Raw genomic sequence first — 226,635 nt, forward strand, 5'->3', positions numbered from 1 at the left:
GCGATATCGGCTTCGCCTTCCGCGTCACCTTCCTCAACAAGTGCGACGAGCTCGAGCGTCCCCTGGTCGCCGAGTTCTACCAGCGCTGCTTCAACGCGGAGCTGCCGGAATCGGCAGTCAACGTGGCGCTGTCCTGATTTCCCTCTCGGTGTGTCGTCCCGGCCTTCGCCGGGGCGACGGATCAAGGTGACATGACCACCTCCAACTCCAAATTCCGCAACAGCAAGGAAGCGCCGACCGAGCCGTTCAAGCGCTCGGTGGCGTCCTGCCTGAAGGCGATCGCGAAGTCGCCCGAGCTCGATGTGAGCTTCGCGGCCGAGCGCCCGGGTCTCGCGCCCGGCAAGGCGCGGCTGCCCGAGCCCGCGCGCAAGATGACAAAACGCGATGCGGCGATCGTGCGCGGCCACGCGGATTCGATCGCGCTCAAGATCGCCTGTCACGACGCAAAGCTGCATCGCAAGCTGATGCCCGGCAATCCGCACGCGCGCGGCGTGTTCGAGGCAGTGGAGCAGGCGAGGGTCGAGGCGATCGGCGCGCGCCGCATGGCGGGCGTTGCGAAAAACCTCACCGCGATGCTCGACGATCACTTCCATCGCGGCAAGTTCGACGAGATCACCGACCGCGCCGACGCGCCGCTCGCCGATGCGCTGGCGATGCTGGTGCGCGAGCGCCTCACGGGCCTCGCGCCGCCCGCGGCCGCCAGGAAGATGGTCGATCTCTGGCGTCCCATTCTCGAAGACAAGATCGGCAAGCGGCTCGACCGGCTCGACGGCGTGGTCGAGGACCAGACCAAGTTCGGCGACGCCGTGCATGACCTGCTGACCGCGCTCGAGCTCGGCGACGAGCGCAACGCCGACAGCGAGGACAACGACGACAACGACGAGAACCAGGACGGCGACAACGATCAGTCCGGAGCGGAAGGCTCGCCCGATTCCGACGCCGCGCAGGAGATGAGCGCCGACCAGGCGCAGGCCTCCAGCGAGGAGATGAGCGAGAGCGCGATGGAAAGCGCGCAGGCCTCGACCTCGGACACCTTCGACGACGGCGAGCTCGGCGACGACGAGACGCCGGGCGAGGCGACGCGTCCGAACGCGCACGGCAAGAACGAGCCGCGCGGGCCCGAATATCACGCCTTCGCGCCCAAGTTCGACGAGGTCATCGCCGCCGAGGACCTCTGCGACCATGACGAGCTGGAGCGCCTGCGCGCCTATCTCGACAAGCAGCTCGCGCATCTTCAGGGCATCGTCGCCCGCCTCGCCAACCGGCTGCAGCGCCGCCTGATGGCGCAGCAGAACCGCGCCTGGGAGTTCGATCTCGAAGAGGGCATTTTGGACCCCGCGCGCCTGTCGCGCGTCGTCACCGATCCCTATCACCCGCTGTCCTTCATGCACGAGAAGGAGGCGACGTTCCGCGACACGGTCGTCACGCTGCTGCTCGACAATTCCGGCTCTATGCGCGGCCGCCCGATCACGGTCGCGGCGACCTGCGCCGACATTCTCGCCCGCACGCTGGAGCGTTGCGGCGTCAAGGTCGAGATCCTGGGCTTCACCACGCGCGCCTGGAAGGGCGGGCAATCGCGCGAGGCGTGGCTCGCCGCCGGCAAGCCGGCCAATCCCGGCCGCCTCAACGATCTCCGCCACATCATCTACAAGTCCGCCGACGCGCCCTGGCGCCGTGCGCGGAAGAACCTCGGCCTGATGATGCGCGAGGGTCTGCTGAAGGAGAACATCGACGGCGAGGCGCTCGACTGGGCGCACAAGCGCCTGCTCGGCCGGCCCGAGCAGCGCAAGATCCTGATGATGATCTCGGACGGTGCGCCGGTCGACGATTCCACGCTGTCGGTCAACCCCGGCAATTACCTCGAGCGGCATTTGCGCCACATCATCGAGGAGATCGAGACCCGTTCGCCGGTCGAGCTGATCGCGATCGGCATCGGCCATGACGTGACGCGCTACTACCGCCGCGCGGTGACGATCGTGGATGCCGAGGAGCTCGGCGGCGCCATCACCGAGAAGCTCGCCGAACTCTTCAGCGAGACCAACACGGCGCCGACACAACCGGCCAATCGCCCGCGACGCAAACTGCATTCGTGAGCACGCTTCAATCCCGCCGCAGCTTCATTGGCCACGCGGCGGCGGGATTTTCCACTCTCGCTCTGCCTCGGCTCGCGCAAGCGCAGCCAGCACAAGGGCCGGCGCAGCCGGAACGAAGGCCGGCGCAGCCCGAGCACGCCGTCACCGCGCCCGCCAGCATCGAGGTCAACGCGCGGCCAATCCCGTCCTTCGAGCCGCGCGACCGCTCGCGCGTGCGCTTCGGCTCCCTGCAATATCGCAGCGGGCTCGTCCTGACTTCGCCGCATCGCGGCTTCGGCGGTCTGTCCGGCCTGCGCTTTCTCGACGACAAGGGCGAGCGCTTCCTCGCGCTGTCCGATCAGGGCGCCTGGTTCACCGGTGCCATCCGCTATGCCGGCAGCAGGATGGCCGGGCTCGACGACGTCGAGGCCGCGCCGATGCTGAACGCCGAGGGCCGGCCGATCACCGAGAAGCGGCTCTGGTACGATACCGAGTCGCTCGCGCGCGACGGCTCGACCGTTTATGTCGGGCTCGAGCGCGTCAACCAGATCATGCGCTTCGATTTCGCCAGCGGTGGCACGCGCGCCCGCGGCGAGGTGCTGCCGACGCCATCAGGCTTGCGCAAGCTGCCCACCAACAAGGGGCTGGAGGCGCTGGTGTTCGTGCCGAAGGACATGAAGGGGCAACCGCTCGCGGGCACGCTGATCGCGATGTCGGAAGGCGGCATCGATGCCGACGGCAACCTGATCGGCTTTTTGATCGGCGGCCCGTCGCCCGGCCAGTTCAGCGTCAAACGCACCGACAAGCAATTCATCAGCGATGCGGTGCTGCTGCCGTCCGGAGAGCTGCTGATCCTCGAGCGCAAATTCTCCTGGTTCACCGGCATCAACATCCGCATCCGCTCGCTGCCGTTGAAGGCGATCGCGCCGGGCGCGGTGGTCGACGGCCCCGTGCTGTTCGAGGCCGATCTCGGCCACGAGGTCGACAACATGGAAGGCATCGACGCCCATGTCACGGCGGAGGGCGAGACCGTGCTGACCATGGTGTCGGACGATAATTTCTCGCTGCTCCAGCGCACCCTGCTGCTGCAGTTCACGCTGGTGGAATAGCCTCGCTGTACCCCGCCTGATAGCGCTCTCGTGTCCCCGACGAGCAGCACCGCTGCGCGCTGCGCTGCGTCCGGGGCACGAAACCGTTGTCCAGCGGCAATGCATGGCCCCGCGCGCTGCCATGCCCGCTGCGCAACTCGCAATCCGCCATTCGCCCACTACACTCCATGCAATTGCTTCCATCCCTCCATCCCCGGATCCCCCTCGCATGAGCGCCCTGTTTTCCCCGATCAAGCTGCGCGGCCTGACGCTGAAGAACCGTCTCGTGGTGTCGCCGATGTGCCAGTATTCGGCCGAAGACGGCGTTCCCACCGACTGGCATTTCACCCACATCAACAATCTGGCGCTGTCGGGCGCGGCGATGTTCTGCATCGAGGCGACCCATGTGGAAGCGATCGGCCGCATCACGCCGGGCTGCCTCGGGCTCTACAACGACGCCTCCGAAGCCGCGCTGAAGCAGATCCTCGCCTCGGTGCGGAAACACTCGCACACCGCGATCGCGATGCAGCTCGCCCATGCGGGCCGCAAGGCCTCCAGCGCGAAGCCCTGGGACGGCGGCCAGCTCATTCCGCCGGGCGAGGGCGGCTGGCAGACGGTGGCGCCGTCGGCCGTGCCGCACAAGGAGGGCGAGGCGGCGCCGGTCGCGCTCGATGCTGCCGGCTTGAAGCGCATCCGCGAGGCCTTCGTCGACAGCGCAAAGCGCGCGGAGCGCATCGGCATCGACGCGATCGAGCTGCACGGCGCGCACGGCTATCTCATGCATCAGTTCCTGTCGCCGATCTCGAACAGGCGCACCGACGAATATGGCGGCTCGCTCGAAAACCGCATGCGCTTCCCGCTCGAGATCTATGATGCGGTGCGCAGCGTGTTTCCGCACGACAAGCCGGTCGGCATGCGGGTGTCGTCGACCGACTGGGTCGAGGGCGGCTGGGACCTCGCGCAGACCATCGAATTCGCCAGGGCGCTGAAGGCGCGCGGCGTCGACTGGATCGATGCCTCCTCCGGCGGCGTCTCGCCGCTGCAGAAGATCACGCTCGGCCCCGGCTACCAGGTCCAGTTCGCAGATGCGATCAGGCGCGAGACCGGCCTGCCGACCATCGCCGTCGGCCTGATCACGGAAGCGAGGCACGCCGAGGAGATCGTCGCCAGCGGCAAGGCCGACATGGTCGCACTCGCCCGCGGCATGCTCTACGATCCCCGCTGGGGCTGGCACGCCGCCGCCGAACTCGGCGGCGAAGTCGAGGCGCCCCCGCAATACTGGCGCTCGCAGCCCTCCACGCAGAAGGCGCTGTTCGGCAAGACCACGTTCGGGGCGCGGTGAGCTGCCTTCGCCTTCCCGCGCGAGCGAAGCGCGTCGCGCCCCCGCGGGAAACGGGGAGAGGGAGCAACACAGAACCCGCGCATCCGTAACTCTCCTAACCTTCCACCCAGGCCAAAATGGGCCTAACCTCCTGTCATCCGCGGCATCACGGAGGTCCGCCATGCGGTTTCGTGTTCGCAAGACTGCTCACGTGTTCGAGCGATTGGGCCTCGCGATGGCGGGCGCCGCGTGCGGGCTGTTCGTCGGCGCCTATGTCGGATCGGCGATACCCGCGCTCACCACGCAGGGCTTTCTGCTGCTGATGATGCTGCTCGGCATCGTCGGCTTCTATCTCGGCATCGACACGCCGCAACTCCCCTTCGACGACGCGCACAGCCACATCGACGCCGCCGAGCTCCTGAGCTCCGCCGGCACCCTCTGCGCCACGCTCACCGCGCTCGCCTCCGTCGCCGTCATCGTGCTCCGCCTCGAGCCGCACGACGCGCTGACCTGGCTGGTGTTCCTCGGCTGGATCGGCGGCGTCGCAATGCAGATCGTCGCGGGCGCGAAGGCCAGGATGCGAAAGGCGTGAGGGAGTAGTTGCTTTTGCGAGAGATCACGCCGCATTGTCGGTGCGTTCCCTCCCCCCTTGTGGGGGAGGGCTAGGGAGAGGGGTGGCCACACGGCGCGCCCTATCGACTCCAGCGCGATTCCGTTGCCGCCAATCAGCACCGTTTGCTGAGCCACCCCTCTCCCCAACCCTCCCCCACAAGGGGCCTGTTGCGTAATTCGCCAGTTGTGATTCCCTGCGGTTGAGCCTTTTGGGGGAATGACGATGGCGGTGAAGCAGACGGGACAGCCGAGCTTTGTAGATGCGCTGATGCCGAAGGGAGCCGGCGCCAATGCGTCGCTGGATCGGCTGGCCGGCCTGGTCAAGTGGTACCGGTTCGAGAAGCTGATCGGCCATTTGCGGGACGAGAAGGGACCCGGTCAGCCGGGGTACGCGGTGTTGGTGCTGTTTCGGGCGCTGCTGTTGCAGTCGCTCTATGGTCTTTCGGACCGCGAGCTTGAGGAAGCGCTGAGCGACCGGCTGTCGTTCAAGCGCTTCGTTGGTCTGAGCCTCGAGGATGCGACGCCCGACCATACGGTTCTGAACCGTTTCCGGAATCAACTCATCGAACAAGGCCTGCTGGAGAAGTTGTTTGGCGAGCTGGACCGCCAGCTTGAGAATGCTGGTGTCATCCTCAAGCGCGGCACGATGCTCGACGCGACCCTGATCCAGGCCGTCTCAGCTCCTCCCAAGGAGGATCGTCCATCAAACGACCCAGACGCCCGGTTCACCAAGCGACAGGGCAAGGGTGGTTCGACCTTCGGCTACAAGGCTCACATGGGTGTCGACGAGGGATCCGGTCTGATCCGCTCAGTCCTGACCACGCCCGCCAATATCAACGATACAACGCCAGCCGACGAACTGATCCGCGGCGACGAAGCCGTGGTATGGGCCGATGCGGCCTACGACACCCACGCCCGGCGGGCGCGGCTGAAAGCGGAAGGCAAGAAGCCCCGCATCGCCCGCCGTCCCAACAGGCATCACCCGGAACTGCCGCCGAGGCTCAAACGCTACAACCGTCTCATCGCACGACGACGGGCAACGGTGGAGACAACCTTTGCCACCCTCAAACGTCGGATGCGGCTCACCTGCATCCGATACGTCGGTCTCGCCAAGGCACGCGGACAAGTCCTGCTTGCCTCCATCGCGTTCAATATGAGGCGGTGGGCCACGATCGCCGCCTGACGCCCATCAAGGGCGCAAAATACAGCTTCGGCCCGACAATCGGGGCCGACAACGCCCTCTCTCCTTACGTCTCCCGCATCAAAAGGCAGTAGCGCAACAGGCCCACAAGGGGGGAGGGAGCCGAGCGGGGTGCTTGGCGACGTCTTCGGCTCACATCGATGCGTTTGAAAAGCAGCCCGTTCAGCGCGCCTAAAACACCACGCCCACCCGCGTGCCGCGCTTCCACGCGATGCGGCAGCGCTTCTTGGTGTTGACGTGCAGCAGCTCGAAGCGATCGGGGATGTTCACCTGCCCGCCGAGATCGACGCAGGCGCCGCCGGGCGAATAGTCGATCAGCGTGCACGGGATCACAGGCGCGCGCGGGTCGGTGATGATCTTGGCCTGGCGGGACACCAGGCCTGCCGGCTTCACACGGGCGAACTTTCGCGGATGCTGTGGCACGTGTCCTCCTGCTCCGCCGTTCTTGCGGAGGTCTCGCCTGACATGATGCCGGCGGAGGTGATGCGATCAGGCTAAGGCCGGGCGGAGAATTTTAATGAAAAGTGGCGGCGATCGGAGAATGCGGAGGTAGCGGGGTGCTCCACCCGCTATTTCCTCCGCAACGGGATAATCCCCGGAAAGAGCCCTCACCCGCCGCGCTCTTCGAGCGCGTCGGCCGCTCCCGCAAGCGGGAGAGGCGAAGCCGGATCTACCCCCGGTGCCACCGGCATCGGCACCGTCACGAACTCCTTCGGCATGTTCACCGGATGATAGTCCGGCTCCACCGCCATGCGCTTCAGCACGCTCTCATGCACATGCGCGCCGTCGGGGATGACGCGCGGCTCGCAATCGGGAATGTAGAACCCCAGCACCACCTTCCGCTCAGGCCATTCCTTGTACTTTGCGCTCTTCGGAATGAATTCCAGCACGCGCCAGGCCGCGCTCATCGAATCGTGCAAGCGCCCCGACTTGCCGGTGTAGGCGGGCGGGACGTACTGGAACGGCGAGTTCTTGCGCTGGATGCCCCAGGCGAGTTGGTTCACGGTGCGCGGGTTGAAGTTCAGCCCGGCCTTCGCGGCCTCCTCGATCATCCAGATCAGCGGATATTTCGATTCCCCGCTCTCCGCCTCCGGATAGCCGCCGCCGACGTCGCTGTGCACGCCGGCGAACCACACCTGCATGATGTCCTGCGGCACCTTCTTCTCGTCCGGCACGTAGCGGTTGCTCCAGTACTCCTGCGGCTCCTCGTACACTTTCAAACGGAACATGCAGCGCCGCTCGTCGATCGCGATCGCCTGGCGGAAGATGGCGACGCTGGGGTTGCGCAGCGTGAAGGCGAGCTCCTCCAGGCTTGGCAAGAACAGGCGGTCGGCGCGCGGCACGATCACGCTCGCCACCGTGTCCCACACGCCGATGAAGTGGATGGTCGGCCAGCGCGTCGAGGTGATGCGCGCGAATTGCGCGGCGAGGTCGAACGTGCCCTGCGGCAGCGGCCCCTGGTCGTCGACATCGACATCCCTGAGGTCGGAGATATCGTTGCCGCGCCCGGTGCCGGAATATTGCTTGTAGGCGACGAGGCCCGAGCCCGCGAGGTTGGTCTGCTCCGGCGAGATCAGCCCGATCTTGTGAATCAGCCCCGCCAGCACCCGCACGGTGTAGGCGCCGCGCGAAAACCCGAACAGATAGATCTTGTCGCCGGGCGCGTAATGCTCGACCAGGAAGCAATAGGCCGAGAGCACGTTGTCATCGAGCCCGTAGCCGGTGGCGAGCCCCAGCACCAGGTTGACGTCGGCCTTGATCCGGTGCCACGTCGACGGCTTCGTCACCGTGCCGACGCCCGGATCGTAAAACACCATCTGCCGCGGCTCCGTCCTGTCGGTCTTGCGCAGGCAGCGATAGAGCTTCAGGACGTTGGAGATGTTCTCCGAGATCTCGTTGCCGGTGCCGTCGCAGCAGATGACGAGGTTTTTCGGGTCGGGTTTTGCTGAGTGCTCCATGGGATGCGCCTCCGGGTGATGCTACCGGGGCGAGTATAGCGGAAAGGGAAACGACGCGCCCGGTTTTGGCAGAAATTCCGGCGACATCCAGAGATTGATAGTAACATGCGCCCTATCATAGATAGTGGAGGGCCTATGGCCATCAATCTGGACGGCAATTGGAAGTCGGGCAAGGCCTACGATCTGCATACCGTATCGAGCACCCACCTCGGGACCGATGAGTTCGGTCACGATCGATTCGACAATGCCCGCAGCGAGATGGGTGAGCTCGTCTATCAGCTCAAGTACAAGGGCGATCAGTCCAAGGTTCAGCAGATCGTCACCTTGCTCGACGATATCAAGGGGATTGAAGGGTTTGATTTCATCATTCCGATTCCACCGACAAAGAAGAACCGTGCCGTCCAACCGGTTGAGCTGATCGCGCAGGCGCTTGGCGCAAGGCGAAACGTCGCCGTGGCAGCAGGCGCGCTTACGAACAGCGGCAACGAAGAGCTCAAGGGCATTACCGACCCGATCGCCCGCAAGGAACTCCTCGATGAAGCCCTCAAACTGGACGCGCCCCAAGGCAGGTTCAAAGGCAAGAAAGTCTTGTTGGTCGACGATCTCTACCGTTCGGGTTCGACGCTAGCCGAGCGCGAAATATCTCGCATCTTCTTCATAGTTTCCTACGATTAGAGCCGCTGTCAAAAACCCATTCGCAGCTTCTTCGTTGCTTTGCGCGATCGAGATAACTTCCCTTGCGCGTTCTAGGTCTCTACCGCACCAAGCCCTGAACGACTCCAAGGGAAAGTTTGCGGCTAAGTCCCTTCCCCCACGATCGACCAATGATTTGACACACCGCATCATGGCCGGGACCGATGCCGTTAGCTCAGGTAGGACATCGTCAAAGAATTTCTGACCCGCAAAAAAGCTTGTGTTGCTGACGCTATTGAACTCATCGCTATGAACAAGTTCGAGGAGATCGATCTGCTTCGCGTTGTGCAGATGGATACAAATCCTTCTCAGTTCTTCGTTTTCATAGTTTGCATACGAAAAAATCGCCGAAGTGAGCGTTCCCGAGCGATAAGAAACGAGCACGGTTTCCTCGGTTGCCTCGAAACTTTCGCTCAACGTCCTTGATCCCGCTCTTGTTGAATTGGAACAAAATAGGAACAATGTGAGGTGTGGTCAATAGCTGTTCAGCTTTGAGTTGTCTCGCGTCGCACAAACAAAAACGGCCGGATCTTTCGATCCGGCCGCAACGCAAACTCTACTCGGCTAAGCTTACGCCACGCGACGCAACTTAGCCCCCGCCCATTTCTGGAATCGGATTAGCTGGCCTTCTTGACCGGCGCGTCGCCGACCTTCTTCTGGATGGCGCGCTTCAGCTCGAGGGCGCGCGGCGACAGGGCGTCGGCGCTGGCCTTGAGCAGAAAGGTGTCGAGGCCGCCATTGTGGTCGACGCTCTTCACCGCGTTGGTGGAGACGCGCAGGCGCACGTTGCGGCCCAGCGCTTCCGAGATGAAGGTCACGTTGACCAGGTTCGGCAGGAAGCGGCGCTTGGTCTTGATGTTCGAGTGGCTGACCTTGTGGCCGACGAGGGGGCCCTTGGCCGTCAGTTCGCAGCGGCGAGACATGGCAAAAATCCTTGTTTCGAACCCCCAACGATTGCGGCCGCCATTCGGGGCGCCACGGGGGCTAATTCTGTGTCCTTGCAGGGAGCGGGCGGACGTATAGGGGGATAGCGGCGGGTAGTCAAGGATTTGGGGCGGGGTTTCATGCCACGCAACAGGTGTCATCGCCCGGCTGGACCGGGCGATCCAGTATTCCAGAGGCCGGCGTTTGAGAGCTCGGCCTCACCAGATCCGTCTCGGCGTACTGGATACCCCGCTTTCGCGGGGTATGACAGCGGAATGGGCGGACAGAGGTATCGCAGCCCGCGGGTTCGCCCAATCACCAAAACGGCAGTGTTTGAAGCGTCTTACCATCACAAAAGGGGCGCAATCGCCGATGAATAGTCCGGTGAGTTCCCTGGCTTTGGCGCCTGGATGCATTGCTTAGCGCCGCAACTGGCTTAAGTAACAACCACTCGCTTCCCGATTGGATCGTCTCGTGCACACGCTCACCCTCTTTCCGCCCCGGCTGCGCGCGGCCGGCAGGCTGGCTTTGGCCGCTGTCGGCGGGCTGATGCTGGCGTGGGGGGCCGCGCCGGCCGCGGCGCAGGGCAAGCTCGAGGCGCAATACGAGGCTTCGCTATCGGGCATTCCGGTCGGCCGCGGCGCCTGGAACATCGATATCCAGGACGACGTGTTCTCGGCGGCGGCCTCCGGCGGCACCACGGGCATCCTGAAATCCTTCGCGGGCGGGTCCGGCACCGGCGCCTCGCAGGGGCGCATCGTCAACGGCGCGCTGGTCGCCTCCGCCTACCAGGCCTCCACCACCACCTCGAAGAAGACCGAAGAGATCCACATCACCCTCGACAAGGGCAATGTGAAGGAGTTCGGCATCATTCCGGAGCCGCCGGTCGACCCCGACCGCATCGTCGTCACCGATGCGCATCGCCGCGGCGTGTTCGATCCGATGACCGCCTCGCTGGTGCGCGTCCCCGGAACCGGCGATCCGCTGTCGCCGGAGGCCTGCCACGGCAGCGCGCCGGTGTTCGACGGCCGCATGCGCTACGAGCTCAGGCTCGATTTCAAGCGCATGGCGACCGTGAAGGCGGAGAAGGGCTATCATGGCCCGGTCGTGGTCTGCGCGCTCTATTTCGTGCCTGTGGCCGGCTACATCCCCGACCGCCCCGTGATCAAGTACCTCGCCGCCCAGCGCAACATCGAGATCGCGCTCGCCCCGGTCGCGGGCACCAGGATTTTGGTGCCGTTCTGGCTGAAGGTTCCGACCCCGCTCGGCCCGGCGATGCTGGAGGCGACCAGCTTCATCACGACGGCGCTGCCGCCGCGGGTCGCGAAGACGCAGTAGCGCTGCGCTACGATTCCCCGTTACATCAACGGCTTACCCGCCGCCACCGCGCCATCGGCCGCAAGGCCCTTTCTACTGTGCATGGGGTTGTTTTCGCGAGATTGAGTTGGGGCGCAGCTCTGCCGGGAATCCATTTGACTCCGTCCCGATTCTGATTCGACTCCGCGCCATCCCCAACTTAAGGAATTCCGCCCCCAAATCGTCGCTTGTGCGACGGCCCAAAACTCCATCTAGTGCGCAGGAAACGAGGCCCCGCGAGATGTTGCGTGAACGTAACGGGACTCCGGGGGGAGTCAGCGATTCGGCCGCGATTCGTTCTAGAGTCGTTCCGAAGCTTAAAGCGCGAGGGAAAAGCGTCGCAAAGTGAGACAGTTGCGCGAGTGTCGCGCGCCCGCACCCCGCCGCCCCAGATAGCACTGACATTCGCCAAAATCGCGATTACCTAATAAGCTAGACATGGCCTTTCCTCCTTCCCCCTTCGCTTCCGAGCGCGCGCCAGGCTCCGGCGTCACCGCGGTGCTCGGTCCGACCAACACCGGCAAGACCCATCTCGCCATCGAACGGATGCTCGCGCATTCCTCGGGGCTGATCGGCCTGCCGCTGCGCCTGCTCGCGCGCGAGGTCTACAACAAGATCGTCGCCCGCGTCGGGCCGGAGGCCGTCGCGCTGGTGACGGGCGAAGAGAAGATCAAGCCGAAGAACCCGCGTTATTGGGTCTCGACCGTCGAGGCGATGCCGCGCGACCTCGATGTCTCCTTCCTCGCCGTCGACGAGATCCAGATCGCCTCCGACCTCGAACGCGGCCACGTCTTCACCGACCGCATCCTCAACCGCCGCGGCCGCGACGAGACGCTGCTGCTGGGCGCGGCGACGATGCGTCCGATCATCGAGCGGCTGCTGCCGGGCGTGTCCATGATCACGCGGCCCCGCCTGTCGCAGCTCGAATTCGCCGGCGACCGCAAGATCACGCGCCAGCCGCGCCGCACCGCCATCGTCGCGTTCTCCGCCGACGAGGTCTACGCCATCGCCGAGCTGATCAAGCGCCAGCATGGCGGCGCGGCCGTGGTGCTCGGCTCGCTCTCGCCCCGCACGCGCAATGCGCAGGTCGAGATGTTCCAGAACGGCGACGTCGACTATCTCGTCGCCACCGACGCCGTCGGCATGGGCCTCAATCTCGACGTCGACCACGTCGCCTTCGCCTCCGACCGCAAGTTCGACGGCTACCAGTTCCGTCGCCTGACGCCGGCCGAGTTCGCGCAAGTCGCCGGCCGTGCCGGCCGCGCCACCCGCAACGGCACCTTCGGCACCACGGGCCGCTGCGGCCCGTTCGAGCCCGAGCTGGTGAACGCGCTCCAGAACCACGTCTTCGATCCCGTGAAGATGCTGCAATGGCGCAACTCGAAGCTGGATTTCTCCTCCCTCGGCGCGCTCCAGGTCTCGCTCAACCTCGCCCCCGGCCACGACACGCTGACGCGGGCGCCGATCGCCGAAGACATGCGCGTGCTCGACCATGCCGCCCGCGACGGCGAGGTGCGCGATATCGCGCATGGCAAGGCCGCCGTGGAGCGCCTGTGGGAAGCCTGCCAGGTCCCCGATTACCGCAAGCTCTCGCCCGCCGCCCATGCCGAGCTGGTGACGACGCTCTACGGCTTCCTGATGCAGAAGGGCTGCATCCCCGATTCCTGGTTCGCCGCCCAGGTCGACCAGGCCGACCGCGTCGACGGCGACATCGACACGCTGTCGGCCCGGATCGCGCAAATCCGCACCTGGACCTTCGTCGCCAACCGCCCGGACTGGCTGAAAGACCCCGAACGCTGGCAGGGGACCGCGCGGGAGGTCGAAAATAAATTATCGGATGCGCTCCACGAACGCTTGACTGAGCGTTTCGTTGATCGCCGGACCAGTGTATTGATGCGCCGCCTGCGGGAGAACACGAGCTTGAATACGGAAATCGGCAAGACCGGCGAAGTTATCGTCGAAGGCCATGTCATCGGCCGCCTCGATGGCTTCACCTTTGCACCGGATGCGGCGGAAGCCGGCTCCGATGCGAAAGCCTTGCAGGCTGCCGCGCAAGCGGTGCTCGCCGGCGAGATCAATGCGCGCGCCGAAAAGCTCGGCAACGCGCCGGACGACCAGTTCGTGCTGACGTCGGACGGCACCATCCGCTGGACCGGCGACGCCGTGGCGCGCCTCGTCGCCGCGGAGGAGGCGCTGCATCCGCGCATCCGCATCATCTCGGACGAGCGGCTGACCGGCGGTCCCCGCGACAAAGTGCAGGCGCGGCTCGACCTCTGGCTCAAGACCCATATCGAAAAGCTGCTCGGCCCGATGTTCGAGCTGTCGAAGGCCGAGGACGTCACGGGCATCGCCCGCGGCATCGCCTATCAGCTGGTCGAGGCGCTCGGCGTGCTCGAGCGCCCGAAGATCGCGAACGAGCTGAAGGATCTCGACCAGCCCTCGCGTGCGACGCTGCGCAAATACGGCGTCCGCTTCGGCGCTTACCACATCTATTTCCCCGGCATCCTCAAGCCCGCCGCGCGTGCGCTGGCCGCGCTCTTGTGGGCGCTGAAGCAGGACAATGTCGATCTGTCGGCATTGTCGGGCGCGCAGCATCTGGCCTCATCCGGCCGCACCTCGTTCCCGGTCGACAAGAGCTTGCCGCGCGACGCCTATCGCGTGCTCGGCTACAAGCAGGCCGGCGAGCGCGCCGTCCGCGTCGACATTCTCGAGCGCCTTGCCGATCTGATCCGCCCGGCGCTGGCCTGGCGCGAGAATTCGCCCGGCGAAAAGCCCGCCGGCGCGTTCGACGGCCGCAGCTTCGTGGTGACGCAGGCGATGACCTCGCTCACCGGCTCCGCCGGCGAGGATTTCGCCTCGGTGCTGCGCGCGCTCGGCTATCGCATGGAGAAGCGCCCGCCGCTGCCGCCGAAGCCGGCCGCGCCTGCTGCTGCGGAGGCACCTGTTGCTGCGGAGGCGCCGGCTGCTGAGGCTTCCGCCGAGACGCCTGCTGAAACGACCGACGCCGCGATCGAAGCCGCTCCGGAAGCCGTCACTGTCGAAGACGCGCCCGGCATGGAGCAGCACGACGAGCCCGCTCACGAGGAGCCGGCGCTCGAAGCCTCGCCCGAAGCACCCGTCACGCCGGAAGATGCCCCCGGCATCGCCCCTCCGGCCGAAGAGCCTGCGGCGCCCGCAGAGGCTGCAGCAGAAGCAGCTCCCGCCGAGACCGCTGCAACGGAAGCCATCGCTTCGCCCGACGCCGCTGCGCCTGCTGAAGCCGTTGCCGCGCCCGCCGAGCCCGAGCTGATCGAAGTCTGGCGTCCCGGTGGCCGTCACGAGGATCGCAAGCCGCGCCACGAGCGCCATCGTCATCAGCGCCACAACAACCAGCGTCCGCAGGCCGGCGCTGAAGCCGGCGCTGCGTCCGCTGAGGGCGAGGCCGCGCAATCGGCCGATGGCGAGAAGCGCGGGGAGCGTCATCGTCACGGCGGCCATCGTCGCGATGCCGGCAGAGATTTCCGCAAAGGCCGCGAAGGCGGCGAGGGCGGTGAACGCCGCGACGACCGCAATCGCAGCTTCCAGGGCAAGGACCGCGATAACAAGGATCGCGATCGCAACCGCGACAACAAGAAGTTCGGCGGCGATCGTGACAAGGGCCGCGACAATCGTGGCCGCGACCGTGACAAGGGCCGCGACCGCCGGGATCGCGAGTCCGGTCCGTCGCTGCGCCCCTACGCATCGAGCGCGAACCCGCGTGAGCGTGATCGCCCCGCGGACCCGAACTCTCCGTTTGCCAAGCTCGCCGCGCTGAAGGAGCAACTCGCGGGTCGGAAGGAGTAATCCCACGACCACCGAGCGGCAGCGCCTCGACAAATGGCTGTGGCACGCGCGGGTGGTGAAGGCGCGCACCTCCGCCGCCGAGCTCGTTGTGACAGGCCATGTCCGCATCAACGGCACGCGCGAGAAATCACCCGGCCATGCGATCAAGCTCGGCGACGTCATCACCGTCGCGCTCGACCGCACCGTGCGTGTGCTGAAGGTGACCGGCTTCAACGAGCGCCGCGGCGATGCCGCCTCGGCGCGCGTGCTCTACGAGGAGCTCGGCACGAAGAGCTCGGCGACGTAAAGCGCAATTAATTGCGCTTCGTATTCATTTCTTGGTCGATCAACCACATAAAGCCGTCATGATCGGGGCTTCCCGACCTTGCAGCGCAGAGCCATCCGCGCTACGCAAGCCGCGACTTTTAAAAGAGCTTTTCGGAGCGTTGGATGACTTACGTCGTCACTGAAAACTGCATCAAGTGCAAGTATACCGACTGCGTCGAGGTCTGCCCGGTCGACTGTTTCTACGAGGGTGACAACATGCTGGTCATCCACCCGGACGAGTGCATCGATTGCGGCGTGTGCGAGCCGGAATGCCCCGCCGACGCCATCAAGCCGGACACGGAACCGGGCCTCGAAAAGTGGCTGGAAGTGAACACCCAGTACGCCAAGAGCTGGCCGAACATCACCCAGAAGAAAGAATCACCCGACGACGCGAAGGAATTCGACGGGATGGAAGGCAAGTTCGAGAAATATTTTTCTCCGAACCCCGGCTCTGGAGACTAAATTCCGGCCCAAACTTAACCCTAATACTTTCGGCAGCGCCGAAAACCAGCCCTCAAGACCCCTAAATCATTGATTTTTGCGGGAAATGTGCTATATTGAGCACATTAAGCTGAACCCCCGTCAGCCCAGTTGGCCCCGTTGGGTTCCCGTGAAACCAAATGTCGAACAGGGGCGTGGCAGTTTCCGCGCGCAGGCTGTGTCACAGAAAACGCGTAAAAAGAGTACTTCAGCGAGGGCTTCCCATAAGGAGGCCAAAAAAGTCGCCGCGGCCAGCCGTAGCGCATCCAAGGGTCGGACCGCCGCCAAGGCGCCGCCGGCTGCAAAGTCCTCGAAGAACAAAAGAAGCGCAATGCCTAACAAGACTGCCAAACCGGCCGCGAAAGCGACCGTTGCCAAGCCTGCTGCTGCCAAGGCTCCCGCTGCCAAGCCTGTTGCTCCGAAGGCTCCCGCTGCTCCGAAGGCTCCTGTTGCTGCCGCCCCCGCCAAGGCCCCCGTCGCTGCTGCCAAGCCGGCCGTGAAGGCCGCTGCGCCCGCGCCGAAGGTCGAGGAAAAGAAGGTCGTGACCCAGCGCCAGGGCTTCAAGGCCAATGAATTCGTCGTTTATCCCGCTCACGGTGTCGGCCAGATCCTGGCCATCGAGGAGCAGGAGATCGCAGGCGCGAAGCTCGAGCTGTTCGTCATCAACTTCATCAAGGACAAGATGACGCTGCGCGTTCCGACCGCCAAGGTCGCGAACGTCGGCATGCGCAAGCTGTCCGAGCCCGCCCTCGTCAAGAAGGCGCTCGAGACGCTGAAGGGCCGTGCCCGTGTCAAGCGCACCATGTGGTCCCGCCGCGCCCAGGAATACGAAGCGAAGATCAATTCGGGCGACATCGTCGCGATCGCGGAAGTCGTGCGTGACCTCTATCGCTCGGAATCGCAGCCCGAGCAGTCCTACAGCGAACGCCAGCTCTATGAAGCGGCGCTCGATCGTCTGTCCCGCGAGATCGCGGTGGTGCAGCACTCGACCGAGACCGAAGCGGTCAAGGAGATCGAGGCCCAGCTCGCCAAGAGCCCGCGCCGCGCGAACGCCAAGGCGGAAGCCACCGACGGTGAAGGCGAGGCGGATGCCGAGGCCGATACCGACGACACCGATGGCGACGACACCACCGTCGCCGACGAGGCCGCGTAAGCGCTTCGCGGCGTTGTTCGCAAACAATCAAAAGCCCGGCCGTTTGGCCGGGCTTTTTGTTCGGATACGTGTTCGAGCCTTCCCTACAGCGTCGCGCGCGGCTGGGTCCAGATCGCAATCGGCCGCTCGAGTCCGCGGATCGCTTGAGGATCCTGGGCGATCAACGATGCAAATGTTTCGGCTGCGCTGCCGAGTTCCAGCTTGGCGCGACTGACGAGATCGTTGCTTGCCACCAGCGCGCAGTCGAGCCTGCGCGTGAGCGCCTCCAGGCGGCTTGCGGCGTTGACGGTGGCGCCGATCACGGCAAATTCCAGACAGGTGTGCCCGATGTCCCCGAGCACCACCGGCCCGTAATGCAGGCCGAAACTGACGCGCATCGGCGGTTCGCCGGACGCCGTTCGCTGCGCATTCCAGCTGTCCGCCGCCGCAATCATGGCCTGGGCACAGCGCAACGCGTTGCTGGCGTCACGCTCGCCTGCGAAGGGCGTGCCGAATGTCGCCATCAATCCGTCGCCCAGATATTTGTCCAGCGTGCCGTCGTGGCGGAAAACCTCCTGCTCCATCAATGCGTGGAATTCGCGCAACGTCCGCACGACTTCCTCCGGGGTGCGCACATCGGCAAAGGCCGTGAAGCCGACGATGTCCACGAACAGCACCGCGACGTCTTGCGTGCGCACCTGCTTCAACGGCTCGTCGTGCTTCGATAACTCAGTGACCACATTCGGTGAGAAGTAGCGCGCAAGGTTGCCGCGTTCTCGTTCCACCGAGGCATGCCGGATCAGCAAATCATTGCTGCGGCTGGCTGCGAGCGCCAACGTCACGGCCACGATCATGAAGACGACGATTTCCTGGATTCGGATGCCGAATCCGATCGCGGTCGGCGAGATCAGCGCGAGCAGCCTGTGATCGCTGCCCACCGCGTCCGCAATGCGGGCGGTCAGCGCGGGATCGTGGTCGGGCTGCCACCACACCCAGGCCACGCCGATGATCCAGAGCGCTGCGGTCCATGTTCCGACCGCAACCACGGTCCGCCAGGAATAGGCCAGCGTGGCGCCCGACAGCAGCACGAAAAAGTAGATGAAGTTGCCAAAGTGGTACTGCATCGCCGCCGGCCAGTGCGTCGTGCCGAATGGGTTCGGGACGACGATGACGAATGTGAGCAGCGCAAGGTCGCAGAACAAAAGCGCCAGTTCCGACCGCGATACGCCGACCCGCCCAACCCTGACCTGGGCCCAGCCGATCAGTGCGAACAGGCCGAGCAGCACGACGTAGTACAACTGCTCCCAAGCCGGGTTGATGGCCAGCAGGAGACAGGCGATGACGGCCAGCGCGATATAGCGCGCCCGTACCGCCAGTTGCAGGCCCTCCTTCTTGCCGGCTTCGAGTGCCGCCTGCGCAAATTGAACGGTCTCGATATCGCGCTGGTCGCGCGCGCGCGACGACGCGGCGGGCGAGTCGAGGCGCTCGACGAGCATTGTCACGGGGCGGTCTCCTCGCTTGGATCGTTGCAGCCCAGCGGCGGCCGTCAACCGCCGCATCCGGCAGTCTAGTGATGCCTGGCGGCGAGGTCATCAGCCCGGGTGAACGTTTTCCTCCCCGCGCGGCGAACCGCTCACTTCACCGGCCGCTTCTCGAGCTTCCGTGCCAGCGTGCGCCGGTGCATGCCCAGACGTCTTGCCGCTTCCGAGATGTTGAAATCCGTCTCGATCAGCGTCTGGTGGATGCGTTCCCATTCCAGCGTCTTGATCGAGGTCGGTCGCACGTCCAGCGCGACCTCGGCGTTGCCTTCGGCCTTGGTGAACGCGGCTTCGATGTCATCGGTGTTGGAAGGTTTTGCGAGGTAGTGGCAGGCCCCGAGCTTGATGGCCTCTACGGCGGTCGAGATGCTGGCAAAGCCTGTCAACACCACGATCAGCATCTCCTCGTCGTGGCTGTGCAGCAGTTCGACGCAGGCGAGCCCAGAGGCACCGCCGAGCTTGAGGTCGACCACGGCGTAGCCGAAGGATCGCTCCTCGAGCGCCTTCCGGACATCCTCGATCGAGGCGGCGAGCACGACCTCATAGCCGCGGCGCTCGAACGAGCGCTTTAGCGTGCGCGCAAAGCCTTCGTCGTCCTCTACGACAATGAGCGAACGGTCAGGCGTCAAAACTGCCTCCGATCGCGAGTGTGGCGAGCGGCAAGGTCAGGCGTACCGTCGCGCCACGCTTCCTGTGGTTCTCCGCGGTCACGCTGCCCCCGAGCTTGCGCACCACGTTCACCACCAGGAAAAGGCCCAGCCCGCCGCCCGCACGGCCCTTGCTCGACTGATAGGGCTTTCCGAGCTGCGCCAGCATTTCCGGTGCGAAGCCCGGGCCGCGGTCGCTGATCGAGAGCACCAGATTGTCGCCCTCGCGTTCGGCGACCAGCTCCACCCACTCGCGCGAGACTTCATAGGCATTGTCGAGCACGTTGAAGATCACCTGCTTCAGCGCGATGTCGGAGACGATCGCGACGTCCTCGCCAAACGTGTTGGTGAAATAGAGCGTGCGCGCCGAGCGGGCGTCGCGCCATTCCTCGACCAGCGCGGTGACGAAGGCCGTTACCGTCGTCGGCGATGATCCTTCGCCGCGAGCCTCGCCGGCCGACACCAGAATGCCCGTCACGATGGACTTGCAGCGTTGCAGCGAGGTTTCCATCTCCGTGAGATCCTCGGCAAGCTCCTGGTCGGCGGTAAGATCGGGCATGCGGCGCCAGTCGCTGAGGATGACCGAGAGCGAGGCGAGCGGCGTGCCGAGCTCATGCGCTGCGCCGGACGCCAGCAGACCCATGCGGACGATATGATCCTGTTCGGCGGCGTGCTGGCGCAGCGCCGCCAGATGCGCGTCGCGCTGGCGCAAATTCCTGTTGATGCGGGTGACGAACACGACCAGCAGCACTGCGTTGAGGGCGAAGCCCAGCAACATGCCGGCGACCGTGAGCGTGTAGGTCTCGCTCAGCGGGTTAGGCGGCAGGTCGAGCGGCCGGTAGGCCATCGTCAGCCAGACGAAGCTCGCGCAGGTCAGCGCCACCAGCGACCAGGTCGAGCGGGCATCGAGCAGCACGGCGCCCAGCGTCACCTGGAGCAGGAACAACGACGTGAAGGGGTTGGTGGCGCCGCCGCTGAGATAAAGCTGCGCGGTCAGCGCCGCGACATCCAGCATCAATGCGACCAGCAGCTCGTTGTTGGTAATCGCGGCGCGATGGCGCACCCAGACTAGGCTCGAGACATTGAGAAACACGAGCGCGCCGATCACCGCTCCCATGCGGGTGAGGGGCAGGGGAATGCCGAGCCAGAAATGCACGCCGCCGATGGTCACGATCTGCCCGACCACTGCAGTCCAGCGCAGCTGGATCAGCAGCGCCATGTTCTTGCGGTTGGTTTCGTCGTCGGTGGGGGCAGCGCCGATCAGCTCGCTGCGCGCGTCCGCCTGCGATTGCAGCGTGACCGCCTGCTCGCCGTAGGTGTTCCCGTCGTCAGGTCGGTTCGACGATCGTTCCAGCATCTGATCCCGTCCTGCGGGCGGAGGCATCGAAGCCGCCGGCCGGTTCGTGGACGAAGCGCGTGCGGCGGAACAGCCCGCCGCGGAATGTGACGAAAAGTCTACCGGCCAGCAGGAAAGCCAGGGCAAACCACGTCAACGCGTAGATCAGGTGGTTATTGGGAAAGCGGATCACGGTCAATCCGCCGATTGGACCGTTACCGACCTGTGATCCGGCGTCGGCATCGATGAAGAAGGGCGCGACCTTTTGGAGGTCGCGCGCGGCCGCGATCGCGGCGACGTCCCGCGAATACCAGCGGTTGTGCTGGGGCACGTTGTCCCTGAGGAAACCGCCCTTCGGCTCGGTGATGCGCAGGAGGCCGGTGACCTCGACCTGGCCGGCGGGATTGCCATCCTTGCGCGTTGACGGGTCGCGCCGCTCGGACGGCACGAAGCCGCGGTTGATGAGGACTTGCGTGCCATCAACGCGCAGGAGCGGCGTCAGCACCCAATAGCCGGGGCCTTCCTCTGTGACGGCCTGCACCAGCGTCTCGCGGTCGTGCAGGAAGCGGCCGGAGACGCTGACGTGCCGATATTCGTCGCTCGCGGCGGAGACCGCAGCCCATGAAGCGGGCGCGGGGATCGGCTGCGCCGGAGCATGGACGCGCTGCTCGACGCGGTCGATGAGCGCGAGCTTCCAGGCGCGGCGCTCGACCTGCCAGACGCCAAGCGCGATCAGAACGACGAAGGCGGTGAGCGAGAGGACCGTGAGCCACAGGGACGGACGCGCGGCCCCTGCGGGGCTGCGCGGTTCGTCATCCCCAGGTCTTACCGGAATGCTCACTTCATTCCCGTCATTTCGTGCATCGGCATCATGTTGCTGTTGAGGTGGTTCATCACCCACAGCGAACCGGACAGCGCGATCACCACCATGACGATGGTGAAGATCAGCGCCATCATGCTCCAGCCATTCTCGGACTTCGGGCTCATGTGCAGGAAGTAGATCATGTGCACGACGATCTGCACGACCGCGAAGGCCATGATGACCAGCGCGGTGATCTGCTTGCTCGGCAGCGCGCCGCTCATCACCAGCCAGAACGGGATCGCTGTGAGCACCACCGAGAGCACGAAGCCGAGCATGTAGCCCGAGAACGTGCTGTGGGCGTGGCCGTCGCCGTGGTGATGGTCGTCGGCGTGAGCGGCGTGGGTGTCGGTGTTCATCGCAGAACTCCCAGGAGATAGACGAAGGTGAAGACGCCGATCCAGACAACGTCGAGGAAGTGCCAGAACATCGACAGGCACATCAGGCGACGGCGGTTGGCCTCGATCAGGCCGAAACGCCCGACCTGCACCATCAGGGTCACCAGCCAGATCAGGCCGCAGGAGACGTGCAGGCCGTGGGTTCCAACCAGGGTGAAGAAGGCGGACAGGAAGGCGCTGCGCTGAGGCGTGGCGCCTTCATGGATCATGTGGGCGAACTCGGTGAGCTCGATGCCGATGAAGGCGGCGCCGAACAGGCCGGTGATCAGGAGCCACATCTGCGTCTGGGCGACCTTGTTCTGCTGCATCGTCAGCATGGCGAAGCCATAGGTGATCGAGGAGAGGAGCAGCATCGAGGTGTTCACCGCGACCAGGTCGAGGTCGAACAGGTCCTTCGGCGCGGGCCCGGCGGCGTAATTGGCGCCGAGCACGCCGAAGGCGGCGAACAGCATCGCGAAGATGAGACAGTCGCTCATCAGGTAGATCCAGAAGCCGAGCGAGGTGCTGTAGCCTTCCGGATGCGGATGCTCGTCGGCGAGGTAGAAGACCGGCTCGCCGGTCTGCGAAGGATTGACGGCGACAGTCATTTACTTGGCTCCGGCGAGCAGTTTGGTGCGCGCGTCCTCGGTCCGGATGACGTCGTCAGCCGGAATGTCGAAGTCGCGGTGATAGTTGAAGGTGTGGCCGATTCCGACGACCAGCATGGCGATGAAGCTCGCAGCCGCAAGCCACCAGATGTACCAGATCAGTCCGAATCCCATCGCGGTGGCGAGGCCGGCGAGGATGATGCCGGTGCCTGTGCTGCTCGGCATATGGATCGGCTTGAACCCGGTGAGCGGACGCTGATAGCCGCGCTTCTTCATGTCCCACCATGCGTCATTGTCGTGAACGACGGGGGTAAAGGCGAAGTTGTAATCCGGCGGCGGCGAGGAGGTGGCCCATTCCAGCGTGCGTGCGTCCCAGGGATCGCCGGTGACGTCCTTGAGCTGCTCGCGCTTGAGGAAGCTGACCGCGAACTGCATCAGCATCGAGAGAATGCCGAGGAAGACGAGGCCGGCGCCGATCGCGGCGATGATGAACCAGATCTGCAAGCTCGGATCGTCGAATACGCGCAGGCGACGGGTCACGCCCATCAGGCCGAGCACATAGAGCGGCATGAAGGCCATGTAGAAGCCGGTGACCCAGAACCAGAACGACAGCTTGCCCCAGAACGGATCGAGCCTGAAGCCGAACGCCTTCGGGAACCAGTAGTTGATGCCGGCAAATGCGCCGAACACCACGCCGCCGATGATCACGTTGTGGAAGTGCGCAATCAGGAACAGGCTGTTGTGCAGGACGAAGTCGGCCGGCGGGACCGCGAGCAGCACGCCGGTCATGCCGCCCAGCACGAAGGTCAGCATGAAGGCGATCGTCCACAGCATCGGCAGCTCGTAGCGGATACGGCCGCGATACATCGTGAACAGCCAGTTGAACATCTTCGCGCCCGTCGGGATCGAGATGATCATGGTGGTGATGCCGAAGAACGAGTTGACGCTGGCGCCCGAGCCCATCGTGAAGAAGTGGTGCAGCCAGACCAGGTACGACAGGATGGTGATGACGACCGTGGCGTAGACCATCGAGGTGTAGCCGAACAGGCGCTTGCCGGAGAAGGTCGAGGTCACTTCCGAGAAGATGCCGAAGGCGGGGAGAACCAGGATGTAGACTTCAGGGTGGCCCCAGATCCAGATCAGGTTCACGTACATCATCGGGCTGCCGCCGAAATCGTTCGTGAAGAAGTTGGTGCCGACGTAGCGATCGAGCGCGAGCAGCGCGAGCACGACGGTCAGGACTGGAAATGAGGCGACGATCAGGATGTTGGTGCACAGCGAGGTCCAGGTGAACACCGGCATCCGCATCATGGTCATGCCGGGGCATCGCAGCTTGACGATGGTACAGATCAGGTTGATGCCGGATAACGTCGTTCCGACGCCGGCGACCTGCAATCCCCATATGTAATAGTCGACGCCGACGTCTGGACTGTAGCCGATGTTGGACAGCGGCGGATAAGCCAGCCAGCCGGTGCGGGCGAATTCGCCGATGAACAGCGAGAGCATCACCAACACCGCACCGCCGACCGTCATCCAGAAGCTGAAATTGTTCAGGAACGGGAACGACACGTCGCGGGCGCCGATCTGCAGCGGCACCACGAAGTTCATCAGGCCCGTCACCAGCGGCATCGCCACGAAGAAGATCATGATCACGCCATGGGCGGTGAAGACCTGGTCGTAGTGATGGGCGGGAAGGAAGCCTTCGGAGCCGCCGAACGCCATTGCTTGTTGCGCGCGCATCATGAGGGCATCGGCGAAGCCCCGCAGCAGCATCACGATGCCGAGGATCATGTACATGACGCCGATGCGCTTGTGGTCCACGCTGGTGAACCATTCGCGCCAGAGATACCCCCAGAGACGGAAGTAGGTCAGGCCGGCGAGCAGCGTGATGCCGCCGAGCGCGACGACCGCGAAGGTGCCGACGAGGATCGGCTCGTGCAGCGGCAGCGAATCGATACCGAGACGGCCGAAGATGAGCTTGAGGAGATCAGGAGACATGCGAGCTCTCTTTAGGAGTCTGACTTCAGGGAGTCTGACTTGGGACGTTGTCCCAGGAAGAAGGACGAGGACTTCAGCGGCGCGAAGGTCGGCCGCTTCAGGCCGGCGCCGATAAGCGGCGCGGTGTCGAGCGGCGCCTTGATCGAAGCCGTGGTTGCGCCGCCTTGCGGCGCATCCGGCGTGCAAGTGCCGGCGACGAAGCTCGGTTCGGGGCCGAAGGCGGTGCCGCGGCGGGCGTATTTGTCGTAGGAGAGCGGGAGGGTGTTGTTCAGGCCCTCGTGGCCGTTGCCGCCTTTGGCATCGATTGCCATCATCTCGCTCTGGCACATCTTCCCGGTCTCGACGCACATGTTGAGGATCAGGCGGTAGAGATCGGCATCGACGGTACCCCAGCGGCGGACCGGCTCGTTTTCGCTCGGCTTTTCGAGCTGGAGATACTCAGTGCGGCCGAGCGAACCACCGGTGGACTTGGCCTGCGCGACCCAGGCGTCGAAGCCCTTGTCGTCGAGGCCCTGGAAGTTGAAGTGCATCCCGGAGAAGCCGGCGCCGCTGTAGTTCGCGGAGAAGCCTTTGTAGGTACCGGCGTGGTTCACGACGGCGTGGAGCTTCGTTTCCATGCCCGGCATCGCGTAGATCTGGCCGGCGAGTGCGGGGATGTAGAAGGAGTTCATCACCGAAGAGGCGGTGATGCGGAAGTTGATCGGACGATCGACGGGCGCGGCCAGATCGTTGACGGTGGCGATGCCGTAGTCCGGATAGATAAAGAGCCACTTCCAGTCGAGCGCGACGACATCGACCTCGAGCGGCGCCTTGGACTGGTCGATCGCGCGATCGGCATGGATGCGGCCGAGCGTGCGATAGGGGTCGAGCAGATGCGTGCCCATCCAGGTCAGCGCGCCCAGGCAGACGATGATCAGCAACGGTGCGGACCAGATCACCAGCTCGAGCTTGGTGGAGTGATCCCAATCCGGCTCGTAGCGGGCCGAGGTGTTGGACTGGCGGTAACGCCAGGCGAACATCACCGTCAGCGCCATCACGGGGACGACGATCAGGAGCATCAGGATGGTGGAGATGATGACGAGGTCGCGTTGTTGCGCCGCGATATCGCCGGCTGGCGCCAGCACGACGTAGTTGCAGCCGCTGAGCGCGGCTGCCAGGGGTAGCAGCGCCAGGATCTTGAGACGGGACACGGGCCGAGCCTTATGAGAATGAGTTTCCTTTGCGGGGCCAACGGGTAGCTGCGGCGCAGCAATCCGGACATTGGACAATTTGTCCAATGTTGCACTGCGGGATGTTGGGCCAAACAGGACCAGATCGCCTGGCGTCCCCGCCGGGGGGTCGGCTTTGGTTTTCAGGACGTTAAGGGCGCACGCATGGCGACGGCACAGACCCCCGCAATGGCGGATATCCACTCGGGCGAGCACGGCCACGACCAGGCCAGCCCCGGCGAGATCGCCATCGGCGTCATCATCGGCCGCACCTCGGAATTCTTCGACTTTTTCGTCTACGCGATCGCCTCGGTGATCGTGTTTCCCCGCCTGGTGTTCCCGTTCACGAGTGAACTGACCGGCACCCTTTATTCCTTCATGATCTTCGCACTGGCCTTCGTCGCCCGGCCGATCGGCACCGTCATTTTCATGACGGTCGACCGCGAGTACGGCAAGACGGCCAAGCTGGTTTCGGCGCTGTTCCTGCTCGGCACCGCCACGGTCGCGCTGGCGTTCCTGCCCGGCTATCACGACATCGGCGTTGCCGCGATCTGGCTGCTGGCGCTGGCGCGTCTCGCGCAGGGTCTGGCCTGGGGCGGCGCCTGGGACGGCATGGCCTCACTGCTGGCGCTGAACGCACCGGCGTCCAAGCGCGGTTGGTACGCGATGGTGCCGCAGTTAGGGGCGCCGCTCGGGCTGATCGTGGCGAGCGCGCTGTTCGCCTATTTCGCCGGCAACCTCTCGGCCGACGATTTCTTCGACTGGGGCTGGCGTTATCCGTTCTTCGTCGCCTTCGCCATCAACGTCGTGGCGCTGTTCGCGCGCCTGCGCATGGTGACGACGGAAGAATATGCCTCGCTGTTCGAGACCCGTGAGCTGCAGCCCTCGCGCATCTCCGACACGGTTGCCCGCGAAGGCCACAACATCATGCTCGGCGCGTTCGCGCCGCTTGCGAGCTTCGCGCTGTTCCACATGGTCACGGTGTTTCCGCTGTCCTGGGTGTTCCTGTTCACCCGCGAAAGCCCGGTGCGCTTCTTGATCATCGAGATCGTCGCGGCCGTGTTCGGCGTCGCCGCGATCGTCGCCTCCGGCATCATCGCCGACCGCGTCGGTCGCAAATCGCTGCTGATGGGATCGGCGATCGCGATCGCGATCTACAGCGGCTTTGCTCCGCAATTGCTCGACGCCGGTGCGTTCGGTGAGACCATCTACATGGTGATCGGCTTCATCCTGCTCGGCCTCTCCTTCGGTCAGTCCTCGGGCGCGATCGCCTCGAACTTCAAGCAGATGTACCGCTACACGGCCTCCGCGCTGACCTCTGACATGGCCTGGCTGTTCGGCGCCGGCTTCGCGCCGCTCGTCGCGCTGCTGCTCGCCACCAATCTCGGCGTCATCGCCTCGGGTGCGTACCTGCTGTCGGGCGCGTTCTGGACCCTGCTCGCCCTCTGGCTCAGCGGCCAGCGCGAGGCGGGCGATATGGACGCGGGCGAATCGTCAACCTGACATTTCCCGGGGCGGCGCGGTCCATGCATATGCTAGCCGCGTGACGTGGGGTCCCTGGGCGGATTCTGGTCGATGTTGAGATTGGCGAGAAGCACGGACAGGCGCTTCGCGAGCTGCTTGACGTCGGAATCGTCGAGCCCCTCGCGAACGCAGACGACCGCCCGCGAGGGCGGCAGTTTTGGCAAATAGTAGTCTCTGGACCTGACGATATCAGGAGCCGCCAGCGCGCCCGGCATGGCGGACAAGCCGAGGCCCGCCCTGACGGCGCTCGTGCGCACGGAAGAATCCGAGCTTCGCAGCACGATCCGGTAGGCAATGCCGCTCCGGTCCAGCGGTCCGATCATCCAATTGTCTTCGGGCAGCGTGATGATCGGGATCGGTGCGCCGGGCCGCGCGACGAAATCCCTCGCCTTGACCCAGTTCGTCTCGAACTGAAATTCGCCGACAATCCGGTCTTCGAGCTCCTGCCCGAAGCCCTCGAGCAAGAACAGGCACGCGACATCGATGAAGCCCTCGAGGAGCCCGCGTCGAATCTCGCTGGAATGTTCGGCGAAAAGGAAGACGCCGGAGAGGTTCTCCCTGCTGAATTCGTCGAACAGCCGCTGTGCGAGCAACTGGCTGATGCCGAGCCGACGCACGGAGGATCGGTCCGATCCTCCCAACCTGAGTATCTGGTCATTGGCATCGATGATGCGGCGCGCCTGCTGGAGCGCGAGCTTGCCGAGCTCGGTCAGAGCGGTCCCGTTCGCCGTTCGCGTGAAGAGCTCACCACCGATGAGACCTTGCAGCCGTTTGATCTGGGCGCTGATCGCGGGCTGGCTGAGATTGAGCCGGTCTGCGGCCTTGGACATGCTGCCCGTCTCGGCGATTGCCACGACGGTTCGCATGATTTCCATCGGAATGTTTTGAATCTGCTGTCGCAGCATTCGGGCTCCTTCCGACGGGCAGTATCAAGGAAACTTATCTCCCCATTCAAAAAGGCTCTTGAATCTGGAGGGAGATCCACCGGAGCTCTACGGCCCGACGCTCGAACGCGTTCGCGCTAACTGCTTTCAGTACAAAGCACGTCAAGAAAATCTATATGCCTATTTGCATGCATAGCGACGTCAACCTTTGCGTGCAGACTCATGCATACATTGTAAACGCGCCTCTCTCAAGCTCTTGTTCGGGAAAAAGAGGTAAACGCACATGCGCTTTGCGCGAGACGAGGGCGGAGCCACGGCGGTCGAATTCGCGATGATGCTACCGATCTTTCTGACGTTGATTTTCGGCATCGTGGTTTTCGGCTCCTATTTCGCGATGATCCACGGTGTTCAGCAGCTTGCGGCGGAAGCTGCCCGGACGTCCGTCGCGGGCCTCAGCGACACCGAACGCAACAGCCTCGCCCAGTCCTATGTCACGAGCAGCGTGACCGATTATCCGCTGCTCGATGCGACAAAAGTGAATGTCGTAGCGGCGCCGTCGATCTCTGATCCGAATGTCTATGTCGTGACTGTCAGTTACGACGCCTCGTCCAGCTTCATATTCACGCTTCCGTTCGTTCCCGTGTTGTCGCCATCGATCTCACGATCGGCGGTCATCCCCTACGGAGGATTCTGACATGAGGGGCTCGTCGTCGTTTCGCCGCTTCATTTCAGACCGGTCGGGCAATTTCACCATCATGGGTGCGGGATTGATGACGCTGGTCATCGGCTGTACCGTCCTTGGCGTCGATGTCGGCTCCATCTTCGCGGACAAGCGGAAGGCGCAGAGCGCCGCGGACCTCGCCGCCATCGTCGCTGCCAGCAACCTGACCAATGCCTACAATGCAGCGTCGGCGACGGTCGTGAAGAACAACTACCCGGCCGACTCGCTGGTCGGCGTGGATATCGGCACCTATACGCCCGATTCGGCCACGGCGCCGCAAGCGCGCTTCGTGACACCCGCCGCGGGACCTGCCAACGCTGCGCGCGTCACGTTGAAGACGCAGACCCCACTCTATTTCGCGCGCTACATCACCGGCAGCAGCCGCTTCACGATCAACACCCAGGCGACGGCCTCGAGCACGGCCTTCGCCTCCTTCGCGATCGGGTCGCGCCTGGTCTCGCTCAACGGCGGTCTGCTGAACGCCATTCTCGGCGGCATGCTGGGGACCAACATTTCGCTGTCCGCGATGGACTACCAGTCGCTGATCAATGCAAGGATCGATGCGTTCGATTTTCTCTCGGCCCTGGCGACCCGCGTAAATCTCACGGGCGTAACGTATAGCGACCTGCTGACGGGCAATGCGAGACTGCCTGACGTTGTCGCCGCGGCTTTGGCGGCACAGCAGGCGACCAACGGCCCGAGCTCGGCCACTACCACGCTGTCCATGATATCCCAGGCCGTCGCGAGCCTCTCGACCAGGATCAGTCTCGGCTCCGTGATCGATCTGGGACCCTATAATGGGATGATCACCGGCCAGAAGCCCAAGGTCGGCGTCAGCGTGTCGGTCTTCAGCCTGCTTTCCGCGGTGGCGGAAGTCGCGAACGGCACACACCAGATCACGGCTCCAGTCAATTTCGGGCGGCCTGGCATCGTCGCCGCCAGCCTCGTGGTGACGGTCGGCGAACGTCCCGTCGGCTCGAGCTGGGTCGCCGTCGGCACGCAAGGTGCAAGCGTCCACACCGCCCAGACGCGGATATTGCTCACGGTTCAGATCGGCGGCAGCGGCATCGTTCCCGCGATCAACCTGCCGCTTTATGTCGAAATCGCGCAAGGCACGGCCACGCTCAACGCCATTTCCTGCAATCATGCGAACATCACGAACTCGACGGTGACGCTGGGCGTCACGCCGGGGCTGGTGGATGCCTGGATCGGCAATGTCTCGCTGGCTGACATGGCGAATTTCACGACCAAACCGAATCCGCCTGCGGCCGTGCTTGTCAATGTCGGCGGGTTCAACGTCGCCGGTCGCGCCCACGCGGCGATCGGGAATACGTCGCCGACCTCGGTCGACTTCACCTATGTCGATATTCAGTCGCAACTGGCGAAGACGGTCAGCACGCGCAATTTCACCTCCTCGCTGACATCGAGTTTGCTCGGCGATCTCTCGCTAAGTACCAGCGGCGTCGGCGTTCCGATCCCGGGCTTGACGTCGGCCGTCGCCGGAGCCCTGTCCGGATCGACCGGTTCGATCGATCAACTCGTCGCCTCCACCCTGTCGACGCTCGGGGTCGGCGTAGGCCAGGCCGATGTATGGGTCTCGGGCGTTCGCTGCGACGGTGCGGTGCTGGTAAATTAGGCCGTGATGATAGCTCTTGCCCTCTGCGAGCGGGAATAAGGGCAGCGGTCTGACGATCCTGTGTGCGTGTCGCAAGCAGGAGATCACATGAACGTCCGATCCAATCCCGCCCGTCGGCGAACCCCGGAACGCCTGGCGCTCGCGGCGATCGCCACGGCGCTTCTGTGCGTGGCCGGGCCAGCCGGTGCGACCGGAAACGCTGTGCGCGGCCAGGCGCTCTACAAGGGCTGCGCAGACTGTCACTCGATCAACGAGAACGGCATCGGCCCGATGCACAAGGGCGTGGTCGGGCGCAAGGCGGGCAGCGTCGCGGGTTACGACTACTCGCCCGATCTGAAGAACTCAGGCATCGTCTGGACCGAGGAAAACCTCGACAAATGGCTGACCGGGCCCCAGGCCATGGTGCCGGAGACGAAGATGTTCTTCGACGTGCCGGACGCGCAGGATCGCGCCGATATCATCGCGTATCTGAAAGAAAAGGCGCGGTAGCCGCCGCGCCTCAATCCGTGACGATCTTGACGCGGTCACGCACCTTCACCTGCGCGGTGCGATCGAGTCCGTTCAGCACGCGGAAGCGTTCGGCCGGATGATCGACGCCGGACATGCGGTGGGACAGCGATTCCACGGTGTCGCCGGGCTGCACGGTGATGACCTTGATGCGCAGCGGACGCGCGGCCTGGATCTCCTCGAGCGTCAGGCGGCGGAACGAATTGACGGTCTCGCGCGCATTGCGCTCGCTTTCGATCGACTTCTGCCGTGTGGCGAAGATGAAGCGATAGACGTCGCTGCCGAAGCGCAGCGCGTAGACCTTGAACTGCCACTGGTCGCCCTTGGCGGTGGCGGACGCAGCGGGAAAACCGTTGATGGTGATGTCCTCGGTGGACGCCTTATCGACTCCTTCCATCCAGCCGGAATTCAGGTAGTCGCCGAGCGATTGCTCGGCCGGCACGCGCACTACGTCGAAACGCATCGCCTGCGAGCCGCCGTCGCGCACGCCGATCACCGCCTGCGCAGTGTTGTCGAGCGTAAAATTATCCGGAGCCTGGAAGGTGAAGCCGAGCTTTGGATGCAGGAAACGCCGGCCGCGGACGAAGCCCTCACTGGGGTCCTCGCCATAGACGATGTTGTCGATCGCGGCGAGATAGCTCTCGCGGTCGCGCTCGGCGCCTTCGGGCGCCGCATATTGCCGCGCGATGGTCTGCGCGTTCTGCACCCGTTCGGGCGTTGCCGGATGCGACGAGGTGAAATCCTGCGCGCGCGGATCGAGCGAGCCCTTGCCTGCCTTCAGCTCCGCATTGCGCTCCATCGCGGAAAGGAATCGGGCCGCACCATAGGGATCGAAATGGGCCCTGGCGGAGATACCGACGCCGATGCCATCAGCCTCGAACTCCTGATTGCGGGAGAAGCTCGCCATGGTGAGCTTGGTCTTGGCGAGCGCGAGCGCGGTGAGGTCGGGATCGTTGCTCATGTCGGTGACGACGCGCGTGACGATCGCGGCCTGGCGCGCCTGGTCCTCGCGCATCGCAGCGTGCTTGGACAGCACATGCGCCATTTCGTGGCTCAGCACCGAGGACAATTCGGAGGTGTCGCTGGCCAGCGCCAGCAGCCCGCGCGTGACATAGAGCTGGCCATTCGGCAGCGCGAAGGCGTTCACAGCACCGGAATTGAGAATGGTGACCTTGTAGCCCTGGTCCGGACGATCGGACGCGGCGACGAGCCGGTCGACGGTCTTGCTGACGAGCGATTCGAGCCGGGGGTCGTCATAGGTGCCGCCATAGCTCGCCAGGATACGCTCATGCTCCTTTTCGGTCGCTGGCGTCTGAGCAACCGCCGGCTTCGGCTTGGGCATCGCCACGGTCGGCGGGGCTGCCGCTGTCTGGAACCGGCCCATATCGCCGCAACCGGCGAGACCCATACCCAGCAGCAGGCAAAGCGCGGCCGGCGCAGCCCGCAGGCGGCGGCCATCACCTCGTCCGTGCCGTTCTAGCACCCCATTCACGTCGCTTAACCCGTGCCTGGCCTTGCCTAAGGCCTTACCCCTGTCAGCTCGTTTGCACCCAGCAACTCGACCTGTCCCACCCGGAGCACATCGATACGCGGCCCCGTCGTCCCCTCAACCCAGCCCCGGACACGAATACGTCTATTTTCCAGGGACTTAAGCGTAATCCCGGCGTTTTGGAACGCTGGCAGCGTACGCTTTGAAATAGTCACCGCAAAGCCGTGTGTCCAGTTCCGTCCGAAGTTGAGGTAGGTCATTGCCCCAGCTTGCCGGACCGACAGGACTTTGCCCTCGACCACCATAAAGCGCCCGATCCCGGCCAAAATATCGTCCGGACTTTCCGCGTTTTTTATGGCCGACGGGTCAGCCCAGCTGCCCCTTTTTTGGCGCCGCGCCTCGGCCTCTGACGCCATCAGGGCGGCCGCGCAGTCCTTGTCCGCAACCTCGGCCGAGACGAGGGCGTCGCCCTGGCCAAGCAGCATGGCCTGCACGGACGTCTCGCTCTCGCCGATGAACAGCAGCGCACCCTGGCGGCCGTAGCGGTCGGGCGTGTCGTCGGTACCGCGCAGGATGACGTCGCGACCGACCAGCAGCGAGGTCAGCGCCTGCCTTGTCGTTGCTGTCGCCTCGATGCCGACAAGACGCACTTCGCGGCCGTCGTCGAGACGCACGCTGCGTGCATCGACTACGCCTGCCACGCGGCCTTCGCCCTGTGCCTCGAACTGGCACGGCGTCGCAGACGCTGTACGACCCGCGATGAGAAGAAGTGCGACGATGAGGTGAATCCGTTGCGTCACGTGACCCGGAGAGGTTGCGTTATGCTCTAGCTTTACCCCAAGTGTAGCTGGTCGCGAAGACGCTTCCTCACACTCCGTCATTGCGAGGCGCGAAGCGACGAAGAATCCCTCCGCGGAAAGACTCTGGATTGTTTCGCTGCGCGCGCAATGATGCGGAGATATTTCTCCGCACCTTACCATTCCGTTTTGCGGAAATCGCGGACAGAACATGCGGCCTCTTCGCGCCTGCGCTTGCTGCGCTGTTGCGCATGCGGCATGATTACGGGACTAGCGAATGCCAAGAGCAATAATCAAGCCGCCATCAGAGACAGGCGATCAAGGGAGACCCCTTTCCATGAAGCATATTTTGTTGGGCATTTTTGCCGCCGCGTTTGCCCTCAGCGCGAGCGCTGCGCAGGCCCAGGACAAGCCTCCCCTCAAGATTGGCGGCATTCTCGACATGTCGAGCCTTTACGCCGACATCACCGGCCCCGGCAGCGAGACCGCGGCCAAGATGGCCGTGGAAGATTTCGGCGGGGAGGTGCTGGGTCGCAAGATCGAGGTGCTGGCGGCTGACCATCAAAACAAGGCCGACCTTGCCGCCAACATCGCCCGCGACATGCTCGATAATCAGGGCGTCGAGATGATCTACGACGTCGCGGCCTCGGCAACCGCGCTTGCCGCCGGCGAGATCGCGAAGGCGCGAGGCAAGATCATCATGTTCAATGGCCCGGGCTCGATCCGTCTCTCCAACGAGGCGTGCGGTCCCTACACCATCCACTACGTCTTCGACACCTACGGCCAGGCCAATGTGACCGGCCTTGCCGCCGTGAAGTCGGGCCTCGACACCTGGTTCTTCCTCACCGCCGACTACGCCTTCGGCCAGGATCTGGAGAAGGACACCAGTGCCGTCGTCACCAAGACGGGCGGCAAGGTGCTCGGCAGCGTGCGCCATCCGCTCAACACGTCGGATTTCTCGTCGTTCCTGCTGCAGGCGCAGGCGTCAAAAGCCAAGGTGATCGGGCTCGCGAATGCCGGCGGTGATACCGTCAACGCCATCAAGCAGTCGGCCGAGTTCGGTATCATGAAGGGCGGCCAGAAGGTCTCGCCACTGCTGGCCTTCGTCACCGACATCGATTCGATCGGGCTTGAGACCGCGCAGGGTCTGCTGCTGGCCGAGGCCTTTTATTGGGACATGAACGACGAGACGCGCGCCTTCTCGAAGCGCTTTCAGGAGCGCGTGAAGCGGCCGCCGACCTCGGCGCAGGCCGGCGTCTATTCCTCCGTCACGCATTATCTGAAGGCGGTGAAGGCGGCCGGCACAACCGATGCGGCTACGGTCATGAAGGTGATGAAGGAGACGCCGATTAACGATTTCTTCGCCAAGAACGGCAAGATCCGCGAGGACGGCCGCATGGTGCACGACATGTACCTGTTCGAGGTCAAGAAGCCGTCGGAGTCGAAGGGGCGCTGGGACGACTACAAGCTGCTCGCCACCGTGCCCGGCAACGAGGCGTTCCAGTCGCTGGAGCAGTCGCGCTGCCCGCTGGTGAAGAAGTGACGGCGTGACGTAAGTCACGACGTCATCCCGGGGCGCGAAGCGAACCCGGGATCTCGAGGTTCCGGGTTCGATGCCTTGCATCGCCCCGGAACGACGGAGATGCAAAACAACAAGGGAGACGCCCCATGAACGACATGGTTCTGCAGAAGCTCGAAGGCGGGCTGCTCACCATCACCATGAACCGCCCCGAGCGAAAGAACGCGCTCAACCCCGAGATGGTCGCAGGGTTAGTCGAGGCGGCGCGCCGCGCGGCTGATGATCCCGAGGTGCGGGCGGTGCTGTTCAAGGGCGCCGGCGGCTCGTTCTGCGTCGGCGGCGACGTCAAGTCGATGGCGGCCGGACGCGCGCCGCTGCCGTTCGAGGTGAAGATGGCGAACCTGCGCCGCGGCATGGAGGTCTCGCGCATCCTGCATCAGATGCCGAAACCCGTGGTGGCGCAGCTCGACGGCGCTGCGGCCGGTGCCGGCCTTTCGATGGCACTGTCGTGCGATCTCCGCATTGCCGGCGAATCCTGCAAGATCACGACAGCCTTTGCCAAGGTCGGATTCTCCGGCGATTACGGTGGCACCTATTTCCTGACTCAACTGCTCGGCAGTGCGCGGGCGCGCGAGCTTTATCTTACATCGCCGGTGCTGACCGCGAAGGAGGCGCATGCGATCGGCATGGTGACGAGGGTCGTGCCCGACGCCGAGATCGATACAGCCGCGCATGAGCTGGCGCTGTCGCTGGCGCAAGGACCATCTATCGCGCTCGGCTACATCAAGCGCAACATCAACAACGCCGAGCATCTGCCGCTGGAGGACTGCTTCGACGGCGAGGCGATCCACCACACCCGCTGCAGCGACACCGAGGATCACAAGGAGGCCGCCAAGGCCTTCGTCGAGAAGCGCAAGCCGGCCTTCAAAGGCGCATGACGGTGGCGCCCCATATGCGGCTGCGACAGATATGCCTGGTCGCGCCTCAGCTCGCGCCTGTCATCTCCGATATCGCCGAGATCATGGGCCTTTCCGTCTGCTACCGCGACGGCAATGTCGCCAAATACGGCCTGGAGAACGCGCTGCTCCCGGTCGATACGATCCTTCTGGAGGTCGTCGCGCCGTTCAAGGACGGCACCACGGCCGGCCGCTTCATCGAGAAGACCGGCGGCCGCGGTGGCTACATGGCGATTTTCTGCTGCAACGATCCCGACGAGCGCGGCCGCAACGCCAACGCGCTGGGCGTGCGCACCGCCAACGTCATTGATCACGCGCCCTATCACGGCGTGCAGCTCCACCCGCGCGACTGCCGCGCCGCCTTCATCGAGTTCAATCACACCGAAGGCAGCGACGACATTCTAGGGCCGTACCCGCCGGCGGGACCGGACTGGCAGAAATACATCCGCAAGGACGTGACGCAGGCGCTCACGGCCGTGGAGATGCAGAGCCCTGATCCGGTGGGGCTCGCGGAGCATTGGGGCAAGATCATCGGTGTTGCGCCGGGTGGCGATGCCGAGCTGAAGCTGCCGAATGCGACCTTCCGCTTTGTGAAAGGGGCGAGCGAGATCATGAGCGCGCTGGAGTTTCGGGTGGCTGATGCCGCGAGTGTGTTGCATGCCGCGCGGGAGAAAGGACTTGCGGTAGCGGGCAACGAGTTCCTGCTCGGCGGTGTGACGTTTCGTGTGAGCTAACCTTGCCCGTTATCCGTCATTGTGTCGTGTTCGCCTCTTCAGCGGGGCTCGAAGGGCGACGGCCACCAGCCGGGGCCGCTCATCCTTCGAGGCTCCCAGCACGGTGCTATGCACCGTACTGCTCGCACCTCAGGACGACGGGCTGAGTTAGCCGCGAAGGAATGCGGCGCAGAGAGCGCAATCACCGTCCCCTAAAATTCGCCACGCGCCGTTCTTCCGTGGCCTTCACGCCTTCCTTGAAATCCTCCGTCGCGCGCAGGCGGGTCTGCTCGGCAAGTTCGTGATTGGTCGCCGCCATCACGCGGTCGGCGAGGCCGGCGCGCATCGTGGCGCGGGTGGAGAGGAGGCCGAGCGGGGAGCATTCGGCGATCTCGCCAGCGAGCTTCATCGCGGCCGCTTTCACCTGGTCCTGCGGCACCAGCTCGTTGGCGAGGCCCCATTTATAGGCCTCTTCGCCGGTGACGCGGCGGCTGGTGTAGAACATCAGCTCGGCGTTGTTCTTGCCGATCAACTCGGGCAGCGTCGTGGTCAGGCCGAAGCCGGGATGGAACCCGAGTTTCGTGAAATTCGCGGAAAAGCGGGCTTCCGGGCAGGTGACGCGGAAATCCGCCGACACCGCAAGGCCCAATCCGCCGCCGATGGCCGCGCCCTGCACGGCGGCGACGATCGGCTTCTTGGCGCGGAAGATGCGCACGGCCTGGATGTAGAGATGATTGATCGGGCCGAGACTGTCGGCCGGATCGCCCTTGGCCTTTTTCTCCGCCTCTTGTGCTTCCTGCGCCTGTCGCGCGGGGTCACCGAAATTGGCGCCGGCGCAGAAGGCCTTGCCTTGCGCCGACAACACGGAGGCGCGGATCTCGATGTCGCGATCGAACTCGTCGAGCGCGTCCGCGATCTGGTTGATCAGCGAGATGTCGAAGAAGTTGAGCGGGGGACGGCGGATCTCGATGGAGCCGACGTGCCCGACCTTCTCGACGCCGATATCCTTGTAGGTGGTCATGATGTCCTCGAAGCGTTAGCGCAGGCCAAGTCCACGCGCGATGATGCCGCGCAGCACCTCGGTGGTGCCGCCCTGGATGGTGAGTTTAGGTGCGGTCTTGATGGCGAAGTCGAGCTGCCGCTCGAGCGTCTCGCGATTGGTAGCGGTCTCCTCGACGAAGGCCGCGAGATCGCGCACGCGGTGCGGAAGCTGCTGTTCCCAGACCGTGCCGATGTCCTTGACGATGGAAGCTTCCACCACCGGCTCCTTGCCGGCCTGCAGCATGCCCGCGACCGAAACCGACATGCGACGCATGGTGTGGAGCTGCGCGACCAGACGGCCGATGCCTTCGGCGCTGCGCGTATCCGGATTAGGGCCGACCGCGCGGACGAGCTCGGTCAGCACGTAATAAGTCTCGAGGAAGCGCTCGGGGCCCGAACGCTCGTAAGCGAGCTCCGACGTCGCCTGCTTCCAGGCGCCGTCGACTTCGCCGAGCACGTGATCGTCGGGGACGAAGAAATCGGTGAAGACCACCTCGTTGAACTCGTACTGGCCGGTGATCTGCCCGATCGGGTTCACCTTGATGCCCGGCTGCTTCATCTTGACCAAAAACTGCGTCAGGCCGTGACGTCGGTTTTCCTTGGTCGGCGGCGAGGTCCGGAAGATCGCGATCATGTAATCGGCGATATGCGCCGACGAGGTCCAGATCTTGGTGCCGTTGATGAGATAGCCTCCGTCGGTCTTGGTCGCGCGCGTCTTCGCCGCGAACAGGTCCGAACCGGAATTCGGCTCGCTCATGCCGATGGCGAAGCAGATCTCCCCACGGCAGATGCGCGGAAGGATGTCCATCTTGATGTGCTCGGGCGCGTATTTCAGCAGCACCGGCCCGCTCTGACGGTCGGCGACGAAGAAGCGACGCGTCGGCGCGTTGGCGACGCGCATCTCCTCGGTCACGACGTAGCGCTCGAGGAAGGAGCGCTCCTGGCCGCCATATTTCTTCGGCCAGGTCATCCCGAGCCAGCCCTTGGCGCCGACTTTCCGGGAAAATTCCGGCACGTCGGTGTCTTCGCGGTTGGGCTTGTGCGGATCGAAGGTGCCGGCGGCGATCTCCTCGGCGAGGAAGGCGCGCACCTCCTTGCGCAGTTGCTCGCACTTCTCGGGCAGGCGGATCGGATCGAAACGGAGAGCTGCGGTCATGTGTTTCGTTCCCTGTTAGCGCGACGCCACGAGCGGCCACAACTCATCGGCGCCTCTGGAGGCGACGAGCTTGCCGAGCTCGACGGCCCAGTGGCTTTCGGAGCCGAAGTCATCGCGCCAGGCCAGCGCCCGCAGCGAATAGCGGTGCAGGATGTGCTCGATGGTGAAGCCGATCGCGCCGTGCACCTGATGGGCGATGCCGCCGCCTTTCTCAGCGGCTTCCGCGCAACGGATCTTTGCTGAGGCGGCCTCGAGATAGACTTCGTCGTCGAACGATTTGGCGTTCGCGATGGCATCGGCCGCCGACGTCGCGGCCGCGAGCGCCGCGGCGGATTCGCCGGCGAGGCGGGCGAGATTGTGCTGCACCGCCTGGAATTTCGAGATCTTCTTCTCGAAGGCAACGCGTTCGTTGGAATAGCGCACCGAGATGTCGAGCATGGATTCAAGTGCGCCGGCGATCTGAAGGCTGCGCGCGACACCGCCCATCAGCATCAGCGTGGTCTGGTCGACGCCTTTTAAAGCGGCCTTGACGGTCACAGGCTGGACCTTGTCGAGCGTCACGGTATCGCTGTGGTCGTAGCCGACATTCAGCCCGGATTCGATCCGGCCCTTCGAGGCATCGACCAGGGCGATGGAGACGCCGTCCTTGCCATGCGCGAGCACCGCAAAATGCTTCGCGGCCTTGGCAAAGGGGACGCCGCGGGCGCGGCCGGAAAGCGCGCCGTCGGCATCGACAATGATGCGATCCCTCGGGCTCGCCGGCAGCACCGTCATCTCGCCTTCCGGCGAGGCGATCTTCGCCTGCGCCAGCAGCCAGCCCGCGAGCATGGTTTCGGCCAGGGGAACCGCGACTGCGAAGCGGCCGGCGGCGTTGAGCAGGGCAAAACCGTCGGCAAGGCTCGCGCCGGAGCCGCCGAGATCATCGGGCACCCAAGCCAGCGGCAAGCCGGATTCGCTCAGCGCCTGCCACAGCGGCGCCTGCCACGAATTTGTCTTGTCGTTGTTGATGGTTTGCGGATCGGCGAGATCGGCGAAGATCTTCTCCGCGGTCTCGACGACGATATTGTCACTCTCCGCCACAGCGTTCCCCGTGTCTTGCCATTGGCGCGTCCTGCCCAAGGAGCCGGCGCGCGATCTCTTTCTTGCGCCCGATGATCCGAAAAAGCCATGGCCCTGACAAGCGTTGATCGCAGGCCCATCTGCGGCTCCGGCATGGGGGAAGGAGCTGGTCTGGATTAATTCCGCTTAGCGGAGTTTGCTCGATTTGCAGGGCGCGGCAAACTCGCTAAACAGGGCGCCACATTCAAACACGGGGAAGGACATCCGGATGGCCAAGGACAGTTTGTGCGCAATCGTGACGGGGTCCGCATCCGGTCTCGGCGCGGCGACTGCGGAAATTCTCGCAGCGACCGGGGCACGGCTCGTCATCAACTATTCGTCGAGCCAGAAGGAAGCCGAGGCCACCGCCGAGCTCTGCCGCAAGGCGGGTGCTGCGGAAGTGCTGGTGGCGCAAGGCGATGTCTCGAAGGATGATGATTGCCGCAGGATCGTCGCCGCCGCGAGCGGCTGGGGCAAGCTCGACATCCTCGTCAACAATGCCGGCACCACCAAGCATGTCGCCCATGGCAATCTCGACGGGCTCTCGGCGGAAGATTTCCAGCGGCTCTACGGCGTCAACACCATCGGCCCGTTCCAGATGGTGCGCGCTGCGCGCAGCCTGCTCGAGGCTGGTGCAAACGGGTCGGGGCGTCCATCGGCCGTGGTCAACATTTCCTCCGTTGCCGGCATCAGCGGTGTCGGCTCGTCGATTGCATATGCTGCAAGCAAGGGCGCACTCAACACGATGACGCTGTCGCTGTCGCGTGCGCTGGCGCCCCTGATCCGCGTCAATACGGTTTGCCCCGGTTATATCGACACGCCCTGGTTCACCAAGGGCCGCGGCGAGGAACAGGCAAAGCAGGTGCGCGACAGCGTGGTGGCAAAGGTGCCGCTGAAGGTCGCCTCTTCAGCCGAGGACATCGCGCGGCTCGTCTGCTTCCTGGCGATGCCTGCGTCCAGCAACATGACCGGCGAGGTCGTGCGCATGGATGCGGGGATGCATTTGATTACGTAGTTCGTCATTGCGAACGAAGCGAAGCAATCCAGAAATCTCTCCGCGGAGACAGGCTGGAACGTTTCGTCGCACCAGCGCAAAATTGCTTCGCAATTTTGTCGCGGGCTCCTCGCAACGACGGACTCTGAGGCGGCGGCGCGTTCCTGCGGCCTACGCCGTCACCCCTTGATCACGCCGCTCGCGACCAGTCGGTGCCAGATGAACAGCACCACCACGGCGCCGATCGTGGCCATGATGAATCCCGCGCCCTGATCCGGACTGTAATGGCCGATGGCCTGGCCGACGAAGGTCGCCAGAAACGCACCGACTATGCCGAGGATGGTGGTGAGGATGAAGCCGCTCGGGTTGTTCGGTCCCGGCGCCAGAAAGCGCGCGATGAGGCCGGCGACGAAGCCGACCACGATGATCCACAACAGGCCGCCCATGCTCATGTCAGTGCTCCCCTTGCCGAATGCGTAGATCCAATTTGGATTAAATTCGTCCCGCGAGCTCGTTTTCGCTCGGCAGCCGTCCGTCCGGCGTCAGATGATCGACCACCTGCGGCAGGTACTGGCTGAGGCCGGACAGCAGTTCGTCGCGCGATAGCCCGCTCTGCGCGGACAGACTGTTGATCTGGTCGGCGCCGAGCGCATTGGCGAGATCGCCGGGGCTGATGGCCTTGTTCTCGCCCTTGCCGACCCAGGTGTTCGCGGTGTCGCCGTGGCCGCCCTGCTGGAGCTGGTTGAGGAGATCGCCGAGGCCGCCGCTGAGCACGGAGCCGGCTGCGCCGCCGGCGAGCAGGCCGCCGAGGCCCCCCTTGAGGACATCACCGAGGTCGCCACCGCCCGTGCCGGTGTTCACCGGCGGCGGCACAGGTGCCGGCGCCGACTGCGGCGCGGCGCCCGGCTGGCCAGCCGTCAGATGCTTGAATGCCTTCCAGGCGAGCAGGCCGAGGATCGCCATGGTCATCGGCGACATGCCACCGGAAGATTGCTGTGAGCTCGGGGTGCTCGGGCCGCGGGGCCCGTTCTGCATGCCGTTGAGGACGTCGAGTAGACCCATGGTGCTCTCCTTTGGCGTTCTCGTCGGCGAGCTCTCGCCGGTGACAAGCCCCCGGGCAAAAACATATGGGGCTCTCATGACGGTTACAAGGCAGATGCGACTTGGTCGCGATGGGCAGCCGACGCTGCCTCTGCTATCGAGGGTGAGTGATTGAGGGAGAAGGTCAGGTGCTGACGGATCGACCGATCGTGGTGGCCGGCGCGGGCGCCATCGGGTGTTTTGTCGGCGGCATGCTGGCGGCTGACGATCGTCGAGTCGCGCTCCTGGTCCGGTCGCGCGTGAAGACCGAAATCGAGCGGTTCGGCCTGCGGCTGACGGATTTCGACGGCTCCGAGAAGAAGCTGGGTGCGGGCCAGCTGGCGTTGTCGGAGGATCCCGCGATCTTTCACAGTGCTGGCATCGTGCTGGTCACGGTCAAGAGTGCCGATACGGCCGATGTCGCGGATCAGATCGCGCGGCACGCGCCCCGGGATGCCGTGATCGTGTCGTTGCAGAACGGCGTCGGCAATGTCGCGGTGCTGCAGGAGCGGCTCGGCGGCCGGCGCGTGCTCGCCGGCATGGTGCCGTTCAATGTGGTCGCAATGGGCGAGGGACACTTCCACCGCTCGACCTCGGGCGACATCACCGTCGGCGAAGATGTGGACAATACGGCTGCGGCATTGTCGGTGTCTGGTCTCGCGATGCGCGCGAGTCGCGACATCACCGGCGTGCAATGGGGCAAGCTGATCATCAATCTGAACAATGCGCTCAGCGCCTTGTCGAACATGCCGCTCGCCGCGCAATTGGCGAACCGTGACTGGCGAAAACTGTTTGCTGACCAGATGGCCGAGGGTCTCGCTACGTTGAAAGCCGCCGGAATCAAGCCGGCCTCGGCGACGCCGATCCCGCCGAACTGGACGCCGACCCTGTTGAGACTGCCCGACGTGATCTTCAGCGCGATTCTGGGGCGCACGATGAAGATCGATCCGGAGGCACGCTCCTCGATGTGGCAGGATCTGAAGCAGGGCCGCAAGACCGAGATAGACTATCTCCAGGGCGCGGTCATTGCGCTCGCCGAGCAGAACAAGGTCGATGTGCCGCTGATGCGCCGCATTGTTGCGCTGGTCAAGCAGGCAGAGACGGCCGGCAAGGGCCCTCCGGGACTTTCGCCGCAGCAGATCCGCGGTATGGTTTGAGCGTTGACGGTTGATGGAGAAGCACGATGAAAATATGTCTGATGATCGGGCTGACGCTCGCCGCACTCTGCGCCGCCTCGAGCTTTGCGGAGGCTCGGCCGCCGACCGTCATGAACTCCCCCGGTTACGACGCGCGTTTGCAGGAGAGCCGCAAGGCGCTGGGCAATTCACAGACGACCACCACGCCAACGGATGCAACGGTGGTCAAACCGAAGCATAGCAAGAAGAAGCAACCGAACTGAGGAACGGCTTGCAGTCCTCACCGGGTTGACCGTGCCGAGAGAGAAGCGACCGGGTCGTGCCTCAGCCCTTCTTCGCCGGCTTGCTCGGCGTCGGGCTGAACAGCTTCTTCAGATCACTGAGGCCTTCCGACAGCCGCGGCCATTCGCAGGAGAACGAACCTTTGGTGCAAGGCGCGCCCTTCGGTCGCGGCGCAGCTTGCTGGACCTTGGGCCGCTCGACCGGAACGGGGATGTGCTCGACTTCGGTTCGCAGCGCGACCTGTTGAAGCTGCTGCGCCTGCTGTTCGCGCTGCTGCCGCACAATCGCCTGGGCCGCTTCATTGCTGCGGCGCTGATCGGCGAGATAGGCGGTGTAGGATTCGTCGATCTTCTTCTGCTCTTCCGGTGTCGGGTTGGGCCCGGCGATGTCGAAGGTCCGGTCCTGGAGGAAGTCGTAATAGGTGTAGCCGCCACCTGGCTTGCGCCGGCCGGCGAATTTTGCGTTGCAGTCCGCCAGTGCCGAAGTCTTTTCGGCCTTGGTTGCGGATTTTTCGGCCGCGTCGGCGCATTCCTCGAAGTCGACAGGCGCGCGCTTCCACCATTGTGCGTGCGCATGCGACGAGGTCAGCAGGAAAAGTCCTGCTGCAGCAACAAGAAGAGGCGCCGCACGACGCGATGCAACTACGTCTGACATTCTTCGAGAGCATTCCCTGCGAAACTCAACCCCAACTGAGTCGGAACTGATTTTTGCTCCTTTCTCGCGAGCTTGTCACCCGTGGAACTCGGGAATTTCATGACTGGAGTGCTGACATTTTTTGCTTGACGTGGCCCGGGAGTCACAGCCTCGCGACGCATGATGCGCTTAGAATTTTATCGATTTGATACGACGAGGACATGTTCGTCATGAGGGCGCTAAGCTGTATGGCCGCAGTCGCTTTGATGTTGGTTTGCGGCTGCGCGCTTGCCGCCGAGGACGAGGCCCCCAACCATAAGCCGGTGAAGGTCGTGGCCGATGCGCGGCTGTCGGTCGGCGGTAAGGGACTATTGCTGCTCTATCTCTCCAACGACTGGTCGATGCCGCTGCCTGCGATCTCGCGCGCCGTCATCGTGCTGCACGGCCGCTTGCGCAATGCCGACGAATATTACATCTCGGCCCACACCGCGCAGGTTGCCGCCGGCGACGACGGCAAGAGCGCGCTCATGATCGTGCCGCAGTTCCTGGCGGAGGTCGATATCGATGCACACAAGCTGCCCGCCGACACGCTGCGCTGGTCGCTGGTGGGATGGGAAGGCGGCGAGGCCGCGCTTGCGCCCAATCCGGTCTCCTCCTTCGAGGCGCTCGACGCGATCCTGGCAAGGCTTTCCGACCGGCGCATCTTTCCGAACCTGAAGCAGGTCGTTATCGCCGGTCACTCCGGCGGCGGCCAAGTCACGCAGCGTTACGCCATCGCCGGCAAGGGCGAGGCGGCGCTGTCGCGTCAACACATCGAGGTTCGTTATGTCGTCGCCAATTCGTCGTCTTATGCATATTTCAGCGGTGAGCGGCCGGTGCCGGCGATCGCCGCGTCCTGCCAAGGCTACAACGTCTGGAAATACGGCATGGACGGACGGCCGTCCTACCTTGCGGACGCGACGCCGGCCGCGCTGGAGCGGCGCTATGTCGAGCGCGACGTGATCTATCTACTCGGCACGCTCGACACCAAGCCCGCAGCGGACAAGAGCTGCATGGGCGAAGCACAGGGTCCAAATCGCTACGTCCGTGGCCACGCCTATGCCGACGCGATGGCGAAGCGCAGTCACGGCGCGCCCAATCACAGGGTGTGGGACGTCGCCGGCATCGGGCATGACGTCGACAAGATGCTGACGTCAAAATGCGGCCTCGCGGCGCTGTTCGACAGTCCGGGATGCGGAGCGGAGCGCTGATGCGGATACTTGGAGGGCAGATGCCTTGAAGGTCCGGCTCCGGCTGTTACACTTCGCCTCGCGAACGCCTCATCCTGAGGCGGCGCCAAGAAGACGAAGTGGAAACGCCTGATGCTGCTGCCCCTGTCCGATGTGCCGCGCTGGTACGCTCAACGCAAACCCGAAGGCACGATCGCCGTCCAGCATGGGCAGGACAAGCTGATATGGGACGCGCTCGAGCGCGGTGCCAACCGGCGCGCGCGGGCGTTTGCGGCCAAGGGCGTCAAGCCCGGCGATTTCGTCGCGATCGGATTGCCCAACGGCAATGCGTTTTTCGAGACAACCTTTGCGGTGTGGAAATGCGGCGCGACGCCGACCTCGCTGTCATGGCGGCTGCCGCGCGGCGAAGCCGCAGCCGTGCTCGAGATATTGAAGCCCGCGCTTGTGGTCGGTGGCGAGGCAGACTGGAATGCGCAGAACCGCCTGCCGGCGGATTTCGTGCCGGAAGGTTTTTCCGATGAGCAACTCGACCCGCCGGTCGCGCGCTACTGGAAGGCCATGACATCGGGCGGGTCGACCGGCCGTCCGAAGGTGATCCTCGATCACAACCCCGCGGTCATCGATACGGCCGCACCGTTGCCGCTCAACATGCCCATCGGCGCCTCGCTGCTGAATCCGGGCCCGCTCTACCACAATGCGCCGTTCATCGTGTCGCACTATGCGCTGTTCGGCGGCGGCAAGCTCACGGGGCTGGTCAAGTTCGACGCCGAGCAGACGCTGCGGCAGATCGAGCGCGAGCGCGTGCAGTGGGTCAATTTCGTGCCGACCATGATGCACCGGATATGGGCGCTGCCCGACGACGTTCGCAATGGCTACGACGTCTCGAGCCTGCAAACCGTGTTCCACATGGCGGCGCCCATGCCACCCTGGCTGAAGGAGAACTGGATCGCCTGGCTCGGGCCTGACAGGATCTGGGAGCTCTACGGCGGCACTGAGCGGCAGGGCGCCTGCATCATATCAGGCACGGAATGGCTGACGCACAAGGGCTCCGTCGGCAAGATCGGCGAGACGGCGAAACTTCGCATCATCGGCGAGGACGGCAACGACGTCGCGCCCGGCGAAACCGGCGAGATCTACTTCCTCAACAATGACGGCAAGGACGCAACCTATCATTATCTCGGCGCCGAGCCGAAGCGTCGCGCCGATGGCTGGGAATCACTCGGCGATATCGGCAGGCTCGATGCCGAAGGCTACCTTTATCTCGGCGACCGTCTCGCCGACATGGTGCTGCGCGGCGGCGCCAACATCTATCCGGCCGAGGTCGAAGCTGCCGTCTCTGCGTGCCCCGGCGTGCGCTCCTGCGTGGTGGTGGGCCTGCCAGATCCGGAGCTCGGCCAGCGCGTGCACGCCATCATCGAGCCGGAGGCGAACGCGGATGGTCAGGCCATCGCGGACGGCATGGCGGACTTCCTGAAGGACAGGCTCAGCCGCTACAAGCATCCGGAGAGTTTCGAGTTCGTCGGCGCATCGCCGCGCGACGATTCCGGAAAGGTTCGCCGCACGCTGTTGCGCGACGAGCGCGCGGCATGGATGAAGGACGGACGCGCGTTTCGCATCGTGCCGGCGAAAGCGCGGGTGCACGCCGAATAAGACATCACGGAAGGATCGAGCCCCATGACGATTTCCATCGCAGCGAACAGCGTGTCGAAACCGCCGGCCGGTATCATCGAGGGCTTTCGGAATGCGCCGACCTCGATCATTTCTGACAATCTTGGCCGTCTGCCGGGCGCGGTCGGGCTGAAGCCCTATCACCGCAGCGGCAGGTTGATCGGCGCAGCCTTCACGGTACGCACCCGGCCCGGCGACAATCTCGCCATCCACCGTGCGCTCGAACTGGTCGGTCCCGGCGACGTCATCGTGGTCGATGGTGGCGGCGACGAGACCCGCGCGCTGGTCGGCGAGATCATGAAAAATATCGCGCAATGGCGCAAAGCAGAGGGCTACGTCATCGACGGCGCAATTCGCGATGTCGCCGCCTTTGCCGGCGACGACTTCCCCTGCTTCGCCCGCGCGGTGATCCATCGCGGCCCCTACAAGAATGGCCCCGGCGAGATCAACGTGCCCGTTTCGGTCGGCGGCAGCGTGATCTCGCCCGGCGACATCGTGGTCGGGGACGAGGACGGCGTGGTGTCGTTTCCCGCCGCCGGTGCCGCGGCCCTGCTGGAGGCGGTGCGCGTCCAGATCAAGCGGGAGGAGGACACACTGAAGGCGATCCGCGAGGGCCGCTACCAGGGGGCTTACGGGAAGTCCTGATCGCCCGCTCGTTGTTGAGCGAAGGGCTTCCGATTCGGCCCTTGCTTTGATATGTACAGCTCCAGGCAACCCGCCTCACCGGTGGGTTCCGCGGTCCCGTAGCTCAGCCGGATAGAGCGGCGGTTTCCTAAACCGTAGGTCGCATGTTCGAGTCATGCCGGGATCGCCATTACGGCTTCAGAACGCTTGAGAGAAAGTGTGAGGTCGCCTCGCGCACGTCCGGTCGGTTGAGGATGGTGTGCAACTTCGCATCCACGACCAATACCAAAGCGTAGGGACAGCCCTTCAGCGCGCCGGTCCAAGCCTAGGCCGTTGAGGCTTCCAAATCCTGCTCATGGTGAAGGCCTCCAATCCGCGGCAGCGTTTCTGGCGGTGCCATTTGCCTGCTCGGCGCAAAAATTGCTACACGCGGGGAGCAGCCTTTCTGGCGGACGTTTGCCAGCCTTGTCCGCGAATCCGGAGCCAATGATGCCTTTCGACTTGATCCTTCGCGGCGGACGGGTCGTTGACCCCTCGCAGAAGCTCGACGCCGTGGCCGATGTCGCATTTTCTGGTGGCAAGGTCGCAGCCGTCGGCAACGGGCTCAAGGCGGATCCCGGCACCGAGGTTCGTGACGTCTCGCAGTTCATAGTCACTCCGGGTCTGATCGATCTCCACACCCATGTTTATTGGGGGGGCACTTCGCTCGGCATCGATGCCGAGGAATTCTGCCGCGCCTCCGGCGTCACCACCTCGGTCGATACCGGCAGTGCCGGCCCCGGGAATTTCGCCGGCTTCCGCAAGCACGTCATCGAGCCGAGCCAGGTCCGCATTCTCGCTTACCTGCATGTCTCTCATGCCGGCATCTTCGGCTTCTCGCACCGGATCATGGTCGGCGAGAGCGAGGAACTACGGCTGATGAATCCGATCGAGGCCGCCAAGGTCGCCGACGCCAACCGCGACGTCGTCGTCGGCATCAAGGTGCGGGTCGGGCTGCACTCATCGGGCACCTCGGGTGCGGTGCCGCTCGATATCGCGCTCCAGGTCGCCGACGAGGTCGGCATGCCGCTGATGGCACATATCGACCATCCGCCGCCGACCTATGAAGAGGTGCTCGCCCGCCTGCGCCCTGGCGACGTGCTGACCCATGCGTTCCGCCCTTTCCCGAATTCGCCGGCAACCGCGCAGGGCACCGTGAAGAAGGCGGTACTGGATGCGCGTGAGCGCGGCGTGCTGTTCGACATCGGCCACGGCAAGGGCTCGTTCGCGTTCAAGACCGCGCGTGCCATGCTCGCCAACGGCTTCTATCCGGATACCATCTCATCCGACATCCACCAGCTCTGCATCGACGGCCCGGCCTTCGACCAGGTGACGACGATGTCGAAATTCCTCTGCATGGGCATGTCGCTGTCGGATGTGGTTGCCGCGTCGACGGAGAACGCCGCGATGGCGTTGCGGCGCCCCGAGCTCGGCAGCCTCAAGCCCGGCAGCGTCGGCGATGCCACGCTGATCTCGGTGAAGCAAGGCCAGTTCGACTATGAGGACGTCGTTGGCGAGCATCTCATCGGCGACAAGAAGATCGTCTCCGAAGGCGTCGTCATCGGCGGCCGCTGGTGGTATCCGAATTGAGGGACGCTCACGGATCGTGAGCGCCCGATCGCGGGACTTGCCCGTCAGTCGCGTCCTGCCTCCATGATGGCCTTGGCGAGCCGTGCGGGATCGGAGAAGCACAGTTCGTGGCTCCCGGAAACCTGCACCAGGCGGAACAGGCCGAGCTTCTCCGACAGACGCGGATGCCAGCCATGGCTGTGCGGCAGCGCGGTGTCCTCGGTGCAGTTGATGTAGGACTTTGCCAGCGGCATCTCGGCGGGATTGCTCTTCAGCGCGACCTTGTCGCTGAAGGTTGCGAGCGGGTGCGGATTGAGAACGTCATAGGCCTTCTGCGCCAGTTCGAGGTCGGCATCGTTGATGAAGGCCTCGCGCCAGATCGGGAAGGGCAGCACCACCGAGCCGTCGCCGCGCTCGGTTTTCCGACCTCTCCCATTTCACGCGACGCTTCAGGCAGCGCTTTGGCTGCCGTCCGCGTGATTGGCGGGCGCGCTAGTGCCACGCTACAGGGATCTCGCGATCAACAGCTTCATGATCTCGTTGGTGCCGCCATAGATCTTCTGGATGCGGGAATCGATGAAGATGCGCGAGATCGGATATTCCTGCATGTAGCCATAGCCGCCGAACAGCTGGAGGCATTCGTCGGCGGTTTGCACCTGCTTGTCCGAGCACCAGTATTTCGCCATCGACGCTGTGACGGTGTCGAGGTCTTTCGCCACCAGGCGCTCGATGCACCAGTCGACGAAGACGCGCGCGATCATGGCCTCGGTCTTGCGCTCGGCGAGCGTGAAGGCGGTGTTCTGGAAATCCATCAGCGGCTTGCCGAACGCCTTCCGCTCCTTGGTGTATTCGGTGGTGAGCTTGACCGCGCGCTCCATCGAGGCGACGGCGCCGACCGCTAGCGCGAGGCGCTCCTGCGGCAGCTGCTGCATCAGTTGGACAAAACCCTGGCCTTCCTCGTTGCCGAGCAGGTTCTCCGGCGGCACGGTGACATTGTCGAAGAACAGTTCAGACGTGTCGGAGGCGTGCAGGCCGATCTTGTCGAGGTTGCGGCCGCGCTTGTAGCCGTCGGCGCCTGCGGTCTCGACCACGATCAGCGAGATACCCTTGGCGCCGGCCTCGCCGGTGCGGGCGACCACGACGACGAGGTCGGCTGCCTGGCCGTTGGTGATGAACGTCTTCTGGCCGTTGATGACGTAGGAATTGCCCTGCTTCCTTGCGGTGGTCTTGACGGCTTGCAGGTCCGAGCCGGTGCCGGGCTCGGTCATGGCGATGGCGCCGACCATCTCGCCCGAGGCCATCTTCGGCAGCCAGCGCTTCTTCTGCTCCTCCGAGCCGTAATTGAGGATGTAGTGCGCGACGATGGCGCCGTGCACGGAGACGCCTGTCGTCAACTCCGGCACGGTGCTTTCGAGATCGTCCAGCACCGCCGCGTCATAAGCGAAGGTCGCGCCCAGCCCGCCATATTCCTCCGGCACGCTCGCCAGCAGCGCGCCCATTTCGCCGAGCCCGCGCCAGGCGAAGCGGTCGACCATCTTCTGCTCGCGCCATTTCTCGGCATGCGGTGCCAGGTCCTTGGCGAGATATTTCCGGAACTGGTCGCGGAAGACGTCGAGCTCTTCGGTCATCCAGGAGGAGCGGTAGGACATGATTACCTCGGTTGATGCGGTTTGCCGGCTTGGTAGGCCAGTCGACCGCGGCAATTATTGTGTTTTCAGGCTGTGCCGATGACGCTACCAAGGCGGCCGTAGCAGCGTCTGTCGGGGTGGTTGATTGTGGCTGTCAAAACGCAAGAGCTCAAGCTCGACATCGAACGCATCGGCGCAGTCTCCGCGATCCTGATGCAGCCGGACCATGTGCGCGCCTGCTACGTTCTGGCGCATGGCGCGGGTGCTGGGATGCGGCATGCCTCGATGGAGAAGATTGCGGAGGGACTCGGCGAACGCGGCATCGCGACGTTCCGGTTCAATTTTCCCTACATGGAAAACAAGCAGGGCCGTCCCGATCAGCCGGCCGTTGCGCATGCCGCCATTCGTGCGGCGGTCGAGGAGGCGGCGCGGCTGTGCCCGGAATTGAAGCTTGTCGCCGGCGGAAAGTCGTTCGGCGGACGCATGACATCGCAGGCTCAGTCGAAGGCTGCGTTGCCCGGCATCAAAGGCCTCGCCTTCCTCGCCTTTCCCCTGCATGCCGACAAGAAGCCGTCGACCGAGCGCGCGGAGCACCTTGGTGGCGTCACCATTCCCATGTTGTTTCTCCAGGGAACGCGAGACGGGCTTGCTGATCTCGGCCTTCTCAAGCCGGTCGTCGCGGCGCTCGGGACCAAGGCGACGCTGCATGAAATCGAAGGCGGCGACCACTCCTTCGCCGTGCTGAAGAAGTCCGGCCGTACCAACGACGAGGCGCTCGCGGAGGTGCTCGATACACTCGCGGCCTGGATGGACGGGCTCGCCTGAAGTTCAGGCCGAGTAGAGCCCCTTGTCGCGCGCCTTCTGGATCGCGAGCGCGGCGATCAGGTCGAGCGTCGGCGTCGACAGGCCGGCGGCGCGCGCGAATGCGGCGGGCGCCTTCACCAGCACGTCGATCTCCATGGCGCGGCCGAGCTCGTAGTCCTGCAGCAGTGAGGGCTTGTGGTTGGGGGCGGGCCCGCTGCGCGTCACGCGCTTGACCTCGGGGATGAAGTGCTGCGCGATGTCGTTCGCCTCGTTCAACATGCGCGGGATGACCTCGGCGAAAGCAGGATCGTCGCGTACGCCCCGCGCAGTCTGGCCGGTCAGCAGGCACAGCACCGACAGCGACATGTTGGTCAGCAGCTTTGACCAGATCGCCTCGCGGATCTCGGCCACCGGCGGCGACTCCAGCCGTGCGTCGTTGAAGGCTCCGCGAAGTTTTGTGATGCGCTCGCAATTCCGGTCGTCGCATTCGCCGATCAGGAGGCGGTTGCGGTCAGGGGTGAGGTTCTGCACCACGCCGGGCGCGGTCACCTCGTTGGAGGAGAAGATGACGCCGCCGATGATTCGCTCCTTCGGAATGCAGGCTCGCAACCGTCCGCCCGGATCGAGGAAGGAAATATCAGGCGGCGTGGGATGCCGCGGCGGCAGGCCGATCCCGTACCACCAGGGAATGCCGTTCTGGGCGAACACGATCGCGGTGTCGTCCTGGAGCAGTGGCTTGATGCTGGAGACCAGGCCGGTCAGCGCGGTCGCCTTCAGCGTCGAGATCACCACGTCCTGCGGACCGAGCTGGGCCGGATCGCCCGAGGCATTCACCTTGGCCGAGACCTCGGAATCGCCGACGCGCAGCTTGAGGCCATTGGCGCGGACCGCTTCCAGATGCGCCCCCCGCATTACGCATGAGACCTCATGACCGGCGCGCGCCAGCCGTACCGCAATGTGGCTGCCGACGGCGCCCGCGCCGAAAATGCAGATGCGCATATGATGTTCGTCCCTGATCCCTAGGATGCCGCCCGGCCGCAGCATGACACAAGCCGCCATGCGATGGACGCGGCCGCCCCACGCTGGAAAGATATGGATCGGGATGCGTTGCCTCGGCCATAGTGCGCGCCAACAAACGATCGGAGGATCGCCGATGACTGCCAGCCCTGTCCTGTGGAGCCTCGATGAACGCGGGGTTGCGACCGTCACGTTGAACCGGCCGGAGGTAAACAACGCCTACGACGGCGCGCTGATCGCGGGCGTGCTGGCGGCCATGGACGATCTCGGCAAGAAGCCCAACCTTCGCGTGGTCGTGCTCAAGGGCAACGGCAAGCATTTCCAGGCGGGCGCCGATCTCAAATGGATCAACGGCGTGAGGCCGCAATCGCCCGACGCCAACGAGGCGGCGTCGCGGGCGACGTTCGAGGCCGTGCAGCGCCTCAACACCTTGCCGATCCCCACCGTGGCCCTTGTGCAGGGCGGCTGCTTCGGTGGCGGCACCGGTGTGATTTCGGCTTGCGACGTCGTGATCGCCGCGGATAACGCCCTGTTCTCCATCACCGAGGTGCGCTGGGGCCTGACGGCGGCGATCATCATCCCGCAGCTCTGCGATGCCATTGGTGTACGGCAGGTCCGCCGTTATGCGCTGACCGGCGAACGCTTCGGCGCCGAAGACGCCCGCCGCATCGGCCTCGTCCACGAGGTGGTGCCGCTGGCCGATCTCGAAGCCGCCGGCGCCAAGGTGGTCGAGCAGCTCCTCGCCAACGGACCCGAGGCGATCGCCGAGACTAAGCGCCTCGCACTGGAAAGCTCGTTCGGTGGAATGGCGGTGGACGATGCGGCGTATGCGCGGCTCGTCCAGTTGCATTCACTCAAGCGCCAGAGCGCGGAAACGGCCGAGGGGCTGGCCTCCTTCGCCGAGAAGCGCGCGGCGAAGTGGGGTGGCGGAAAGGGTTGAGCGTCCCTTCATGCGGCACTGAAGTTTACAGTGACGGCGCGAGTGACGTTTTCAGCAAAGTTAGCAGCGCCTGCACCGCGGCGGCGTTGCGCCGCCGCTCAGGAATCGCGGCCTTTACCCACAATTCCGGAATCGGAAAATCGCGCAGCACCGGTTTCAGCGTGCCGTCGCGCAAGGCGTCCGCGACGAGATAATGCGACATCAGCGCGATGCCGTTGCCGGCGATCGCGCTGCGCGCCAGCACATGTCCCTCGTTGGACGAAAGTAGCGGGCTGACCTGGATGGTGATGCGGCCGCGCGGCCCGTCAAAGACCCATTCGGGGCCGGTCGGCATGAAGCTGAGGCAGCGATGCTCGACGAGGTCGCGCGGATGTTTTGGCGTGCCGTGCTGCTTCAAATACGCCGGCGAGGCGCAAAGCAGCCGCTTCAAGGGGACCAGCGGCTCGTCGACCACGCCGCCGAAGGAATGCGGGAAGGCGCCGATCGCGATGTCGAAGCCCTCGCTGACGGGATCGACCGGGCGGTCGATCAGCACGATCTCGAGCTTGAGCCGCGGATTTTGCGTCTGGAACGCGCTGAAGGCGTCGGCAAGCCGCGCCACCGTCATCGAGGTCGGCGCCTTGATGCGGAGGTGGTCGACGAGATCGTGGCCCTTCTCGCCCATGCGCGACAGCAGATCGGTCGCGTCGGTGACGACGCCGCGCGCGCGATGGACGTAGCGCTGGCCGGCTTCGGTCAGCCGCAATTGCCGGGTCGAGCGGTGGAATAGCGGCGTGCCGATCCGCGCCTCCAACTGCGTCACGCGCTTTGCGACGACCGAGGTCGAGACATTGAGTTTGCGTGCGGCGGCGGAGAAGCCGGCTGTATCAGCGGTGGCAAGAAAGGCCTGCAGGTTCACCAGGATGTCCATGCCGACCTTTCTCGATTTGCGAAAGCTGATCGCATATTTTGATGGATTGTAGCCCGCCGTGCGTTAATTCATAGTCGTTCCAAGCAAGGAATTTGGGAAGGACGCGCCATGCGGGCCACGACGATCAATGAACCGGCACGACAAGTGCCGCTCTATGGCGAGTATGAAGTCGTGGTTCTCGGCGGCGGCCCTGCCGGCATCGTCGCTGCGGCATCGGCCGCGCGCGCCGGGCGGAAGACGCTGCTGATCGAGCGCTACGGCTTTCTCGGCGGCATGGGCACCGCGGCCGGCGTCACCAATTTCTGTGGCCTGCACGGCAACGTCTATGGCGAGGCTGTCAGGCTGGTGCAGGGCATGGCGACCGACCTGCTGGCGCGGATCGATCATCTGAACGGCCTCAACGCGCCGCACCTGATCCTCGGCAAGGTCTTCGCCCAGGCCTATGACACCGCGGCCTACAAGATCGCGGCCGACGAGCTGCTGGCCAGCCACAAGGTGCACATCCTCTTCCACGCGCTCGGCGCCGGCGTGGTGATGGGCAATGACCGCCGTATCGATGTGCTGATGGTCGAGACCAAGGCCGGCCGGCAGGCGGTGCGCGCGGAGATCTTCATCGACTGTTCCGGCGATGGCGATCTCGCGGTCTGGGCCGGTGCGCCGTTCGAGATCGGCGACGAGCACGGCCATCCGATGTATCCGTCGATGATGCTTCGTCTCAACGGCATCGACCCTGCAAAGGCCGGTGATGCCTGGCGGACCATCCCACAGTTGATGGAAAAGGCCACTGCGGCCGGCACGCACAAATTTCCGCGTAAAAGCGCGATCGTGCGGCCGCAGAAATCCGGCATCGAATGGCGGGTGAATTTCACGCAAGTGGCGCGCGAGGACGGCCACGCCATCAACGGCGTCGAGCCTGATGACCTCACCCGCGGCGAGATCGAGGGCCGCAAGCAGGCGCTCGCCGCCTTCGAGTTCCTGCGCACCGTGCCGGGCTTTGAAAAATCCTACATCGTCGATTTGCCGCCGCAGCTCGGCATCCGCGAGACCCGCCGCATCAGGGGGGGCTACCAGCTTAGCGGCGAGGACGTGCTCGGCTGTGCCTCGTTCGAGGATTCCATCGGCGTCAACGGCTGGCCGATCGAGGCCCACGTCGCCGGCGACGTCATCTTCACTTTCCCGCCGATCCCGGAATCGCGTGGCTATAACGAGCTGCCCTACCGGATGCTGGTGCCCGAGGGTGTCGACAACCTCCTGGTCGCCGGCCGTTGCGCCTCTATGACCCATGAGGGGCAGTCGGCGGCGCGGGTTTCCGGGGCTTGTTTCGTGATGGGGGAGGCGGCGGGTTCCGCGGCCGCCCTGGCGCTCTCCGGAAACCGGATCCCGCGTGACATCCCCATTGAAAAATTGCAGGAAACGTTGAAACAACAGGGCGCCTTCATCGGGCTGGATCAACCCGTGCCGAAGGGCCTGTAACGGACTGTAAAAAGAGAAAAATTGGAGGAAATGGGATGATCGGGATTGCGCGGGTCGCGGCTATTAGCCTTTTGGCTATGATGGCGATGGGCACGGCGAGGGCCGAGGATGCGCTGAAGGCCAAGATCGGCGTGCTCCGCCTGTCGTCCTCTGCGCCTGTTTTCATCGCCCAGGACAAGGGTTATTTCCGCGAGGCTGGTCTCGACGTCGAGCTGAAATTCTTCGATGCGGCGCAGCCGATTGCGGTCGCGACGACGTCCGGCGACGTCGATTTCGGTGTCACCGCCTTCACCGCGGGCCTCTACAATCTCGGCGGCAAGGGCGTGCTGAAGGTGATCGGCGGCATGAGCCGCGAGAAGGCCGGCTATCCCCTGATCGGCTATTTCGCCAGCAACAACGCCTATGCCGCCGGGCTGAAGACACCGAAGGACCTCGCGGGCAAGCGCATCGCGATGACCCAGGTCGGATCATCCTTCCATTATTCGCTCGGCCTGCTCGCCGACAAGTACGGCTTCAAGCTTTCTGATGTGAAGATCGTGCCGCTGCAATCGCTCTCGAACGCGGCGGCCGCGTTGAAGGGCGAGACCGTCGATGCGGCGTTGCTGCCGATCTCCACCGCACGAAAGCTGGTAGACGATGGCGGCGCAAAGTTTCTGGGCTGGGTCGGCGACGAGACGCCCTGGCAGCTGGGCGCGGTGTTCGCGTCGCCGAAGACACTGACCAACAAGGTGCTGGTGACGAAATTCCTCGGCGTACTCGCCAAAGCCGATCGCGAATATCACGACGTGATCCTGGCTTCGATGAAGAACGGCGTCGCGCCGATCAACGACAAGACCAAGCCGCTCTTGGAGATCATCGCGAAATACACCAACCTGCCAGTCGAGCAGGTGGTCGGCAACTGCGCCTATATCGATCCGGACGGCAAGCTCGACGTGAAGAACGTCGACAACCAGATCAAATGGCTCCAGGAGCAGGGCTTCGTCGACAAGGGCTTTGATGCGGATGCGATCATCGCCAAGGATTACGTGAAGGCGGATTGAAGCGTCCGTCATTCCGGGGCGGTGCGATGCATCGAATCCGGAATCTCGAGGCTCCCCGGTGCGCAACTGCGCACCCGGGGTCTGGTCCTTCGGACCATCCCGGAACGACGGAGCAGAGGGTAGACAAGACAGAATGGACCTGATCGCCAACCACATCAGCCATCGCTTCGGCGATCTCGCCGTGCTCGACGATGTTTCCTTCACGGTGAGCGCCGGAGAGGTGGTGGCGATCGTGGGTCCCTCCGGCTGCGGCAAGAGCACGCTCCTGTCGATCCTCGGCGGCTTGCTGCTGCCGACCTCGGGGGCGCCCGAACTGCGCGGCGCGCCGCCGGCGGACAGCCTCAATCCACTCACCTTCGTGTTCCAGGACTTCGCGCTGCTGCCCTGGGCGACGGTGGAAGAGAACGTCGAATTCCCGCTGCTGCACACCCAGCTCTCGGCCGCGCAGCGCCGCGCGCTGGTCGATGATGCCTTGCGCCGCACCGGCCTGACTGATTTTCGCAAGACCTATCCCAAGCAGCTCTCAGGCGGCATGCGCCAGCGCGTCGGGATTTCGCGCGCGCTTGCGGTCAAGCCCGCCATTCTCTTGATGGACGAGCCGCTCTCGGCGCTGGACTCGCAGACGCGCGAATTGCTGATGGAAGACTTCGTCCGCCTGCTCGCCGATGGCGGCATGGGCGCGGTCTACGTCACCCACAATCTCGAAGAGGCCGCACGCCTTGCCGACCGCATCGTGGTGCTGTCGCGGCGGCCCGGGCGCATTCGCGAGGTCGTGACCGTGCCGATGACGCGCGCCGCGCGTGGTGAAGCTGCGGCGCGTGAAAAACTGCTCGCGCTTCAGAACCAGATCTGGTCGCTGATCCGCAACGAGGCGATCGATGCCGAACGCGAGGTCCAGCATGCTTGATCGCGCGACGGACACCTCGGCCAAGGACGACACGGCGCGGCGCGTCCGCTTTCGCGGCGCAGGCTTCGTGCCTGCGTCCAGCCGTTTCGGCGGCTGGATCGCGCTCGCCCTCGTCATCGCGATCTGGCAGGCGGCCGGCAGCGCCAAGCTCGTCAATCCGCTGTTCCTGCCGCCGCCCTCGGCGATCGCGCGGGCGATCTATGAACTCGCGATATCGGGCGCGCTTTGGCAGCATCTCTCGGCCTCGCTGCTGCGTATCGGCGTCGGCTGGGTGCTCGGGACCGCAGCCGGTGTCGTGGTCGGCTTCGCCATCGGCCTGTCGCGACTGGCGCGCAGCGTCGGCATCACGTTCATCTCGGCGCTGTTCCCGATCCCGAAGATCGCGCTGCTGCCGCTGCTGATCCTCTGGCTCGGCATCGGCGAGGAGCCGAAGATCGCGACGATCGCGCTTGGCGTGTTCTTCTCGACCGCGATCTCGGTCTATAGCGGCGTCGATGCGGTGCCGCGCAACCTGATCCGCATGGCGCAAAGCTTCAACGTTCCCTTCGCCACGATCGTGCGCAAGGTGGTCTGGCCCGGCGCGTTGCCCGCCATCCTCGCCGGCTTCCGCATCACGGCATCAGTGGCGCTGCTCCTGGTCGTCAGCGCCGAGATGATCGGCGCGCAATACGGCATCGGTGCCTTCGTGCTCCAGGCCGGTAATCTCATGCAGACGGACCAGTTGCTCGCCGGCGTCGTGATTCTGTCGGTGTTCGGGCTGGCGGTGGGGAAGGTGATTGGCTGGCTGGAGGTCAAATTATTGCACTGGCGTTAGTCTTGTCGTCCCGGCGAAGGCCTGGCCTTCGACCGGACGTCGCCGAGGGCGGAGCGCCCGTCTAGTCTCACGCGTTGCCGCGATCCTCGCGAAACAGATCCAGCTTCTGCTGCACGGGCCGGTCCGAGAAGCTGAACAGCACGGCATCCTCATCCGCTTCGTGCGTTACCCATTGCCAGCTCGGCACCACGAACAGATCGCGCGGACCCCATTCGAACACGGCATCGCCGATGCGGCTGCGGCCCTTGCCCTCGATCGGACAGAATACGGTCGCATCGGTCGCGCGATAGCGGGCGGTCTTGAAACCCTTCGGCAGCAGCTGGATGAAGGTGCCGATGGTCGGCATCGCGAAATCACCGGTCTCTGGATTGCTGAATTTCAGCTTCAGCCCGTGGCAGGCGTCCCACTCCTGGCTCGTTCTGGCCTTCTCCAGCGCCTCGCGGGTGTAGGCATAGGGATAGCTGAAGATCGGCGAAGTCTTTGAGCTCCGCTTCACGTCGACCGGCAGCAGATTGTGACCATAGCGGGCAAAGCTGTCGCCGGCCGGCTTCGTGATCTTCTGCTGGTCTTCCTTCGATCCTTCCGCGAAGGAGCAGTCGAAGAACTGCACCAGCGGAATGTCGAGACCGTCGAGCCAGAACATCGGCTCGTCGGTCTCGTTGGAATGATCGTGCCAGGTCATCGACGGCGTGATGATGAAGTCGCCGGGCTCCATCGCGGTGCGCTCGCCGTCGACGGCGGTGTGAGCGCCTTTGCCTTCGAGCACGAAGCGCAGTGCGGACTGGCTGTGGCGGTGCGCGGGTGCGATATCGCCGGGCACCACCATCTGCACGCCGGCATAGAGCGAGGTCGTGATCCTGGATTGGCCGCGCAGGCCGGGGTTCTCCAGCACCAGCACGCGCCGCTCGGCTTCCTTGGCCGTGATCAGCTTGCCGGCTTCCGTCATGTAGTCGCGGATGATGTCGAACTTCCACAAGTGCGGCCGGCAGGCGCTCTTCGGCTCCGGCGTGATCAGATCGCTCATCACCGTCCACAGCGCGGTGAGATTCTCGCCGTCGATCTTCTTGTAGAACGCCTCGCGTTCCGGCGTCTTGGTCACGGCTTCCATGGCGCAGCTCCCGGTGATTGTTGATTGACAGTATACTTACAATCTAGGTAGCGTCAACTTGACGAACGACCTACAAAATTGTCATTCCGGGTCGAGGCGCTAGCATCGAGCCCGGAATCCATAGCCATGATCGGGAGTATGGATTCCGGGCTCTTGCTTCGCATGCCCCGGAATGACGGAGAGGGAGGGTTCCGATGAAGCTGCACGGCTATTTCCGTTCCAGCGCCGCCTATCGCGTGCGGATCGCGCTGAATCTCAAGGGCCTCGGTGTCGAGCACCTGCCGCATCATCTTCGCAAGGGCGAGCAGTGCGCCCCAGGCTATCTCGCGATCAATCCGCAGGGCCTGGTGCCGGCGCTGGAGAACGATTCCGGTGCGGTGCTGACCCAATCGGTCGCGATCATCGAATGGCTCGATGAGACGCATCCCAATCCGCCGCTGCTGCCGAAGGATCCGCTGCAGCGCGCCAAGGTGCGGGCGTTTGCGCTGGTGATCGCCTGCGACACCCATCCCGTGCAGAATCTGAAAGTGCTGGCGCGGCTCCGCGAGCTTGGGCTGGCCGAAGAGAAAGTCCAGGACTGGGCCGCCTGGGTCAACCGCGAGGGGCTGTCTGCGTGCGAGACGCTCATCAAGGACGAGGTAGGTCCGTTCTGCTTCGGTGATGCGCCGACGCTGGCCGATCTCTGCCTGGTGCCGCAACTGGCCAATGCACGCCGCTTCGGCGTCGATGTCTCGGTCTATCCGCGCCTGCTCGAGGCCGAGGCCGCCGCCAAGGCGCTGCCGGCCTTCGCCAATGCTGCTCCGGAGAAGCAGCCCGATGCCGAGTAAGCCTCTGCTTCCGATCACGATGGACGCGGTGTATGCCGCGCCGGGCTATCTGTTCCGGCGCATGCAGCAGATCGCGGTCTCGATCTTCATGGAGGAGTGCAAGGCGTTCGACCTCACGCCGGTGCAATATGCGGCGCTGATCGCGATCCATACCCATCCCGGCATCGACGCGACGCGGCTGTCGGCGGTGATCGCCTTCGACCGCTCCACGCTAGGCAGCGTGATCGAGCGGCTCCAGGCCAAGGATTTTGTCGAGCGCAAGCCGGCGCCGGAGGACAAGCGGATCAAGCTGCTCCATCTGACGAAGTCAGGCGCCGCGATCCTGCGCGAGATCATCCCCGCGGTCGAACGCGCCCAGTCGCGTATGCTGGAGCCGCTGAAGCCAACCGAGCGCAAGGCGCTGATGGGGTTGATGTCGCAGCTCGTCGATCTGAACAACGAGGCCTCGCGCGTGCCGTTGCGGGCCGAGGACGCGATGGAGCACCTGGGGAAGGGTGGGTGAGGGGATGTGTGGCGACGCCGTTGGCCTCACATCCGGAGCAACGCCTGCCGATCAATTTTCCCCGTACCCGTTTTCGGCAGTTCGTCGATGAAGATCACCTCGCGCGGATATTTGTAAGGTAGCAGCTTGCCCTTCACATAGTCCTGCAAGCGCCGCGTCGCCTCGCTCTGGTCCGAAGCGCGGTCGTTCATCACCACCACCGCCTTCAGCGTCATGCGGCGATCCGGCAGCTCGGCTGCGAACACCGCGCATTCGCGGATATCCGGGTGATCAGCGAGGCACAGTTCGACCTCGAGCGGGTAAACCCACTGGCCCGAAATTTTGATGAGATCATCGGCGCGGCCGCGGAAGAAGTGGAAGCCGTCGCTGTCGCGGACGAAGCGATCGCCGGTGTAGATCCAGCCACCCTCGCGGATGGTCTCGGCGGATTTGTCCGGCCGGTTCCAGTACAGCGGCGTGTTGGAATCGCCGCGGACCCACAGGATGCCTTCCTCGTTATCGCCGACGTCGCGGCCGTCCTTGTCGCGTAAGCTCACCTCGTAGCCCGGCACGCGCAGGCCCGCAGCGCCGAGCTTCTTCTGCTCGGGGCGGTTGGACAGGTAGATGTGCAGCACCTCGGTCGAGCCGAGGCCTTCGACGATCTCGAGCCCCGTGAGCGTCTTCCAGCCGTTGAAGACCTCGGCCGAGAGCACTTCGGCGGCCGAAAGCGCGATGCGCAGGGACGAGAAGTTCGTCCGGGCGGCGCCCTCCGCCTTGGTCAGCGAGGTGTAGAGCGTCGGCAGGCCGAAGAACACCGTCGGCTTGTACAACTCGACCGCCGCAAAGATCGCGGCCGGCTTCGGCTGGCCCGGCAGCAGCAGCGTAGCCGCGCCTGCCGAGAACGGGAAGGTGACGGAATTGCCAAAGCCGTAGGCGAAGAAGATCTTCGGCACCGAGAAGCAGATGTCGTCAGGCGTCAGTTTCAGCACGTTCCGCGCAAAGGCGACCTCGCTATAGGCCATGTCGTGCTGGAGATGCACGATGCCCTTGGGCCGGCCGGTCGAACCGGAAGAGTACATCCAGAACGCCATCTCGTTGCGATGGGTCGCCGCCTCCGTCAGTTCCGCTGAAAATTGCGGCAGCCACTCCGTGGCAGCTATCGCCTTCGGCGCGGCGTGATCGCCGACCGCTCCATTGACCACGATCAGCGTGCGCAACTGCGTGTCCTTGCAGGCCTCGGCATTGAAGCGCGCGCAGAACTCGGCATCCGCCACTGCAACGGCTGCGCCGGAATCGGCGAGATAGAATTGCAGCAGGTCCGGCGGCGTCAGCGTGTTGATCAGGAGCGGCACGAAGCCGGCACGCACGGCGCCAAAAAAGGCGGCCGGATAGGCCGGCGTGTCGTCGAGGAACAGCAGCACGCGGTCGCCGCGCTTCAGGCCGAGCGAGGCAAAGCCGTTGCCCCAGCGGCAAGCATCAGCGCACAGCTCGGCATAAGTCCGCGCGCCGGCCGGGCCAATCAGCGCCAGCTTGTCGCCACGGCCCTTGGCGAGATTGTCGAACAGCACGCGGCTGGCATTGTAGGCTTGCGGAACGGCAAAGCCGATCTCACGGACGCCCGCGCAGTCCGCGGGCACCTCGTCGCGAATCTCGTTGCTCATGCCGTCGCCTCGTCGACCGCATCTCCGTCGGTGTTCTTCTCGGCCTCGTAGCGGGCCATGAAGGCCGGCGACATCGCGCGCAGCCGGGAATCGTCGATGCGGCCGGAGCGGGTGATGTAGCTGTAGGCAAAGTCCATCAGGCCAAGCTGCATGTGCTGGGCGAAATGCTCGTACCAGAAGGCACTGGTGCGCGCGGCATTGACCAGCTTCTGCACCACGGGCTTGCGCGCGGCCTGGTAGCGATGCAGCGCGGTCGCCAGATGGGCATCCGATTCCAGCGCCTTGACCAGCGCGATGGCGTCCTCGATCGCGAGCCGCGTGCCGGAACCGATCGAGAAATGCGCCGAGTGCAGCGCGTCCCCGATCAGCACCATGTTCTTGAACGACCAATGCTCGTTCCAGACCCACGGGAAGTTGCGCCAGACCGACTTGTTGGAAACCAGGCAGTGGCCGCCGAGCGTGTCGGCAAACACCTCCTCGCAGACGCCCTTGGACTGTTCGACGTCCTTGTAGGCGAAGCCATAGGCCTGCCAGGTTGCGTGATCGCACTCGACCAGGAAGGTGCTCATGTTCGGCGAATAGCGGTAGTGATGCGCGTTGAAGGCGCCGCGGTCGGTCCTCACAAAGGTCTGCGACAGCGTGTCGAAGCGCTTCGAGGTTCCGTACCAGACGAATTTGTTGGAGGAATAGGACAGCGACGTGCCGAAATCGCCCTCATAGGCGCGGCGCACCAGCGAGTTGAGGCCGTCGGCGGCGACGATCAGATCGTGGCCGTTGAGCTGGTCGATCGCCTGGATCTGGGTGTCGAAGCGAGGGGTGACGCCAACATCGAGTGCGCGCTGCTGTAGGAACTGCAACAGCTCGAGCCGACCGATCGAGGAGAAGCCGACGCCGTCGATGGCGACGCTGTCGCCACAATGGTTCAGCGTGATGTTTTCCCAGCTTTCCATGTGCGGAGCGATCGCATCGACCGTCTCCGGGTCGTCCGCGCGCAAGAATTCCAGGGCCTGGTCGGAGAACACGACGCCAAAGCCCCAGGTCGTGTCGGCCGGGTTCTGTTCGAACAGGTCGACTTGATCCTCGGGGTGACGCTTCTTCCAGAGATAGGCGAAGTAGAGCCCGCCGGGCCCCCCGCCAATCACGGCGATCCGCAAATCCTGCCTCCCTAATTGACAGTATACTTACTATCTCAGGGTAGACTAATGGGCTCCGGTCTCCCACGCCAGCGGAATTATCGCCAAGGCGAGGTGCGCCGCAGCACGGCTGCGGGCACCCGTTTTGCGCGCGCCCGAAACCGTCAGCTGGGAATCATAGCCAAACCGCGCCGGATTGACCACCCGCGCGTCAGACGCAGCGCTTCACGTAGACCCCGTTCACCAGAACCCTGGTGCAGCGAACCACCGGGGCCGGGTGCCGGACCACGACGGCGCCATTCGGTCCGGCGCAACCGGCGCGGTAGACGCCGCGGGCGCACACCACCGCGTTGGCATCGGAGGACGCGAAAGTCATGGTCGCCGCGAAGGCGAGCAGTGCGGACGCGGTAAGCAGAAATGCACGCATGTCGTTTCTCCCGGTCTTGTCGTGATTGAAATCGCTTGTCGGCAAAGGATTAGTCGCAACAGGCGCGCGAAAATTCATGCGCCGCCTGATGTCGATGACGCCGCGAACTGTCGCGGCCCTATCGCGCCGCGAACGGTGCAAGCACCTCTTTACAGCCCGGCGACAGCGAGGCCGCATTGCTGGCGATGCATTGCACGATGCGGCCGCCACCCGGCGCCACGCCGGCACAGAGCGAGCGGATATCGGCGCCGCAGGCGGAGCGCACGATGAACAGCTCCTCGCGCGGTCGCAGCGGCCGCAGCACGATCACGGCGGGCGCAGCGGCCGGTGCTGCTGCGGCAGCCGGTGCGGCTCCCGCCGTCGGCGCTGCGGTTGCCGTTGCGCCGCCGCTACCAGCCGCAGCGGTCACCGCCTTCGCGCAAGCCGCCGAAACCTTGGCCTTGTTCTTCTCGAGGCATTCGAGCGCGGGAGCGCCGCCCGGCGGTACGCTGGCGCAAACCTTGGGATAATCGGCGCGGCACGCGCTCTTGACCGTAGCGACCTGCGCGCTGCTCGGTTGCTTGGCCGCCGCCGCTTTCGGAGCGGTTTCGGCGACCGGCTTTGCCGCGGGTTGGGGCGCCGGCGCGGCTTCGGTCTTTGCTGGTTCGGACTTGGCAGGCTCGGACTTGGCAGGCTCAGACTTGGCAGGCTCAGCTTCAGTCTTGGGTGCCGCCGCCGGCTCGACGGCGCGAACGGCCGTCTGGCATCCCGCCGACAGGCTCGACATATGACCCTGCAAACATTGATACGCTTCGACGCCGCCCGGCGTCACGCTCGCGCAATGCGCCATGAAATCCGAGCGGCACGCGGAGCGGATGGCGCTCTTCTGGGCCTCGGTCGGCGTTTGTGCGAACGCGCTTGTTGCAGTTGCGAAGAGTATCGCGGCGAGCAGCGCGCGGCGCGTTGATGCATGTTTCAACGTGTTGAACATCTGAGTGAATTCCCGCCCTGTCGGTATGCCGACGCATTATTAAAAGTGATGCAAACAAATCGTCGCGGTAATGCCGCGTGCGGCATCATTGGCCGCCGCGGCCTCTACCGCAAGTAGATAATGCTGGTTGAATTGCGACGTAACTACGTCGTCACAGCTTGACCATCCGCTTGCCGCGGTTCTCGCCGGCCAGCAATCCGATCAGCGCGTTGGGCGTGTTCTGCAATCCGTCGATGATGTCTTCCTGCACCTTCAGTTTGCCGGACTTGACCCAGGCCTGGAGATCGGCGAGCGCGCGCTGGCTGTCCGTCATGTAGTCCATCACGATGAAGCCCTGCATCACCAGGCGCTTCACCACGATCAGGCCAGGCACGCCGCGCGGGCCGTGGGCCGACGGCGCGCCGTCATATTGCGAGATCGCTCCGCAGCAGGCGATGCGGCCGTAATTGTTCATCTGCGGAATACAGGCTTCGAGAATGTCGCCGCCGACATTGTCGAAGTAGACGTCGATGCCACCAGGTGCCGCCGCGCGCAGCGCCTTGAACACCGCGCCGTCCTTGTAATCGACCGCGGCATCGAAGCCGAGCTCGGAGGTCAGCCAGTGGCACTTGTCCGCGCCGCCGGCGATGCCGACCACGCGACATCCCTTGATCTTGGCGATCTGTCCGACGATCGAGCCGACCGAGCCCGCTGCGGCAGAGACCACCACCGTCTCGCCCTGTTTCGGCTTGCCGACCTCGAGCAGGCCGAAATAGGCGGTGAGGCCGGCGATGCCAAACACGCTGAGAAGATGCGTCATCGGTTCGAGCTTCGGCATTTTCGTGAGATGCTTCGCCGGCACTGCGGCAAACTCCTGCCAGCCGGTGTCACCGAATACGATGTCGCCGGGCGCAAGCTCCGGCGCCTTCGAACTCATGACCTCGGCAATGGCGCCGCCCGCCATCACGCTGTTGGCTTCGACGGCCGAGCGATAGGTCGCGCCATGCATCCAGGCGCGGTTGGCGGCATCGAGCGAGATGTAACGCACGCGCAGCAAGGCCTCGCCGTCCTTCGGTTCCGGCAGCGTGCTCTCGACCATCTTGAAGTGCTCGGGGCCGAGCTTGCCGCTCGGTTTCTCAACCAGGAGAATTTGGCGATTGACGTTTCCTGTCATGGCGTTCCCTCTCTCATTGCTTGACGTTTATTGAAGCAGCTGCCGCAAACAAAACGTGCAAGCCGCATTCGTTGTGCGCTGCGTGAAGGCTAGATCGCTGCATTCCGTTTCGCAACGGGAACATCCCGACATTGCGAGCGCACGCAAAGCGTGTTGCGCCGCTGTCATATCTGCGACATCATGAAGCGGCCGGTGGTGTGGGGGTCTTTTCAATGTCGAATAGGTTTACGCAATACATTCTGGCCGCGATGGTGCTCGGCATCATCATGGGCTCCGCGATTTACAACTTCTTGCCCGATACGCGGGGCGACTGGGCCTCCTCCATCAATCTGATCGCCGTGATCTTCCTGCGCCTGATCAAGATGATCATCGCGCCGCTGGTGTTCGCGACCCTGGTCGGCGGCATCGCCCACATGGGTTCTGGCTCCAAGCTCGGGCGCATTTTTGCCAAGACGATGGGCTGGTTCGTCAGCGCCTCCTTCGTCTCGCTGATGCTCGGCCTCGTGATGGTCAATCTGCTGCAACCCGGCGCCAATTTCCCCGGCACGCTGCCCGACAAGGCGCAGTCGACCGGGCTGCCGGTTTCCGCCTTCTCGATCGAGAAGTTCCTGACCCATCTGATTCCGACCTCGATCGCGGACGCGATGGCGCAGAACGAGATCCTTCAGATCGTGATCTTCGCTGTATTCTTCTCGGTTGCGATGGGTGCGCTGCCGGAACGTTCCAAGCAGATCCTGTCGCTGATCGACGACCTCGGCCACATCATGCTGAAGGTGACGAGCTATGTGATGATGTTCGCGCCGTTTGCGGTGTGGGCCGCAATCACCGCGACGGTCGCCAAGAACGGCCTGCTGGTGCTCTGGAAGCTCATCGTGTTCATGGGCGGCTTCTATCTCTCGCTGTTCATCCTCTGGGGCATCCTGGTGGCGGTCGGTTTCATCGTGATCGGGCCGCGCTACAGCCATCTGCTTCGGTTGATCCGTGAGCCGCTGATGATCGCGTTCTCCACGGCGAGCTCCGAAGCGGCCTACCCGAAGACGCTCGAAGGCCTCAACCGCTTTGGCGCCTCGTCGCGAATCTCGAGTTTCGTGCTGCCGCTCGGCTATTCCTTCAACCTCGACGGCACGATGATGTATTGCACCTTCGCCAGTATCTTCATCGCGCAGAGCTACCACATCGACATGCCTCTCGGTACGCAGCTCGCGATGCTCGCGACCTTGATGATCACCTCGAAGGGCGTCGCCGGCGTGCCGCGCGCCTCCCTCGTCGTGATTGCCTCGACGCTGTCGCAGTTCAACATTCCCGAGGCGGGATTGCTGATGATCATGGGCATCGACACCTTCCTCGACATGGGCCGCAGCGCCACCAACGTGATCGGCAATACGCTGGCGACCTCGGTTGTGGCGAAGTGGGAAGGCGAGCTCGGGCCCGAGCATGCGATGGGTCCGGGCGATGCCGTGCCCGACGACATGGTGCCGGGTGAAGTGCCGGCGATGGCCGGCCATTGACGGGAGTGCGTCATGCGCCCTTTGACGGCGATTTCAAGCGGCCTTTTGCTGGCAGCGTGTCTGCTGGCAACGGGGGCCTCCGCCCAGACCGGCGGCAGCGAAGGGCTTAGCCCGACGCTGTCAGCCATCAAGAACGCGCACACCGTGCGGCTCGGCTATCGCGAAAGCTCGCCGCCGTTCTCCTTCCTCGACCAGGCTAACAGGCCGATCGGCTACAGCCTCGAACTCTGCGAGGCCGTGGTCGAGGAGATCGGCATCGAGGTCGACGATGCCAATCTGAAGATCGACTATGTCAAGGTCACCTCGGATGACCGCATCGACGCCGTGCTCCAGAACAAGATCGATCTGGAATGCGGCTCGACCACGGCCAATTCCGAGCGCGGCAAGCGCGTCGCCTTCTCGCCGCTGATGTTCGTCGCCGGCACCAAGCTGATGGTGCCGAAGGCGTCCAGCGTCCAGTCGTTGATCGACTTGAAGGGCAAGACCGTCGTGGTGACGAAAGGCACGACCAACGAGCAGGCGATCCAGGCGGCGGACAAGAAGCTCTCGCTGGGCCTGAACATCGTCGTCGGCGCCGATCACGAGCAGTCCTACCAGATGCTGGTCGATGGCAAGGCCGATGCGTTCGCGACCGACGATATTCTCCTCTCGGGCCTGATCGTGCGCCACAAGGCGCAGGACAAGTTTCGCGTCACCGGTGACTATCTGTCCTACGATCCCTACGGCATCATGTTCCGCAAGGGGGACCCGCAACTGGCGGCGGTGGTCGAGCGTGCCTTCCGCAAGCTCGGCTCCAATCACGATCTCGTGCCGCTCTACAACAAATGGTTCATCGCGCGCATGCCGACCGGCGAGAAAATGAACGTGCCGATCTCGCTGCAGCTGGAGGAGGCGTTCAAGGCGATGGACGATTCCGCCAGCGCGAACAACTAGCTGAATTTCACGCGGCGATCTCGCTGCACCTTCTCCCACGGGGAGAAGCGATGACGCCGTGTACCTGGTGCTCAGCGCGCTTCGTCGAACACCCGATCCAGCGCCGCATCATACGTCGCCTGCACAAGCTCCGGGTGCAGCTTCCCGAGCGCTTCCATCATCACCCCGGAATTGATCTCGAGCACGCGCCAGGTGCCATCGACCAGAACCACGTCGATCGACGCGAAGCGGATGCCGATGGCGCTCGCGGCTTCGATCGCGAGCTTCACGCACGCCGTGCGAACCGTGCCTTGCTTCAGCAACACCGGTTTGGCGCCAGCATCGAGATTGTGCCGCCAATCCGTGCCGCGCTGCTTGCTGTAGACGACGCGGGGCGCATCATCGAGCAGGATCACACGGACCTCGTTCTCGATCGCGACATAGGGCGAGATCACGAGCCCGGTGCTCATCGAAAAGACCTCGCCAATCGCGTGGTCGAGCTCTGCCTCCGTCGTCACCTTGAACACCGAGCGCCCCGAGGTACCCTCGTTGGGCTTCGCCACCACGCCTTGCGGATTCTCTCGAAGCAGCTCGACCATCCCATCTCGCCAGTTGGGGCCGGCAACCTTCTCGCCCAGCTTCGGGTTGAGGAGGAGATGATGGGGAATGCAGGGCACGCGTGCGAGCGACAGGACCTCGGCGGTTGCCGATTTGTCGTTGGCAAGGCGGTGCGCGATCGCGCTGTTCAGGCCGATGTCGTAACCGAAGGCGAAGCGGCGCATCTCCCCGCGGCGCATCGCGATCAGCCAGCCGCCCGAGCGGACATCGACGTCGATGCCGTGGCGCGCGCCATAGCTCCTGATCGCCTGGACGAAGATCCGTTCGCTGCTTGCCATGTCTTGATCGTTCCAGGCGCCAAAAGCCGCAAAAATGCGGGAAATGGCGCCAAAGCCGGGTGAAAGTCAGAGCTATTCTTAATGAAATTCTCGCGAGCACGACGGAAATTAAGTGCTGCTTTCGCGGCCAAAAAGGAAAAGATATTGCCCCCTTCGCGTGCCGGACAGCAGATCCGTTAATGACGTGACCATTTCCGCCGCAAATGCCGGTTTGACCGGCATCAATTGCATCCGGAACGAGGTTGATTATTGGTCGTAATGGCGTAGATCACTCACGCGAAATCCTCCGCCACGGCAATGGTGTCCGCCCGTTTTCAGGGCCGGGCAATGCTTTTGCCCGAAAACCCGCAGACATTCGGAATATCGAAAATCATGAGCGCGTTTTACCGAGAGAAGGTTCTTTCCGTCCAGCATTGGACCGACACGCTGTTCAGCTTCCGCGCTACGCGCGACACCGGCTTCCGCTTCCAGAACGGCCAGTTCGCCATGATCGGCCTCGAGGTCGACGGCCGTCCGCTGCTGCGGGCCTACAGCATGGCCAGCGCCAACCACGAGGAAGAGCTCGAGTTCTTCTCGATCAAGGTGCAGGACGGTCCGCTGACCTCGCGCCTGCAGAAGATCAAGGAGGGCGACACCATCCTGGTCGGCCGCAAGGCGACCGGCACGCTGATCACCGACAATTTGATCCCCGGCAAGCGGCTGATGCTGCTTTCGACCGGTACCGGCCTTGCGCCCTTCGCCAGCCTGATCAAGGACCCCGAGGTCTATGAGCAGTTCGAGAGCATCGTGCTGGTGCACGGCTGCCGCCAGGTGTCCGAGCTCGCCTATGGCGAGAAGCTCGTCGCCAGTCTGCGCGAGGACGAGCTGTTCGGCGAGCTGCTCGCCGACAAGCTGATCTATTATCCGACCGTGACGCGCGAGCCGTTCCGCAACCGCGGCCGCATTACCGACCTCATCAACTCCGAGCAGATCTTCAACGACATCGGGCAGGGTCCCCTCAACATCGAGACCGACCGCGTCATGATGTGCGGCAGCCCGGCGATGCTCGAAGAGTTGAAGGTGATGTTCGAGAGCCGCGACTTCGTCGAAGGCTCCGGCAACAGGCCCGGCCATTTCGTGATCGAGAAGGCGTTCGTCGAGCGCTGATTGGCTCTCGGTGTCGTCCTGGCTTTCGCCAGGACGACGGCGGTGGGCACAGCGTCTCGCCCGGCTAGCAGCTCCTCCGCATCCCCGCTCTCTGCTGCACTGCAGCAGCCCAGCCCATCGGGCTGATTGATTTGCCTCATCCAAATTCGCTAGCCTGAAACAAGCGCTGCGTCATATCCGTATGACAGGCGTGGGCGTATCGTACTGCCCGATGCTGGCGAGAGGATGGGAATCGTGGCCGACGACACCAAGACGCAGGAATCCTACAACGGTCCATCTCCCAAGCGCCTGCCGCTGGCCGAAGAGGGAATCCTGGAAACCCTTCTGCTTCCCTTCTCGCCACGCTTCATCATCCTGACGATCTGCGCGGTCGTCACCGCGCTGCTGATCGGAATTGGCATCGCGGACCGCAAGATCTTCGGCATCCTGCTGATCCCGATCGCCATCTTCGGGGCCCTGACGGCGCTCGGCGTCCGCGATCTCATGCAGAAGAGCCACGCGGTGCTGCGCAACTACCCGATCTCGGCGCATATCCGTTTCCTGCTCGAAGAGATCCGCCCGGAGATGCGGCAGTATTTCTTCGAGAGCGAGAAGGACGGCATGCCGTTCTCGCGCGACACCCGCGCAGTGGTCTATCAGCGCGCCAAGATGCAGCTCGACAAGCGTCCGTTCGGTACCCAGGAGGACGTCTATCGCGAGGGCTATGAGTGGATGCATCACTCGGTGTCGCCGAAGGCGCATGCCGAGGAGAAGTTTCGTGTCACCATCGGCGGGCCTGACTGCGCAAAACCCTATTCGGCTTCGGTGTTCAACATCTCGGCGATGAGCTTTGGCGCGCTCAGCCCGAATGCGGTGCGCGCGCTCAATGCCGGCGCCAGGAAGGGCGGCTTCGCCCATGACACCGGCGAGGGTGGCGTCAGCCCCTATCATCGCGAGATGGGCGGCGACATCATCTGGGAGATCGGCTCGGGCTATTTCGGTTGCCGTCATCTCGACGGCACATTTGATCCCGAAGCCTTCGCGCGCGTCGCTGGTGACGACCAGATCAAGATGGTCGAGCTCAAGGTCAGCCAGGGCGCCAAGCCCGGCCACGGCGGCGTGCTGCCGGCGGCGAAAGTCTCGGAAGAAATCTCCAAGATCCGCGGCGTCGCGATGGGCGAGGATTGCATTTCGCCGGCCTCGCACCGTGCCTTCTCAACGCCTGTTGGCATGATGCAGTTCATCGCGGAGATGCGAAGGCTTTCCGGCGGCAAGCCGGCGGGCTTCAAGCTCTGCATCGGTCATCCCTGGGAATTCCTGGCGATCTGCAAGGCGATGCTGGAGACCGGCATCTATCCCGACTTCATCGTGGTCGACGGCAACGAAGGCGGCACCGGTGCGGCGCCCCTCGAGTTCATGGACCATCTGGGCATGCCGATGCGCGAGGGCATCAATTTCGTCCACAACGCTCTGGTCGGCATCAATGCGCGCGATCGCATCAAGATCGGCGCCTCCGGCAAGATCGCGACCGCCTTCGACATGGCACGCGCCATGGCGATCGGCGCGGACTGGTGCAATTCTGCGCGCGGCTTCATGTTCTCGCTCGGTTGCATCCAGTCGCTGAGCTGCCATACCGACCGCTGCCCGACCGGCGTCGCGACCCAGGATCCGACGCGGGCGCGTGCACTGTACGTGCCGCTCAAGATCGACCGCGTCCACAATTATCACCACGCCACGCTGCACTCGTTGACCGAGCTGATCGCCGCGGCGGGCCTGACCCATCCGCAGGAGCTGCGCCCGATCCACTTCAGCCAGCGGACGTCGACGACCAAGGTGCAGTCCTTCGCGCAGCTCTATCCGGCGCTGCGTCCGGGCGAACTGCTCCAGGGCACCGAAGACCCCCGGTTCCGTGATGCCTGGCAGATGGCGCGGGCGGATACGTTTCAGCCGGCGATCTGAGGCTTGGCCCCACCGCATGATACCGCCACGCTTGGCCGCGGCATAAATTCGTCGCGAGCTGGTTGCATTTTAACCTCTGTGTCAGCTTCGGGTGTAAATTGGCTCAATGGACGAAGAACGGCGCAGCAAGACCAGGCATCGCGTGTTGAAGGCCGGAACCATCGAGTTCGGTGGCGGCGCGATCGACTGCACGGTCCGGAACTTCTCGGACACCGGCGCGGCCCTCGACGTCACCAGCCCGGTCGGGATTCCCGAGCGCTTCACCTTGAATATCAAGGCCGACGGAGCGCATCTCGCCTGCACCGTGGTGTGGCGCAAGGAAAAGCGCATCGGCGTGCGGTTCGGGTGAGAGGGCTCACCCCGTTTCCACGTCCCCCGGCCGGCTCGCCAAGATCTTGTCGATCCGCCTGCCGTCGAGATCCACCACCTCGATATGCCAGCCTGCGAAGTCGAAGGCGTCGCCGACATTGGGCAGCACGGTGAATTGCTGAAGCACGAGGCCGGCGACCGTGTTGTAACGGTGATGCGGCGGCAGCTCGATGCTGAGCAGCTCGCCGAACTCGTCGACCGGCATCCAGCCCGAGACGAGCAGTGAGTCGTCCGCTCGCCTGACATAAGCCGGCTCTGGCGGGCCTTCTTCGGAATGGAAGGCGCCGACGATCGACTCCAGGATATCCGCCGCCGTCACCACGCCTTCGAAGGCGCCATATTCGTCGTGGACGAGGCCGATATGCACCGGCGCCGCCTTCAGGATCGCGAGCACGTCGCGCGCGTCCGCGGACGCCGGGATGATCGGCGTTTCGCGCACCAGCACGCGCAGATCTGGCGTGCGCTCGCGCATATAGGCGACGAGCAGATCCTTGGCCTGGAGCACGCCGATCGGCTTGTCGCGATCGCCGTCACACACCGGAAAGCGCGAATGCGGGCTCTTGGCGATCAGCGCCTGGATCGCCTCCTGATCGTCGTTCAGGTCGATCTCGTCGACCTCCGTGCGCGGCGTCATCACGGCGCCGACCGGGCGGTCGCCGAGCCGCATCACGCCGGCGATCATCTCCTTCTCGCCGGGCTCGAGCACCCCCGCGCTCTCGGCCTCGTTGACGAGATGATGGATCTCGTCTTCCGACACTTTCTCCTCGGCCTTGCCGCCGCGGCCGAGCAGCGTGAGGATCAGCTTGCCGGAGACGTCGAGCAAAAACACCAGCGGCAGCGAGATCCGCGCCAGCACGTGCATCGCCGGCGCGACCTTGACTGCGATGCTTTCGGGATCGCGCAGCGCCACCTGCTTCGGCACCAATTCGCCGACGATCAGGGTCGCATAGGTGATGATGGTGACGACGATGCCGACGCCGACGATGTCGGCAATGCCGGAGGACAGGCCGAGCTCGACCAGCCACTGCGTCAGTCGCTGCCCGAGCGTCGCGCCGGAGAAGGCGCCGGAGAGCACGCCGACCAGCGTGATGCCGATCTGCACCGTCGAGAGGAACTTTCCGGGATCGGCCGCCAGCGTCAGCGCGCGCTCGGCGCCGCGCACGCCTTTGGCGGCCAGCAGCGACAGCCGCGCCGGGCGCGATGAGACCACAGCGAGTTCCGACATGGACAACAGGCCGTTGATGACGATCAGGACGACGACGATGATGAGTTCGACGGACAACATTGTGCGCAGGCGATGGGAACACGCGATCCGGCGGACGCCGGACGAAGCCCATTATATATGAGCGTGATGCGCGTTTTGCCTGGTTCCGACCAAATTGTCGCAGGCGAGGTTCAGGTGCTTTCGCCGGGGTTTTCGAGACTGAACGTGTCCGATTGCTCGTCATATGCGAACAGCTCGGCATAGCGGCCCCATGAAACGATCGTCTTCAACGTCTCCTCGGCGTCTTCCTCGGACATGTAGTCTTCCAATTCATTCCGGAAGCGAGCGACGGGCGCGGTGTGGGACGTGCGCTCATCGAGCACACGCTTGATCAGGGCCATCACCGGAACATAGGTGAGCGCATGCTCGGCGAAGAGTTTCTTGCGGGCGTCGGTTTCAAGATTGGCAAACCGGTTGCCGGCTTCCGATAGCACCAGGTCGCCTTCACTCAACTGGGCGAACCGCAGCAATTGAAGGGATTCGCCGAAGTGGATGATCTCGCCCGCTTCCAGTTGGAGACTGCCGGCCAGCACAGGTAGGTCGGCGTGGCCGTTGTACGGCGGCCCGGACAACGTTTCGATCAGGCCTGAAAGGACGTTCGATGAAACATGGTGCAGAACCATGCCAATGCCGGTGCCCGGAATGCCCTCGATCGAAGCGGGCCTGGCCTCGGGACGCTGGGTCATGCGGGCATAGATGCTGTCGACCAATTGCCGGAAGACCGGATCCAGCCGATTGCGCGGATGCGGCAGATCGACCTTGATCTCGGCGGCGACCCGTCCGGGGTTCGACGAGAACACCAGGATGCGATCGCACATCAGGACCGCTTCCTCGATATTGTGCGTCACCATCAACACCGACTTGATCGGCAATCGACCCTCGATCCAGAGATCGATCAGATCGGTGCGCAGCGTTTCGGCCGTGAGCACGTCGAGCGCCGAGAACGGTTCGTCCATCAAGAGCAGGTCGGGATGCACGACCAGCGCGCGGGCAAAGCCGACGCGCTGGCGCATGCCGCCGGACAGCTCCTTGGGAAAGGCCGATTCGAATCCATCGAGGCCGATCAGGTCGATCGCCGCGAGCGCGCGCTTGCGCCGTTCGGTCGCGTCGACGCCGAGCGCCTCCAGTCCGAGCTCGACGTTTTGCAATACCGTCAGCCAGGGAAACAGTGCGAACGACTGAAACACCATGGCGACGCCGTTCGGCGGACCCGCGATGATCTCGCCCCGGCAGGTCGCCTGCCCCGTGGTGGGGGAGACGAGGCCGGCAATGATCCGCAGCAGCGTGGATTTGCCGGAGCCCGAGCGGCCGAGCAAGCCGACGATCTCGCCGGAGCGGATCGTCAGATCGACCTTCTCCAGCACCAGCAGCTCCTCGCCGCTGCCCTTTGGAAAGGACCGGCAGACACCGCGGATATCGATGAGCGTAGAGGGTTGATCGAGCATGATGGTCTCCTCGTCAGCCGAGCCGAAGGCGGCGCTCGCCGAACGCATAGAGTGGTCGCCAGACCAGACGATTAAACAGCGTCACCAGAACGCACATCGTGGCGATACCGAGAACGACGCGTGGAAAATCGCCGGCTTCGGTCGCAGATGCAATATAGGCGCCGAGCCCGGCGGCATTCAGATGGGTGTCGCCCCAGCTCGCCACCTCGGCGACGATCGAGGCGTTCCAGGAGCCGCCGGATGCGGTGATCGCGCCGGTGACGTAATAGGGAAAGATGCCGGGCAGGATGACCTTGAGCCACCACCGCCATCCGCCCAAATGAAGGCTGCTCGCGGCCTCACGCAGATCGCTGGGAAAGGCACTGGCGCCGGCGATGACGTTGAACAGGATGTACCATTGCGTGCCCAGGATCATCAGCGGGCTCAGCCAGACATTGGGATTGAGCCTGAAGCTGACGATCGCAACGACGAAGACCGGAAAAGCGAGATTGGCGGGAAACGCGGCGAGAAACTGTGCCAGAGGCTGGATGCGTTCGGCCAGTTTGGGACGCAGCCCGATCCAGACGCCGATCGGCACCCACATGATGGTAGCAAGGCTGATCAGCACGATGACGCGCAACAGCGTGATCAGCCCGTCGCGGATCACAACCAGCACATCGCGCAGGCCAAGACTGGCCGAGAGATAGCGATAGGTCAGCCAGGCGGCGTAGACCGTGCCGGCGAGGATGACGGCAAGCCAAAGTCCGTCGATCAATCGCGACGGCCGGCCCTTGCTCTTTGTCTTTCCCCTCAGTTCAGGCAGCGAGATACGCAAGTTGGAAATTTCACGATTGACGGCCGAGAAGGGCAGCGTGACGGCACGCAGAGCGCGTGTCCGGCGAAACAGGTCGAGCATCCACGAGGTGGGTGGCTCACCGGACGCCGTCTGCTCGAAGCGGAATTTGTCGGCCCAGGCGATGATGGGCCGGAACAGCAATTGGTCATAGGCGATGATGACGAGCAGCATGGCCAGGATCGCGTAGAAGATCGCCGGCAAATCGCGCTGCTGGATCGCCTGGGCGACGTAGGAGCCGACCCCCGGCAGGGTCACGGTGGTGTTGCCAACGGTGATCGCTTCCGACGCGACCACGAAGAACCAGCCGCCCGACATCGACATCATCGCATTCCAGATCAGTCCCGGCATCGCGAAGGGCACGTCGAGGCGCCAGAAGCGCTGCCATCCGGACAGATGAAAGCTCTGCGTGGCCTCTTCCAGGTCCTTCGGCACGTTGCGCATCGACTGGTACATGCTGAACGTCATGTTCCAGGCCTGGCTCGTGAAGATCGCGAACACCGAGGCGAGCTCGGCGCCGAGCACCTGGCTCGGAAACAGGTTCATGAAGAAGACGACGGTGAAGGTGAGGAAGCCCAGGATCGGTACCGACTGAAGGATGTCCAGCAGCGGGATCATCACCATCTCGGCGCGCCGGCTCTTGGCGGCGATCGCGGCATAGATGAAAGTGAAGATCGTGGAGCAAACGATCGCAAGCAGCATCCGCAGGACGGTGCGTAGCGCATAGAGCGGCAGGTTTGCCGGATCGAGCGAGACTGGCGTTCGCTCGAGCTCGGACAGGGGAGCGACGGTCTGCTCGCCGCCATAGACGATCAGCACCATGGCGCCGATCACCAGGATCAGTGCCGCGACATCCCAGACATTGGGGAGTAGCGCCTGGCCGATCGCGGCCGTGCGGATATCTCTTGGCTTCATGGGCCTGCCTTTGGGCAATAATCCCGGGCTTAGAACTCGGCGTGCAGGCGGCCCGAGAAGATCGAGACCGGTCCACGGTCGGCGTTATAGGCCGGGTTTGTGATCAATTGATAGTCGCCGGTCAGCGTCACGCCCTTGATCACCGAATAAGCGTAGTAGGCTTCGAGAATGCGTTCGGTGCGGTAGTTGAGCTGGCCGTCGCCGATCAGGAGGCCCGTGCCGCCGGCCGCGAGGAAATCGCGATGCGCAGCCGACAGGCCGTTGATGGCGCCGCCGATGCCGACCGTGTCGTCCGGACGCCCCCAACGGCTGCCCTTGATCGACAGGCCGCCGGAAACGCTGCGGTCGATGTCGGTGAAGGACAGGATCTGGTTCTGGCCGTCGTTCCAGCTTGCTCGCGCGAACAATCCGACGTCGTTGACGATCTGCTGCTCGAGATTGACGTAGAACCCGTATTTGAGGCGGGTGCGCTGGGTCGTGCTGACAATGTCGTTGATGTCGAGCGCAGGATTCGTCGCAGCGAGATCCACCACCTCGCGGTAGTTCGCGGTGTGACCGCTGTTGGCAAACACGCCGACGCGCAATTTGCCGGGTTGCTCGAAGATCGAGTGACGTTCCTCGAACTCGACGACCGAGCCGCCGGTCTTGAAGGTGAGTATGTCGCTGTTCGGGGCGTCCGGGACCTGGAACAAGCCGGCGCGTATCGCCCAGTTCTTGCGATTGAGCTCGACCACGGCGCCGCGGGTGTAGCCGGGCAGGTCGGCGGGGAAGTCATAGGCGGCCGAGGCCCACATCGCCCAATTCATGAAATCGGCGCGCGGATCCTTTGCGTAGGCGTTGCCGTCGAAGAAATCGCCGACGGCGAAGCGGCCGGCGATCAGCGTGACGCGATCGATATCGCGCTTGCCTGCGAGCTGGTTCGGCGCGTCCTCGACCGCTTCCTGCTCGCCGCCAAGTCCGAACGTCTGCTTGAAGTAATAGCGTTGCGCACGGATTTTTGGGAACGGCGCACCGGCCTTCTGCGCTTCGCCGTTGGAAAAGCCGGCGAGGCCGAGGGTGCCGTTGAGGCCAAAACCCTGCGCGAGCTCCGGGTTGAAGTAGACCTCGCCACCGTCCCAGAGTCGCGCGCCCAAGAACGCGGTCGTCGTCCATGTCGCCTGGAACTGGCCGCCGCCCGGCAGGCTCTGCGGGCTCGCATAGGGCGAATGGATCGGCCCGTAGCCTTGCGGCAGCACGGTCGTTTGGGCGTGCACGTTCCAGTCGTCGGACTCGGGCAGCTTGGGCTTGCCGACCGCCGGCATCCATGGCGTATCGCCGAACTGGTAGTTCAGGCCGAGCTTGAACAGGTGAATGCGCGGATCGACGTTGACGCTGCCGAGGCCAAAGCCGCTGAGGTCGTAGGTCTTGCGCGAGAGGTCGACATATTCGTATTCGGCCTTCGCGGTCCAATTGCCGCTGACGGCGAATTCGAGACCCAGGCCCGCAGTCCATCCAGCCTGGTAGTGGCCGACCGGGAAAAGCGGCGTGACGCCGTCCGCGTCGTTGACGTTGATGTGCGTGTGGCCCCAGGCGACGCCGCCGGTGACGTAAGGCATGAAGCGGTCGAAAGCATAGCCGACGCGGCCGCGCACGGTGCCGACATAGTCGATCGTGGTGTTGAAGGGCACCGGTGAGCGCGCGAGCGCAGGGCCGTCGAGAGGGCCGGTAAAGGTCGCATCCGCTTCGATGCCGAGTACGACGCGGTTTGCGAGCTGCCGATTGTAGCCGAGCTGATAGCCGCCGCTGAGCCCGGTCGCGCTGTGCGGAAAGATCACGCCTTGCTCGGGCAATGGATTGGTGCCGGGCCCGAAGCTCGCATCGCCGTAACCGAAATGGCCGCCGACATAGAAGCCGGTCCAGTCGTAGACAGTTTTCGCGGCGCGTGCCTTCAGCGGCAGGTCGGCGGCAAGGCTGGCGCCCGGCAGCACGAGCATGCCCGAGGCGAGCGCCGCGGCCGTCCGCAGATACCTGTAACGGAGACTTCTCAACGTCAAAACTACGCCCCCAGACGCGACTCTGCCTTGGCCACCGTGACATCCCTGCCGATTCGCGGCGATCCTGTCATCAGGGACTTGGCTGTTCACGCGGCTGGACGAGACGAACTCGCCACAGTGCGATGTCACCCCAAGGTCTGGCCAAGCCCCTGTGCTTGTTGTGAACTCTATTGCTAATAATTCGCAATAGCAACTAGTCCAGAATGTCGCAGAGGATGGTTCGCATCCTTATGTGACGGGACTGCAACAACCTCCCGGCGCGGAAAAAAGGATGACCCCGCCCGGGGGGACAGCCGGGCGGGGTCGGGGGGCACGACACGGGGTGGATGAGGCGCCCGTGTCGGACGCAGGATCCACGTAAGATCGGCCTCAGAACCTCAAATCAGTAGCAGGTACGAACGCGGCCGACGTACTGGCCGAAGGCGTTGTACTGGGCGACCCAGCCGCAGCGGTGGTAGCCGTAGTAATAGGGCTCGTTGCTGGCGGCGATCGCGGTGCCGACGATGGCGGCGGTGGCGATGCCGGCGCCGACACCCCAACCCCAGCCGAGCGGCTTGGCTTCGGCCTGCGAGGTGGTGGTCGCGATGCTGCCGGCGACGGCAAGGGTGGCGAGAGCGAGTGCGGCAAGCTTGGTCTTGATCGACATGTGAAACTCCATCCGGGTTGAGGCGGTCCGTTGTGGTCCGCGTGCCCAGTTGGACGGAGCCTTGCCGCATCAGGTTCGAAGTCGCGTCGGACGGCTCCGGAGCCGGACATTATGTCGAATGATTTCCGCGCGGTGTGAGCTAGCCGAGAGGGCCCTTGGCGAGCCTGTTCACGTCGAAGTTATCGACCTCGGCCAGCAGTTCGCAAAAGGCGCGCGCGCCCTGGTCGATCAGTTGTTCGCCCTTCGCAGGCACAGCCAAAGTCGCGTTGCCGACGGCGCCGCTGGCATTGAGATCCTGCGCCTGCCAGGCGAACGGCGCGGGCCGCTGCGTCGACAGCCAATGATATTGTTTTTCCAACGCGACGCTGCTGGCGGGAAAATCCGCGATCGCATCGGCGCGCACCTGCTCGGGATAGCGCGCCAGCATGATCGAGGTCTCGACGGCGCCACCGTGAATGCCGTGGCGCACTTCTTCTGGCGGGAACAGCTTGTCCGCACCTGATAGCCGCGACCACGAGGTCGTCACCACGAACAGCTTGTGATGCGCGCGAAGATCCTGCGCCACCAGCATCATCGCCGCGCTGTTGCCGCCATGACTGGTGATGATGACGAGCTTTCTCACGCCGCGCCGCGCGATGTCCTCGCCGATCCCGGTCCAGCGCTTCAGCGCGATCTCGGTCGGCAGCGTCTGCGTGCCCGGATAGTCGATATGCTCGGTGGAGATGCCGACGGGTTCGACGGGAAGGAACGTCACGGGGGCGGGCGCGGGCAGCACTTCCCGCACGCGTGCGAGATAGGCCTCCGCGATCAGCACGTCGGTCGCGAGCGGCAGATGCGGCCCGTGCTGCTCGGTCGCCGCGAGCGGAAGCACCGCGATCCAGCGCGATGCGTCCGCCGGACCAGTGTCGGCCCAGTGGATCTCGGTCCAGTCGCGAGGAGGTGTCATCAAGGTTTCTTTGCCCGGATTTGTCACGTAGTTTGGGGTATCAGGGGACGCGGGCCCGGCCGGTTCGCGTCCCCTGATATGTTGCGGTTTTATCGCGTTGTTTTCACATCGGCTAGAAGCGATCGACGGAGTGCGTTCATGAGCCCCTCTCATCTGCGGCGAGCGTTAACGGTGGGCTTGCTGGCCTCTGTGGTGTCGATCCTGCCGGCGCGCAGCGAGACGCTGGACAAGGTCACTTTCGGCACCAATTGGGTCGCCGAGGCCGAGCATGGCGGGTTCTTCCAGGCGGTCGCCGACGGCACCTACAAGAAATACGGGCTCGACGTCAGCATCGTTCCGGGCGGACCGAACGAAAACAACCGGATGCTGCTGATCGCCGGCAAGATCGACTTCTTCATGGCCGCGAACACGCTGATGTCGTTCGACGCCGTCGCCAACAACGTTCCGGTGGTGACGATCGCCGCGATGTTCCAGAAGGATCCGCAGGTGCTGTTGTCGCAGCCCGACGCAAAGGTGACCAAGCTGGAGGACCTCAAGCCGCTGACGCTGTTCGTCTCCAAGGAGGGCATGACCAGCTATTTCCAGTGGCTCAAGTCCGAATACGGCTTCAGCGAGAAGAAAGTCCGGCCCTACAATTTCAATCCGCAGCCCTTCATCGCCAATCCCAAGAGCGCCATGCAGGGCTACGTCACCTCCGAGCCCTTCGCCGTGGAGAAGGCCGCCGGATTCAAGCCAAACGTCATCCTGCTCGCCGATGCCGGCTTCAACACCTATTCGACGCTGATCGAGACCCGCCGCGACATCGTCGAGAAGAAGCCGGACCTGGTGCAACGCTTCGTCGATGCCTCCATCGTCGGCTGGTACAATTACATCTACGGCGACAACTCCGCCGGCAATGCCATGATCAAGAAGCTCAATCCGGAGATGACCGACGATCTGCTCGCCTATTCCGTTGCCAAGATGAAGGAATACGGCATCGTCGATTCCGGCGACAGCCTGAAGGCCGGCATCGGCGCCATGAGCGACGAGCGCTACACCTCCTTCTTCAACAAGATGGTGAAGGCCGGCGTCGTGAAAGGCGATCTCGACTTCCGCAAGTCCTACACGCTGCGCTTCGTCAACAAGGGTGTCGGCGTCGAACTGCGCCCCGCCAAGCCGTAGCCAATGCCGAGATTGGAGCGAGGTGCATCGGCGTTGCTTACCTCTCCCCGACGGGGAGAGGTGACGTGCCCCGCAACGGTCAGCGATCGATGGTAGAGAACAGAACTCCGCCCACGGTCGAGGCCAGCCTGACGGCGCTCGCCGTCAGCCTGCGCGGTGTGACGAAGGTCTATGACAACGGCGTCATGGCGCTCGGCCCGCTCGATCTCGCCGTGCGCAAAGGCGAATTCATCTCGCTGCTCGGGCCCTCCGGCTGCGGCAAGTCGACGGCGCTGAGGCTGATTGCGGGGCTCAGCGCCGCATCGTCAGGCACCGTGCGGGTGTCGCGCCACGAGGGCGAGGTACAAATTGGCCACGGCATCGGCTTCGTGTTCCAGGAGCCGACCCTGATGCCCTGGGCCAATGTGCGTGAAAACGTGCGCCTGCCGCTGAAGCTGGGTGGTATCCCGAAGGCCGAAGGGCGGGCGAGGGCCGATGCCGCGCTCGCCAGCGTCGGGCTTGCCGATTTCGCCGATGCCTTCCCGCGCGAACTCTCCGGCGGCATGAAGATGCGGGTGTCGCTGGCGCGTGCGCTCGTCACCGACCCCGATATCCTCCTGATGGATGAGCCGTTCGCGGCGCTCGACGAGATCACGCGCTTTCGCCTCAACAACGATCTGCTGGCGCTGTGGCGCGGCCTTGGCAAGACCGTCGTCTTCGTCACCCATTCGGTGTTCGAATCCGTCTATCTGTCGCAGCGCGTCGTGGTCATGACGGCGCGGCCCGGCCGCATCCAGGCCGACATCCGCATCGAGACGGTGGAGCCGCGCGGAGAGGAGTTTCGCACCTCGGCGGCCTATTCCGATTATTGCCGGCGCCTCTCGGCCGCGCTGGCGCCGTCCTATCGGGGGCAGTCGACGCTATGAACGCGCAAGCTGCCGCCACTGCAAAGGCGTCCACCGCGCAGCGCGCGCTGCGCGTCGTGCTGCCCGTCATCGTGTTCGCGGCCGGCCTTGCCGCCTGGGAGCTCGTGGTCCGTATCAGGGAGATACCGCCTTACGTGCTGCCGGCGCCATCAGTGATTTTCCTGACGCTGATCAAGGACTGGGCGGTGCTGTCGCAATCGCTCGCGACCACGCTGCTGACGACGCTCGAAGGTTTTGTCGCCGCCAGCATCGGCGGCATCGCGCTGGCGCTGTTGTTCAACCAGTCGAAATGGGTGGAATTTTCGCTATTCCCCTATGCCGTCGTGCTCCAGGTGACGCCCGTCATCGCGATCGCGCCGCTGCTCCTGATCTATCTGGAGCAGCAGGCCGCGGTCGTCGTCTGCGCCTTCATCGTCGCGTTTTTTCCGGTTTTGTCGAACACCACGCTCGGGCTGAATTCGGTCGACCGCAACCTCGCGGGCCTGTTCCAGCTCTATGGCGCATCAAAGCCGCAGACCCTGCGCTTCCTGAAGCTGCCAGCAGCGCTGCCCCATATTTTGGGCGGCCTGCGCATCGCCGGCGGCCTGTCGCTGATCGGCGCGGTCGTGGCCGAAATCGCCGCGGGGACGGCGGGGGCAGGCTCGGGCCTCGCCTACAGGATCGCCGAGTCGGGCTATCGATTGAACATACCCCGCATGTTCGCGGCGCTGCTTTTGTTGTCGCTGGCCGGGATTGTCATCTATGGGGTGCTGGCGCTAATTTCCCACCTCGTTTTACGGCGCTGGCATGAGAGCGCGCTTGGAAAGGAAAACTGATGTCTACCGGTTCGATTTCGTCCGACAAGATCGACCTTCTGATTTATGGACCGGTCCGGCCGATCCTCGAGAACGGGTTTTCCGATCATTTCGTCGTGCACAAGGCCGAGACGCGCGGCGATCTCGAGCGGCTGACGCCGGCGATCCGCGAGAAGATCCGCGGCGTCGCGGTGACCTATCACACCGTCCGCGCCGACAAGGATTCGCTGTCGCAATTGCCCAAGATCGAGATGGTGGCGAGCTTCGGCGTCGGCTACGACCATATCGACGCCAAATACGCCGCCGAGCACAACATCATCGTCACCAACACGCCTGACGTGCTGACCGAGGAAGTAGCCGACGTCGCGATGGGCCTGTTGATCTCGACCGTGCGTGAATTCATCAAGGCGGACCGCTACGTCCGCTCCGGCCTCTGGCAGACCCAGAACTATCCGCTCAGCGTCGGCTCGCTGCGCGACCGCAAGGTCGGCATCGTCGGCATGGGTCGGATCGGCCAGGCCATCGCACGCCGGCTCGATGCCTCGCTGGTGCCTGTTGTCTATCACTCGCGCAATCCGTCCAAGGACGTCTCCTACAAGCACTATCCTGATCTGATCGAGATGGCGAAGGCGGTCGACACGCTGATGGTGATCGTGCCGGGCGGCGCTGCTACCGAAAAGATGATCAATGCCGAGGTGCTCAAGGCGCTCGGTCCGCGCGGCGTGCTGGTCAACGTGGCGCGCGGCTCTGTCGTCGACGAGCCCGCGCTGGTCCAGGCGCTGAAATCAGGCACCATCCTCGCCGCCGGTCTCGACGTGTTCGCCGCCGAGCCCAACGTGCCTGATGAGCTCAAGACCATGCAGAACGTGGTGCTGCTGCCGCATATCGGCTCGGCCTCCGTCGTCACGCGCAACGCCATGGACCAGCTCGTGGTCGACAATCTCAAGTCCTGGTTCTCGGGCAAGGCGCCGCTGACGCCGGTTGCGGAAACGCCGTTCAAGGGGCGCTGATGCAAGTTCTTCGGGTCGGTGCATTCGCCGTCGCGGCCCACTTGGCCGCGATCGGCATCGCGCATGCGCAGGATGCGACGACCCTGAAGAAGGAGATGGTCGGGCAGTGGGAGCTCTCGACCACCGAACGCAGCAAGACCTGCGTCGTCACGATGAAAGGCGACGCGACGGCGCAGGGCTTCAAGCTCGAGCTCGAGCCGGCCTGCAAGACCGCGCTGCCCTTCACCAAGGATATCGTCGCCTGGAGCGTCAAGGGTCTGGATATCGTCCGCTTGCAGGATGCGACCGGTGAGGCCGTGATCGATTTCACCGAGGTCGAGGCTGGCATTTTCGAAGGCCTGCGGCAGGGCGAAGGCGTCTACATTCTCCAGGATCTCGCGGCGGCCCGCTCCATGGCCAAGTCGATGGACCAGATGATCGGCGACTGGGCGATGGTCCGCGGCAACGGTCAGCCGGTCTGCGGATTGACGCTGACCAACACGGAAGCCGAGCAGGACAATTTCCAGGTCTTCCTGAAGCCGAAATGCGATGCGGCCATTGCCCAGTTCAACCCGACGCAATGGCGGCTCGAGCACGGCCAGATCGTGCTGATGTCGAAATCGGGCGAGGTCTGGCAGTTCGAGGCGGACGACAACGCGCAATGGCGGCGGGTTCCCGATACGGCGGATCCCCTGATCATGCTGCGCCAGTAGGCGCGTCTGCGTTGCTGCAATTTTTCTGCTGCTCATGTCGATCAGGCTTTGGCTGGATCGTCATCTGGATAGCGAGCTGATCGCGCGGCCGAACCGGCCGCGTCTCGCCTTATCAGGAGTTTTGCATGCGGTTCATGTACATCGTCACCTCCAGCCAGCCGATGAAGGGCCCCAGCCCAGCGCTGATGGAGGCCATGCAGAAGATTTCCGAGCGGGAAATCAAGGCCGGCCGGATGATCGACAATGGCGGCCTGATGCCGCTCGCGACCGGCGCACGGGTGCGGATCGTCGACGGCGAGCTGAGCGTCGTGGATGGTCCCTTCATCGAGGCCAAGGAAGTGGTCGGCGGCTATGCCATTTTCGAGCTGCGCGACAAGGCGGAAGCCCTGGCCATGGCCAAGGAGTTCATGCAGCTGCACCTCGACCACATGCCGGGCTGGGACGGCACCTGCGAGTTGCGGGCCTTTGCCACGCCGGGCGTCGATGACGCCTGCGAGGTCGATGCGAAATCAGGCGTAGCCGCCCAAGCCTGATGGTCGCCACCGGCAATCAGGGTCGGCGGCGATGACGGCCGCCGACATCGATCAAGCCGTCCGTGCCACGATTCATGCAACCTGGCGCGTCGTGCAGCCGCGGCTGATTGCGACGTTGTCGCGGATGCTGCGCGACGTGCCTCTTGCTGAAGAGCTGACCCAGGACGCGCTGGTCGCTGCGCTCGAAGCGTGGCCCGGCATGGGCGTGCCCGACAATCCCGGCGCCTGGCTGATGACGACCGCGAAACGCCGTGCGCTCGATCATTTGCGCCGCGGCAAGATGCTTAGCGACAAGCACGACATGCTGGCGCGGGACATGTTGCAGGAGCAGGAGACGGTGCCCGATTTCGATGCCGCGCTCGACGACGACATCGGCGATGAATTGCTGCGGTTGGTCTTCACCGCCTGTCATCCGATCCTGTCGCGCGAAGCTCGTGTGGCGCTGGCGCTGCGCATGATCTGCGGGCTCACCACCTCCGAGATCGCGCGCGCCTATCTCGTGCCTGAGACCACGATCTCCCAGCGCATTGTCCGCGCCAAGCGGACGCTGTCGAATTCCGGTCTCGCTTACGAGACGCCTGTTGGCGAGGCCCTGTCGGAGCGCCTCGCCTCGGTGCTGGAAGTCGTCTACCTCATCTTCAACGAGGGCTATCTCGCAGCGCGTGGCGAGGAATGGCTGCGGCCGCAGCTTTGCGACGAGGCGCAGCGCATGGGCCGCGTGCTCGCAGGCCTCGCCCCTGACGAACCCGAGGTTCACGGCCTCGTCGCGCTGATGGATCTGAATGCCTCGCGGACGCACGCGCGCACCGACGCGAACGGCGATCCCATTCTGCTGATGGACCAGGATCGCACGCTCTGGGACTGGTTGCAGATCCGGCGCGGCCTGCGCTCGCTCGAACTTGCCGTCGAACTCGGTGGCGGAGCGGGGTTTTACGCGCTTCAGGCGGCGATCGCGGCATGTCACGCCAGAGCGGAGACCGCTGCAGCGACCAACTGGCCGCGTATCGCGCAGCTCTACGCCGAACTGTCGCGGCTGGTGCCCTCGCCGGTCATCGAGCTCAATCGCGCGGTCGCGGTCGGGATGGCCGAGGGACCGCAGGCTGGCCTCGACGTGCTGGACGCAGTCGCCGGCGCACCGGCGCTGGCGGCCTATCATCATCTGCCGGCGGTTCGCGGTGACCTCCTGCAAAAGCTTGGGCAGCTTACGGAGGCGCGGCACGCGTTCGAGGCCGCCGCGCATCTTGCGACCAACGAGCGCGAACGCGCGCTGATGCGGCGCCGCGCCGCCGCACTCGACGCCCGGACGATCTAGGTCGTCGGCTTGGGCGGCGGCGCGGTGCCTTGCGCCCACTTCTCCATCTTGCCGAGCACGCCCCAGGCCGTGAGCGCCAGCGAGATCGGGAGCGCGAATTGGCTCAGGCCCGGCACCGCGGACGCGATCGTCCCCAGCAGTCCGGCAAGGCCTCCCGCATTGGGGCTTGTCGTCACCGCAGAGAGCAGCGCGGTGATGAGCGAGCCGGCGATGCCCAGCGCGGTCTTCTTGCCGTCGAGCATCTTGCCGATGGTTTCGCCGAGCGCGCCGTTGACCTGACCGAGCACGGGCTTGTTGCCGAGCAAGGCGCCGAGCAGGTCGACCACCTGCTTGAGCTGATCGGTCGGAGCGGGGTTTGTCGCCGCCGGCGTTGCGGGGGCTGTCTTGGTGATCAAGGAGAGGAGCTGTCCAAGCACATTCACCGGCGTGTTGGCCGCCGGCGTCGTGCTCACAGGAATTGTCGCTCCCGGCTGCAAGGCCTGCGTGAGGCTTTGGAGTTGGGTCAGGATCTGAGAGAGCTGGGTGGTCTGGCCCGCAGGCAGCGTCCCGATCGGCGGGATCGCGATCGGCGTTGCACCTGTTGGAGCCGCTCCGGGTTGAAGAAGCTGTGCGAGGTTCTCCAGCCGGCCCAGGATCTGGGACAGGTCGATATTCGCCGTCTGGACCGGTTGCACCCCGGCACGCGTGATGGCGGAGATGGTGGTCCCGTCGAGCAGGCCGGTATCCTCGAGGCCGTGCTGTTGCTGAAACTGCGAGACCGCTGCCTTGGTCTTCGGTCCGCTGATGCCGTCTTCGTCGAGCGGCGGATTGGCGCCGAGCCTGTTGAGGGTCTGCTGCATCAGCAGCACCGACGACGCCACGTCCTCGTCGGGCTCGGAACGGGGAACGATCGACGGGCTGTCGCCGATCGTGATGGAAGAATCCAGCAACATCATCGCGTGCAGGATCACCGCGGTGCCGAGCTGGGAATCGGTATGGGTCGGATCGAAGACGTGGTCCGCGACGAATTTTCCCGGCCTCGCCTCCGGCGGTCCGTAGAGGGTCGAACCGCCGTAGAGATAAGGCGAGTTGACGCCCTTGGCGTGATAGCCGAGGCCGTTGAAGCATTCGAGCCGGTACAGCGTGCGCGCGATGCACCAGTCCTGCGTGCCGACGAAGTGCTGGACCCTCAGCGCGTCCACGGCGCCGTCGACGAACGAGGCGAACGGGCCGCGCCCTTTCGGGACGAGACAGGTCACGCGATGCAGCGACTCGCCGTTGCCGAGATAGGTGTCGAAATCGAAATTGGACTCTCGATAGTGGCAGAGCGCGACGAAATACCAGGGCACACCGGTCAGCCGTTCGACCTGCTGATAGGTCGCCTTGCCGTTGATGGCCTTGCGTGCCGTTGCGTTGGCCTCGGCAAGGCGTGCCGGCCGGATCTGGAGATTGTCCCAGTTCTTCTCATATCCACTCTTCAGGCTCTCGTATGACACCATCTCCCGCTCCCGCGAATTGATAAAATTATCGGTTCGTTTGCAAATCAGGCGTGAGCCGCATGCCGTCTTTGGCGGGTACGGACTCTGGGCGTGGCTCGGCAAATGTGGCAGGCCATGGCCGAATTGCATGTGAAATGGCTTACAAGTGCAGCGCGAAAAGGTTGTGGTCAAAGGACGCAACGGGACGACGCCTGCGCGATCGCCGCATTGCGGGAACCGGCCAGGCGGCCGTCCGTTGGCTACAGACACGGTCCGGCTCGGGAATGCTGCAATGGCCAAGCGTGTCCTCGCGATCGGCATCGAACCCGGCAATGCGGATTACAGCGCGTTCCCGCAGCTCACGCCGGCGCTCGTGCGCAACTACATCGAAGCGCAGCTCCTGCGTCTGCGCGGCCTCGGCTACGAGGTCACGAGCTGCCTGATCGATCTCGACGCGGCAGCTGAAGCTGCGGTGACGGCGGCGCTGCTTGACGAGCGCTTCGATTGCATCGTCATCGGTGCGGGCCTGCGTGAGCCGAAGGAGCGGCTATTGCTGTTCGAGAAGGTGCTCAACCTCGTCCACCGCCTGGCGCCGCAGGCCGCGATCTGCTTCAACACGACGCCCGCGGACACTGCGGAAGCGGTGCAGCGCTGGGCCGAGCCGTAGCCGCCGGCAAGCTCTTCTTTTCAAGATGTGCCCATCATGTTGCCCCCTTTGGCGCAAGCGGGGAGGGCGCCGGATTCAGGAGAATGTTCTGGCCCGGGATCGTCCCAAACGCTATGACTGACCCGATCAGATGGGAGGAATCGGAATGCTTCGACGCCTTGGAATGGCAGCGTGTTTCTCGGTAGCGATGGCCATCCCGGTCCACGACGCGATGGCGCAGGACGCCGTCGGCGGCGCCATCATCGGCGGCGTGGGCGGAGCGATTTTGGGTGGTGCGCTTGGCGGTGGCCGCGGCGCGGCCATTGGTGCGGTCGTCGGCGCGGGAACGGGTGCCGCAATCGCCGCCGAAGGCGAACGCCGCCGCTCCGGCTATTACGCCTATCAGCGCGGCTGCTACATGCAGCGCCGGGACGGCCGCTACGTGCCGGTCGATCCGCGATACTGCTACTGAGCTGTCTTTCGGCGCGGGCGTGGCCCGCGCAGTCAACTGTGTCCGGTCGGCGCTTCCGGCATGATCTGGCGCAGCGGCTCCGGTGAGATCGAGATCTGGCCGGTGAACGGACGGTCGTGCGCCGCGATCAGGAGCACCGAGGTGGCGACGCCGGTCGCGAACAGGCCCATCGCGATCGCCGATCCCAGGCGGTTGTCGCAATGAACGAAGCCGATCACCAGCAGCTCGCACAGGGCCTGGAGATAGAGGCACCACCATTTCACCGAATTCACCGAGGCGAGGCTGACGATGATGCGCTGCCGCCGTGCGTCCAGCGCCTGCTCCAGCGCGGCCACGATCTCGCGCTGCGAGGTCTCCTGCGCCCGCCCTTGCGGCATCATCGTGACGACGAGCTTCAAGGCGTCCGCCAGCGCCGGCGGCGTCGCCTTCAGCGAGGCTTCCTGATGCGCCATCATCGGCCATTCCTCCGCCACGGCCTGACCGACATAGTCTCGCACCAATCCGCGTAATTTTGTCTCCTGCTCCGCCGGCAGGCCGGCGGCGAGCAGCACGGCGCTTCGCAGCGCGCTGGCCTCGCGACTGACAGCGGCGCCGGCGCGGTCGCTGTCGCCCCAGACCTGCGCCGCGGTGAAGGCGACGAACAGGCCAAAGATGATGCCGAGCACCGGCAGCATGCCTGGCGAGATCGCCTTCAGCGATTTTGCGCGCTCCTCGGTCGCGGCCAGCGCGACGGCGACGAACACCAGCGCTGCCAGAAAATAGGTGAAGCCGAAGATCACCAGCGCCATCATCGGCACCGGCAGATTGTGCAGCCAATCGCTCATGTCATCTCTTGATTTGCCAGGAAGGTCTTCAGATCAGCCGCATGCCGCGCAGGCTCGCATGTCCGCTTTTGCCTACAATGATGTGGTCGTGCACGGCAATCCCCAGCGGCTTGGCGATGTCGATGATCGCCTTGGTCATCTGGATGTCGGCCTGCGAGGGCGAGGGATCGCCGGAGGGGTGATTGTGGAGGAACCTACAGTTTCCGTTATCACCTTGAGAAACCGAAGAGTTCTGCAACAGCAAGGTTAGCAGGGGACGTACACTGGGGACGGTACGCATTGACCATTTGTGATTATCATGCTGCCTCACGGACAAGCTTCCAGTTCTGCTTTTTGATCATGTGTAGTCACGAGCCCAAGAGCTGCATAGCATTTTCCAATTGCGCAGCAAGGTACGCTCGATGCTGCTTGAGCCGCACAGAGGCGTCGCCGATCGCCTGTGCAAGCAGATCGTCTGCCTCCACTAGTGCCTGGCCCCACGTTTTCCATGGTGGCCTATCTTCATCACTCGAAAGGCGACGTGCAATTGCTATGTTCGTTGCTGCGCGCTCTGCTTCGCTAAACAGATCCGGTCGTTCCACGAAGATGAGGCGCTTTGCCAGCTTGCGAAGGCGGTCATCTGCAATCGACTGCAACAAAAGGAGCCTCTCTTCCCAAGTAATGGAATGGAACCGATCCATGGTGTCCTCGTCCGCACGCGAGCAGAACCTTTCGTAAATTTGCTCCTCCACATGAGCGGAGGGTGCGCGCGGCGGGCGCGTTTGTACGAACAGCGTGCGTAGTCGCGCTCGAAGTTGCTCGTTCTCCTGGAGATAACGGACGCGTTCCTCCAGCACGTCCGACGGTATTCCCGCAGTGCTCACGAATGATGGGGCGTCCTCGAGGCGCCGGATAATCGGTGCAGCATTAGATCGGACGCGCCGAACCGGTTTCGGCAGCTGGTTCAATCGAGCGAGAACATCCTCGTCCGGTAGGGAGGCGAACTCTACCGGATCGTGGCAGAGATCGAATACTAACAAGTCGCTTGCGATTTCGAGTGACTGACCAATGAATGTAACTCCCCATGAGTACGCGCGGTTGGCATAGAAGTCGGTGACCGAAAACAGAGGTTCATTTGCCACGAAGTCGATAACGGCTGCCTTCTGCGTGAATTGGACCAGCGATGACCACAATTCGGGCGCTCGTTCGAACACGAGTCGACACAAGTGCAATGTTGCCTCGGAATCTCCAAGTGCATCATGGGTGCTTGCGTGATTGAAGCCGTTCGCCGATGCTAACTTTTCGAGCTTGAATACCGAGTTTCCATTTTCATCGAGCGGTATAGACAACGTGCCCGGTGCAAAGATCGCTGCTGCTTGCATAAAGCGCAAAGCATCGGCTCGGCAATTGCCGGTTGTGTTTGTGAGGTAGGGGCCGTGGAGTGTCTGATAAAGAGTCTGGCGCAGGAGATGCTCGTCGAAAGAGAGCGAGTTGTATCCAATGAAGATTGAGGGCCTCCACGACCGAAACTTTCCGTAGATGGCGCGCGCCATTGCATAGTGAGAAGGGAGTTGTGGGTTCGTGAGAATATCGACCGTGAGCCCAGTTACTCGCATCGCGCCGGGTGACGGGACAACGTATGGAAGGAGGCGGGATCGAATCTCAAACCGGTCCAGCTCGCCAAGGTCACTGTCGGTCCTAATAGCCGCCAGTTGGAGAATTTGATCGAACGCAACGTTCGTGCCCGTAGTCTCCGTGTCGTAGAACACAAAACTCATCGGGTTGATCCGGTCGTACTACTATCCAGAAAACGAAGAAAATAGCGCGCTTAATCTATTTCCCATTGCCTCTTTAGACACTCTGAATTGCTTGGCGAGCTTCTCGATGCGAGTGCTGTCGTCCACGTCGAAGGTTTTGCGTAGTTCGGTTTCAAGAAAGGCGCGGGGCATAAGCAATTCAGCAGCGAATCTATTCGCTTGAATTTCGACGTCATCGGTTCCGAGGGCCGATCGTGAATCTCGATTAAGTTGTCGAATGACAACGGACGGGAATTCCTTGTCGACATGCACCTGCGTCGTAATCATGGGGCGGTGTAATACGAGGTGTCCGCACTCATGGGCAATGGTAAAGCGCTGACGATTTGGGTGATGGAGAGCATTTACGCCGATAATAGGAACATTGTCCTTTATATAAATCATTCCCGAAATATCGTTATGAAGTGGCGAGAATCGAACAAGCGCGCCGAGCGTCCGAGCTATTTTGTCGACGGGAACAGGTGCCGTTTTTATGTTGTTACGCTGAAGAATGTCGAGCGCAGCTTGCGAGGGATTGGTTGAAGCTCGAGCGCTCACTTCTTTTGCTCCTTGGTGGGGGAAGTGCGCATTGGTGCTTGTCCTGTGATGACGCGTGCCAATTGCGCTTCTTGTTCGGCAGTGAGTCCTTCTGGCATCGGAAGCCCAGTCGGCGAGGCCTGATCTTTTATGTTTGGCGGCAGTAGCTCGTGCACTTCCAGCTCAAGTGCATCCGCTATTCGATAGAGCTGATGAAGGAGCATGTTCTGCCGACCAGACTCGATGTTGGCGACAGCACCTCGAGAGATCCCCAGACGGGCCGCTAGATCGGCCTGCGTGTACTCGAGCGTGCGGCGCCGTCGACGAATTAAAGCACCGAGTTCTTGATAAAGCCTAGGCGTGTCCATGGGGGTGTGTACCCCCTTGCACACAAAGTGTCAATTTTATGAGTCGAAAAGCGTGTATTAATATCATTTCTGGTGCGTCTATTGAAATCCAAACACGGGTGGATTATATGAGCGACAGGCTCGGCGGCGGCTAGCGCAAAGATGAGGTCGAACATGCAGACTGTGACGGAGGCGGACAAACCCGCCAAAGACGGCAAGGGTCCGAAGTACATCCTCAACATTGAGGGGAACGAGGTGCCTTGGGATAGCGACACGATCACGACCAAGGAGATCGCAAACCTGGGTGGCTGGGATATCAGCCAAGGCGTGATCGAAGTCGACCAGGACAACAACGAGCGGACGCTCGCGGCGGATGAGACCGTCACCATCAAGCCCGGCCAGGGCTTCGGCAAAAAGCATAAGTGGAAGCGGGGTAGCTGATGCGCCCGCGAATTCAGGAAGAACTGACGCTTCTGCGCCAGTTCTATCCCGACGTGCAGCACGCGGCGCCGGCCGGCGACGACTGGTTCTTTCTTCCCCAATATGCGCTGCCGCCGGGGTGGCGTCTTGGGGAGCAGGAGGTCTCCGCCTCTGCACTCTGCTTTTCCGTCAGCGGCGGCTACCCTACAGCATTGCCATACGCGTTCCTATTGCCAGATGGGATCAATTTCGGCGGAGTGGTGCCGGCTAACACCACCACATCGGCGAACTCACCGTTTAGCGGCGCCTGGCTGCAGTTTTCATGGTCGCCCGAGACTTGGTTTCCACAATCGGACGCCCGAAAGGGTTCGAATTTGCTGGTGTGGGTGCGGAGCTTCCAGCACCGGCTGAAGGAGGGGGCATGAAAACTACACTTAAGTTGCCGACGGGCGTCTTCGAGGATATCAGGGCTCATCTGCTGCCGCGCGGCAGCATCCAGGAGCAGGCCGCGTTTCTCTTCGTGAACCCGCAGGTGGCGTGCGACGCGAGGTTCGAACTCCTCGAGTACCAGAAGCTTGGTCCAGCCGACTTCGACGTGCAGGAGAGTGACTACCTTGAGCTCCGTGACGAAACACGCGGCCGCTTAATCAAGCGGGCGCACGATCTCAAGGCGTCGCTGGTGGAGCTCCATTCGCACCCGGGTCCTTGGCCTGCCGGCTTCTCGATGTCAGACCGCCGAGGGCTACGTGAGACCGTTCCACACATGTGGTGGCGCCTGTCCAGACGCCCGTACTTAGCAATCGTTGTCGCTCCAAGTGGATTCGATGCCCTCGTGTGGCTCGATAATCCGAAGATGCCGCGCGCGCTCGACGAACTCGTCGCCGGCACCACCATCATGAAGCCGACGAATAACTCGCTCGAAGGTTGGCAATGAAGAATCTGCCGGAAAGGTATGACCGCAACATTCGGCTCTTCGGCGAAGAGGGGCAGCGGAAACTCCTAACAACGAAGGTGTTGATTGCCGGCGTCGGTGGCCTCGGCAGTCCTCTGGTGCAACACCTCGCACTTCTCGGAGTCGGGGGGATAGGTCTTGTCGATGATGAAGAGCTTGACGAGACCAATCGGAACCGCTTCGTCGGCGCTCGCCATGACGATCCGGTGCCTGGGAGCCTAAAGGTACTCCTGAGCAAGCGGCTTGCCAACGAGATCGATCCAACGATCAAAATCACAGAGATTCCCGACGGTCTTGTATCCGAGAAGGCCTTCGCCGCCGTCAAGGCCGTAGACGTCGTGTTCGGGTGTTTCGACGAAGACGGGCCTCGCGCGATTCTTAATGAGTTGTGTGCCGCGTATCGCAAGAACTACATCGATCTCGCGTCTGACATACCAGAGCCCGGAGTGTATGGCGGCCGCGTCTGCACCTCGTGGGATGGTGATGGTTGTCTATTCTGCATGGGCGAGCTCGATGGCCGCGCTGTGCAAGAGTATCTGCAAACCGATGCCGAGCGACAGATACGAGACCGCATCTACGGCGTTGACCAGAACGTACTCGCAGGGAAAGGACCTTCGGTGTCTCCGATCAACGGAGTGGTTGCCTCTCTCGCAGCGGTGGAGTTCATGGCTGCAGTCACGGGACTTCGAGAGCCAAAGAAATTGCTGAATTATTCGGGACATCTTGGGACGGTGAACGTTAGGCGGGAGCAGGCGCCTGATTGCTACATCTGCAAAAGCCTTCGCGGCCAGGCTGAGGCTGCAGACGTCGAGCGCTATCTGCGAATGCCGCATCTGCGCAGGCGGCGCTGATCCACTCCCTTGGGGCCCATGTTTGAGTCACGCGGGAGCCTAAGGACTGAAGGACCGAACAGTATGCGCTGCCCCGTAAGAACTTTCATTGCGCTTGAATCGGTATTTTGACTTGATCGAAAGGCTACTTTTTTAGTCTGGGGCGAAGCAAACAGCTGTCAGACGTGGGCAGTTGCCCAGTCGGGCGGTCATTTGCGTCTCGACAGCGTCGCGATCCACGCCGTTGTCACGCCCTTCGGATTGATGCCCGTTCCGGCGATCACCGTCCCATCGCCCGAAACTCCATCAGCGCCCACCAGTTTCCAGCCGGTGAATGAGACCCCGGCGGCGGTTAGCAACTCTTCTATCGACTTCATGCCGTCGCTGGCCGTCCAGCGGAAGGCCCTTCCGCCGCTCGTGCCGACCACGACGGTGCCGTCCGCGTTGACACGAGCAGCGGTGCCGGATTTTTCGCCGAGAAGGTTACCGAGGCTGACCATGCCGTCTGCTTGCGTCCAGCGAAAAGCTTCAGAATTTCCACCGGGAAATTTACTTGAGCCGACCACAGTTGAGCCGTCGCTACTCACACCAGCGGCATAGCTGGAACTAGCTCCCGGCAAGAAGCCAAGTCCAATCATGCCAGTCTGCTGCGTCCAGCGGAAGGCCTCGCAATTCTCTAGACAGCTTTGACCTACAACCACCTTGCCGTCTTTGCTCACGGCATATGCGCCGCTGGAGTCGCTTCCCGGCAAAAATCCGAGTGCGGTCCAACCTGTCGCGTCGGTGTAGATGGCGGCTTGATTCTTACCGGCTTGCTTGTTCACGCACGGGGTTAGAGAACCGACAATGACTGTGCCATTCGCGTCTACATCGTAGGCCATGCTACTGCCGTTTGCGGGCAAACGGACCATGCCTTCGGCGGCAGTCCAGCGCCAAGGCTCATTAGGAGAGCAATTCCCGCCGTAGCCGACGTAACCGACCACAACAGAGCCGTCGACGTTCACCCCCAAGGCCTCCGTAACCTCTGTACGGCCGCGGGGAGGACCAATATAGACCATACCATTTTCTGCCGACCAACGCATAGCGCCGACGGGATAGTTGTTTGGAGCTATTTCCTTACTTCCTATGCCTCCGACTACCACTTTTCCGTCGCTGCTGATTTTGTGAACTCCGCTAGTTGCGAACCCTTCAACAACTCCTAGGCTCTGAAAGCTTCCTTTTCCTTTCGGATTAACGATAGCAAGTCCAGCCCATACTGCTACGATGGCTGCCACTGATCCCAGGATCGACCAAATGAACCGCTTGCGTCGTTTCAGTTTTTGCTGGCGATCTTTAACAATTGCGGCTTTTGCTGCCCTCGCTCGTGACTGAAGTTCCCCAAGCTTGATGAGTTCATCCTCTTTAAGGAGCTTCTGTGCGATCAGAAACTTCAGTGCGGCGACCCGACCTTGAAGAACAAGGAAGTCCTTTTCAACCTCGCCGAGATTAAAATCGATCGTTCCGATTGGGGCGGTATCTATGAGGACCGTTTGATTACGATATTTCTGAAGCAAGTCGGGATCGTTTCGTTCGATCCAAATTGACAACAAATCTGCGAGCACCGATGTGGGCTTGATCGGAGGTGGCTTCTCCGGTCCGAGGTACAGCGCTACGAAGAAAGGATCTGGAGCGCCGTTGGTTCGCTCACGCTCTTGATTAAGGAAGATCTGAACCGGGTAGTTAGCGAGGAGTCCGCCGTCGTAAACGCGACGGTTGTCCATCCATTGCGGTTGAAAGAAGTAGGGTATCGACATACTGCAACGAACCGCATTGTACACAGTGATGTCGTCGTGTTGCCCCCAAGAGTCGAACGTGACCTCGCCACGTCTTTGCGTTGATGCGTAGACGACCGCCCTTTTCGGTAGGTCGTGCATTAAGACCTCGTTATGCCTCTCAAGGCGTTCAAACAGCAGGTCTCTCACCCAGTTTATGAGGGTATGGGCAGGGTGAATGCCGCGCGACCACCAGAATTGAAATGGAAGCTTCCAATAGGTGCCGTCGAGGAAATCGCGAAATCTCTTTTCCCGCAGGTTTCGTTCGAGGTCGGTCGCGCTTGCCCCGGCAGCTAACAAAGCAGCGCCGATTGCGCCTGCCGAAGTTCCTACGAAGGTATCAAACTGGTAGCAGCGTTCTAGTTCTTGGACAGCACCGGCAAACGCCAGCCCCTTGACCCCGCCGCCCTTCATTATGAGGACTGCCGTGGCTGTCCTGGTGCAATCATTTGGCATGGCCCTACGGCCTCAAGCTGCAAAACGTCTATAATGCACAGATCGCCGCAATCAACTAGGCCTTCATCCTTAGGCACCAACGAACCCATGAGGCTAACATGGCCCTGTCCTCATGGCCGGAAGGCGCCGAAAGTTGTATTTTAAGAGCCATACCACCTCGACAGCAGAGTGTTAGCCGTGCAAACTCTCCGTTTTGGGGAGGGGCTATGCTCGATAGAAGAGTCTTTCTGGCGACGGCGGGGGCAACGCTAATTGCAGCTCCCACGGCATCGCTCGGCCAAACGACACCCAACAAAAGACTCCGGATTGTCGTGGTAGCCAACCGTTATCATGAGGCAGACGGGCTCACCGTCGCTCTTTGCAATCAGATGGCCCATAGCACCAGCCTCAGTTTTCCGCATGACGTCGTTTGGCCGCGCACCTTTCCGCCAGATCCTAACCTCAGCTCGAAGCCGCGCTGCCTGATCGACGTAAAAAAGCAGCCATCGGACACGGACCCTTCGGCAAGTATGGAGATTTGGTGCATTGACGATATTGCGAATGTAAAGGGAGACAGCGGTGCGAAAGTAGCCGCGATGAAAACAATTACGGACTTCGGCCCCGCGCCGGATGGGGTTATTGCCTTTGGTACCGGCGGGTATCCCGGTGATGTGTCCTACGATGGGTGTGCCACGATAGGAGGGACGATCTTCATGCACGACGCGTCAAATGGTGCGCCTGGCAGTTGGTCTTGGCCGGGCTACATGGACACTCTTGTTCCAAGCAAGATTGCCGGGTCCTTCTTCTCAAGCGTGGCTGCTGATCAAAAAATGCTCGATGCGATCAGCCTCGAAATGATCAAACCTAAAAACAATCCTGCTAAGGTTCTTGAACTCCTTATCGCACCCGATGCCGTCGCCGTCTGCTCAGTCAACGAACCTCCTCCGTATTGCGACGCCGACAAGAACTCGATAGCAATAGCCCAGCAGAAGGGAGCAACGAACATAACTTCTGTTGAAACGACGCACGGGGTCATACGCTCCATGTGGGATGCACCGTTCATGTACGTCACGGCGATCCCAAACCGCGTTTGCAAATTCGACGAGGAAGCCCGGGGCATTTATGCCCAAGAGTTTCCCTCCTCGCACAATGCGGGCATCGCATTGAAATACGTGATCCCGTCTTTCGTCAGCGCCATCGCACAGTGAACGGTTTTCCGCCGCTGCAATTGGCCGGCGGCGCGGACGCCGGCCATTGCAATCACGGCTCGGAACTCTGCGGTTCGTCCGCTACTTGTCCGTTCGCTTTTCGGCGGCCTCGTCTCGGTTTCTCGCTTTCGCCGATAAGCTGTGCAAGTTCGTTATCGACGCGCTCCTTAGCTTCGATTAGTTCTTTGATGCGCTGAAATTTGGAATTCAGCATTGATCATCCTTTCCCATTTTTCTGATCGACGTCGATAGCCGGAGATCGGCAAGTCACTGTGTGGGCTTTATCCCAAGCGTCGAGAGCGTCGATAGGATAAAGTATTGCTCGTCCGATCCGGACGAACGGAAAGCCGATACGTGCGGCTCGCCAGTTGCGGAGAGTGCCGACACTTATCTCTCCTCGATAACGCTCCGAGACTTCCTCTGGAGTGAGATATTTTTTATCGCTCATGGTCATTGCTCGCCTGAGCGTTTGAGAGCCGCACGTCGCCGACGATGAAGATAGTGCAGTGTGCGGAAGGAGACGTGTACGCCAGAGCGTTTGACCGTCCCCGCAAATGCAGTCTTGAGGCGGCCGCCGCGGCTACCAGTCACCCGATATGGACGGCCATCGTCGCAGCGGAAAACCCGACCATCGCGATGTGGAAGTCGCGCTAGCATCTCAGCGGTTTTCGCGCCGAACGAGACTCCTCGGATCGTCCCATCCTCTCTCTTTAGTTGAGCTATTCTGTGTGCAAGGTTTACGGCGGTCCAATCGAGCGTCAGTATTTCGTACTCGGAAGCATCAGTATCCAGCTTGAATTTGATGATTCTTTTTAGGCTGGGTCCTGCAAGCCCCATGAAGACCCTTAGCTCGTGAAGCGACGGTACCTGTACAGCTGGACGTTCACACCTCAAAGGACGCTTAATTCGGAATGATCTGCACCATCCGAGGCTAGCGGCGAACTTCAATGTTGCGCTGATCACCGTGTGAATTTGTCGCCCTTGCGTAGCGGGACCAACATCAGGCTTTAGCACGCTGGCGACATGATCGATCCATGCCTGATCAATCTCCTTGAGAGGTTTATCGTTGCAAATGCCTCGTAGCTCGGCCGTCACGTATCTGGCTTCACCACCGGCTGCTAGATACGCATCCAGGGCCGGGCCGAAAGTGACCGGAAAGTCTTCTCGAGTTTCAGAACCGGCGTTTAGGTTAGAAGTCCTTTCTGTGGTAACATGTTCTTCGCAGCTCACGGATTCCATGGCTTTCATCCTGTGTCATGGAGCGTGAGCGCCAACTGAGCCGTCGTTTATCGTCGGCTCGCTTTTTTGGTGTGGCGGACACGCTCGCTGCCTCGCCGCGACTCGCAGTCGGCGGCAGGCTCCCAACGATTTTTGCGATGTGGAACGGCCGATTTGTTCCAGCCAAGCAGGCCGAAATCGGCAGCATTGAAAGAAAGGACCCCATCCCAAAGGGACGTGCACAGATGATCCTAGCTTCCGGCATGCCATGCCCATGCTGCGAGCAGTCTCATGTGCTGCACGCAGGTGTAGTCGTTGGGGTTGACATTGCGAAGAGAATATAAGTTGGCGAAAATTCGTCAAATAAAAAAGCCGTCCAATAGCTCCGTCGTACGAAAGAGAGGAGAGCAACCTATTCGCGATCTCGCGACCTGACGTGCTCCGCTCTACCTCTATTAATCATGATTTGCTCAACTTCTTAGCAGCGGCATCAGACCTAATCCGCGAGCGTCAAGCATTTGATCGTGAGGCGAACCTTGGGCAGCCCTGTCGAGGTTGCGCTCCTGGCGTCAACAATAGTCGTCCGTCCTAAGCGCAACCGTCTTTGCATCACCTTGAAGAGTCCTCGATCGTTGGCGCATCGCCATCATATTGAGGAGTTATCGCAATGCCTGAGGAATTTCATCTCTTACTTCCCGGGCTCGTCGCGAGGACAGGAGTGGTCTACTCTTACTATGACGAACCCCCAATTATCCTCTTCCTCCGGGATCTGATCGGATTCGTTCTCAGCCCTGGCACGATGCTGATCGTATTCGTCTTACTGGTCTATTTGTTAGTGGTCTCGATAATCAACGCATCCAACTCGGCACCTCAAACATTTTCGACTGAGCACTACGTGCAGGATGCTGAGGCGTATCGCGCAAGGTCACGCGAGTTGGATGCTGAGACCACGCAGATCGATAACTACATCCGCGAAATGCGAGAGCGTGCGGAGCGCGATGAACTTCCTGAAGTTATTGCGCACGAAAAGCGAAAGTCCCAACTGCGGGATCGGAGCTGATCATGAGCAAAATTGAAATCATTCCGCCGAATCGTACAATCCCGCGACCGCGGACGGAGGCGAGCGCGCTCGTCGTAGTTCCGCCCGTCAACCCGGGCGGTGTCGTTGGCTCCAAAGCCACGAGATGGCACGCCGATAATCAGACACGGGCTTTTACGGCTTTAAGTGAGCGCACCCGAGCGGAAGCGGATCTTTTTGATGCTCAGGCGAAAGCTGTCGATAGTTACATAAGGCGACAGCAGGCGGGCGCGCGTCTCTTGGAGCTTCCAGAAATTATTGCGGCCGATCGCTATCGTCGTAGAGCGGCAAGGGAGGAAGAAATGCGCGAACTCAATCATGAATGTGACCTAGCGAGGATGCGGCGTTCAGCGGAGCTAGCGCGCGCGGAGACATCACTCGAAGATGCCAATCAGGCTCTGCGAGCACAGCGGGAGCATGGCTTCAGCGCCTATGAGATCGAATGGCAAAAACGACAGTGCGAACGACTTGATATCGAGCTCAGTGCCGAGGAGCGCCGAGAAATTCTTCGAGAACATCGCACTGCGCGTGAGGGTAGCCGACCGGAGCAAGTCAGCTCAGATGAAATCACCAATGCACTTCTCGACGCTCGCAGGCAAATGCGGGCGAGTGGGCTGAATACCACGCAAATTGACACGCTTCTGGCCACCAGACTAAAGTAGGCCAGTTCGGTGAGTAGGATAACGGACCGGGCACGAGAGAGACGGCTGGTGATCCGGAGGGAAATTAGCGAACTGTTCCCTCATATTTTGCCGCCCGCGCTATCGCAAAGGGCTGTCGACCGGACCGCTCTCGTGCTTGGTCGAGATCAGCAAGGTGAAGTGCTGGAAGTGCCTCTCCGGTCACGGCTTGAACATACCCACCTCGTGGGTACGACGGGATCAGGTAAATCAAAATTCTTGGAGCCCTGCGTCGAACAAGACATCGCCGATGGGAACGGCGTTTGTGTAATTGACCCCCATGGGGGGCATCCGGACAGCATCTATCGTTCGTTGATCTCATGGCTTCACCAATCCGGATATGCCAAGTCACGGACTGTGCATCTGGTTGATCCCGATGCGACCTCGCATACCGTCGGTTTCAATCCGTTGGAGCGACCTGATGCGGATACCGACTTGTCGGTGATCGCCGGCGTGACCTTAGAAGCCTTTTCTAAAGCATGGGGCGGGGAGGATACGACGGGAAAGCCGACCATCGAGCGCGTCCTTTCGGTCACCTTCACAGTCCTCGCGGAGCTCGGTCTCACCTTGGCGGAAGCGCCGCTCCTATTTGACCGTGATGATCGCTATGGGTTCAGAGCTTGGGCAGCAAAAACGGTTTGCGATCGATACGCGCGTGACGAGCTGCTCCGGTTGCACGAATTATCACTGGACAGGAAACGGGCACGGGATTTCGATGTCGAGGTTATCGGCCCGATCAACCGTATTGCGCGATTTCTCCGTCCTCATGCCGTTAGTGCGATGGTAGGGCAGAGCGAACGAACCATCGACTTCCGAGCTGCAATGGACGAAGGGCACGTTATCCTGTGCAATTTGTCCGGAGGATCACGCGTATACGAGCATGATGCTGATCTGTTAGGCCGGCTACTCACGCGCGCGATCTTCTTCCATGCCAGACGGCGAAAGTCTCCCGAGCGTCCCTTCATTTTTTACATTGACGAATGCCATCGCTTCCTATCAGGCGACCTCGAAAACATACTTGCCGAAGTCCGCAAGTACGGCATTGGCGTCGTGCTCTCGCATCAGTGGTTGGAGCAGCTCAAAGTGCAGAGCGATAACATGCTGGCCGCCGTCCGAAACGCAACCAATCTCAAGATTGTTTTCCGCGTGAAGGATCCGCGCGAAGCAGAAGATCTTGCTGAGATGGTGATGCCGCTTGACCTGGAGGTGCCGATTAGGGGACTGATCAAACCCGTGTTGGTGGGCCATGAGTTGGTGCATCTGAAAGGCCAAAGCACGACAGATCAAGAATCGATATCGGAGACATGCTCTTGGTCGACGGGAATAACTATCGGAGAATCGCATTCATACTCGGAAGGTCACTCTGATGGCTTTTCAGAGGGCACGAGCTCGGGCGAGAGCTTCGGAACAACGACTTCAAGTAGCTTCGCTGCATCTGAAACGGCCGGGATAGCTGTGAATAAGAGCCAAAGCCGCGACAGAGTGCCGGATGGTCGCCTCTTTCCCATTATCACTGAGGTGCACGATACTGACGGTGTGGCCCAATCTGACGCGCAGAGCCTGACACAGAGCTCTAGCGAGGGGATGAGCCGCGTGTCCACGCAAGGCCATTCGTCCACGCGCAGCACGTCGACAAATTCATCTGAAACGCATGCCACATCCATTGCCAGGCAGTATTCGAGATCGGTAGGGATAGGTAATTCGCGCGGGCGCTCCTACGCGCAAGGTCAGCAGGAAGCATTCAAGCCCATTCTGCGCGACCTTCCATCGGCGATGCATAGCAAAGAAAACGTTCTCTACATGGCCGCCACGGCGTTGCGAGGTCTTACCACCGGCCGCGCGTTTGTTAGCTTCGTGGGGTCGGACGGCATGAGAACGGCTTTGTTAACCGTCCCGCATGTGCATAGCTGCGCTCTATCTAACGAGGAGTTCGAAAGGCTGCGGGGCGAGATGCTTGATGCAAGTCCGTCTGCGCTCCCAGCGGAAGAGGCGCAAGCGAGCGTTGAGGCGCGCGAGCGGTCGCTGATCGAGCGCATCGAGCTGGAGCGCATCGCCGAAGAGCCCACGACGTTCCGCGTCAAGAAGGAACGTAGTCCAAAATCGTAACGAACCGCCGTTTTACATGGTGAAAGCTGCGGCAGTCGCTCAAAGCGTGTCAAGGATCGCAGACCGCCTTCGGCGGCGGCCTGCGGCCGCCCCTGACACGCACCGCGACTGCCTTTCTGGCTTCCATGCAAACGACGCAGCAAACCGGTGGTCAGCAAAAAAACATGACTAGGAATCGGAGGCAATTCTTTGAGCGGCCAGAGATGCCTCGGCCAATGCGCATTACGGCTAGAGACATCGCGCTCCTGCGCAACATCGCTCGTTTCCGCCTTGTCTCAACCGCTGACTTGGCGCTCCTTGATGGAGGCAGTGCTCAGAACGTGTCTCGATCGCTCCTGGCGCTTTGGGAGAATGGATATGTCGAACGGCCTGAGGCTCAAGTCACAAGCCGAATGCTTTACGAGGGGTCACGGCCAACGATATACGGTTTGAGCCGGAAGGGCGCCCACCTATTGCGTTCGGGCGGCCTAGAGGTGCCGCGGCGATTGCTCGACGGGATCGATAAAGAGCGTGGGGCAGGCTGGCGCTTCGTCCAGCACACTGTCGAAGTTGCCAGTTTCTTGATCGCGCTCGTAGTTGCCGTGCGGAAGCGGTCAGACCTGCGTTTGTTGAGTCAGGGCGAACTTCTAGGAAATCGCGGAAAGAAGCTACCTCGCCAAGTCAAACTTGAGGTCTGCATCCGTCTCGACGGCGTGCTGACGCGCAACGCGGTCGTTCCTGATGCGCTATTTGGACTTCAGTACGACGATGGGACTGAGTCCTACTTCATGCTTGAGATCGATAGAGGGGAGATGCCTGTCGAGCGGTATCGCGACATCACACGCACATATTTTTCCAAGAAGTTGAACACCTACTGGGAAGCGTATCGGCGGCGATGTCACGTGACCGAGCTGGGGCTGGAAAGTTTTCGGGTGCTCACCGTTACGACAACTCGGGAGCGCGTCGAGCGGATGATTGCTGCTGTTGGAAGAATGACTCAGGGCAGAGGATCAAACGTGTTTCTCTTTGCTGATCAACAGATGCTCTCTGCGGCCGGCAGTCCGCTCGCAGTTCAGTGGATCAGTGGCAAAGGAGAGAGCGTCGAATTGTAAACGGGCTCCTGCAGTATCGTTCCCATTCTGTTCTTATCGGGTAAAAGGAAGATGGCGATCGCCTCTGAGGCCGCACCGCCAACCGAGAGTTTCTTTCTCAACCAGCCTTGAGCATCGGCGGGAGGAGGAAACAGGATAGTTGGCTGAGAGAGAAGCAAATGGGGAATAAGCGTGCGGAGAAAAGAGGTGAGATCGTCCGGTATTTGGAGGATGCGCTCGCGTTGGCCGATGAAATCGACGAAGGGGAGACCGGCTACCTGATCGAGCGAGCGCTTGACGAGGCGCGCTCGCAGCAGTCCGTGCCTTCCAGAAACCGATCGGGTTAGTATCCTGCAACGGCAACGCGGGCGAACTATCAAACCTGATCAGTCTCGTATCGAAGCTTCGGGACCTGCTTGCTGGGTAGCTTCCCGATGATGCAGTGATCGACTGAGGAAGGGGACGAGCGCGAAGAGCGGGTCGCCACTTTAGGAAGAGCCAGTTGTCGTAAAGCCGTCCAGTTTCCTGCGGATGGACCGAGCTGATGACAGGGCGTTCAGCCTTCGCAATGGGATATCCACTCCGTCGACGCTCAATTCTGTCCGCAGCCCCCAAGAGGATTGGAAATAAAAGAAGTAGCGAAGCCCGAAAAAGCCAAGCTGCCATCCCGTAGTGAGCACGTCCGAGAGCACAATCGCTTTACCCGCAAGCTGTCCGGAAAGTTGCCGTAGCGGTATTGCTTGGCCTCCGAAATAGAACGACCAGGGCGGGATTTGACACAATGTGTAGCGCAAGCCATATTCTTCGGCCAAAGCCCCAAATAAGCGTTGGCGGTGACGCTCGAGGAGAGCGTAAATTATCGGTGAAATCAGTAGTATCGCTCCAATCGTGGCCCACATGAATTTGGCGTATATGTCCACGGGCTCATTATAGCACTTAAGCATAATTGTTTGACCGCACCTGATTGTTTGAAGGGTGGCAGGTAGATGCGAACAGAGAGTCACCTCAGGAAATTTCTGCTGAGCTCGATCATCGCCGCGACGACGTGTTTATCGAGCGCTCAATTTTCTAGATCGCAAACCGTCGCGGGATCGACGGAAGCAGTTCTTTCTCCGTCTGATCAGGCTGCAATGCAGGCTGCGCGACGCGTGGCGGATAAATTGATGGCCCTGAACGCGGCCGGCCTGAAGAACGCCGCCACCGATCCCGACCTCAAGCAATCGATTGATGATCTCAAACGCTACGTGACAACATCAGGCGCCTACTTTTTGAAGGCGCAGCACGCCGGCGTTGATCCGGTGAACGCAATGGTGATCGCCGGGGTCGCGGGAGAGCTTTCTCAATTCAAGCCGGATTATGACGCGCTCCTGAAGAGCTATCGTGATCGCAGCGCGACGGAAGCCATGGATCTTGCCGCCGGCAAATTGGGTGAGCACCTCGGTGCGAAAATCTCGGAAAGGGTGTCGGGGAAAGAGATCGAAAGTGTCACATCAGTCGCCGAGGGTATGGCGAAGGATGCTATCAAGAAATCGTTCTCAGCGAAGACAGCTGGACCGATCGTAGAGACTGCGGCGAAGGTTGGGGCCCGAAAGGCGACGCCAATACTTGTTCCAACGATCGCTCAGGACGCGGCGAAGGTTGGCGCTCGGTTTATCATGGCGTACGAGGCGGGCGTCCTGGACACAGTCGCACCGCGGGGTTTCCGTCCGCTCCTCGAAAAGAACGCGACAACGCGCGTGTGGTTGGATCAGGTCACCGCTGCATTGCAGACGGATCAAGCTAAGCAGCTGAGCGCAAACTCAGGCCTTGGAGTGGGCGGAGGAAGTGGGTCGAAGGGCAACTCGACTAGCAGCATTACTTCGTTGTCTCCTGCGACAAGTGCAGCAATCCAAAAGGAGGCGGTCGGCCCGAGGGCATCCAATCCCGCCTCTATCCCCAGCCACCAAATGGCGAGCAACGCCAGAACGACAATCGAACCATCTTCAGTATCGCCAACGTCGCGCCCGGGAGGGGTCTCCATATCGCGGGCGGCGGCGGAGCGCATGCCGCTTGGCGTCTCCCTCGACGCTGCAGCGGTTTCAGATGGAAAAATCATTCTATCCGGTCATGCTGCTCAGGCTGGAATGGATGCCGCATTATTTTTGAGCGTTCTTCGCGCGGCGTGTACTGATCACGATCCGTACTTCAGTCTCGATCCCGATGATGGTGCTTTGTGGAGCCAACAAGGTGAGCGTGCCTCCGACGAGTTTTGGAATCGGATCAAAGCGGATTTTCCAGCTCGTCTAGAGCGCAAGAGGGAACCAGCCGGCATCGAATTGCAGACGATATCTGCGTTAAGAGACTATCCCGTACTTTGGAAGGAGCTCTCGGCGGGATATCCAAATTTTCGGTCGAAGCTAGTTTTTCAACCGCTGTGGCTCAAAGAGACCCGCTTGGGCGAAGTGCTATACAAGGCTGATGTTCTGCTAAAGGAGCTTTCCTCTGGTGTTTCGATCCTTCGTCCGGGAGAGCTTCGCGCCCGACGCATTCCCGGGTATTTGGCATCCGATACAGAATCGGCGGCAAGGGGGTTGCTCGAACTTGACAGTGACCAGAAGAGTAAGCGCCCAGAATGGCGTGGAAGTCGACTTTGGTTCGACATTGTTGCTCCTCAGTCGTCGAGCGAAACATTTGAGCCACAGGCGTCGTTACCTAACGATGCTTCCGTGCGCTCACTTTTCCTTTCGCGCGGATTGCTTCGCTCGCAGACTGAGAAAATCCAAAACGCTTCCTACGTCGTGCAGCACGGAAACGTGTTTGATCTTTCGCAGGTCACCCCCCAGATGTTCGTTCGGGTACACGACCCAGCATCTAACAAGGATCTGTCCGACCACGATCCCCGGCTAGATGGATTGGCGAGCGATGTTACGAAACGGTTCGACACTTATGCGGATGCGTACGAAGAACTCGCAATTCTGCGGGATGTAGTTCGTTCGTATGTGGCGGCCGTTAAGATCGTAGATGCAAACCAGTCGCTATGCCGCGCTCTACAGGAGCAGCCACTTTTGCCAGCTGAGAGGGTGGCAGTTGAGCTCCCACAATACCATCCCAGCGAGCTATTTTTGACCGTTGGCTTCTACTGGAGCACCACGAAACGCGGGCGCGAGGGGCGATCGATCCGCTCCGCTTCTGTAAACGGCGGTGTTTCTATTGCCGGACAGCAATTCGCCGATACTGCGATGCGTGTCGGCGAAACGGCCATCACCAAGACTGTCATGTCCGCGATTAATGGGGGTATGACCATCGCCAGTGATCCCGATCGAAAGTTCATTTCACTCTCTATTAGCGATATTTCGGGTGCTCAGGTTCGCCTCGCATCGAACACGAACGACGTGATGGCTGGCCGAGGTCTCGACGACTATCCGATCGAAAATGAGCCCAAGGCTGCGAAGCAGCGTCCCTTTGAACGCAGCAACAACATGGTTGTCTGGATAGGGTTGGGAATTTTAGCCTGCGCATTTGTGATCTCTTACCGGTCGCGGCGCGGAAGTTTGCGAGGCCGCTGACGACGATGGACAGGGGAAGGGTTGAACTCATTCGATGCAAATGCGGGCAGCTGAGCGCCGGCCGGTTCAATTGCGGCAATTGCGGCGGACAACTACCTTCCTCTACCACCGACAAATCTGAAAGGAGCAATCCTGGAGAGCCCTTGCTGTCGGGTCGTGCGGACAGACCGGCACGCATGAGGGCAGCGGGAACGATCGCCTTTACAATTGTTGCGATTGTCGGAGCGATCGCGCTGGTCGACTTTGTCAGCTTTGTCAGCAACAACGCTGCTCGGCAATCCAAGAGTATCGAACCGCACCGTACACCGTCAATGGCAACAGCGACGACTACAAAACGCATGTCGCCGGCCGAAATTCTCGAAAACGCGAGAATTGAGAGCTTAATACCGGTACCTCCAACTTACCAAGAAGCTCTCCCCGTAAGGGTCCCCCCGCGGATAGAGTCCATATTCAAGATTGAGCCGCCAGCCGAGGCTTCAAAAGTGAAGAAGTCGAGCCCCGTGATATCGCGCTCCGAGCTGGCTCCGGCGCCTGCGCAGAGTTCAGTTCCGTCGCAGGAAAAGAATGTCGTGGCTCCTGTTGGTAGACAGCTGCCACCGACCGGAGACTTAGTGCCAAGGCGCAGCAGATACGCAATTGCGCCCTTCACGATCAAAACCAAGGACGGAGCGAACTACTTGGCCAAGTTGGTGAACGTCAGCAACGCCAATGACCAGATTTGGATTTTCGTGCGGGGAGGACAGTCGTATGAGACCAAGGTGCCTCTCGGGACCTACTCAATTCGCCTAGCAGCCGGCAGCGAGTGGTACGGGCGCAATGATCTCTTCGGCGCGGATACGCGTTTCTTCCTTCTACGAGACAAGGGGGCGACGGGCCAGGAGAAAACCTTGACTCTGCGCTTCAGAAAAGAGGGCAATCGTATTTTGGGGACTAGTATTAGTCTTGAAGGGTCTGCCAACGGAAATCTAGAACAACAATCAATGACGCGAACTGAATTTGACGCGAATTGACGAGAGGAGTGATGTGGACCGGTTTACCGAGTCGTATCACGAAGTAGCGGCTATCGAGTGAGCGGTGAGTGATATTACCAAGCCAATAAGCCGCGACGGGACATCCAATCGCTTGTCATTAGAGGACGATTTTAAGCGGGGGGCAGCATGGATTGGAGGAGAAAGGGCGCAATGGTGTGGGCTGGGCTGTCAACGCTCCTTCTTTCTGCGTGTAATATTCAAAGCCCATACGATATTTCTAAAGATTTGCCGCAGGCATTCCCTCTGTCCTCGGGCGTATATGTTGAGGGCAAGGAGGCTCTATGGATTGCCAAGACGCCGGATGGCTACGATCTTTTTTGGCCGAATGTATCGCCCGGAGAGCTGCTAAGGGCACGTTTGTTTCGTGCCAAGGGCTATGATGGCTTTGTAGTACAGGCCTTCGTCGAAGAACATACCCCCCAGAGCAATTACACTTACGCTCTCTTGAAGCCTTCGCAGAACGGTTTCGTCATCTATTTTGGTCCAACTCGTGCTGGATACCAGCAAATCATAGATTCAAGTTTTCTTAATGGCTCGGTTCAACGTTTTTCCGCACCCAGCCCAGACAGCTATGTCTCTCCAACAATCACTCCAACAAGGCCACGAGACACCGTGAAGTTGCTGATCGAGCTAGTGAGCCGTCGGATCGCATTGGGAGAGGGAAGCAATTTTGCTTTCAACGGAGAAAGGTTCCTAAAAGCAGACTATCCGAACTGTTCATCAAATTCACCCGTCTGCCGAAATAGCGAACTTCAGGCAAAAGACCGGCAGCTAATGGAGCGCTACGGGCTAGTCGCGTCGAAGGCCGATCGAGCACGTATCCAAGTGCTTAGAGCTGAGCAGCAAGCCTGGTCTAAACAGCTGAAGGCTTGCAGCAAGGATGATGATGCATGCGTAAGCCGCGCCTACGACGAACGGCTCGCGGTTCTTAACAAGCTCGCTCCTCGCAGCGCTGTTGCTGAAGTCGTAGTGCCGCCATCGCAAAACCCTGCTGAGGACTGCAACTCAACCGACCCGCAGCGTATAATCATAGGCTGCACAGCAATAATCGAGAAGGGCGGTTTAAACGATCGCGACAAGGCGCTGGCTTACAGTCGCCGGTCTGACGCCAATATGAAAGCCAGAACGTTCGACCGGGCTATTGCCGATCGCAAGAAAGCACTTGATCTGCAGCCGGACGATCCGACATACAAGCTGCGGCTGAGCGGCGCGTATCAGGTGAGGGCGGAAGCGGTCGCAAACAGCAACCGAAATGCAGCTATTGAAGATCTTACCGAGGCGATCCGTATTGATCCGACAAATACTGACGCAAGACTGCAGCGAAGCGCGCAGTATGCGTCTCAAGACAAGCTAGATGCTGCCATCCAGGACGCCGAAACAGCGGTAAAAGGATCCGGTGAGAGCTCGGCAAATACTGATTGGCTCTCTTCGCTCCTTGTCTGGAGGGCGGCTCAGCTGCTGCAGTCCGCCGATTTAGCGCGAGCAATAGAGCTTCTCAACAAAGCGACTCAAGTTCCGCCTAAGAAACCGGAGCTACTCGTCCTACGAGCCAACGCTTATGCAGCCAGAGGAGACTATGGCTTGGCAATTGCCGACTATTCCGATGCGCTGTCCCTGAAGCCTGATTATGTAGACGCTCTGCTGTATCGAGGCGAGATGTACAGCCGCACCGGACAACTGACGCGGGGGCTGAGCGACTATGATGCAGCCATAAAGTTGGACAGTAAGAACGTAAACGCGCTGCTCGCTCGTGCCGTGGCGCGGGAGATCAATGGCCAGTTCGAAGGTGCCGCGCAGGACTATGCGCGGGTGGTGGCCCTCGATTCCAAGGATACTGTCGCGAAAGAAGGAATGGTCCGAGCCAAGCAGGAACAGGAAGCCTCTGTCCGGTTGGAAAAGCTCTCACGAGAGCAAGCCTCGATCACTGAAATCACCCCCGCGAAAAATGCAGCGCTTTCGCCAACCTTCAATTGCGACAAGGTATCCGCTCCAGATGAATTGGCGATCTGCGACAATCGGGCGCTCGCGTTCCTGGACCGCGAGCTAAGTGCCGCGTATCAGCAGCTGAAAAAGGGCCTACAGAGAAATGAAGACAATCTCCGCCTGAAGCAGGAGCAGGGAGAGTGGCTTCGACAGCGCCGGCAATGCCAGCGCAATAGCGATTGCATTGCCGAGGTATATCGTTCACGGATAGAACAGCTGCAAAGCTGGCAGCCGATGCGTGTTCAAATGGAATAATAATTAGAATGCGTCACTCCCGTAGAGTGGCTCCTGAATTGCCTATATTTCGCACCGAAGGCAGCAAACAACAGTACGAACGGCACCCATTGGAGTGCAGCCTCGCCCACATGGAGAATTTCGACAGGAAGCCCAATCAACATGCGCACTTCATTCTCCAGGGTGGCAAGGAAGACAATGCCTCCAAAGATTACTATGGCAAGGATCGCACCTTCCCATGCACCAGCCTCTGCACCAGCGAAATACCAGAGCGCGCAGATGGCCAGGAGTGCCAACCACCAGCAGAGCCCAACGATAATGCTGAGTGCTACAGGTACAAAGCCTGTGCCCATAGAAGAATAGAAAAAGTGATCTACGATGTAACCAAGTTTGTAGGCGAAGGCGTTGCACACGTAGTAGATGAGGATGGACCCGAAAGCTCGAAGCCACCTGAACCGAAGGATTGCTGTAGCCACTGCTGCATTGTATCACCGCAGCGTATCTGAGTAGCCTTGCTCTGTGGAAAATCACTTAACACTTGTTTACATCGCACCACTTTGGTGGAGGCCCTTGCATCGGCGGATCGGCCTTGCAGAAATCTTCTTGGGTCACGATTTTCCAATCATCGCATTTCGGTTTTGTCGGGATGCCGAGAGTATACTGTGGTGTACAGGTGCGGGATCGGGTGCCCCGCGTACAATAGGTTCCTCCACCTTTCATCGCGCACTGTGCCTGCCTCGCGCTTCGCTCCAGAGTCTTAAGTAGTCCCCCTCCGCAATCCTCAAATGGCTCGACTTGTGTTATCGGAGCGTTTTTCGCGGCGTCCTCTTTTCGTTTGTTCGCATCTGCGGCTTGCTCTGCCTGACGTCTCTCCCACTCCTTACGCGCTTCCTCGTTCTTGCGGGCTTCTTCCAGCGCTCGTTGAGCTGCTGCCTTCCGCTCTTCCTCTGCACGTTGCGCCTGCGCAGCCGCAGATTCATCGGCGGTAGGACAACGACCACCGGGGAAGGTAGAACATACGGCGAAGTTCGGCGGATTAGATTGGCTTGGTGCTGGTAGGGCAATCTTTCGCTCGTCAGGCTGCAGGCGCACTATGTTGCGCCGTAGATATTCGAGTTGATCGTTCGACTTTTTGTCTTGGGGAGTTGGTGTGTTGCCGGGCGATTGCGCGCCTCCAGCTGGTTGAAGGCCACAGGCTTTGTTCGGATCCGTCCCATTTGCGATAGCTTGGATTTGTTTGACTGTGCAGCTATCGGGAGCGTGAGCCGCGCTCCGCACTCGCTCCGCATTGAGGTTGCGCTGCTGTCTCAGTTGCTCGGCCCCGCGCAGGAGCTGCTCGTTCGCTCGCCGCTGCGAAGCTGCTGCTTGCTCAAGTTGCCGTCGTGTGACGCTTTCCTGCTTTTGTAGCTCGGCTCGTTTACTATCGATGCGTCGCTGCTCGTCACGCTCTCGCTTTCTATCTTCATCGGCTAGCTTTTGGGCGCGGTCCGCTGCGAGTTGTTCCATGAGAGCCCGGTGCAGATCGGCAGCTTGCGATGACGTTACACACTGCAGCTCACCTTGCCGTATCGATCCAATATTTACGGGCGCTCTCCAACAATGCGTTCCTGCATTGCACCATTGTCCTCCCCCGCAATCGTCCGCTTCTTGCGGCATGCAGGTCAACGACGAGCTACATTTATTACCTTGGTTGCAACATTGGTTTCCGCAGCATGTAGTGCCAATCGGACAGGTGCCCCCCGAAGGGCAATAGTGTCCCTGTAGTTGCTGTGGTCTCGGCGTCATGCCGCCGCCCCCGCACTGCACACCTAGACTAGCAAGCGACCCATCAGGGCATCGGCACTCGGTGCCGCCACCTCCAGGAACAGGAACGGCCCCTACGGACTCGCAAAGTCCTGGTGGATAATACTGTGCTTGAACGTTTGCGCAGAACAAGAACAATGCAGAGCAGAAAGTGCCCGCCAATCTCCACAGCATCCTCGCCCCCTCCGCGCTTAGATACCAAGCGATTTGTATACCGGTAAGAGCCCCCTGAATAGGCGGTTACCCAGCGAGGCGGCTGCCGATTACGTAGCAATTTGCGGCAGATAGAGCGGCTGCTAGGGGACTTTCAGCTCGCGAGGCGCGCGAGCTGAAAGTCGGGCATAGTTCGTGCACTGAACGGCAGGCTTGGCACCCCATCAATCATCAGCTTCAGATAGATACGGTAGTTCTCCGCCCCGCACTCCAGCACCTGAATTTTCGGGTCCTGGCAGCGAGGAGGAGTTCATGTCCGACATTGTTCTTTCGACAAAGGGCGCAAAGCTCATGATGGTCTGCGAGGCAGAAGGCTTCGCGACCATCGACGACCTATTTGTCTTGCTAGTGGCCGACAACCTGTGCCCGGCCATCTGTATGACTGAGGGCTGCGATCACATCGATCGATTGGAGTCAGATCAGGAAGAAGGCTACTGCGAGAAGTGCAGCGGCAATACCATGGTCTCCGTGCTCGTCCTAGCCGGTCTCATTTAGGAGGCCACTATGGATGCACGGAGCAAAGAACATGTAGCTCGGATTCGAGAGCTCAACGATGCCTTCCGCCGTAGTTTCGCGGGCGGAATGGTGCTCACCACCTGCGGTGTCGAAGGCCTGCCGGAAATGGTGAAGGCGAAAGCATTACAGCTTGTCGCCGCCTTCGATCAATTCGACGTGGGCAACGATCCTCGCGGAGAGCACGACTTCGGCAGTTTTGAGCTCTGCAATCGGACGTTCTTCTGGAAGATAGACTACTACGATGAGCGCTGCGAATTCGGCTCGGCGGACCCGAGCGATCCCAGACAAACAACGCGTGTGCTTACGCTGATGCTTGCCAGTGAGTACTGATAGAGCAAGAAGCACCGCCTCCCATCTAGACACGGCGGAATGATGCTCCAGCAGGAGGAGCACCGTCGTGGGGACCATCGGAAGGCCTGTCGGACCGTATAGGTTATACTAAGCGCTTTATGCGGCCAGCTTCTCGTCGCGTGGGTGCCAATTTGTTTGGTCTTCGATCCAGCGGTTGACCACCGGTTGCCCAACATTTCCATTTATCCCGTATCTCGGGTTCAACATTTCTATCGCGGATCGGAGGGTGGAGGGAGCTACGTGGGCATATCGCATGGTGGTCATGATGCTTGCGTGCCCTAAGAGTGTCTGCACCACATTGAGTGGGACCCCGCGCGTAGCGAGATGCGACGCGAAGGTATGACGCAGAGCGTGCCATGTGATTTTGCGCAACCCCGCTCTTTGGCAAGTTTTGGCCAAACGGAGATTTAAGCGCGGACTGTTGAATGGCCTCTTGTCGTCTAAAAACACGAATCCGGACGCTTGCTTGCGTGCGTGAAGCATCTCAATAATATTGCCATCGATTGGAATATATCTCTCCTTGTTGCTCTTTGGTGTGTCGAGGATCTTGCGAATGTCACAGTAGGAATGTCGAACAGCGATCACTCTGGTTTCCCAATCTATGGACGACCACTGTAGCCCTTTGATCTCTCCCTGCCGCATGCCTGTGCGAAGCGTGGTTATGGTCATTTCGCGCACAATTCCATCCGCATGTTTGACCAGCAGCTCACATTCGTCTGGCGATAGATAGTCGGTTTTGGAAGGCGGACATCTTGGCCACCTCGTTCTTGGAGGTGATCCCCTCAGTTCGAGCCATTCGTACGCGCAGGACAGACATTTGTGGAGCACCGTTAGTCGATTCCTTATCGTCTTGCCCGAGATCCCCTGTGCGATTAGTTTTGCTTTGTATTGCTCCAACTGATGTGGGGTGATTTCGCCGAGCCGGATATTCCCAAAAAAGGGGATCAAGCTGAGCCGCAAAATGGCTTCCTTTGCTCGCTGCTCCGAGAACTTGTTGTTCGCTTTCACATAGTGGTCGAACCATGTTCGAGCGAAGTCGGAGAAGCCCTGATCCTTGGAATGCTCCCGAGGTCCTGTCTGCTCTCCTCTGGCTAGCCCAGACAGGTCCCTGGCGAGGCAGCGCGTGTCCCTGCGCGGTTGCAATGAGCAGCAGCAGGATGGCCGCGAGCGTCACGCGCACCGCGACCATCGTGAACGGCGGGATTGTTGGGATCGCCACCTTGATCAGCGTGAACGAGCTGCCCCAGATCAGCGACAGCAGCAGTAGGAGGCCGATCTCGCCGGCGAGGGTGGTTTGCGCGGAAGGTGCCTGCTCGGCCTGCGTGCTCATGCGGTCTGCTCCGGAATTTGCCGGCAGCATGATCAGGAAGCGGCGGCGCCGGCTGGCTGAATTCGGACCTGATCGTCCGATCGAGTCCGATTTCGGCTACTCCATGCGCTGCATCGAACCTATTGTCAGGGCATGACGACGGGATCAATGCAACGGCAAGCTTTGCCACCGCATCTCGACCGGGAGACCTGCGACCGGGCGCGGCTGGCACGCGCGCGCGCCTTCGACGGCCTGTTTTTCTCCGGTGTTCGCTCGACGAAGATCTATTGCCGGCCGGTCTGTCCGGTGCGTCCGGCGCGCTCGGAGAACGTCACCTTCTACCCGACCGCAGCCGCCGCCGAACGCGCCGGCTTTCGTCCATGCCTGCGCTGCCGGCCTGAAACCGCGCCGGGCTCGCCGGCCTGGCTGGGCACGGCCACCACCGTCGCGCGCGGGATGCGGTTGATCGACGACGGCTTTCTCGATCGGGCCTCCATGGCGGAACTTGCCGAGGCTCTTGGCGTCGGGCCGCGCCATCTGCTGCGTCTGTTCCTGCGCCATGCCGGTGCGAGCCCCAGCGACATCGCGGCCACCCGGCGCGTGCAGGAAGCCAAGCGCCTGATCGACCAGACCGACATGACCCTGGCGGAGATCGCCTTCGCCGCCGGTTTTGGCAGCGTTCGTCGCTTCAACGACGCCTTTGCCGCGACCTACAAGCGGCCGCCATCGTCGTTCCGGCGTCGGCGGTAGGGCGCCCCGCCTTACGGAGATAATCGGCAGCACGGTTCCAAATGGGCTGTCCCACCCCGCTCAGATGCGCGGCGTGACCAGGCGAAAAAATTTTTGCATCCACCGTTTCCTTTCCACCTCTTCGTTCGTCTCTGCGCTGAGGGCCTCAACGAGCGGCCAGCAGAGTTCAAAGGAGAACCTCGATGTCAGAGATCAAATCCACGCCATCGCGTCGTGCGGTCCTCGTCACCGGCATCGGTGCCGGCGTCGTGCTCACCGCTCAAATCGTCCCGTGCCACAGCCAGACCAGGAGTTCGAACATGGAAGCTACCATCCGCACCGGCAGCGACATCACCACCCTCGTCAACGTCTTCACGGTCGAGCCTGACAACCAGGAAAAGCTGGTTCGGCTCCTGAAGGAGGGCATCGAGACCTTCTTCAGCAAACAGCCGGGCTTCATCTCGTCGAGCGTTCACGCCGGCAAGGACGGCGGACGCGCGATCAACTATTCGCAATGGAAGAGCGCGGGCGACATCGAGAGCTTCCGCAAGGACCCGAAATTCGCGCCTTACGTCCAGCGCCTTGCCGCCATAGCGAAGGCCGAGACGATCCTGTGCGAGGTCGTCGAGGTCAATCATGCCTGACCTTCGGCTGATGGCGTCGCGATCCCGATTGACGTATCACGCCCATCGATGACGGGAGACCCTGCTTGGCGGATGATATGACGAGCAACGGCGCGGGGGCGGTCCGACAGACCGCCCTTGAGGCTCTCGAGCGTCTTGCGGTGGAGATGCGCCCGCAGCTGCATCGTTACTGCGCGCGCATGACGGGTTCCGTCGTCGACGGCGAGGACGTGCTTCAGGAAGCGCTGCTCAAGGCCTTCGAGGCCGCGCCGCGGACCGAGCCGCTGGACAATCCGGAAGGCTGGCTGTTTCGCATCGCCCACAATGCCGCGCTGGACTTCTTGCGCCGGCGCGCGCGCCACACCGCCGCTCACGCCGACGAAGATCCGGATATGATGGCCGCCCTGACCAGCCCCGTGACTGAACGAGAGATCGTCACCGCGAGCCTGCAGACCTTCATGCGGCTGCCGGTGGCGCAGCGGGGTGCGGTGATCCTGCGCGACGTGCTCGGCTATTCCGTCGACGAGGTCTGTGCGATCATGGGCCGCAGCGTCCCGGCCACCAAGGGCGCGCTGCAGCGCGGCCGCGTACGTCTTCGCGAGCTAGCGGAGGAACCCGGCGACGTCAGGCCTCCCGAGTTGGAGGCGGCCGAGCGCGCCCGCCTGATGCACTATGTCGAGCGCTTCAACGCGCGCGATTTCGAGTCCCTGCGCGACATGCTGGCCGACGACGTCCGGCTGGAAATGGTCAACCGGACGCGCCGGGCCGGCCGCCGCGACGTCGGGGAGTATTTCGGGCGTTATGCGCAGACCAGCCCCTGGCATTGCGTCCCTGGCTTCGTCGACCGGCGGCCTGCGATCATCATGTTCGATCCGCAGGACCCGTCGGGCCCGCCGCGCTACTTCGTGCTCCTCGATTGGGAGAACGGCAGCATCGTCAACATCAGGGATTTCCTGTTCGCGCACTACGCGATCGAAGGCGCGGAATTGTTTACGCTGGACTGACCTCGCCGAGGTGCAGCGGATCAGCCGATCTGCTTCTCGCCGTGCCGCTCGGACAGCGTGAAGATCTCGACGCCGGTGGCGGTGACGCCGACGGAGTGCTCGAACTGCGCCGACAGCGAGCGGTCGCGCGTCACGGCGGTCCAGCCGTCGGACAGGATCTTCACATGCGGCTTGCCGAGATTGATCATCGGCTCGATGGTGAAGAACATGCCGGGCTTGAGCTGCACGCCCTCGCCGGGCCGGCCGATATGGATGATGTTCGGCTCGTCGTGGAACATGCGGCCGAGACCATGGCCGCAGAAATCGCGCACCACGCTCATGCCCTGCGGCTCGACGAAACTCTGGATGGCGTGGCCGATGTCGCCGGTGGTGGCGCCGGGCTTCACCGCGGCGATGCCGCGCATCATCGCTTCATAGGTCACCTCGATCAGCCGCTCGGCCTTGCGCGCGATCGGGCCGACCGCATACATCCGGCTGGAATCGCCGTACCAGCCGTCGACGATGAAGGTGACGTCGATGTTGACTATGTCGCCTTCCTTGAGCGGACGGTCGCCGGGCATGCCGTGGCAGACCACGTGGTTGAGCGAGGTGCAGGTCGAGTAGCGATAGCCGCGATACATCAGCGTCGCCGGATAGGCGCCATGGCTGAACGCGAACTCGCGGACGAATTCGTCGATGCGATCGGTCGGCACGCCCGGTGCGACGATGTCGGTGAGCTCGTCGAGGCACTTCGCGACCAAAGCACCTGCCTTGCGCATGCCGGCAAAGGCGCTCGGCCCATGCAGCTTGATCTGTCCGGTCTTGCGCAGGGAGGTATCGGTGGCTTCGACGTAGCTCATGCGGATATTGTCTTCTGGGCGTGGGCCCGGTCTCGGCGGGGCTGAAAGGCTTGATTTCAGGCCCTAATTTAATGATTGCAGGACTTCATGCAAGTCGAGCTTACCCGGCATGCGCTCGAAAGCGGGCTCAATTCGGGACTTCTACGGTGGTTTCGACCGGCAGCGCGCCGCCGCGGACCCGGATTTCGCGGACCGGGTAGGGAACCCGGATGCCCTCGCGCTTGAAGGCCTCCCACAGCGCCAGCATGACGTCGCTCTTGACGTTGTCCATGCCGTCGGGGTCCGCAAGCCAGAAGGTCAGCGAGAACTTCATGCCGGCTTCGGCGAACTCGGTCAGGATGCAGTTCGGCGGCTTGGCCTTCTGGGCGCGCGGATGGGTGGCGGCGGTCTCGATCGCGAGCTTGCAGACGAGCTTCGGATCGGCGTCGTAATTGGTGCCGAAGGGAATCTTCACCAGCGTGTTCTTGTCGGTATAGGTCCAGTTGACGACCTTTTGCGTCACCAGGTCCTCGTTCGGCACCAGGAATTCACGGCCATCCCCGGCGGCAACGGAAATATAGCGCGTTTTCATCGCGCTGATGCGGCCGGTATTGTCGCCGATGGTGACGAGGTCGCCCGGCTTCACCGACTTGTCGGCGAGCAGGATGATTCCGGAGATGAAGTTGGCGACGATCTTCTGCAGGCCGATACCGATACCGACGCCGACCGCGCCGGAGAACACCGCAAGCGCGGAGAGGTCGATGCCGACGGTGCCGAGTGCGATCACGATCGCGACCGCGAGCAGCCCGATGCGGATGATCTTGATCAGCAGCACCTGGACCGACGGCGTCAGATCGGTCGTCGAGTTGATCTTGCTCTCGGCGAAATTGCTGGCGATGTTGGTGAGCCAGAGCGCGAAGATCAGCAGCGCGCCGGCCTTGAGTACCAGCAGCGGCGTCAACCTGAGACCGCCGAGCACGATGGCGTAGGAGTCCAGCAGATCGACCGTGGTGTCGAGCTGGCCGAGGATGGACAGCGCAGCGACGAACCAGGCCGTAATCGACACCAGCCTGACGAAGAAGGCGTTGCGCAGCACCGAGGTCAGGAGCCGGATCGCGAGCCAGGCGAGCCCGAGCTTGGCGGCGACCATCAGCAGATAGCTGCGGCTGGGCCAGGTCGAATGATACATCACCACGCGCGAGACGATCACGAGCAGGGTGAACACCGCCGTCGAAGCGCTCGCGACCATCACGCGGGCGAAGTGCCGGAGCGGCAGCGGCCAGCGCAATGCCACCGAGGTCATGTCGACACGGTTGCGAATGGCGGCGTCCGCCGCATAGGCGATCCCGGCCGCCGCCAGAATGAGCCCGAATTGGAGGTAGAACCAGGGCGAGGAGATCTCCGCCCCGACGCTGCGCGCGGTGGTCTGCACGAACTCCATGAAGTCTTTGAGGTCCATCGGGCGGGTCTCGTCAGTCTCGTCGGGAAGCAGGCGGGAGGATTTGATTCGAAAGCGCCGCAGAATCCCACAAAGGCTGCGGCCGGGCCATCGATACACCGCGAAGCGAAGCGCGTTAAGGCCGCAAAATACGGGCAGATTGCCGCGAGTGGCCGAAAATGGGTTGGCGCGCCGGTGTGGCGACGATAAGGATGCAATTCCAACGATTTGTACCCGGAAGGTGGATGGCTTCCCTCGACTCCTTCAGCATCGCCATTCTGCTCGGCGCCGTCCTCGTCATGGCCGGTATCCTCTCGAGCCTGCTCGCGCTGCGCTTCGGCGCGCCCCTGCTGCTCGTCTTCCTTGCGATCGGCATGCTCGCCGGCGATTCCGGTCCCGGTCAGCTCCAGTTCAACGACGTCGGCACGACCTATCTGGTCGGCTCGGTGGCGCTGGCCCTGATCCTGTTCGACGGCGGGCTGAAGACGCGCTTTGCCAGCATCCGCACCGTGCTCGCGCCCTCATTGATGCTCGCGACCGTCGGCGTGCTCCTGACCGCATTGATCACGGCGCCGTTCGCGAAATTCGCGCTCGATCTCAACTGGGCGGAGTCGCTGCTGGTCGGCGCGGTGGTCGCCTCGACCGACGCGGCCGCCGTGTTCCTGCTGGTGCACACCCAGGGCCTGCGCCTGCGCCCGCGCGTCGGTGCGACGCTGGAAGCGGAATCCGGCACCAACGATCCCTTCGCGATCTTCCTCACGCTGATGCTGGTCGAGTACATCTCGCTGGGCTCGAGCACGCCCGGCCATGTGGTGATGGAGTTCGTCCAGGAGGCGGTGCTCGGTGCCGTCGTCGGCGTCATCGGCGGGCGTCTCGTCGTCATCGGGCTCAACAAGGTCGCGCTGCCGCAGGGGCTGCACGCGCCGTTCGTGACCACGGCCGCGCTCGTGATCTTCGGCGGCTCGCAGATCATGCACGCCTCCGGCTTCCTCGCGGTCTATCTCGCCGGCATCATCATCGGCAACCGGCCGACGCGCGCGCACAATTCGGTGGTGGCGTTCCTGGATGCCGCGACCTGGCTGGCGCAGATCGTGATGTTCGTGCTGCTCGGCCTCCTGGTCTCGCCGAGCCGGCTGGGCTCCAGCGTGCTGCCCGCGGTTGCCGTCTCGCTGGTGCTGATGCTGGTGGCACGGCCGATCGCGGTGTTCGTGTGCCTTGCGCCGTTCCGCTTCAACTGGCGCGAAAAGATCTTCATCGCCTGGACCGGCCTGCGCGGCGCGGTCGCGATCTTCCTGGCTTCGATCCCGATGCTGGTGGGCCTGTCAAAAGCCTATCTCTATTTCGACGTCGCCTTCGTCGTCGTCATCATCTCGCTGCTGCTGCAGGGCTGGACGCTGGCGCCCGCCGCGCGCAAGCTGCACGTCGCGCTGCCGCGCACGGAGCGCGGGCCGCGCCGCATCGAACTGGATCTGCCCGGCCAGCTCGAGCAGCAGCTCGTCGGCTACGCGGTGCGGCCCAAGAGTCTGTATTTCCGCCGCGGGCTGATCCCGTCCTGGTCCAAGCCGACGCTGGTGATCCGCAACGAGCACATCCTGACGCCGACGGAAGCCGACCCGGTCGCGCCCGGCGACTACATCTATCTGCTGGCGCCGCCCGAAAAGGCCGAGGCGCTCGACCGCTTCTTCGTCGACATGCAGCCGAGCTCGGCGCCCGATCCGCATCTGCTCGGCGACTTCATGGTGTCAGGCGAGCACACGCTCGCCGAGCTCGCCGAGATCTACGGCGTGAAGGTCGGCGAGGACGAGAGCAAGCTGACGCTCGCCGACTATTTCGACGTCCATCTCGACCGCGCGCCGAAGGAAGGCGCCGAGCTCGCGCTTGATTCCATCGTGCTGGTCGCGCGCAGCATCTCCGGCGGCCGCGTCAACGTCGTCGGCCTGCGCCTGCCGGAAGAAGACGAGACGCCCGCGCCACTGACGCGGCGGCAGGCGCTGCGGAAGAAGCTCGCGGAGCTATGGACGTCGGTGGCTGGGGTTTAGGGCACGTCTGTTTCCTCAATGTTGTCCTGGCGAAAGCCAGGATCCGCGGCGTCCTTACGCATGGGAACGGAACACGGATCAACCGTCATCAAATCGCCGCAACCGCCGAAGATTTGCGCGGCTTCGTGACGCCGGGTTCCGGAACGTCTCGCGGCGTTATCCGTTCTAGCCGCGTAACGGTCAACGCACCTGACAGGAGCAATCCATGCGCAAATTCATCTTGCCCGCCATCGTCGCGATCGGTCTGGGATCCGCGGCACCGGCGATGGCCTATGACACGGGCGATCAGATCTCGATGCAGGGCGCGCTCGATGTCGCCACCGACATCGGCGTCATGACCATTTCACACACAGAGTTCGCCGGCGATGAATGGCAGATCGAGGGCCGCGATCGCAGCGGCCGCTGGATGGAGGTCGACGTCGACGCGCGAACAGGAGATGTGCGGAACGTCGATCGCGGCTGGTGAGCGAAGAGCGAAGCGGGTCGCCGAAGTGCGATCCGCTTCGCCTCACGTCAGCACCTTCACCCCGCCGAACGACGTCACGCGGCCCTGCCGGAGCATCACGATCTGGGTCGCGAGCTGGCGCAATTCGGCGACGTCGTGGCTGACATAGACCATGGGGACATTGGCCTCGTCGCGCAGCCGCACCAGATAGGGCAGGATCTCGAGCTTGCGGGCCTCGTCGAGCGCACCGAGCGGTTCGTCGAGCAGCAGCAAACGCGGTTTCGACAACAGCGCGCGGCCGAGCGCGACGCGCTGACGTTCGCCCCCCGAAAGCTTTCCGGGGCGGCGATCGAGCAGCGCGCCGATGTCGAGCAGCTCGACGACGCGCGCGTGCTGCGCCGGATCGGCTGCAAGGCGGTTCATCCGCCGTCCATAGTCGAGATTTTGCGCGACGTTGAGATGCGGAAACAGCCGCGCGTCCTGGAAGACGTAGCCGATGCGGCGGCGCCAGGTCGGCACGTGAATGCCGGCCTTGGTGTCGTCGACGGTCTCGCCGTCGATGACGATGGTGCCGCGGTCGGGCCGCAGGAGCCCTGCGATCATGTTGATCAGCGAGGTCTTGCCGGCGCCTGAGGCGCCGAACAGGCCGGTGACGCGGCCTTCGCTCGAGAACGAGGCGTGAAGCGAGAATTCGCCGAGCTGTTTTTCGACATCGACGCGCAGCATGGTCAATTCCCGTGCAGGCGCTGCGTGGCGCGGCGGGCGAACCATTCGGCTGATATCAGCGCGCCGATCGCGAGCCCGATCGAGATCATCACCAGCCGCCCCGCGGCGGCGTCGCCATCGGGCGTCTGGATCAGCGAATAGATCGCCGACGAAATCGTCTGGGTCTCGCCGGGAATGTTGGAGACGAAGGTGATGGTGGCCCCGAACTCGCCGATCGCCTTGGCGAAGCCGAGCACCATGCCGGCGAGCACGCCGGGCAGCGCCAGCGGCAGCGTCACCGTGAAGAACACCTTGAAAGGCGCGGCTCCCAGTGTTTCGGCAGCCTGCTCGAGCCGGCGATCGACCGCCTCGATCGAGAGCCGCATCGGGCGCACCAGCAGCGGAAACGACATCACGCCGCAGGCCAGCGCCGCACCGGTCCAGCGGAAGGCGAAGACGATGCCGAGATGATCGGCGAGGAAGCTGCCGACGAGGCCGCGGCGGCCCAAAGTCAGAAGCAGCAGATAGCCGGTGACGACAGGCGGCAGCACCAGCGGCAGATGCACGACGGCATCGAGCACCGACTTGCCCCAAAAATCCTTGCGCGCGAGCAGCCATGCCAAGGCAATGCCGAATGGCGTTGCCACCAGCGTCGCGACAACGGCGACCCTGAGCGAGAGCAGGATCGCCGTCCATTCGGCGGGAGAGATGTCGAGCATCAAGTCGTAAGTATCAGGTCGTGGGGCTGATCAGGAACTTGAAACCGTACTTTTCCAGAATGGTCTTGGCCGTCGTCGAGCGCAGGAAGGCGAGATAGTCGTTGGTCCCGGGCTTTGCCGTCGAGGTCGCCGCCACCGGATAGATGATCGCGGGATGCGAATCCGCCGGGAAGGTGCCGACGATCTTCACGCCGGGCTCGACCTTGGCGTCGGTGGAATAGACGATGCCGAGCGCAGCTTCGCCGCGCGCCACCAGCGTCAGCGCGGCACGCACGCTCTCGGCCATGGCGAATTTCGGCTCGGCGGCCTGCCAGGCGCCCAGCTTCTCCAGCGCGGCCTTGGCGTACTTTCCGACCGGCACCGACTTCACGTCGCCGGTCGCGATCTTGCCGTCGCCCGCAAGCTTGGCGAGGTCGAAACCCTGCGCGATGGTGACGTTGTCGATCTTGGAATCCTTCGGCGCGATCAGCACGATGCTGTTGCCGAGCAGGTTCACGCGGGTCGATTCATTTATGTTTTTCTTGGAGAGCGCGTAGTCCATCCAGTCGGTATCGGCCGAGACGAACACGTCGGCCGGTGCGCCCTGCTCGATCTGTTTTGCCAATACCGAGCTCGCGGCGTAGCTCACCGAAAACTTGACGCCTGTCCTGGCGGTGTAGGCCGCGTCGACCTCGTCGAGCGCGTTCTTCATCGACGCGGCGGCGAACACCGTGATGGTCTTGTCCTCGGCGTTCGCAGGCGGAAGGCTCGTGCCCGCGAGCATGACGAAGGCGGTGAAAAGTCCGGCAAGTCGATACATGGATGGCGCTCCGTGCGAGCCTGCGCGCGCAATTGCACGCGCAATTCTGGCTTTGGGTGAGTGAGGCGACGGGCGGAAGCGCTGTTCCACGTGGCCCCCGCAACGGCTTACGGCCGGCGGGGATATCGCAGTTCTCGAAGATAGCAGGCTGGGCCCGCAGGTCAAAGGCGACCGTTTGTCTAACCTATTGGGCCGGCAGGATCGAAATCGACAGCGAATTGTTCCTGGCGCCGCTGATCTGGAGCACGACGGGCTTTTCCGAGAGTTCGTATTTCATGGTCTTGCGGATGCCGTCGCAATCGGTGGCGCCGCTGAAGGCCACGGGCCTGAGAAAATGGCCGTCCTGAACCAGGTCGACCCAGGCGCCCGACGACAGGCTGATCGTGTAGAGGCCCGCCTTCGGCACGGCCTTGATGCTGGTGAAGCCGGCAAAAGTGCCGTCCTTCGGCGCCCGCTCCGGCGGCGAAGGCAGTTTTGCCTCGGCCGGCGTGACCAGCCCCAGCGTGATCGCCGATGATGGCACGACGGCCTGCTCGGCTCCCGAGGCGAGCTTGGTGCGGTCCGGAGCGGTCAGCGCGGCACGGTCGCGCTCGATCGGCCATTTGAACTTGTCACAGCCGCTGGGCTCCTCAGCGAAAGCGGAGGTCGCGCTGGTCGAGAGCACGGCAAGGAGAGCCAGGATGCGCATGTCAAATCTCGTCGTTGGCCGCGCATGGGCGCGGCCTGCTGTCGGTTTTTGTCGGTGAACGGGATGCGCATCCCGGGATGCCGCGGGCTTACGGCCGGGCGGCGGCGCAATGCTAGCGCAATTGGGAAGTGCGAACCAACCGGTTCGTCGGCCCGGGCTCGCTTCGCGCCCCGGGACGACGGCTGAGTGCGAGGCAGCCGCTTCGATCCCTTACGAGAACTAAGGCTTCGCATTCGGCGCGTGCAGCACGACCTTGCAGGCCGCGGGCATCTGGGCCAGCGTCATCGGCGGCTTTGGTTTCGGCGGCACCGGCGGCGGCTTGGGATGCAGCACGCCCTCGCTGAACCAGAAGGCGAAATCGGAGGGCTTGCAGCCTTCGCCTTCGGACTGCGACGGCTGGCCCTGGCATTCACTGGCGCCGGCCGGGCAGCGCATGCGGATGTGGAAATGATAGTCGTGGCCCCACCACGGCCGGATCTTCGACAGCCAGGAGCGGTCACCCCTGGCCTCGCGGCACAGCGCCTTCTTGATCGCGGGATTGACGAAGATGCGCTGCACCGCCGGCTCCTGCGCGGCGTCGCGCAGCACCAGCAGATGCCCCGGCGTGAACACTTTGGGATCGACGTCGAGGCGATCCTCGCGCACCATCATCACCGCCGACATCTCCTCGCGTTCCTCGCGCGAGAGGCGATGGTCCGGCATCGGTGTCAGCCAGATGTCGGCATCGAGCCCGATCTGATGGCTGGCGTGGCCCGACAAGGCCGGCCCGCCGCGCGGCTGGCCGATGTCGCCGACCAGAATGCCCGGCCAGCCCGCGTCCTTGTGCGCCTTGGCCGCCAGGCGCTTGATCAGCGCGATCATGTCGGGATGGCCCCAATTGCGGTTGCGCGACAGCCGCATCACCTGCCAGTTGTCGCCGTTGAGCGGCATCTGCGCCGCGCCGCCGATGCAGCCCTTCACGTAGGAGCCGATGACGCGCGCAGGCCCGGTCGAGGGCAACAGCTTGCGTGCGAACAGTTCCTTGGCGCCGAGCTTGGGATCGTTCGGATTGGCCAGCGGCGGCAGCGGCTTCGGGTTCACGCTGCCCTTGTCCTGGGCCAGCGCGCCGCCGGCGGCCAGGAGCGTCATGACAAGCAGGAGAGGGGCGATGCGGCGGGGACTCATGCTGAGAACCTTATAGCCCATCGCGGCGTCAGGGTTAAGAATTAGGCTTGTCACGCGGGCCTCGGCTCACAACGTCTTTACAGCCTCCGCGTGCCAGCCGCATCATGTCCTCGAGGCAGAGGCTTTTTTATCATGACATTTTTTCCGACGCGGCTCGCGCAACGAGTCGCCTTGGCCGCATTTGCGCTGGCGCCCGTCCTGGTTACGCCGGCACGGGCCGACGTCAGGGTCGATATCGACAAATCCACACAGCGCTTGTCGGTGCGGGTCGACGGCGCGCTGCGCTACTCCTGGCCGGTCTCGACGGGGCGCCGCGGCTACGGCACGCCGAGCGGCACTTTCCATCCGCAGGCGATGATGCGCAGCTACTTCTCGCGCAAGTACTACAACGCGCCGATGCCGCACGCGATCTTCTTCTACTACGGCTTTGCCATTCACGGCACGACCGACATTTCCCGCCTGGGCGGTCCGGCCTCGCATGGCTGCGTCCGTCTGCATCCCGCGCATGCGGCGGCCCTGTTCGCGCTGATCAAGCGCGAGGGCGCGGGCAACACCACGATCCATATTTCTGACTAGCGTCGTCGCGCGCAGCGGAGAGACCGGGAAAAAGTCGCAAGTTTTCCGCCTGTGCGGCGCGCTTCTTAACGACGCGATAACTCTGTCCTGCATTGACCAAAATTCGTGCGCGGAACGAGACGTGCTCACCGTCCTGCATGCAACCGGCGTGTGTTCCGGAATTGATTCAGGGAGACTGCGTGTTTTTGCGGCTCGGCTCTCGTCGATTGCGACGAGCGAGCAGGTTTAGCGCGCCCGCCGACGTCCTCCGCGCCTCGCAAACAGGCAAATCAGCACCTCGCTCGGCCGCCGCATCCACGCCGGCATCGACCAAGATTACTTTTCTTTCAGACACTTGAGGCAAGACTTGCGGCCGCTGGGCGCGGCTAGGGCGTGTGAAGTTGAGTTTGGGGTCCAAAAAAACAGAAAAGCGAAAGCGCAACGTGCTTGCCAAAGGCGGTCGCCAGCCGCGCAAGCCGCGATTTTCGCGCGCGCCTCAGGCACCGCTCGAACGCGACCAGCTCGTGCAGAGCCGCGCGGAAGCTGAAGCGGCCATCGCGGACGCGCGCAAATCGCACGAGCGTTTGCGCCAGGCCGTCGACCTCCTGCCTCAGGGCATCGTGATCCTCGATCCCGAAGGTCGCTACGTGCTCTGGAACAAGCAGTATTCCGAGATCTACAGCAAGACCGCCGATCTCTTCCAGGAAGGCGCGCGCCTCGAAGACACGCTGCGCGTCGGCGTTGCCCGCGGCGACTATCCGGAAGCCGCCGGCCACGAGGACGAATGGATCGCCGCGCGGCTGAAGAAACTCTACGAGCCCGGCAAGCGCCACGAGCAGACGCTGTCCGACGGCCGGGTCATCCTGATCGAGGAACGCCGCACCGATGACGGCGGCGTCGTGGGCCTGCGCGTCGACATCACCGAATTGAAGCAGCGCGAGGCCTCGTTCCGCCTGCTGTTCGACGGCAATCCCGTCCCCATGATCGTCTGCGCGCTGGACGACGAGCACATTCTCGGCGTCAACGACGCCGCGGTTGCGCATTACGGCTATAGCCGCGCCGAGTTCGAGCGGCTGAAGATCCGCTCCTTGCAGGCCTTCGACAGCGAGCCGCCCTGGACCATCGATCGGTCCAGCGAAGAGCAGGCCGCGCGGACCTGGAAGCACGTCAAGGCCGACGGCACGCTGATCGACCTTGCGATCTATTCCCGCGAATTGACCTATGCCGAGAGGCCCGCGGTGCTGCTCGCGCTGATGGACATCACCGAGCGCAAGCGCGCCGAGGCGCGGCTTGCCTTCATGGCCCAGCATGACGCCCTGACCGGCCTGCCCAACCGCAATCTGCTCCGCCAGACCGTGGACGAGATGCTGCTGCATTCGCGGCGCAGCCCCGAGAAGGTCGCGGTGCTGATGCTCGGACTGGACAATTTCAAGGCGGTCAACGACACGCTGGGTCATGCGGTCGGCGACAAGCTCCTGCGCGGCGTCGCCAAGCGCCTGCGTTCGACCTTGCGCGAGGAAGACGCGCTGGCGCGGCTGAACTCGGACGAATTCGTCATTGCCCAGAGCGGCCTGACGCGGCCCGAAGACGCGGTGGGCCTCGCCAAACGCCTGCTCGAGGCGATCGCCGATCCCTATCTGCTCGACGGTCACTCCGTGGTGATCGCCGCCTCCATCGGCATCGCGATGGCACCCGGCGACGGCGACGAGTCCGAAAAGCTGCTCAAGAGCGCCGACATGGCGCTGTCGCGCGCCAAACTGGATGCGCGCGGCAGCTTCGCCTTCTTCGAGGCCGCGCTCGATGCGAAGGCGCAGAGCCGTCGCAAGATCGAGGTCGAGCTGCGCGATGCGATCCAGCACGACGTGCTGCGGCCCTACTACCAGCCGCTGATCGATCTCCAGAGCGGCCGCATCACCGGGTTCGAGGCGCTGGTGCGCTGGCCACATGCCGAGCGCGGCATGGTCTCGCCGGCCGAGTTCATTCCGGTCGCGGAAGAAACCGGCTTGATCAATCCGCTCGGCGGCCTGATGCTGCGCCGCGCCTGCCTCGATGCAGCGACCTGGCCGGACGACGTCCGCGTCGCCGTCAATTTGTCGCCGCTGCAGTTTCGCGGCGGCAATCTGCTCTCGATGGTGACGGACGCGCTGAAGCATTCCGGCCTGCCGCCGCGGCGGCTCGAGCTCGAGATCACCGAGACGCTGCTCTTGGAGAAGAGCGCGCAGGTGCTGGCGACGCTGCATGCGCTGCGCGCGCTCGGCGTGCGGATCTCGATGGACGATTTCGGCACCGGCTATTCCAGCCTCAGCTACTTACGCAGCTTCCCGTTCGACAAGATCAAGATCGACCAGTCCTTCGTGCGCGATCTCGGGGCCAACCGCGAGGCGCAGGCGATCATCCGCTCCATCGTCAGCCTCGGCAAAGGTCTCGGTGTCATCATCACGGCCGAAGGCGTCGAGACTGAAGCCGAGCTGAGCTGCCTCCGCGCCGAGGGGTGCGACGAGGGCCAGGGCTTTCTGTTCAGCAAGGCGCGGCCGAACGTCGAAATCATCAGCCTGCTGGCGGCGCAGCGCGGCATCGATGCCGACGACGACGAGGATGCCGCCCTGGTGGCTTAGCCTTCCGATGATTCGCGACTAATAGCCGGCATAGGGACCGGAGGGCGCGCAATAGTCGTAGCCATAGCCGCCGCCGTAACCGTAGTAGGACGCGGACGGATAGCCGTAGGCGGGATAGCCGCCGCCATAGTCACCGCCGTAATAGCCGCCATAGCCTCCGTAATAGGCGCTCGCGATCCCGGCGCCGACGACGGCGCCTGCGACGCCGTAACCGAGGCCACGATAGCCATAGCCACGATAGCCGTAACCGCGATAGCCATAGCCGCGATAGCCGTAGCCGCGGTAACCCAAGCCGCGATAGGCGAGGCCGCCACGATAACCGTAGCCGCTACGATAGCCCAATCCGACGCCGCGATAGCCGTAGCCGCCGCGGTAGCCGTAGCCCCAGCGCACTTCGGTGGTAACGGGATCGACCATCGATTTGATCGTCGCCACAGATGTCGGCATCGGACCAGCCTGGGCACCCGTGGCGAGCAGGGCACCGGCCGCGGCGAGAACGGCAATACGCAGAGCGTTCGAGAACCTCATGACCATCTCCGTGCTGGTCGGCGGCGCTTTGGCGCGGCCATCGACAGCCTATTCGGAGATGGCGCTGCCGCGGCAGGCTTGATTTAAATCAAGCATATCGAGGCAATCGCAACCGGCCGCTTGGCGTGGGGAGCGACCGGTCGCAGGTCATCGCGATGGAAGAAGCAGCGTGGCCCGATCAGCGGCCTTCCGACAGGATCGCCTTGCCGACATCCTCGAAATGCGTGTCGCGCGCCTGGATCTGCTGGGTGATCGCATGCATGTCGCGAAACCGCCGTTCGAACGGATTGCTGCGGAAGACAGCGGTGGCGCCGGCCATGCGATAGGCGGTGTCGACCACCTTGGCCGATTGCTGAATCGTCCAGGTCGCGGCGAGGCGGATAGCGCTGCGATGCGTCAGGCTGAACGTGCCTGATGCCGAAAGGTCGCGCCACATCGCGTTCGCCGTCGCATAGAGATAGGCGCGGGCGGCACGTAAGTCCCCCTCGGTGCGGCCGATCAGGCCCTGGACTGCCTGATTGTCGCGCATCGCGTTCGCCGCAAGCGACTGGTGCTTGCCGCGCGCCAGTGCGATCGCTGCATCCAGCGTCGCGCGCGCGACGCCGAGCGAGACTGCGGCAAAGCCGAGGCTGTAGGTCGAGCCGGTCGGAAGCCGGTAGAGCGGCCCGGGCTCACGCAAGGCGCTCGGCATGTCGCGGAAGACGGCAAAGCGACCGGGGACGAAGAGGTCCTTCACCTCGTAGGAATCGGTGCCGGTGCCGGCGAGCCCGATCGCCTGCCAGACGTCGTGCAGCACCGCGCTCGCAAGCGGGAACAGGATGGTGCGCATCTCCGGCGACCCGTCGGCATTTTTTCGCGGCACGCCGTCGGCCTCGACGATGCGGACATGCGCCCCGAGCCAACTCGCCTGCCGCGAGCCTGAAGCAAAATCCCAACGCCCGGTGACGCGGTAGCCGCCCTCGACCGCGCGCGCCTCATGCGCCACCGCGCCCCAGGCGAGAATGCCTGATGCGGTGTTGAAGATCTGGTGCGCGGTGTCGTGGTCGAGCGCGGCCGCGATCATCGCGCAGACACTGTTTTGGCCGAGGCACCAGGCCGTGGACGCGTCGGCCTTGGCGATCTCCTCCAGCATTTGCATGAAAATCTCGGGCGGCGCTTCCGATCCGCCGAGGCTCTGCGGCAGCAGCGCGCGGTAGAGCCCGTTTGCGATCAGCGCGTCCACGACCTCAGGCGTCAGCCGCCGCGTCCGCTCGATCTCGTCTGCCTCGTCAGCAACCAGCGGCGCGATGGCCCGCGCCCGCTCGACCAGGCCAAACCCCGTTGCGTTCATGTCAGCGTTTCCTCGCCCATTCTGCCGTGAGCGGTAAGCGACGCGATGGTGGTCTATTTGGTGGGGCGGATCAAGGTGGCGCGGCGGCGAATCCGGAGCGGGATATTTGTCATGTTGAAGAAGCTATGTGCATGATCCCGGGTCGGAACCGCGTCAGCAGAGCCCAAGAGGCACGTCATGAACAAGCCAACCCGCGGCGTCGCGGCGCCGCCCGAGCCGAGGCTTGAAGACGCGCCGATGAGCGACATCGTCGATGCTCTCGCCGGCGGAGAGGTCACAGCGACGGCGCTCGCAAAGGTCTATCTCGCGCGCATCGCAGCCTATGACCGGGGCGGGCCGGTGCTGAATTCCGTCCGGGCGCTCAATCCCGATGCACTGGCAATCGCGGCCGAACTCGACGGTGGCAGGCCGTCAGCCAGGCGGCCGCTGGCCGGCGTGCCGATCCTGGTGAAGGACAACATCGCGACCTCTGACGAGCAGCCGACGACGGCGGGCTCGCTGGCGCTGGAAGGCGCGCGGGCGAGGCGCGACGCCACCGTCGTCAAGCTGCTGCGCAAGGCCGGCGCGGTGATCCTGGGCAAGGCGAACCTGACCGAGTTCGCCAACATCCTCGCGATCGATATGCCGGCGGGCTATTCCTCGCTGGGGGGCCAGGTGAAGAATCCCTATGCGCCGGCGCTGATGGGTGAGCACGACATCCCGGTCGTGGCTCCCGGCGGCTCGAGCTCGGGGTCGGCGGTCGCCGTGGCCGCAGGATTTTGCGCGGCTTCGATCGGCACCGAAACGTCGGGCTCGCTGCTGTACCCGGCCAGCCAGAACGGGCTCGTCACGGTCAAGCCGACCGTCGGACTGATCAGCCGCGCCGGCATCATCCCGATCGCGCACAGCCAGGATACCGCAGGACCCATGACGCGCACGGTGCGTGACGCGGCAATGCTCTTGAACGTGCTCGCGGAAAAGGACCCGCGCGATCCGGCGACGGAGCGGCAGCGGCGACCGGCCGACTATACCGCGGGCCTTTCGCGCGATGCGATCAAGGGCGCGCGTATCGGCGTGCCGAGCGATCCGTCCGATCCCTTGAACGATCGCTATTACGGCAAGCTGCAACCCGGATGGGTCAAGGTCATGACCGAGGCGATCAAGGTGATGGAGGATCTCGGCGCCGTCGTCGTCCGCGCGAACATGCCGACGTCCGGCTGGATCGGCGGTCCGGGCACCGGCATGGCCGTGCTCAACCGCAATCCGCTCAGCAGCAACAAGGGCAATCCGACCGGTTCGCCGATCGTGTTTCTCTACGAGCTCAAATACGGCCTCAATCTCTATCTGAAGGAGTGGGCGACCGATACCGACATCGAGACGATGGCAGACATCATCGCCTTCAACGCGGCCAATGCCGAGAAAGCGCTGCGCTTCGGTCAGGACCTGTTCCTCGCGTCCGACCTCACCCGAGGCGATCTGAGCGAGCGCGAGTACAAGTCCGCACGCGCCATGGACCTGCTCTCGGCGAAGACGCGGGGCATGGACGCCTATATGAACCAGCACAAGCTCGACGCCGTGCTGTTCCCCGGCAGCAGCGGCTGCGTGATCTCGGCGAAGGCGGGCTATCCCAGCGTCATGGTGCCGGGAGGCTTCATCTCCGGTGCCGGCGACAAGGAGACGCCGGATTATCCGCTCGGCATCACCTTCGCGGGCCGCGCCTGGAGCGAGCACAAGCTGCTGCGTCTGGCCCACGCCTATGAGCAGGCCTCGCAGATGCGCAAGCCCCCGCCCGGCCTGCCGGCCCTCCGGGCTCGCGCGCGAGCCTGAACCTTCCCGGCGTCGGGCACGACCAATTTCCATGCCGATCGTCAGAATCCTCCTGATCCTTCTCGCGCTCGCCTCGCCGGCGTTCGCGCAGGACGGGGTGCAGGATCTCGCCGCCGCGCGCGATGCCGCGAAGGCCTTCAAGGTCTATGTCGACGGCGTCGCGAAGAAGGGCGAACGGCCTGATCTGACCCGACCCGACATCGCGGCCTTGCTCGGCCATGTCTTCGATCTCGACGCTCTCGCCGCGCTGCCACCCGAGCAGGGCAGCGACATGGGCTGGCTGATGGATTGGACCGACGTCGCAAACCAGACCCACAAGCTCTTCATCTTCTACGGCGCGAAGCCGGGGCCGCAGCCGGATCTGCCGGCGCTCGCGCGCAACATGACCGAGTATGGCGACCAGTACGCGACGGCGATCAGCTTCATGATCCGGGGCATGGCACGCGAGGCGGTTGCGAGCCAGATGTTCTGGAAAGGGCTCCCGCCGGAGCAACGCACCCGTATTCGCGAGGAAGGATTTGCGGGCTTCCGCAAGAACAGCGCCGTCTACATCCTGACCACGGTCTGTGCGGCGATCCAGGGCGCCAGCAAGCCGGCCAACGCCCGCCTGGTCGCGGCCTCGCTGCGCGACACGCGCGCGGTCTGGGCGGACTTTCTGTTGCCGCAGGATCGGGCCCGCGTGATCGCAGAGCTCGCCGATCTTCCCCGATGGGCGCCGGACGAGCTGGCCCGCGCCGATCTCGCCACCTTCACCGCCGCGCTTCGGGCGGTGAACTGACCCCGCGCTAGATCCGCGCCTCTGCTTTCACCTCAGGGCTGCCTTGACCGAGGCGGGCGCAGCTCCCGCGAGATAGCCCGTGGGTATCGCGCCGAGCAGATAGGCGATCGCCAATCCAGCTGTGCCTGCGATCCAGAATGCCATCGTCTTCTTTCCAACGGATGTGCGTCGCGTCGCCGGTATTTTACCGCTGGCTTCGCGTGATCGCCATGGGCAAGGGCAAGACCTTGGAGCCAGGCGGTCACCATGCCGCTGCCCCATCCGCTTTGAACCTGTCCGGCCTCCCGGCGCACCAAAATCGCGTAAGCCACCGGCAGGAGCGACGAGGAGCGCGCGATGAAGGCCCTGAAAGCATCGATCCGTGTTGCGGTCACAGCGCTCGCGCTGAGCCTGTCGCTGGGCGCGCCGTCCCATGCGGAAGAGGATGAGGCGGGCACACTCACTCGGCAGATGAAACAGCTCTATCAGGCCGGCAAATACACCGAAGCGCTGCCGCTCGCCCAGAAGGCCCTAGCCCTGCGCGAGAAGGAGTTCGGCACCGATGACGCCATGGTCGCGATGCCGCTGAATGATCTCGGCACCATTCACTACAATCTGGGCCAATACCCGGTTGCCGAGCTGCTGTACAAGCGCTCATTGTCGATCAGGGAGAAGACGCTCGGTCCGAATTCCACGGAAGTTGCAACCGTATTGAACAATCTGGGCGAACTCTATCGGGCGGAAGAGCATTACGCGGACGCCGAACCGCTTCTGAAGCGCTCGATCGCCATCCGCGAGAAGGCGCATCGTGCCAACGATCCCTCCATCGTGATGGCGATGAGCAACCTTGCCGCGGTCTACAGCAACCAGGGCCGCTACGACCAGGCCGAGCCGCTGTTCAAGCGCGGGCTCGCCATTCTCCAGAAGGCGAACGGCCCCGACGATCCCGAGGCCACGGTGCTGATGAGCAATCTCGCCGACGCCTACATCCACCGGCATCGCTACGCCGATGCCGAGCGTCTGCTCAAGCGCGCGATCGCGGTCACCGAGAAGGCGTATGGACCCGACCATCCCGACATCGCGCAGGCGCAGAACAATCTGGCGACGCTCTATGCGCGCCAGGGCCGCAATGCCGACGCGGAGCGGCTGTACAAGCAGTCGGTGGCGACCTTCGAGAAGACCCTCGGCCCCGACCATCCGGATCTCGCCGATATCTTGAACAACCTGGCCGCGTTCTACAAGGATCAGGGTCGCTACGCCGATGCGCAGCAACTGTTCAAGCGGTCGGCGGCCATTCGCGGGAAGACCGGGCCGATCTGACGTCGCGCCGGTCGGTCCGTCCTTCGTGTGAGGATCAGCGCGGATCGCGTTGGGAGGCTGCCATGACGACGCCTGCAAGGCTGCTCGGACTTGTCGTCGCCCTGTCGTGGCTCGGCTTGGCCGCCGCAACGGCGGCGGGCGTGCCATCGAGGCAGATGTGGAGCGGCGCATGGACCTTCGAGATGGACCGCCAGGACCGGCCATGGCTCGCCTTTTCCGACACGCGGGGCAAGACGGTATTCCGCATCGGCTGCGGTACGCATTTCGAGCTGGATGCGGTCTATCCCGGGGATGCGCCGAAACAGGAGCACACCGAAGCTTCGATCACGATCGGCAACGGCAGGATGCAGATGGATTTCGCCGGGTTCACATACGCCGGTCCGGAGTCCTTCCCGCCGAACACCTCGATGTTCAACCAGCCGGACCTCGGCCATCCCGAGCTTGCCGGCGAGAAATGGCGCCTGCTGGAAGACCGCGTCCTTGACCTTTTGGGTTCGGGGCAGCCCCTGACCGTCTCGGCCGAGGGCAAAAGCTACGTGCTGCCGCCGGCCAAGGCGTCGCGCTGGCGCGCGCGTTTTCAGAAGATCTGCTGACGCGCCGATCGCGAGCGGGTGACGGCGCGTCTCCCGCCTGAATCTTTTTATCGCATCGACGGCTCGACCATGTCGGCATCGACGGGTCTCGATCGTCCTTGGGTGGACATTTCCCGAACACGCGGTGCATAGACCCCGCGCAGGTGAAGTGATCTCGTCACCTCGAGCCGTCGAAATCGAACTGGAGCAATAATCATGAGGATCACCGTCGAAACCAGCGTCGCCGCCCCCATCGATCGGGTCTGGCGTGCCTACACGACGCCTGCCGACATCGTGAAGTGGAACGCCGCGTCGGACGACTGGCACACGACCAAGGCGACGGTCGACCTGCGCGAGGGCGGCGTGTTCTCGTCGCGCATGGAGGCCAGGGACGGCAGCATGGGATTCGACTTCGCCGGCACCTACACGAAAATCGTCGAGCACAAGCGGATCGAATATGCGTTCGGCGATCGCAAGGCCGAAGTCGAGTTCGTGCCAGGGGCGAAGGGCGTCACCGTCCGCGTCGTCTTCGATGCGGAAGCGACCCATTCGGTCGAGCAGCAGCAAGGCGGCTGGCAGGCGATCCTCGACAGCTTTGCGCGATACGTCGAAGCGAAGCAGGCGTCGTAAGGGACGGCGGCCCGGACGGGCGCCATCACGCCTAGGCCGAGCGACACGGATCGCTCGGCCACATCCAGCGTCGTCGCTCTCATGCGGCTTTCACCAGCACGTCGGTCAACCAATCCGGCTCGGCGATCATGACCGAGTGGCCGGACGTGGTGTTCTCGAGGACCGTCCAGGAATTGTCGGCCTTGCACTCCGCTGCCGCCTTGTCGAGGGCGGCCAGCTGGAATTTGGGCAGCCGGATGTAGGTCTTCTTCGCGACCTTCTCGCGCGCGCCCGATAGCTTCACCGGTTGCAGCCATGTGCCGACAGGTTGCGGCGTGACCTTTGAGAGAACCCAGGCAACGTCCTTGGGGTCGCTGAACGCCGTCGGCGGCAGCGCCTTGGGAGCCGGGCGGCTGATCGCGCCTTCCTCGACCGGGAAGGGGACCAGGTCCCGGAACGCCTGCCCGTCGGCGGGCTTGATTGCATCCACCCAGACGATCGATGACACCCGGCTTCCGATGCGCTCGAGAGCACCCGACGCGGGACATCCGGCATAGGAATGGGCGACGAGACAGATGTCTTTCAGGTCTTCCCATTCGACGAGATTGGCGATGTCCGTGATGTGCGTGTCGAGGTTGATGTCCTTGCTGAGGAGATGCGAGCGCTCTGCCAGTCCCGAGAGCGTGAACGCGTAGACCTTGTGGCCCTGCTTTTCGAGCCGCTCGGTGACGCGATGCCAGCACCATGCTCCGTAGAAGGCCCCGCCCACGAGAACAAAGGTCTTTTGTGCGGATTGGGCATGGGCCCTGCGGATGCCCGATGAAACCACCGAGGCCGCGCTTACTCCGGCCGCGAGGCCGCCGATCAATCTGCGGCGAGTGACATTTGACGAAATCATGAAATCCCTCCAGCGCAAAAAATGAGTTGAATACGAGCGCGACGATGTAATCGCCAAACTCGAACAGGTGGAAGAGAGGTTCGGCGGGTTGGGAGGGAATATTTTGGCCGGCCGAATGGGGCAGTTGCGCACGAAGTCGTTCGCCGGGCTGTTTTCGAGCTCCCGGCATCGGCGCTTTCTTCCGCGTCGTGATGGCGAGCCGAGATCTCTTCGTCTACGATCCGGGCAAACCGGATTTCGAGAGGCGCGGGGATGCGAACCATTGGCCTGATCGGAGGCATGAGCTGGGAGAGCACCGTGCTCTACTACAAGCTCATCAACGAGCGGGTTCGGGACCGCATGGGCAAGCTGCATTCGGCGCCGCTGCTGATGTATTCCTATGACTTCCAGGAGATCAAGGAGATGCAATACGACGGCCGCTGGGCGGAGGCGGCCGCGAGCCTGGCGGAGGTGGCGCAGCGCCTCGAAAAGGCCGGTGCGCGCGCGATCGTGCTGTGCACGAACACCATGCACAAGCTCGCGCCCGACATCACCTCGAAGCTGACCATTCCCTTCATTCACATCGGCGACGCGACGGCGCAGCGCATTCGATCCGGGGGATACCGGCGGGTCGGGCTGCTCGGCACGAAGTTCACGATGGAGGAGGACTTCTACGTCGATCGGCTGCGCGCGCATGATCTCGATGTCCTCGTGCCTCCCGCGGACGAGCGGGCCGACGTGAACCGCATCATCTACGACGAGCTGTGCCTTGGCGTCGTCGCCGACGCCTCGCGCCGCCGCTATCAAGACGTGATGGCCGCGCTGGTCGGGCGCGGTGCGGAATGCATCATCCTCGGCTGCACCGAGATCACGATGCTGGTCGGCGCTGCCGATACGTCGGTGGAGACGTTCGACACCACGGCGATCCACGCGGAGACCGCGGCGGATTTCGCGATCGGGTGACGGCGGTGTCGGTGGCGCCGGAGGTCCGCCGTTCGAGGCGGCGATCTCGGCCGATGTCTCGCATGCTGACACCGTCGACCCGCAATGATAGCATGCCTCTCGTCGCCAGCCTGCGAAGTCGTTTTTCGCGAGCGCGCACGCAACACCGTGGGAGGAGGCAAGTCCAGTGAGTTGGAAAGCGCTCTGCAGACCGCGCGGTTGCCGCGGGCTTCGCTTGTCCGTCATTCTCGTTTCGGCGGCCTGGGCGTCCCTGGCGTGCGCACAGAACGTCCGCAGCTCCGCCGGCGAGGCGGGGCCGGTCTTTTCGGATAGCGGCCCCGATGCCGATGTCTACGGCGCGGCCGAGGGCTATCCGATCGGCACGCGGGGGACCACCACCCAGCTCGACAAGCTGGTCGGGGTCTACAGCCATTTCGGCGAGATCTTCCCCTCGCGCCCGATCGGACACGCGACGACTCCCTGGCAATTCAAGCGCGCACCGGAGCCGTCCATTTCCTACAGTTTCGGCAAGGAACGGTTCAGCATTGCGGACTACCTCAAGCGCAACCCGGTGACGGGACTTTTGATCGCCCGGGACGACACCATCCTGTACGAGCACTATCAATATGCGCGGACCGATCACGACCGCTTCCTGTCGCAATCGATGGCCAAGACGCTGGTGTCCATGCTGGTGGGGATTGCGGTCTCGGAGGGACGGATCAAGTCGATCGACGACCCCGTCTCGACCTACGTCCACGGTCTGGCAGGAACGGAATATGGAAACACATCCATCCGGGCCTTGCTGAATATGTCGTCGGGCGTCGAGTTTTCGGAAGTCTATGACGGGCACGACGATATCGCCCGGCTTGGGCGAGCCCTGTTCGTCGAAGCGACGAAGGATCCCGCCGCGGTCGTCGCGCAATTCAATACTCGAATCGCACCGCCGGAAACCAAATGGCACTATGCGAGCGTGGAAACCGAGATACTGGGCCTGGTCCTGCGCTCCGCCACGGGCACGCCGGTTGCCGACTATCTCCACGACCGGATCTGGAATGCCATCGGCACCGAAGCGGATGCCTCGTGGGCGATCGACGGCAGCGGGCAGGAGATTGCGTTTTGCTGTTTCAACGCAACCTTGCGCGACTATGCGCGCCTGGGCCGGCTGCTCGCCAACGACGGCGCCTGGGAAGGTCGTCAGTTGATCCCCCGGCAGTGGCTGTTGGATGCGACGACTGTCAGGTCGGTTGACGGTCATCTCGCGCCGGGAGTTGCGACCCCCTATATGGGCTACGGCTATCAGGTCTGGCTCCTCCCTGGCGCGCAGCGCAGATTTGCCCTGCTCGGCATACGCGGTCAGGTCATCCTGGTCGATCCAGCCTCGAAACTCGTCATGGTGCACACGGCCGTTCGCCAGAAGCCGTCCGAGCCGGGAGCGCTCAGGGAGCCGCTTGCGTTGTGGTCCGCCGTGCTTCAGCAGCTCGGGCAATGATGTCGACGCGCGGAGGATGCGATGAAGAGGGATATGCCGCGCGTGCCGGGACTGTGAAATGAAAGGGCCGCCGGCAGAGGCGGCCCGTTTTCAGCGACCGGACAATTGATTGAGGATCTGTTGAAACATCTGGGCTGGGTCGCTTTGACCAGGGGTTACTTCGTCTTTGCGGCACACGCCCTCGACGGCCCCCTTGATGCCGCCGCCGCTCACTTTCGTCAATTCCTCGATGCTCAGTTCGCGATCGTTGCTGCTCATGGTCCTGCTCCGTGCTTGGCGCTGCTCGCCGTTGATCTGGAGCATGCCGGGTGGCTGGCGCCATCACCGTGATGGGCGTCACATTCCAAAGCAGCCGCGCATGGGGACAAACGATGACGCCAAGCAGAAATCGAGAACGACCGGCAAGTCCGCTTCGGATCCAACTGCGTCGATCGTCAAACCGACGCAGGCGAACGCGCGCCAAACCTGATGTCGCCTACTTGCTTGCTACGATTCGGACGCCGCCGAGCTGTCGCTGTTGAATGAGGTCGACAAATCGAACATAGGATTCGTGAAACTCATCGTGTCCTGACGGCGTTCCCGACTGTCTCGCTTCCTCGCGGAGCCGTTGGTACATGGCAAGCCGTTCCTTGAGGATCGGCCTCCATTCTTCGGTCAAGTCGGTGACGGAAAGCACGTTCAACCCGACGCCCTCGACCAATTCCCGGTAGTCCGAGATCGAGCGGAGCGGCTGAATTGCCATGCCCTCCCACATCAGCTGCGCGTCCGCAGATGCAAGCGGCTGATTGGCGACCCAGTCCGTGAAAGCCAATCGCCCGCCCGGCTTCAGAATGCGTCTGGCCTCCGCCAGGGTCTTTTTCACGTCCGGGACGTGACAGAAGGATTCCTGGCTGACAACGACATCGAAGCTCGCATCGGGAAGTGGGGCATCCATGACGTTGCCCTCGATAATCCGCGCCGACTTCTGCAGCCCGACCAGCCTGGTCAGTTCTTGCGCTCCCGCGGCACGCACAGGCGTGAATTCAACGCCGGTAACGTCGGCTCCATACTTGTGAGCGAGATAGCGCACCGTCCCGCCAAGACCGGCGCAGAAATCAGCGACCATCGTTCCCGGGCCGATCCGTGCTTGCCTTGCCAACTCGTCCGTGGCGCCGAGGCCACCATAATGATCCTGATCGTGCGCAAAAAGGTCTTCCGGGCGCAGGTTGTCGAGATCACCGCGACTCGCGCGCAGTTTGGCGAGGATGATCTCGCGCGAGATGGGGTGGCGATCATAAAAATGGAACAATTGCGAAGCTGTGTCTTTCATGAAGTCTGCTCCGAAACTCAAACATGATGCCGCATCGCGTCAGTGTCCGCTATCGGGTCTGACCCCGACATTCTGGCGACCTGGACACGGACAGGCCAGGGCCACAAGAGGAAGGCAATGTTCGATGCCTCTCATGGGCAGCGCCGTGTTCCGCCATGCTCGCCGCATCCTCGGCCGCCACGATTGCCAAAGGCCGCCGCGCAGCTGTCAAGTCCGGCTTGCGACAGGCAGTGCAATCTCGAATGTCGAGCCCTGAGGCCCCGATTTGCCGAGAACCAAACGGCCTTCATATCTCTCGATGATCGTGCGGCAAATCGCCAGTCCCAGCCCCATGCCCGCCGGTTTGGTCGTAAAGAACGCCTCAAATACGCGGTCCCGATCCTGCGGGGACACTCCGGTGCCTGTATCCTGGATGGACAGGAAAACGATTGAAGTTTGCTCGACGCGAGTGCCAATGATCAATCGGCGGCCGTCGCGGGGAGTAGAAGCCATCGCCTCGATGGCATTTTTGAACAGGTTCAGAATCACCTGCTGCAACTGTACCGGATCGGCGTTCACGAAAGGCGCTTCGACCCCAAACTCCGTCACGACCAGAACTTCATTGAACTGCAGCTCATGCTGCAACAGGCGCAATACCTGCCGCGCGACGTCCTCGATGCTGATCATGACCGGTTGATCGGTTGCATCCTTGAACAGCTTACGAACGCTTGTGATTGTCTCGTCTACCCTGAGACTGGCATCCCCGATGTCCTTGAGAATGGCATGGACCTCCTCGAGCCGGGGAGATTGTGCAACCAGTACCTGCCGAGCGGTGTCCGCGTTCAACGTGATTGACCCCAGGGGTGACTTTATTTCATGCGCAATTGCCGCAGTGGCTGCGTCGATACTCACGAAGCGATTGGCGCGCTCGCGCCGCTGCATCACCAGAGCGTTGGCCAGTCGCGAGTAGAGCACGGTCATTTCCGTGACAAGTACGGACAGCAGCATGAAGCTTGCGATGAGGGCAAACCCGCGAGCGGTGTACCAACCTACGGAGAATCGAGCCGAGCCTGCGTATGTCGCCACCAGAAAATTGGGAACCGCTGCAAACAACGTGACCATCAGCCACAGATCCAGCACCGTGCGCCTGCGGACAAAAAGCACCAGGAGTACGATGCAACCCAACAACGTGAGGCCAATGTTGAATTGATTGCTGAGGGGGGTCTGGAGCATGAGACCTGTCGTGAAGAACCTCGGCAAATGCTCGACTTCGGCTATCACCAGCCACGACAGCAGAGCTATTGTCCCCAGTACACTCATCAGCGTGATTGCGATGCTTCGCGTCGTCGATCCCCGCGATATCTTTCCTTTGTCCTTGAGCAGCGCATAGGAAAGGATGCTCAGGGGAAATGTGGTGTACCAAAGTACGAAAAACCACGCCGGGGTGTTGTAGACGTCACCTATGAGCCCGTTGGGTGCGTAGCTGCCCGGAAAACTCAGAGTCTGCAGAAAGGCAAAGGAGCCTGCGAAGATGTATCCGCTCGCCACGACCAGCAAGGCGCGGTGCGGCTGCACCGAATACTGTGCGAACAAGAGGGTCGCCGTGAGCAGGTCAGCCGCGCTCATGATCGTTTGAACAACCGGGAGAAAGCTGTCCACTCGGCCAATTTGTCGGTTAACGAATGGAGCCAGGAGCGCTGAAACGGCCAGCATGCCGGCCACGATACCGAAGGCCATGGCCCGGTGTCGCGGGGTGTAAGGCATCAAGGCGACCACCATCGGAGGGTCGTTATCCGGCGCAAACTGGCGTGTAACCGCGTTCAACATCGGGGTCCCGTCCGTAGCCAATGTCGCAGCATAACCAACGCTTTGGCGTTTGGCTAAATGTCTACCATGGATCGAAAGCCGGTCTCAGGCGTGAACGCGTCGACGTTTGCTATCGGCCGGGGAGCCGACATGGAGCGTCTTGCGGGCTCGGAGGGACCCGCCCTGGGGCTCGTTCATGCGCCCCTCGTCATGCCGCGGCGCGGCCAAGGCCGAGCGCTTGCCTGCGTTTGGTCGGAAAGCTCAGCGCCACCGCGACTGCGGCGAGACCGATCGCGAACGAGCCGATGTGCAGCCAGGTGTAATGCTGGAAATTGTCGTACACGAGTCCGCCGGCCCATGGACCGAGCGCCATGCCGAGGCTGGCAAACGCCGAGACCGCACCGAACACGGTGCCCATGATGCGCGCGCCGAAGTATTCGCGGACCAGCACGGCATAGAGCGGCATCACGCCGCCATAGGCGAGGCCGAACGCGACCGACAACGCGTAGAATTCGCCGAGATGCGCGACCGCGAGATAGGTCGCGATGCACATCGCCTGCACCAACAGGCCGCCGACCAGCACCGGCTTTGCGCCGATGCGATCGGCGAGCGTGCCGAGCAGCAGGCGCCCACCGAGGCCCGAGACGCCGGCGACACTGTAGACCGTCACAGCCGTCAGCGGCGCGATGCCGCAGACCATCGCATAGGAGACCATGTGGAAGATCGGGCCGGAATGCGCGGCGCAACAGGCGAAATGCGCCGCCGCGAGCGCGATGAATTGCGGTGTGCGCAGCGCCTGCGCCGCGGTCAGCTCCACGTTCGTTGCCGTGTCCGCGCTTGCGGGGCCGGACGCGACCGGCGCCGGGCGCACCAGGAAGCAGGCGGGGATCAGCAGCGCCCAGGCAGCACAGCCGATCACCAGCATCGCGGTGCGCCAGTCATAGGCCGTGATCAGCCAGCTTGCGCTCGGCGCGATCGTCACCGGCGACACGCCCATGCCGGCGGAGACCAGCGCCACCGCGAGGCTGCGGTTGTTCTCGATCCACGCGCTCGCGAGCGCCATCATCGGTGCGTAAAAGCTGCCGGCGGCGATGCCGATCAGCACGCCGAAGCAGAGCTGGAACTGCCACAGGCTGGCCGCCTGGCTCGCCGTGACGAGACCGAGCCCCAGCAGCAGGCTTCCCGAGAGCACGACGATGCGCGTGCCGAACCGGTCCGACAGCGTGCCCCACAGAAATGCGGCAAATCCCATGCAGAGGAAATCCAGCGTCGCGGCCGCCGACACCCCGGCGCGCGACCAGCCCATCGCTTCGGAGATCGGTTGCAGAAACACCGCCAGCGACAGCATCGTGCCGAACCCGACGCAGGTCATCAACGCACCCGCGGCGACGACGACCCAGCCATAGTCGAAGCTCGACGGCTTACTCATGCGTTTCCCTTGGCGCTTCTGGTTTTGTCGACGCTGCGCACGGGGATGGTGGCCCATCGCCCGCCGGAGGGCAAGCTGATCGCTATGCGCGATTTGCCGCTCTGCCGTGAGCGCGATCTAGTCCGTCGCGATGATCGAAGGTCTTCACCGGCAATGTGTCACACACCGCGACGATGGCATTCTGCCCCTGTTTTGCCCGACGGAGCAAGTATTTTTCTGAAAATCGAAAAACATCAATCCGGACAAGCCCCGGCCTACTGTGCATGGGGTTGTTTTCGGCATTTCCGTTGGTCCGGGCTCGAGTCGTTCAGGATCCGATCGATCCGGTCACGACATCCGGTCCCGCCTTCGCCGTCATGGCCGGGCTCGACCTGGCTTGACCCGGCCATCCACGACTTCGGCGCGGCACCAAAAACGTGGATGCCCGGGACAAGCCCGGGCATGACGTCGGTGAACGTTTCGATGAAAGGACGAGGCTCGACCTCAGCTGTCGACCTTCAGCGCGGCAATGAAGGCTTCCTGCGGGATGTCGACCTTGCCGAACTGCCGCATCTTCTTCTTGCCTTCCTTCTGCTTCTCCAGAAGTTTTCGTTTACGCGTGATGTCGCCGCCGTAGCACTTCGCGGTGACGTCCTTGCGCAGCGCGCGCACGGTCTCGCGCGCGATCACCTTGCCGCCGATCGCCGCCTGGATCGGGATCTGGAACATGTGCGGCGGGATCAGCTCCTTCATCTTCTCGACCATGGCGCGGCCGCGCCCTTCGGCGCGGGTGCGGTGGACCAGCATGGAGAGCGCGTCGACCGGCTCGGCGTTGACCAGGATCTGCATCTTGACGAGGTCGGCCGGCTTGTAGTCGGTGAGATGATAGTCGAACGAGGCGTAGCCCTTGGAGACCGACTTGAGGCGGTCGTAGAAGTCGAACACGACCTCGTTCAGCGGCAGATCGTATTTCACCATCGCGCGGGAGCCGACGTAGGTGAGCTCCTTCTGCGAGCCGCGCCGGTCCTGGCAGAGCTTGAGCACGCTGCCGAGATATTCGTCGGGCGTCATGATCGTCGCCTCGATCCAGGGCTCCTGGATCTCCTCGATCTTGACGACGTCGGGCATGTCGACGGGATTGTGGATCTCGAGCTCGGTGCCGTCGGTCAGCTTCATCTTGTAGATGACGCTCGGCGCGGTCGCGATCAGATTGAGGTCGAACTCGCGCGACAGCCGCTCCTGGATGATCTCGAGGTGCAACAGGCCGAGGAAGCCGCAGCGGAAGCCGAAGCCGAGCGCGGCCGAGGTTTCCATCTCGAAGGAGAAGCTGGCATCGTTGAGGCGCAGCTTGCCCATCGCGGCGCGCAGCGTCTCGAAGTCGTCGGCATCGACAGGGAACAGGCCGCAGAACACCACGGGGATCGCCGGCTTGAAGCCCGGCAGCATTTCCGTGACGGGCTTCCTGTCGTCGGTGATGGTGTCGCCGACGCGGGTGTCCGCGACTTCCTTGATTGCGGCGGTGATGAAGCCGATCTCGCCGGGGCCGAGCTCGTCCACCTGCTGCATCTTCGGCGTGAAGAAGCCGACGCGCTCGACGTCGTAGGCAGCGCCCGTGCCCATCATGCGGACGCGCTGGCCCTTCTTCATGACGCCGTCGACGACGCGGATCAGAACGACGACGCCGAGATAGACGTCGTACCAGCTGTCGACCAGCAACGCCTTCAAGGTCGCATCGCGATCGCCCTTCGGCGGCGGCAGGCGGGTGACGATGGCTTCCAGCACATCGGGGATGCCAAGGCCCGTCTTCGCCGAGATCATCACCGCATCGGACGCATCGATGCCGATGACGTCCTCGATCTGCTGCTTGACCTTCTCCGGCTCGGCCGCGGGAAGGTCGACCTTGTTCAGGACCGGGACGATCTCGTGATTGTTGTCGAGCGCCTGATAGACGTTGGCGAGCGTCTGCGCCTCGACGCCCTGGCTGGCGTCGACCACCAGCAGGGAACCCTCGCACGCCGCCAGCGATCGCGAGACCTCGTAGGCGAAGTCGACGTGGCCGGGCGTGTCCATCAGGTTGAAGATGTAATCCTTGCCGTCCTTGGCGCGGTAGGCGAGCCGCACCGTCTGCGCCTTGATGGTGATGCCGCGCTCGCGCTCGATGTCCATGGAATCGAGCACCTGCTCCTTGCCCGCCATTTCGCGGTCGGAGAGGCCGCCGGTCATCTGGATCAGGCGGTCGGCCAGCGTCGATTTGCCATGGTCGATATGGGCGACGATGGAGAAATTGCGGATGTTGGAAATGGGGACGGTCGTCATGGGCGCGGGATACCACTCACATCCCCGTGCGGCAACCATATTGCTGTATTTTCAGGGTGTTTCTTCACGCCAAGCTGATTCCACGACGGTCCAAAACGCGCTACGCAAGCGCCCATGTCCAGGCCCATGTCGACGACCTCGATTCCCTCCGCCCGAACGCGCGTAAAACCCCGGGTAAGCTTCAGCCGCTTCCGGGCCTGGCTGGTTGCCTGCGCGGTCCGGCCCGAGGCGCGGCTCTGGCTGGTGATCCAGTTCGCCATCCTGCACGCGGTGATCTGGACCGTCATCCTGATCAACCTCAAGGCAGCGCAGGACGTTCACATGGACGTCGCAGAAGCCTGGGGCTGGGGCCAGAAATTCCTGTGGGGCTACGGCAAGCATCCGCCGCTCTCGGGCTGGATCGCGGGGCTCTGGTTCAGGGTTTTTCCGGCGGCGGACTGGGCGACCTATGCGCTGGCGATGGCGACCGTCAGCGTCGGCATGGTGATCTGCTGGCTGGTAGCTCAGCGCGTGGTGGACCCGCGCCGCGCGTTCCTGGTCGTGTTGATGGTCGCGCTCTACCCGATCTTCAATTTCAAGGGGTTCAAGTACAACCCCGATCTGCTTCAGCTCGTCACCCTGCCGCTGGTCGTGCTTGCTTATCTCAACGCGTTCGAGAAGCGGAGCTCGCTATCAGGAATCTGGCTCGGGCTTGCCGGCGCGCTGGCGCTGATGACCAAATACTGGGTGCTGACGATGATCGGCGCCATCGGCCTCGCCGCGCTGATTCATCCAGAACGGATGCGATTCCTGCTGTCGCCGGCGCCCTGGGTGGCGATCGCGACGATGGTGGTGGCGATGATCCCGCACATCATCTGGCTGGCGGATTCGCATTTCGTGCCGCTGACCTATGCCGGCGATACCTACAGCATCGAGGATGGCGGCCTCGTGCATCACTTGGTGGCCGGCTATGCCTTGCATAACCTTGCGCTGCTGGCGTTGCCGGTGGCGCTCGCCGGGCTGGCGATGGCGCTGGTGCCGCCGTGGCTCACGCTGCTGCTGCGCGCTCCCTCGCGGATCGTCACGCGGGCCTGGGCGCGCGGCGTCAATTCCGGCGTCAATGTTTCCCAGGCGCTGAACATCTGGATCATCCAGATCATCGTCGCGGCCGGTCCGCCGCTCGGCGCGCTCGCCTTCAGCATCTACATAAAGACCGATTGGGGCATCTCGCTGTTCTTCCTGGTGCCGCTCGCGCTGGTCGCGATCCCGGCGCTGCGGGTGCAAAGCGCGGTGCTGTTCAACGTCGTGGCGATCTGGCTCGTGCTCAGCGTCGCGACGCTCATTGCCTCGCCATGGATCGCCGCGCGCGAGATGGCGGCGAACGCGGACAACACCGCGACCTATGGTGCGCGCTCGGAGTTGGCGCGCGAGCTGACCCAGGCCTGGCATTCGCGCTTCGCCTCGCGCTGGGCGGTCGTCGCCGGCACCATGGAATCGATCCAGCCGATGGTGTTCTACAGCCCCGATCATCCGGTTGCGTTCATCCCGAACGAGGCCTGGTCCTCCGGACTGACGTCGCTCGATGACGTCAAGAAATACGGCTTCATCGGCGTGTTCGATCCGACCGACGGCCGCCTGCCGGCATTCGAAAAATGGGTGTCGGAGATCGCGCCGAACGCCGAGCGGATGGTGATGACGACGCGCCGATTCACCCACGGCAAGGCCGGCCCGTCGATGACGTGGAACGTCTACATCGCCCCGCCGGCGAAGTGAGCGAAGCGCCTAGACCCCTTCCTCGTTGAACTTGCTTTCAACGAGCTCGGTGATCGCCGCAAGCGCAGCTTCGGCGTCAGCCCCGGCGGCCGCGACGGTGATCGTCGTTCCCGGTCCTGCAGCCAGCATCATCAGGCCCATGATCGAGGTGCCGCCGACGGTCTCGCCGCCGCGCGTCACCCACACCTGCGCGTTGAAGCGCTCGACCGCCTGGACGAATTTCGCCGAGGCGCGGGCGTGCAGGCCGCGCTTGTTGATGATCAGAAGCTCTCTGGAAATCGCGCCCGCGGGCACGCCTGTCCCCGCTTGTGGCGCGTCGTCACTCATTTGCCGGCGAGCACGCGGCTGGCGATGGTGACGTATTTGCGGCCGGCCTCCTGCGCCATCGCGATCGCGTCCGGCAGCGGACGCTCCTCGCGCACCTTGGCGAGCTTCACCAGCATGGGCAAGTTGATGCCCGCGAGCACTTCGACCTTGGGCCGGCTCATGCAGGAAATCGCAAGATTCGACGGCGTGCCGCCGAACATGTCGGTGAGGATAGCAACGCCGTCGCCGGAATCGACGCGGTTAACCGCTTCGATGATGTCGCTTCGGCAGAGATCGGAATCATCTTCGGCGCCGATCGTAATCGCTTCGATTTGCTTTTGTGGGCCCATGACATGTTCAAGCGCTGCCTTGAATTCGTCGGCAAGGCGCCCGTGGGTCACAAGTACTAGACCAATCATCGGAAAACTCCCGCGGGCGCTTTTGGTGCACCGCACGAACGCGCCACTTTGACCATCCAGAGCCCCTGCGCAAGAGGGGATGTTGCGTATCTCCCTGAATCTAGACGGATGGATAAGGGGAGTTGCGCCGGTCTACTCGGTCGCGAGTGTGGGGTTCATATGGTTACCATTTCCCTTCAAACAATCGCCTCGAGGGTTAGCTGAAGGTTAACTCTTGGTAGTGGTCAAGGCTGCGACAACCAAAGGGAGGGGCGAATGGTCGCGGCTGACGGGGATTCGCGGTATTTCGACACCAAAAATGGTGGTTTTCAGCGATTCCAGCGGCGGCAGGCGCTCGGCGTCGTCGGCGTCCAGATCAACCACGAGGCCGACCGTCGCATGCTCCACGAAGTCGCACCGGCGGATGCCCAGCCCCCTGATCTCGATCAGGCCGGCCAGGATGGGGGCGGGGCGGACCACAATTTCATCGCCGACTGTCGCCAGATGGACACGGTCGTCGCCCACCAGGACGGCGCCTTCGACCACCCCCGAGCGCCCCGCCATGATCAAATCGAAGGCAAGGCGCGACTTGCCGGCACCCGAAGGCCCGCGGATCAGCACCGCCAGCGACCCGACCTTGACCGCGGAGGCATGAATGCTCGGCTCGCCGTCGTTCAAACCGCCTTGGCTCATAGCGCCGGCAGCCTCACCACGAAGCGCGCGCCGGCAACCGTCGGTGCCCCGTCTTCGTCCGTGGGGCCGGCGCGATTCTCCGCCCAGATGCGTCCGCCATGGGCGTCGACGATCTGCTTGGAGATCGAGAGGCCGAGGCCGGAATTCTGGCCGAATCCCTGATGCGGCCGGTCGGTGTAGAAGCGCTCGAAGATGCGCTCCAGCGCGTCGTCGCGGATGCCGGGGCCGTCGTCGTCGACCACGATCTCGATCTCGCCGCGGACACGGCGGCAGGTCAGGCGCACCTTGCTGCCGGCTTCCGAAAACGACTGTGCGTTCGAGAGCAGATTGGCGACGACCTGCCCGAGCCGCGAATCATGGCCGGTGACGGAGAAGGTGTCGGTCGAGCCACGCCCCTCGAAGCGCGCCTCGACGGCGACGTCATGGCCGAGCTTGGTTTCATTGGCGACCGTAACCAGCGTACCGAGGAGCCGTCTGAGATCGACCGGAATCGCGTCCTGCCGCTGCAATTCGGCGTCGAGCCGGCTTGCGTCGGAAATGTCTGAGATCAGCCGGTCCAGCCGCTTGACGTCGTGCTCGATCACTTCGAGCAGGCGGGCGCGGCTGTTCTCGTTGCGGGCGAGCGGCATCGTCTCGACCGCGGAGCGCAGCGAGGTCAGCGGATTCTTCAGCTCGTGCGCGACGTCGGCGGCGAACATCTCGATCGCCTCGATCCGCTTGTAGAGCGCGCTGGTCATGTCGCGCAGCGCGCCGGAGAGATGGCCGATCTCGTCGCGGCGGCGGGTGAAGTCGGGGATTTCGACGCGGCTCTTGGTGCGGCGGCGCACCCGCTCGGCGCTGTCGGCGAGCCGGCGCACGGGCCCTGCGATCGTGCTCGCAAGCAGCAGCGACAGCATGATCATGACGGCCGCGGCGACGCCGCCGACCTTGAGGATCGCGAGACGCTCGGCCGTGACCATCTGGTCGATTTCGTCGCCCTGGGTCGACAGCATCAGCGCGCCGTGGATGGCGCGCGCGCGCTGCACGGGGACCGCGACCGAGACGATCACCTCGCCGCGCGAATTGACCCGCACCATCGAGCGCTTCTGGCCCTGGAGCGCATCGGCCACCTCCACATAGCCCTTGCCGTTCTCGCGACCGAGTTCGCGATAGAGCGGCAGGTCGCCGCGATTCAGATAGGTCCGCACCGGGATCATGATGCGTTCGGCCAGGCCCGGCTTTTCCGACAGCGGCGGCAATGGAAAGCCCCGGACACTATCGAGGTCGCGGCTGTCGAGCAGTACGCTCCCGTTGGGATCGAAAATCCGCGCGCGGGTCTTGGTCGGCGAGATCAGCGTGCTCAACACCGGCGCCACGCGCTCGGGATTGATCGGAAAGTCCAGCGAATCATCCATTCCGCCGTAGCTCTCGCCCAGCTTCAGGTCGAGCAGCCGCTCGGGGTCGACGGTGATCGTATTGGTCTGCACCGTCGCCGAGGCGCCGATGGCGCCGGCGATGATCTCGGCCTGCACCAGGAGGCTCTGCGCTCGCGCGTCGATCAGGCCCGCGCGGAACTGCGACAGATAGAGAATGCTCGCGACCAGCGCGACGAGTCCGGCGAGGTTGAGCGAGACGATGCGGCGGGTCAGGCTGGAGAAGGACAGCGCAAAGAAGAACTGCCCGGCGCGCTTGAGCCAGTTCAGCGGCCCCCAGCCTTTCGCAACGGGCTTGTCGTCATGATCCGAGGCGCCGCGGGACGCAATGTCCTCGGCGTTCGAACTTGGATCAGGCTGCGTTCGGTCAAGCAATGCTCAGGCCCGCGTTAGACAGCTCTTTGCGACGGTCCCCGCATCCTAGAGCTAACCCGGTCCCGATGGAATCAGAACCGGGCTTGAGCTCTGCTCTTTGTGAAGGCGTGAAGGCGCGAACGCCTCAGGCTTCCTTGAAGCGGTAGCCGACGCCGTAGAGCGTCTCGATCATCTCGAAATCGTTGTCGACCACCTTGAACTTCTTGCGTAGCCGCTTGATGTGGCTGTCGATGGTGCGGTCGTCGACATAGACCTGGTCGTCATAGGCGGCGTCCATCAGCGCGTTGCGGCTCTTGACCACGCCGGGCCGGGTCGCCAGCGCCTGCAGGATCAGGAATTCGGTCACGGTCAGCGTCACCGGCTCGTTCTTCCAGGTGCAGGTATGTCGTTCCGGATCCATGCGCAGGAGGCCGCGGTCGAGCGCCTTGGCGTCGTTCTCCTTCGGCGCGACGGTCGGATCCTTCGGCGCCGAGCGGCGCAGCACGGCCTTGACGCGCTCGACCAAAAGGCGCTGCGAGAACGGTTTGCGGATGAAATCGTCCGCACCCATCTTGAGGCCGAACAACTCGTCGATCTCTTCGTCCTTGGAGGTCAGGAAGATCACCGGGAGATCGGACTTTTGACGCAGGCGGCGCAGCGTCTCCATGCCGTCCATGCGCGGCATCTTGATGTCGAGGATGGCAAGGTCGGGCTGGGTGGTGCGGAAACCGTCCAGCGCGGAGGCGCCGTCGGTGTAGGTCATGATGCGGTAGCCTTCGGCTTCCAGCGCGATCGAGACGGATGTGAGAATGTTGCGGTCGTCGTCGACCAAAGCGATTGTGGGCATGAGCCTCTGCTTTCTGCTTTCCGTTTTGGGTCGTGGCTTAAACGGCGAGCAATCCAGTGATGCGCCGCATACATGGGTGCCGAATTTGGCGTTCGAACTTTGTCACCGAGCAATGCAAGCTGGGCTGAAGTGTGACCAAGTTCCACGAAACACGGCGGATTCGCCGCATATCGACCCATAACCGGGTTCGGGTTTACCCGAAAAAAGGCCTGCCTTGCAACCACCTGAGCCGAGAAAGCCGATGCAACCGACCCCCGATTTCGTTCCCCAAAAGCTCGCCAAATCGCTGCTCAGGCGGTCGCGGCAGGGGGCGCTCGCGACGCTCATGCCCGATCGCGGCGATCCCTATTGTTCCCTGGTCAATCTGGCCAGTCACCCCGACGGCTCGCCGATCCTGCTGATCTCCCGCTTGGCCGTTCACACCAAGAATATCCTCAGCGACGACAGGGTCTCCCTGATGCTGGACGAGCGGACCACAGGCGATCCGCTGGAAGGCGCCCGGATCATGCTGTCCGGCCGGGCCGAACAGGCCGAGGGTGAGGAGGATCTGCTCCGGCGGCGGTATCTTAATGCTCATCCGTCGGCGGAAGCCTTTGTCTCGTTTAAGGATTTTTCGTTCTTTCGGATCCGCCCCACGGGAACCCATCTGGTGGCCGGTTTCGGCCGAATCGTCGATCTCAAGCCGAAGCAGTTCCTCACGGATCTCGCTGGCGCCGACGACCTGCTGGCGGCGGAGGAGGGCGCTGTCGAGCATATGAATGCCGACCACCGCGACGCCCTGGGCCTTTATGCAACGAAGCTTCTGGGTGCGGCCGCAGGTGACTGGCGCTGCACCGGCTGCGATCCCGAAGGCCTCGACATGCAGGATGGCCAAACGGCGCTGCGGCTGGATTTTCCGGAGCGAGTTACCAACGGTACGGCGCTGCGCAAGATGCTGGTCCATCTGGTCGGCGAAGCGCGCGCCAAGAGCGACTAGCTGCGACAGATTGAACGTCGCCTCCCATCGCTGCGACCCAAGATCGTGATCGTCTGAGGTTGGCAGCGAGGGTTCATGACACGTCGTCGCTTGGCAGTGGTCGCAGGCCTGACGCTCGCGATCGCCACATTGCTCGCCACGCCCGGCCTCGCCCAGAAGGGCGATCTCGCCGGGCAGAGCGCGCGGATCAATGCGCTCAGAACGGCCGGCAAATATGCCGAAGCTCTGCCTCTGGCGCAGGCCATGGTGGCTTCGCTCGAGAAGACCAGCACCAACCGCGATCTTGCCGCGGCGCTCAACAATCTCGCGCAGATCCATGCCGACCAGGGGCACGACGATCTGGCCGAGCCGATCTACAAGCGCGCAATCGCGCTGATGGAGAAGGGGACCGGCCTCGACAGCGTCGAGATCGCGCCGGTGCTGAACAATCTCGCCGCACTCGATCAGCGGCAGGGCCGCTGCACGGATGCCGAACCGCTGTTCAAGCGGGCGCTCGCCATCCGCGAAAAGGCGCTGTCGCGCGAGCATCCCGATGTCGGCCAGTCCCTCAACAATCTCGCCACGCTCTATGTGAAGCAGGAGCGCTTTGCGGAGGCCGAGCCGCTGTTCCAGCGCGCGCTCGCGATCTTCCAGAAGGTCGGCGGTCCCGAGCACCCAGCGGTCGCGACGCTCCTGAACAATCTCGGCCAGCTCTACCGTGACCTCAACCGCGACGCCGATGCCGAGGCGCCGATCAAGCGGTCGCTTGCGATCCGCGAAAAAGCGCTGGGACCCGATCATCCGGATGTCGCGCGGTCTCTCAACAATCTCGCCGGCCTCTACGAGCATCAGCAACGCTATGCCGATGCCGAGCCGCTCTATCGCCGCGCGCTCGCCATCCGTGAGCGTGCGCTCGGGCCGGATCATCCCGATGTCGCGACATCGACCAGCAATCTCGCTTTCTTCCTCCATGTCTCCGGGCGAACAGCGGAGGCCTTGCCGCTCGCGGAAAGGACGCTTGCGAAGGATCGCGCTCAACTGCGCGTCGTGCTTCCGATTCTATTCGCTGCGCGCCAGCAATCCCTGTTGCCCGATGACAGGGCCCTGGACGAGGCGCTCGCTGCGATCCAGCGCGGTACGCAATCGTCGGCTGCATCGGCCGTGAACAAGCTCGCGGTGCGGCTTGCTGCCGGCAGCGACCGGCTCGCCGAGCTGGTGCGCAAGGACCAGGATCTCTCGGCTGAGTCGGAGGCGCTCGACAAGATGATCATCACTGCCGTCTCGAAGCCGTCGGCCCAGCGCGACGTCGGCTCCGAGCAGCGCAGCCGCGCCAGGATCGCGGCCATCGCAAGCGAGCGTGTTGGATTGCAGAAGACGCTCGCCGCCGAATTTCCGGACTACGCCTCGCTGTCTGACCCGTTGCCGCTGTCGGTCAAGGATGTTCAGCTGTTGTTGTCGGCTGATGAAGCGATGGTGCTTTACTCCGTGGTCGACAAGCGCAGCTATGCCATCGCCATCACGAGGGAGAGCTCCGACTGGAAGGAGATCCCACTTGGCGCGGACGCGTTGGCGCAGAAAGTCGCTGCTTTCCGTCGAGGCCTCGATGTCGGCAAGGTGCGCGATGGTGCCGGCAAATCGGGTCTGTTCGACCTTGCTCTCGCCAACGAGCTCTATGTGACGCTGTTCGGTCCGGTCGAGGCGCTCACCAGGGACAAGCGCAGCCTGGTCACGGTGCCGTCGGGCGCGCTGACCGCACTGCCGTTTCATCTGCTCGTCACGGAGCCGCCGCAGGTCGCGATCCCCGATACGCTCGAAGGCTATCGCCGCGCCGCCTGGCTGCTGCGGCGTCAGGCCGTCTCGGTGCTGCCGTCGGTGGTCAGCCTGAAATCGCTGCGGGCGTTTGCGCGTAAGGACGAGGGCGTCAAGCCGATGACCGGCTTTGGCGATCCCGTGTTCAACCCTGCGCAGGAGGGGCCGTCCGACCGTCGCGCAGCAGGCACGGTGGCCGCGCGCAGCATTGCGACCCTTGCCTATACCGATTTCTGGCGCGGTGCAGGGGTTGATCGCGCGCGCCTGTCGCAGGCGCTGCCGCAGCTCCCGGATACTGCTGACGAGTTGAACGCCGTGGCGAAAGACGTCGGTGCGGCTGCGGGCGACGTCCATCTCGGCCGCGATGCGAGCGAGGCGACGCTGAAGCGTGCACCGCTTGCTCAATACAGCATCATCTACTTTGCGACGCACGGCCTCGTCGCCGGTGACGTCAAGGGTGTGGGCGAGCCGTCGCTCGCGCTGTCGATACCCGATCGGCCTTCCGAGCTCGACGACGGTTTGCTCACCGCGAGCGAGGTGGCGCAGCTCAAGCTCAATGCAGATTGGGTCGTGCTGTCGGCCTGCAACACGATCGCCGGCGACAGGCCCGGCGCCGAGGCCTTGTCGGGACTTGCGCGCGCCTTCTTCTATGCCGGCGCACGAGCGTTGTTGGTTTCGCATTGGGCAGTGGATTCGGAGGCTGCCACCCGCTTGACCACTTCGACTTTCGATCTGCTCAAAAACGAACCAGGAATCGGCAGAGCCGAAGCTCTGCGGCGCGCGATGCTAACATACGTCGACGACTCATCGTCACCTCGCAATGCCTACCCGGCAATGTGGGGCCCGTTCGCACTCATTGGTGAAGGTGCGGTACGATAGGCCGGCAACGGCATTTGTGCGACGCAAAACATTCGGTAACGCTGAAATAGGCATTTGGTTGCGCGATCATCAGCGATTTTTGGTGCGCCTGATCAGGGCTGACATGCGCGACGTTTGGCGCGGTCCTTGAATAAACCAATTCCTGCGGGATCAGCTTGGCAACGCCAGCGTTCATCAGTATTAGGTCGTCCAGCCGAGGCCGGACGGCCTGCAATTCACGGTGACCGCGATGGCGCCAGAGTTTGGTCGCGCTTGATGTCGCGGGTTCTAGGAGGATTTTTCGTGCAAGAGACGGGCGTGCGCAACGGTGCCTTCGGCGCCGACAAATTCGGCTTAAAGAATCTCAAACAGGTTCACTGGAATCTCGGCGCGCCGCAGCTCTATCAGTACTCGCTCGCTGCGGGCGAGGCGGTTCTGTCCGCCGACGGCGCGCTCTGCGCCGACACCGGCGAGTTCACGGGCCGCAGCCCGAAGGACAAGTTCACGGTGCGCGATGCCACCACCGACAAGAAGATGTGGTGGGCCGGCAACCAGTCGATCACATCAGAGCAGTTCGAGACGCTCTACCAGGACTTCCTCAAGCACGCCGAAGGCAAGAGGCTGTTCGCGCAGGATCTCTATGGCGGTGCCGATCCGGCCTACCGGATCAAGACGCGCGTATTCACCGAACTCGCCTGGCACTCGCTGTTCATCCGCACGCTGCTGATCCGCCCGGAGGCGATCGAGCTGTCGACCTTCGCGCCCGAGCTCACCATCATCGACATGCCGAGCTTCCGCGCCGATCCGAAGCGCCACGGTTGCAAGTCGGAGAACGTCGTTGCGATCGACTTCGCCCGCAAGATCGTGCTGATCGGCGGCTCGTATTACGCCGGCGAAATGAAGAAGTCGGTGTTCACCACGCTCAACTATTACCTGCCCGAGCGCGGCGTGATGCCGATGCACTGCTCGGCCAATGTCGGCGCCAAGGGCGATGCCGCGATCTTCTTCGGCCTGTCGGGCACCGGCAAGACCACGCTGTCGGCCGATCCCAACCGCACGCTGATCGGTGACGACGAGCACGGCTGGGGCCCGAACGGCGTGTTCAATTTCGAAGGCGGCTGTTACGCCAAGTGCATCAAGTTGTCGCAGGAAGCCGAGCCGGAAATCTACGCGGCATCGACGCGCTTCGGCGCGGTGCTCGAGAATTGCGTGCTCGACGAAGATACCCGCGTGGTCGATTTCGACAACGGCTCCAAGACAGAGAACACGCGCTCGGCATATCCGCTCGACTTCATCCCGAACGCTTCGCGCACCGGCCGCGCGCCGCAGCCGAAGAACGTGGTGATGCTCGCCGCCGACGCTTTCGGCGTGCTGCCGCCGATCGCAAAACTGTCGCCGGCGCAGGCGATGTACCACTTCCTGTCCGGCTACACCGCGAAGGTCGCGGGCACCGAGCGCGGTCTCGGCAACGAGCCGCAGCCGGAATTCTCGACCTGTTTCGGCTCGCCCTTCCTGCCGCTCGATCCATCCGTGTACGGCAACATGCTCCGCGACCTGATCGCGCAGCACAATGTCGATTGCTGGCTGGTCAACACCGGCTGGACCGGCGGCAAGTATGGCACGGGCTCGCGCATGCCGATCAAGGTGACGCGCGCGCTGCTCACCGCGGCGCTCGACGGAAGCTTGCGCAACGTCGAGTTCCGCACCGACAAATATTTCGGCTTCGCGGTGCCGACGGCGTTGCCGGGCGTGCCGAGCGAGATCCTCAACCCGGTCAACACCTGGAAGGACAAGGACGAGTTCGACAAGACCGCGCGCGCGCTGGTCGGCATGTTCCAGAAGAACTTCGCCAAGTTCGAGGCCCAGGTCGATGCCGAGGTGCGTGCGGCGGCTCCGGATGTGAAACTCGCGGCGGAGTAATTTCCGTTTCGCTTGGAATGAAAGGGGCGGCCGAGAGGTCGCCCTTTTTTGTTGCCCGATCTCTCCGCTCGTGGAGGCGTCTCAGGCCTTGAAATACGCGATCTGCGTGCTGGTCGCGAGCAGCCGTCCGTTCGGGGACCACAGCTCGGCGTTCTGGTCGGCGTAGCTCTTGTGCATGATCTTCGAATCGGCCGTCGCCAGCACGCGCGCGATGTCTTCCGCCGCGAGCTCTTCGCTGTCGGTGTGGAAATAGGTCGTCAGCGACACCGTGCCGAACGGCACCAACTCGCGCCGCGCGTGGAAGATGCGGCCGAAGAAGGCGTCCGACATCGACATCAGCGACGGCATGTCGAGCCTGCGCGGCTCGCGGTCGCTGATCCAGAGCTTCGAATAAGTGCTGGCGAATTCCGCCTGGGGCGGGCCGATCCGCATCTCGCCCTCGACGAAGCGGAATTCATACTGGTTGGCCCAGGATGCCTGGATCTTCGGGAATGGCAGCGTCTGTTCGAACGGCTTTGCGTCAGGATATTGTGCCACCCTGTGCTCCCAGGACGGCCTGCGCTCGGCGAACACGGCGGTGGCGAGCGTCGCGACCTCGCCGCCGCCTTGTGACAGTTCGACGCTCCAGTGCTGGCTGGAGCGGTTCGCCTTCACGAGGCGGATGTCGAGATCGAACGGACCCTTGGCGACCGGTGCGCAATAATTGACGGTCAACGCCAGCGGATCGCCGGCGCGTTGTGGATGTTCGATCAGCGCGCGCAGGATGGTTGCGGCCGTGGCGCCGCCGAACGGGCCGACGAAGGCCCAGTAGTCGTCGCTGGTGTGCCCTTGCCAATGCGAATCGCCGGCGGTGATGCGGGTGGCGTCGTCGAAGGGGTGCGGCAGCTTGGCGTGCATTGTCGTTTCCGTCTGTCATTCCGGGGCGATGCGAAGCATCGAACCCGGAAATCTCGAGATTCCGGGTTCGGCTCTGCGAGCCGCCCCGGAATGACGGTCGTCATACCACAGCCATTGCCTGGCTGTGCAATAACCTCGCGGGTCGTGCGCGATTTCACGCCGCGGAAAATCAGCCCGCGACGTCGCGCAAGTTCGGCAGCAGGGGCGTGGTCGGGTTGACCGGCACGTTCCAGATCTCCTCGGCGTATTCGCGGATGGTGCGGTCGGACGAGAACCACGCCATGCGGGCGACATTGAGGATGGAGGCGCGCGTCCAGGCGGGCGAGACCAGCCAGCGCGCGTCGACGGCGCGCTGCGCCTCGTAATAGGAATCGAAATCGGCGCTGACCATGTAGTGATCGAGATAGCGCAGCGCATGCGCGATGGATTCGAAACGGCCGGGATCGCCGGGCGAGAACTCGCCGGCGCCGATCGCATTGATGGCGCGCTGCAGCTTCGGCGAATTGCGGATCACGTCGGAGGCATCCAGCCCCTGCTTGCGGCGGATCATCACGTCGCCGGCTTCCATGCCGAAGATCGCGATGTTCTCCACGCCGACCTGGTCGCGGATCTCGATATTGGCGCCGTCGAGCGTGCCGATGGTGATGGCGCCGTTGAGCGCCAGCTTCATGTTGCCGGTGCCGGAGGCTTCCATGCCGGCGGTCGAGATCTGCTCGGACAGGTCGGCCGCGGGAATGATCACTTCGGCGAGGCTGACATTGTAGTCGGGGAGGAAGACGACCTTCAGCTTGCCGTTGATCGTGGGATCGTTGTTGACGACCTCCGCGACGTCGTTGATCAGCTTGATGATCAGCTTGGCGTAGCGATAGCTCGCCGCCGCCTTGCCCGCGAAGATCTTCACCCGCGGCACCCAATTGCCATCAGGATCATCCTTGATCGACTGGTACAGCGCGACCGTCTCGATGATGTTGAGGAGCTGACGCTTGTATTCGTGGATGCGCTTGATCTGCACGTCGAACAGCGCGGTCGGATCGACCTTGATGCCGAGGCGCTCGCCGATCAGCCGTGCCAGCGCGGTCTTGTTGTGCAGCTTGACGCTGCGGAATTTCTTCTGGAACTCGACGTCGCTGGCGCGCGCCTCGATCAGCGAGAGCTGGGTCGGGTCGTCGAGAACGGCTTCGCCGCAGGTCTCGCGCAGGAGATCGGTGAGCTTCGGATTCGCCAGCATCAGCCAGCGGCGGAAGGTGATGCCGTTGGTCTTGTTGGTGATGCGGCCGGGGTAGAGATGGTTGAGATCGTGGAACACGGTCTCGCGCATCAGGTCCGAATGCATCGCCGAGACGCCGTTGATGCGGTGCGAGCCGACGAATGCGAGCTGGCCCATGCGGACGCGGCGCCCGCTCCTCTCGTCGATCAGCGAGACCGAGGCACGAAAATCGATGTCGCCGGGCGCACGCGCTTCGGCGAGCGCGAGATGCTGCACGTTGATGCGGTAGATGATCTCGAGATGCCGTGGCAACAGCCGCTCGAACAGCTCGACCGGCCAGGTCTCCAGCGCTTCCGGCAGCAGCGTGTGGTTGGTGTAGGAGAGCGTCGCGACCGTGATCTTCCAGGCCTCGTCCCAGCGGAAATTGTGGAGGTCGACGAGGATGCGCATCAGCTCGGTGACGGCGAGGCTCGGATGGGTGTCGTTGAGCTGCACCGCGACCTTGGACGACAGGCTGCGCAGCTGGCCGTCGGAGGCGAGATGCCGCTTGATCAGATCCTGGAGCGAGGCCGAGACGAAGAAATATTCCTGGCGGAGCCGCAACTCGCGGCCCGCCGGGCTCTCGTCGTTCGGGTAGAGGAATTTGCAGATCGCTTCGGCGCGCGACTGCTCGGCGCTGGCGCTGACATAGTCGCCCATGTTGAAGGCGTCGAGCTTGAGCGGATCGGGCGAGCGCGCCGACCACAGGCGGAGCGCATTGACGTGCTGGCCACGCCAGCCGACGATCGGCGTGTCATAGGCGATCGCCTGGACCGTCTCGCTCGCGTGCCAGATCGCGCGGTCGCGGCCCCTGTCGTCGACATGCTCGACGCCGCCGCCGAAATTGACGTCGTAGATCACCTCTGGTCGCTGCAATTCCCAGGGATTGCCGAAGCCGAGCCATTCGTCCGGATATTCCTGCTGCCAGCCCTGATTGATGATCTGGCGGAACAGGCCGTAATCGTAACGGATGCCGTAGCCGATCGCGGGGATGGACAGCGTCGCCATGCTCTCCATGAAGCAGGCGGCGAGACGGCCGAGGCCGCCGTTGCCGAGCGCCGCGTCCGGCTCGCATTTGCGCAACTCCGGCAGCGAGACGCCGAGATCGCCGAGCGCGACCTCGAAGATCTTCAAGAGCCCCATGTTGTTGAGCGCATCGGTGAAGAGGCGGCCGATCAGGAATTCGAGCGAGAGATAGTAGACGCGCTTGCGGCCCGCATCGTAGCTGCGCTTCTCGGCCGTCAGCCAGCGATGCACGATGCGGTCGCGCAGTGCGAGTGCGGCGGCCTGGTACCAGTCGTGCTTGGTCGCCATGCCTGCGTCCTTGCCGATGGCAAGGCGCAGCTTCGCCAGGATCGCGCCCTTGATCTCCGACAGCGCGAGTTCGTCGATGGGCTGACCGGGGGCGGGGAAATTTGACTGAAACGATTGATCTTGCAAGGCCGTCACTTCCTGGTCGACAGAAACACCACTGAACCTACGCGCCTTGCCTGTGCACCGGAACCATCGCTGGCGCGGCCATGCACTGCGCTGGCGCAAAATTATGCAAGGAACGGGCCGCTTTGGGAACCCGGACCAGCACGGAGGAACGCCGATTTCGTGCTAGATTGAGCACAGATTCAGCCAGCACTGTGGAGGAGAGCCTCATGAGACTGCTGATCGAAATCGCCACCGCAGCTCTGCTCGTCATCTGCATCGCCAGTTCAAGCGCCGCCTTTGCCGCCGGCAAGCGCAGCGCCGATGGTCTCAGCTGCGGTTTCTCGCTTCCGCAGAACGCGACGCCAGCGCAGCGCTGCGCCGCCATCAAGCGCCAATGCGGCGGCAAGTTCTACGCGAGCGCGTGCGGGGACAGGTTGATGTCGGCGGCGAATTGAGGCGAGCTGGCGCAACGAAGATGGTGTCGTCCCGGCGAAGGCCGGGACCCACAACCACCGCTGTCAGAGAAGATGCGAGAGATCGCGCCAATCCGGATTTTCCTGCTCGATCAGACGAATCTTCCAGTCACGGGTGCCATTCCTTCAGCGCCTTCTCGCGAGCAATCGCTTCGGACGGCGAGGTATAGGTCTCGATATAGACCAGCCGAGGCACGCCATATTTCTTGACGAACTTCGAGCCACGTCCCGAACGATGCAATGTAAGTCGGCTGCTCATAGCGCCGGCTCGCGAGAATGTAGACGTAGAATGCGGTCGGTGCATTCATTGCTGGCACCCATTTCCGAAAACGTTTGACAGCTGTGGCTATGGGTCCCTGCCTTCGCCGGGACGACGTTTCTCGGTAGTGCATTATTGGCCATCAGAACAAATTAAGAACACTTTAGCAAGTCTTTGATATATCATTGTGATTCGGCGCATCGCCGACACAATATCTAGGGTCTGACAGACGTCGCGAGGACTACATGTCCACCATTGCCTTCGATCAATTTGCGCTCACCCGGATCGCCGATTTCGCGCGGTCGCTGTCGCGGCTGCATCAGGCGGCGCGGCGCCATGCGGTCGACGACGACCAGTTCGACCGCGAGTTCAACGCGGTGTGCCAGTCGATCTGGGGCTACACCATCGATGACATCAGCGACGATCTGTTCGCGGCCGAGGATCACCACTTCCTCGACACGCTGGACGAGGCGCATGCGCGCATCTTCGCGGCCGACCAGGGCTATGACCTCGTCAGCGAGACCGGCATGCTGACCGACTGGTGGGGCTTCTGCTGGATGATTTTGGCCGAGAAGCGAGGCCTGCTGACTGCCGAAAACCGCGCCGCCGCGCGCGCGGCGATCGAGGAGAAATATCTGGCCGCGCCGAATGTGATCGGGGTGATTATCGGGCGGTGAGAGTCTCGTGCCCCGGGGCATGAGATTGAGCTAATCCAATCCCGCCCGTTTCGCCGACTTCGCCGTCGCCCTCGGAACGGCCGTCACGTCAGGCAGCGTCTCGCGCACGATCTCAGCGGACGGTGCATCGGCCGCCACCGTTTCCGCGCGCACCGGGGCCACCTTCATCTCGCCGAGCCGGGCGCGGACCTGCGCGGTGAGGCCGGGATAGGAGGCGACCGGCGTGAACTCCGCGCTCTGCTCCTGGCCGAGGCGGACGCCGGTATAGGCAACGAGGCCATCGGTGGTCGCGATGACGTCGCCGGCCTTCAGCGAGCCGTCGAGGGTCAGATCGACCGGGGCGAGCCCGGCCGGCTCGCGGCCGTTGCAGGTGCAGTCCGCGCGCAGCGCCTTGCGATAGGCGAAGGCGTTCTCGCTGTCGGCGTAACGCTCGCCGGTCTGGCTATAGGCGCCGTCGATCGAGGAGCCGAAGTACACTTTTGTCGCGCTGGCAGGGCAGAAGGCCTGACACATCTGCGCCGGCGAAGCGAGGCCCCGCATCAGCGGAAAATACTTGCCGTCACAACTGCGCACGCAGAACGCGGGTCCGGAGCCGCCGGCCGCAGCCGAGCGGGTCGGCGGCACATATTGTGGCGGGCCGGCCGGGTTCTGCTGACTGGCGAAAGGATCGACGAAGGGGCTCGCCTGCTGCGGCACGTCGCGCTGAGGCCGCTGCTGCATGCCGCCGAAGAAGAAGTCGAAGAGGCCTTCGGCTGAAACCGGGGCCGGGGCTGCAAGCAGCGGACTTGCGAGAGTGGCGGCCACAAGCATCGCGCGACGCCGCCGGCGCGCATGGGACACGATCGTACGCAACGCTTACTCCACCCGACGCTACTGAACCGGCCGGGACCATGGAGGTCTCAGCACATGATTCACCATAAAGCGGGATGGTAAATGAGGGGTTGAGGGGGCACGAAAGCTGCTAGGCCTTCAGGAATTCCGACGCCTTGTACAGCGAGCGGAACGGCAGGCCGGCCGCGCCAAAGGTGTCGGTGGCGCCTTCCTCGCGGTCGACCATAGTCAGCACCAGCACGACTTCGGCGCCGGTCTCGCGCACGGATTCCACGGCCTTCATTGCCGAGCCGCCAGTCGTGGTAACGTCCTCGACGATCACGACGCGCTTGCCGGCGAGCGTCTCACCCTTCGGCAGACCTTCGATCGCGAGCCTGGCGCCATGCTCCTTCGGCTTCTTGCGCACGAAGAACGCCGCGATCGGATGGCCCTTGATCCAGGAGATCTGCGCCAGCGCGCCGGCGAGCGGCACCGCGCCCATCTCGAGCCCACCGATGAAATCGAGATTATCGTCCTTCAGCGTCTCATAGGTGAGCTCGGCGAGCAGCGTCGCGCCCTCGGGGTCGAGCATGGTCGGCTTGAGGTTGAAGTAGAAATCGCTCTTGCGGCCCGACGCGAGCGTCACCTCGCCCCGGCCGAAGGAGCGGCGGCGGATGATTTCGAACAGGCGGGCGCGGGAGGCGGATTTCGACACGGCGGTCCCTCGGGAGCGTTTCTAAGAGGTGGCGGAATTTATCCGCGACGGCCACGACATTCCAGAGGGGGCGGGCCCCGCAAAACCACCGTCAACAGGGCATCTTCCGCGCCCGCTGGACAGCCACCATGCCGGAGCGCCGGTTGTAAGGTCGCAACGTCCTGGAGTAGTGGGATGCCGGACCAAGCGGGAAGGAAGCAGGCCAATGACCATCGAGCTCCATACCTGGAACACGCCGAACGGCCGCAAGATTTCGGTCGCGCTGGAGGAAATGGGCCTGCCCTACAAGGTGGTCCCGGTGAACATCGCCAAGGGCGAGCAGATGGCGCCGGAGTTCCTAAAGCTGTCCCCGAACAACAAGATCCCCGCGATCCTCGACCCCGAGGGGCCGGAGGGCAAGCCCGTCGGCATCTTCGAGTCCGGCGCGATCCTGCTCTATCTCGGCGAAAAGACCGGCAAATTCCTGCCGAAATCGCTCGCCGGCCGTATCCCCGTCTATGAATGGCTGATGTGGCAGATGGGCGGCTTCGGTCCGATGCCCGGCCAGGTCCACCATTTCATCGCGCTCGAGAACGAGCAGGACCGCGCCTACGGCCTCAAGCGCTACATGGCCGAGACGCGCCGGCTCTACGGCGTGCTCGACCGCCGCCTGGACGGCCGCGACTTCGTTGCCGGCGATCTCTCGGTCGCCGATTTCGCCATTCTCGGCTGGGCCTGGCGCCATCCTCGCCACAAGGTGGATCTGGCCGACTTCCCCAACGTCAAGCGCTGGTACGATGCCCTGATGGCGCGCCCGGCCGTGAAGCGGGGCATGGACGCAAAGCTGGATTGAGTTCGCTCTCGCCTCCCCTGGAGGGTAAGAAAGCTCACACCTTCCGCGCTTCCACGGCCATCCGCACGGCAAGCCCGGCCAGCACGGTGCCCATCAGCCAGCGCTGCACCAGCATCCAGCTCGGCCGGCTCGCCAGGAACAGCGCGATCGACCCGGCGGCGAGTGCGATGATCGCGTTGACGCTGACGCTGATCGCGATCTGGATGGCGCCCAGCGCCACCGACTGCGTCAACACGCTGCCGGCGGTGGGGTCGATGAATTGCGGCAGCAGCGCCAGATACAGCATCGCGATCTTCGGATTGAGCAGGTTGGTGACGAGCCCCATCGCAAACAGTTTGGGCGGGCTGTCGATCGAAAGCGTCTTCACCTGGAACGGCGAACGTCCGCCGGGCTTGACCGCCTGCCAGGCGAGCCAGAGCATGTAGCCGGCACCGGCAAAGCGCAGCGCGTCATAAGCAAAGGGGATAGCAAGCAGCAGCGCCGTGATGCCGAACGCCGCGCACAGCATGTAGAACACGAAGCCCAGCGCGACGCCGCCGAGCGAGACGATGCCGGCCGCCGGCCCCTGCGTGATCGAGCGCGAGATCAGGTAGATCATGTTCGGACCGGGCGTGAGCACGAGACCAAGACAGACGAGGGCGAAGCCGAGCAAGGCGGAAGTGTGGGGCATGACTGAACCGGTGCGGGAGATGCACCGGTTCTAATAGACGCGGTGGCGTGGGGCCATCGCGCAATTGCTCGGAGGACAATTGAGTGGGCGCTGCTTGTTCGGTGCGCTCCCTCGCCCCGCTCTCGCGGGGAGAGATGAAGCTCAGTGCGCCTCGTCCCAATTCTTCGCCGCCCGTGCGTCGACATGCAGCGGCACCGAGAGCAGCACGGCCGGGAACGGCGCGTCCTGCATCACGTGCTGCACGACCGGAAGCGTTCTCTCGACTTCGGCGTCCGGCACCTCGAAGATCAGTTCGTCATGCACCTGGAGCAGCATCTGCGCCGAGAGCTTCTTCTCGGCCAGTGCGTCCTCCACCCGCGTCATGGCGCGGCGGATGATGTCTGCGGCGGTGCCCTGCAGTCGCGCGTTGATCGCGGCGCGCTCGTTGAAGGCACGTACCGAGGCGTTCGAGGCCTTGATGTCCGGGTAGTGGCACTTGCGGCCGAACAGCGTGGTGACGTAACCGTGGCTCCGGCAGAAGTCTCGCGTTTCGTCCATATAAGCGCGGATTCCGGGGAAGCGCTCGAAATACTTCTTGATGTAGGCCGATGCCTCTTCGCGGGCGATGCCGAGTTGGTTGGCGAGGCCGAACGCCGAGATGCCGTAGATGATGCCGAAATTGATTGCCTTGGCGCGGCGGCGGATCTCGCTCGGCATGCCCTTGATCGGCACGCCGAACATTTCCGACGCCGTCATCGCGTGAATGTCGAGGCCGTCGCGGAAGGCTTGCTTCAGCACGGGAATGTTGGCGATCTCCGCGAGCAGCCGCAGCTCGATCTGCGAATAGTCGGCGGAGACGAGCTTGTGCCCGGGCGTCGCGATGAAGGCGCGGCGAATTTTTCTGCCGTCCTCGGTGCGCACCGGAATGTTCTGCAGATTCGGCTCGTTCGACGACAGCCGGCCCGTCGTGGTCGCCGCCAGCGCGTAGGTCGTGTGCACGCGGTGCGTCTGCGGATTGACATAGGTCGGCAGTGCGTCGGTGTAGGTCGATTTCAGTTTTGAAACCTGCCGCCACTCCAGGATCTTGCGTGGAAAATCATGGCCCTGCTCGGCGAGCTCGTCGAGCACCTGAGCGGTGGTCGACCACGCGCCGGTCTTGGTCTTGGTGCCGCCAGGCAGTCCCATCTTGCCGAACAGGATGTCGCCGATCTGCTTGGGGCTGCCGACATTGATCGGCTCGCCCGCGATCTCCTGGATCTCGGCCTCGACGCGCGCCGCGGTCTGGGCGAAATCGCCCGATAGTCGCGACAGCACCTGCCGATCGATCGAGATGCCGCGCCGCTCCATGCGCGCGAGCACGGAGACCAGCGGCCGCTCCAGCGTCTCGTAGACGGTGGTCATATGCTCGGCGACGAGGCGCGGCTTCAGCACGCGCCAGGCGCGCAAGGCGATGTCGGCGCTCTCAGCGGACAGCGGTGCCGCCTTGTCGATCGGCACCTGGTCGAAGGTGATCCTGCCCTTGCCGCTGCCGAGCAGCTCGCTCTCCTTCAGCATGGCGTGTCCGAACCAGCGCTCGGACAGCGAGTCCAGCTCATGCGAGCCGCGGCCGGCGTCGAGCACGTAGGAGATCAGCTTTGCGTCATCGGCGTTGCGCAAGGTGATACCGTGCTGCGCCAGCATCACAGCGGCGAATTTGACGTCGAATCCGATCTTGAGGATGCCCGCCGATTCCAGCACCGGCCGCAGTGCGTCGATGGCCTCGGCATGCTTGACCTGATCGGGCGCGAGGCCGGCGTCGAACAGGCCGGCACCGCCGCCGGACTGCTTGTGCGCCAGCGGCACGTAGCAGGCCTCGTTCGGCGCCAGCGCCAGCGCGACACCGCAGAGATCGGCCTGCATGGGATCGATGGAGTTGGCCTTGATCTCGATCGCGACATGGCCGGTATCATGGATGCGCGCGACGAAGCCGTTGAGCTCTTTCAGCGTCTTGATGGTCTGGTACTTGGCCCGGTCGACCGGAAGCTTGCGCAGCGCCTCTTCGCGCGCGGCAGCGAGCGAGATCGGCGCACCCTTGAGGCTCGCCGATTTGTCACTCTTGTCGGCGCCCTTTGCAGCTGTCGCGGGAGCGGCGAAGAGATCACCGGAGGTTTCTGACGATTTTGCCTTCGCGCCGTCGCCAGCCTTGGCGGCGCTGCTGTTGCTGGCGTCGGCATCGACATTGGCCGGATCGATCTGCGAATAGTCGGCGACGCGGCGCGTGAGTGTGGTGAATTCCATTGCCTTGAGAAAAGCGATCAGCTTGCGTGCATCGGGCTCGTGGACGGCGAGGTCGTCGAGCGGCACTTCCAGATCGACCTTGTCGTCGAGCAGCACGAGCTGGCGCGAGATTCGCGCCTTCTCGGCGTTCTCGATCAGCGCCTCGCGCCGCTTCGGCTGCTTGATCTCGGTGGCGCGGAACAGGAGTTGCTCGAGGTCGCCATATTCGACGATCAATTGCGCCGCGGTCTTGATGCCGATGCCGGGCACGCCGGGAACGTTGTCGGTGGAATCGCCGGCGAGCGCCTGCACCTCGACCACCTTCTCGGGCGGCACGCCGAACTTCTCGATCACTTCAGGGATGCCGATGCGGCGATCCTTCATGGTGTCGTACATGACGATCTTGTCGTTCACGAGCTGCATCAGGTCCTTGTCGGAGGACACGATGGTCGTGGTGGCACCGCGCTCGCTCGCCTGCCGCGCATAGGTGGCGATGAGATCGTCGGCCTCGAAGCCGCCTTGCTCCAGACAGGGAAGGTCGAAGGCGCGCACCGCCTCACGGATCAGCGCGAATTGCGGGATCAGATCGTCGGGTGCCGGCGGCCGGTGTGCCTTGTATTCGGGATAGATCTTGTTGCGGAAGGTGACTTCGGACTTGTCGAACACGATGGCAAGATGCGTCGGCCGGTTGTCGGCGGGCATGTCACGCAAGAGCTTCCAAAGCATGTTGCAGAAGCCGAGCACGGCGTTGACCTGCAAGCCGTCGGACTTGCGATTCAGCGGCGGCAGCGCGTGATAGGCACGGAAGATGTAGCCGGAACCGTCGACCAGGAAGATGTGGTCGCCCTTGCCGGCGGCCTTCGCCGCGACCGGTTTGGCAGCAGCTGGCGCAGCAGGTTTGGCGTCGGCTTTGGCGGAGGTCTTCGGGGATGTCTTGGGCATGGGCCGCAATGTATGAATTTTTGCGGGTTTTGACAGCCTTCGGAGGGGGATTTTTGGCTTGCCGATGCCGCTATCCCCATTGTCATTCCCGCATACTCGCTGTCATTCCCTGCGAAAGCGGGGATTCCGGTACGCCGCGGCTTCTCGGCTCAATTCGCCTCGGCGTACTGGGTCGCCCGGTCAAGCCGGGCGACGACATCGCGAGTGGGGCTACTCCGCTGCCTGCAACGCCGGCCCTGCCTTCTTCGGCGCGATCCAGAATGCGTCGGGCCGCTCGAACAGGAAGTCGGCGTGGAATCGCAACGCGGTCTGCCAGATCGCGAGCGATCCGAGCACGCCGAGAACCGTGACGATCAGCGAGACCGTGCCGATGTCGGCGATGATTCCGGTGCGCAGCAGCAGCGTTCGCGTCGCCGCCATCGGCAGGAAGAAGGCGAGATAGATCACGATCGAATGCTCGCCGCAGAAACGCAGGAAATTGCACCAATGCATGCGCGCGAGCAGCGTGCCTGACGTGATGATCGCACACGCACCGGCGAAGCCGAGCACGAGCGAGACGACCTTCCATTCGCTCGCGCCGAATGCCACGAGGCCGGCATCGACCAGTGCCCAGGTCGCGAGCGCCGCGAGCGCAAGCGCGGGATGGGTGCGCGCGCGGTCTGACAATGCGAACACATAGGGCGCGAACAGGTAGCCCGAGTAGAAATAGACGAAGCGGGCGCAGAACTCGTCGATCGCCGTCCAGCCGGTTGCGATGCGCGCGGTTTCCAGTGCGGCCGCCACGAGCCAGATCGCCGGCGGAGGGATTCGTCGTGTCAGTTTTGTGACGACGAAGAAGATCGGCAGCAGGTAGATGAACCAGAGTGTGCCGAACGGCTCGATGAAGGATTCGAGATACAGAAGGCCGACCTCGCGCCAGCTGGTTTCGGCCGCGAAGGCCGGCGCCTTGAAGCCGAACTGGATCGTCACCCAGACGACATAAAAATAAGCGAAATGCACCACCTTGCGGTCGAGATAGGTTCGCCAGTCCCGATCGATCACCAACGGCAGGAACAAGCCCGAAATCAGGAAGAAGTCCGGCATCCGGAACGGCTTCGCAAAGGCCACCAGGACATGCATGAAACCGGTCTCGCCGGCGGCGAGTTCGACCCCCAGCACCGAATGCATCATCACCACCATGACGATGCAGATGCCCTTGGCGTAATCGACCCAGTCGACACGCGCGGCAGTGGAGGCCTTGGGAAGCCCTGCACGTGCAGCTGATGTGCCTGATGGTGTCATGTGTCTCTTTTCGGGGCGTGTTCCGCCCGGTCCTGTGCGGGCATGGGGCAGTGTGGCGCCCAGTGGTTTCCGACTTCTTTACCGGTACAAATCGCGTGCCGGTTTCTGACCGCAAGCTCTTCCTTCCCGACGGGAAAATGCTAAACCGCCCCGGAGTTGGGGGTTCGTTAACCAAGCCAAACAGGGATTTTCATGCGCATCGCGATGATCGGCACGGGTTATGTGGGACTGGTGTCCGGAGCCTGTTTTGCGGATTTCGGTCACGACGTCACCTGCGTCGACAAGGACGAGAAGAAGATTGCAGCGCTTCATCGCGGTGAGATTCCGATCTACGAACCCGGCCTCGACGAACTGGTCGCCACCAATGTGAAGGCCAAGCGGCTCGACTTCACAACCGATCTGTCCAGGCCGGTCGCAGAGGCCGATGCCGTGTTCATCGCGGTCGGCACGCCGTCCCGTCGCGGCGACGGTCACGCCGATCTCTCCTATGTCTACGCCGCCGCGAAGGAGATCGCGCAGTCGCTGTCCGGCTTCACCGTCGTGGTGACCAAGTCGACCGTGCCGGTCGGCACCGGCGACGAGGTCGAGCGCATCATCCGCGAGACCAATCCGAAGGCCGACGTCGTCGTCGCCTCCAATCCCGAGTTCCTGCGCGAGGGTGCCGCGATCCGCGACTTCAAGTTCCCCGATCGCGTCGTGGTCGGCACCTCCGACGAGCGCGGCCGCAAGGTGATGGGTGATATCTATCGTCCGCTGTCGCTGAACCAGGCGCCGCTGATGTTCACCGCGCGCCGTACCGCCGAGATGATCAAATATGCGGCGAACGCGTTCCTCGCGACCAAGATCACCTTCATCAACGAGATCGCGGACCTCTCCGAGAAGGTCGGCGCCAACGTGCAGGAAGTCGCGCGCGGCATTGGCCTGGACAACCGGATCGGCACCAAATTCCTGCATGCCGGTCCCGGCTTCGGCGGCTCCTGCTTCCCGAAGGACACCAAGGCGCTGATCAAGATCGCGCAGGACTACGACGTGTCCTTGCGCATCGTCGAATCCGTGCTTGCCGTGAACGAGAACCGCAAGCGCGCGATGGCGCGAAAAGTGAGCCAGGCGCTCGGTGGTAGCTTGCGCGGCAAGACCATCGGCGTGCTCGGTCTCACCTTCAAGCCCGACACCGACGACATGCGCGATGCGCCGTCGATCCCGCTCGTCACGGGCCTCATCGACATGGGCGCGAAGGTCAAGGCGTTCGATCCCGTCGGCATGGAGCAGGCCAAGGGTGAACTTCCCAACATCACCTATTGCGAGGACGCCTATTCCTGCGCGCAAGGTGCCGATGCGCTTGTCATCGTCACCGAATGGGTGCAGTTCCGCGCGCTCGATCTCGACCGGTTGAAGGCGACCATGGCCCAGCCCATTGTCGTCGATCTCCGCAACATCTACCGGCCCGAAGAGATGGCTGCCGCCGGCTTCATTTATGAGAGCGTGGGGCGCCCGCCGGCGCAGGGCTGATCGTTGGACACGATTGTCATACCCCGCGCAGGCGGGGTATCCAGTAATCCTGATCTTCGTGATGACTGAGATCTGAGTTTACTGGATCACCCGCCTTCGCGGGTGATGACGGATGCGAGATTTTGCCCCGCACTTTCGACACGCCCCTCCCGATCGATGCCGTGCTCGACGACCTCTCGCGCACGCTGGATCAGCACAATGCCGCCGTGCTGGTGGCCCCGCCGGGCGCCGGCAAGACCACGCGCGTGCCGCTGGCATTGCTCGATGCGCCTTGGGCAAAGGATAAGAAGATCATCGTGCTGGAGCCGCGCCGCATCGCCGCGCGCGCCAGCGCCGACCGCATGGCGAAGTCGCTCGGCGAGCGCACAGGGGAGATCGTCGGCTACCGCGTCCGCTTCGGCTCGAAAATCTCGCGGGCGACACGCATCGAGGTCGTGACCGAAGGCATTTTCACCCGCCAGATCCTCGACGATCCCGAACTCTCGGGCGTCGCGGCCATCCTGTTCGACGAATTCCACGAGCGTTCGCTCGATGCCGACATGGGCCTGGCGCTGGCGCGCGACGCACAACTCGGCTTGCGCGAGGACATCCGCATCCTGGTGATGTCGGCCACGCTCGACGGCGCGCGCGTCGCAAAACTGCTGGGCGAAGCGCCTGTGGTCGAAAGCGAGGGCCGGGCGTTTCCGGTCGAGACGCGCTATCTCGGCCGCAAGGCGGATGCGCCGATCGAGCGGCAGATGGCGGATGCGATCGTATCGGCGCTGCGCGCCGACAGCGGCTCGGTGCTGGCGTTTTTGCCGGGCGCCGCCGAAATCCGCCGCACTCAGAATTTTCTCGGTGAACGCGTGCAGGACGCCAGCATCGAGATCGTGCCGCTGTTCGGCGCGCTCGACGCCGCCGTGCAGGACCGCGCCATTTCTCCCGCGCCCAAGGGCATGCGCAAGGTCGTGCTCGCGACCTCGATCGCGGAGACCTCGCTCACCATCGAAGGCGTCCGCATCGTGGTCGATTCCGGCCTTGCGCGCGTGCCGCGCTACGAGCCCGACATCGGCCTGACGCGGCTCGAGACCGTGCGCGCGGCACGCGCGGCGGTCGACCAGCGCCGTGGCCGTGCCGGCCGCACCGAGCCCGGCGTCTGCTATCGGCTCTGGGACGAGCCGCAGACGGCCTCGCTCGCTCCCTACACCCAGCCGGAAATTCTGAGCGCCGACCTCTCCTCGCTGGTGCTCGACCTCGCGCAATGGGGCGTCGCCGATCCCGCCGCGCTGTCGTTCCTCGATCCGCCGCCGCAGCCCGCCTGGAAGGAGGCAAAAAGCCTGCTCCTGGAGCTCAACGCACTCGACGGCGACGGACGCATCACCGCGGAAGGCAAGAGTCTGCGCGCACTGGCGCTGCCGCCGCGCTTGGCCCGCATGATCGTGGATTCGCACCGCGCAGGTCACGGCGAAGAGGCGGCCGAGATCGCGGCCATCCTGACCGAGCGCGGGCTCGGCGGCGACAGCGCCGATCTCGAGCACCGGCGCGATCAATTCCGCCGCGATCGTTCGCCGCGAGCAGCGAGCGCGCGGGATCTCGCGCGCCGTTGGGCTTCGCAAGTCGCGGCGTCCGAGAGGCCGGGGCCGCGGGAGGATCTCTCGACCGGCCTGATGTTGGCCTATGCCTTCCCGGACCGCGTCGCGCGCAACCGCGGCAATGGCAGTTTCGTGCTCGCCAACGGCCGTGGCGCGGCCGTCGAGCAGACCTCCTCGCTCGCGCGCGCGCCCTATATCGCGATCGGCGAGATGACTGGAACGGCTGCGAGTGGCCGTATCCTGCTCGCCGCGCCGATCACTGAAGATGATATCGAGCGGCACTTCGCCGAGCATATCGAGAGTATCGACGAGATCTCCTTCGACCGTGGTGCGATGGCGCTGCGCGCACGGCGCAAGCGCGTGCTGCACGCGATCACGCTGTCCGAGGCCACGCTCGCGGTGTCGCCCTCGGAGGACACAGCGCGCATTCTTGCCGACGGGCTGATTGCCGCCGGCCTCGACCGGTTGCCCTGGTCGAAAGCCGCAAAACAATGGCGCGACCGCGTGATGTTCTTGCGCAAGGAGGAGGGCGATAGCTGGCCTGATCTGTCCGACGACGGATTGATCGCGCGGCGCGACGATTGGCTGGTGCCCGCGCTCTACGACAAGATTGCGCTGAAGGACATTTCCGCTGGCGATCTCTCCGATGCGCTGATGGCGCTGCTGCCGTGGGAGATGCGCGCGCGGCTCGACCGCGAGGCGCCGACGCATTTCGAGGCGCCGACGGGAAGCGTGCTCGCGATCGACTACGAGGCCGAGCAGGGACCGACGATTGCGGTGCGGCTCCAGGAATTGTTCGGCCTCAACGCCCATCCGTCGATCGCCGCCGGCAAGGTGCCCTTGGTGCTGGAATTGCTGTCGCCGGCGCAGCGCCCGGTGCAGGTGACGCGCGATCTTCCCGGCTTCTGGCGCGGCAGTTACGCCGCGGTCCGCTCCGACCTGCGCGGCCGCTACCCGCGTCATCCCTGGCCGGACGATCCGGCAAGCGCGCTGCCGACCCGCCGGGCGAAGCCGCGCGGGACCTGACAAAGCGGGATGCCGCATTAACCGTCCGCTCATCCTTTTCGTCAAAATAGCACCGGCTCCGCCGCGGCCTCGGTCGCCGACGGGCCTGCCGCGTGGTGAAATCGGGCTTTCCGGCTCGGAAGTGGTGTGATGCGTAACATAGTGATCTTCGCGGCCGTGATGATCGGTCTCGGTACATTCATGGCGGAGATGGCGGACAAGATGAGCTCCGCCTCCGCCACCTCGGTGCCGCGCACGAATGTCGCGGTTGCAACGACGGCGCCGGCCGGCGGTCGCAGCCTCAATATTCCCCGCGACGGCCGTGGCCATTTCCAGACCGAAGGCCGCATCGACGGCCAGCGCATCGGCTTCATGGTCGATACCGGCGCCTCCGTGGTGGCGCTGAACGAGACCTCGGCCGCGCGTTTCGGCCTGCGTCCCTCGCGCAGTGAATACAACGCCACCGTCACCACCGCGAACGGCACCATCAAGGCCGCGCGTGCCCGGATCGCGATGCTGGACGTCGGCGGTCTCGTCGTGCGCGATGTCGATGCCATGGTGCTGCCGGACGCGGCGCTGTCCGAGAACCTGCTCGGCCTCTCCTTCCTGTCCCGCCTGAAGCGTTTCGAGTATGCCAACGGCCAGATGGTGCTGGAGCAGTGAGTTCGGGCGCATAACGCCCCGATGAACGCAGATCGGCCTGATCAGGCCGCCGGCTGGTAACCTTTCATCGTTGCCAAACTGCCGCAATTGGCGGCCATAAGCCTGCATTCCCGCCTTCCGCTGCGGCCCGGCATTCGCTAAGGCTGCGCCAATTCCTGCCCATTTCACGAGACCGTCTCAATGTTTCCCAAGCCGAAATCCGTGTTGCTGCCCAATACCTACGCCTTCGAATCCGAGCCGATGGTGAAGCCGACTGGTTTTCGCGAATACGACGCGCGCTGGCTGTTCCAGAAGGAAATCAACCTCATGGGCGTGCAGGCGCTCGGCATGGGGCTCGGCGCGCTGATCGCGGAACTCGGCGTCCGCCAGGAGATCGTCACCGGCCATGACTTCCGCGGCTATTCGGCCTCGATCAAATATGCGCTGATCTCCGGCCTGATGGCCGCTGGCTGCAAGGTCCACGACATCGGCCTCGCGGTGACGCCGATGGCCTATTTCGCGCAGTTCGATCTCGACGTGCCCGCCGTTGCGATGGTGACGGCGTCGCATAACGACAACGGCTGGACCGGCGTGAAGATGGGTGCCAACCGCCCGCTGACCTTCGGTCCCGACGAGATGACGCGGCTGAAGGAGATCGTGCTCAACGCCGATTTCAAGAACAAGGCTGGCGGCTCCTACCAGTTCCACGAGAGCTACCCGGCGCGCTACATCGCCGATCTCACCAACCGCCCGAAGCTCAAGCGCAAGCTCAAGGTCGTCGCCGCCTGCGGCAACGGCACGGCCGGTGCCTTCGCGCCGCAGGTGCTGGAGGCGATCGGCTGCGAGGTGATCCCGCTCGACACCGAGCTCGACCACACCTTCCCGAAATACAATCCGAACCCTGAGGACATGGAGATGCTGCACGCGATCCGCGACGCGGTGCTGCATCACAAGGCCGATGTCGGCCTCGGCTTCGACGGTGACGGCGACCGTTGTGGCGTCGTCGACGACACCGGCGAGGAGATCTTTGCCGACAAGGTCGGCGTGATGCTGGCGCGCGACATGTCGGCGATCCACAAGGACGCCCAGTTCATCGTCGACGTGAAATCGACCGGCCTGTTCATCACCGATCCGGTGCTTCAGAAACAAGGCGCCAGGACGGCCTACTGGAAAACCGGCCATTCCTACATGAAGCGTCGCACCAACGAGACCGGCGCGCTGGCCGGTTTCGAGAAGTCCGGCCATTTCTTCTTCAACAAGCCATATGGCCGCGGCTATGACGACGGTCTGGTCTCGGCGCTCGCGATCTGCGACATGCTCGATCGCGCTCCCGGCAAGTCGATGGCCGACCTGAAGAACGCGCTGCCCAAGACCTGGTCGTCGCCGACCATGTCGCCGCATTGCGCCGACGAGACCAAGTATGGCGTCATCGACCAGGTGGTGAAGCACTTCGAAGACTTGCAGGCCAAGGGCGCCAGGATCGGCGGCCAGGCGATCCGCGATCTCGTCACTGTCAACGGGGTGCGCGTCACGGTCGAGGACGGCAGCTGGGGCCTGGTGCGGGCGTCCTCGAACAAGCCAGAGCTCGTGGTCGTGGTCGAGAGCCCGGTCTCCGAGCAGCGCATGCACGACATGTTCGAGATGGTGAACAGCGTGCTGCGCACGCATCCGGAAGTCGGCGAGTACAATCAGAAGATCTGAGATGAGCCGAGCGATCGCTCAGGCGTCGGTCTACTCCCTCGCCCCGTTCTTACGGGAGAGGTGAAAAGCTACGCCGCGACCACGGCCGGAATCGGCAGCGCCGTGACCGACTTGATCTTCTCCATCGCGAAGCGCGACGTGACGTTCTTCAACGGCACGGCGGCGATCAGCTTCTTGTAGAAGACGTCATAGGCCTGCATGTCCGCGACCACGACGCGCAGCATGTAATCGACATCGCCGGCCATGCGGTAGAACTCCATCACCTCGGGCATGGCGCTGACCGCTTCGGCGAATTTCTTGAGCCAGGCGTCGGAATGGTCCGAGCTCTCCACCGACACGAACACGGAGATGCCGAGCCCGATCTTGTTCTGGTCGACCAGCGCGACCCGCTTCAGGATCACGCCGTCGGCCTCCAGGCGCTGGATGCGCTTCCAGCAGGGGGTCGAGGACAGCCCGACACGGTCGCCGATTTCGGCGACGGAGAGGGAGGCATCCTCCTGGAGGACCATCAGGATCTTGCGGTCGATGGCGTCGAGGCGGCGGCTCGTCTCGGGGATCTGGACAGCGGCGTCGGTCATTTGAAGAACTTTGTTCCAATATGATGGTTGATTTCCCTCTTATAGAGGAAAATCTTCTACTGCAAGCCCGGAATCTCGATCCGCTCTCGGAATGGTTCTAACGCCTGTCGCGTAAAAAACCTTCCACTTCAATGCGTTGAGGCGCCGCCGGACCGCCGCCATGGCGCGTGCATTTCAGGGCTGCGGCGGCCGCGCCGAATCGCAGCGCCTCCCGCACCCCGCAGCCCTCGGCGAGCCGCAGCGTAAAGGCGCCGTGGAAGACGTCGCCAGCTCCGAGCGTATCGACAGCCTCGACGGGGAAGGCCGGCGTTTCCTCCAGCGCCCCCGCCTCGTTCAGCCAGATCGTGCCTCGGGGGCCGCGCGTCGCAGCGAGGAAGCCAGACGTCAGCTGTGCCAGCCGCTTCAGCGCCTCGCTGTCGTCAGCGATGCCGGCCGTCTCCTGGACCTGCTCGCTGGAAAACAGCAGGTGCGAGGCGGCCGTCAGCAGGCCGTCGTTGAGCGCCATTGCGCGGTCGACGCCGACGATGACGGGGATGCCGCGCCGGCGCGCCTCGGTGCAGAGATCGATGCAGAAGGCGCCGCAGCGGCTCTCGACGAGGACCGCCTGGCAATCAGCGAGCAGTTCGTCGGCGTCTGACAGCTTCACGGTCCACAGCGCGGGATCGCGGTAGATCGTCAGCGTGCGTTCGCCTGTTGCGTCGATGAAGATCGCGGAGACGGGCGTGGCCGCGCCCGGAAGGCGCACGATATGCGCCGTCTCAATCCCCTCGGCAGCCATCTGGTCGAGAATGAAGCCGCTCGACGTCTCCCGCGCGTCGCCCATCGGCCCAGCAAACGCAATGCGTCCGCCGAGCCGCGCCATCGCGATCGCGGCATTGAGCGCATTGCCGCCGCAGATCTCCGCGAGATGCGTGGCGTTCGCCTTGCTGCCGCGCTCCGGCACGGAATCGACGCGAAAGGTGAGGTCGCGGACGGGAATGCCGATGCAGACGATGCGCGGCGCGATCTCGGATGGCGCCATCGCTCTCAGCTCTTGTCGTGCACCCAGCGGCCGAGGAGGTGATGCGCGATGGCGAAGGGATGCGGCCCGGCAAGCCCGTCGGGATGAGTCCGCTTCAGCATCAGCGCCGCCTCCTCGCGCGTGAACCAGCGGGCGTCCTCGAGCTCGGAGTGATCGACGACGACGTCCTCGTTCAGCGCCCGCGCGCTGCAACCGATCATCAACGACGAAGGGTAGGGCCAGGGCTGCGTCATGTAGTACTGCACGTCGGTGCAGCGAATGCCCGACTCTTCGAGGATCTCGCGGCGTACCGCGTCCTCGATGGTCTCGGCGGCCTCGACGAAGCCGGCGAGACAGGAATACATGCCCGGCGGAAACTGCTTCTGGCGGCCGAGCAGGCACTTGTCGCCTGATGCCACCAGCATGATCACGACGGGGTCGGTGCGCGGAAAGTGTTCTGCCTTGCAGGCCGGGCAGTCGCGCTTCCAGCCACCTTCCTTCATCGCGCTGCGTGTGCCGCAATTGGCGCAATAGCCGTGGCGCTGGTGCCAGCCGACCATCGACTTTGCCATCGCGATGGCCGACAGCTCCTCGGGTGGGATCGCGCCCTGCATTGCCATGCCGCGCAGCTCGGTGACGGTGTAGTCCTCGCGGCCAACAAGCTTTTCGGCCGCCGCCTGGGCGAGGCCCATGCCGAAGATTGCCGCGCCGTCGCGCAGGCCCAGAAAGATCGTGCCGGGATTGGCGCCGCATTTCAGCGCTTCGTCGATCGAGAGCAGGGCGCGCGTCTTGTCGCCCTCGCGCTTCACCAGCAGCGAGTCGCGGTAGACGACATAGGCGCGCGAGGAGGACTTCTGCTCCAGCGCGAACAGTTTTTCGTCGTCGCGGCGCAGATGCGCGGCGCGATCGAGGACGTTGGTGACGAAGGCCGGCTGCCCCAGCGGAAACGAGTCGAATGCTGACATTTCTTGTTCTTTCAACCCAACCAGATTTTTCGGCGAAGCGCGCTGATGAAATTCTGCACCTCGGCGGCATCGTGCGGCAAGGGCGGCATCACGCCCCAAACCGGCCGCGGCCAGGCGGCGTCACTGGTGCGGCGCGCGATGATGTGAACGTGAAGCTGCGGCACGAGGTTGCCGAGCGCCGCGACATTGAGCTTGTCGCATCTGGTGATCTCCTTCAGCGCGCGCGAGACGCGGGAGATCTCCGTCATCAATTGTGCCTGCTGGACCTCGTCGAGGTCGATGATCTCGACCGCATCGGCGCGCCGCGGCACCAGCAGCAGCCAGGGATAATGCGCGTCCTTGATGACCAGCACCTTCGACAGCGGCAGATCGCCGATGTCGATGGTGTCCTCTTTCAGGCGGGAGTGCAGCGACCAGGCGGGCTCGGGCATATGCGTTTCCGGATTGCCCGGTGGTGGCGGGCTCGTTTGGTCGGACCATACGATACGGAGTTGGCGAGGGGAAGGTTAGGGCTCCGCTCCAGCTGCATACACGGTCGTCGTTCTGGACAAACGCAGCGAAGCGGAGCGCAGTGGATTCCGGGCTCGCGCTGCGGGCGCCCCGGAATGACAGGAATTACCCCTCCGCCAGCACCCGCGCATTGGCGCGGACCGAGGCCTCGCTGACGCGAATGCCGAGGCCGGGGCCGTCGGGCACGACAACGTGACCATCGTGGTTGCGAACGCGCTCCTCGAGCACGTCCTCGGTCAGCACGTGATGCGGCATATAGAACTCGCAGCCGAGCGAGATGCCTGGCGTCGCCGCGATCAGCTGTGTGCCGGCGGCCAGCCCAATGCCGCCCTCCCACAGCGTGCCGCCGTAGCCGGGCAGGCCGGCGGTGTCGGCGATCGACATGATCGCCTGCGCCTCGAACAGGCCGCCGGCCTTCATCAGCTTGATCGAGACGGCGTCGGCCGCCTCGCGCCGCACCACCTCCATCATGTCGCGACGGTCGAAACAGCTTTCGTCGGCGAGCACGGGCGTTTCCAGCGCAGTGGCAAGCTGCGCCATCACGTCGAGAAACTTCCGCGGCACGGGCTGCTCGATGAAGGTCGGCGCAAACGCCTCGACATCATGCAGGATCCTGATGGCGCCGAACGGCGCCAGCGCCTGGTTGTAGTCGACCCGCAGATCGACCTTGTCGCCGAATTCCTTGCGGATCGCTTCGAGATGGTCGAGATCCTCGCGATGCGGCTTCACGCCGGTCTTGACCTTGTAGATGACATTGCCTTCGGGAACCATTTTTCGCATGCGCTCGAGATCGGCTGCGAAATCGGGATCGGCGATCGAGAACGACAGCGGGATCGTGTCCCGCACGCGGCCGCCCAGCAGGTCGGCGACCGACAGGCCGGACGCCTTGCCGACGATGTCGAGCAGCGCCATTTCGATTGCAACCTTCGCTTCCGCGTGGCCGACCAGCGCGCGGTCGAGCTCGGCCATCAGCGCGCGGATGCGGCGCACGGATTTGCCGAGCAGGATCGGCCGCAGATAAATATCGAGCGCGGAAAATGCCGCTTCAGCCGTTCCCGTGAACACCTCCCACGGCGCCGCTTCGCCCCAACCGATCACGCCGTCGCTCGACGTCAGCTCGATCAGCACGCGCTTCACCGTACCCTTGACGTTGCCGACGCCCTGCAGGCGCGCCATCTTGATCGGGCTCTCGATCAGGAACAGGCGAAGACGTTCGATGGTCGCTTCGGTCATGTCAGGCCTCCATTGACGTGCCAGACTTGGCCAGTGACGTAGGATGTTTTCGGGGACGCCAGGAAGGCGATGATCTCGGCGACTTCCTCCGGCCGCCCGCGGCGGCGTATCGGGATCAGCGCTTCGGTCGCGGCGATCTGCTCGGGCGACAGCCGGCTCTCGCTGGACTTGTCCTTGATGATCAAGCCGGGCGCAACCGCGTTGACGGTGATGCCGTCCCTGGCGAGTTCGACGGCGGTCAACCGTACCAGCGCTTCGAGCGCGGCACGGCTGGCGGCGGTGGCGGCGAAGGGCGCGAATTCCGGCCGGATCGCATGCGCGACAAAGGACGATACCGCGACGATCCGCGCATCCTGCCCAGCGCGCAGCAGCGGCAGTGCGGCATCGACCATCCGCGTGAAGGCCAGCGCCGATTCATCCATCGCCCGGCGGAATTGATCCGCGGGCGTACCGATCGCGCTGCCGCGGCGGGCGTGGCCGCCGACCAAAATCAATCCGTCGAGCCGACCGAAGGCGCGTTGGGTCGCGGCGATGGCCTCGGAGACAGCGACTTCCTCGGCGAGATCGCCGAGGCATTTGACGACGACGGCGCCTTTGGCTTCGGCCTCGGTCGCGGTGGCATCGAGACCTTCTGCGTTCGAGCGCGTGTGGAGCAGAAGCGCGACGCCAGTCGACGCGAGCAGTTTTGCGGTGGCGCGGCCGATGCCGCTGGCGGCACCGGTAACGAGATAGACGCGGTTGATCTCGGGCATCACGGTGTTGCGTTGGCCGGGGGCAGTGCGCCGGTGCGGTGGAAATGGCTGAGGAAGGCGCGCGTCGCGGCTTCCTGCGGGTTGTCGATCACCTGCCGCGCCGGGCCCTCCTCGACGACGACACCGTCGCGCATGAAGATGAGGCGGTCGGCGACCTCGCGGGCAAAGGCGATCTCGTGGGTCACGATCACCATGGTCATGCCCTCGGAGGCCAGTTGCTGGATCACGTTCAGCACCTCGCCGACGAGCTCGGGATCGAGTGCCGAGGTCGCCTCGTCAAACAGCATGACATCCGGCTCCATCGCCAGCGCGCGTGCGATCGCGACGCGCTGCTTCTGGCCGCCGGAGAGCGTCGCCGGATATTGGTCGGCCTTCTCGGCGAGCCCGACCTTGGCGAGCTGAGCCCGTGCGAGCTTTTCAGCGTCGGCCTTGGCGATGCGTCGCACCGTGACCGGCCCCTCCATCACGTTCTGCAGCGTCGTCATGTGCGGGAACAGATTGAAGTGCTGGAACACCATGCCGGTGGTCGCGCGGAATTTTGCCAGTGTCTTCACGTCTGGGAGCTTTGAGCCTTCGCCGAATGCAAAGCGTGTGTCGCCGACGCGGACGCTGCCGCCGTCCGGGACGACCAGCAGATTGATGCAGCGAAGCAAGGTCGATTTACCGGAGCCGGATGGCCCGATCAGCGCGACAACGCCGCCCTTGGCGACGTCGAGATTGATGTTCTTCAAAACCTCGTTGCTGCCAAAGCTCTTGCGCAGGCCACGGATCTCGATTTTCGAAATGGTCTTGGATAGGTCGCTCATTCGCCAACCGCCAGTCGCTTCTCGCCGCGGCGGACGATGATGGTGAGCGGGATCAGGATCGCCGCATAGGCGACCGCAACCGCAGTGTAGGTTTCCAGCGGCCGGTAGCTGTCGTGGGCTGCGACCTGGCTCTGATAGACCAGATCAGGCACTGCCAGCACCGAGACCAGCGAGGTGTTCTTGAACTGGATGATCGACTGGTTCATCAGCGCCGGGATCATGCGCTTGATCGCCTGTGGCAGGACGATCCGTCGCATGCTCTGGCCCGGCGTCATGCCGAGCGCCGCGCCGGCTTCCGACTGGCCCTTGTCGATCGAGATGATGCCGCCACGGATGATCTCGGAATAGAACGAGCCGCCATAGAGCGAGAGCGCCAGCGCGGACGCCGTAATCGGCGTCATCTCGACGCCGGCCAGGATCGGCAGCGCGTAGTAGAACCAGATCAGCTGCACCAGGATCGGCGTGCAGCGGAACGCCTCGATGAAGGTGAGTGCGAGGAGCCGCACCGGCTTGAAGCGCGACAGGCTGCCGAAGGCGCCGAACAGGCCGAACACGAGCCCGAGCGCGACGATGACGACGGTGAAGCCGACGGTGACGCCAAGGCCGTCGAGAAAGAGCCAGCGATAGCCCCAGAGAATGCCGAAGTCCCACTGATACATGCGTTTTTTCTTCCTTCACCTCTCCCGCTTGCGGGAGAGGTCGCATCGCATCGAAGATGCGATGCGGGTGAGGGCTCTTTCCTCTGGGGGAGTCTCTCTGCAGGAGACACCCTCTCCACTCCCTCTCCCGCAAGCGGGAGAGGGAGTGGAGAGGCGTATGCAGATTTAGACTGCCCCAAGTTCGATGCCTTACAACGAAACGCCCGGCGGAATGTCCGCTTCGGTCACGCCCACCAGCTCCATGTTGGTGATGATGGCGTTGCGGATGAAGCCGAGGCCCTTGTTGAAGTCGATCCAGGTGTTGACGTAGTCGCGCCAGGTCTTGTCGTTCTCGCGGCGGAAGCCGGCATTCGACGTCGTCGCGAAGATCGGCGTCGGCAGCACGAACTGGCCGAGCGAGGGGTTCTTCTTCAGCACCGTCAGCGACAGCATGGTGATCAGGCACTGCGCGTCGACGCGGCCGGTCTGCAGCGCGGCGGTGGCATCGTCCGCGGTCTTCAGCCGCGAGATCTGCGCCTTCGGCGTCAGGCGGCTGACGACCTGGTCGTGCGAGGAGCCCTGGTCGACCGCGATCTTGATGTCGGGCGAGTTCAGCTCGGCCCAGCTCTTCGGCTTGAAGTCCTTCTTGCAGAGGATGCCGAAGGCGTTGTTGAAGACAGGCACGGAGAAGTCGATCACCAGCGCGCGTTTCGGGGTCGGGTTCAGGCCGAAGAAGATATCGATCTTGTTGGACTGGAGATCGAGCACCGAATTGCCCCAGGTGGTCTCGGTGATCTCGAGTTCGGCTTCCATGTCGTCGGCAAGGGCCTTGGCGATGTCGATGTAGAAGCCCTTCCACTGGCCGCTGGAGAGATCCTTCATGTAGTAGGGCGCGCCTCCGCCGACTGCGCCGATCCGCATCTTCTTGGTGCGGCGGATGCGGGCGAAGGTCGATTCGTTGGGATCGGCGGCCTGGGCCACGGCCGGCGAGGCCAGCGCGCCTGCGGTCACGGCGCCGATGGCGCCAAGTCCGACAATCGATGCAACATCACGACGTGTAACCATTGGGATCAATCGCTCTTCTGGTTGGACGGAGTTCCGGCAGCGTTCTTAGCAAGGTGGTCCCAGCAGCGAAAGCACAGCCTATCGGCTGGGCAGACCCGAAATTGCCTGGATGCTGGGCAAGATCGAGCAGTTCGCGCCGATACCCGCTTGCTTTCCCGTTTCTTTGGCCCCAAATAGGGATCGGGAGATTGGCGGTGGACGAGCCACTCGCCAACCGGGTCAGGTCCGGAAGGAAGCAGCCCTAACGAGGTCCGGATCGGGTCGCTCGTCAGTCTCCTACCTGTTTTTTCGAGCGAATTGCGCCGGCGGGGCTCCCGCCAGCGCGCTCCTTTCCGCAAAAGCCGGCCGAGAGACATTTCATTGCGGATCGACCGATGACCGACGCTGGCGCCCCTCCGAACCCCGATAGCGCCGGCCAGGCTGGCAACGCGCCCTACCGGGTGCTGGCACGCAAATACCGCCCTTCAAGCTTTGACGACCTGATCGGCCAGGAGGCCGTGGTCCGCACCGTTTCCAATGCGTTCGAGACCGGGCGGATTCCGCAGGCCTGGATCCTCACCGGCGTCCGCGGCGTCGGCAAGACCACCACCGCGCGCATTCTGGCCCGTGCGCTCAACTACGAGATGCCGGACGGCTCGGTGAAGGGCCCGACCATCCACATGCCGACGCTGGGCGTGCATTGCCAGGCGATCATGGAAAGCCGGCACATGGACGTGCTGGAGATGGACGCGGCCTCGCACACCGGCGTCGACGACGTCCGCCAGATCAACGACAGCGTGCGCTACGCGCCGGCCAGCGCCCGCTACAAGGTCTATATCATCGACGAAGTCCACATGCTGTCGACGGCGGCGTTCAACGCCTTCCTGAAGACGCTGGAGGAACCGCCGGAGCACGCCAAATTCGTGTTCGCGACGACCGAGATCCGCAAGGTTCCGGTGACGGTGCTGTCGCGCTGCCAGCGCTTCGACCTGCGCCGTGTCGAGGCCGACGTGCTGATGCAGCACCTCGCCAACATCGCCGCGAAGGAAAGCGTCGAGATCGAGCCCGAGGCGCTCGGCATCATCGCGCGCGCCGCGGAAGGCTCGGTACGCGACTCGCTGTCGCTGCTCGACCAGGCCATCGCGCATGCGGCAGGTCAGGTGAAGGCCGACGCCGTCAGGCAGATGCTGGGCCTTGCCGACCGTACTCGCGTCATCGACCTGTTCGACTCGCTCGCGCGCGGCGACATCGCGAGCGCCTTCAAGGAATTCCGCGACCAGTACGATGTCGGCGCCGATCCGATCGTCGTGCTCTCCGATCTCGCCGAGTTCGTCAATTTCGTTACCCGCGTGAAGATCGTGCCGGCCACCGCCGACAACGTCGCCTATGGCGAGACCGAGCGCGTCCGCGCCAAGGATTTCGCCTCGAAGATCTCGATGCGCGTGCTGTCGCGGATGTGGCAGATGCTACTCAAGGGCATCACCGAGGTGCAGGCCGCGACGCGTCCTGCCGCTGCCGCCGAGATGGTGCTGGTGCGCATCGCCTATGTCGCCGACCTGCCGACGCCGGACGAAGCGATCCGGATGCTGGAGCAGAACGGCGGCGGCTCGACGGTCGTGGGTAGCGGCGGGAGTGCTGCGCGCAGTGGCGCGCCGGCAGCGCCGACGGCCTCCGCGGCGCCGGTCGTGTCTGCTGCGCCGGTTCGCATGCCGACCCCATCGCCATCGGCGTTCGGCGGCGGAGTCCGGCCGCAGATGGCTGCGCCCGCGCCGGATCCGCAAGGCGCCGCACCCCAGCTGCGCATCACCAGCTTCACCCAGCTCGTTGCGCTTGCCAGCCAGAAGCGCGACGTCATGACCAAGGCCGCGCTGGAAGGGGACATGCGCCTCGTCCGTTTCGAGGAGGGCCGTCTCGAAATCGCGCTCGAGCCGAACGCCTCGAAGACGATGATCACCGAGCTCGCGCGAAAATTCGAGATGTGGACCGGCCGGCGCTGGACCGTGATCGTCTCGAACGAGAAGGGCCAGCCGACGCTGCGCTCGATGAACCAGGCGGCGAAGCAGGAACATGCACGTTCGGCGGAAGCCGATCCGCGCGTGCAGGAGGTGCTGTCGCGCTTCCCCGGTGCGAAGGTCGTCGAGGTCCGCAGGCTTGCCCCCGAGACGCCGGAATCCAATATTAACGCCGACTATGGCTCTGACGATCCGCCCGATGGTTCCGACGCCGACGACGATCTCTGAGCCACTTTCCAAGGACGAGCACCCATGGCTGATTTTCTCGGCATGATGAAGCAGGCGGCGCAGCTGCAATCCAAGATGCAGGAGATGCAGGAGCAGCTCGGCAACGTGGAGGTCGAGGGCATTTCCGGCGGCGGTCTCGTCGCCGTGCGCATGACCGCGAAGATGGACGTCAAGGGCATCAAGATCGACCCCTCGCTGATGAAGGCTGAAGAGCGCGAGGTGCTGGAAGATCTGCTCGTCACCGCGCTCAGCGATGCCCGCCGCAAGGCGGAGACCGCGATGCAGGAGAAAATGCAGTCGCTCACCGGCGGGCTGGGCCTGCCGCCGGGGCTGTTCGGCCAGTAAGATGGGCGCGGTTGCAGGTCCCGAAATCGAGCGGCTTGTCCAGCTTCTCGCGCGGCTGCCGGGCCTCGGCCCGCGCTCTGCGCGGCGCGCGGCGCTGCACCTCATCAAGAAGCGCGAAGCGCTGATGATGCCGCTGTCATCAGCCTTGCAGGTCGCGCTGGACAAGGTACAGGTCTGCAAGACCTGCGGCAACATCGACACGCAAAATCCCTGCACCGTCTGCACCGACCCGAAGCGCGATCCCGCGATCATCGTCGTCGTCGCCGACGTCGCCGATCTCTGGGCGCTGGAGCGGGCCAATGCGACGCAAGGCCGCTACCATGTGCTGGGCGCGACCCTGTCGCCGCTCGACGGCGTCGGCCCGCAGGACCTCACCATCGACGCGCTGGTGGCGCGGGCGCATGCGGCCGAGGTGCACGAGATCATTCTTGCGCTGAATGCGACGGTCGACGGCCAGACCACGGCGCATTACATCACCGACCTGCTTCAGGACGCCAACGTGAAAGTAACCCGGCTGGCCCATGGTGTGCCCGTCGGCGGCGAGCTTGATTATCTCGACGAGGGCACGTTATCGGCCGCCATGCGGCAGCGGACCCTGTTCTAGCCATCCAGAGTTACGGAACGGACGACATGACGAAACTTTTCGCCACACGCTTCGCCTTGGTCGCGACGGTGCTGCTGTTGGCGGCACCGGCCATTGCCGCACAGCAGGAAGACGACCGGGCTCCGCCGCCGTCGAAGCCCGGCAAGCCGATCAGCGCCGGCGAGGTGCTCTCGGGCGAGCTGAACGCCATGAAGATTCGCGACGTCAAGAACGCGGGCAAGCGGATCGCGATGTACCAGATCACCTCCGAGCCGCGCCGCCTGCCGGCACCGAACGGGCTGTGCGATCTCGAGACCGGGCCCGAGACCTTCCAGCTCGTCACCTCCAGCAACGCGCAGGCTTCGCAGCTGAAATCCTTCGTCGGCAAGGAAATCTCGGTCAAGGTGGACGAGGTCGCCTGCGCCAGCGACCCTGGCCAGATGAGCGAGGCCGTGGTCACGAAGTGGAGTTTGGTGAAGAAGCAGTAGGGGCGGCCCTAAACCCTCACCGGCCCCAACGCCTCGAAATGCCCGCGCTTCTGCAGCCAAGTCAGCAGCGCCAGGCTCGGAATCGCCACCAGCACGCAGATCACGAAGAACAGCGGCCAGCCGGTGCTGTCAGCGACGAAGCCGGCGCCCGACGACAGATACGTCCGCCCCACCGCCGCGAGCGCGGTGAGCAGCGCGTATTGCGTCGCCGTGTGCAGCGGGTTCTGGCACAGAGCCGAGAGATAGGCGACGAAGATCACGGTGCCGATGGCGCTGGTGAAATTCTCCGCGGAGATGGCGAGCGCCAGCGCCCATTGATTGGTGCCGAGCACGGCAAGCCAGGAGAAGGTGAGGTTGGCCAGCGCCTGCACCACGCCGCCGATCCAGAGCGAATTTGCCAGCGAATAACGCCGCGCAACGAAGCCGCCGGCAAAGCCGCCGATCAGCGTCGCAGCGAGGCCGACGCCCTTGACGATCGCCGCATAATCGTTGCGGGTGAAGCCGAGGTCGATCACGAACGGCGCGGTCATGGTGCCGGAGAACGCGTCGGTGAACTTGAACAGCACGACGAAGGCGAGGGCTGCGATCGCGTCCTTGCGCGACAGGAATTCGGAGAACGCGCCGATCGCCGCGTGCAGCACGCGCGTGAACGCGGTCTCTTCATGCGTTGCCGCTTCGGCCCGTACCGATTGCTCGGGCTCGGTCGCAAGCAGCGCCGTGATCGTTCCGATCAGCACCATCGCCGCCATCACCACATAGCCCCACATCCAGGCCGATGAGCGCGTGATGCCGGTGCTCTCGAAGCCGGAGACGATGAACAGCGCCCCCGCGGTCGAGACCAGCATGCCGATGCGATAGGCCGCGACGTAAGCAGCCATGCCGGCGGCCTGCTCGCTCTCGGGGAGGCTCTCGACGCGGAAGGCGTCGACCACGATGTCCTGGGTCGAGGATGTCGTCGCCACCAGCAGCGCGCCGAGCGCGACGTAGAACGGCGAACTCGCGGGATCGGTCATCGCCAGCAGCAGGATCGAAACGATCAGCAGCAGCTGCGAGAACAGCAGCCAGCCCCGCCGGCGGCCGAAGGCATGGGTGAACAGCGGCACATGCAGCGCATCCACCAGCGGCGCCCACAGGAACTTCAGCGTGTAGGGCGTGCCGACCAGCGCAAACAGCCCGATGGTCTTGAGATCGACGCCTGCCTCGCGCATCCACACCAGCAGCGTCGAGCCCGACAGCGCCAGCGGCAGTCCCGAGGAGAAGCCGAGGAACAGCACGATCAGTACCCGCGGCTGCAGGTACACGGCGAGGCTGTCGCGCCACGAGGTCGCAGGGGTGTCGGAGCCGGCGGGGGAGGTGGCGTCGGGTGCGGTCATGGGGAGGTGTTAGCAGATTCTGGCCGAGATGCCTCGACCACAAAAGCCGTCATGCCCGGGCTTGTCCCGGGCATCCACGTTCTTAGTGCGGCGACAAAGGCGTGGATGGCCGGGACAAGCCCGGCCATGACGACTGAGGATCACTCCCCCGCCTGCAGCTTCCTTGGAAACAGCTCCGGCGCTCCCGACACCAGCCGCGGGCCCTCAGCCGGCGCGTCCGTCTTGCTGAAATCGAGCTCCTCGATTCGGCCCGCCCGCTTCTCGATCTTGTCGGCGGAGATCAGGATCTGGCGGACGTCCTCGTTGGCGTCGGCGAAATGTTTCTGCAGCTTCAGCACGCGGTCGCGCAGGCGGCCGAGGTCGTCGCCGAGCTTGATAACCTCGGTCTGGATCTGGTCGGCGGCATCGCGCATGCGCGCGTCCTTCATGATCTGCTGCATCACCTGGATCGCGAGCATCAGCAGCGAGGGCGACACCAGCACGACGCGTGCGCGGTAGGCCTTCTGGATCACGTCGTCGAAACCATCATGGATCTCGGCGTAGACCGATTCCGACGGCACGAACATCAGCGCCATCTCCTGGGTCTCGCCGGTGACGAGGTATTTTTCGGCGATGTCGCTGACATGCTTCATCACGTCGCCGCGCAGCCGCTGCGTGGCGAGGCGCTTCTCCTCGTCGGTGCGGGCATCGTGCAGCGCGGTCATCGCCTCCAGCGGAAATTTCGCATCGATGCAGAGCGGGCGCTGGTCGGGCAGGAACACGACGCAATCGGGGCGCTTGCCGGTCGAGAGCGTGAACTGGAATTCGTAGGCGCCCTTCGGCAGGCCGTCCTGGACGATCGCCTCCATCCGCGCCTGGCCGAAGGCGCCGCGCGACTGCTTGTTGGCGAGCACGTCGCGCAAGGTCGTGACCTGCGTGGTGAGGTCGGTGAGGTTCTTGTGCGCGCTGTCGATGATGCCGAGCCGCTCGTGCAGGGCGCGCAGGCTCTCCATGGTGTTGCGGGTCGAGTGCTCCATGGACTGGCCGACCCGATGGGTCACCGAATCCAGCCGCTCGTTGACAGCACGGGCCATCTCGGCCTGGCGGCCGGCCAGAGTCTGGGTCATGGCGTTGACCCGGCCGGAGGCCTCAGCTTGAGCGTGCAGCACCTGGGCGAGCCGCTCTTCGAGCTCGTCGGCCCGGATTGCGTGCGCCATCGCCAGTTCCGCGCCACGTCGCCCGGATCTGGCGATCACCACCGCAATCACCACCAGCAGGATGAGGACGAGGGCGCCGAAGCCGATCAGCCCATCGATGGTGCGCACCGGCCAGTCGCCGAGCATGAAAATGATCTCGTTCATGCCAGCCCTTCTAGCCGATTCGCGCCCCCAAGCGAACGAAGAGGGAACGATGGGGCTAACGGCCCCCTCATTTTTATGGTTAACCAAGGGTGAAGTTTTATGGTTAGCGGAGGGTTAACGCGTTACCCGCCGCATTGACCGCCTGTCGCGCGCGGCTTAAATCGCCCGCCATGGCCCTCAGAGAAATCATCATCCTGCCCGACAAGCAGCTGCGTCTGGTCTCCAAGCCGATCGAGAAGGTCACGCCGGAGATCCGCAAGCTTGCCGACGACATGTTCGAGACCATGTACGACGCGCCCGGCATTGGCCTTGCTGCGATCCAGATCGCGCAGCCGCTGCGGCTGATCACCATGGATCTCGCCAAGCCCAGCCAGGACGACGAGACCAAGCCGGAGCCGCGCGTCTTCATCAATCCGGAGATCGTCGCCTCTTCCGAGGAGCTGTCGGTCTACGAGGAAGGCTGCCTGTCGATCCCCGAATATTACGAGGAGGTCGAGCGGCCCGCGAAGGTGCGCGTGCGTTTCACCGATCTCGACGGCAAGCTGCACGAGGAGGACGCCGAAGGCCTCTACGCCACCTGCATCCAGCACGAGATCGACCATCTCAACGGTGTGCTGTTTGTCGACTATCTGTCGAAGCTGAAGCGCGACCGCGTGATCAAGAAGTTCGAGAAAGCCGCCAAGCGCGCGGAGTGAGTCATTTGTAAGCACCGGCGTTGCCGCACGCTCCCCCTGCGCTCCCCCCCCCTTGTGGGGGAGGGCCGGGGAGAGGGGTGGCCCCGGCGGTAGTCCCAACGGTGCGAAGAACTAATCGGCGCTTGAATCGAAAGACCGCGCCGTGTGGCACCCCCCTCCCTAACCCTCCCCCACAAGGGGGGAGGGAACGCATCGAGCTCTTGTCATGCCCCTCCGCCTGATCTTCATGGGCACGCCCGATTTCTCCGTGCCGACGCTGCTCGAACTCGTCGCGCATGGGCACGAGATCTTGGCCGTTTATACGCGTGCGCCGAAGCCCGGGGGACGGCGTGGGCTGCAGATGCAGCCGACCCCGGTCGAGGAAGCCGCGCGAAAGCTCGGCGTGCCCGTGCTGACGCCAAAGACGTTGAAGACACCGGAAGCGCTCGACGAGTTCAGCGCCTTTGAGGCCGATGCCGCTGTCGTCGTTGCCTACGGCATGATCCTGCCGCAGGCGATCCTCGATGCGCCGAAGCTAGGTTGTTATAATTTGCATGCATCGCTCTTGCCGCGCTGGCGCGGTGCGGCGCCCATCAACCGCGCGATCATGGCAGGTGACGCCGAGAGCGGCGTCATGGTGATGAAGATGGACGTCGGCCTGGACACCGGTGATGTCGCCATGGCCGAGCGTCTGGCCATCACCGACAACATGACCGCGGTCGATCTGCACGATCGTCTCTCCCGCCTCGGCGCCGATCTGATGGTGCGTGCGATGGCGGCACTCGATCGCGGCGGGCTGCAGCTGAAGAAGCAGAGCGAGGACGGCGTCACCTATGCTGCCAAGATCGACAAGGCCGAGGCGCGGATCGACTGGAACAAGCCCGCGCATGCGGTGCTGCGCCACATCCACGGCCTGTCGCCGTTTCCCGGCGCCTGGGCGGAGCTTGCCGGTGTCAGCGAGAATGCGCGCGTGAAAATCCTGCGCTGCGAGCTCGCCAAGGGCTCCGGTGCACCGGGCGCGGTGCTCGACAACCAGCTCACCATCGCTTGTGGCGCGGGCGCGATCCGTATTCTCGAGCTGCAGCGCGAGGGCAAGGCGCGAATGCTGGCCAAGGATTTCCTGCGCGGCGTGAAGCTCGAGCCGCCGATGCGGCTCGCCTGATGCCCCGCTACAAGCTCACCATCGAATATGACGGTGCGCCGTTCTTCGGCTGGCAGGTGCAGGACACGCTGCCGTCGGTGCAGGGCGCGCTGGAAGCAGCCGTGAAGGCGATGACTGGTGCGGATCTGCGGGTGCATGGTGCTGGCCGCACCGATGCCGGCGTGCATGCGCGCGGCCAGGTCGCGCATGTCGATGTCGAGAAGCAGTTTCCGCCGGGGCGCTTTCGCGACGGCCTCAACGCGCATCTGCGCCCGCATCCGGTGGCGGTGCTCGAAGCGGAGATCGTCCCTGATACGTTCGAGGCGCGCTTCTCGGCCGTGAAGCGCCACTATCGCTACCGCGTCGTCAATACCCGCGCCAATCTCGCGCTCGACGTCGGCCACGCCTGGCGCGTGCCGCGTCGGCTCGATGCCGACGCAATGCATGCGGCGGCTCAACGCCTGCTCGGCAAGCATGATTTCACCACCTTCCGCGACACCGAGTGCCAGGCGAAATCGCCGGAGAAGACGCTCGACCAGCTCGACGTGCTGCGCGACGGCCGCGAGATCGTCATCGTCACCTCGGCCCGCTCGTTCCTGCACAGCCAGGTGCGCTCGATGGTGGGATCGCTGGTCTGGGTCGGCGAGGGCCGCTGGACCGCCGACGATCTCTCGGCGGCGCTGGAAGCGCGCAATCGCGCAGCCTGCGGGATCGTCGCGCCGCCGGAGGGGCTGTATCTGATGAGGGTGGATTATTAAGGAGTTGATGTCGCCTCAGGCGTCATGGCCGGGCTTGTCCCGGCCATCCACGTACGTCACCATGCGACCATGCATGGCGGATGGGTCTACATTCTCGCAAGCGCGGCCAACGGCATTTTGTATGTCGGTGTGACCAGCGACCTTGTTCGTCGCACCTACGAGCATCGAAATGGGCTCGTGCCTGGCTTTACTAAGAAGTACGGCGTCAAGCTGCTCGTCTATTTCGAGCGCTATGAAGACATCCAAACCGCGATCCAGCGCGAGCATAACATCAAGCACTGGTCACGGACGTGGAAGGTCAGGCTGATCCTGAGGGATAATCCCGAATGGAATGATCTCTACGACACGATTGTCCAGTGAGGTGGTCCGGGCTCTCACCACATCGTCATGGCCGGGCTCGTCCCGGCCATCCACGTTCTTTCTTGTCAGTAGCGCCGAAGAACGTGGATGCCCGGGACAAGCCCGGGCATGACGGCGGAGGGTTTGGTGAAAAAAGTGCCTACCCAAAATACCTTGTCAGTATCCCGCGATAGACCTTCGTCAGCTTCTCCAGGTCCACCACCGGCACGCGCTCGTCGACCTGGTGCATGGTCTGGCCGACCAGGCCGAACTCGATCACCGGGCAGTAGCTCGAGATGAAGCGCGCGTCCGACGTGCCGCCCGAGGTCGACAGCTCCGGCTTGCGGCCCGTTACCTCTTCGATCGCGGACACCGCGAGGTCGGTGAACGGACCGGGCTTGGTCACGAACACGTTGGAGTTCGAGGGTTCCCAGACGATGCGGGCCTTGATGCGGTTGCCGCAGGCTTTTGCGAGGCGCGTCTCGACCAACTCGCGCAGAGATGCCTGCGTATGGTTGTCGTTGTAGCGGATGTTGAACCTGGCGCGGGCCTCGCCGGGGATGACGTTGAAGGCCTTGTTGCCGACGTCGACGGAGACGAATTCGAGATTCGAGGCCTGGAACTGCGCGCTGCCATGGTCGAGCGGCTCGTCGGAGATGGCAACGATCAACCGCGAGATATCCGGCACCGGGTTGGCGGCGCGATGCGGATAGGCGACGTGGCCCTGCACGCCGTCGACATGGAGCGTGCCCGATTGCGACCCGCGCCGGCCGACCTTGATGGTGTCGCCGAGCGTCTCGACATTGGAGGGCTCGCCCAGCACGCAATGATCGAACTTTTCGCCGCGCTCGGCGGCCCATTTCAGCAGCTTGATGGTGCCGTTGATGGAGACGTCTTCCTCGTCGCCGGTGATGAGGAACGAGATCGAGCCCTTCTCGTCCGTGCGCGGCTTGCCGCCGTTGGCAGCGAGATGTTCCAGCACCGCGGCGACCGAGCAGGCGATGCCGCCCTTCATGTCGACGGCGCCGCGGCCGTGCAGGAAACCGTCCTTCACCTCGCCCGAGAATGCGCCGACGCTCCAGGCGCTCTCGTCGCCGGGCGGCACCACGTCGGTATGACCGGCAAAGGTGATGTGCGGGCCTTCGGTGCCGATCCGCGCATAGAGATTGTCGACGTCGGCGGTGCCGTCCTCGCTGAAGGTCACGCGGTGGCAGGTGAAGCCGGCTGCGTTCAGGGCTTTTTCAAGAACGCCCAGCGCACCGGCGTCTTCAGGAGTTACCGAGGGGCAGCGGATGAGGTCGCGGGCAATGGAGAGAGCATCGGTCATGCCTCCGGCTTAACACGCCATTGCGGCGGCGGGCCAGCCTTCTGCGCGGGCATTTCGAGCTCACGCTGCTGATCCCAACCCGGCCTGCCTGCGGGCGAGACGTAGAGCGGGTCGGCGCCGAAGCGGTTGGTCTTTCTCGAGCCGCGGAAGAACAGCAGCTCAATCCCGCCCCAGGTCGCGAGCACGAATGAGATCAGGGCCAGCATGAAGCCGGCGTAGTCGTTGCCGATCCGGTCCACGAACTGGTTGATGAGCCCGGGGAGGACGAAAAAGGGCAGCGCCCACCAGGCGCTCTTGTCGCGGTCATGCAACCGCTTGATGGACGTTGCGGCGAAGACCCACGCGAACAGAGGTGTGCCGATCAGCTTGGCCAGGGCCAGCGGAAGGTCGGCGCGCGACAGCCTGCGATAGGTGTCCGGATCGACGGCCTTGAAGATGTCGTTGACCGAAAAACCGAACGAGCGGGCGCCGAACGCCAGCACGATCGCGGCCATGAAGATCATCCAGCAGACGATGATGAGCCCGGCCAGCCAATATTTGGCGCGGTTGATGCGGCCGTCGAAGCGGAAGAGATACCAGGTCCAGTCCATGCGAAAGGCTCCGGGCGCGAGAGGCACCCGGAGATTGGTCGCGATGGAGAGAGAGGGGGTTCGATGAGGCTATCCGTCCCGTCACTCCCGCGCAAAGGCTTCGCCGTTGCGCGGGAATTGACGGTGAGGGATCGAGCTCAATCCCGCAACAGCTCGTTGATGCTGGTCTTCGAGCGCGTGCGCTCGTCGACGCGCTTGACGATCACGGCGCAGGCAGTGCTCGGGCCGATCTGGCCGTTCTTCATCGGCTTGCCGGGCAGCGCGCCGGGCACCACCACCGAATACTCGGGCACTTCGCCCATGAAGATTTCGCCGGTCTCGCGGTCGACGATCTTGGTGGAAGCGCCCAGGAACACGCCCATCGCCAGCACCGCGCCCTTGCGCACGATGACGCCCTCGGCGACCTCGGAGCGTGCACCGATGAAGCAATCGTCTTCGATAATCACGGGCTCGGCCTGTAGCGGCTCGAGCACGCCGCCGATGCCGGCGCCACCGGAGATGTGCACGCGCTTGCCGATCTGGGCGCAGGAGCCGACGGTGGCCCAGGTGTCGACCATGGTGCTCTCATCGACGTAAGCACCGAGATTGACGAAGGACGGCATCAGCACGACGTTCCTGGCGATGAAGGCCGAGCGGCGCACAACCGCGCCCGGCACGGCGCGGAAACCGGCGTCGCGAAAACGGTTCGGGCCCCAGCCCTCGAACTTCGAGGGCACCTTGTCCCACCAGTTCGCCTGGCCCGGGCCGCCGGGAATGACGTCCATGTCGTTGAGGCGGAAGGACAGCAGCACGGCCTTCTTCAGCCACTGGTTGACCTTCCACTTGCCGTCGACCCCGCGCTCGGCAACGCGCGCCTCGCCCTTGTCCAGGATCTCCAGCGACCGGTTCACGGCGTCGCGGACCTCGCCCTTGGTCGAGGTCGAGATGCCGTCGCGCGCGTCGAAGGCGCTGTTGATGGTGGATTCAAGGGCGGACAGGGACATCGGGATTTCCTCTTCAAATCGGGGAATTTTGATGGATTGGGGCGCTTTTTCGGGATTTGGGCCTGGAGAGTCAAGCTCGGTTCGCCGTCATCACCCGCCTTGCGCGCTGGAGCGGGTGATCCGCTACGCCGCCGCGGTCGTGATGAAATCGAGATGACGATGATTACTCGATAGCCGCCTTCGCGGCGTACGACGGCTATTTGGGGTGGGACAGCCCGGCCAAGAACCCCGCCAGATCATCCGTGACGTGGTCGACATGGGCCGCATCGCGGCCCTCGAGTTCCCAATCCTCGCGCACCACTTCCTTGGTGCCGTCAGGCACCACCAGCACGGTGGTCATGCCGAGTTCATGCGGGACTGTGAGGTTGCGGGCGAGGTCTTCGAACATGGCTGATCTGGTCGGGTCCACCGCATGCAGTCCGAGAAATTTCTGATAGGTCTGCGCCGCCGGCTTGGGCTCGAACTCGGCGGCGATGATGTCGAACACGCCGTCGAAATGCGAGCCGAGGCCGAGCCGCGCCAGCACCGCATCAACATGGTCGACCGAGCCGTTGGTCAGGATCAGCTTGCGCCCCGGGAGTTTTGCAATGGCCGCACCGAGCGCCGGATTCGGCTCCAGCGGCGAATGGTCGATCTTGTGCACGTAAGCGAGATAGTCGTCGGCACGCACGCCATGCAAGGTCATCATCCCGCGCATGGTGGTGCCGAAGCGCTGGTAATAGTCCTTCTGGATCCTGCGCGCTTCTTCCGGGCCAACCTGCAGCCAGTTGCACACGAACTCGCCGATCCGGGCATCGACTTGCTGCCACAGATTGACGTGATGCGGATAGAGCGTGTTGTCGAGGTCGAATACCCAGGTGTCGATATGGCCGAAGGCGCGGGGGGATTTCATCACAACTCTCTCAATCACGGCATCGCAAACCGCAGCGTCTTGCCGCCGCTCGACATATCCACCGCGCCAAAACCCGTCGCCGAGAATCCGCGCGCGCCGCAATCGGCTTGCTCGTTCGTCTCGAACTTGGTTTCGCGGGTGCAGAGCTGCCTGTCGCCGCCCCAATTGAGCGGCTTGTCCTTCAGCTTGATGGCGCGGTTGTCGCTATCTACGGCTTCCGCGAAGCTGAAGATCTGCTTCGGCTGGCCGGCGACGTCGGGATGCAGGCACGTCTTGGGATCGATGCGGTACCAGCCGCGGCTGGTGACGGACTTGCCGTCGTCGGTCGCGACCGCCGCCATCACCTTGTGCGGCGTATCGTTGCACCAGGTCAGTCCGCTGGGGGACGGCGTCTGCGCCGCTTCGACCATGGTCTTGAAGAAGTTTGGCGAGCCGACCACGTCGGACGACAGCCCGCGGCTCTTCAGGAAGGCGGCGAGCGCACCTTGCGTCTTCGGTCCGTCGACGCCGTCGATCGCACCGATGTCGTAGCCTGCGATCACCAGCAGCCGCTGGATTCCGGCGAGCCGCGCCTGCTCGTCGTCATATTCGGAGTCCTCGGCGAGATAGGCGACGAGATTGCCGTCGTCGCCCTGCGTCGGCGTGATCTGGGTGAAGGGGGCCTGGGTCTGGCCGCTGCGGCATTGGCGTGCGGCGGCGATGACGAAATTGTCCTGCGCCACGCACAGCATGTCGCTGCCGTTCTGAGGGATCGGGGAAGCGCCATAGACGCCGAGCGCGCGCGCGTTGAGCAGGATGCGGTCGGCGCTCAGCGTGCCCTGAACCACCACGCGGCAGGTGGCGGGATCGATCCTGAACCAGCCGCGCGTCGCGGTCGCCGCCTTGTCGTCGATGCCGATCGCGGCCTCGACCACGTAGGACATGCGGTTGCAGATCTTCAGGTCGGCGAAGGCCGGCGCGGAGGAAAAGAACAACGAGACGGCGGCGGCCGGCAGCGTCATCAGGAAGCGGGTGAGTGTGGAGCGGTGCGGTCGCTGAACTCTCTGCTCGTCATGGCCGGGCTTGACCCGGGCATCCACGCCTGTGCCGCGCGAAAGATCGTGGATGGCCGGGTCAAGCCCGGCCATGACGGCGTCTCTCGTCTTCTCGTCTCTCACTTGTGGATCAGTGTTCCCGTGCCCTGGTTGGTGAAGAGCTCGAGCAGCACCGCGTGCTGCATCTTGCCGTCGATGATGACGACGCCCTCGACGCCCTGTTCGAGTGCGTAGATGCAGGTCTCGACCTTCGGGATCATGCCGCCGGAAATGGTGCCGTCGGCAATCAGCTTGCGCGCGTCCTTCACCGAGAGCTGCGGGATCAGCTTCTTCGACTTGTCGAGCACGCCGGGCACGTCGGTGAGCAGCAACAGGCGCTTGGCCTTCAGCGCGCCGGCAACCGCACCTGCAAATGTGTCGGCGTTGACGTTCAGCGTCTGGCCGTCCTTCGAGGTCGCCAGCGGCGCCAGCACCGGAATGAGCTCGTAGCCGATCAGCTGGTTGAGCAGCGTGAGGTCGACCTTTTCGGGGTCGCCGACGAAGCCGAGATCGATTGCCTTCTCGATATTCGAGTCCGGATCGATGATGGTGCGCGTCGTCTTCGACGCCTTCACCATGTTGCCGTCCTTGCCGGAGAGGCCGACGGCCTTGCCGCCGGCTTCGTTGATGTAACCGACGATCTGCTTGTTGACCGAGCCGGCCAGCACCATCTCGACGATCTCGATGGTCGCGGCATCCGTGATGCGCAGGCCGGCTGCGAATTCCGAGACGATGCCGAGGCGCTTGAGCATGGTCGCGATCTGCGGCCCGCCGCCGTGCACGACCACCGGGTTGATCGCGGTCTGCTCGAGCAGCACGATGTCGCGGGCAAAATTCTTCGCGGTCTCCTCGTCGCCCATGGCATGGCCGCCATATTTGATGACGATGGTTTCTTCGTCGTACTGCTGCATGTGCGGCAGCGCTTCGGACAGGATGCGGGCCTGGTCGAGCGGGGAGATTTCGGTCATGAGGCGGATCTCGCTGGCGGGACTAACGCGGCCAGCGTTCTATCTGATTGGCGGGCGAGGCGCAAAGTGTGGCTGGCATGCCGCCGCTACGGATCAGCGCGCAGGCACCACGGCCGCCAGCGTCACCGCGAGCCAGCTCAGGATCATCGTCGTCCCGCCTGACGGCGCGGCAAACGGAAACAGCGAATGGCCGGCATATTGCCGCAAGGTGAGGTCGCCCGCGAACAGCGCGGCGCCGATCACGAAGCCGAATGCCGCAATGAGGCCAATTCCGCCGTGCAGAAGGCCGCGCGCGAGCAACGCGACCACCGCCAATATGGCGGTTGCGTGAAACAGCAGCATGGCGCTGGCGGAGGCAAGCCGGCTGGCGTCGGTGCCGTGGGCCGCAGCTGCGGCCAGCGCGACGCCGGCGGCGCCCATCAAGCCGGCCAGCGCAATCAGCAGGCGCGCCATCACGTGCTCCGCTCTTCCAGCAGCTTGGCCATGGCCGCGCGCAGCTCGGCCATGCCGGTCGACGAGCGCGAAGAGGTCGCGATCACGTTCGGGAACGCGGCCGGATGCTTGGCGAGCGCGGCTTCCGTGTCGGTGATGCAGGACTGCAGCTCGGAGGCCTTCACCTGGTCGGCCTTGGTCAGCACGACCTGGTAGCTGACGGCGGAGCGGTCGAGCGTCTTGAGCACTTCGAGATCGACGTCCTTGAGGCCATGCCGCGCGTCGATCAGCACATAGACGCGCGCGAGCGAGGCGCGGCCCAGCAGGAATGTGTGAATCAGCTCGGTCCACGACGCGACCTGGCTCTTCGGCGCCTTGGCGTAGCCGTAGCCGGGCATGTCGACGAGGCGGAGGTCGGTCTTGCCCGGCACCTCGAAGAAGATCAGTTCCTGCGTGCGTCCCGGCGTGTGCGAGGTGCGCGCCAGCGCGTTGCGCCCCGTCAGGGCGTTGATCAGGCTCGACTTGCCGACATTGGAGCGTCCGGCAAAGGCGATCTCCAGCCCCGCCATCGGCGGCAGCGTCTGGATCGAGGGCGAGGCCCAGATGAACTGCCAGTCGCGCGCGAACAGCTTTCGCCCGGCTTCGATCAGCTTGTCGTCTGACTTTTCGGACATCTGAGAAGTCTATCCTCACGTCATGGCCGGGCCTGTTCCCGGCCATCCACGTCTTCGCGGAAGTAGCCTCCAAAACGTGGATGCCCGGGACAAGCCCGGGCATGACGATGTGGCGGCAGTTTGCCTGGCAGTACCGGACGGCGACTACGTCGCCTTCCTCGCGAACGTCGCCTTGAGATTGTCGAACAACTCCACCTTCACGCCGTTGCGGCGCATGATGAAGCTCTGCTGGAGCACGGAGAGCGTGTTGTTCCAGGCCCAGTAGATCACGAGACCCGCCGGGAAGCCCGCCAGCATGAAGGTGAAGATCAGCGGCATCCAGTTGAAGATGATCTGCTGGGTCGGATCCGGCGGCGTCGGGTTCAGCTTCATCTGGAACCACATCGTGATGCCCATGATGATCGGCCAGATGCCGAGATGCAGATAATGCCCGAACACCGGCAGCGCGGTCGGATCGTAGTTCAACAGCCCGAACAGCGTGAACAGATTGGTCGGATCCGGCGCCGAGAGGTCCTTGATCCAGCCGAAGAACGGCGCGTGCCGCATCTCGATGGTGACGAACAGCACCTTGTAGAGCGAGAAGAACACCGGGATCTGGATCACCACGGGAAGACAGCCGGCGACCGGATTGATCTTCTCCTTGCGGTAGATCTCCATCATCTCCTGCTGCTGCTTCACCTTGTCGTCGGGATGGCGCTCCTTCAGCGCCTGAAGCTGCGGCTGGACCGACTTCATCTTCGCCATCGAGGCGTAGGACTTGTTCGCCAGCGGGAAGAACAGCAGCTTCACGATCACGGTCACGAGCAGGATCGAGATGCCGAAATTGCCGAAGAAGCGGTAGAAGAAGTCGAGGCCGAGGAACATCGGCTTGGTGATGAAGTAGAACCAGCCCCAGTCGATCAAGAGATCGAAATGGTTGAGGCCGAGCGCCTTGTTGTAGCCGCCGAGGCCTGCGAACGGGAACACGCCGACGACGCCGGCTTCCTTGGCGCCCGCGAACAGCCGCGCATTTGCGGTCGCGCTGCCGCCGATCGCGACGGTGACGGGGTCGAGCAGATAGTCGGTCTGGTAGGTGTGGACGTTGCCGGTGAGGTTCGAGGAGAACCGCGCCTGAAGCGGCGCATTGGTGTCGGGCAGCAGCGCCGAGGCCCAGTATTTGTCGGTCATTCCGAGCCAGCCATTGGTGGCCTTGAAGCTGACCGACTTGGCTTCGTCGATCTTCTTGTAGGCGTATTCCTGCAGGCCATCGAGATAACCGATCAGGCCTTCATGCAGGATGTAGTAGCCGGAGACCTGCGGCGTGCCGTGGCGCGAGATCAGCGCGAACGGATAGAGCGTCACCGGCGCGTTGCCGACATTGCTCACGTCGTCCTTGATGCTGAAGAGATAGTGGTCGTCGACCGAGATGGTGCGGCGGAAGGTCAGGCCTTCGCCATTGTCCCACTTCAGCACGACGGGCGTGGTCGGAGTGAGGCTGCCGCTGCCGTCCTGCTGCCAGACGGTCTGGGCATCGGGCATCTTCGACGACACGCCCGTCGCAGCCACCCAGCCGAACTCGGCGTAATAGGGCTCTGCCGTGCCCGACGGCGAATAGAGGATGATCGGCGGCGATTTCGGGTCGACGGTCTCGCGGAATTGCAGCAAAGCGAGGTCGTCGATGCGGCCGCCCTTCAGCGAGATGCTGCCGGCGAGGCGCGGCGTATCGATCTTCACGCGGGGGCCGGCCGCGATCGCGGTGTCGCGGGCAACGACCGGCTGGGCCTGCTGGTTCGCGCCCGGCGCAGTGGTGGGCGTCGTCGTGCCGGCCTGCGGCGTCGTGCCCGGTGTCGCGGTCGCCGTCGGCTGCGGATTGGCCTTCTGGAGCTCGGCCTGCGCCTGCTGCTGGGCCCGCTGCTTCTCCATCGCCGGCACGTTGTAGAAGTACTGCCAGGCGATCAGCACCAGGCCGGACAGAATGACGGCGAGGATGGTATTGCGATTGTCGGTCATCACTGGGGTCTCGTCATCAATCCGGTTTGCGGCTGGCGGTTGGGGCGGGCTTTGGCCCGCGTCCTCCGGCCTGTCCTTGCCGCACGGGCTTCGTGAACGCTATGCGCAGATCGTCGAGCATGGCGGCGAAGTCGCGCGAAAGCGCGTCCCTGCGTCCGACCAGCACGTAATCATGATGGGGTTGCATCGACACCGGATCGAGCCGCTTCACCAATTCGCGAAGCCGGCGCCGGATGCGATTGCGTTCGGGGGCGTTGCCGTTCTTTTTGGTAACGGTGAAGCCGATTCTGACAGGGCCAAAGTCGTCGCGGCGACGGCTTTGCAGGACGAACGCGGGACTATTGGCCCGCGCGCCATTGGCAACGGCGAGGAAATCCGCTCGCTGCCTCAGCCGATCCATGATGAAATCCCGGGAAAGGGGGTCCGGCTCAGGCGCTCAGACGCTTGCGGCCGCGGGCGCGGCGGGCGGCGAGGACCTTGCGGCCGCCGGCAGTGGCGAGACGAGCACGGAAACCGTGACGGCGCTTGCGCACCAGTTTGCTGGGTTGATAAGTCCGCTTCACGGGTTTTTCTCCGCTGACCGGGCAATTTGCCTGTAGAATTGATGGTAAAGTCCGGAAGATGCGGCCCAAACGAGCCGTTTCCGGCCCCAGAAGAGCCGCTCCCGGTATCGCACCGGGTCATCGCGGACAATTTGCGCGGCTTATAAGCGAGCGTCTTGTTTTCGTCAACGCCGCAGGACCGCACAGTTTCGGTGAATATCGCTGTTTCTTTGGGGTTTTTAACCCTTGAGGTGGCGGATGGCGATATCAGCGCCTACATCCCACCTCGGCAGATTAGCGATCCGTAATTTGACCACCCCCGGGCCGGGTCGCATCCTCCATCCGTCGAGCTCCATCAGAAGGCCAGCAGGGGCGAATTTCGTGGCAGCGACAGACCTCCAGCAGCCGACCCAGGATCCGGATCGAGATCTGGATCAGGATCCTGATCGGCCAGCGGACCAGCCGGCGACGCGGTCTCGCGGGCCGGGTGGGCTTGGCCTGTCCGGCAAGCTGTTGCTGCTGACCCTCCCCCTGGTGATGATCGCGGCCGTCCTGCTCTACGTGCCCGCGATCGCCAACTTCTGGGTCAACCGGCTCAACGACCGCGTCGCCGCAGCGAATACGGCGGCGCTGGTGCTCGATGCGGCGCCGCTCGGCATGGTGCCGGATTCGCTGTCGCGCCAGATCCTGAAAAGCATCAATGCGCGCGCGGTCGCGATCAAGATGGGCCAGCAGCGCCGGCTGCTTGCCAGCGACAATCTGCCCTCCGCGATCGAGCACGACGTCGACCTGCGCGACATGACCGTGTGGGAGGCGATCACCGGTTCGTTCCAGATGATGCTGGAGACCGGCAACCAGCCGATCCGTATCGTCGGTCCCGGCGTCGGCAACGCCCAGTTCGTCGAGATCGTCACCGACGAATTGCCGCTGCGGCAGGCGATGTACCGCTTTTCCCGCAACGTCGTGGTGGTGGCGCTGATCATCGGCATTTTGACCGCCGGCCTCGTCTATCTCGCGCTTCATTATCTGTTCGTGCGGCCGATGCGGCGGCTGACCGCGAGCCTGGTTGGCTTCCACGAGAACCCCGAAAGCTCGGCGCGGATCATCGTGCCGAGCCAGCGCAGCGACGAAATCGGCGTTGCCGAGCGCGAATTGTCGGACATGCAGCGCGACCTGATGTCGATGCTGAATCAGAAGAGCCGGCTCGCGGCGCTCGGTCTTGCCGTTTCCAAGATCAACCACGATTTGCGCAACCTGCTGGCCTCGGCGCAGTTGCTGTCGGACCAGCTTGCCAGCGTGCCCGATCCGCGGGTGCAGCGCTTTGCGCCGAAGCTCGTGCGCTCGCTCGAGCGCGCCATCGCCTTCTGCCAGTCGACGCTGTCCTACGGCCGCGCCCAGGAGGCCGCGCCCGACCGTCGCATGATGCTGATCGAGCCTGTCGTGCTCGAGGTGCGCGAGACGGCGGGTCTTGCCAATGATGCGACGATTGCCTGGGTCGCCGCGATCGAGCGCGGGCTCGCGGTCGATGCCGATCCCGACCAGCTGTTCCGCGTGCTGCTCAACCTCGTGCGCAATGCCGCCCAGGCGCTGGAGAGCCATGCCTCCGGCGACGGCGGCCCGCAGCAGATCCGGATCACGGGAAAGCGCGAGGGCGGGGTCGCCATCCTGGAGGTCTCCGACACCGGCCCCGGCGTACCCCAGAAGACCCGGGAGCACCTGTTCGAGGCGTTCCAGACCTCCGGCCGCCCCGGCGGCAGCGGGCTGGGCCTTGCCATCGCCGCCGAGCTGATCCGCGCCCATGGCGGCGACATCCATCTGGTCGAAGGCACCATCGGCGCCACCTTCCGGATCGTCATCCCAGACCGCCCCGTGGAACTCCTCTCCATCCGCAACGAACGGCAGCGGGCGTAAGTCGGCCGGCGGCCGACGTCTGGCGGCCGTGCCTACCTGCTACCCGTCATCCGGGCCTGGCCCCGCGGGCCATCCCGGAAGGGCGACAGCGTGTGAAAATACGCGAAAATCTCCCCATCCCGGACCTTGCCAACCGGGGCAAGAGCGGTTAGTCAAAGCGCTCTTTCGCACCCCTCCGGCGCTGTCCGGAGGCTGCGTGTGGGCCTCGCCCGCACCATCAGCGAAAAACGCGCCCGTAGCTCAGCTGGATAGAGCATCAGACTACGAATCTGAGGGTCGGACGTTCGAATCGTTCCGGGCGCGCCATTTCAACCTGCTTAAGCCGCCAGGCCACGCTTCTCATCCCCGATCAGATGGACCCGGTTGCGGCCGGCGGCCTTGGCGTCATAGAGCGCGATGTCGGCTTCCGCGAACAATTCGACGATGCGCCGGCGGTGCGGGCGACCGATCAGGGCAGCTCCGATCGAGGCGCTGACTTCGAGGCGAAGACCGTTCCAGAACAGCGGACGGCTCAGCATCGTCACGGTCTTTTGCAGCACGCGTGCGATCCGCGCAGGGTCTGTCGGAGCGCGCAGGATGATCGCGAATTCGTCGCCGCCGAGCCGCCCGACCAGGCCGGCATTGTGGAAGGCTCGCCGCAAGCGCTGCGCGACCTCGCACAGGCATGCGTCCCCGGCCAGATGACCGGATGTATCGTTGAGCTCCTTGAAGCCGTCGAGGTCGATCAGAACGAGCGCCGACGCGAAGCCATGATTCAGGCTGTCGTTGACGACCTCGCGATAGTGGGCCTGAAAGACGGAACGATTGGCGAGCCCGGTCAATGGATCGGTCTCGGCTTGCTGCCGAAGGCTATCGAGGGCCTGTCGGTCGGACGTGATGTCCTGCTTGGAGCCGAAGATCCGCAGCGGCCTTCCGCCGTCTCGCACCGCGTTGATCGAGAGGCGCATCCAGCGCTTTTCGCCGCGCCAGGTTCTGATCTCGGTATCGAGCGTGACCGGCGAACCGCTCCGGATCACCTCGGCGCGCGCGAGTTCCATGCTGCGCCGGGATTCGTCGACGTAGAGATCGACGATGTTCGCGCGCCGCAGCGGGTTGTTCGCGGGATAGCCGAAGATGTCGTAGACGCCCTGAGTCCAGCTCAGGCGCTCCGTCTCGAGTTCACATTCCCAGGCGCCGATGCGGGCGGCATTGAGGGCCTGATCATAGAGTCGTACGCGAACCTCGTCCGGCAAAGCCGAGGCGGCATGGTCTTCTCTCATCGACGGTCCGGCAGCATGTCGCGATCTTGCCCTGGTGCTCAAAAGCTAGGGCTGCTGCGTTAACGAATTCTATATGTCCGATGCCGGGTGGCCGGCGGATCTCGAGGCCCGGGCCGGACCCGGGGCAGCTCTAGACGACTTCGACGGTCGCCGCGTCGAACTGGGTGCCGGCGCTACGATGGCGGGCGAATACGTCGCCCGACAGCTCGGTCACCGCGTTCTGCGCGGTGCGATCGAGCATCGCGTGGACGCGCCCAGCTGATGCCTTCAGCACCGCAGGGTCGAGCTTGCCCGCGTCGACGCCGTTGATGATCGACCGGGCGAGGAAGCGGGCGCGTTCGGTGTCGGTCAGATGCGAGCAGATCATCAGCATGTCGTTGCCGGCCGCCATGAAGCGCGCGCCGGCGTCAGGTGCGTCGAGCCGGCCCGCCATGGCGCGCATGCCGACGTCGTCGGACACGATGACGCCGTCGAACTTCATCGCCTCGCGGAGCAGACCCTGCGTGATCGACCGCGACAGAGTCACGGGATCGTCAGGGTCGAGCTTCCGGTAGAGAATGTGGGACGTCATCATCATCCCGATCCCGCCATCGATCGCGGCGGCGAACGGCTTTAGCTCGCGCGACTTGATCTGATCGAGGTCGAGATCGAGCACCGGCAGCTCGTGATGCGAATCCACCTGCGTGTCGCCATGCCCCGGAAAATGCTTGCCGCAGGCCCGGACGCCGCGGCGCTCCATCGCCTTGGCGAACGGCAGCATCGCCTTGATCACGTCGTCGGCGGTGCGGCCGAAGGCGCGCTCGCCGATCACGGGGTTGGCGGGGTTAGAGTGAATGTCGAGCACCGGTGCAAAGTTCAGATTGCAGCCGAGCGAGGCGAGCTCGACGCCCATGGCGTCGCCGACCTGCTCCGCGGTCGAAGCCCAGCGCGCCGCATAGGAAAAGCGCGTGATCGGCGGCGGCGTGCGGCACACGCGTCCGCCTTCGTGATCGATGGCGATGAACTGCCTGTCGCGCTGCGAGGCATCGCGGATCGCGGCGATCAGGTCGCGGTGAACAGACAGCCAGTCACGATAGGGCAGGTCGTGGCGGAAATTGCTCTTGTAGAGGATGACGCCGGCGGGCCGGAGATCCCGCAGCAGTGCGCGGTCACGGTCATCGAGGACGCTGGTCGGCCGCAGGCCAATGAAGAAATGGTCACCGACCGTTGCAAGAAGGGAATCGCTCATCCGCCGGGGCCGCCACAGATTGTTTCGGGTGGTCGAGATGGAGCTGGACGCAACGCGAACTCTCAGCTCCCGCGCAAGCCTTCGAACCGCTCGCGTCGCCATGACAATATTTCAAATTCCTTAACGGAATCAATCGCCAAATCGGCAGCGCTCCCGTCGATCCGGTGGCGGCATCAAGCCGCCGAGAGTCGTACCCGGAACTTGCTGCCGGTTGCCTCGGCATAGCGCAGAAGTGTTTTTGTGCTCGGTAGCGTTTGCCCGCTTTCAAGCCGGGCGATCGTGGACTGGCTGGTGCCCATTCGCACAGCCAACTCGGACTGCGAGAACCCAGCCCGCAAGCGCGCTCTCAGCAATTCAGCGGCGATCTCGAATTCAGGAGCGAGCGCGTCATACTCGGCCTTGACCTTCGGGTTGGCCAGAAGGCGAGCCTTGAGCTTGTCGAATGGAATCGTCATGGGACTTTCTTTTCAATTGCGCAGGACAAGGTCGACAGTTACTCGAACACCATCGTCATGCGATCTCATTTGCTCTCCGTAGAGCGAGTTCGATCTCCGCGCGTGGGGTCTTTTGCGTCTTCTTCACAAACGCGCGCACGACGACAACTCTCCGACCGATCGCGGTGACGTAGAGGGCACGGGCAATTCCGTCGCGCCCTGTTAGCCGTAGCTCCCACAGCTTCCCTTCAAGGTGCTTGACGTGCGGTTCGCCCAGGCTTTCCAAGCCGGTCGAGGCAATGCGCTCAGCAAGCCGCAGAAAACGCGCCTGCATGTCGGCCGGCAGGGCAGCTATCTCCGCGACAACCGTTTCGTTGAGGATGTCAACTCGCCAGGGCACAATACCGTAGATATCTCATTTTTGAGATATTTGCAAGGCGGAGAGTCGCGTGGTGAGACCGGCGCATCCCCGCCGGTCTCACCCTCGTTCACGCCGTCGCGAGCTGCGGCTGCACCGGCCGTCGGCCGATCATCAGCGACAGCACGGCCGCGACGATGCCGGTCGCGCCTGCGATCATGAAGGCTTGCAGATAATTCCCCTGCGACGAGCGCATGAAGCCGGCGAAGAAGGCGGCGCTGGCCGCGCCCAGCTGATGGCCGGCGACCACCCAGCCGAAGATCAGCGGCGCGTTCTTGTCGCCGAAGGCTTCGTTGGCGATGCGCACGGTCGGCGGCACCGTCGCGATCCAGTCGAGACCGTAGAACACCGCGAAGACCGACAGGCTGACGAAGGAGAAGTCGGAGTAGGGCAGGTAGATCAGCGACAGCCCGCGCAGCCCGTAATAGAAGAACAGCAACTTGCGCGGATCGAAGCGGTCGGTGAGCCAGCCCGACAGCGTGGTCCCGAACAGGTCGAAGAAGCCCATCAACGCCAGCAGGCTCGCGGCCTGCACCTCGAAGATGCCGTGGTCGCCGCAGAATGCGATCAGATGGGTGCCGACGAGGCCATTGGTGGTGAAGCCGCAGATGAAGAAGGTCGCGAACAGGAACCAGAATGTCTGTGTCTTCGCCGCGCGCACTAAATTGCTGATCGCGGCAACGAACGGATTGCCCTGCGCCGGCACCGCCGGCTGATCGTCATGTGTGCCGCCATAGGAGCGCAGGCCGATCGCTGAGGGACGCTCCGGCACCAGAAAATACACCAGCGGGATCAGCGCCGCGCAGCAGGCGGCGACCGTCAGCACCACCGGCTTCCAGCCGCCATATTCGACCAGCGAGGCAAGCCCAGGCATGAAGATCAGCGTGCCGGTGGCGGTGCTCGCGGTCAAAAGTCCCATGACGAGGCCGCGATTGGTGGTGAACCAGCGATTGACGATGGTGGCTCCGAGCACGTTGGCGACCGCACCGGAGCCGATGCCCGAGAGCAGTCCCCAGGTCAGGAACAATTGCCACGGCGTCGTCATGAAATAGCTCGCCGCCGTCGAGGCCGACATCAGCATCAGCGCGCCGAGCACGGTGCGACGGATGCCGAATCGCTGCATCACCGCCGCCGCAAAGGGTCCGGCGAGGCCGTAGAGGAAGATGCCGACGGCGGCCGACGACGAGATCACGCTGACGTCCCAACCGAAGGCCTTCTGCAGCGGCAGCATCAGCACGCCGGGCGTCGCGCGCAGGCCGGCGGAGGCCAGCAGCGCCAGGAAGATCACGGCAATGACCACGAAGGCGTAGTTCGGGCCGAACGGCCGCCGCGAGACGGGGGAGGATTGAATCGAAGTTTGGGGCATGTTACTTACCGGTACGTATTGCGATGCGATACCAATACGTACCGGTCAGTAACATTGTCAAGCCGTGTCTGAGATCGGACCAAGCCAGATGACGAAAAAAGCCGAAAAGCCAGCAGCCGCTCCACTCCGGGCGGCCGACCGGATCAGGGCCTCCGCCAGCGAGCTGTTCTACCGCGAGGGCATCCGCGCCGTCGGCGTCGACGAAGTGGTGGACCGTGCCGGCGTGACAAAGCCCAGCCTCTATCGCAGCTTCGCCTCCAAGGACGATCTCGCCGCGGCCTATCTGCGCGACTACGACCTGAACTTCTGGGACAATTTCGAGCGTCCCGGCGGCAAGACCTACGGCAATGCGCGCGATCACGTGCTCGCCTATATCGGCCAACTCGCGCCGCGCGCCGTCGCCAGGGGCTATCGCGGTTGCGGCCTCAGCAACGCCGCGGTGGAATATCCCTCCCGCGACAATCCCGCGCGCCAGGTCGCCGAAGCGCACAAGAAGGTCTTCCGCAAGCGCCTGCGCGAGCTCGCTGCACAAATGGGCGCGCGCCAGCCCAACGTGCTCGGCGATGCGCTGCTGCTCCTGATCGAGGGCATCTACGTCACCGGCCAGCAATCGGAAGATGGACCGGCGCAGTCCGCGCTGGCGGCGGCGAAGCTGCTGATCGATGCGAGCCTGAAGGCGGGGTGAGGGCTCGCCTATCTCACGTGAGAAAGCCGTGGCGCGAAACTCGCCTGCGGCCATCCTTCGAGACGCCCGCCTTTGGCGGGTCCTCAGGATGAGGCCCGAGTGCGCGGCCGTCGTTTCGACGAGCACCGGAGCCACTCAGCCTCCTCCTGAGGAGACGCGAAGCGGTCTTCTCGAAGGGCGAGGCGTGTGCTCAGGCCGTCCAAAATGTCGAGTGAAATTGCCCTGCCTGGAGGCGCATCGCTGTTTGCCTCACCGCCACCCCAGCGCCGGCGCGACGTGCTTCAGGATCGCCTCGATCGCATGCGCGCAGTAGTCGACGCCGAGCTGGTTCGGGATCGTCAGCAACAGCGTATCCGCTTCCGCGATCGCCTCGTCCTGCTTGAGCTGCTCGATCAGCGCATCCGGCTCTGCAGCATAGGAGCGGCCGAAGATCGCTCGGGTGCGGGGATCGATGAATCCGATCTGGTCCTCGTCGCCGCGTTCCCCGCCGAAATAGGCGCGGTCGCGATCATCCATCAGCGCAAAAATGCTGCGGCTGACCGAGACGCGGGGCTCCCTGACGTGGCCGGCCTCTTTCCACGCCGCGCGATAGGCGCGGATCTGGGCGGCCTGCTGCACATGAAAGGCTTCGCCGGTCTCGTCGTTCTTCAGCGTCGAGCTCTGCAAATTCATGCCGAGCTTGGCGGCCCACACCGCCGTGGCATTCGAGCCGGCGCCCCACCAGATGCGTTCGCGCAAGCCCGCGGCGTGTGGCTCCAGGCGCAACAGCCCCGGCGGGTTCGGAAACATCGGCTGCGGATTGGGCTCGGCAAAGCCTTCGCCGCGCAGCAAATCAAGCAAGACTTCCGCGTGGCGCCGGCCCATGTCGGCGTCGCTCTGGCCTTCGGCCGGCCGGTAACCGAAATAGCGCCAGCCGTCGATCACCTGCTCGGGCGAGCCGCGGCTGATGCCGAGTTGCAGCCGTCCGCCGGCGATCAGGTCGGCGGAGCCCGCATCCTCCACCATGTAGAGCGGGTTCTCGTAGCGCATGTCGATCACGGCGGTGCCGATCTCGATCTTGCTGGTCCTCGCGCCGACCGCGGCGAGCAGCGGGAACGGCGAAGCCAGCTGCCGCGCGAAATGATGCACGCGGTAGTAAGCGCCGTCGGCGCCGAGCTGCTCGGCCGCGACCGCAAGCTCGATCGATTGCAGCAGCGTGTCGGCCGCCGAGCGCGTCTGCGATTGCGGCGAGGGTGTCCAGTGCCCGAAGGACAGGAATCCGATTTTCTTCATGGGTTATCTATGGATGGTGGGGAGCGGTTCGTCTGCTGACATTCAGGTGAGACGGACGATGTGGCTGGGAAAGCCCGCGTGCTCCGATGATGTCATCTTGCACCTGTTTTGCCCGACGGGTCAAGCAAATTGCGGTTTTTCGGAAAATCGCGGGTGGGTGACCGGCTCGAGCGCGATGACGATTCATCCCTGGCCTCGCTGCGCTTCAAGCCCTTGATTTCGCTATTGCCGGCTACTGTGCATGGGGTTGTTTTCGACTTTTTGCCTGAGGGGTGCAAAAATATCAGGGCCGAACGGGACCCGGTCCGACGTTCGCCTTTTCATCAGTCCATTTTCAGGAGGCGCCCCATGCAGGTTTACAATGTGGTGAAGTTCAAGGTGAAGTCCGGTGAGGAAGCTGCCTTCCTCGACGCGCACCGGGGCGGCAAGGCGAAATGGCCGGGCCTCGAGCATGGCGTCATCATCAAGACCGGCGAGCAGACCTTCTGCCTGATCGGCACATGGGCCAGCCAGGATGCGATGGTCGCGGCACGACCCGCGATGATCAAGACCCTCGACGGTTTCAGGTCGACGCTGGAGGACCAGGGCCAGGGGCGCGGCGTCACGGATGCCGTGTCAGGGGCGGTCGTGCTCGCGTTGTAGCAGACAAGCCGCCAGCTACTTCATCACCCGCAGACCCTTGGTCGTGAACTTCTGCGTCTTGCCGCCGGGGCGAACGGGGCGCCTGGTGCCGGCGGCCTTGCCGGTGCCGGGCGGCTGGTGCGCTGGGACCAACTGGTGCGGCTGCGAGCCGATCAGGTCGCGGCGGCCCATCTCGATCAGGGCCTCGCGCAGAACAGGCCAATTATCAGGGTCGTGGTAGCGCAGGAACGCCTTGTGCAGGCGGCGCTGGCGCAGGCCCTTGATCGCCTCGACCCTGTCGCTGCCGCCGTGACGCACGCCGCGCAAGGGATTGACGCCGGTGTGGTACATCGCGGTCGCCGTCGCCATCGGCGAGGGCAGGAAGGTCTGCACTTGATCCGCGCGATAGCGGTTCTTCTTCAGCCACAGCGCGAGGTTCATCATGTCCTCGTCGGTCGTGCCCGGATGCGCCGCGATGAAGTACGGGATCAGGTAATATTTCTTGCCGGCGCGCTCTGCCGCCTCGTCGAACATCCGCTTGAACTTGTTGTAGGCGCCGATGCCCGGCTTCATCATCTTGTCGAGCGGGCCGCGCTCGGTATGCTCGGGCGCGATCTTGAGGTAGCCGCCGACGTGATGGGTGACGAGCTCCTTGATGTATTCGGGGCTCTCGACCGCGAGGTCGTAGCGCACGCCCGAGGCGACCATCACCTTCTTGATGCCCTTGGTCTCGCGCACCTTGCGATAGAGCCGGATGAGGTCGTCATGCGAGGTGTTCAGGTTCGGGCAGATTTCGGGGAAGACGCAGGACGGCCGCCGGCATGCCGCCTCGACCTTCGGGTCCTTGCATGCCATCCGGTACATGTTGGCGGTGGGGCCGCCGATGTCGGAGATCACGCCGGTGAAGCCCGGCGTCTTGTCGCGGATCTTTTCGATCTCGCGCAGGATCGAGCCTTCCGAGCGGTTCTGGATGATGCGCCCCTCGTGCTCGGTGATCGAGCAGAAGGTGCAGCCGCCGAAGCAGCCGCGCATGATCGTCACCGAGAACTTGATCATGTCCCAGGCGGGGATTCTTGCCTCGCCATAGGACGGATGCGGCGCGCGCGCATAAGGCAGGTCGTAGACCGCGTCCATCTCCTCGCTGGTGAGCGGGATCGGCGGCGGGTTGAGCCAGAGGTCGCGGTCGCCATGGCGCTGCACCAGCGGGCGCGCATTGCCGGGATTGCTCTCACGATGCAGCACGCGTGACGCGCGCGCATAGGCCTCCTTGTCCTGCTCGACCTGCTCCAGCGCCGGCAGGCGGATCACGGTCGCGCCCTTCTGGCGCGTTGCGCCCTCGTCGGCGGAATCGAGATCGTCGGCGTGCAGTTCGGCATACTCATCGGGCACGCGGCGGAACAGCGCGACGCCCCTGATGTCGTCGAGCTCGCGCGGCGCTTCGCCGGCGGCGAGACGATGCGCGACCTCGACGACGGCGCGCTCGGCATTGCCGTAGAGCAGCAGGTCCGCCTTGGCGTCGGCCAGCACCGAGCGACGCACCTTGTCCGACCAGTAGTCGTAATGCGCGATCCGGCGCAGCGAGGCCTCGATGCCGCCGAGCACGATCGGCACATCCTTGAACGCCTCGCGGCAGCGCTGGGCGTAGACGACGGTCGAGCGGTCCGGGCGCTTGCCGCCTTCGCCGCCGGCCGTGTAGGCGTCGTCGCTGCGGATGCGCCGGTCGGCGGTGTAGCGGTTCACCATGGAGTCCATGTTGCCGCCGGTGACGCCGAAGAACACTTTCGGCTTGCCCAGCGCCTTGAACGGCTCGGCAGACTGCCAGTCCGGCTGCGCGATGATGCCGACCCGGAAGCCCTGCGCCTCCAGCAGCCGGCCGATGATGGCCATGCCGAAGCTCGGATGGTCGACATAGGCGTCCCCGGTCACCAGCACGATGTCGCAGGCGTCCCAGCCGAGCGCATCCATCTCGGCGCGGCTCATCGGGAGAAACGGCGCCGGCTTGCGCGGGCGCGCCTGGGCCATCAGGGGCTTTTCGGCGGTGATGATCTGGGTGTCCATGGGGCCAAGGCATAGGACTCCGGCCGCTCGAATTCAACCAACGGGCGCGTGAAAGATCGATGTTCCGTAGTCGTTCGGGCACATCTGGGTCCGCAAACGCCTACCGAACCTCGGCCCCCTGCTTGCCGGCTTTCTCCGTCGGAGGGTGCCGCTGTGCAATTCCAGGAACCATCCGCAACGGCGCACATTCTGACCTCAGGGATCGTGGCGGACCCGGCTTGCGCGCGCCGGTGCCCAGGATCCGGATGGCCTCGATATTCGCCTCGGGCGATTGGGGGAGCGGTGAGTACAGTCATTGAGAATCTGCTGCTGCGAAAGCAGAAGCTGGTGCAAGAGCTCGAGAGGGCGCAGTCTGTCGAGGACCGCGACAAGATCGAGCACCAGCTCGAGCAGATCAATACCGCGCTGGATTTTCTGGACAGGCCGGGATCGAGAGACGCGCGGTAGAGCCGCTAGTCGACCTTCAGCGTGTCCACCTTCAAGGCCTTGGCATACACAACGCCCGAATTGGTGATGTGTGTGGTCATCGCCGCTTCGAATGCCGCAAACTCGCCGCGCGCAAACAAATCGAGCAGCTTGCGATGCTCGTCGAACGACGAACGGGTACGCACGTCGATCGGGGAGGTCAGATTGGTACGCAGTGCCGCCACGCGCCCCGAGACGAGCTGGTAGGATTCGGCGAGATAGCGATTGCCGCAATGCGCGAACAGGCCCTCGTGAAAGGCTGCGTCGGCACGGCCGTAGGCGATGTTGTCCTTGGCCTCGACCGCCGGCTCCATCGCCGCGATTGCTCCGCTCAGCGTCGCGATCGTGCCGTCGCGGTCGTGGCGAAAGGCGAGCTCCGCCGCCTTGGGTTCGAGCGCGATACGAAACGTACACAGCGCGGCGATGTCCTCGGCGCTGGGCGTGAACACGAAACTGCCGACCTGCGGCCGGATCACCACGAGCCCCTGCGCCTGCAACTGGCCCATCGCCTCGCGCACGGGCGTGCGGCTGACGCCGAAGGAATTGGCCACCATCTCCTCGGAGATGGCGGCGCCCAGCGCGAACTCGCCGTCGATGATGGCCTGCCGCAGCCGCAGCATCACCCGCTGCGACAGCGATTTCGGCGCATCGAGCTTCAGCGATCGCATGGATGCTCTCAGATCACCTTGCCGGGGTTGAGCAGATGGTCGGGATCGAGCGCGGCCTTCAACGTCCGCATCAAGGCGATCTCAGGCTCGCTGCGGGCATGTCCAAGCCACTTCTTCTTCAGCGTGCCGATGCCGTGCTCGGCCGAGACGCTGCCGCCAAGCTCGCGCACGAGGCCATAGATGATCGCGTCCATCTCCTCCTTGGGCTGCTGCTCGACCGGAAGGCCCGTGACCCAGGAGACGAGGTGCAGATTGCCGTCGCCGATATGGCCGTAGTAGACGCTCTCGCAGCCCTTGATGCCATCAGCGAGCGCCGCCTTGCAGCGCGTGGCGAACTCGTCCATCCGCGCCACTGCAAGGCCGATGTCATAGGAAATGTGCGGTCCCAACACCTGGCCGAACTCGGCGCAGATGTCACGCACGCGCCAGAACGCCTGCGCCTGCGCCAGCGATTGCGCCACCGCGGCGTCAGCGAGCAGCCCGCGCTCCATCAGCTCTTCGAGCCAGGCCTGGAAACGCGGCGCATCGACGCTCTCGTCGGTGCCCTGTGCCTCGACCAGCACGTAGAGACCCTGGCCGGCGGCGACCGGCGGCTTCACGCCGGCGCGCGCGGTGATCACGTCCCAATAGTCCGGCCACATCACCTCGAACGCCGACAGCAGCGGACCCAGCCCGCTGCGGGCGGCATCGAGCAGGTCGATCACCGCCGCATAATCCTTCAGCGCGCAGAGCGCGGCCATGGTCGAGCGCGGCTTCGGAAACAGTTTTAGCACCACGCGGGTGATGATACCGAGCGTGCCTTCCGAACCGATGAAGAGATGCTTCAGATCGTAGCCGGCGTTGTTCTTCATCAGCTTGTTGAGGGTGGTGATGATGGTGCCGTCAGGCAGTACGACTTCGAGGCCGAGCACCAGCTCGCGCGTCATGCCGTAGCGGATCACGCGGTTGCCGCCGGCATTGGTGGAGAGATTGCCGCCGATCGCGCAGGAGCCGCGCGAGCCGAGATCGAGCGGAAAGAAGAAGCCGGCTTCGTCCGCGGCCTTCTGAATCGTCTCCAGCGGCGTACCGGCTTTGACCGTCATCGTCATCGAGGCGCGATCGATCTCCTCGATGCCGGTCATGCGCTCCAGCGAGATCGCGACCCAGCCCGCCTCGGGCGCGGCGCCGCGGCAAAGCCCGGTCAGGCCGCCCTGCGGCACGAAGGGCAGGCGCGCCCCCCGGCAGGTCAGGATCGCATCGGCAACGCCCTGCGCGTCGAGCGGTCGGATCACCGCGAGCGGCGTCTGCGGCAGGCTCGCACTCCAGTCGTTGCAATTGCGTGCGGGCACGTCGTCGCCGGTCAGCACGGCCGCAGTGCCGAGCTTGTCCCGCAAGGCGACGAGCAATGGTTCCGGATGCCCGACGGGGGTCACCATGTTCATGCAAGACCTCCTCGAAATTCGGCTGCGCTCCATGCGCGCAATGACGGCGGAAAGGATTTGCGTCAATCTTGTATGTAAGGTACAAGATGAAAAGTAAAGCAAAAAACAAGGCTCGATAGGCTGTCTCGGTTCGCTGGAGACCGGGGCTTATTCGTGAGCCGCAACATGGGTGGTGCTATGACGGAGGCGATTCGCGGGTTCTGGGTGGCGTCGGCGACGCCGCTGGCGACGGATGGCAGCGTGGACGCCGCCAAGCTGGCTGGTCACGCGAAACACCTCTTCGGCAAGGGCGTCGATGGCGTCGTGCTGTTCGGCACCACCGGCGAGGGGACCTCCTTCAATGTCGCCGAACGCGTCGCGACCACCGAAGCCGTGCTCAAGGCCGGCGTGCCGGCGGAGCGCATCGGCATTGGCGGCGGTTTCCCTGCTGTCAGCGACAGCATCGCGCTGACGCGCGCCGTGCTCGGCCTAGGTCTGCGCCACGTGCTGGCTCTGCCGCCCTACTTCGATCGCGGCGTCACGCCTGAAGGCATCGAGGATGCATTCGCGGCGATCATCGACGGTGTCGCCGACGATCGTCTGCGCGCCTATCTCTATCATATCCCGCAAGTCTCGGGCGTCGCGATCCCGACGGCGGTCGCCGCGAACTTGCGCAAGCGATACGGCAAGGTGGTCGCGGGCCTGAAGGACTCCAGCGGCGACTTCAAGCAATTCCAGGCGTTCCGCGCGGCGGCTCCCGAACTCGCGATCACCGTCGGCAACGAAACCGACATTGCGCGCGCGATCGCCGGCGGCGGTGCCGGCACCATCTGCGGCATGGCCAACATCACGCCGGAACTGGTCAAGGCGATGATCGACGGCAAGGATGTCGAAGCACGCATGCAGGCTGCGGTCGACATCGTGGTGAAGTCACCGTCCTTCCTCGCGACGCTCAAGGCCATTCTCGCCGCGCAGACCGGCGACGCCGGCTGGTTACGCGTACGGCCGCCGCTGCGCGCGTTGGCTGACGGAGCTGCGCTCAAGGCGAAGCTGGACGAACTGACCAGCCCTGCGATCGCCTAGACGCGTTTCATTCGCCGTGAACCTCCGCGCTGCGCGCCGACATGGCGCGGATTGCGACGAGCGCAGCCGCAAAGCCGGCCGCGGCACCCACGCCGAGCGCCCAGCGCGGGCCCAGATTGTCCGCCACCCATCCGACGATCGGTGCGCCGATCGGCGTCCCGCCCAGGGCGACGCCGAGTCGCAATGCCATCACGCGTCCTCTCATGCGAGCTTCGGTGGAGAGTTGCATCATGGCGTTGGAGGTGTTGGTGACCGTTAGCGCGGCGACGCCGATCAGGACCAAGGTGCCTGCAAACAGCCAATAGCTGGGCGCGAGCGCGGCCAGTGTGCATCCGGCGCCAAAGGTTGCGGCTCCCATCAACAACGAGATGAACCGCGGCTGGGCGCGCCCTGCGGCCAACAGCGCGCCCGAGATCGTCCCGACCGCCATCGTCGAGGACAAGAGGCCGAAGCCGCGCGCGTCGGTGTGGAAGACGCTGACTGCCATGGTCGAGATGAAGATCGGAAAATTCAGCCCGAACGTGCCGATCAGGAACAGCATGATCATGATTGCCCTGAGATCGCTGCGCGACCAGACGTAACGAAAGCCCTCGGTCATGCCGCCCGGTGCCCGGTGCGCCCGTGCGTTGGGGCGAAGCTCCGAGGTGCGCAGCAAGGCGAGCGAGCAGAGCACGGCCATGAAGGATGCGGCGTTGAGCAGGAAAGCCCAGCCCGTACCGATCGAGGCGATGACCATCCCTGCGATCGCTGGTCCGACCATCCGCGCGGCATTGAACGACGTTGAGTTCAGCGCGATCGCATTGGAAAGCTCGCCGTCGCCTACGAGTTCGGCCACGAAGGTCTGGCGTACCGGGGCATCGAAGGCTGCAGCGCAGCCGAACAGGAAGGCGAATGCATAGACGTGCCAGAGCTGCACAATTCCGCTGACCGTGAGGAGGCCGAGGACAAGCGCGAGCACGCCCATCGTCGCCTGGGTCGCGACCAGAAGCCGTCGCTGGTTGAAATGATCGGCCGCAAAACCGGTCCATGGCATCAGCAGGAGCTGCGGCCCGAACTGGAGCGCCATCACGATGCCCACGGCTGAAGCGTTGTGCCGGGTCAGCTCGGTGAGAACGAGCCAGTCCTGCGCGGCACGCTGCATCCAAGTCCCGGTGTTGGACACCAGCGCGCCCGCAGCCCAGACACGGTAATTGTAGTTCCGCAGTGAGCGAAATGTGCCGGGTGTCGCCACGCTCACGACCCCGCCGGCGAGTTGCCGCCGTGGAATTGGCCGAATCGCCGCGCGAGAAAGAGGCTCAAGAGCATCGCGCCGAGCCCGAACGCAACGACATCCTCGGTGTTCAGCAAGGCGAACTCTCCGACACGGCAGACGAGGAGATAGGCAACGATCACGTTGAGGGAGCCCCACAGCACGTTGATCGTCGACGAGGACAACCCTTCTCCCCGCGGCGTTGCGAACGGGGTCTGGAACGGCTCCCCGCGCTGGCCGCTCACGAGATGTGGAATGGCGTTCGCAAGAAATGCGCCGCCCCAAAAATAGGAAACGAGATGAAGCGAGTGCATGCCTGCGCGCTCCGTGTTGCCAGTGGATCGACGATCGCCCGCGTCAGTCGTCGACGAGCCGCTTGAGCAGCGAGACGGCGGCGGTCAATTCGTCCTGTTCCCGTGGTGACAGCCGCGCCGAAATGGTGCGGGAGAGCCAGTCCTGACGGGCGGCGCGACCCACGCGAATCCGCTCACGGCACGCTTTGGTCAGCGAGAGAATGGTCTGGCGACCGTCCTCCGGATCGGGGGCGCCACTGACCAGGCCCGCAGTCAGAAGCGCGGCCACCGCGCTGCTCATCGATTGCGGACGCATCTTTTCGGATCGCGCCAGGCTCGACACCGTGGCTGGGCCACCCTTTTCCAGCCGCAGCAAGATCGACACCTGGGATGGCGTCAAATCCGAAGGGCCGGCCTGCTCGCGCAACCGGCGCTTGAGTTTGCCGACCAGCGAACGGAGCTCTTCCGCGAGCGTGCCAGCGCGCGTGGACGGGCGATGGTCCGACGAATTGATCATGGCGGACCGAATGACATATATGAAGGTAATCTGTAAAGTCTATCTGCGTTGGTGGCCTGAACAAAATGACGTGAGCGCCGCGGCGGTGAAGGTATGGAGCTCGCGCGCGGCGGAGCCGTCGTGCGGCATGGCGTCGCGCCGATGCCGTATGGTCAGCATCGACAATGAGCAGATGCGCTTATTGTCGGGCGTGTTCCGACGACGACGTTGCTGTTCCTGTTCACGAAAGCGTCGCAACTCGATCGCGCCTGCTCTTAGAACGATTCAACACTAGAGCTATTCAAGTCCACACACGGTTCTCTTTACTCGCAGCCGCTGGTAGATGCGCCAACGTCGATACTGTGACTTGGAAGTGAATCGAAAGTGCGTGCCCTTGTGGATGACCCTCGCGCCAGAGGTCATCGAAATCGCGCCGGCAGGAGCCGTGCAAGTCTTCTCATCGGGGCGGCCGTGCTGCTCGCCGAATACCCACTGAGCATCACCGTCGCGCAGGCGCAAACGGCGCTGCCGCCGGTGAATGTGGATGCACCGACCCAGCGGCCGAAACCGTCGCGCGCTTCGCGGCAGTCTCAACGAAGGACACAGGCGGTTCTGCGCCGTGGCCCAACGGCTGTTCCACCCGCAGCCCCGACACTGTCCGAACGGGCTGCGGCAGACGCGGTGGCACAACAGGCAGCAAGGCTCGGCTATCGCGCGATGCCGAGCGCGTCCACGCTGCGTTCGGGCGCATCGCCGCTCGATACCTCGCAATCCGTCAACGTCGTGCCGGCGCAGGTCCTCAAGGACCAGTTGCCGCGCAACATCGACGATGCACTGGTCAACATCAGCGGCATCACCCAAACCAATACGCTCGCAGGCACTCAGGACGCGGTGATCCGCCGCGGCTTCGGCGACAACCGCGACGGCTCGATCATGCGCAACGGCATGCCTTTGGTGCAAGGGCGCAGCCTGAACGCCGCGGTCGACAGCGTGGAGGTGCTGAAAGGGCCGGCTTCGCTGCTCTACGGCATCATGGACCCCGGCGGCATCGTCAACACCATCAGCAAGCGTCCCGAGCTTTACCAGCATGGCTCGGTCACGCTGCTCGGCTCGAGCTACGCGAATAACCGTAACGGCGCCGACGGCACACTTGACGTCACCGGTCCGATCGGCGGCGGCGGTCTCGCCTATCGCTTCATCGGCTACGGCGTAAGCGAGGATTATTGGCGCGATTTCGGCCGCCATCGCGAAATGCTGGTGAACCCGTCGTTCGCCTGGTACGGCGAGACCACAACGGTCCAGCTCACCTATGAGCACCGCGAGTTCATCTATCCGTTCGACCGCGGCACGGCCTTCGTGAACGGCGCGCCGTTGGCGATCCCGAAGACACGGCGGCTCGACGAGCCCTTCAACAATATGTGGGGCACGTCCGACCTGGTGCAGGGCTCGGTCGAGCAGAAGCTCGATGACACCTGGAAGGTCACGGCGGCCTACAGCTACAACACCGAGACCTATAGCGCCAACCAGCTCCGGATCACCGGCGTCAATGCCGCGACCGGTGTCGAGACCCGCAGCAACGACGGCACCCACAATTCGCTGAGCAACGTCAGCTACGGCACTTCCTATATGCAGGGCGACGTCTGGACCGGCGGCTTCCGCAACGAGATCCTGTTCGGCGGCGAGGCGATGTATCGCACGATCGATCGCCGCGATCTCATCCGCCAGGCGACGGCGAGCTTCAACTTCTACAATCCGGTCTACGGGCTAGTTACGCCGGGCACGACCGTCTCGGCAACCGACAGCGAGCAGACCGACAAGCTCGGCACCCGCGGCTTCTTCGCCCAGGACACGTTCCATTTGACCAGCTGGCTGTCGGCGGTCGGCGGCGTGCGCTGGATGGAATACGAGCAACTCGCCGGAAAGGGCCGGCCTGTCTTCGTCACCAATACCAACTTGTCGGGCGACAAGGTGCTGCCGCTCGGCGGCGTCATCGTCAAGCTGAACGAAGAACTCTCCTATTACGTAAGCTATACGCAGTCGTTGAAGCCGACCTCGACCATCGCGGCATTCACCAGCGGCTTTGTCGTCGACTCCACCATCGCACCCGAGGAGGGAACGCAGTGGGAGACCGGCCTGAAGTTCGACGTCAACAAGCGGCTGTCGGGCACGTTGGCGATCTACGACATCCAGAAGAAGAACGTACTGGTACTGGATGATGTCGGCGGCGGCAAGTCAACGGGGCGGGCCTCGGGCGCGGCGCGATCACGCGGTGTCGAGCTGGACGTCACAGGACGGCTGACTGACGAATGGAGCATGATCGGCAGCTATGGCTATACCGATGCGCGGCTGATCAACGATCCCGCGTACGGCAACGCAAAGCTGCTGAACGCCGCGATGAACACGGCGTCGCTCTACCTCGTCTACGATTTCGGCGAGCGGCTTCCTGGTCGCCTACGGCTCGGCGGCGGCGCACACTATGTCGGCGACCGGCCGGGCGACTCCGCCAACACGTTCTTCCTGCCGGCCTATACTGTCGCGGATATCTTCGCGACCTACGACACCAAGGTCGACAAGGTGCCCGTGACCTATCAGTTCAACGTCAAGAACCTGTTCGACAAGGTCTACTACACGTCCACGACTGGTAACGCCCTGAACGTCGCGATGGGCGATGGTCGGCGTATCTCCTTGTCGGCAACGGTGAAGTTCTAGTGTCCGGGCAAACGATCAAGTCGGCCCTTCTCCAGGTCCATTCCATTGCGGGCCTCGTGCTCGCACTGCTGCTCTGCCTGATCGCGCTGACCGGCGTGATCATGAGCTTTGAGGACGAGATCGTCGACCATCTGAATGCCGCCATCGTGCAGGTCGCGCCACGGACGACGGCGGCGCTCTTGCCGGACGAGCTGGTGTCGCGCCTGAAGGCTGTGCCGCATGCCGGCAAGGTCGCGGCCATCATGCTGTCGAGCGATCCGTCAGCCGCCGTGCACGTGCGCTTCGCGCGTGACGAGCAGGGCGGGCGGCCGTCGTCGGTCTATGTCGACCCCTATGACGGCCACGTGCTTGGTGTCCCGCGCGGCGAGGAGTTTTTTACGACCGTGCGCGGGCTGCATCGCTGGCTGCTCATTCCCGGCGATGCCAAAGGTTGGGGCCGCCAGATCACAGGCGTCGCCGCGCTGGGCCTGATCGTGATGTTCATCTCGGGTCTCGTGCTACGATGGCCGCGCCGGGCGAGCAGCGCGAAGATATGGCTGAAGCCGAATCTCGCGCTCAGCGGCCGTGGCCTGCATCGTTCGTTGCATGCCGTCATCGGCACCTGGGTGTTGCCGATCTATCTGGTCATGACGCTCACCGGGCTCTGGTACTCGTTCGATTGGTACAAGGACGGCGTGGTCTGGTTGCTGGCACGGCCCCACGTTGCGGCCGCGAAGATGCAGCCGAAGCAGCCGCGTCAGTCTGGCCGCGTCGAGCCGGCTCAACCGGTCGGGTTCGATCGCGCGTGGTCGACCCTGTTGCGCGAGGAGAGCGGCGGCTTTGCCAGGGCGCAGCTGATGCTCCCGGCCGGCCTGGGCACTGTGATGCGGATCCGGTCGTGGCCGAAGGATTCCACGCTGGAAAGCGTACGCGACGAATTCCGCATCGATGCCGCGACCGGCCAGGTGATCTCCGCGGAGCGCTATGCCGACAAGACGCTGGGCGAGAAAGTCATTGCGGGCGTGCTCGACATCCATCGCGGCGCGGTTCTGGGCTTTCCCGGCAAACTGGCGTTCATGATTGCTGCGGCGCTGATGCCGCTGTTCGCGATCACCGGGGTGTTCTTGTATCTGTCCCGTCGCAAGCTGCAGCGTCCAGCGCCGCCGACGCTTGGGAGGCTGGTTCCGGGTGAGTGATCCTCAACCGGAGTGGCTAGCCAAGTGCGCCACAATCGTTCAAAAGCCCATGGCCTGTCCTCACCAGGATTGATGCCATGAAGCTTTCGACCGTCACCCCCGCCGATATCCGCCGTGCGCTGCTGCTCGGCGAGGAAATTGCACTGCTCGACCTTCGGCACGAGGCGGCCTTCGCCACCGGCCATCCGCTGTTTGCGGCCAACATGGCCGCGGAGCGGATCGCGATCGAGGCAGCGGTGAGGCTGCCCCGCAGGGACGTGCCGGTCGTGCTCTTTGATGACGGCGAGGGGCTGGTGGGAGTGGGCGCTGAACGCCTGGCAGCGCTCGGCTACGGCAATGTCCGTGCGCTCGACGGCGGGCTGAAGGCCTGGCGCGCGGCCGGTTACGAGGTGTTCGAGGACGTCAATTCCTACTCGAAGGCGTTCGGCGAACTGGTCGAGGCACGTCGCCACACTCCGTCGTTGAGTGCCGACGAAGTGGCAAAGCTGATCGCGGACAAGGCCAACATCGCCATCCTCGATGTCCGCCGCTTCGACGAATACGCGACCATGAACATTCCGGGCTCGGTCAGCGTGCCCGGTGCGGAGCTGGTGCTGCGGGCCGGCCAGGCCGCGCCAGATCCAGACACCACCATCATCGTCAATTGCGCCGGCCGCACCCGCTCGATCATCGGGACCCAGTCGCTGATCAATGCCGGCGTGCCCAACGAGGTGCGGGCGCTCCGCAATGGCACGATCGGCTGGACGCTGGCGCGGCACACGCTCGATCACGGCGCTGACACGCGCGGCGCGATAGGCTCGTTCGAAAACGGTCCGGCCAATGCCCGCGACGTCGCCTATCGCGCCGGCGTCGGCCATATCGGCGCGAACGAGATGGCGGCGCTGGTCGACGAGACCAGCCGCACGCTCTATCGCTTCGACGTACGCGACGCCGAGGAATATACGGCCGGCCATCTCCCGGGCTTCCGCCACTATCCCGGCGGCCAGCTCGTGCAGGAGACCGACATGGCCGCCCCGGTGCGCGGCGCGCGCATTGTCCTGACCGACGACAAGGGCGTGCGCGCCGACATGACGGCGTCCTGGCTCGCGCAGATGGGCTGGGAGGTCTATGTGCTCGAAGGCGGCTATGCCGGCACGCTCGATGTCGGCCCGCCCCTGGTGCTGCCGAAGCCGGACCCCGCGCATCGCTACCGCCGGCCCTATGAAGGAACCGATATCGCCGAGCGTGCGATGCAGGCCTATCTCGACTGGGAATATGGCCTGGTCGACCAACTCCGCCGCGACGGCACACACGGGTTCTATGTGATCTGAAGTGGCGGTGCTGATCCACCGGAGTTGTACGGAGCAGCCGGGCCAGGCCTTGCCACGCCGGACGAATGATGGTCGATTTTAAGTGCGAATCAGTTTTGCGTTCTGCCCAGACATCCCGGGTCCCGGGATCCTCGCCGCGACGGACGCAAATGGCTCACGACGCCGAAACGATCGAACGACCAGCCTCGACACAGGGGGCCGCAAACGCCGCTTTCCTGCGCAACCTGCCGGCGCCGGAGCCGTCAATGGGGTCGGCCGCCTACGCCGCCCAGCGCGAGCGCGCACTCGCCTTCGATCCGCGCCGGCGCGCCAACTACGAGAAATATCTGCGCGCGCGGGCGGATCGCAAGATCGTCGACTATCTGCCGATCAAGCTCGACATCGAGAATGTCAGCCGCTGCAATTTCCGCTGCACCATGTGCCAGGTCAGCGACTGGCACAAAGGCCAGCGT

General features: G+C 63.6%; 215 protein-coding genes, 2 tRNA genes, 1 other RNA gene and 5 pseudogenes (2 of these 223 running past the window's edge). 108 read left to right on the plus strand and 115 right to left on the minus strand.

The features are described 5' to 3' along the window. From cobS to XH90_RS02970, 6 genes are all read left to right on the plus strand, one after another. Nucleotides 1–137: the 3' portion of a cobaltochelatase subunit CobS gene (gene cobS / locus XH90_RS02945; RefSeq protein WP_028141859.1), read on the plus strand. The gene continues 862 nt to the left of window position 1, outside the view; the window shows 137 of its 999 coding nt (coding positions 863–999); its start codon lies beyond the left edge, outside the window; its stop codon occupies nt 135–137. 54 nt (nt 138–191) lie between these two features. Then, nucleotides 192–2,093 carry a cobaltochelatase subunit CobT gene (gene cobT / locus XH90_RS02950; protein ID WP_194479133.1) on the plus strand — a complete coding sequence of 634 codons (1,902 nt, stop codon included), beginning with the start codon at nt 192–194 and terminating at the stop codon, nt 2,091–2,093. Beyond that, entirely contained in the window at nt 2,090–3,181 is a 1,092-nt protein-coding gene (locus tag XH90_RS02955) for an esterase-like activity of phytase family protein (RefSeq protein ID WP_194479134.1), read from the plus strand. Before cobT ends, XH90_RS02955 begins: the two co-directional genes overlap by 4 nt. Before the next feature lie 208 nt (nt 3,182–3,389). After that, on the plus strand, nt 3,390–4,502 hold the full coding sequence (locus XH90_RS02960) for an NADH:flavin oxidoreductase/NADH oxidase (protein ID WP_194479135.1): 1,113 nt from the start codon (nt 3,390–3,392) through the stop codon (nt 4,500–4,502). 160 nt (nt 4,503–4,662) lie between these two features. Beyond that, on the plus strand, nt 4,663–5,073 hold the full coding sequence (locus tag XH90_RS02965; protein WP_194479136.1) for a hypothetical protein: 411 nt from the start codon (nt 4,663–4,665) through the stop codon (nt 5,071–5,073). Nucleotides 5,074–5,310: 237 nt separating this feature from the next. Next, complete coding sequence (locus XH90_RS02970) at nt 5,311–6,276, plus strand: IS5 family transposase (protein WP_194476884.1); 966 nt, start codon at nt 5,311–5,313, stop codon at nt 6,274–6,276. A 189-nt stretch (nt 6,277–6,465) separates the two neighbouring features. Here the strand turns inward: XH90_RS02970 and XH90_RS02975 are convergent, their stop codons facing one another. Both XH90_RS02975 and XH90_RS02980 read right to left on the minus strand, forming a co-directional pair. Further along, nucleotides 6,466–6,717, minus strand: coding sequence for a PilZ domain-containing protein (locus tag XH90_RS02975; RefSeq protein WP_194479137.1), 252 nt, complete (start codon nt 6,715–6,717; stop codon nt 6,466–6,468). Between the two features lie 185 nt (nt 6,718–6,902). Then, a complete protein-coding gene (locus XH90_RS02980; protein WP_194479138.1) occupies nt 6,903–8,252 on the minus strand; it encodes a DUF2235 domain-containing protein in 1,350 nt (449 codons plus the stop codon). Nucleotides 8,253–8,387: 135 nt separating this feature from the next. On the opposite strand from XH90_RS02980, the gene XH90_RS02985 reads away from it, so the two are divergent. Beyond that, nucleotides 8,388–8,927 carry a ComF family protein gene (locus XH90_RS02985; RefSeq protein ID WP_194479139.1) on the plus strand — a complete coding sequence of 180 codons (540 nt, stop codon included), beginning with the start codon at nt 8,388–8,390 and terminating at the stop codon, nt 8,925–8,927. Here the strand turns inward: XH90_RS02985 and XH90_RS02990 are convergent. Further along, nucleotides 8,877–9,362: a hypothetical protein gene (locus XH90_RS02990; RefSeq protein WP_194479140.1), complete on the minus strand. Its 486-nt coding sequence runs from the start codon at nt 9,360–9,362 to the stop codon at nt 8,877–8,879. The genes XH90_RS02985 and XH90_RS02990 overlap by 51 nt on opposite strands. Before the next feature lie 200 nt (nt 9,363–9,562). Next, nucleotides 9,563–9,868: a 50S ribosomal protein L28 gene (rpmB, locus tag XH90_RS02995; RefSeq protein WP_194479141.1), complete on the minus strand. Its 306-nt coding sequence runs from the start codon at nt 9,866–9,868 to the stop codon at nt 9,563–9,565. Between the two features lie 529 nt (nt 9,869–10,397). Here rpmB and XH90_RS03000 point away from each other — a divergent pair. From XH90_RS03000 to XH90_RS03020, 5 genes and pseudogenes are all read left to right on the plus strand, one after another. Beyond that, the gene (locus tag XH90_RS03000; RefSeq protein WP_371748381.1) at nt 10,398–11,207 is read left to right on the plus strand and encodes a DUF3108 domain-containing protein; all 810 of its coding nucleotides are present in this window, start codon (nt 10,398–10,400) and stop codon (nt 11,205–11,207) included. Nucleotides 11,208–11,663: 456 nt separating this feature from the next. Continuing rightward, nucleotides 11,664–15,047 carry a helicase-related protein gene (locus XH90_RS03005; protein ID WP_194479142.1) on the plus strand — a complete coding sequence of 1,128 codons (3,384 nt, stop codon included), beginning with the start codon at nt 11,664–11,666 and terminating at the stop codon, nt 15,045–15,047. A gap of 13 nt (nt 15,048–15,060) precedes the next feature. Then, nucleotides 15,061–15,333, plus strand: a pseudogene (locus tag XH90_RS03010) (RNA-binding S4 domain-containing protein); the annotation flags it as partial. A 143-nt stretch (nt 15,334–15,476) separates the two neighbouring features. Beyond that, nucleotides 15,477–15,815, plus strand: a complete 339-nt coding sequence (fdxA, locus tag XH90_RS03015; protein ID WP_194479143.1) for a ferredoxin FdxA — start codon at nt 15,477–15,479, stop codon at nt 15,813–15,815. 349 nt (nt 15,816–16,164) lie between these two features. Next, entirely contained in the window at nt 16,165–16,986 is an 822-nt protein-coding gene (locus tag XH90_RS03020) for a CarD family transcriptional regulator (RefSeq protein ID WP_194479144.1), read from the plus strand. An 83-nt stretch (nt 16,987–17,069) separates the two neighbouring features. Here XH90_RS03020 and XH90_RS03025 read toward each other — a convergent pair whose 3' ends face one another. From XH90_RS03025 to cyoA, 8 genes are all read right to left on the minus strand, one after another. Next, a complete protein-coding gene (locus tag XH90_RS03025) occupies nt 17,070–18,461 on the minus strand; it encodes an adenylate/guanylate cyclase domain-containing protein (RefSeq protein WP_194482572.1) in 1,392 nt (463 codons plus the stop codon). A 137-nt stretch (nt 18,462–18,598) separates the two neighbouring features. Beyond that, on the minus strand, nt 18,599–19,132 hold the full coding sequence (locus tag XH90_RS03030; RefSeq protein ID WP_194479145.1) for a response regulator transcription factor: 534 nt from the start codon (nt 19,130–19,132) through the stop codon (nt 18,599–18,601). Next, nucleotides 19,122–20,507: an ATP-binding protein gene (locus XH90_RS03035; RefSeq protein ID WP_194479146.1), complete on the minus strand. Its 1,386-nt coding sequence runs from the start codon at nt 20,505–20,507 to the stop codon at nt 19,122–19,124. The genes XH90_RS03030 and XH90_RS03035 overlap by 11 nt, the downstream gene beginning before the upstream one ends. After that, nucleotides 20,479–21,327 carry an SURF1 family protein gene (locus XH90_RS03040; protein WP_194479147.1) on the minus strand — a complete coding sequence of 283 codons (849 nt, stop codon included), beginning with the start codon at nt 21,325–21,327 and terminating at the stop codon, nt 20,479–20,481. The genes XH90_RS03035 and XH90_RS03040 overlap by 29 nt, the downstream gene beginning before the upstream one ends. Continuing rightward, entirely contained in the window at nt 21,324–21,704 is a 381-nt protein-coding gene (cyoD, locus tag XH90_RS03045; protein ID WP_194479148.1) for a cytochrome o ubiquinol oxidase subunit IV, read from the minus strand. Before cyoD ends, XH90_RS03040 begins: the two co-directional genes overlap by 4 nt. Further along, nucleotides 21,701–22,330: a cytochrome o ubiquinol oxidase subunit III gene (gene cyoC, locus XH90_RS03050; RefSeq protein ID WP_194479149.1), complete on the minus strand. Its 630-nt coding sequence runs from the start codon at nt 22,328–22,330 to the stop codon at nt 21,701–21,703. Before cyoC ends, cyoD begins: the two co-directional genes overlap by 4 nt. Continuing rightward, complete coding sequence (gene cyoB, locus XH90_RS03055; RefSeq protein ID WP_194479150.1) at nt 22,331–24,328, minus strand: cytochrome o ubiquinol oxidase subunit I; 1,998 nt, start codon at nt 24,326–24,328, stop codon at nt 22,331–22,333. It lies immediately after the preceding gene. A gap of 11 nt (nt 24,329–24,339) precedes the next feature. After that, nucleotides 24,340–25,518, minus strand: a complete 1,179-nt coding sequence (gene cyoA, locus XH90_RS03060) for a ubiquinol oxidase subunit II (protein WP_194479151.1) — start codon at nt 25,516–25,518, stop codon at nt 24,340–24,342. 183 nt (nt 25,519–25,701) lie between these two features. Between cyoA and XH90_RS03065 the strand changes: the two genes are divergently transcribed. Further along, complete coding sequence (locus tag XH90_RS03065) at nt 25,702–27,039, plus strand: MFS transporter (RefSeq protein WP_194479152.1); 1,338 nt, start codon at nt 25,702–25,704, stop codon at nt 27,037–27,039. Nucleotides 27,040–27,071: 32 nt separating this feature from the next. Here the strand turns inward: XH90_RS03065 and XH90_RS03070 are convergent, their stop codons facing one another. After that, nucleotides 27,072–27,965 (minus strand): LysR family transcriptional regulator, encoded by an 894-nt coding sequence (locus XH90_RS03070; RefSeq protein WP_194479153.1) that lies wholly within the window; start codon nt 27,963–27,965, stop codon nt 27,072–27,074. Nucleotides 27,966–28,227: 262 nt separating this feature from the next. Between XH90_RS03070 and XH90_RS03075 the strand changes: the two genes are divergently transcribed. From XH90_RS03075 to XH90_RS03085, 3 genes are all read left to right on the plus strand, one after another. Further along, the gene (locus XH90_RS03075) at nt 28,228–28,638 is read left to right on the plus strand and encodes a TadE/TadG family type IV pilus assembly protein (protein ID WP_194479154.1); all 411 of its coding nucleotides are present in this window, start codon (nt 28,228–28,230) and stop codon (nt 28,636–28,638) included. A 1-nt stretch (nt 28,639) separates the two neighbouring features. After that, nucleotides 28,640–30,301, plus strand: coding sequence for a pilus assembly protein TadG-related protein (locus tag XH90_RS03080; RefSeq protein ID WP_194479155.1), 1,662 nt, complete (start codon nt 28,640–28,642; stop codon nt 30,299–30,301). A gap of 87 nt (nt 30,302–30,388) precedes the next feature. Beyond that, nucleotides 30,389–30,790: a cytochrome c family protein gene (locus tag XH90_RS03085; protein WP_194479156.1), complete on the plus strand. Its 402-nt coding sequence runs from the start codon at nt 30,389–30,391 to the stop codon at nt 30,788–30,790. A gap of 10 nt (nt 30,791–30,800) precedes the next feature. Here the strand turns inward: XH90_RS03085 and XH90_RS03090 are convergent, their stop codons facing one another. Both XH90_RS03090 and XH90_RS03095 read right to left on the minus strand, forming a co-directional pair. Continuing rightward, nucleotides 30,801–32,192, minus strand: a complete 1,392-nt coding sequence (locus XH90_RS03090) for a M48 family metalloprotease (protein ID WP_246755918.1) — start codon at nt 32,190–32,192, stop codon at nt 30,801–30,803. A gap of 134 nt (nt 32,193–32,326) precedes the next feature. After that, nucleotides 32,327–33,178, minus strand: coding sequence for a thermonuclease family protein (locus XH90_RS03095; RefSeq protein ID WP_194482574.1), 852 nt, complete (start codon nt 33,176–33,178; stop codon nt 32,327–32,329). Between the two features lie 253 nt (nt 33,179–33,431). Here XH90_RS03095 and XH90_RS03100 point away from each other — a divergent pair, with 253 nt between their 5' ends. From XH90_RS03100 to XH90_RS03110, 3 genes are all read left to right on the plus strand, one after another. Then, nucleotides 33,432–34,637 carry an ABC transporter substrate-binding protein gene (locus XH90_RS03100; protein WP_194479157.1) on the plus strand — a complete coding sequence of 402 codons (1,206 nt, stop codon included), beginning with the start codon at nt 33,432–33,434 and terminating at the stop codon, nt 34,635–34,637. A gap of 125 nt (nt 34,638–34,762) precedes the next feature. After that, nucleotides 34,763–35,551, plus strand: a complete 789-nt coding sequence (locus tag XH90_RS03105) for an enoyl-CoA hydratase (protein ID WP_194479158.1) — start codon at nt 34,763–34,765, stop codon at nt 35,549–35,551. A gap of 2 nt (nt 35,552–35,553) precedes the next feature. Continuing rightward, on the plus strand, nt 35,554–36,303 hold the full coding sequence (locus tag XH90_RS03110) for a hypothetical protein (protein WP_194482575.1): 750 nt from the start codon (nt 35,554–35,556) through the stop codon (nt 36,301–36,303). 181 nt (nt 36,304–36,484) lie between these two features. Here XH90_RS03110 and XH90_RS03115 read toward each other — a convergent pair whose 3' ends face one another. Genes XH90_RS03115 through XH90_RS03125 form a run of 3 tightly spaced genes read right to left on the minus strand, consistent with a single transcriptional unit; the run spans nt 36,485 to nt 39,559 of the window. Next, nucleotides 36,485–37,303 (minus strand): enoyl-CoA hydratase/isomerase family protein, encoded by an 819-nt coding sequence (locus XH90_RS03115; RefSeq protein ID WP_128949400.1) that lies wholly within the window; start codon nt 37,301–37,303, stop codon nt 36,485–36,487. Between the two features lie 15 nt (nt 37,304–37,318). After that, nucleotides 37,319–38,479, minus strand: coding sequence for an acyl-CoA dehydrogenase family protein (locus tag XH90_RS03120; RefSeq protein ID WP_194479159.1), 1,161 nt, complete (start codon nt 38,477–38,479; stop codon nt 37,319–37,321). Between the two features lie 15 nt (nt 38,480–38,494). After that, nucleotides 38,495–39,559, minus strand: a complete 1,065-nt coding sequence (locus XH90_RS03125; protein WP_194479160.1) for an acyl-CoA dehydrogenase family protein — start codon at nt 39,557–39,559, stop codon at nt 38,495–38,497. Between the two features lie 247 nt (nt 39,560–39,806). Between XH90_RS03125 and XH90_RS03130 the strand changes: the two genes are divergently transcribed. After that, nucleotides 39,807–40,592 carry an SDR family NAD(P)-dependent oxidoreductase gene (locus XH90_RS03130; RefSeq protein WP_194479161.1) on the plus strand — a complete coding sequence of 262 codons (786 nt, stop codon included), beginning with the start codon at nt 39,807–39,809 and terminating at the stop codon, nt 40,590–40,592. A 158-nt stretch (nt 40,593–40,750) separates the two neighbouring features. On the opposite strand, the gene XH90_RS03135 is transcribed toward XH90_RS03130, so the two are convergent. Both XH90_RS03135 and XH90_RS03140 read right to left on the minus strand, forming a co-directional pair. Beyond that, on the minus strand, nt 40,751–41,023 hold the full coding sequence (locus XH90_RS03135) for a GlsB/YeaQ/YmgE family stress response membrane protein (protein WP_194479162.1): 273 nt from the start codon (nt 41,021–41,023) through the stop codon (nt 40,751–40,753). Nucleotides 41,024–41,063: 40 nt separating this feature from the next. Further along, the gene (locus XH90_RS03140; protein WP_194479163.1) at nt 41,064–41,633 is read right to left on the minus strand and encodes a YidB family protein; all 570 of its coding nucleotides are present in this window, start codon (nt 41,631–41,633) and stop codon (nt 41,064–41,066) included. A gap of 167 nt (nt 41,634–41,800) precedes the next feature. Between XH90_RS03140 and XH90_RS03145 the strand changes: the two genes are divergently transcribed. Continuing rightward, nucleotides 41,801–42,808: a 2-dehydropantoate 2-reductase gene (locus XH90_RS03145; RefSeq protein ID WP_194479164.1), complete on the plus strand. Its 1,008-nt coding sequence runs from the start codon at nt 41,801–41,803 to the stop codon at nt 42,806–42,808. Between the two features lie 26 nt (nt 42,809–42,834). Beyond that, entirely contained in the window at nt 42,835–43,050 is a 216-nt protein-coding gene (locus XH90_RS03150; RefSeq protein ID WP_194479165.1) for a hypothetical protein, read from the plus strand. 61 nt (nt 43,051–43,111) lie between these two features. Here the strand turns inward: XH90_RS03150 and XH90_RS03155 are convergent, their stop codons facing one another. After that, nucleotides 43,112–43,723: a hypothetical protein gene (locus tag XH90_RS03155; protein WP_194479166.1), complete on the minus strand. Its 612-nt coding sequence runs from the start codon at nt 43,721–43,723 to the stop codon at nt 43,112–43,114. Nucleotides 43,724–43,932: 209 nt separating this feature from the next. Between XH90_RS03155 and XH90_RS03160 the strand changes: the two genes are divergently transcribed. From XH90_RS03160 to XH90_RS03180, 5 genes are all read left to right on the plus strand, one after another. Beyond that, on the plus strand, nt 43,933–44,952 hold the full coding sequence (locus XH90_RS03160; RefSeq protein ID WP_194482576.1) for an alpha/beta hydrolase: 1,020 nt from the start codon (nt 43,933–43,935) through the stop codon (nt 44,950–44,952). 111 nt (nt 44,953–45,063) lie between these two features. Continuing rightward, nucleotides 45,064–46,581: an AMP-binding protein gene (locus tag XH90_RS03165; protein ID WP_194479167.1), complete on the plus strand. Its 1,518-nt coding sequence runs from the start codon at nt 45,064–45,066 to the stop codon at nt 46,579–46,581. Between the two features lie 24 nt (nt 46,582–46,605). Next, complete coding sequence (locus XH90_RS03170; RefSeq protein ID WP_194479168.1) at nt 46,606–47,244, plus strand: RraA family protein; 639 nt, start codon at nt 46,606–46,608, stop codon at nt 47,242–47,244. 92 nt (nt 47,245–47,336) lie between these two features. After that, nucleotides 47,337–47,413 (plus strand) — tRNA-Arg (locus tag XH90_RS03175). A 299-nt stretch (nt 47,414–47,712) separates the two neighbouring features. Then, nucleotides 47,713–48,852: an amidohydrolase/deacetylase family metallohydrolase gene (locus XH90_RS03180; protein ID WP_194479169.1), complete on the plus strand. Its 1,140-nt coding sequence runs from the start codon at nt 47,713–47,715 to the stop codon at nt 48,850–48,852. A gap of 44 nt (nt 48,853–48,896) precedes the next feature. On the opposite strand, the pseudogene XH90_RS03185 reads toward XH90_RS03180, so the two are convergent. Both XH90_RS03185 and XH90_RS03190 read right to left on the minus strand, forming a co-directional pair. Continuing rightward, nucleotides 48,897–49,247: pseudogene (locus tag XH90_RS03185) on the minus strand (alpha/beta hydrolase); the annotation flags it as partial. An 87-nt stretch (nt 49,248–49,334) separates the two neighbouring features. Further along, complete coding sequence (locus XH90_RS03190) at nt 49,335–50,480, minus strand: acyl-CoA dehydrogenase family protein (protein WP_194479170.1); 1,146 nt, start codon at nt 50,478–50,480, stop codon at nt 49,335–49,337. Between the two features lie 126 nt (nt 50,481–50,606). Between XH90_RS03190 and XH90_RS03195 the strand changes: the two genes are divergently transcribed. Then, nucleotides 50,607–51,284, plus strand: coding sequence for an alpha/beta family hydrolase (locus tag XH90_RS03195; RefSeq protein WP_194479171.1), 678 nt, complete (start codon nt 50,607–50,609; stop codon nt 51,282–51,284). A gap of 3 nt (nt 51,285–51,287) precedes the next feature. Here the strand turns inward: XH90_RS03195 and XH90_RS03200 are convergent, their stop codons facing one another. Then, complete coding sequence (locus XH90_RS03200) at nt 51,288–52,262, minus strand: ketopantoate reductase family protein (protein ID WP_194479172.1); 975 nt, start codon at nt 52,260–52,262, stop codon at nt 51,288–51,290. A 154-nt stretch (nt 52,263–52,416) separates the two neighbouring features. Between XH90_RS03200 and XH90_RS03205 the strand changes: the two genes are divergently transcribed. Continuing rightward, nucleotides 52,417–53,220, plus strand: coding sequence for an enoyl-CoA hydratase-related protein (locus XH90_RS03205; RefSeq protein ID WP_194479173.1), 804 nt, complete (start codon nt 52,417–52,419; stop codon nt 53,218–53,220). Nucleotides 53,221–53,245: 25 nt separating this feature from the next. Here the strand turns inward: XH90_RS03205 and XH90_RS03210 are convergent, their stop codons facing one another. Then, nucleotides 53,246–54,130, minus strand: coding sequence for a LysR family transcriptional regulator (locus XH90_RS03210; RefSeq protein ID WP_194479174.1), 885 nt, complete (start codon nt 54,128–54,130; stop codon nt 53,246–53,248). A 108-nt stretch (nt 54,131–54,238) separates the two neighbouring features. On the opposite strand from XH90_RS03210, the gene XH90_RS03215 reads away from it, so the two are divergent. From XH90_RS03215 to XH90_RS03230, 4 genes are all read left to right on the plus strand, one after another. Beyond that, entirely contained in the window at nt 54,239–55,603 is a 1,365-nt protein-coding gene (locus XH90_RS03215) for an FAD-dependent oxidoreductase (protein WP_194479175.1), read from the plus strand. A gap of 35 nt (nt 55,604–55,638) precedes the next feature. After that, nucleotides 55,639–56,643: an ABC transporter substrate-binding protein gene (locus XH90_RS03220; RefSeq protein ID WP_194479176.1), complete on the plus strand. Its 1,005-nt coding sequence runs from the start codon at nt 55,639–55,641 to the stop codon at nt 56,641–56,643. 133 nt (nt 56,644–56,776) lie between these two features. Beyond that, a complete protein-coding gene (locus tag XH90_RS03225) occupies nt 56,777–57,550 on the plus strand; it encodes an ABC transporter ATP-binding protein (protein ID WP_194479177.1) in 774 nt (257 codons plus the stop codon). Next, entirely contained in the window at nt 57,543–58,364 is an 822-nt protein-coding gene (locus tag XH90_RS03230; RefSeq protein WP_194479178.1) for an ABC transporter permease, read from the plus strand. The genes XH90_RS03225 and XH90_RS03230 overlap by 8 nt, the downstream gene beginning before the upstream one ends. 67 nt (nt 58,365–58,431) lie before the next feature. Here XH90_RS03230 and gtdA read toward each other — a convergent pair whose 3' ends face one another. Next, complete coding sequence (gene gtdA, locus XH90_RS03235) at nt 58,432–59,472, minus strand: gentisate 1,2-dioxygenase (protein WP_194479179.1); 1,041 nt, start codon at nt 59,470–59,472, stop codon at nt 58,432–58,434. Between the two features lie 194 nt (nt 59,473–59,666). Here gtdA and maiA point away from each other — a divergent pair, with 194 nt between their 5' ends. Then, nucleotides 59,667–60,299: a maleylacetoacetate isomerase gene (gene maiA / locus XH90_RS03240; RefSeq protein ID WP_194479180.1), complete on the plus strand. Its 633-nt coding sequence runs from the start codon at nt 59,667–59,669 to the stop codon at nt 60,297–60,299. Continuing rightward, entirely contained in the window at nt 60,289–60,801 is a 513-nt protein-coding gene (locus tag XH90_RS03245) for a MarR family winged helix-turn-helix transcriptional regulator (protein WP_194479181.1), read from the plus strand. Before maiA ends, XH90_RS03245 begins: the two co-directional genes overlap by 11 nt. A gap of 26 nt (nt 60,802–60,827) precedes the next feature. On the opposite strand, the gene XH90_RS03250 is transcribed toward XH90_RS03245, so the two are convergent. The 5 genes from XH90_RS03250 to XH90_RS03270 all read right to left on the minus strand — a co-directional run bounded on the left by XH90_RS03250 (nt 60,828) and on the right by XH90_RS03270 (nt 66,124). Beyond that, entirely contained in the window at nt 60,828–62,441 is a 1,614-nt protein-coding gene (locus tag XH90_RS03250) for a benzoate-CoA ligase family protein (RefSeq protein ID WP_194479182.1), read from the minus strand. After that, complete coding sequence (locus XH90_RS03255) at nt 62,438–63,595, minus strand: FAD-dependent monooxygenase (RefSeq protein WP_194479183.1); 1,158 nt, start codon at nt 63,593–63,595, stop codon at nt 62,438–62,440. The genes XH90_RS03250 and XH90_RS03255 overlap by 4 nt, the downstream gene beginning before the upstream one ends. 190 nt (nt 63,596–63,785) lie before the next feature. Then, entirely contained in the window at nt 63,786–64,001 is a 216-nt protein-coding gene (locus tag XH90_RS03260; RefSeq protein ID WP_194479184.1) for a hypothetical protein, read from the minus strand. Nucleotides 64,002–64,119: 118 nt separating this feature from the next. Beyond that, nucleotides 64,120–64,971 (minus strand): cysteine rich repeat-containing protein, encoded by an 852-nt coding sequence (locus XH90_RS03265; protein WP_194479185.1) that lies wholly within the window; start codon nt 64,969–64,971, stop codon nt 64,120–64,122. Nucleotides 64,972–65,122: 151 nt separating this feature from the next. Then, nucleotides 65,123–66,124 carry an NADP-dependent oxidoreductase gene (locus tag XH90_RS03270; RefSeq protein ID WP_194479186.1) on the minus strand — a complete coding sequence of 334 codons (1,002 nt, stop codon included), beginning with the start codon at nt 66,122–66,124 and terminating at the stop codon, nt 65,123–65,125. 212 nt (nt 66,125–66,336) lie between these two features. Here XH90_RS03270 and XH90_RS03275 point away from each other — a divergent pair, with 212 nt between their 5' ends. Together XH90_RS03275 and XH90_RS03280 are read left to right on the plus strand one after the other, a co-directional pair. Further along, complete coding sequence (locus XH90_RS03275) at nt 66,337–67,632, plus strand: dicarboxylate/amino acid:cation symporter (protein WP_194479187.1); 1,296 nt, start codon at nt 66,337–66,339, stop codon at nt 67,630–67,632. A 12-nt stretch (nt 67,633–67,644) separates the two neighbouring features. Continuing rightward, the gene (locus tag XH90_RS03280; RefSeq protein ID WP_194479188.1) at nt 67,645–68,565 is read left to right on the plus strand and encodes an amino acid ABC transporter substrate-binding protein; all 921 of its coding nucleotides are present in this window, start codon (nt 67,645–67,647) and stop codon (nt 68,563–68,565) included. 71 nt (nt 68,566–68,636) lie between these two features. Here the strand turns inward: XH90_RS03280 and XH90_RS03285 are convergent, their stop codons facing one another. Next, nucleotides 68,637–69,440 carry a RimK family alpha-L-glutamate ligase gene (locus XH90_RS03285; RefSeq protein WP_194479189.1) on the minus strand — a complete coding sequence of 268 codons (804 nt, stop codon included), beginning with the start codon at nt 69,438–69,440 and terminating at the stop codon, nt 68,637–68,639. A 372-nt stretch (nt 69,441–69,812) separates the two neighbouring features. Between XH90_RS03285 and XH90_RS03290 the strand changes: the two genes are divergently transcribed. The 3 genes from XH90_RS03290 to XH90_RS03300 all read left to right on the plus strand — a co-directional run bounded on the left by XH90_RS03290 (nt 69,813) and on the right by XH90_RS03300 (nt 72,873). Next, complete coding sequence (locus tag XH90_RS03290) at nt 69,813–70,586, plus strand: ferredoxin--NADP reductase (RefSeq protein WP_194479190.1); 774 nt, start codon at nt 69,813–69,815, stop codon at nt 70,584–70,586. A gap of 225 nt (nt 70,587–70,811) precedes the next feature. Next, nucleotides 70,812–72,524 (plus strand): FMN-binding glutamate synthase family protein, encoded by a 1,713-nt coding sequence (locus tag XH90_RS03295; protein WP_194479191.1) that lies wholly within the window; start codon nt 70,812–70,814, stop codon nt 72,522–72,524. A gap of 106 nt (nt 72,525–72,630) precedes the next feature. Further along, a complete protein-coding gene (locus XH90_RS03300; RefSeq protein WP_194479192.1) occupies nt 72,631–72,873 on the plus strand; it encodes a PilZ domain-containing protein in 243 nt (80 codons plus the stop codon). Between the two features lie 6 nt (nt 72,874–72,879). Here XH90_RS03300 and XH90_RS03305 read toward each other — a convergent pair whose 3' ends face one another. From XH90_RS03305 to XH90_RS03330, 6 genes are all read right to left on the minus strand, one after another. Then, nucleotides 72,880–74,178, minus strand: coding sequence for a hemolysin family protein (locus XH90_RS03305; RefSeq protein WP_194479193.1), 1,299 nt, complete (start codon nt 74,176–74,178; stop codon nt 72,880–72,882). 110 nt (nt 74,179–74,288) lie between these two features. Then, nucleotides 74,289–75,602, minus strand: a complete 1,314-nt coding sequence (locus XH90_RS03310) for an AAA-associated domain-containing protein (RefSeq protein WP_194479194.1) — start codon at nt 75,600–75,602, stop codon at nt 74,289–74,291. Between the two features lie 13 nt (nt 75,603–75,615). Beyond that, complete coding sequence (locus XH90_RS03315; protein WP_194479195.1) at nt 75,616–77,349, minus strand: ABC transporter permease subunit; 1,734 nt, start codon at nt 77,347–77,349, stop codon at nt 75,616–75,618. A gap of 29 nt (nt 77,350–77,378) precedes the next feature. Further along, entirely contained in the window at nt 77,379–79,322 is a 1,944-nt protein-coding gene (locus tag XH90_RS03320) for a carbohydrate porin (RefSeq protein ID WP_194482577.1), read from the minus strand. Between the two features lie 442 nt (nt 79,323–79,764). Then, entirely contained in the window at nt 79,765–80,028 is a 264-nt protein-coding gene (locus XH90_RS03325; RefSeq protein ID WP_194479196.1) for a hypothetical protein, read from the minus strand. Between the two features lie 139 nt (nt 80,029–80,167). Beyond that, nucleotides 80,168–80,974, minus strand: a complete 807-nt coding sequence (locus XH90_RS03330; RefSeq protein ID WP_194479197.1) for a creatininase family protein — start codon at nt 80,972–80,974, stop codon at nt 80,168–80,170. A 138-nt stretch (nt 80,975–81,112) separates the two neighbouring features. On the opposite strand from XH90_RS03330, the gene XH90_RS03335 reads away from it, so the two are divergent. From XH90_RS03335 to XH90_RS03365, 7 genes are all read left to right on the plus strand, one after another. Further along, nucleotides 81,113–82,135 carry an ABC transporter substrate-binding protein gene (locus tag XH90_RS03335; RefSeq protein ID WP_194479198.1) on the plus strand — a complete coding sequence of 341 codons (1,023 nt, stop codon included), beginning with the start codon at nt 81,113–81,115 and terminating at the stop codon, nt 82,133–82,135. Between the two features lie 89 nt (nt 82,136–82,224). Further along, entirely contained in the window at nt 82,225–83,040 is an 816-nt protein-coding gene (locus XH90_RS03340) for an ABC transporter ATP-binding protein (RefSeq protein ID WP_194482578.1), read from the plus strand. Continuing rightward, nucleotides 83,037–83,855, plus strand: a complete 819-nt coding sequence (locus XH90_RS03345) for an ABC transporter permease (protein WP_194479199.1) — start codon at nt 83,037–83,039, stop codon at nt 83,853–83,855. Before XH90_RS03340 ends, XH90_RS03345 begins: the two co-directional genes overlap by 4 nt. Continuing rightward, on the plus strand, nt 83,855–84,844 hold the full coding sequence (locus tag XH90_RS03350; RefSeq protein ID WP_194479200.1) for a 2-hydroxyacid dehydrogenase: 990 nt from the start codon (nt 83,855–83,857) through the stop codon (nt 84,842–84,844). The genes XH90_RS03345 and XH90_RS03350 overlap by 1 nt, the downstream gene beginning before the upstream one ends. Then, nucleotides 84,844–85,536 carry an AprI/Inh family metalloprotease inhibitor gene (locus tag XH90_RS03355; RefSeq protein ID WP_194479201.1) on the plus strand — a complete coding sequence of 231 codons (693 nt, stop codon included), beginning with the start codon at nt 84,844–84,846 and terminating at the stop codon, nt 85,534–85,536. Before XH90_RS03350 ends, XH90_RS03355 begins: the two co-directional genes overlap by 1 nt. Before the next feature lie 125 nt (nt 85,537–85,661). Next, nucleotides 85,662–86,069: a YciI family protein gene (locus tag XH90_RS03360; protein WP_194479202.1), complete on the plus strand. Its 408-nt coding sequence runs from the start codon at nt 85,662–85,664 to the stop codon at nt 86,067–86,069. Between the two features lie 31 nt (nt 86,070–86,100). Continuing rightward, nucleotides 86,101–87,381 (plus strand): RNA polymerase sigma factor, encoded by a 1,281-nt coding sequence (locus tag XH90_RS03365; protein ID WP_194479203.1) that lies wholly within the window; start codon nt 86,101–86,103, stop codon nt 87,379–87,381. Here XH90_RS03365 and XH90_RS03370 read toward each other — a convergent pair. Then, nucleotides 87,378–88,859 (minus strand): peptidoglycan-binding protein, encoded by a 1,482-nt coding sequence (locus tag XH90_RS03370; RefSeq protein ID WP_194479204.1) that lies wholly within the window; start codon nt 88,857–88,859, stop codon nt 87,378–87,380. The two genes, XH90_RS03365 and XH90_RS03370, sit on opposite strands and share 4 nt — an antisense overlap. 271 nt (nt 88,860–89,130) lie before the next feature. Here XH90_RS03370 and XH90_RS03375 point away from each other — a divergent pair, with 271 nt between their 5' ends. Both XH90_RS03375 and XH90_RS03380 read left to right on the plus strand, forming a co-directional pair. Further along, nucleotides 89,131–89,505 (plus strand): hypothetical protein, encoded by a 375-nt coding sequence (locus XH90_RS03375; RefSeq protein ID WP_194479205.1) that lies wholly within the window; start codon nt 89,131–89,133, stop codon nt 89,503–89,505. 145 nt (nt 89,506–89,650) lie between these two features. Further along, nucleotides 89,651–89,956, plus strand: a complete 306-nt coding sequence (locus XH90_RS03380) for a hypothetical protein (RefSeq protein ID WP_194479206.1) — start codon at nt 89,651–89,653, stop codon at nt 89,954–89,956. 32 nt (nt 89,957–89,988) lie between these two features. Here XH90_RS03380 and XH90_RS03385 read toward each other — a convergent pair whose 3' ends face one another. The 5 genes and pseudogenes from XH90_RS03385 to XH90_RS03405 form a co-directional block, all read right to left on the minus strand. Continuing rightward, nucleotides 89,989–90,780, minus strand: coding sequence for a DUF4239 domain-containing protein (locus XH90_RS03385; protein ID WP_194479207.1), 792 nt, complete (start codon nt 90,778–90,780; stop codon nt 89,989–89,991). A gap of 28 nt (nt 90,781–90,808) precedes the next feature. After that, nucleotides 90,809–90,970: pseudogene (locus XH90_RS03390) on the minus strand (JAB domain-containing protein); the annotation flags it as partial. 157 nt (nt 90,971–91,127) lie between these two features. Continuing rightward, nucleotides 91,128–92,537, minus strand: a complete 1,410-nt coding sequence (locus XH90_RS03395; RefSeq protein WP_194479208.1) for an exonuclease domain-containing protein — start codon at nt 92,535–92,537, stop codon at nt 91,128–91,130. A gap of 21 nt (nt 92,538–92,558) precedes the next feature. After that, nucleotides 92,559–93,110 (minus strand): ImmA/IrrE family metallo-endopeptidase, encoded by a 552-nt coding sequence (locus XH90_RS03400; RefSeq protein ID WP_194479209.1) that lies wholly within the window; start codon nt 93,108–93,110, stop codon nt 92,559–92,561. Beyond that, nucleotides 93,107–93,457, minus strand: coding sequence for a helix-turn-helix transcriptional regulator (locus tag XH90_RS03405; protein WP_194479210.1), 351 nt, complete (start codon nt 93,455–93,457; stop codon nt 93,107–93,109). Before XH90_RS03405 ends, XH90_RS03400 begins: the two co-directional genes overlap by 4 nt. A gap of 153 nt (nt 93,458–93,610) precedes the next feature. On the opposite strand from XH90_RS03405, the gene XH90_RS03410 reads away from it, so the two are divergent. From XH90_RS03410 to XH90_RS03425, 4 genes are read left to right on the plus strand one after another with little or no spacing between them, the layout of a single operon-like run. Continuing rightward, on the plus strand, nt 93,611–93,877 hold the full coding sequence (locus XH90_RS03410) for a hypothetical protein (protein WP_194479211.1): 267 nt from the start codon (nt 93,611–93,613) through the stop codon (nt 93,875–93,877). Beyond that, nucleotides 93,877–94,281 carry a hypothetical protein gene (locus tag XH90_RS03415; RefSeq protein WP_194479212.1) on the plus strand — a complete coding sequence of 135 codons (405 nt, stop codon included), beginning with the start codon at nt 93,877–93,879 and terminating at the stop codon, nt 94,279–94,281. Before XH90_RS03410 ends, XH90_RS03415 begins: the two co-directional genes overlap by 1 nt. Beyond that, a complete protein-coding gene (locus XH90_RS03420; RefSeq protein WP_194479213.1) occupies nt 94,278–94,790 on the plus strand; it encodes a Mov34/MPN/PAD-1 family protein in 513 nt (170 codons plus the stop codon). Before XH90_RS03415 ends, XH90_RS03420 begins: the two co-directional genes overlap by 4 nt. Continuing rightward, a complete protein-coding gene (locus XH90_RS03425; protein ID WP_194479214.1) occupies nt 94,787–95,659 on the plus strand; it encodes a ThiF family adenylyltransferase in 873 nt (290 codons plus the stop codon). Before XH90_RS03420 ends, XH90_RS03425 begins: the two co-directional genes overlap by 4 nt. 188 nt (nt 95,660–95,847) lie before the next feature. On the opposite strand, the gene XH90_RS03430 is transcribed toward XH90_RS03425, so the two are convergent. Beyond that, nucleotides 95,848–97,863, minus strand: coding sequence for a patatin-like phospholipase family protein (locus XH90_RS03430; protein WP_194479215.1), 2,016 nt, complete (start codon nt 97,861–97,863; stop codon nt 95,848–95,850). A gap of 248 nt (nt 97,864–98,111) precedes the next feature. On the opposite strand from XH90_RS03430, the gene XH90_RS03435 reads away from it, so the two are divergent. Next, nucleotides 98,112–99,092 (plus strand): hypothetical protein, encoded by a 981-nt coding sequence (locus XH90_RS03435; RefSeq protein WP_194479216.1) that lies wholly within the window; start codon nt 98,112–98,114, stop codon nt 99,090–99,092. A 52-nt stretch (nt 99,093–99,144) separates the two neighbouring features. Here XH90_RS03435 and XH90_RS03440 read toward each other — a convergent pair whose 3' ends face one another. Genes XH90_RS03440 through XH90_RS03450 form a run of 3 tightly spaced genes read right to left on the minus strand, consistent with a single transcriptional unit; the run spans nt 99,145 to nt 100,331 of the window. Then, on the minus strand, nt 99,145–99,306 hold the full coding sequence (locus XH90_RS03440) for a hypothetical protein (protein WP_194479217.1): 162 nt from the start codon (nt 99,304–99,306) through the stop codon (nt 99,145–99,147). A 3-nt stretch (nt 99,307–99,309) separates the two neighbouring features. Beyond that, nucleotides 99,310–99,540 carry a helix-turn-helix domain-containing protein gene (locus tag XH90_RS03445; protein ID WP_194479218.1) on the minus strand — a complete coding sequence of 77 codons (231 nt, stop codon included), beginning with the start codon at nt 99,538–99,540 and terminating at the stop codon, nt 99,310–99,312. Nucleotides 99,541–99,542: 2 nt separating this feature from the next. Next, the gene (locus XH90_RS03450) at nt 99,543–100,331 is read right to left on the minus strand and encodes a hypothetical protein (RefSeq protein ID WP_194479219.1); all 789 of its coding nucleotides are present in this window, start codon (nt 100,329–100,331) and stop codon (nt 99,543–99,545) included. A gap of 646 nt (nt 100,332–100,977) precedes the next feature. Here XH90_RS03450 and XH90_RS03455 point away from each other — a divergent pair. The 8 genes from XH90_RS03455 (at nt 100,978) to XH90_RS03490 (ending at nt 112,058) form a co-directional block, all read left to right on the plus strand. Further along, nucleotides 100,978–101,370 carry a hypothetical protein gene (locus tag XH90_RS03455; protein ID WP_194479220.1) on the plus strand — a complete coding sequence of 131 codons (393 nt, stop codon included), beginning with the start codon at nt 100,978–100,980 and terminating at the stop codon, nt 101,368–101,370. 2 nt (nt 101,371–101,372) lie between these two features. Continuing rightward, nucleotides 101,373–102,050: a hypothetical protein gene (locus tag XH90_RS03460; protein ID WP_194479221.1), complete on the plus strand. Its 678-nt coding sequence runs from the start codon at nt 101,373–101,375 to the stop codon at nt 102,048–102,050. Between the two features lie 48 nt (nt 102,051–102,098). Continuing rightward, nucleotides 102,099–104,174, plus strand: a complete 2,076-nt coding sequence (locus tag XH90_RS03465; protein ID WP_194479222.1) for a type IV secretory system conjugative DNA transfer family protein — start codon at nt 102,099–102,101, stop codon at nt 104,172–104,174. Nucleotides 104,175–104,389: 215 nt separating this feature from the next. After that, complete coding sequence (locus tag XH90_RS03470; protein ID WP_194479223.1) at nt 104,390–105,265, plus strand: replication-relaxation family protein; 876 nt, start codon at nt 104,390–104,392, stop codon at nt 105,263–105,265. A 158-nt stretch (nt 105,266–105,423) separates the two neighbouring features. Further along, nucleotides 105,424–105,591, plus strand: coding sequence for a hypothetical protein (locus tag XH90_RS03475; protein WP_194479224.1), 168 nt, complete (start codon nt 105,424–105,426; stop codon nt 105,589–105,591). Nucleotides 105,592–106,407: 816 nt separating this feature from the next. Continuing rightward, nucleotides 106,408–108,789 carry a hypothetical protein gene (locus XH90_RS03480; protein WP_194479225.1) on the plus strand — a complete coding sequence of 794 codons (2,382 nt, stop codon included), beginning with the start codon at nt 106,408–106,410 and terminating at the stop codon, nt 108,787–108,789. A 143-nt stretch (nt 108,790–108,932) separates the two neighbouring features. Next, the gene (locus XH90_RS03485) at nt 108,933–109,799 is read left to right on the plus strand and encodes a hypothetical protein (RefSeq protein WP_210348714.1); all 867 of its coding nucleotides are present in this window, start codon (nt 108,933–108,935) and stop codon (nt 109,797–109,799) included. A gap of 171 nt (nt 109,800–109,970) precedes the next feature. Further along, the gene (locus tag XH90_RS03490) at nt 109,971–112,058 is read left to right on the plus strand and encodes a tetratricopeptide repeat protein (RefSeq protein ID WP_194479227.1); all 2,088 of its coding nucleotides are present in this window, start codon (nt 109,971–109,973) and stop codon (nt 112,056–112,058) included. Here XH90_RS03490 and XH90_RS03495 read toward each other — a convergent pair. Both XH90_RS03495 and XH90_RS03500 read right to left on the minus strand, forming a co-directional pair. Then, on the minus strand, nt 112,046–112,513 hold the full coding sequence (locus XH90_RS03495; protein WP_194479228.1) for a hypothetical protein: 468 nt from the start codon (nt 112,511–112,513) through the stop codon (nt 112,046–112,048). The two genes, XH90_RS03490 and XH90_RS03495, sit on opposite strands and share 13 nt — an antisense overlap. 55 nt (nt 112,514–112,568) lie before the next feature. After that, nucleotides 112,569–113,543, minus strand: coding sequence for a hypothetical protein (locus tag XH90_RS03500; RefSeq protein ID WP_194479229.1), 975 nt, complete (start codon nt 113,541–113,543; stop codon nt 112,569–112,571). A 762-nt stretch (nt 113,544–114,305) separates the two neighbouring features. On the opposite strand from XH90_RS03500, the gene XH90_RS03505 reads away from it, so the two are divergent. Both XH90_RS03505 and XH90_RS03510 read left to right on the plus strand, forming a co-directional pair. Further along, on the plus strand, nt 114,306–114,548 hold the full coding sequence (locus XH90_RS03505; protein ID WP_194479230.1) for a hypothetical protein: 243 nt from the start codon (nt 114,306–114,308) through the stop codon (nt 114,546–114,548). A 9-nt stretch (nt 114,549–114,557) separates the two neighbouring features. Beyond that, nucleotides 114,558–114,899 (plus strand): DUF3768 domain-containing protein, encoded by a 342-nt coding sequence (locus XH90_RS03510; protein ID WP_194479231.1) that lies wholly within the window; start codon nt 114,558–114,560, stop codon nt 114,897–114,899. Between the two features lie 117 nt (nt 114,900–115,016). On the opposite strand, the gene XH90_RS39735 is transcribed toward XH90_RS03510, so the two are convergent. Then, nucleotides 115,017–115,928 (minus strand): site-specific integrase, encoded by a 912-nt coding sequence (locus tag XH90_RS39735; RefSeq protein WP_194479232.1) that lies wholly within the window; start codon nt 115,926–115,928, stop codon nt 115,017–115,019. Nucleotides 115,929–116,049: 121 nt separating this feature from the next. Further along, nucleotides 116,050–116,280 (minus strand): annotated as a pseudogene (locus XH90_RS39740) (EamA family transporter); the annotation flags it as partial. Nucleotides 116,281–116,382: 102 nt separating this feature from the next. On the opposite strand from XH90_RS39740, the gene XH90_RS03525 reads away from it, so the two are divergent. The 3 genes from XH90_RS03525 to XH90_RS03535 all read left to right on the plus strand — a co-directional run bounded on the left by XH90_RS03525 (nt 116,383) and on the right by XH90_RS03535 (nt 118,585). Then, nucleotides 116,383–116,979: a bifunctional transcriptional activator/DNA repair enzyme AdaA gene (locus tag XH90_RS03525; RefSeq protein WP_194479233.1), complete on the plus strand. Its 597-nt coding sequence runs from the start codon at nt 116,383–116,385 to the stop codon at nt 116,977–116,979. Nucleotides 116,980–117,161: 182 nt separating this feature from the next. Beyond that, nucleotides 117,162–117,602, plus strand: coding sequence for an antibiotic biosynthesis monooxygenase (locus XH90_RS03530; protein ID WP_194479234.1), 441 nt, complete (start codon nt 117,162–117,164; stop codon nt 117,600–117,602). A gap of 77 nt (nt 117,603–117,679) precedes the next feature. After that, nucleotides 117,680–118,585 (plus strand): sigma-70 family RNA polymerase sigma factor, encoded by a 906-nt coding sequence (locus XH90_RS03535; RefSeq protein WP_194479235.1) that lies wholly within the window; start codon nt 117,680–117,682, stop codon nt 118,583–118,585. A gap of 20 nt (nt 118,586–118,605) precedes the next feature. Here XH90_RS03535 and map read toward each other — a convergent pair whose 3' ends face one another. Further along, nucleotides 118,606–119,424, minus strand: coding sequence for a type I methionyl aminopeptidase (map, locus tag XH90_RS03540; RefSeq protein ID WP_194479236.1), 819 nt, complete (start codon nt 119,422–119,424; stop codon nt 118,606–118,608). Between the two features lie 127 nt (nt 119,425–119,551). Continuing rightward, complete coding sequence (locus XH90_RS03545; protein ID WP_194479237.1) at nt 119,552–120,862, minus strand: mechanosensitive ion channel family protein; 1,311 nt, start codon at nt 120,860–120,862, stop codon at nt 119,552–119,554. A gap of 224 nt (nt 120,863–121,086) precedes the next feature. Here XH90_RS03545 and XH90_RS03550 point away from each other — a divergent pair, with 224 nt between their 5' ends. Further along, complete coding sequence (locus tag XH90_RS03550) at nt 121,087–122,880, plus strand: potassium/proton antiporter (protein ID WP_194479238.1); 1,794 nt, start codon at nt 121,087–121,089, stop codon at nt 122,878–122,880. Between the two features lie 205 nt (nt 122,881–123,085). Beyond that, on the plus strand, nt 123,086–123,346 hold the full coding sequence (locus XH90_RS03555) for a PepSY domain-containing protein (protein ID WP_194479239.1): 261 nt from the start codon (nt 123,086–123,088) through the stop codon (nt 123,344–123,346). Between the two features lie 42 nt (nt 123,347–123,388). Here XH90_RS03555 and modC read toward each other — a convergent pair whose 3' ends face one another. The 5 genes from modC to mepA form a co-directional block, all read right to left on the minus strand. After that, on the minus strand, nt 123,389–124,051 hold the full coding sequence (gene modC, locus XH90_RS03560; protein WP_194479240.1) for a molybdenum ABC transporter ATP-binding protein: 663 nt from the start codon (nt 124,049–124,051) through the stop codon (nt 123,389–123,391). Between the two features lie 2 nt (nt 124,052–124,053). Continuing rightward, entirely contained in the window at nt 124,054–124,749 is a 696-nt protein-coding gene (modB, locus tag XH90_RS03565; protein WP_194479241.1) for a molybdate ABC transporter permease subunit, read from the minus strand. 13 nt (nt 124,750–124,762) lie between these two features. Next, a complete protein-coding gene (modA, locus tag XH90_RS03570) occupies nt 124,763–125,548 on the minus strand; it encodes a molybdate ABC transporter substrate-binding protein (RefSeq protein ID WP_194479242.1) in 786 nt (261 codons plus the stop codon). A 184-nt stretch (nt 125,549–125,732) separates the two neighbouring features. Then, entirely contained in the window at nt 125,733–126,236 is a 504-nt protein-coding gene (locus tag XH90_RS03575) for a hypothetical protein (protein ID WP_194479243.1), read from the minus strand. A gap of 219 nt (nt 126,237–126,455) precedes the next feature. Beyond that, a complete protein-coding gene (gene mepA / locus XH90_RS03580) occupies nt 126,456–127,400 on the minus strand; it encodes a penicillin-insensitive murein endopeptidase (RefSeq protein WP_194479244.1) in 945 nt (314 codons plus the stop codon). Between the two features lie 132 nt (nt 127,401–127,532). Here mepA and XH90_RS03585 point away from each other — a divergent pair, with 132 nt between their 5' ends. Both XH90_RS03585 and XH90_RS03590 read left to right on the plus strand, forming a co-directional pair. Then, nucleotides 127,533–127,976: a L,D-transpeptidase gene (locus XH90_RS03585; RefSeq protein ID WP_194479245.1), complete on the plus strand. Its 444-nt coding sequence runs from the start codon at nt 127,533–127,535 to the stop codon at nt 127,974–127,976. 422 nt (nt 127,977–128,398) lie between these two features. After that, nucleotides 128,399–130,570, plus strand: coding sequence for a bifunctional diguanylate cyclase/phosphodiesterase (locus tag XH90_RS03590; protein ID WP_194479246.1), 2,172 nt, complete (start codon nt 128,399–128,401; stop codon nt 130,568–130,570). Nucleotides 130,571–130,588: 18 nt separating this feature from the next. On the opposite strand, the gene XH90_RS03595 is transcribed toward XH90_RS03590, so the two are convergent. Continuing rightward, a complete protein-coding gene (locus XH90_RS03595) occupies nt 130,589–131,098 on the minus strand; it encodes a hypothetical protein (protein WP_194479247.1) in 510 nt (169 codons plus the stop codon). Nucleotides 131,099–131,276: 178 nt separating this feature from the next. Next, nucleotides 131,277–132,428, minus strand: coding sequence for an acyl-CoA dehydrogenase family protein (locus XH90_RS03600; RefSeq protein WP_194479248.1), 1,152 nt, complete (start codon nt 132,426–132,428; stop codon nt 131,277–131,279). Nucleotides 132,429–132,605: 177 nt separating this feature from the next. Between XH90_RS03600 and XH90_RS03605 the strand changes: the two genes are divergently transcribed. Then, nucleotides 132,606–134,234, plus strand: a complete 1,629-nt coding sequence (locus XH90_RS03605; RefSeq protein ID WP_194479249.1) for an amidase family protein — start codon at nt 132,606–132,608, stop codon at nt 134,232–134,234. A 31-nt stretch (nt 134,235–134,265) separates the two neighbouring features. Beyond that, the gene (locus tag XH90_RS03610) at nt 134,266–135,012 is read left to right on the plus strand and encodes a hypothetical protein (protein ID WP_194479250.1); all 747 of its coding nucleotides are present in this window, start codon (nt 134,266–134,268) and stop codon (nt 135,010–135,012) included. 63 nt (nt 135,013–135,075) lie between these two features. Here the strand turns inward: XH90_RS03610 and XH90_RS03615 are convergent. Beyond that, nucleotides 135,076–135,156: pseudogene (locus XH90_RS03615) on the minus strand (acyl-phosphate--glycerol-3-phosphate O-acyltransferase); the annotation flags it as partial. A gap of 192 nt (nt 135,157–135,348) precedes the next feature. Between XH90_RS03615 and XH90_RS03620 the strand changes: the two are divergent. The 3 genes from XH90_RS03620 to XH90_RS03630 all read left to right on the plus strand — a co-directional run bounded on the left by XH90_RS03620 (nt 135,349) and on the right by XH90_RS03630 (nt 137,513). Next, nucleotides 135,349–136,311 (plus strand): tetratricopeptide repeat-containing protein, encoded by a 963-nt coding sequence (locus XH90_RS03620; RefSeq protein ID WP_194479251.1) that lies wholly within the window; start codon nt 135,349–135,351, stop codon nt 136,309–136,311. A 62-nt stretch (nt 136,312–136,373) separates the two neighbouring features. Beyond that, nucleotides 136,374–136,904, plus strand: a complete 531-nt coding sequence (locus XH90_RS03625; protein WP_194479252.1) for a hypothetical protein — start codon at nt 136,374–136,376, stop codon at nt 136,902–136,904. A 195-nt stretch (nt 136,905–137,099) separates the two neighbouring features. Beyond that, nucleotides 137,100–137,513 (plus strand): SRPBCC family protein, encoded by a 414-nt coding sequence (locus tag XH90_RS03630; protein ID WP_194479253.1) that lies wholly within the window; start codon nt 137,100–137,102, stop codon nt 137,511–137,513. Between the two features lie 79 nt (nt 137,514–137,592). Here XH90_RS03630 and XH90_RS03635 read toward each other — a convergent pair whose 3' ends face one another. Continuing rightward, a complete protein-coding gene (locus XH90_RS03635; RefSeq protein WP_194479254.1) occupies nt 137,593–138,390 on the minus strand; it encodes an alpha/beta fold hydrolase in 798 nt (265 codons plus the stop codon). A 252-nt stretch (nt 138,391–138,642) separates the two neighbouring features. Here XH90_RS03635 and XH90_RS03640 point away from each other — a divergent pair, with 252 nt between their 5' ends. Together XH90_RS03640 and XH90_RS03645 are read left to right on the plus strand one after the other, a co-directional pair. Beyond that, a complete protein-coding gene (locus tag XH90_RS03640) occupies nt 138,643–139,332 on the plus strand; it encodes an aspartate/glutamate racemase family protein (protein ID WP_194479255.1) in 690 nt (229 codons plus the stop codon). Nucleotides 139,333–139,546: 214 nt separating this feature from the next. Beyond that, nucleotides 139,547–140,800 (plus strand): serine hydrolase, encoded by a 1,254-nt coding sequence (locus XH90_RS03645; RefSeq protein WP_194479256.1) that lies wholly within the window; start codon nt 139,547–139,549, stop codon nt 140,798–140,800. A 90-nt stretch (nt 140,801–140,890) separates the two neighbouring features. On the opposite strand, the gene XH90_RS03650 is transcribed toward XH90_RS03645, so the two are convergent. The 5 genes from XH90_RS03650 to lepA form a co-directional block, all read right to left on the minus strand. Then, nucleotides 140,891–141,058 (minus strand): hypothetical protein, encoded by a 168-nt coding sequence (locus tag XH90_RS03650; RefSeq protein ID WP_194479257.1) that lies wholly within the window; start codon nt 141,056–141,058, stop codon nt 140,891–140,893. A 217-nt stretch (nt 141,059–141,275) separates the two neighbouring features. Further along, on the minus strand, nt 141,276–142,109 hold the full coding sequence (locus XH90_RS03655; protein WP_194479258.1) for a class I SAM-dependent methyltransferase: 834 nt from the start codon (nt 142,107–142,109) through the stop codon (nt 141,276–141,278). Between the two features lie 207 nt (nt 142,110–142,316). Then, nucleotides 142,317–143,915: an MASE4 domain-containing protein gene (locus XH90_RS03660; protein ID WP_194479259.1), complete on the minus strand. Its 1,599-nt coding sequence runs from the start codon at nt 143,913–143,915 to the stop codon at nt 142,317–142,319. A 187-nt stretch (nt 143,916–144,102) separates the two neighbouring features. Further along, nucleotides 144,103–145,323 (minus strand): MFS transporter, encoded by a 1,221-nt coding sequence (locus XH90_RS03665; RefSeq protein WP_194479260.1) that lies wholly within the window; start codon nt 145,321–145,323, stop codon nt 144,103–144,105. Between the two features lie 483 nt (nt 145,324–145,806). After that, a complete protein-coding gene (gene lepA, locus XH90_RS03670) occupies nt 145,807–147,618 on the minus strand; it encodes a translation elongation factor 4 (protein WP_194479261.1) in 1,812 nt (603 codons plus the stop codon). 126 nt (nt 147,619–147,744) lie between these two features. Between lepA and XH90_RS03675 the strand changes: the two genes are divergently transcribed. After that, nucleotides 147,745–149,370 (plus strand): glycosyltransferase family 39 protein, encoded by a 1,626-nt coding sequence (locus tag XH90_RS03675; RefSeq protein ID WP_194482580.1) that lies wholly within the window; start codon nt 147,745–147,747, stop codon nt 149,368–149,370. 9 nt (nt 149,371–149,379) lie between these two features. On the opposite strand, the gene XH90_RS03680 is transcribed toward XH90_RS03675, so the two are convergent. From XH90_RS03680 to XH90_RS03700, 5 genes are all read right to left on the minus strand, one after another. Beyond that, entirely contained in the window at nt 149,380–149,697 is a 318-nt protein-coding gene (locus tag XH90_RS03680) for an HPr family phosphocarrier protein (protein ID WP_194479262.1), read from the minus strand. Beyond that, nucleotides 149,694–150,095 carry a PTS sugar transporter subunit IIA gene (locus XH90_RS03685; protein WP_007597752.1) on the minus strand — a complete coding sequence of 134 codons (402 nt, stop codon included), beginning with the start codon at nt 150,093–150,095 and terminating at the stop codon, nt 149,694–149,696. The genes XH90_RS03680 and XH90_RS03685 overlap by 4 nt, the downstream gene beginning before the upstream one ends. 207 nt (nt 150,096–150,302) lie before the next feature. Further along, nucleotides 150,303–150,767 carry an HPr kinase/phosphorylase gene (locus XH90_RS03690; protein ID WP_246755686.1) on the minus strand — a complete coding sequence of 155 codons (465 nt, stop codon included), beginning with the start codon at nt 150,765–150,767 and terminating at the stop codon, nt 150,303–150,305. Beyond that, nucleotides 150,764–152,554, minus strand: a complete 1,791-nt coding sequence (locus XH90_RS03695; RefSeq protein ID WP_194479263.1) for a sensor histidine kinase — start codon at nt 152,552–152,554, stop codon at nt 150,764–150,766. The genes XH90_RS03690 and XH90_RS03695 overlap by 4 nt, the downstream gene beginning before the upstream one ends. Nucleotides 152,555–152,678: 124 nt before the next feature. Beyond that, the gene (locus XH90_RS03700) at nt 152,679–153,380 is read right to left on the minus strand and encodes a response regulator transcription factor (protein ID WP_027535781.1); all 702 of its coding nucleotides are present in this window, start codon (nt 153,378–153,380) and stop codon (nt 152,679–152,681) included. Between the two features lie 241 nt (nt 153,381–153,621). On the opposite strand from XH90_RS03700, the gene XH90_RS03705 reads away from it, so the two are divergent. The 3 genes from XH90_RS03705 to XH90_RS03715 all read left to right on the plus strand — a co-directional run bounded on the left by XH90_RS03705 (nt 153,622) and on the right by XH90_RS03715 (nt 158,922). Further along, entirely contained in the window at nt 153,622–154,356 is a 735-nt protein-coding gene (locus tag XH90_RS03705) for a HugZ family protein (protein ID WP_194479264.1), read from the plus strand. Nucleotides 154,357–154,431: 75 nt separating this feature from the next. Continuing rightward, nucleotides 154,432–157,023 (plus strand): tetratricopeptide repeat protein, encoded by a 2,592-nt coding sequence (locus XH90_RS03710; protein ID WP_194479265.1) that lies wholly within the window; start codon nt 154,432–154,434, stop codon nt 157,021–157,023. A gap of 282 nt (nt 157,024–157,305) precedes the next feature. Then, nucleotides 157,306–158,922, plus strand: coding sequence for a phosphoenolpyruvate carboxykinase (locus XH90_RS03715; RefSeq protein ID WP_194479266.1), 1,617 nt, complete (start codon nt 157,306–157,308; stop codon nt 158,920–158,922). An 81-nt stretch (nt 158,923–159,003) separates the two neighbouring features. Here XH90_RS03715 and XH90_RS03720 read toward each other — a convergent pair whose 3' ends face one another. Further along, nucleotides 159,004–159,819: an acyl-CoA thioesterase II gene (locus XH90_RS03720; protein ID WP_194479267.1), complete on the minus strand. Its 816-nt coding sequence runs from the start codon at nt 159,817–159,819 to the stop codon at nt 159,004–159,006. Nucleotides 159,820–159,988: 169 nt separating this feature from the next. After that, complete coding sequence (locus tag XH90_RS03725; RefSeq protein WP_194479268.1) at nt 159,989–162,505, minus strand: glycogen/starch/alpha-glucan phosphorylase; 2,517 nt, start codon at nt 162,503–162,505, stop codon at nt 159,989–159,991. Nucleotides 162,506–162,711: 206 nt separating this feature from the next. Here XH90_RS03725 and XH90_RS03730 point away from each other — a divergent pair, with 206 nt between their 5' ends. Then, complete coding sequence (locus XH90_RS03730; protein ID WP_194479269.1) at nt 162,712–162,939, plus strand: hypothetical protein; 228 nt, start codon at nt 162,712–162,714, stop codon at nt 162,937–162,939. A 127-nt stretch (nt 162,940–163,066) separates the two neighbouring features. On the opposite strand, the gene XH90_RS39745 is transcribed toward XH90_RS03730, so the two are convergent. Further along, the gene (locus XH90_RS39745; RefSeq protein ID WP_371748321.1) at nt 163,067–163,216 is read right to left on the minus strand and encodes a GIY-YIG nuclease family protein; all 150 of its coding nucleotides are present in this window, start codon (nt 163,214–163,216) and stop codon (nt 163,067–163,069) included. Nucleotides 163,217–163,461: 245 nt separating this feature from the next. Between XH90_RS39745 and XH90_RS03740 the strand changes: the two genes are divergently transcribed. Beyond that, on the plus strand, nt 163,462–163,893 hold the full coding sequence (locus tag XH90_RS03740) for a hypothetical protein (RefSeq protein ID WP_194479270.1): 432 nt from the start codon (nt 163,462–163,464) through the stop codon (nt 163,891–163,893). A 30-nt stretch (nt 163,894–163,923) separates the two neighbouring features. Here XH90_RS03740 and XH90_RS03745 read toward each other — a convergent pair whose 3' ends face one another. Beyond that, on the minus strand, nt 163,924–164,703 hold the full coding sequence (locus XH90_RS03745; RefSeq protein WP_194482582.1) for a DUF2865 domain-containing protein: 780 nt from the start codon (nt 164,701–164,703) through the stop codon (nt 163,924–163,926). Nucleotides 164,704–164,854: 151 nt separating this feature from the next. After that, nucleotides 164,855–165,418 (minus strand): orotate phosphoribosyltransferase, encoded by a 564-nt coding sequence (pyrE, locus tag XH90_RS03750; protein WP_057744523.1) that lies wholly within the window; start codon nt 165,416–165,418, stop codon nt 164,855–164,857. Between the two features lie 205 nt (nt 165,419–165,623). Here pyrE and XH90_RS03755 point away from each other — a divergent pair, with 205 nt between their 5' ends. Continuing rightward, the gene (locus tag XH90_RS03755) at nt 165,624–166,250 is read left to right on the plus strand and encodes a glutathione S-transferase family protein (RefSeq protein ID WP_194479271.1); all 627 of its coding nucleotides are present in this window, start codon (nt 165,624–165,626) and stop codon (nt 166,248–166,250) included. A gap of 34 nt (nt 166,251–166,284) precedes the next feature. On the opposite strand, the gene XH90_RS03760 is transcribed toward XH90_RS03755, so the two are convergent. From XH90_RS03760 to XH90_RS03770, 3 genes are all read right to left on the minus strand, one after another. Continuing rightward, entirely contained in the window at nt 166,285–166,920 is a 636-nt protein-coding gene (locus XH90_RS03760) for a LysE family translocator (protein ID WP_194479272.1), read from the minus strand. Nucleotides 166,921–167,061: 141 nt separating this feature from the next. Beyond that, complete coding sequence (polA, locus tag XH90_RS03765) at nt 167,062–170,097, minus strand: DNA polymerase I (protein ID WP_194479273.1); 3,036 nt, start codon at nt 170,095–170,097, stop codon at nt 167,062–167,064. A gap of 210 nt (nt 170,098–170,307) precedes the next feature. Beyond that, complete coding sequence (locus XH90_RS03770; RefSeq protein ID WP_194479274.1) at nt 170,308–171,378, minus strand: acyltransferase family protein; 1,071 nt, start codon at nt 171,376–171,378, stop codon at nt 170,308–170,310. Nucleotides 171,379–171,570: 192 nt separating this feature from the next. Between XH90_RS03770 and XH90_RS03775 the strand changes: the two genes are divergently transcribed. The 4 genes from XH90_RS03775 to XH90_RS03790 all read left to right on the plus strand — a co-directional run bounded on the left by XH90_RS03775 (nt 171,571) and on the right by XH90_RS03790 (nt 177,806). Beyond that, nucleotides 171,571–172,887: a UDP-glucose/GDP-mannose dehydrogenase family protein gene (locus XH90_RS03775; protein ID WP_194479275.1), complete on the plus strand. Its 1,317-nt coding sequence runs from the start codon at nt 171,571–171,573 to the stop codon at nt 172,885–172,887. 122 nt (nt 172,888–173,009) lie between these two features. After that, on the plus strand, nt 173,010–175,484 hold the full coding sequence (hrpB, locus tag XH90_RS03780; RefSeq protein ID WP_194479276.1) for an ATP-dependent helicase HrpB: 2,475 nt from the start codon (nt 173,010–173,012) through the stop codon (nt 175,482–175,484). A 129-nt stretch (nt 175,485–175,613) separates the two neighbouring features. Next, entirely contained in the window at nt 175,614–176,126 is a 513-nt protein-coding gene (locus tag XH90_RS03785) for a TIGR02281 family clan AA aspartic protease (protein WP_194479277.1), read from the plus strand. A gap of 180 nt (nt 176,127–176,306) precedes the next feature. After that, nucleotides 176,307–177,806, plus strand: coding sequence for a phosphomannomutase/phosphoglucomutase (locus tag XH90_RS03790; RefSeq protein WP_194479278.1), 1,500 nt, complete (start codon nt 176,307–176,309; stop codon nt 177,804–177,806). A 68-nt stretch (nt 177,807–177,874) separates the two neighbouring features. Here XH90_RS03790 and XH90_RS03795 read toward each other — a convergent pair whose 3' ends face one another. From XH90_RS03795 to XH90_RS03835, 9 genes are all read right to left on the minus strand, one after another. Continuing rightward, a complete protein-coding gene (locus XH90_RS03795; RefSeq protein ID WP_194465827.1) occupies nt 177,875–178,384 on the minus strand; it encodes an Lrp/AsnC family transcriptional regulator in 510 nt (169 codons plus the stop codon). Nucleotides 178,385–178,481: 97 nt separating this feature from the next. After that, nucleotides 178,482–179,405, minus strand: coding sequence for a sugar kinase (locus tag XH90_RS03800; protein ID WP_194479279.1), 924 nt, complete (start codon nt 179,403–179,405; stop codon nt 178,482–178,484). Nucleotides 179,406–179,410: 5 nt separating this feature from the next. After that, entirely contained in the window at nt 179,411–180,349 is a 939-nt protein-coding gene (nudC, locus tag XH90_RS03805; RefSeq protein ID WP_194479280.1) for an NAD(+) diphosphatase, read from the minus strand. 11 nt (nt 180,350–180,360) lie between these two features. After that, a complete protein-coding gene (locus XH90_RS03810; RefSeq protein WP_194479281.1) occupies nt 180,361–180,780 on the minus strand; it encodes an HIT domain-containing protein in 420 nt (139 codons plus the stop codon). Nucleotides 180,781–180,964: 184 nt separating this feature from the next. Continuing rightward, nucleotides 180,965–182,092, minus strand: coding sequence for a muconate cycloisomerase family protein (locus tag XH90_RS03815; protein ID WP_194479282.1), 1,128 nt, complete (start codon nt 182,090–182,092; stop codon nt 180,965–180,967). Further along, nucleotides 182,089–182,844 (minus strand): SDR family NAD(P)-dependent oxidoreductase, encoded by a 756-nt coding sequence (locus XH90_RS03820; RefSeq protein WP_194479283.1) that lies wholly within the window; start codon nt 182,842–182,844, stop codon nt 182,089–182,091. The genes XH90_RS03815 and XH90_RS03820 overlap by 4 nt, the downstream gene beginning before the upstream one ends. Beyond that, nucleotides 182,844–183,650, minus strand: coding sequence for an amino acid ABC transporter ATP-binding protein (locus XH90_RS03825; RefSeq protein WP_194479284.1), 807 nt, complete (start codon nt 183,648–183,650; stop codon nt 182,844–182,846). The genes XH90_RS03820 and XH90_RS03825 overlap by 1 nt, the downstream gene beginning before the upstream one ends. Further along, complete coding sequence (locus XH90_RS03830) at nt 183,647–184,309, minus strand: amino acid ABC transporter permease (RefSeq protein ID WP_194479285.1); 663 nt, start codon at nt 184,307–184,309, stop codon at nt 183,647–183,649. Before XH90_RS03830 ends, XH90_RS03825 begins: the two co-directional genes overlap by 4 nt. A gap of 189 nt (nt 184,310–184,498) precedes the next feature. Then, nucleotides 184,499–185,353, minus strand: a complete 855-nt coding sequence (locus XH90_RS03835) for a transporter substrate-binding domain-containing protein (protein ID WP_194479286.1) — start codon at nt 185,351–185,353, stop codon at nt 184,499–184,501. A gap of 183 nt (nt 185,354–185,536) precedes the next feature. Between XH90_RS03835 and ffs the strand changes: the two genes are divergently transcribed. The 5 genes from ffs to XH90_RS03860 all read left to right on the plus strand — a co-directional run bounded on the left by ffs (nt 185,537) and on the right by XH90_RS03860 (nt 188,988). Next, nucleotides 185,537–185,633: signal recognition particle sRNA small type (gene ffs / locus XH90_RS03840), an RNA gene on the plus strand. 94 nt (nt 185,634–185,727) lie between these two features. Next, entirely contained in the window at nt 185,728–187,572 is a 1,845-nt protein-coding gene (locus XH90_RS03845) for a DNA polymerase III subunit gamma/tau (protein ID WP_194479287.1), read from the plus strand. A 24-nt stretch (nt 187,573–187,596) separates the two neighbouring features. Beyond that, the gene (locus tag XH90_RS03850) at nt 187,597–187,917 is read left to right on the plus strand and encodes a YbaB/EbfC family nucleoid-associated protein (RefSeq protein WP_194479288.1); all 321 of its coding nucleotides are present in this window, start codon (nt 187,597–187,599) and stop codon (nt 187,915–187,917) included. A 1-nt stretch (nt 187,918) separates the two neighbouring features. Beyond that, nucleotides 187,919–188,521: a recombination mediator RecR gene (gene recR, locus XH90_RS03855; RefSeq protein WP_027561562.1), complete on the plus strand. Its 603-nt coding sequence runs from the start codon at nt 187,919–187,921 to the stop codon at nt 188,519–188,521. Between the two features lie 26 nt (nt 188,522–188,547). Then, nucleotides 188,548–188,988 (plus strand): hypothetical protein, encoded by a 441-nt coding sequence (locus XH90_RS03860; RefSeq protein ID WP_194479289.1) that lies wholly within the window; start codon nt 188,548–188,550, stop codon nt 188,986–188,988. A gap of 8 nt (nt 188,989–188,996) precedes the next feature. Here the strand turns inward: XH90_RS03860 and XH90_RS03865 are convergent, their stop codons facing one another. Together XH90_RS03865 and XH90_RS03870 are read right to left on the minus strand one after the other, a co-directional pair. Beyond that, nucleotides 188,997–190,361: an MFS transporter gene (locus XH90_RS03865; RefSeq protein WP_194479290.1), complete on the minus strand. Its 1,365-nt coding sequence runs from the start codon at nt 190,359–190,361 to the stop codon at nt 188,997–188,999. A 140-nt stretch (nt 190,362–190,501) separates the two neighbouring features. Then, nucleotides 190,502–191,701: a DNA recombination protein RmuC gene (locus tag XH90_RS03870; RefSeq protein ID WP_194479291.1), complete on the minus strand. Its 1,200-nt coding sequence runs from the start codon at nt 191,699–191,701 to the stop codon at nt 190,502–190,504. A gap of 170 nt (nt 191,702–191,871) precedes the next feature. On the opposite strand from XH90_RS03870, the gene def reads away from it, so the two are divergent. The 4 genes from def to XH90_RS03890 all read left to right on the plus strand — a co-directional run bounded on the left by def (nt 191,872) and on the right by XH90_RS03890 (nt 194,634). Next, nucleotides 191,872–192,396, plus strand: a complete 525-nt coding sequence (gene def, locus XH90_RS03875) for a peptide deformylase (RefSeq protein ID WP_194479292.1) — start codon at nt 191,872–191,874, stop codon at nt 192,394–192,396. Nucleotides 192,397–192,601: 205 nt separating this feature from the next. Then, nucleotides 192,602–193,537 carry a methionyl-tRNA formyltransferase gene (gene fmt, locus XH90_RS03880; protein WP_194479293.1) on the plus strand — a complete coding sequence of 312 codons (936 nt, stop codon included), beginning with the start codon at nt 192,602–192,604 and terminating at the stop codon, nt 193,535–193,537. Further along, entirely contained in the window at nt 193,537–194,274 is a 738-nt protein-coding gene (truA, locus tag XH90_RS03885) for a tRNA pseudouridine(38-40) synthase TruA (RefSeq protein WP_194479294.1), read from the plus strand. The genes fmt and truA overlap by 1 nt, the downstream gene beginning before the upstream one ends. Nucleotides 194,275–194,298: 24 nt before the next feature. Beyond that, nucleotides 194,299–194,634, plus strand: a complete 336-nt coding sequence (locus tag XH90_RS03890) for a GIY-YIG nuclease family protein (protein ID WP_194479295.1) — start codon at nt 194,299–194,301, stop codon at nt 194,632–194,634. A 139-nt stretch (nt 194,635–194,773) separates the two neighbouring features. Here the strand turns inward: XH90_RS03890 and dapE are convergent, their stop codons facing one another. The 11 genes from dapE to rpmH all read right to left on the minus strand — a co-directional run bounded on the left by dapE (nt 194,774) and on the right by rpmH (nt 204,104). Then, the gene (dapE, locus tag XH90_RS03895; protein ID WP_194479296.1) at nt 194,774–195,940 is read right to left on the minus strand and encodes a succinyl-diaminopimelate desuccinylase; all 1,167 of its coding nucleotides are present in this window, start codon (nt 195,938–195,940) and stop codon (nt 194,774–194,776) included. Then, complete coding sequence (locus tag XH90_RS03900; RefSeq protein WP_194479297.1) at nt 195,937–196,530, minus strand: DUF805 domain-containing protein; 594 nt, start codon at nt 196,528–196,530, stop codon at nt 195,937–195,939. The genes dapE and XH90_RS03900 overlap by 4 nt, the downstream gene beginning before the upstream one ends. A 137-nt stretch (nt 196,531–196,667) precedes the next feature. Beyond that, nucleotides 196,668–197,513: a 2,3,4,5-tetrahydropyridine-2,6-dicarboxylate N-succinyltransferase gene (gene dapD / locus XH90_RS03905; protein WP_194479298.1), complete on the minus strand. Its 846-nt coding sequence runs from the start codon at nt 197,511–197,513 to the stop codon at nt 196,668–196,670. 196 nt (nt 197,514–197,709) lie between these two features. Further along, nucleotides 197,710–198,405, minus strand: coding sequence for a pyrimidine 5'-nucleotidase (locus XH90_RS03910; RefSeq protein WP_194479299.1), 696 nt, complete (start codon nt 198,403–198,405; stop codon nt 197,710–197,712). A 14-nt stretch (nt 198,406–198,419) separates the two neighbouring features. After that, entirely contained in the window at nt 198,420–199,406 is a 987-nt protein-coding gene (locus tag XH90_RS03915; protein WP_194482583.1) for a DUF1036 domain-containing protein, read from the minus strand. A 152-nt stretch (nt 199,407–199,558) separates the two neighbouring features. Next, the gene (gene argB, locus XH90_RS03920) at nt 199,559–200,446 is read right to left on the minus strand and encodes an acetylglutamate kinase (protein WP_194479300.1); all 888 of its coding nucleotides are present in this window, start codon (nt 200,444–200,446) and stop codon (nt 199,559–199,561) included. A 93-nt stretch (nt 200,447–200,539) separates the two neighbouring features. Then, nucleotides 200,540–200,899, minus strand: coding sequence for a DUF423 domain-containing protein (locus tag XH90_RS03925; protein ID WP_194479301.1), 360 nt, complete (start codon nt 200,897–200,899; stop codon nt 200,540–200,542). Further along, nucleotides 200,899–201,552 (minus strand): ribosome biogenesis GTP-binding protein YihA/YsxC, encoded by a 654-nt coding sequence (gene yihA, locus XH90_RS03930; RefSeq protein WP_194479302.1) that lies wholly within the window; start codon nt 201,550–201,552, stop codon nt 200,899–200,901. The genes XH90_RS03925 and yihA overlap by 1 nt, the downstream gene beginning before the upstream one ends. Before the next feature lie 144 nt (nt 201,553–201,696). Then, entirely contained in the window at nt 201,697–203,541 is a 1,845-nt protein-coding gene (yidC, locus tag XH90_RS03935) for a membrane protein insertase YidC (RefSeq protein WP_194479303.1), read from the minus strand. Nucleotides 203,542–203,557: 16 nt separating this feature from the next. Then, nucleotides 203,558–203,941 carry a ribonuclease P protein component gene (rnpA, locus tag XH90_RS03940; RefSeq protein ID WP_194479304.1) on the minus strand — a complete coding sequence of 128 codons (384 nt, stop codon included), beginning with the start codon at nt 203,939–203,941 and terminating at the stop codon, nt 203,558–203,560. Between the two features lie 28 nt (nt 203,942–203,969). After that, nucleotides 203,970–204,104, minus strand: coding sequence for a 50S ribosomal protein L34 (rpmH, locus tag XH90_RS03945; protein WP_008542748.1), 135 nt, complete (start codon nt 204,102–204,104; stop codon nt 203,970–203,972). Between the two features lie 360 nt (nt 204,105–204,464). On the opposite strand from rpmH, the gene XH90_RS03950 reads away from it, so the two are divergent. After that, nucleotides 204,465–205,994, plus strand: a complete 1,530-nt coding sequence (locus XH90_RS03950) for a sensor histidine kinase (RefSeq protein WP_194479305.1) — start codon at nt 204,465–204,467, stop codon at nt 205,992–205,994. A gap of 229 nt (nt 205,995–206,223) precedes the next feature. Then, a tRNA-Arg gene (locus XH90_RS03955) sits at nt 206,224–206,300 on the plus strand. Nucleotides 206,301–206,311: 11 nt separating this feature from the next. On the opposite strand, the gene XH90_RS03960 is transcribed toward XH90_RS03955, so the two are convergent. From XH90_RS03960 to XH90_RS03980, 5 genes are all read right to left on the minus strand, one after another. Further along, the gene (locus XH90_RS03960; protein ID WP_194479306.1) at nt 206,312–207,253 is read right to left on the minus strand and encodes a sensor domain-containing diguanylate cyclase; all 942 of its coding nucleotides are present in this window, start codon (nt 207,251–207,253) and stop codon (nt 206,312–206,314) included. Between the two features lie 130 nt (nt 207,254–207,383). Then, nucleotides 207,384–208,481 (minus strand): glycoside hydrolase family 3 protein, encoded by a 1,098-nt coding sequence (locus tag XH90_RS03965; RefSeq protein ID WP_194479307.1) that lies wholly within the window; start codon nt 208,479–208,481, stop codon nt 207,384–207,386. Nucleotides 208,482–208,654: 173 nt separating this feature from the next. Beyond that, the gene (locus XH90_RS03970; protein WP_194479308.1) at nt 208,655–208,936 is read right to left on the minus strand and encodes a helix-turn-helix domain-containing protein; all 282 of its coding nucleotides are present in this window, start codon (nt 208,934–208,936) and stop codon (nt 208,655–208,657) included. Nucleotides 208,937–208,991: 55 nt separating this feature from the next. Then, nucleotides 208,992–209,315 carry a type II toxin-antitoxin system RelE/ParE family toxin gene (locus XH90_RS03975; RefSeq protein WP_194479309.1) on the minus strand — a complete coding sequence of 108 codons (324 nt, stop codon included), beginning with the start codon at nt 209,313–209,315 and terminating at the stop codon, nt 208,992–208,994. Nucleotides 209,316–209,403: 88 nt separating this feature from the next. Then, complete coding sequence (locus tag XH90_RS03980; RefSeq protein ID WP_194479310.1) at nt 209,404–210,699, minus strand: MFS transporter; 1,296 nt, start codon at nt 210,697–210,699, stop codon at nt 209,404–209,406. Nucleotides 210,700–210,787: 88 nt separating this feature from the next. Here XH90_RS03980 and XH90_RS03985 point away from each other — a divergent pair, with 88 nt between their 5' ends. Next, the gene (locus XH90_RS03985) at nt 210,788–211,384 is read left to right on the plus strand and encodes a TetR/AcrR family transcriptional regulator (RefSeq protein ID WP_194479311.1); all 597 of its coding nucleotides are present in this window, start codon (nt 210,788–210,790) and stop codon (nt 211,382–211,384) included. 249 nt (nt 211,385–211,633) lie between these two features. Here XH90_RS03985 and XH90_RS03990 read toward each other — a convergent pair whose 3' ends face one another. Then, entirely contained in the window at nt 211,634–212,656 is a 1,023-nt protein-coding gene (locus tag XH90_RS03990) for an LLM class flavin-dependent oxidoreductase (protein ID WP_194479312.1), read from the minus strand. Between the two features lie 348 nt (nt 212,657–213,004). Between XH90_RS03990 and XH90_RS03995 the strand changes: the two genes are divergently transcribed. Beyond that, nucleotides 213,005–213,298: a DUF718 domain-containing protein gene (locus XH90_RS03995; RefSeq protein WP_194479313.1), complete on the plus strand. Its 294-nt coding sequence runs from the start codon at nt 213,005–213,007 to the stop codon at nt 213,296–213,298. A 15-nt stretch (nt 213,299–213,313) separates the two neighbouring features. On the opposite strand, the gene XH90_RS04000 is transcribed toward XH90_RS03995, so the two are convergent. Next, complete coding sequence (locus tag XH90_RS04000) at nt 213,314–215,335, minus strand: YgiQ family radical SAM protein (RefSeq protein WP_194479314.1); 2,022 nt, start codon at nt 215,333–215,335, stop codon at nt 213,314–213,316. A gap of 282 nt (nt 215,336–215,617) precedes the next feature. On the opposite strand from XH90_RS04000, the gene XH90_RS04005 reads away from it, so the two are divergent. Further along, on the plus strand, nt 215,618–215,782 hold the full coding sequence (locus XH90_RS04005; protein ID WP_194479315.1) for a hypothetical protein: 165 nt from the start codon (nt 215,618–215,620) through the stop codon (nt 215,780–215,782). 5 nt (nt 215,783–215,787) lie between these two features. Here XH90_RS04005 and XH90_RS04010 read toward each other — a convergent pair whose 3' ends face one another. Continuing rightward, nucleotides 215,788–216,468, minus strand: coding sequence for a GntR family transcriptional regulator (locus tag XH90_RS04010; RefSeq protein ID WP_194479316.1), 681 nt, complete (start codon nt 216,466–216,468; stop codon nt 215,788–215,790). Nucleotides 216,469–216,476: 8 nt separating this feature from the next. Next, on the minus strand, nt 216,477–217,889 hold the full coding sequence (locus XH90_RS04015) for an FAD-binding oxidoreductase (RefSeq protein ID WP_194479317.1): 1,413 nt from the start codon (nt 217,887–217,889) through the stop codon (nt 216,477–216,479). Between the two features lie 177 nt (nt 217,890–218,066). Here XH90_RS04015 and XH90_RS04020 point away from each other — a divergent pair, with 177 nt between their 5' ends. After that, complete coding sequence (locus XH90_RS04020; RefSeq protein ID WP_194479318.1) at nt 218,067–218,951, plus strand: dihydrodipicolinate synthase family protein; 885 nt, start codon at nt 218,067–218,069, stop codon at nt 218,949–218,951. Nucleotides 218,952–218,958: 7 nt separating this feature from the next. Here the strand turns inward: XH90_RS04020 and XH90_RS04025 are convergent, their stop codons facing one another. The 3 genes from XH90_RS04025 to XH90_RS04035 are packed head-to-tail and all read right to left on the minus strand — an operon-like array spanning nt 218,959 to nt 221,010. Continuing rightward, the gene (locus tag XH90_RS04025) at nt 218,959–220,188 is read right to left on the minus strand and encodes an MFS transporter (RefSeq protein ID WP_194479319.1); all 1,230 of its coding nucleotides are present in this window, start codon (nt 220,186–220,188) and stop codon (nt 218,959–218,961) included. Next, nucleotides 220,185–220,514 (minus strand): hypothetical protein, encoded by a 330-nt coding sequence (locus tag XH90_RS04030; protein WP_194479320.1) that lies wholly within the window; start codon nt 220,512–220,514, stop codon nt 220,185–220,187. The genes XH90_RS04025 and XH90_RS04030 overlap by 4 nt, the downstream gene beginning before the upstream one ends. A gap of 43 nt (nt 220,515–220,557) precedes the next feature. Then, on the minus strand, nt 220,558–221,010 hold the full coding sequence (locus tag XH90_RS04035; protein ID WP_194479321.1) for a MarR family winged helix-turn-helix transcriptional regulator: 453 nt from the start codon (nt 221,008–221,010) through the stop codon (nt 220,558–220,560). Nucleotides 221,011–221,460: 450 nt separating this feature from the next. Between XH90_RS04035 and XH90_RS04040 the strand changes: the two genes are divergently transcribed. The 4 genes from XH90_RS04040 to XH90_RS04055 form a co-directional block, all read left to right on the plus strand. Then, on the plus strand, nt 221,461–223,698 hold the full coding sequence (locus tag XH90_RS04040) for a TonB-dependent siderophore receptor (RefSeq protein WP_246755688.1): 2,238 nt from the start codon (nt 221,461–221,463) through the stop codon (nt 223,696–223,698). Then, the gene (locus XH90_RS04045) at nt 223,698–224,873 is read left to right on the plus strand and encodes a PepSY domain-containing protein (RefSeq protein WP_194479323.1); all 1,176 of its coding nucleotides are present in this window, start codon (nt 223,698–223,700) and stop codon (nt 224,871–224,873) included. The genes XH90_RS04040 and XH90_RS04045 overlap by 1 nt, the downstream gene beginning before the upstream one ends. A gap of 77 nt (nt 224,874–224,950) precedes the next feature. Next, complete coding sequence (locus tag XH90_RS04050; RefSeq protein WP_194479324.1) at nt 224,951–226,183, plus strand: rhodanese-like domain-containing protein; 1,233 nt, start codon at nt 224,951–224,953, stop codon at nt 226,181–226,183. Nucleotides 226,184–226,428: 245 nt separating this feature from the next. After that, on the plus strand, nt 226,429–226,635 hold the 5' portion of the coding sequence (locus XH90_RS04055) for a radical SAM protein (protein WP_194479325.1). Its footprint extends 852 nt past the window's final position; the window shows 207 of its 1,059 coding nt (coding positions 1–207); the start codon lies at nt 226,429–226,431; its stop codon lies beyond the right edge, outside the window.

Source organism: Bradyrhizobium sp. CCBAU 53338, from assembly GCF_015291665.1.
Classification (GTDB): Bacteria; Pseudomonadota; Alphaproteobacteria; order Rhizobiales; family Xanthobacteraceae; genus Bradyrhizobium.

Coding starts and splice junctions, on each gene's coding strand:
- XH90_RS03655 (WP_194479258.1), bottom strand. CDS start 142,109: ATGAAAGACACAGCTTCGCAATTGTTCCATTTTTATGATCGCCACCCC.
- XH90_RS03140 (WP_194479163.1), bottom strand. CDS start 41,633: ATGGGTCTACTCGACGTCCTCAACGGCATGCAGAACGGGCCCCGCGGC.
- XH90_RS03370 (WP_194479204.1), bottom strand. CDS start 88,859: ATGGTGTCATACGAGAGCCTGAAGAGTGGATATGAGAAGAACTGGGAC.
- XH90_RS03325 (WP_194479196.1), bottom strand. CDS start 80,028: ATGTCGATCAAGACCAAGCTTGCCGCACTCGCTCTCGCCACCCTTGCC.
- XH90_RS04020 (WP_194479318.1), top strand. CDS start 218,067: ATGACGGAGGCGATTCGCGGGTTCTGGGTGGCGTCGGCGACGCCGCTG.
- XH90_RS03425 (WP_194479214.1), top strand. CDS start 94,787: ATGAAGAATCTGCCGGAAAGGTATGACCGCAACATTCGGCTCTTCGGC.
- XH90_RS03965 (WP_194479307.1), bottom strand. CDS start 208,481: ATGAGCGATTCCCTTCTTGCAACGGTCGGTGACCATTTCTTCATTGGC.
- XH90_RS03080 (WP_194479155.1), top strand. CDS start 28,640: ATGAGGGGCTCGTCGTCGTTTCGCCGCTTCATTTCAGACCGGTCGGGC.
- XH90_RS03280 (WP_194479188.1), top strand. CDS start 67,645: ATGCGCCCTTTGACGGCGATTTCAAGCGGCCTTTTGCTGGCAGCGTGT.
- maiA (WP_194479180.1), top strand. CDS start 59,667: ATGAAGCTGCACGGCTATTTCCGTTCCAGCGCCGCCTATCGCGTGCGG.
- XH90_RS03845 (WP_194479287.1), top strand. CDS start 185,728: ATGACCGACGCTGGCGCCCCTCCGAACCCCGATAGCGCCGGCCAGGCT.
- XH90_RS02960 (WP_194479135.1), top strand. CDS start 3,390: ATGAGCGCCCTGTTTTCCCCGATCAAGCTGCGCGGCCTGACGCTGAAG.
- XH90_RS03330 (WP_194479197.1), bottom strand. CDS start 80,974: ATGACACCTCCTCGCGACTGGACCGAGATCCACTGGGCCGACACTGGT.
- XH90_RS03795 (WP_194465827.1), bottom strand. CDS start 178,384: ATGACCGACGCCGCTGTCCAGATCCCCGAGACGAGCCGCCGCCTCGAC.
- XH90_RS03165 (WP_194479167.1), top strand. CDS start 45,064: ATGCTGCTGCCCCTGTCCGATGTGCCGCGCTGGTACGCTCAACGCAAA.
- XH90_RS03105 (WP_194479158.1), top strand. CDS start 34,763: ATGAACGACATGGTTCTGCAGAAGCTCGAAGGCGGGCTGCTCACCATC.
- XH90_RS03635 (WP_194479254.1), bottom strand. CDS start 138,390: ATGATTTCGTCAAATGTCACTCGCCGCAGATTGATCGGCGGCCTCGCG.
- XH90_RS03350 (WP_194479200.1), top strand. CDS start 83,855: ATGTCTACCGGTTCGATTTCGTCCGACAAGATCGACCTTCTGATTTAT.
- XH90_RS03925 (WP_194479301.1), bottom strand. CDS start 200,899: ATGGCGCGCCTGCTGATTGCGCTGGCCGGCTTGATGGGCGCCGCCGGC.
- XH90_RS03025 (WP_194482572.1), bottom strand. CDS start 18,461: ATGCTCGTCGAGCGCCTCGACTCGCCCGCCGCGTCGTCGCGCGCGCGC.
- XH90_RS03320 (WP_194482577.1), bottom strand. CDS start 79,322: ATGCTCGTGCTGCCGGGCGCCAGCCTTGCCGCCGACCTGCCGCTGAAG.
- XH90_RS03380 (WP_194479206.1), top strand. CDS start 89,651: ATGCTTCGACGCCTTGGAATGGCAGCGTGTTTCTCGGTAGCGATGGCC.
- XH90_RS03295 (WP_194479191.1), top strand. CDS start 70,812: ATGGGAATCGTGGCCGACGACACCAAGACGCAGGAATCCTACAACGGT.
- XH90_RS03085 (WP_194479156.1), top strand. CDS start 30,389: ATGAACGTCCGATCCAATCCCGCCCGTCGGCGAACCCCGGAACGCCTG.
- XH90_RS03275 (WP_194479187.1), top strand. CDS start 66,337: ATGTCGAATAGGTTTACGCAATACATTCTGGCCGCGATGGTGCTCGGC.
- XH90_RS03510 (WP_194479231.1), top strand. CDS start 114,558: ATGGATGCACGGAGCAAAGAACATGTAGCTCGGATTCGAGAGCTCAAC.
- XH90_RS03585 (WP_194479245.1), top strand. CDS start 127,533: ATGACATTTTTTCCGACGCGGCTCGCGCAACGAGTCGCCTTGGCCGCA.
- cobT (WP_194479133.1), top strand. CDS start 192: ATGACCACCTCCAACTCCAAATTCCGCAACAGCAAGGAAGCGCCGACC.
- yidC (WP_194479303.1), bottom strand. CDS start 203,541: ATGACCGACAATCGCAATACCATCCTCGCCGTCATTCTGTCCGGCCTG.
- XH90_RS03410 (WP_194479211.1), top strand. CDS start 93,611: ATGCAGACTGTGACGGAGGCGGACAAACCCGCCAAAGACGGCAAGGGT.
- XH90_RS03245 (WP_194479181.1), top strand. CDS start 60,289: ATGCCGAGTAAGCCTCTGCTTCCGATCACGATGGACGCGGTGTATGCC.
- XH90_RS03250 (WP_194479182.1), bottom strand. CDS start 62,441: ATGAGCAACGAGATTCGCGACGAGGTGCCCGCGGACTGCGCGGGCGTC.
- XH90_RS03865 (WP_194479290.1), bottom strand. CDS start 190,361: ATGACCGCACCCGACGCCACCTCCCCCGCCGGCTCCGACACCCCTGCG.
- XH90_RS03360 (WP_194479202.1), top strand. CDS start 85,662: ATGCGGTTCATGTACATCGTCACCTCCAGCCAGCCGATGAAGGGCCCC.
- XH90_RS03820 (WP_194479283.1), bottom strand. CDS start 182,844: ATGCCCGAGATCAACCGCGTCTATCTCGTTACCGGTGCCGCCAGCGGC.
- XH90_RS04015 (WP_194479317.1), bottom strand. CDS start 217,889: ATGAACATGGTGACCCCCGTCGGGCATCCGGAACCATTGCTCGTCGCC.
- XH90_RS03740 (WP_194479270.1), top strand. CDS start 163,462: ATGTCCACCATTGCCTTCGATCAATTTGCGCTCACCCGGATCGCCGAT.
- XH90_RS03225 (WP_194479177.1), top strand. CDS start 56,777: ATGGACCTGATCGCCAACCACATCAGCCATCGCTTCGGCGATCTCGCC.
- XH90_RS03500 (WP_194479229.1), bottom strand. CDS start 113,543: ATGGAACAACTCGCAGCGGACCGCGCCCAAAAGCTAGCCGATGAAGAT.
- XH90_RS03455 (WP_194479220.1), top strand. CDS start 100,978: ATGCCTGAGGAATTTCATCTCTTACTTCCCGGGCTCGTCGCGAGGACA.
- XH90_RS03625 (WP_194479252.1), top strand. CDS start 136,374: ATGACGACGCCTGCAAGGCTGCTCGGACTTGTCGTCGCCCTGTCGTGG.
- XH90_RS03445 (WP_194479218.1), bottom strand. CDS start 99,540: ATGAGCGATAAAAAATATCTCACTCCAGAGGAAGTCTCGGAGCGTTAT.
- XH90_RS03890 (WP_194479295.1), top strand. CDS start 194,299: ATGGCCGGGCTTGTCCCGGCCATCCACGTACGTCACCATGCGACCATG.
- XH90_RS03595 (WP_194479247.1), bottom strand. CDS start 131,098: ATGAGGTTCTCGAACGCTCTGCGTATTGCCGTTCTCGCCGCGGCCGGT.
- XH90_RS03475 (WP_194479224.1), top strand. CDS start 105,424: ATGGGGAATAAGCGTGCGGAGAAAAGAGGTGAGATCGTCCGGTATTTG.
- XH90_RS02965 (WP_194479136.1), top strand. CDS start 4,663: ATGCGGTTTCGTGTTCGCAAGACTGCTCACGTGTTCGAGCGATTGGGC.
- XH90_RS03100 (WP_194479157.1), top strand. CDS start 33,432: ATGAAGCATATTTTGTTGGGCATTTTTGCCGCCGCGTTTGCCCTCAGC.
- XH90_RS03660 (WP_194479259.1), bottom strand. CDS start 143,915: ATGTTGAACGCGGTTACACGCCAGTTTGCGCCGGATAACGACCCTCCG.
- XH90_RS03440 (WP_194479217.1), bottom strand. CDS start 99,306: ATGCTGAATTCCAAATTTCAGCGCATCAAAGAACTAATCGAAGCTAAG.
- dapE (WP_194479296.1), bottom strand. CDS start 195,940: ATGACCGATGCTCTCTCCATTGCCCGCGACCTCATCCGCTGCCCCTCG.
- XH90_RS03575 (WP_194479243.1), bottom strand. CDS start 126,236: ATGCGCATCCTGGCTCTCCTTGCCGTGCTCTCGACCAGCGCGACCTCC.
- XH90_RS03830 (WP_194479285.1), bottom strand. CDS start 184,309: ATGTATCAGTGGGACTTCGGCATTCTCTGGGGCTATCGCTGGCTCTTT.
- XH90_RS03705 (WP_194479264.1), top strand. CDS start 153,622: ATGCAACCGACCCCCGATTTCGTTCCCCAAAAGCTCGCCAAATCGCTG.
- XH90_RS03690 (WP_246755686.1), bottom strand. CDS start 150,767: ATGAGCCAAGGCGGTTTGAACGACGGCGAGCCGAGCATTCATGCCTCC.
- XH90_RS03005 (WP_194479142.1), top strand. CDS start 11,664: ATGGCCTTTCCTCCTTCCCCCTTCGCTTCCGAGCGCGCGCCAGGCTCC.
- fmt (WP_194479293.1), top strand. CDS start 192,602: ATGCCCCTCCGCCTGATCTTCATGGGCACGCCCGATTTCTCCGTGCCG.
- map (WP_194479236.1), bottom strand. CDS start 119,424: ATGAGCTACGTCGAAGCCACCGATACCTCCCTGCGCAAGACCGGACAG.
- XH90_RS03550 (WP_194479238.1), top strand. CDS start 121,087: ATGGCTTCCCTCGACTCCTTCAGCATCGCCATTCTGCTCGGCGCCGTC.
- XH90_RS03065 (WP_194479152.1), top strand. CDS start 25,702: ATGGCGACGGCACAGACCCCCGCAATGGCGGATATCCACTCGGGCGAG.
- XH90_RS03710 (WP_194479265.1), top strand. CDS start 154,432: ATGACACGTCGTCGCTTGGCAGTGGTCGCAGGCCTGACGCTCGCGATC.
- XH90_RS03335 (WP_194479198.1), top strand. CDS start 81,113: ATGAGCCCCTCTCATCTGCGGCGAGCGTTAACGGTGGGCTTGCTGGCC.
- XH90_RS03070 (WP_194479153.1), bottom strand. CDS start 27,965: ATGCTGCGACAGCAGATTCAAAACATTCCGATGGAAATCATGCGAACC.
- XH90_RS03285 (WP_194479189.1), bottom strand. CDS start 69,440: ATGGCAAGCAGCGAACGGATCTTCGTCCAGGCGATCAGGAGCTATGGC.
- XH90_RS03270 (WP_194479186.1), bottom strand. CDS start 66,124: ATGACAGGAAACGTCAATCGCCAAATTCTCCTGGTTGAGAAACCGAGC.
- XH90_RS03810 (WP_194479281.1), bottom strand. CDS start 180,780: ATGCCCGAGCCCGCCTGGTCGCTGCACTCCCGCCTGAAAGAGGACACC.
- XH90_RS03785 (WP_194479277.1), top strand. CDS start 175,614: ATGCGTAACATAGTGATCTTCGCGGCCGTGATGATCGGTCTCGGTACA.
- cyoD (WP_194479148.1), bottom strand. CDS start 21,704: ATGAACACCGACACCCACGCCGCTCACGCCGACGACCATCACCACGGC.
- XH90_RS03610 (WP_194479250.1), top strand. CDS start 134,266: ATGCCGATCGTCAGAATCCTCCTGATCCTTCTCGCGCTCGCCTCGCCG.
- XH90_RS03480 (WP_194479225.1), top strand. CDS start 106,408: ATGGCCCTGAACGCGGCCGGCCTGAAGAACGCCGCCACCGATCCCGAC.
- XH90_RS04000 (WP_194479314.1), bottom strand. CDS start 215,335: ATGGACACCCAGATCATCACCGCCGAAAAGCCCCTGATGGCCCAGGCG.
- XH90_RS02980 (WP_194479138.1), bottom strand. CDS start 8,252: ATGGAGCACTCAGCAAAACCCGACCCGAAAAACCTCGTCATCTGCTGC.
- XH90_RS04030 (WP_194479320.1), bottom strand. CDS start 220,514: ATGCACTCGCTTCATCTCGTTTCCTATTTTTGGGGCGGCGCATTTCTT.
- XH90_RS03345 (WP_194479199.1), top strand. CDS start 83,037: ATGAACGCGCAAGCTGCCGCCACTGCAAAGGCGTCCACCGCGCAGCGC.
- XH90_RS03150 (WP_194479165.1), top strand. CDS start 42,835: ATGAAAATATGTCTGATGATCGGGCTGACGCTCGCCGCACTCTGCGCC.
- XH90_RS03770 (WP_194479274.1), bottom strand. CDS start 171,378: ATGACACCATCAGGCACATCAGCTGCACGTGCAGGGCTTCCCAAGGCC.
- modB (WP_194479241.1), bottom strand. CDS start 124,749: ATGCTCGACATCTCTCCCGCCGAATGGACGGCGATCCTGCTCTCGCTC.
- XH90_RS03825 (WP_194479284.1), bottom strand. CDS start 183,650: ATGAGCGACCTATCCAAGACCATTTCGAAAATCGAGATCCGTGGCCTG.
- XH90_RS03155 (WP_194479166.1), bottom strand. CDS start 43,723: ATGTCAGACGTAGTTGCATCGCGTCGTGCGGCGCCTCTTCTTGTTGCT.
- XH90_RS03435 (WP_194479216.1), top strand. CDS start 98,112: ATGCTCGATAGAAGAGTCTTTCTGGCGACGGCGGGGGCAACGCTAATT.
- XH90_RS03800 (WP_194479279.1), bottom strand. CDS start 179,405: ATGGCGCCATCCGAGATCGCGCCGCGCATCGTCTGCATCGGCATTCCC.
- XH90_RS03310 (WP_194479194.1), bottom strand. CDS start 75,602: ATGCTCGATCAACCCTCTACGCTCATCGATATCCGCGGTGTCTGCCGG.
- XH90_RS03075 (WP_194479154.1), top strand. CDS start 28,228: ATGCGCTTTGCGCGAGACGAGGGCGGAGCCACGGCGGTCGAATTCGCG.
- XH90_RS03090 (WP_246755918.1), bottom strand. CDS start 32,192: ATGGGCCGGTTCCAGACAGCGGCAGCCCCGCCGACCGTGGCGATGCCC.
- XH90_RS03385 (WP_194479207.1), bottom strand. CDS start 90,780: ATGAGCGATTGGCTGCACAATCTGCCGGTGCCGATGATGGCGCTGGTG.
- XH90_RS03230 (WP_194479178.1), top strand. CDS start 57,543: ATGCTTGATCGCGCGACGGACACCTCGGCCAAGGACGACACGGCGCGG.
- XH90_RS03115 (WP_128949400.1), bottom strand. CDS start 37,303: ATGACCACCTACAAGGATATCGGCGTCGAGAAGGTCGGGCACGTCGGC.
- XH90_RS03430 (WP_194479215.1), bottom strand. CDS start 97,863: ATGAAGGGCGGCGGGGTCAAGGGGCTGGCGTTTGCCGGTGCTGTCCAA.
- XH90_RS03530 (WP_194479234.1), top strand. CDS start 117,162: ATGTCAGAGATCAAATCCACGCCATCGCGTCGTGCGGTCCTCGTCACC.
- argB (WP_194479300.1), bottom strand. CDS start 200,446: ATGACCGAAATCTCCCCGCTCGACCAGGCCCGCATCCTGTCCGAAGCG.
- XH90_RS03835 (WP_194479286.1), bottom strand. CDS start 185,353: ATGGTTACACGTCGTGATGTTGCATCGATTGTCGGACTTGGCGCCATC.
- XH90_RS03910 (WP_194479299.1), bottom strand. CDS start 198,405: ATGAAATCCCCCCGCGCCTTCGGCCATATCGACACCTGGGTATTCGAC.
- XH90_RS03650 (WP_194479257.1), bottom strand. CDS start 141,058: ATGAGCAGCAACGATCGCGAACTGAGCATCGAGGAATTGACGAAAGTG.
- rnpA (WP_194479304.1), bottom strand. CDS start 203,941: ATGGATCGGCTGAGGCAGCGAGCGGATTTCCTCGCCGTTGCCAATGGC.
- XH90_RS03160 (WP_194482576.1), top strand. CDS start 43,933: ATGAGGGCGCTAAGCTGTATGGCCGCAGTCGCTTTGATGTTGGTTTGC.
- recR (WP_027561562.1), top strand. CDS start 187,919: ATGGGCGCGGTTGCAGGTCCCGAAATCGAGCGGCTTGTCCAGCTTCTC.
- XH90_RS03685 (WP_007597752.1), bottom strand. CDS start 150,095: ATGATTGGTCTAGTACTTGTGACCCACGGGCGCCTTGCCGACGAATTC.
- XH90_RS03640 (WP_194479255.1), top strand. CDS start 138,643: ATGCGAACCATTGGCCTGATCGGAGGCATGAGCTGGGAGAGCACCGTG.
- XH90_RS03405 (WP_194479210.1), bottom strand. CDS start 93,457: ATGGACACGCCTAGGCTTTATCAAGAACTCGGTGCTTTAATTCGTCGA.
- XH90_RS03395 (WP_194479208.1), bottom strand. CDS start 92,537: ATGAGTTTTGTGTTCTACGACACGGAGACTACGGGCACGAACGTTGCG.
- XH90_RS03220 (WP_194479176.1), top strand. CDS start 55,639: ATGATCGGGATTGCGCGGGTCGCGGCTATTAGCCTTTTGGCTATGATG.
- XH90_RS03170 (WP_194479168.1), top strand. CDS start 46,606: ATGACGATTTCCATCGCAGCGAACAGCGTGTCGAAACCGCCGGCCGGT.
- XH90_RS03555 (WP_194479239.1), top strand. CDS start 123,086: ATGCGCAAATTCATCTTGCCCGCCATCGTCGCGATCGGTCTGGGATCC.
- XH90_RS03300 (WP_194479192.1), top strand. CDS start 72,631: ATGGACGAAGAACGGCGCAGCAAGACCAGGCATCGCGTGTTGAAGGCC.
- XH90_RS03365 (WP_194479203.1), top strand. CDS start 86,101: ATGACGGCCGCCGACATCGATCAAGCCGTCCGTGCCACGATTCATGCA.
- XH90_RS03990 (WP_194479312.1), bottom strand. CDS start 212,656: ATGAAGAAAATCGGATTCCTGTCCTTCGGGCACTGGACACCCTCGCCG.
- XH90_RS03630 (WP_194479253.1), top strand. CDS start 137,100: ATGAGGATCACCGTCGAAACCAGCGTCGCCGCCCCCATCGATCGGGTC.
- XH90_RS04035 (WP_194479321.1), bottom strand. CDS start 221,010: ATGATCAATTCGTCGGACCATCGCCCGTCCACGCGCGCTGGCACGCTC.
- XH90_RS03290 (WP_194479190.1), top strand. CDS start 69,813: ATGAGCGCGTTTTACCGAGAGAAGGTTCTTTCCGTCCAGCATTGGACC.
- XH90_RS03420 (WP_194479213.1), top strand. CDS start 94,278: ATGAAAACTACACTTAAGTTGCCGACGGGCGTCTTCGAGGATATCAGG.
- XH90_RS02985 (WP_194479139.1), top strand. CDS start 8,388: ATGGCCATCAATCTGGACGGCAATTGGAAGTCGGGCAAGGCCTACGAT.
- XH90_RS39745 (WP_371748321.1), bottom strand. CDS start 163,216: ATGAGCAGCCGACTTACATTGCATCGTTCGGGACGTGGCTCGAAGTTC.
- XH90_RS03745 (WP_194482582.1), bottom strand. CDS start 164,703: ATGCTTGTGGCCGCCACTCTCGCAAGTCCGCTGCTTGCAGCCCCGGCC.
- XH90_RS03180 (WP_194479169.1), top strand. CDS start 47,713: ATGCCTTTCGACTTGATCCTTCGCGGCGGACGGGTCGTTGACCCCTCG.
- rpmB (WP_194479141.1), bottom strand. CDS start 9,868: ATGTCTCGCCGCTGCGAACTGACGGCCAAGGGCCCCCTCGTCGGCCAC.
- modA (WP_194479242.1), bottom strand. CDS start 125,548: ATGTATCGACTTGCCGGACTTTTCACCGCCTTCGTCATGCTCGCGGGC.
- XH90_RS03535 (WP_194479235.1), top strand. CDS start 117,680: ATGACGAGCAACGGCGCGGGGGCGGTCCGACAGACCGCCCTTGAGGCT.
- truA (WP_194479294.1), top strand. CDS start 193,537: ATGCCCCGCTACAAGCTCACCATCGAATATGACGGTGCGCCGTTCTTC.
- yihA (WP_194479302.1), bottom strand. CDS start 201,552: ATGTCCGAAAAGTCAGACGACAAGCTGATCGAAGCCGGGCGAAAGCTG.
- XH90_RS03605 (WP_194479249.1), top strand. CDS start 132,606: ATGAACAAGCCAACCCGCGGCGTCGCGGCGCCGCCCGAGCCGAGGCTT.
- XH90_RS04050 (WP_194479324.1), top strand. CDS start 224,951: ATGAAGCTTTCGACCGTCACCCCCGCCGATATCCGCCGTGCGCTGCTG.
- modC (WP_194479240.1), bottom strand. CDS start 124,051: ATGCTGCGCGTCGATGTCGAAAAACAGCTCGGCGAATTCTCGCTTCAC.
- mepA (WP_194479244.1), bottom strand. CDS start 127,400: ATGAGTCCCCGCCGCATCGCCCCTCTCCTGCTTGTCATGACGCTCCTG.
- XH90_RS03415 (WP_194479212.1), top strand. CDS start 93,877: ATGCGCCCGCGAATTCAGGAAGAACTGACGCTTCTGCGCCAGTTCTAT.
- XH90_RS03470 (WP_194479223.1), top strand. CDS start 104,390: ATGCGCATTACGGCTAGAGACATCGCGCTCCTGCGCAACATCGCTCGT.
- XH90_RS03135 (WP_194479162.1), bottom strand. CDS start 41,023: ATGAGCATGGGCGGCCTGTTGTGGATCATCGTGGTCGGCTTCGTCGCC.
- XH90_RS04010 (WP_194479316.1), bottom strand. CDS start 216,468: ATGCGATCGCTGAAGCTCGATGCGCCGAAATCGCTGTCGCAGCGGGTG.
- XH90_RS03995 (WP_194479313.1), top strand. CDS start 213,005: ATGCAGGTTTACAATGTGGTGAAGTTCAAGGTGAAGTCCGGTGAGGAA.
- XH90_RS03980 (WP_194479310.1), bottom strand. CDS start 210,699: ATGCCCCAAACTTCGATTCAATCCTCCCCCGTCTCGCGGCGGCCGTTC.
- XH90_RS03985 (WP_194479311.1), top strand. CDS start 210,788: ATGACGAAAAAAGCCGAAAAGCCAGCAGCCGCTCCACTCCGGGCGGCC.
- XH90_RS03020 (WP_194479144.1), top strand. CDS start 16,165: ATGCCTAACAAGACTGCCAAACCGGCCGCGAAAGCGACCGTTGCCAAG.
- XH90_RS03700 (WP_027535781.1), bottom strand. CDS start 153,380: ATGCCCACAATCGCTTTGGTCGACGACGACCGCAACATTCTCACATCC.
- XH90_RS03900 (WP_194479297.1), bottom strand. CDS start 196,530: ATGGACTGGACCTGGTATCTCTTCCGCTTCGACGGCCGCATCAACCGC.
- XH90_RS03730 (WP_194479269.1), top strand. CDS start 162,712: ATGAGACTGCTGATCGAAATCGCCACCGCAGCTCTGCTCGTCATCTGC.
- XH90_RS03815 (WP_194479282.1), bottom strand. CDS start 182,092: ATGACCGAAGCGACCATCGAACGTCTTCGCCTGTTCCTGATCGAGAGC.
- XH90_RS03665 (WP_194479260.1), bottom strand. CDS start 145,323: ATGAGTAAGCCGTCGAGCTTCGACTATGGCTGGGTCGTCGTCGCCGCG.
- XH90_RS03760 (WP_194479272.1), bottom strand. CDS start 166,920: ATGCCCCACACTTCCGCCTTGCTCGGCTTCGCCCTCGTCTGTCTTGGT.
- XH90_RS03525 (WP_194479233.1), top strand. CDS start 116,383: ATGACGACGGGATCAATGCAACGGCAAGCTTTGCCACCGCATCTCGAC.
- XH90_RS03790 (WP_194479278.1), top strand. CDS start 176,307: ATGTTTCCCAAGCCGAAATCCGTGTTGCTGCCCAATACCTACGCCTTC.
- dapD (WP_194479298.1), bottom strand. CDS start 197,513: ATGTCCCTGTCCGCCCTTGAATCCACCATCAACAGCGCCTTCGACGCG.
- XH90_RS03205 (WP_194479173.1), top strand. CDS start 52,417: ATGACTGCCAGCCCTGTCCTGTGGAGCCTCGATGAACGCGGGGTTGCG.
- cyoB (WP_194479150.1), bottom strand. CDS start 24,328: ATGTCTCCTGATCTCCTCAAGCTCATCTTCGGCCGTCTCGGTATCGAT.
- lepA (WP_194479261.1), bottom strand. CDS start 147,618: ATGACGACCGTCCCCATTTCCAACATCCGCAATTTCTCCATCGTCGCC.
- XH90_RS03600 (WP_194479248.1), bottom strand. CDS start 132,428: ATGAACGCAACGGGGTTTGGCCTGGTCGAGCGGGCGCGGGCCATCGCG.
- XH90_RS03450 (WP_194479219.1), bottom strand. CDS start 100,331: ATGGAATCCGTGAGCTGCGAAGAACATGTTACCACAGAAAGGACTTCT.
- XH90_RS03720 (WP_194479267.1), bottom strand. CDS start 159,819: ATGCACGCCAAGCTGCCGCACCCCTTCGACGACGCCACCCGCATCACC.
- XH90_RS03095 (WP_194482574.1), bottom strand. CDS start 33,178: ATGACGGAGTGTGAGGAAGCGTCTTCGCGACCAGCTACACTTGGGGTA.
- XH90_RS03215 (WP_194479175.1), top strand. CDS start 54,239: ATGCGGGCCACGACGATCAATGAACCGGCACGACAAGTGCCGCTCTAT.
- XH90_RS03545 (WP_194479237.1), bottom strand. CDS start 120,862: ATGGACCTCAAAGACTTCATGGAGTTCGTGCAGACCACCGCGCGCAGC.
- XH90_RS03265 (WP_194479185.1), bottom strand. CDS start 64,971: ATGTTCAACACGTTGAAACATGCATCAACGCGCCGCGCGCTGCTCGCC.
- def (WP_194479292.1), top strand. CDS start 191,872: ATGGCCCTCAGAGAAATCATCATCCTGCCCGACAAGCAGCTGCGTCTG.
- XH90_RS03200 (WP_194479172.1), bottom strand. CDS start 52,262: ATGCGCATCTGCATTTTCGGCGCGGGCGCCGTCGGCAGCCACATTGCG.
- XH90_RS03775 (WP_194479275.1), top strand. CDS start 171,571: ATGCGCATCGCGATGATCGGCACGGGTTATGTGGGACTGGTGTCCGGA.
- XH90_RS03755 (WP_194479271.1), top strand. CDS start 165,624: ATGACCATCGAGCTCCATACCTGGAACACGCCGAACGGCCGCAAGATT.
- polA (WP_194479273.1), bottom strand. CDS start 170,097: ATGCCCAAGACATCCCCGAAGACCTCCGCCAAAGCCGACGCCAAACCT.
- XH90_RS03375 (WP_194479205.1), top strand. CDS start 89,131: ATGGCCAAGCGTGTCCTCGCGATCGGCATCGAACCCGGCAATGCGGAT.
- XH90_RS03970 (WP_194479308.1), bottom strand. CDS start 208,936: ATGACGATTCCATTCGACAAGCTCAAGGCTCGCCTTCTGGCCAACCCG.
- gtdA (WP_194479179.1), bottom strand. CDS start 59,472: ATGGAAGCCGTGACCAAGACGCCGGAACGCGAGGCGTTCTACAAGAAG.
- fdxA (WP_194479143.1), top strand. CDS start 15,477: ATGACTTACGTCGTCACTGAAAACTGCATCAAGTGCAAGTATACCGAC.
- XH90_RS03870 (WP_194479291.1), bottom strand. CDS start 191,701: ATGAACGAGATCATTTTCATGCTCGGCGACTGGCCGGTGCGCACCATC.
- XH90_RS03960 (WP_194479306.1), bottom strand. CDS start 207,253: ATGAGAGAAGACCATGCCGCCTCGGCTTTGCCGGACGAGGTTCGCGTA.
- XH90_RS03120 (WP_194479159.1), bottom strand. CDS start 38,479: ATGACCGCAGCTCTCCGTTTCGATCCGATCCGCCTGCCCGAGAAGTGC.
- XH90_RS03860 (WP_194479289.1), top strand. CDS start 188,548: ATGACGAAACTTTTCGCCACACGCTTCGCCTTGGTCGCGACGGTGCTG.
- XH90_RS03035 (WP_194479146.1), bottom strand. CDS start 20,507: ATGCTGGAACGATCGTCGAACCGACCTGACGACGGGAACACCTACGGC.
- XH90_RS03675 (WP_194482580.1), top strand. CDS start 147,745: ATGTCGACGACCTCGATTCCCTCCGCCCGAACGCGCGTAAAACCCCGG.
- XH90_RS03490 (WP_194479227.1), top strand. CDS start 109,971: ATGGTGTGGGCTGGGCTGTCAACGCTCCTTCTTTCTGCGTGTAATATT.
- XH90_RS03915 (WP_194482583.1), bottom strand. CDS start 199,406: ATGACGCTGCCGGCCGCCGCCGTCTCGTTGTTCTTTTCCTCCGCGCCG.
- XH90_RS02970 (WP_194476884.1), top strand. CDS start 5,311: ATGACGATGGCGGTGAAGCAGACGGGACAGCCGAGCTTTGTAGATGCG.
- XH90_RS03210 (WP_194479174.1), bottom strand. CDS start 54,130: ATGGACATCCTGGTGAACCTGCAGGCCTTTCTTGCCACCGCTGATACA.
- XH90_RS03340 (WP_194482578.1), top strand. CDS start 82,225: ATGGTAGAGAACAGAACTCCGCCCACGGTCGAGGCCAGCCTGACGGCG.
- XH90_RS03355 (WP_194479201.1), top strand. CDS start 84,844: ATGCAAGTTCTTCGGGTCGGTGCATTCGCCGTCGCGGCCCACTTGGCC.
- XH90_RS03305 (WP_194479193.1), bottom strand. CDS start 74,178: ATGTTGTCCGTCGAACTCATCATCGTCGTCGTCCTGATCGTCATCAAC.
- XH90_RS03620 (WP_194479251.1), top strand. CDS start 135,349: ATGAAGGCCCTGAAAGCATCGATCCGTGTTGCGGTCACAGCGCTCGCG.
- XH90_RS03680 (WP_194479262.1), bottom strand. CDS start 149,697: ATGAGTGACGACGCGCCACAAGCGGGGACAGGCGTGCCCGCGGGCGCG.
- XH90_RS03260 (WP_194479184.1), bottom strand. CDS start 64,001: ATGCGTGCATTTCTGCTTACCGCGTCCGCACTGCTCGCCTTCGCGGCG.
- cyoC (WP_194479149.1), bottom strand. CDS start 22,330: ATGACTGTCGCCGTCAATCCTTCGCAGACCGGCGAGCCGGTCTTCTAC.
- XH90_RS03850 (WP_194479288.1), top strand. CDS start 187,597: ATGGCTGATTTTCTCGGCATGATGAAGCAGGCGGCGCAGCTGCAATCC.
- XH90_RS03190 (WP_194479170.1), bottom strand. CDS start 50,480: ATGTCCTACCGCTCCTCCTGGATGACCGAAGAGCTCGACGTCTTCCGC.
- XH90_RS03505 (WP_194479230.1), top strand. CDS start 114,306: ATGTCCGACATTGTTCTTTCGACAAAGGGCGCAAAGCTCATGATGGTC.
- nudC (WP_194479280.1), bottom strand. CDS start 180,349: ATGTCAGCATTCGACTCGTTTCCGCTGGGGCAGCCGGCCTTCGTCACC.
- XH90_RS03460 (WP_194479221.1), top strand. CDS start 101,373: ATGAGCAAAATTGAAATCATTCCGCCGAATCGTACAATCCCGCGACCG.
- XH90_RS03130 (WP_194479161.1), top strand. CDS start 39,807: ATGGCCAAGGACAGTTTGTGCGCAATCGTGACGGGGTCCGCATCCGGT.
- XH90_RS03315 (WP_194479195.1), bottom strand. CDS start 77,349: ATGAAGCCAAGAGATATCCGCACGGCCGCGATCGGCCAGGCGCTACTC.